Raw genomic sequence first — 230686 nt, forward strand, 5'->3', positions numbered from 1 at the left:
TGCTAACGTCCGTCGTGAAAAGGGAAACAACCCAGACCGTCAGCTAAGGTCCCAAAGTCATGGTTAAGTGGGAAACGATGTGGGAAGGCTTAGACAGCTAGGAGGTTGGCTTAGAAGCAGCCACCCTTTAAAGAAAGCGTAATAGCTCACTAGTCGAGTCGGCCTGCGCGGAAGATGTAACGGGGCTCAAACCATGCACCGAAGCTACGGGTATCACCTTTGGTGATGCGGTAGAGGAGCGTTCTGTAAGCCTGTGAAGGTGAGTTGAGAAGCTTGCTGGAGGTATCAGAAGTGCGAATGCTGACATGAGTAACGACAATGCGAGTGAAAAACTCGCACGCCGAAAGACCAAGGTTTCCTGCGCAACGTTAATCGACGCAGGGTTAGTCGGTCCCTAAGGCGAGGCTGAAAAGCGTAGTCGATGGAAAACAGGTTAATATTCCTGTACTTCCAGTTATTGCGATGGAGGGACGGAGAAGGCTAGGCCAGCTTGGCGTTGGTTGTCCAAGTTTAAGGTGGTAGGCTGAAATCTTAGGCAAATCCGGGATTTCAAGGCCGAGAGCTGATGACGAGTGCTCATTAGAGCGCGAAGTGGTTGATGCCATGCTTCCAAGAAAAGCTCCTAAGCTTCAGATAACTGGGAACCGTACCCCAAACCGACACAGGTGGTTAGGTAGAGAATACCAAGGCGCTTGAGAGAACTCGGGTGAAGGAACTAGGCAAAATGGCACCGTAACTTCGGGAGAAGGTGCGCCGGTGAGGGTGAAGCACTTGCTGCGTAAGCCCACGCCGGTCGAAGATACCAGGCCGCTGCGACTGTTTATTAAAAACACAGCACTCTGCAAACACGAAAGTGGACGTATAGGGTGTGACGCCTGCCCGGTGCCGGAAGGTTAATTGATGGGGTTAGCGCAAGCGAAGCTCTTGATCGAAGCCCCGGTAAACGGCGGCCGTAACTATAACGGTCCTAAGGTAGCGAAATTCCTTGTCGGGTAAGTTCCGACCTGCACGAATGGCGTAACGATGGCGGCGCTGTCTCCACCCGAGACTCAGTGAAATTGAAATCGCTGTGAAGATGCAGTGTATCCGCGGCTAGACGGAAAGACCCCGTGAACCTTTACTATAGCTTTGCACTGGACTTTGAGCTTGCTTGTGTAGGATAGGTGGGAGGCTTTGAAGTGGGGACGCCAGTTCTCATGGAGCCATCCTTGAAATACCACCCTGGCAACCTTGAGGTTCTAACTCAGGTCCGTTATCCGGATCGAGGACAGTGTATGGTGGGTAGTTTGACTGGGGCGGTCTCCTCCCAAAGAGTAACGGAGGAGTACGAAGGTGCGCTCAGACCGGTCGGAAATCGGTCGTAGAGTATAAAGGCAAAAGCGCGCTTGACTGCGAGACAAACACGTCGAGCAGGTACGAAAGTAGGTCTTAGTGATCCGGTGGTTCTGTATGGAAGGGCCATCGCTCAACGGATAAAAGGTACTCCGGGGATAACAGGCTGATACCGCCCAAGAGTTCATATCGACGGCGGTGTTTGGCACCTCGATGTCGGCTCATCACATCCTGGGGCTGAAGCCGGTCCCAAGGGTATGGCTGTTCGCCATTTAAAGTGGTACGCGAGCTGGGTTTAGAACGTCGTGAGACAGTTCGGTCCCTATCTGCCGTGGACGTTTGAGATTTGAGAGGGGCTGCTCCTAGTACGAGAGGACCGGAGTGGACGAACCTCTGGTGTTCCGGTTGTCACGCCAGTGGCATTGCCGGGTAGCTATGTTCGGAAGAGATAACCGCTGAAAGCATCTAAGCGGGAAACTTGCCTCAAGATGAGATCTCACTGGAGCCTTGAGCTCCCTGAAGGGCCGTCGAAGACTACGACGTTGATAGGTTGGGTGTGTAAGCGCTGTGAGGCGTTGAGCTAACCAATACTAATTGCCCGTGAGGCTTGACCATATAACACCCAAGCAATTTGCTCATGCGAATTGCGGTGGTGAAGACGAAACGAACCGAAAGTTCGCGACGAACCACAAGATCACATATCCGAATTGGCTGGAGTATCCATCTGGATCTTCTGGCAACAGAATTTCTTGACGACCATAGAGCATTGGAACCACCTGATCCCATCCCGAACTCAGCAGTGAAACGATGCATCGCCGATGGTAGTGTGGGGTTTCCCCATGTGAGAGTAGGTCATCGTCAAGATTCATTTCGCAAAACCCCTATCTGCGCGAGCAGGTAGGGGTTTTGTCTTTGCGCGATCGAAACGCGACCCCCTGTAGGCGCCGGCATGCCGGCGAACACCGGCACCGCGGCGCGGCCTTCGCTGGTAAGCCGGCTCCTACACGCTTTTCGATGAGATTTCGCGGCAAAAGAGTCAGCGACTTTATATCAGAGGCTGTCAGGGTCGCCGAAGAACATCTGTATCCGCGAGCGCAACCATTTCTCCGCCGGATCATTGTCCTGCGCCCCGCGCCAGGCCATGTGCAACTCGAACGTGCGCACCTCCAGCGGCAGGTCCTCGGCCCGCAACCCACCCGCTGCGGTCAATGCATCGGCCGTGTAGTCTGGTACCGTGGCAACGATATCGGTCCCCGCCAGCAAGCTCCCCAGCCCGTTGAACTGCGGCACCGCCAGCACCACATGGCGCTTGCGGCCGATCTCGTCCAGCGCTTCGTCAATGAACCCCGACAGATCGCCGGCGAACGACACCAGCGCGTGGGGCCGGGCACAGAAGTCGTCCAGGGTGATGCTGCCCGGCATGCTATCGGCGCGCAGCAGTTTGGGCATGCTGCGGCGCAGCACCTTGCGCTTGGCGTTGGCGGGCAGTTCGCTGGTGTAGCTCACGCCCACCGAAATTTCGCCGGAGGCGAGCAGGGTGGGCATCAGCAGGTAGTTGACCCGGCGCACCACCAGCACGATGCCAGGGGCTTCGGCGCGGATGCGCTTGAGCAACTGCGGCAGCAGGGCGAATTCGGCATCGTCGGAAAGGCCGATGCGGAACACAGCATTGCTGGTGGCCGGGTCGAATTCGGCGGCGCGGCTGACGGCGGTGGAAATCGAGTCCAGCGCCGGCGACAGCAGGGCGAAGATCTCGTGGGCGCGGGCAGAGGGCTCCATGCTACGGCCAGTGCGCACGAACAACGGGTCGTCGAACAGGCTGCGCAGGCGCGACAGCGCGGCGCTGATCGCCGGCTGGCCGAGGAACAGTTTCTCGGCGGCGCGGGTCACACTGCGTTCATGCATGAGCGTTTCGAACACGATCAGCAGGTTGAGGTCTACGCGACGCAAGTCGTTACGATTCATTCGATGCGGCTCGCCTTAAGTGGGGCAGGGGTGAATCTTAAGGCCAAAGGCTGGTACCCTGCACCGATTTCCGGGTACCAATGCATAGATTTGTCAGGGGCCCAATCAATGACAGGCATGTCGACTATTAACAGCCACTGATGGCCCAACCGTGAAAGCCCGGATAAAGTCCGTGGTAATACGAGATTCACATAGGCGAGGTATGCGATGTCCCGCATGATCCGTTTCCACAAGTTCGGTCCGGCCGATGTGCTCCGTTGCGAGGAGCAGGCCGAACCGACCCCGGCCGTCGGCGAGGTGCAGATCCGCGTCGAGGCGATTGGCGTGAGCTGGTACGACGTGCTCTGGCGGCAGAACCTGGCACCGTCCCAGGCGCACCTGCCGGCGGGCATCGGCCATGAGATGGCCGGTGTGGTCACGGCGGTCGGCGCCGGGGTGGACGACATTACGGTGGGCGACCGGGTCGCCAGCTTCCCGGCCACCAGCGCCAACGACCATCCGGTATATGGCGATGTCATCGTGCTGCCGCGCATGGCCATTACCCGTTACCCCGATGTGCTGACCCCCATCGAAGCCAGCGTGCACTACACGCCATTGCTGATCGCCTACTTCGCCTTCGTCGACCTGGCCCGGGCCAAGGCCGGCCAGACGGCGCTGGTCACCGACGCCAGCCACTGCGCGGGGCCAGCCTTTGTGCAACTGGGCAAGGCGCTCGGGCTGAAAGTGTTTGCCGCCACCAAGGAGCCTGAGCAGCGCGAATACCTGCTGGGCCTGGGCGCGGACAAGGTGATCGTCACCGAAGAGCAAGACCTGCTGATGCAGATCGGCAAGTACACCGATGGCCGTGGCGTGGACATGGTCCTCGACGGTATGGGCGGGCCGCAGATGTCGCTGCTTGGCGATGTGCTGGCACCCCGTGGCAGCTTGGTGCTGTATGGCCTGCAGGGCGGCAACCAGACACCATTCCCGGCCTGCGCGGCGTTCAAGAAGAACATTCAGTTTCACGTGCACTGTATCGGCAACTTCACCGGCAAGCCGGAGTTGGGCATCGACCAGGACCAGGTCGCCTTGCAACGGGCCTTGCGCGATATCAACCAGTTCACCGCCGATCATCTGCTGACGCCGCAGATCATCAAGGTGTATCCGTTCGAACAAGTGGTCGAGGCTCATCGCTATATGGATGAATGCCCTTGTGGTGGGCGGGTGGTATTGGATATGCAGGCGTCCTGACAGGTATCGAACTTCGATCAGGCACTCCAGGTACGCCTAATGTTCCAATTTGATGGGGCTGCTGAGCAGCCCCATCAAATTGGGCGATTCTGTAAGATGTTTAATTTAAAGCGTGCTTATGAGATACATCCTACAAACTCAGGCTGAATTCAGCCGCGTATGTCGGTCCTCTCCGCTAGTTTGAGATTGTTCAATAATTACCTAAGCGTCTTACTTTGGTTTGGGAAGTTTCCTTCAAGCGCAACGCTATATTCATCTGCCAGAATTTGCGCTTCAGCCTGAATCGTTCAGGCAAGTGGAGCGAACGCATGAGTAATACCCACGACCAAGCCATGCACTATGTCTACCAGCAAGTCCTGCAACGCCTGTTCGAGCATATGAACCAGGCCCAGCGCGCGTCGGTGCAACTGTTGATCCAGCGCTTGCTGGTGGTTGCAGGTGGCCAGGAGCACGTCGGCCGATTCCAACTGTTGGTGCTGCACGGGGCCGACCGGCGCAGCGCCCATTTGCTGGCCTGTCTGCGTGCCGCGCAGCTGAGCATTTCCCTGCGCTATGTCGACACCTTCCGCCTGAGAGTGGTGGTGGCCCGGCATCCGACCCTCGACGACATGACCCTGACCAGTCACGAGCGCTGTTTCAGTGCGCTGTTCATGCACGATGACCCACGGGTCGAACTGCTCCGCACCGATGCTGGCCAGATCGGACGATTCGGTGCCCGCCCGAGTTGTTCGGCCGACCAACGTGCCGCCAGCGGCAAGGCCTGGTTGCTTTTTGGCCACTTGACGGGTGGGCAGCCGGAAGCGGTACTGGGCGCGAGGGCCTATCTGGAGCTGGCAGCAGGCCTGGGCAAAGCGTTGGCGATGCCCGGTGATGTCGATGCATTGGTTACTGTCGTGCCTGCATGCCAACGCCGCCGCTTGCTGGCCTGGAGCAGGCATTGCCTGCGCCAGTTGATCGAAGCAGGATACAGCGCGCCCGGCAACGACATCGATGCCCTCGCCGGAGGGCTGACGCGACTGGGCCTGCTGCTGGCCGACCCCTTCGAGGCGCCGACACCCCGCACACAGGGCGAGGGCGGGCAGGGCCTGCGCGTGGTGATGGTCGAGGATGTGCTGCAGCATCTGGATGACAGTGGTCCCCTCGATCAGATGCTGGGACGTCAGGACGCCTTACCGTGTTCGGCCCAAGGCCCAGCAGGTCTGTTCGATCCCTTGCCACTGGCGCATCTGTATGGCCTGCGGGCGCAGCATGTCGAGGCGCGTAGCTATCGCGAGGGTGCCCACGCCTTCTTTCGACGCCTTCAGCCAGCGCAGGCGGCTTGGCCTCAGGGCCAGGCATTACGTGAAGAGGCGCAGACGCGCCTGCTCGACGCCTATGGCGTGGGCGAGGACCAACTGGTCTGCCAGCTGTTCTCCCCCTTCGAGGCCGGTGGCCGCAACCTGGAGGCGTTCGTGCAACGTTGCCATCCAGGCATGCGCGTCGCCTTGCCTTACCTGCACCAGGCGTTGCAGGGCCGGCCATGCCCGGAACCGGTCAGGCAGTGGCTGATCGACACCAGCGGCCTGGAGCTGGCACAACTGCGGTCACTCTATGCAGGTCGGCCGGGCGCGACGATGCAACGCCTGCTGCTGATGCTGGGCCGGCGCGACAGGTGGTTGCGTTTGAAGCAAGTCAGGGGGGCATCCATGGCACCGCTGTCAGAGGCCACGACAGACCATCGATCCCGGTAGCCTCCCACAGGGCCCGTGTTGCCGGAAGTCAAAGCGGTACCCGGCGCAACCGCCCTTCCAGTGGCACCACTCGGCCTTCGGGCGTCGGCAGCGGACGGCCCGACAGGCCCATGCCTTCGCTGACCACCACCGCACCTTCCACCAGGCACAGGTTCGACGGTGTATCCAGCTCCTGGGCCAGGATGCTCACCACGCCGCTGTGCAGGTCGCAATGCAGCAAGCGTCCGCTGAAGCGGGTGAAGCCGCCATGCAGCGCCTCGCCGTTCCAGTCGGCGCGCAGGGGTTGCTGCAGGCTGGCGCAGAGCTCCAGGACCAGCACGTTGCCCTGCGAGTCCAGGGCCAGGCCGGTGGGCAGTTGCAGGCCGTCGATCAGCACCTCGAGGCGCCCGCTGTCCGGCCAGACCCGGATCACCTGGCCGGCCTTGTCGGCGAAGTCCACGCCCTTGCGCGCCGGGTCGCAATGCAGCTCGCCGGAGAACAGGCTGACCAGCACCGCCCCGGTTGCCGGCTCGTACACCAGGGTGACAGGCACGGCCTCCTGGTTCTGCTCCAGGTTTGGCAGGTGCACCAGCACCTGTTCTTGCGCGCCGGGGCGCAACTCCACCAACTCATTGGTGTCCGGCTTGACCGCCAGCCAGCTGCGTCGGCCGGGGTGATAGCACAGGGCATTGAGGTTGCCCTGGCTATGACACACCGGTTCCGGCGGGCTGTATTGCAGGTCGAGAAGTTTCGAGCCTGCGACGTAATCGGTCTGGCTGACCAGGCAGCGACCGTCGCCACAGGCGATGTCCGACAGGCCCATGATCTCGTCGCGCAGCATGCGCGCCTGCATGTTCATGGCACGGAAGCCCTGGGCGAGGGTTTCGCGGGGTAGATATGCGCCTGGGTTGCACGGGTCGACGGGCAGGCGGCTGATCCGTCCGGTGAACGGTTCGCCGGGCAGGCCGCTGCCGGCTTCGATCAGCAGCAGGCTGCCGTCCTCCTCGGCATGGACGCCGCGGGGGTTGAGCAGGCCGTTGGCGATGATCGAGGTTGGGCGCAGGGTTTCGCGGGGGTGGTGCGGGATATGGAGTGTTGTTGGCATAGATCCTTCCTGTCGCGCGGGTTCTTGAGCCTTGTTCCCTGAACGATGAAAAGCGCCGGGTGGCATCCCTGCCACCCGGCGCTGCTGCCTCAGTTGATCTTCAGATGGTTGTAGTCATCGATGCTCAGCTGCCTCGCTGGGTACTTCAGTTGCACCAGCTTCTGCGCCCAGAGCTCGAGCACCGATCGACGGCTTTGCGGCATGTCCCGGGTGATCGGCATGGCCACGGTGCTTTCTTCCTGGTAAGCCTTGCTGATCAGGCGGGTGAGCTGGTCCACCGCGCCTTCGATGCGCGAGAGGTCATTGAGTGGCATGTATTTGCCCATGATCGGGTACAGGTAGTAGTAGGGCTCGAAGATCCTCGGGTAGATGAAGCTGTCCCAGATCAGTTGTCCCGAGTTGGTCTGCAGATAGACCTTGTTCCATTGGTCGACGAACTCCTGCTTCAGCGTGGGCTCCTCCGGCAGCACCCGCAGCGGTGCGAGGAAGTCCACATAGGCGCTCAGGTAGCTGAAGCTGAAGTCGATATCGGCCTGGCCGTCTTCGTTGGGGAAGAAGCGCAAGGTCGGGAAGCCGGGAAGCTTGCCGGTGACCGTCACGCTGGCGATGCCGTTGCCGTCGGTGGTGATCTGCAGGTAGTTGTAGGTTACCTGTTCGTTCGCCGGCTCCTGCAGGTATCGGGTGGCCATCTTGGCGCCCTCGAAGACCAGGCAGGCGCCTAGCGATATTCCGGCGGGGGTGGTCTTGTACTGCTGGTACGTCACCTCCGTGCCGCCATCGGTCGCCACCTCGCTGCGCAAGCCCATCAGCTTGCGTCCCGCGCCCTCGGTTGCCACGGCATCGACCTCGGGAGCACCGACGAACTTCGGCAAGAGTTCTTTGTTGTTCCTGCGGTCGGCCGGGAAGTCCTTGAACAGGGCAAAGTCCGGATTGTTGCTGAAACCCAGGTAGTAGCTGGAGGTGCCCAGCAGATAGGGGTTGTTGTATTCGGCCACCAGCAGGTTGGTGTTCTTCGCGGGCACGCCGTTCTTCTGCACCATGATCTGCAGGGTCCGGGTTTCGCCCACGTCGATGAAACTGCCGCTCTGGATCACTTCGGCGGTCCAGATTGCCTGCTTCGAGGTTGGGATCCCGGTCGCCTGCTGTTGTAGCGCCAGCGGTGCTCCGCTGGTCAACTGTGCCTGCTGGCTCTCGGTGAGGCGCAGGTCAAGGATGCCCGAGCGCTGCTCGAACATGCTCTGCTGGTAGTCCGCGTAGTTGAAACTGGTCACCGGGATGAACGTGCCGCCTTGGTCGATGCCCACGTCGAAGCTGCCGAGATCGAGTTTCTCTGCGGTCGGGATATCGGGATTCTGACCCGCTTGCGGTGTGGCGGGCATGAACGGGAAGGTATTCATCAGGTCCAGCGACAGGATGCTGTCGTGAACTTGCGCCGAGACGACACCCAGCTGTACCACGGGCGGATACTCGAAGTTGTACTGTGGGGGCACGGCCACTGCAACGTCAGGTACCAGGCGCACGCCGGCCGGAGCGCTCGGGTACTCGTCATCGAGCCACAGGCCGAGGACACCGGAGGTGCAGCTGTAGGCCGGGTTGAAGAAGATGTCTGCGGGGTTGCTCAGGCCCTTCTGGTACAGCGCCTGGACCCTGGCCATGTCCACCGGGTTCTGGGATTTGGCACTGATGGGCGGCTGGTCGTTGAACACGCCGTTCTTGTCGTAGAAGGTCAGGTAGGTGCAGAAGCGGAACATCAGGCCCTGCACGCCCGGGTTGTCCAGCTGCGACTGGAGGTTCTTCAGCAGCGCCGAATCGCCAACCACCCAGCTCAGGTTTTCTTTCGGGAAGCAGGTCTGCCAGGTGGTGGTGACATAGTTCAACCCGCCGAAGGCGCCCCAGTTGAAGTTGAGGAAGCGATCAAGCATGCGGAATTGCCGCTTGGCGGTCAGGCCGCAGGTGTCGTCGCCCAGGACCAGCTTGTCGAAGTACAGTGCGGTGAAGGTGTTCTGCCAGGGGCTGACGTCGACGAAGCGGGCCGGGCTCGGGTTGGTGCTGCCGAACGGATTGCCGTACAGGTTGTAGGGCAGGGTGATCAGCGGGTCGTCGCTGACATAGCCACCGGTGGGCAGTTCGCCGCCGATGATGGTGGAGGTGGTCTCTTTGTAGTTGACGGTGCCGCAGCCGTTGTCGCCGAACAGATCCCACTCGGCGGGCATCATGATGGGGTAGCGATTGCGCGAGCTCGGCGCGTTGGGCGGTGCCTGGGTGACGTATTCCGGCGCCTCGTGGAGCGCGCGGGGCGTGATCATCCAGTTCAGCAGCAGGTCGCCGGCATTGTCTTTGTCGATGTTGTAGTACTGGAGGAAGCGCCAGTTCATCTCCATGTTCACCGCGTCGTACAGGGGGAACATATCGTTGTTGTTACCCGTTGGCGGGTTCCAGAACATGTGGCCTTTCAGGTAAACGCGGGGGAAGTTCAGTACGCTCATGTCGTGCTCCTCAAGGACGCTGCCACTGGGCGCGCTTCAGCGACCAGACATAATCGAGTTTGTTGTAGCCGTTGAACTCGGACGCGGGCACCGGCTCGGTCGGGTAGACGATGCCCCCCTGGCCGGCATCGCCGCCCTGGGCGAAGTTGAAGTAGCCGTCACTCTTCGAATAGGCCGCCGTGCCGTGGCAGGCAAAGCACGAGGACTGGCTCTGGAAGGCCGACTCCAGCTGGGAGTTGGCCAGCAGCTGGGGGCTGGTCTGCAGTTGCGTACCGATCAGCGCGTAGCGCGACAGATTCGTGTACCAGCCCTGGAACTGCGTGTTGACCGGGACCGCCGCTGGCGTCGGCCCGGTGCTGTTGGTCATCGGCTGGGACGGTACGGCGTTGGTCACGGTGTACCGGTGATTGTTGACGTTCTCGAAGGTGGTCCAGACCCAGCCGGTAACCAGCTTGTTGATCACGTGCAGGGCAGTGAGCGCGGCGTAGCCGACCTCGTAGGTGCCATCCTTGTTCTGGTAGTAGGCCTGGGCGATGTAGTAGCCATCCTTCTCCAGTTGCGCCTGGTAGGTGGCGTCGCTGCCAATCCACAACCAGCCGGCCTTCACTTCCCAGGCGGTGGCCGGGAAATCCAGGTCGCGGGCCAGGGCGTCCTGGCCATTCATGTTGTAGACGCCCTGGTCGACGATGTAGTCGAAGGTGGACTCGCCCATCAGCAACTGGAAGCGCACGGGCTTGCCTTGTTGCGATGCCGGTACCGCCCCGCCCATTTCCAGGGACAGGCCATCCACCTGCTGGGTGGCGTTGAGGTTGTGAAAGGCGCGCTTGGGGTTCATCCCCGCGATCTTGGCGGCACTTTCCATCACTTTCGCCGGAGGGCTGAAGGGCGTGCCGTAGGGGGTGGGTTTGGAGCCATCGGCCAGGTACACCTGGTCCGACGGCTTCATGGTTTCCCAGACCCGGTCGAGACCGTTCGGTGCTAGCTGGTTCAGGCAGTTGAACCAGTTCCAGCTCAGGGTTTCCTTGCTCGTGTCGAGCAGGTCCCGGGCCTGGGCCTGATTGCCGTTGAAGGTCAGGAAGTTGCTGCAACTGAAGGTGTTGGTGTTATCAGCCTGAGCCAGTCCGGCCAGTGTGCTGAGAACGGTTATTGAGATGGCTCGCCGCATGTGTGCTCCTTGGCATTGGCCAGGTCGTTTTGGTTCTGCTCCAGGAAATGCAGAAGCAGCAGGTGCTTGACCGCCGTTGCCGCAATGCTCCGCGGCAGCGGTACGTCGCAATCGGTGATCAGCAACGGGCCTGCTTGCTCGTTGGCTGGCGGGCGGCCGTGGCTGCCACGGACCAGGCCGCTGTCCAGCGGGATCAGGTCCATGTAGTAGCGCATGCCGAGTTTTTTTTGCAGCAGACGGCGCGCCACCTTCAATCTGGGGAAGCGGATAGCTGGGTCGACGAACAACTCCACCGGGTCGTAGCCGGGCTTGCGGTGGATGTCCACGGTGCGGGCGAAGTCCGGCGCCTTGCGCTCGTCGAACCAGTAGTAGTAATCGAACCAGAAGCCCGGGGCGGCCAGCGCCACCAGCTCGCCGCTGCGCGGATGGTCCAGTTGCCAGCTGCGTTGCTCGGCCCGGTCCAGTACCTGCTCGATGCCGGGCTGGCGCTGCAGCAGGGCCTTGATACGCGCAACATCTTCCTCGCGCCTGACATAGACATGGGCGATCTGGTGATCGGCCACTGCGAAGGCCGCGCTGGCACCGGGGTCGAGTAATTCCCAGGTCAGCGATTGGCGCACCTGCAACAAGCCTTGCTCGCGCAGTACGCGGTTGATGGACACTGATTGCCCGACCGCCTCGATGCCGTACTCCGACAGCAGCATCACCGCTGCGCCCTGGTCCTGGGCGAAGCTCAGCAGGCGCCCGACTTCATGGTCGATGGCGCGCACCTCATCGGCGATCGACGGGTGCTCGGGGCCGACCTTCTGCAGGCTGTAGTCGAGGTGGGGCAGGTAGACCAGTTGCAGGTCGGGGCGATTGAGCTGGAATTCGAGCAGGGCGCAATCGACGATCCAGCGGCTCGAGGCAATGCCCGCCGCCGGCCCCCAGAAACCGGGGAAGGGGAACTCGCCGATCTGCGCTTCGATCCGTTCGTGCAGGCCCGGCGGCGACGAATACAGCCCGAACAGCTTGCGCCCGTCGGCCGGATAATGCGGGCGCGGGGTGATCGAGGCATCGACGTTGGCGTACATGTTGTACCACCAGAACAACTGGCTGCAGCGGAACCCGGGCAGTTCGCGCTTGAGCGTGTCCCAGATCTTCTCGCCCTGGATCAACGCGTTGGGTTGCAGCCAGAAGCGCACCTCGGCCTGGTCGCGCCAATACCAGCCATTGCCGACGATACCGTGCTGCGACGGCGGTGCCCCGGTCAGGATCGAGGCCTGCACCGTGGAGGTCACCGCCGGAAACGGCGGTTGCAGGCTGGCCATCTGCGCGGTTTTCAGCAGTGCGTTGATATGCGGCGTGTTCGGGCCCAGCAGCGAGGGCGTCAGGCCGACCACGTTGATCAGCAGCAGGGGTTTACGGGCAGGCATCGGCGTGCCCCTCGCGTATTGGCGCGTGCAGCAGGCCACGCTGGCGCAGCTGTGCCTCGACCCAATGCAATTCGGCGGCGATGCCGCGCAGTTGGGCCTGCTCGTCGCTCGGTCGCAGTTGCGCGGGCAGCACGCCCCAGCTGTAGGTCTCCACTTCCAGCACCGGGCGCAGGTCGCCGTGGGCAGCCAGGTAGTCGAAGGTCTGCCCCAGTGCGACCTGGCTGCCGCTGAGTTCGGGCAGCAGAAGTTGCTCGCTGAACAGCGGGACGTGGAAGTGAATCCGCAACTCGTCATAGCGCCCGGGATCACTGGCGCAGGCGGCCAGTGCGGCAGGCAGGTCGGCCCAGGCCATCAGGCGCCCCTGATGGTCCCGCGCCTTGACCTGATGCAGGTAGGTGGCTTCGGAAAATTGGCCGAGCATGTCGAGGACCTGCGCGAAACGCTGCGGGTCATCGACCGGCAGACGGCAGATCATGGCGTTGGACAGCTGGATCTTGCCGATCGGTACCCCGGCCAGGCGCAGGCGGTCCAGCGAGCGATAGCAGTCCTCGAACATCACGGCCTGATGGCAGACGTCGAAGCACAGGGCCAGGTATTCATGGTGCGGATCGCTGGCTTGCCAATGGGCAAAGAAGGCGATGGCCTGGTCGGTGTTTTCCAGTACGCAGTCCGGCTCCATTTCCAGACAGAACACCACCTTCCTGCCGCTCTCGCGATGCAGCCTGGCCAGCTCGGCGGTGAGCTGGCGCAACAGGTGTTCGGCACGCTGCTGCAAGGCCGGACTCCAGTTGGCGGCATAACCCAGAGGCACGGTGGAAATCACCCCTTGTCGGCAGTCCGCTGGCAAGGCCTGCGCCAGGATGCGCGCGAGGTTCAGGCTGTAGGTCAGGCGCTCCGGCATTGACCAGTCGGGCAGGTAGACCTCGGCCTTCACCGCGCCCTCATGGAACTCGCCATAGGGAAAACCGTTCAACGAGGTCAGGCGCAGCCCGGTGTCCTGCAACAGGTCGAGGAACCGGCCGCGTGCCGACGCTTCCTGCAACGCGTCGGCGGCGCGGGCGCAGATCCATAGGCCGCTATCCTGTTCGTGCAGCCCGCGCAGGCGGCGCACGCCCTGGAAGTGGCGCTCGATCGACGCGCGCAGCCCGGCCAGGTCGCGGGTCGGGTGCACATTCGCGCAGTAGCCGATCTGGTTGGGCGTCCAGCACACGGTGGCGTTCATTTGATCACCGGGTCCTGGCCGCGCAGGGCAGAGTTCTCCTGCCAGGTCTTGCGCTGGTCGATCGGCAATGGCGTGCTGACCAGGGCCTTGTCCAGTTGGCGGCTCTGGGCGAAGAAGTCGACCGGGTTATGGAACAGCACCTGCTCGACCTGGGCTTCGCTGAAGCCGGCTTCGAGCATGGCCTGGCCGGTCTTCGGCACTTTCAGCGGATCGCTGACGCCCCAGTCGGCGGCGCTGTTGACGATCATTTTCTCCGTGCCGTACTGCTGCAGCAGGGCAACCATGCGCTGCTCCGACATCTTGGTGTTGGGATAGACCGAATGGCCACGCCAGCAGCCGGTCTCCAGCACCAGGGGCAGGGTCAACTCGTTGAGGTGATCGATCACCACCAGGTGCTCGGGGATGCCGACTTCGCGGATCACCGCCAGGGTGCGCTTGGTGCCGCCGATCTTGTCGCGGTGCGGGGTGTGCACCAGGACCGGCAGATCGAACTGCCTGGCCAGTTCCATCTGCATGGCCAGGAAGCGGTCTTCCTCGGGGGTGATGTCGTCGTAACCGATTTCGCCGACCGCCACCACGCCATCCTTGACCAGGTAGCGCGGCAGGATGTCCAGCACTTCCTGGGCCAGCCGAAGGTTGTTGGCCTCCTTGGGGTTGATGCCGAGCGTGCAGAAGTGGTGGATGCCGAACATGCTGGCGCGGAAGCGCTCCCAGCCCAGCAGGGTGTCGAAGTAGTCGACGAAGCTGCCGACGCTGGTCCGCGCCTGGCCCTGCCAGAACGCGGGCTCGATCACGCCGGTGATGCCGGCGGCCGCCATGTTCTGGTAGTCGTCGGTGGTGCGGCTGACCATATGAATGTGCGGGTCGAAATACTTGGGCATGGTGAATCCTCATCAAGGGCAAAGAGGTGCCGGTTGTGCGGGGGCTGGCGGTGGATCGGTCAGCTGCCGTGGAGGTTCTCGTGCCACTGCGCCGGCAAGCGTCGCTGCTGGTACAGGCCTGTCAGGCGCTTGCGCTGCGGCGGGCTGAGCAGGCCGAAGGCGATCAGCCGGGGTAGGCTGGGCGATACCGGGCGCCCGGCGGCGAGCTGTTCGTCCATCAGGTCGAGGGCCAACTGGTTGAGGGTCACGCTCTGGCGTTGCGCCAGGCCGATCACCCGCGCGGCATCCAGGCCCATGCCCAGCGCCTTGAGCACCAGTTGATGGAAGGCCCGCTCCGGGTAGTGACGGGATGCATAGGGGGTGTCCAGTGCCAGGGCGGCGAAGACCCGCGGGTTGCTGGTGCGGCCGGCGAACAGGGCCAGCTCGAGGCAGCGCCCCTCGCTGTCGAGGTCATCGAGGGCCTTGAGCAGGGCGACCTTTTCCTGGTCGTCGCCCCATTGAAACAATTGCTCCAGCAGCGCCGGGCGGGCTACTTCGTGCTGTAGGCCGACGACACGGGCCAGCAGCAAGGCGCGGGCCAGCTCGATGGAGCTCCAGCCATCGGCGCCGGGCACCGCCTGGTCACGCAGGTGGCGCTTGCATTGGCTGCTGAGGGTGGCGGCGGTATTGGCGTCCGGCGATTGCCGCAGGCGTTCCAGGGCCTGTTGCCACCAGCGTTCTTCGGTTTCGTCGAGCAGTTGATCCAGAGCCCGATTGTGTTCGGCCAGCCGTGGCTGGGGCACGGAGACGTCCATGTTCATGTCGGTTTGATCCAGCGTTGGAAGTGTGGAAGCAGGAAAAACATCAGCACGCAGAACAGGCTGCCCAGGGGCTGGTTGGCCACGGCCATCACCAGGGCGTCGAACAGGGGCAGGGCGGCCAGGCCAGCACCGATGAAGGCACGCACCTTCAAGCGCTGCGGATTGGCCAGATGCAGCCAGTAATGGCGACCGAGCCAGCCCAGCCAGAGCAGCAGCACCGGCCAGAACCACAAGGTCTCGGTGTAGATCGCCAGGGCCAGCGGGCTCAGCATCAGCAGCAGGGGCAGGCGGCTGAGCAACTGGTTGCGGTGCTCCTGGCTGGCCAGGTAGGTCAGCCCGCTGATGTACACGCCAAGCAGGATCGAGCAGAGCCAGATGGGTTGCGGCGGCACTGTCAGGCTGGCTGCCGCGGTGAGGTACAGCGCCGAGCGGCAGGCACCCATCAGCCAGACGCTGTGCACGTACTTTTTATGCAACAGGTTGTAGCCGAGGATGCAGCCGACCAGCAGGGTGATGCTGCCCAGCAACCACTGTGGCTGCTCGGTCAACTGGCTCAGGCCCAGGGCCGAGGCACCCGCCAGGGCTAGCAGGAGAAGGGTCGCGAGCCGTACTTGCCGGTAGCTGACCAGGCCCAGGGTAATCGGGCGGGGGTTGTTGTGCTGCTGGTCCCAATCGGCGTCCAGCAGGTCGTTCAGTAGCATGCCGGCCAGGTAAAGGAGCGACAGCGTCACCAGCAGCAGCCCCCACACCAGCGCCGACGGTGGCGCCAGGGCACCGGTGCTGCTGGCCAGGAGGGCGGCGGCGAGGGCGTTGGTCCACACCGTCGGCAGGTTGGAGACCCGGCCCAGGGTCATCCAGGTCTTGAGGCTCGCCTGGGTCTGGCTCATTGCGCGCAACCCTCGCTCAAGCCGAAGGGGGCCGCGTCGAGGCTGGAGAGGCGCAGCAGAGCCTGCTGCATCAGGCGGTCATCGATTTCATGCAGGTCGACCGAGGCACCGATGCGGCTAAGCATGGGGATCGACAGCCGGCCACCCAGATGCTGACGGAACTCCTCCAGCCCAAGCATGACCTGGAAGCGTCCCACCCCGTCTTTCAAGGTCAGTTCCGCCGGGCACAGATTGAACCCGAGCTTTTGCAGGAGGCTCACCAGCCGCTCGCTGTCGGTATCGCTCAACAGCCCCAGGGCATTGGCATAGTACGCGTCCAGGGCCATGCCCACAGCCACCGCTTCGCCATGGCGCAGGCGGTGCTGGCTAAGGTTTTCCAGCTTGTGCGCGGCCCAATGACCGTAGTCCAGTGGCCGGCCGTTGCCGCGCTCGAACGGATCGCCGGCACCGGTGATATGCCCCAGGTGCAGTTGGGCGCAGCGGAAAATGGCATGGCGGCTGGCCGGATGATCGAAACGGGCGAGGGCTGCGGCGTGCTCCTCCATCCACTGGAAGAATACCTCGTCCTTGATCAGCGCCACCTTCACCGCCTCGGCCAGGCCGGCGATCTGGTCGCGGCGGCTGAGGCTGGTCAGCAATTGGAAGTCGTTGATCACGGCGGTGGCGGGGTAGAAGGCACCCAGCAGGTTTTTCTGGCCGAAGGCATTGATGCCGTTCTTCACGCCGATGCCGGCGTCGTTTTGCGCCAGCACCGTGCTCGGCAGGCGGATCAGACGGATGCCACGGTGGAAGGTGGCGCAGGCGTAACCCACCGAATCCAGCAAGGCGCCGCCGCCCATGGCCAGCACGTAGCAGTGCCGGTCGAGGCCGTGCTTGAGCATGTCGGCGTACAACTGCTGGAGTACTTCCGCGGTCTTGCTCAGCTCACCGGCAGCGACGGCGATCGGCGCGGCCTGCAAGTGCAGGTCGCGGGCATGGCTGGTGAACCAGGCCTCGATCTGTCCGGGCAGATGCGCATTGCACTGCAACAATTGCTCGTCGGCGAAGATCAGCACTGTCACCCGGCCGTGCTGTCCGGCAGTGAGCTGCTGGTGCAGACAGGGGTTGCGCAGGTCGAACAGGTGATCGGTAAAGCGCACCGGATAGTCGTAGCTGACCTCGAAGCGGCCGTGCAGCACTTCAGGCGTGGCGGGTTTGCGCAGTTTGCTGGACAGGCTGTAGCCGGCGATGAAAAGCCCCGGCAGGACCATGCTGGCGAGGAGCGTGACCAGCAGCGCGTTTTCCTCGACGAGGAAGCTGCCGATGGCGCAGTAGGCCAGGGCCAGGCCCATATTGGCCAGGGTCGTGACCAGGACGAAAACGCGCAGCGGATAGCGCTGCATGCCGGCGGCGACCACCGAGGTTTCCGCCAGTACCGGCACACCGCGCAGGCAGATCAACGACAGGGTGCCGAGCTTTTGCACCAGCTGCCCGGGTTTGCGCTGATGCAGGCCAAGGCGGCCGGACAGCACGCGCAAGTACCCGGCGCCCAGGGCATAACCCAGCCAGGCGCCGAGGCACAGGCCCACGAAGATCACCAGGTAGCCACCGACGCTGCCCAGGGCGGCCACGGCGAGCAGCGCCACCACGCTCGATGGCACCGGCAGTACGACGTCCAGTGCCAGCAAGGCGATCAACAGCAGGGCCAGGTTGGCTTTGCGTGCCGGGCTATCGGGCAGGTACAGCTCAAGGTGGGTCAGGAAGTCCTGGATTTGTTGCTCAAATAACAGAAAGCTGGCGATCACCAGTGCACTGAAGCAAACAAGTGATACCCAGAAATATTCGGCAGGCGCTTTTTTGCAGAGCACACGATGCCAAAGGCCGCGCTTCATCAAGCATCCCTCTTGATATTGTTATGACTGATTTCCGTTTCAGTTTTGAAGGCAGAGCGTTAATGCTTGGACGGAATAAAAAGCTCCAGGCTGCGTGATATTGTTTTGATGGCTACTTCGACGGTTTCCGAAAAGTTAGCCGCTCGCCGGGCTTTTGCAAGGCGGGATTGAACGATTTTTTCTTCCTGAAAAAACAACTTATCGAGCCGAATTATTCAGCGCAGCGGCAGGCGGGTGAGGAGCCGGCCCGAGAGGAAAGCTCACCTGGTGCGCATGGCGAGCGCTACCGGTCGGATCACCCAGGTTTATTGCTCAAGCGATGCATCCTTGCGCATTCCCCTCACTTCTTGAGCACCGTTTATCGGAGGTTTGTTTCGGTACCGGGGTGTACGCCTCGGACCCAAGGCGTGGAAGTCTGCGGGCCCGCGAGTGCATGTCAATTTCTATAGAAGAATATTTAGTTTCTGATAACCGACGATGTGATCCCTGGTACTTGCCCCTGGGGTGGGTCTGTATGTATAACCAGTGCCCGCCCTCAGCGTTCCACCGGCCCCATGATCGCCCATTCCGTCGACGACCCCTTCTACTACTTGCACAACTTCCGCCAGGTATTGAGCTGGGTCGGGCAGCGCTACGCCGACCTGCTCAACCGTGATGAGCATCATTTCATCCAAGCTTTCTCCACGCTGTCTTTGCCGGCCCAGGCCTTGCTGGTGCGCATGGTGATGCGCAAGGGCGAGCTGTTTCGCAGCGACAAGCTCGCGTACTCAGAGATCGGCGATAGCGACGCGGCCCTGGCTCCCTTGCAGGCGTTGGGCTGGGTGGCCGATGACACGCCGCTGACGGTCGCGCAATTGTGGGCACTGCTGCGTAAGGAGGAGGTGGTGCAGTGCTTCGCTGGCCAGCTTGCCCGGCCCCGGGCGGGCAAGGCCGATCTGCTGGCCCAGCTGCAGGCGCTCGCGCTTGAGCCAAGGCCACTGAGTGAGTGGTTCCCGACGTTCCCTGCACGCATTCTGCATTGGCGGCTACAGCCCCTGTGCGATCGGCTGCGCCTGTTGTTCTTTGGCAACCTCTATCAGGACTGGTCGGACTTCGTGCTGACCGACCTGGGTGTGTTCCGTTATGAGCAAGTCAGCTTCGGTGACGACTCGCGGGCCTTGCGCCAGCGTGCGGATGTCGACCTGGCCATGGCCTTGCACCAGTGCGCTGAACGGTTGGAGCAGGGCGAGCCGCCCGCTGGGCTGCTGGCCGCCCTGGACGGGCTGGACAGCGCCAACCCCTGGCTTGCCCGGCGCCGCGCACGGTTGTTGTTCAGCCTGGGCCAGCACAGCGAGCGCCTGGCCGACTGGGGCCTGGCCCTGCGTATCTACCAGGCATGCGAACACCCCGAGGCGCGTATTCGCCAGGTGCGGGTGTTCGAACGCAGTGAGCAGTGGCCGCAGGCCCATGCGCTGGCCATGCGTATGGCCGAGTCGCCAGCCAATGCCCTGGAGCGGCAGGCGCTCGAGCGTATGTTGCCGCGCCTGGCACGCAAGCTGGGTGGGCCGCCGCAGGGGCGCCGGCGCACGAGCGACGTCGAGTTGATCGAGCTGGAATTGCCGGCTGCGCTGGCGCTGCACGGCGTGGAGGAGGCGGTGCGCCTGCACCTGGAGCAAGAGGGGGGCGTTGCGCATTACGTCGAGAACACCCTGTTCAACAGCCTGTTCGGCCTGCTCTGCTGGGAGGCGATCTTTGCCCCGGTGCCGGGCGCGTTCTTCCATCCTTTCCAGGCCGGGCCGCAGGACTTGCACGACAGCGATTTTCAGGCGCGTCGCGCGTCGTTGTTCGAGCGTTGCCTCGGCCGGCTTGATGATGGCAGCTACCCTGAGGCGATTCGCGCCTGCTTCACGGCCAAGCACGGGCTGCAGTCGCCGTTCGTGTTCTGGCAGATGCTCGATGAGGAACTGCTCGAAGACGCCCTGGCCTGCCTGCCGGCTCGGCACCTGAAGGCCTGCTTCGAGCGGTTGTTGCAGGATATCCGTAACAACCGCGCCGGCATGCCCGACCTGATCCAGTTCTGGCCCGCGCAAGGGCGTTACCGCATGGTCGAGGTCAAGGGGCCGGGTGACCGTCTGCAGGACAACCAGCTACGCTGGCTCGACTTCTGCCAGGCGCATGGCTTGCCAGTGGTGGTGTGCCACGTGCGCTGGAAGGCCGAGCAGGCATGAGTTACACCGTCGCCGTGCGCGCCCTGTGCGAGTTCAGTGCCAAGGTCGGTGACCTGGACCTGCGCTTCACCCCTTCGCCCACGGCGCAGGAAGGCATTGCCGGCCATCGCCGGGTGGTGGCAGGGCGTGGCGCGGACTATGAGGCGGAAGTCGCCCTTGAAGGCGAATACCTGGGGTTGCGCGTGCGTGGCCGCGCCGACGGCTACGACCCTGCGCGCAATCGCCTGGAAGAGATCAAGACCCACCGCGGCGACCTGGCAAGGCAACCGGCCAACCACCGCCAGCTGCACTGGGCGCAGGCCAAGGTCTACGCCTGGCTGGTCTGTCAGGCGCGGCAGTTGCCGGACATCGACGTCGCGTTGGTTTACCTGGATGTGGACAGCGAAGGCCAGACGGTGATCAGCGAGCGCCATGCGGCCGACGACCTGCGGCGTTTCTTCGAGGCGCAGTGCGCGTGTTTCCTGGCCTGGGCCCGGCAACAGGAGCAGCGCCTGGGCGAGCGCGACCGTGGCTTGAGCTCGCTGAGCTTTCCGCACCCCGAATTCCGCCAAGGGCAGCGCCAGCTCGCTGAAACCCTGTACAAGGCGGTGAGCACTGGCCGCTGCCTGATGGCCCAGGCCAGCACGGGCATCGGCAAGACCCTCGGGACGTTGTTTCCGTTGCTCAAGGCCGTAGTGCCGCAGCAACTGGACAAGCTTTACTTCCTCACCGCCAAGACCCCCGGCCGCGCCCTGGCCCTGGACGCTCTGCGGCAAATGACCCGGGCCACGCCGCAACCCGCCCTGCGCACCCTGGAGCTGATCGCGCGCGACAAGGCCTGCGAGCACCCCGACAGCGCCTGCCATGGCGAATCCTGCCCGCTGGCCCAGGGGTTCTATGATCGCCTGCCTGCCGCCCGCGAGGCCGCTGCACAAGTGCCCGTGCTCGACCGCGCCAGCCTGCGCGAAGTGGCGCTGACGCATCAGGTCTGCCCCTATTACCTGGCCCAGGAGATGGCGCGCTGGGTCGACCTGGTGGTGGCCGACTACAACTATTACTTCGATGCCCACGCCATGCTGTTCGGGCTGGCTCAAACCCATCAATGGCGTACGGCGGTACTGGTGGACGAGGCACACAACCTGGTCGAGCGGGGGCGGCAGATGTACAGCGCCAGCCTTGACCAGGGCCAGTTGCAGGCCCTGCGCCAGAGCAAACCTGCTGGGCTGGGCAACGCCTTGGCGCGGCTCAACCGCCAGTGGAATGCGCTGTACAAGCAGCAGGTGGCGTCGTACCAGGCGTTCGAGCAACTGCCGGAGACTTTCGTACAGGCGCTGCAACGCTGTATCGGTTTGATCCAGGAGCGCATGAACGAGGCCCCAGCCGAGGTGGAGCCCAAGGTGCTGGAATTCTTCTTCCAGGCGTTGCAGTTCAGCCGTGTCGCCGAGTTGTTCGACGAGCATTTTGTGTTCGATATCAGCCAGCGCAACGGCTCGCGCGGGCGTCGCCTGGCCACGCTGTGCCTGCGCAACGTAGTGCCGGCGCGGCTGTTGGGGCCACGGATGAGCGCGGCGCGCAGCGTCACGCTGTTTTCCGCCACGCTCAATCCACGCCGCTTCTATACCGACTTGCTGGGCATGCCGGCCGACACCGCCTGGCTGGAGGTCGCCGCGCCGTTTCGCGCCGAGCAGTTGGCGGTGCGTATCGTCAGCGAGGTGTCCACACGCTTCCAGCAGCGCCAGGCATCGCTGGCTCCCATCGTCGAGTTGATCGCCGGGCAGTTTCAGCGCCAGCCCGGTAATTACCTGGCGTTCTTCAGCAGCTTCGATTATCTGGAACAGGTGGCACAGTTGCTGGCCGAGCGCTATCCGTCCCTGACCCAGTGGCGGCAGGCACCGGGTATGGACGAGGCGGGGCGCGAGGCATTTCTCGCACGTTTCGTACCGGACGGGCAGGGTGTGGGTTTCGCCGTGCTGGGTGGTGCGTTCGGCGAGGGCGTGGACCTGCCGGGCACGCGCCTGATCGGCGCGTTCGTCGCCACCCTGGGGCTGCCCCAGGTCAACCCGGTCAATGAGCAGTTCAAGCAGTGCCTGGGCCGGCAGTTCGGCGCGGGTTTCGACTACGCCTACCTCTACCCGGGGGTGCGCAAGGTGATCCAGGCTGCCGGTCGGGTGATCCGTGGCGACCAGGACCGTGGCGTGCTGCTGTTGATCGATGAACGCTTCGCCGAACCGCGGGTGCGGCAGATGTTTCCCGACTGGTGGCAATGCAGGTGATCGCCCCCATCGCCTGGCGCTGAAACTCTCAGTACACTGCGCGTTCCAACCCAACATTCGTTGATTTCGAGGTTTTGCATGACGCTCAGTTCCTTGGCAGGCAAGCCGGCTCCGGCCAGCGTGCTGGTCGATATTCCCCGCCTGGTGACCGCTTACTATACCGGCCGCCCCGACGCCGCCGTGGCCGCCCAGCGCGTGGCTTTCGGCACTTCCGGCCATCGCGGCACCTCGTTCGAGCTGAGCTTCAACGAAGACCACGTGCTGGCGATCACCCAGGCCATCTGCCTGTATCGCCAGGAGAAGGGCATCGACGGCCCGCTGTTCATCGGCGCCGACACCCACGCCTTGTCCGCTCCGGCCGCGGCCAGCGCCCTGGAGGTGCTGGCGGCCAACGGTGTGCAGGTGATGCTGAGCAAGGATGACGAGTACACGCCCACCCCGGCGGTATCCCACGCCATCCTTTGCTACAACCGTGGCCGCCAGCAGGGCCTGGCCGACGGCATCGTCATCACCCCGTCGCACAACCCGCCACAAAGCGGCGGTTTCAAGTACAACCCGCCCAATGGCGGCCCGGCCGACAGCGATGTCACCAAGTGGATCGAAGGCAAGGCCAACGAACTGCTGGCCGCAGGCCTGGCGGGTGTCAAGCGCATTGAGCACAAGCAGGCGCTGGCGGCCCCCACCACTCAACGTCACGACTACGTGAGCCACTACGTGGCAGACCTGGAGAACGTCATCGACTTCGACGTGATCCGTGGCGCCAAGCTGCGCCTGGGCGTCGACCCGCTGGGCGGGGCAGGGGTGCGCTACTGGTCGGCCATCGCCGAGCACTACCAGCTGGACCTGGAAGTGGTGAATACCGAGGTCGACCCGACCTTCCGCTTCATGACCGTCGACTGGGACGGCCAGATCCGCATGGACCCCTCCTCGCCGTATGCCATGCAGGGCCTGATCGGCCTGCGCGAGCGCTTTGACGTGGCCTTTGCCTGCGACCCGGACCACGATCGCCACGGCATCGTAACCCCCGACGGCCTGCTGCAGCCGAACAACTACCTGGCCGTGGCCATCGACTACCTGTACCGCAACCGCCCGCAATGGCGCAAAGACGCAGCCGTGGGCAAGACCGTGGTGTCCAGCGGCCTGATCGACCGTGTCACCGCAGCGCTCGGCCGCGACCTGTACGAAGTGCCGGTGGGCTTCAAGTTCTTCGCCCAGGGCCTGTTCGACGGCTCGCTGGGCTTTGGCGGCGAAGAGAGCGCCGGTGCCTCGTTCCTGCGCAAGGACGGCTCGGTCTGGGCCACCGACAAGGACGGCCTGATCCCGGCCCTGCTGGCCGCCGAGATGACCGCCCGCACCGGTCGCAACCCGAGCCAGATCTACGCTGACCTCACCAGCAAGCTGGGCAAGCCGTACGCCACCCGTGTCGAAGCCAAGGCTGATGCGCGGCAGAAGGCGTTGTTGAGCAAGCTGGCGCCGGAGCAGGTCAAGTCCACCGAGCTTGCCGGCGAGCCGATCACCCAGATCCTCAGCCATGCGCCGGGCAATAACCAAGCCATCGGCGGCCTCAAGGTGATGACAGAGAACGGCTGGTTCGCCGCGCGACCATCGGGCACCGAGGACATCTACAAGATCTACGCCGAGAGCTTCATCGACGAGGCGCACCTCAAGCGTCTGGTCGAGGAAGCCCAAGTGCTGGTGGATGCGGCGATCGCCTGATCGTTCCCACCACTGCGTGTCATCAAGACGATGCGGTCCCTGTAGGAGCGGCTTTAGCCGCGAACCCAGGCACCGCGTCGCCTGATTCGCGGCTAAAGCCGCTCCTACAGGATCGCATGGTTGTTCCATCAGTGGGACGATCTATGCTGTTTTCTCCGCCTACCGCTTGATTGGCCTCTTCGATAAGGTGATTCCTATCCAAGAGGAGGCTTCTCATGAAAAAGATCCAAGGCATCTACCGCAGCCCCCACGCCCATTGGGTGGGCGACGGCTTCCCGGTGCGCAGCCTGTTCACCTACGACCACCTGGCCCGGTACATCAGCCCGTTCCTGCTGCTGGATTACGCCGGCCCCCACCACTTCACCCCCACCAACGCCCGGCGTGGCGTCGGCCAGCACCCGCACAGGGGCTTCGAAACGGTGACCATCGTCTACCAGGGTGAACTGGAGCATCGCGACTCCACCGGCGCCGGTGGCCTGATCGGCCCGGGCGACGTGCAGTGGATGACCGCCGCCGGGGGCATCATCCACGAGGAGTTCCATTCGCCAGCCTTCGCCCGCAGCGGTGGCACGCTGGAAATGGTCCAGCTGTGGGTCAACCTGCCGGCCAAGGATAAGCGTGCCGCGGCGGGTTACCAAACCCTGCTGGCCAGTGATATTCCGGTGGTGACGCTGGACGGCGAGGCGGGCAGCCTGCGGGTAATTGCCGGGCGCTATGCGGATCACCGGGGCCCAGCCCGGACCTTCACCGAGATGGATGTGTGGGATATCCGCCTGAAGGCCGGCGCGGTACTGGACCTGCCAGTTGCGGCAGGGCGCAATGCAGCGCTGGTGGTGCTGCGCGGCAACCTGCGCGTCCATGGCGAGCGTGAAGCGGGGCCGGCCAGCCTGGTGCTGTTCGAACGCGAGGGCGAGTCAATGCGGGTCGAGGCGCTGGAGGATGCCAGCGTGCTGCTGCTCAGTGGCGAACCGATCGATGAGCCTATCGTCGGCTACGGGCCGTTCGTGATGAACAGCCAGGCGCAGATCGCCGAATCGTTCGATGATTTCCATGCCGGGCGGTTTGGCCAGGTGGGTGGCGTCGAGCACGGCCCCCTGTAGCAGCGGCTTCAGCCGCGATGGGGCGCAAAGCGCCCCAAGGCGAGGTCACCGCGCGTCGGGCACCACGGCGATCACATCGATCTCCATTAGCCACTCCGCCTGGGCCAACCCCGCCACCACCAGCCCAGTGGAAATCGGGAACACCCCCTTCAGCCATTTGCCCACCTCCTTGTACACCGGCTCGCGGAAGCGCGGGTCGGTGATGTAGGTGGTCGTCTTGACGATGTGCGAAAGTTCCGAGCCGGCCTCCTCAAGCAATTGCTTGACGTTTTTCATCGCCTGCTCGGCCTGCGCTCGCGGGTCGCCGAGGCCCACCAACCGCCCTTCGAAGTCGGTGCCGACCTGGCCGCGCACATAGATGGTGTTGCCGGCCCGCACCGCCTGGCACAGGTCGTTGTCCAGGGTCTGGTTGGGGTAGGTGGCCTTGGTGTTGAACATGCGGATGCGAGTGTGGGTAGGCATCAGTGGGCTCCGAAGGTGCTGACATTGCTGATCGAGGGTTGCTGTTCATCCGCCGCGCGTTGCTCGCGGTCACGATAGGCCAGGTAGGTGCGTTGGGTGGCGATGTGCCCGGCGACATGCTTGGCGTCGTGCCACACGCCCCAGATGAATGACGAGCCACGGCGCGACAGCCAGGGCAGGCCGAGGAAGTACACGCCGGGCTCTTTCGACACGCCGCGCTGGTGCTGAGGTTTGCCGTTGGCGTCGAAGGCGTCGACCTGCAGCCAGCTGAAGTCGACGCCGTAGCCGGTGGCCCAGATGATCGAAGTGACGTTGGCCTGGGTCAGGTCCAGCGCCAGCAACGGGTTGCTGACGCAGTCTGGGTCGGGCAGGCGCTTGCGGGCCTCGGGCTCTTCCGGCAGGTCCAGGCCGTTGCGCTCGATGTAGGCGTCGGCGGCATCCAGCAGGGCGAGGTAGTTCTCGTCGCCGCGGTTGATGTTGTCGGCCAGGTTGTCCTGGAAGCGTGCGACACCGCCTTCGAACGACTGGGTCAGGCCGACCAGGGTCATGCCTTGGTGGGCGAGGGCGCGGAAATCCACAGTGTGGCCGCCGCGGGCGCCGGACACGGCGATGGTCACGTGCTCGCGGCCGGGCTTGGCGATCTCTGCGTCCCATTCGCCCAGCACGCCTAGCCACCAGCAGAAATCACGGTTGCGGTAGCTGCGTGGCGGCCGGTCGTGGGCGCCGACCGACAGGTAGACCTGGCGCCCGGCGCGCATCAACTCCTCGGCGATCTGCACGCCGGAGGAACCCGCGCCAACTACCAGCACCGCGCCGTCGGGCAGTTGCTGCGGATTGTAGTAGGCGGCGGAGTGGATCTGGTGCAGGCGCTCGTCCTTCGGTGCTATGGCGGGGATCACCGGGCGCTGGAACGGGCCGGTAGCGGCCACCACGCGGTTGGCGCGGATCACGCCTTGGTTGGTCTCGATGGTGAAACCGGGGCGGTCGGCGTTGCGCACCACCTGTTTCACCTCGACGCCGGTACGCACCGGCAGGTTGTACTTGCGCACGTATTGCTCGAAGTAGTCGGCGACCTGCTCCTTACCGGCGAAGGCGTCGGCGTCGAGGTCGAATTCCAAGCCTGGGAAGCGGTCGTGCCAGACCGGGCCGTTGGCCACCAGCGAGTCCCAGCGGCCGGTGCGCCAGGCTTCGGCGATGCGCTTGCGCTCCAGCACCAGGTGTGGCACGCCCAGCTTGCTCAGGTGTTCGCTCATGGCAACGCCCGCCTGGCCGGCGCCGACCACGAGGGTGTCGATTTCGATGTTGTTCAGTGTCATGTCCCAGCCCTTCTTCAGCGGCGTTCTTGTTCAGGTCGGTGGGGACCGCCTTTGCCTGGGGTCAGACTAGGGAGGGCGAGGGAATCACGAAAATAGTATTTAGCTGGGGCTTGCCGATAAATTGGCGAAGGCTGCGCGTTTGAGTGAAACAGGATTTGCCTCTACCCCTGTAATCCTGGGGCTGCTGCGCAGCCCTTTCGCGGCTTAAGGCCGCTCCTACAGGGGGCGCGCGGTCAGCGTGAGCTGCCTCCTTGCCTCAGCACATAGTTTTTTCCTGCCCTGTGCCGAGGAAAATGTTGGTTTCGCAGCGTCCGAGGGCCGCCGAGAATGCCGGTAACTCAACACAGGAGCTGCACCATGACCTTCTCCATCATTGGCCGCTGCGTGGAAACCGGCCAGGTCGGCATCGCCATCAGTTCGTCCAGCATCGCCGTCGGCGCCCGCTGCCCCTGGGTTCGCGCTGGAGTAGGCGCGGTCGCCACCCAGAACATCACCTTGCCGGCGCTCGGCCCGCAGATCCTCGACGCCCTGGAGCAAGGCCAACTGCCGCCCGCTGCGGCACTGGACCGGGTGCTCAACGCCAATGGCTGGAGCGAGTATCGCCAAGTCACGGTGATCGACAGCCAGGGCCAGGTGGCCTTATTCACCGGCAAGGAGGCGTTGGGCGTGCACAACGCGGTGGCGGGCGAACAGTGCGCGGCAGCGGGCAACCTGCTGACTTCGCGCGCGGTGATCGAAGCGATGGTCGCGGCCTTCGAACAGACCGGTGGCCACCTGGCCGACCGCCTGCTGGCCGCCATGCACGCGGCGATGGCGGCCGGTGGCGAAGCGGGGCCGGTGCACTCGGCTGCATTGAAGATCGCTGGCGAGCTGACCTGGCCGCTGGTGGACTTGCGCGTGGACTGGGCCGAGCAGGACCCGATCGGTGCTCTCGACAATCTGTGGCAGGCTTACCGCCCCCAGTTGCAGGATTACGTGACCCGTGCACTCAACCCGACCGCCGCGCCCAGCTATGGGGTGCCGGGTGATGAGTGAGCTCTGCAGCCGCGCGCTGCTGGAGCGGCTGGTGGGCTTTGCCACGGTAAGCCGCGACTCCAACCTGGCGCTCATTGGCTTCATCAAGGATTACCTGGCCGGCCTTGGCGTGGAAAGTGAGTTGTTCCATAACGCCGAAGGCACCAAGGCCAACCTGTTTGCCACCCTCGGCCCTCACGATCGGGGCGGCGTGGTGCTGTCGGGGCACACCGATGTGGTGCCGGTCGACGGGCAGGCCTGGACCTATGATCCGTTTCATCTGACCGAGCACGATGGCCGCCTTTACGGGCGAGGCACCGCCGATATGAAGGGTTTCATCGCTTCGGTGCTGGCGGCCGTGCCGGCGTTCCTCGCGCAACCGCTGCGCCTTCCTGTGCACCTGGCGTTCTCCTACGACGAAGAGGTCGGTTGCCTGGGCGTGCGCTCGTTGCTCGCCGCGTTGGCGCAACGGCCGAACAAGCCGACCCTGTGCCTGATCGGCGAGCCCACCGAACTCAAGCCGGTGCTCGGCCACAAGGGCAAGCTGGCGATGCGCTGCCAGGTGCATGGCGCGGCCTGTCATTCGGCCTACGCACCCTATGGGGTCAATGCCATCGAATACGCGGCGCGGCTGATCGGCAAGCTCGGCGAGATCGGCGAAGGCCTGGCATTGCCACGCCACCATGACCTGCGCTTCGACCCGCCGTTTTCCACGGTGCAGACTGGCGTGATCAAGGGGGGGCGGGCGCTGAACATCGTGCCGGAGGCGTGCGAGTTCGACTTCGAAGTGCGCGCCTTGCCGGGGTTCGATGCCCAGACGGTGGCCGACCAGCTGCAGCGCTACGCCGTGGCCGAATTGCTGCCGCGCATGCGCGCGGTCAGCGCGGCCAGCGACATCCGCCTGCAACCCCTGAGCGCCTATCCTGGGCTGGCCACGCCGGCCGACAGCGAGGCAGCGCAGCTGGTGGCGCTGTTCAGTGGTTCGAGTGAGTTCGGCACCGTGGCGTTCGGCACCGAGGGCGGGCTGTTCGAGCAGGCCGGCATCCCCACTGTGGTGTGCGGGCCGGGGAGCATGGACCAAGGGCACAAGCCGGACGAGTTCGTCAGCGTGCAGCAGTTGCAGCGTTGTGATGCGATGCTGCTGCGGTTGCGGGATTATCTGACGGCTACGTAAGGGGCTGGAGCGTCTGGCCGAAGCAAGACGCTCCATTGGAAGTAAAATATTAGATTTATTCTTTAAACCATTGTTTATATTGAATATTTTGCTTTTATAGGTGTCTTTGAGAGTTTGTGTCAAACAGCATCAAATAAGTTCTTTAACCTATTGAAAATTAAAAATTATCTCTTAGCTATGGCGTGCTGCACGCATTGCTCGTAGTACGTCTGCTTGATCGCCGCGGGCTTGAGCTGCGATCGGCTGTTGTAGGTTTGCTCGGTGATGCCGAAGGCCGTCATGCGCATCCAGGGTTTGTCGAACTTGCGCACCTGCAGGCGCTTGCGGGTGGCATACAGCGTGACCCCGGAGAGCTTCGCCTGCTGCGCCTCGGCGGCGATCTGCGAGCCCCAGCCGCACACTTGACGCTCGTTCTGGCTCAGCGCCCGGGCCTGTACGGCGAAGGTGGTGGTGGCCAGCAGGCAACTGGCCGCGGTTGCTAGAAATACTCGCATGTTGCTGTCCTAAGCATCTGAGGAAGAACGGAGTTTGCCGTCACCTCAGCAGCCTGGGGGCCAGCAAAATGCCGTCAGGCAGCGGCGTATGGCTTAAGCACCATGAAACCTTGGCAGATGTATTTGAGCGTATAACTGCTTGCGGTATCGTCCCGCCTGTCTTTCACAACCAGGGCGAAAAAAGATCGCGGAGACAGGCACAAGCCCGCCGCCCGCTTCCACGGGATGTGTTCTGGGACCAGCAGAGGGTGACCGGGGAAACGGGGGCGACCTTGCGCCGCCCCGCGATCAAAGCTAACGAAGCTTCGGTGGATCAGGCAGCCTGGTGGTGCTTGACCTGCGCCTTGCGAACCTGCGCGCGGCAGGCGTCGCCGAAGGCCTGGAACATCTTGATCGAATCAGGGTTCTTCGCTGCCTGCCACTCGGGGTGCCACTGCACCGCGAACAGGAAGGGCGAGAGCGTCGGGGCGTGAATGGCCTCGACCAGGCCGTCCTCGGCGTGGGCGATCGGCTCGATGCCGGAACCCAGGTTGCGCAGGCCCTGGCCATGCAGCGAGTTGACGCGGATCTCGTCGGTGCCCAGGGTGTCGCGCAGCCAGCTACCTGGCTTGATTTTCACGCCATGGACCGCCGCGTACTGGACTTCGACCGGGTCTTCCGGGTTTTCCCGGTGGTCGTTGAAACCGGGTTCGGCGTAGACCTTCTGGTAGATATCACCACCCAGGGCCACGTTGATTTCCTGCATGCCGCGGCAGATGCCGAAGATCGGCAGGCCGCGCTTGATCGCCGCCTTGACCAGCGGGATGTCGAACAGGTCGCGGTTCTGGTCCTGGCCTTTGCCGGGGGTCTGGTTGTCCTGGCCGTAGAGAGCGGGGTCGATGTTGCTGCCCGCGCCGGTCAGGTATACGCCGTCGGCCATGTCCAGGTAGGTGTCGAGGTCCTCGGTACCGCAGCAGGTGGGCACCAGGACCGGGACGCAACCGGCGAACTCGACCAGCGGGGTGATGTATTTGTGGGTCATGACCTGGTAGTCATGGCCTTTGCGCTCTTGGCTGCCCATGGTCATCAGGACGACGGGTTTGCGCAGGGAGGGTTGCTTGTTGCCAATGTTGCTGTTGGACATATGTCACCTTGAGACAGGTCATGCCTGTCGTTGTTGTGCAGGCGCACGGCCGGGGCCATGGGTGCAGCCTGGAGCCCCGAGCACTGCCGGCTCACCTGGGGCGATGCCGGTCGGGGCATGACTCATAGCTTGCCAGAGCCGTTCGATATGTCAAACGAGTGGCAGGGGGCTCAGGCACCGAATTTCGGGGGCTGGAGGGCGTCGGGGCCTTTGGTGACAAGGGTTTGACGGGGGTTGAAGTCAATAATACTTAACGATGCAGTCGGTTCATTGCACGGCTGCAATGAAGCCTGCCCGCCGTTGCGGCGGGCAGGTGAGCGATCAGTCGTCGAGGCGTTCGAGCACGCCGAAGCCATAGCCGCCCAGCCAGTCTGCGCGGATGCGCTCGCCCAGCGGTTGCACATGGTTCTGCAGCGGTGCCAGCCAGTCGATGGCGTGGCTGGCCAGGCGTGCGCTCAGGGCCAGGCTGTCGCCGCCCTGTTGTGGCAGGGCCGTGGCCGGCACGCTGGGTTTGCCGGCCAGCCACGGCAGGCTGCCCAGCAGCAGCGTGTACAACACCAGCAGTTTTACGTAGAGCCCCAGCGGCAGCGGTTGCACCAGGCGCACCAGGTAGGTCAGCGCCCTGAACAGGTGCACGGCCAGGCCACAGAGGGCCAGCAGCAGAGCCAAGGCGGGGGTGACCAGGTCACGGTAGCTGTCGCGGCCGAGCGTCGACAGGTCGTCCGGCGCCGCCACCCGCTGTTTCATCAGCTCGCGAGCATCGTGTTGCAGCGCCGGTTGGTAGGCCATGCGCTCGAAGGCGTCCTGGGTGAGGTAGGCGTACAGGGTGATGCCGGGCGGCAGGCTCAGGGCCTGGCGCCATTGTGCCTGCACCGCCGCCACGGCCAGGAACTCCGGGCGGCCCAGGCCGGGTTCGATCCAGCCGGCATCGATGCGTTCCTGGATCAGCTCGGCGTACTGGTTGCGTGCCTCGCGACGCACCTGGCGGGCCACCGCTTTGTTGAACCCAGCGCGGTCCTCGGGTTGCCAAAGATCATTGACCGGCACGCCCATCTGCTCGCGCAGCACATGACGCACCGGCTGCCATTCGCTCACCGGCAGGTTCCACGGGTTGTAGTTGCGCCCGCGCTTGGTCAGCAGGCGCTGGTAGTCGGTCCACGCCTGGCCCTGGCGCTGGAGGATCGCCATGCGGCTGGTGGCGCCGTAGTAGAACAGGCTGGCGCGCCGGTATTGGCGGTAGTTGTCTTCCAGCTTGGCGGTGGCCGCGCGGTAGTTGTCGTAGTTGCGCGCCAAGCCGCCGCGCTGGCGGTCGGCGAGCTGTTCGAAGAAGGCTTGCGCAGCCAAGCCCTGGACGGCGGGCAGCGGAGTGATGGCCGGCAGGCGCAGGGCCAGTTCGGCCAGGCGCAGCTTGCCTTCGGGGCTGCGCAGCTCGGCCGCGCTGGCGCTTTGGCCGTCCAGGCGCAGGTCATGGTTGAGCATTTGATTGAGCAGTGGGATGCCGAACGCCGCCTGGGCCTCTTGCTGCGGGGTGGCGCGCTCGACCAGCGCATCGACCAGCAGGCGCTGGGCGTGGTAGCCCAGGTACACGCTGGTGCCGCAGATGATCAGCGCCCACAGCAGGGTGCGGCCGAAGCCCCAGGCCTGGCGCATGCTCTTGCGCAGCAGGCAACTGAGCACCAGCAGGCCGACCGACGCGGCGGTCAGCCATTGGCCGTGCACGGCGAGCTGTTGCAACCGAGTGTGATAGGCCAGGGTGCCGACCACGTCGGTCAGGCGTGCGCAGAAGGCGAGGGTGACCAGCAGGTAGGCCAAGGTCGGCAGCAGCATCACCTGTGCAAGGCGGCGTTGCTGGTCGCGGGTCAACGGCAGGTTGCCGCCCCACAGGGCCAGGGCCAGGCGTTGCAGGGGCGAGCGTTCATGGCTGGCGGGGTAGGCCGAGCGGCGTAGCAGGGCGCCGATCATCGGGCGTTACCTGATGAGTGGGCAAGGCAGGCAGAGGCAAGGCTGACCGAAGAGGTCGCAGGGGTGTTCACGCGCGGCGTTCCTTGTCGAGGCAATGGTGCGTCCAGGGTTGCCGCGCGATAGTAGCATGCTGATAGCTTTTACGTGCCCCTGTAGGAGCCAGCCTCGCTGGCGAACACCGGCAGAGCCGGTGCCACCGTTCGCTCGCTAATGCAGGATCTGCCTGAGAAACGCCTGCGCCCGCGCCGTACGTGGCTGGCCGAAGAACACCTCAGGCGGGCTGTCCTCGATGACCTGCCCCCCCTCCAGGAACAGCACCCGCTCGGCCACCTGGCGGGCGAACCCCATCTCGTGGGTGACACAGAGCATGGTCATGCCGGTGCCCGCCAGTTGCACCAGCACATCGAGCACTTCGGCGACCATTTCTGGGTCGAGCGCCGAGGTTGGTTCGTCGAACAGCATGATCCGCGGCTTCATGCACAGTGCCCGGGCAATCGCCACGCGCTGCTGCTGGCCACCGGACAGCTGGTTGGGGTACTTGTGCGCCTGGCTTTCGATACCGACCTTGCTCAGGTACATCCGTGCCCGCTCCTCGGCGTCCTTGCGCGACAGCCCACGCACGCTCATCGGCGCCAACAGGCAGTTGTCGAGCACGCTCATGTGCGGGAACAGGTTGAAGTGCTGGAATACCATGCCGATCTCGCTGCGCACCTGGGCGGCCTGGCGCGTGGTGGCGGCCAGGTCGGTGCCGGCTACCCGAATACTGCCTTGCTCGGCGATCTCCAGGCGGTTGATGCAGCGGATCAGCGTCGACTTACCCGAGCCGGAAGGGCCGCAGAGCACGATGCGTTCGCCCTCGCGCACCGACAGGTCGATATCGTGCAGCACATGGAAGGCGCCGTAGTGCTTGTTCAGGCCCTCGATACGGATCAGTTCCGGGCGCGGGTCGGGTGCGGGGTGAAACGGGGCAAGGCTGGCAAGACTGGCAAGACTGGAGGATGCGGACATCGTTCTTGTTCTCCCGCTCTGGTTTCAGTCGAAGCGTGCGGCGCTGTAGGGCGCAGGGTTGGTGAAGGGATGCTGGCCGGTGAGCAATTCCGCCAGCAGGCGGCCGCTGACCGGGCCCAGGGTCAGGCCGTGGTGGGCGTGGCCGAAGTTGAACCACAAGCCCTTGTGCCGAGGGGCCGGGCCGATGACCGGGCGCATGTCTGGCAGGCAGGGGCGCCGGCCCAGCCAGGGTGTGTCGTCGAGGCGCTCGCCCAGGGCCGGGAACAGCTTGCGGGCCAAGGCTTCGCAGCGCCGCAGTTGGATCTCGTTGGCGGCCGCGTCGCTGGCGGCGAACTCGATACCGGTGGTCAGGCGCACGCCTCGGGCCATGGGCGCCAGCACATAGCCGCCCTGGGTGTCGCACACCGAGTGACGCAGCTGGGCACCCTCACGGGTGGCGTAGTGCATGTGGTAGCCGCGCTTGATCCCCAGGGGGAAGTCATAGCCCAGCGCTTCGTAGAGTTCGGCCGACTGTGGGCCGAGGCAGGCCACCACTTCCTCGGCGCTGACCGCGCCACGCTGTGTATCCACCTGCCAGCCACCGTCGGCCTGGCGCAGGCTGCGCGCATCGCCGTGGAGGAACTGCCCGCCGCGTTGGACGAACAACGCGGCATAGCCACGGGTGAGGCCGCCGGGGTTGCTCACGGTCTTCGGGTCCAGCCAGTGGATGCCGCCGACCACGCCACCGTCGAGCTGTTGTTCACGGGCCTGGAGCTGATCGTGTTCGAGGATTTCGTAGCGCAGCCCATAGCGGGCCAGGCCAGGCAGCTCACGCTTGGCCTGCTCGAACAGCGCGCTGTCGCGGTACACCTCGATCCAGCCCTTGGCCTGCACGAGGTCCTGCAAGCCGGCGGCGTCGATCAGCGCGTCGTGCTCCTCGACACTGCGCTGCACCAGCGGCAGCATGTCCGCGGCAGCCTTGGCCAGGCGCCCCGGCGCCGACTGTTGCCAGTAGCGCAGCAGCCAGGGGGCGGCCTTGGGCAGGTGCGCCAGGCTGTAGCGCACGTCCGGTTGGCGGTTCAGGCCGTAGCGCAGCAGTGCGCCGAACTTTCGCGGGAAGGCGTAAGGGATCACGCTGGAGCGCTCGATCAGCCCGGCATTGCCGTGGCTGGTGCCGCTGCCGGGCTCGTCGCGGTCGATCAGGATCACCTGGCGCCCACGCGCCTGCAGGTGCAGCGCGGTGCTGACGCCGACGATGCCGGCGCCCAGAACGATGGTTTGGCAATGCATGGAGCGGTTCCCTCGGTCAGTTCAGGTGGCGGCCCAGGCGGGCCTCCAGGTGTTTCAGGGTGCGACGCACCAGCTCGACGATCAGCAGGTAGAGCACCGCCGCCCACAGGTAGATCTGGAAGTCGAAGCTGCGCGAGAAGGCCAGTTTGGTCACCCCCATCAGGTCGTAGATCGTTACCAGCGAGGCGATGGCGCTGGCCTTGATCATCATGATCAGCTCATTGCCCAGCGGCCCGATGGCCACCAGCAGCGACTGCGGCAGGACCACCTTGAAGAAGGTGGTGGAGCGCTTGAGGTTCAACGCCCTGGCTGCTTCGTACTGCCCGGGCGCGACCGCCATGAGGCTGGCGCGGAAGATCTCGGCCTGGTAGGCGGCGGTGTTGAGGGTGAAGGCGAGCAGGGCGCAATACCAGGCCTCGCGGAAGAACCACCACAGCCCGACGTCCTGCCAGAAACCTTTCAGCGAGCCCAGGCCGTAGTACAGCAGGAACAGCTGGGCCAGCAGCGGCGAGCCACGGAAGAAGTACACATAGCCCGCCGCCAGGCGTTGCAGCAGCCGGCTACGCGACAACCGCGCCAGGGCCATCAGCATCCCCAGCAGCGCGCCGAGGGTGAACGAGATCGCCACCAGCTGGGCGGTTACCAGCAGGCCGTCGACGAAGCGCGCGCCATAACGCTCCAGCAGGTCCGGGTCGAGCACATAGGCCAGCAGTTGCTCGAGGCTCATGGGCGGGCTCCTTGCAGGTGGCGGTTGCTGCGCCGCTCAAGCAGGGCGAAGACCCTGCCCGACAGTGCCGAGAACAGCAGGTAGGCCAGGCAGGCGACGCCATAGAAGAGCATCGGCTCCTTGGTCACGCTGACCGCCAGGTTGGTCTGGCGCATCAGGTCGATCAGCGAGATGGTCGAGACCAGCGAGGTGTCCTTCAACAAGCTCAGCCAGTTGTTCGACAGGCCCGGCAGGGCGATGCGCGCCAGTTGCGGCAGCACCACCTTGAAGAACCCCGTACGCCGGCCCAGGCCCAGTGCCGAGCAGGCTTCCAGTTGGCCTTTGGGCAGGGTCTTGAAGGCCATCAGCCAGATTTCGCTGGAGAACGCTGCGAACACCAGGCTGAAGGCGATCATCGCCGCGAGGAAGGTGTTGATCAGCACTTCACCCGGGTAGCCCAGGGCGGCGAGGATCTTTTGCGCGGCGATCTGGCAACCGTAGTAAATGATCAGCAGCGTGAGCAGTTCGGGCAGGCCACGGAACACCGTGGAGAAGGTGGTCGCCCAGGCCCGTGGCATGCGCTTGCGCGAACGGGCGGCCAGCGCCACGACCAGGCCCAGCGGCAGGCCGATGGGCAGGCAGGCCAGGGCCAGCGACACGGTCACCAGGGCGCCGGCCAGCAGCGCCTGGCCCCAGCCGCCACTGGCGAAGGAGAGCAGGGAGAGTTGATCGAGCATGGGTTCACCCTCAGGTTCGGCATGTTTGGGGCTGCGCAGCAGCCCCTGGGGCCTATCAATCAACTGAATCAGTTGTAGATATCGAAGGTGAAGTACTTGCCAGCGATCTTCTGGTACGTGCCATTTTTCACGATCGCCGCCAGCGCCTCGTTCAACCGGGTACGTAGGGCCTCGTCCTCCTTGCGCACGGCAATGGCCGCGTCGGCCTTGGTGTTGGCGACATCCCCGAGGATCCTGCAGCAATCCTGGCCGTTCTTGCTCAACCACTCATGCAGTGGGAACTTGTCGGCGATTACCCCGTCCAGGCGCCCGGCGGCGAGGTCGGCGTTGGCTTCGTCCATGGTCGGGTACAATTTCACCTCGGCACCGGCCTTGCCGTACACGTCCTCGGCGTAGATCGCCTGGGTGGAGGAGGACTGCGCGCCGACCGTGTAGCCCTTGAAGTCGGTCTGTGCGTCGTTGATCTTGCTGTCCTTTGCCACCGCCACGGTCAGCGGGGTGCGGTAGTAGTGGTCGGTGAAGGCGATCTTCTTGCGCCGCTCCTGGGTGTCGATCATCGAGGCGACCACGGCGTCGTACTTGCGCGCCATCAGTGCCGGGATGATGCCCTCCCAATCCTGCGCAACCAGGGTGCACTCGACTTTCATCTGCTCGCACAGGGCATGGGTGATGTCGATGTCGAAGCCATGCAACTGGTTGTTGGCGTCGACGTAATTGAAGGGCGGGTAGGCCCCCTCGGTGGCGAAGCGCAGGGTCTCGGCGCTGGCGCTGCCGGCCAGCCACAGGGCGCACGCACCCACCACAGCCATGGTTCTTTTCATCTCGCACCTCGGTCGTTGCACTCTTGCTATTGTTGTTTGCCCGCCGTGTAGCCGACGAACTCGTTATGTAGAGCGGCAGTTGCTTCCAAGCGTCTTTCAACATCCGGTCCGAGCTTTTTGCAGACCTCGTTGACCATCAGGTGCACCCACGACAGCATCGTCGCGGTGGATTCCCAGAACAGGTTGAATTCGCTGGGGATGCGGAACACCTCGTCGGCGTTGGCATCGGCCCAGTCACAGAAGGTGTCGGTGACCAGCGTCACCGGGATACCCCGCGCGCGCGCCTTCTGGCACAGCTGCAAGGCGTGGCGCGAGTAGCGGCGCGCCTCGAACACCACCAGCGCGCACTGCTCCGGGCGGCCCAGCAGCACTTCGCCGAAATGCCCGGCGCTGCCGTCGACCAGTTGCACCCCGTCGCGCAGGTACTGCAGCAGGTGGCTCATGCACATGGCGATGCCGCGTTCGGTCTGGAACCCGGCGATGAACACCCGGGGCTTGTCGGCCAGACGCTGGGCGACCTGCTGCCAGGCTTCGCCGCGGCTGTACTCATGCACGCGCACCAGCGCGGCCATCTCCAGCTCCAGGCTGCCAGAGCGCTGGTCGTCCTCGGGTTGCTGGCGGAACTCCTGCAGGCGATCGCCCACCAGCCAGGGGCCGTCGCCCAAGTCATTCTGCAGGTCCTGCTTGAGCGCCTTGAGGTGGGCGTAGCCGAGGGAACGGCAGAACCGTCCGACGCTCGATTCGCTCACGCCCAGCTTGCCGGCGATGCTCGCCGAGGTCTGGAACGGCAGCTCGTGGAGGTTGGCGAGCATGTAGCTGGCGATCTGGCGGCCCGAAGCGGCTGCGGTGTGCAGGCTGCTTTCCAGGCGTTGCTTGATCGATTGGCTCATGGGCGGCTCCGGCTGATTTCTGGCGTGAGAGAGAAAATGGATGTTTTCTGTCATTAAGTCAATATTTGACAGATTGCTGTCATTGGCGGGAAAGTCTGTGTCGTTGCGCTGTAGCTATTCCAATTCCAAGAAAGGAGCTTCAGATGTCCTCACCGTCCACCGGCCCTGTCGTGCGCATAGCCTTCAACGAATTGCAGGCGTTGTTGCAGTCGATTTTCGAGCGTCATGGTTGCAGCGCGGCGGTGGCCGCCGTGCTTGCCCACAACTGCGCCAGCGCCCAGCGCGATGGGGCTCACAGTCATGGCGTGTTCCGTATTCCCGGCTATGTCTCGACCTTGGCCAGCGGTTGGGTCGATGGGCGTGCCGAGCCGCAGGTGACCGACCTGGCACCCGGCTATGTGCGGGTCGATGCCAAGGGTGGCTTCGCCCAGCCGGCGCTGGCGGCGGCCCGGCCGCTGCTGGTGGAGAAGGCCCGGGCGGCGGGCATTGCGGTGCTGGCGATCCACAATTCCCACCATTTTGCCGCGCTGTGGCCGGATGTCGAACCTTTCGCCGACGAAGGCCTGGTGGCCCTGAGCGTGGTCAACAGCATGACCTGCGTGGTGCCCCATGGGGCGCGCAAGCCGCTGTTCGGTACCAACCCCATTGCCTTTGCCGCGCCGTGCGCTGGGCATGACCCGATCGTCTTCGACATGGCCACCAGCGCCATGGCCCATGGCGATGTGCAGATCGCCGCCCGTGCTGGCGAGCAACTACCGCCAGGCATCGGCGTGGATGCCGCCGGCCAGCCGACCACCGACCCCAAGGCGATACTCGAGGGCGGGGCGCTGCTGCCGTTCGGCGGGCACAAGGGCTCGGCGCTGTCGATGATGGTTGAGTTGCTGGCGGCGGCGCTGACCGGGGGCAATTTCTCTTGGGAGTTCGATTGGTCGGGGCATCCGGGGGCGAAGACGCCGTGGACCGGGCAGTTGATTATCGTGATTGACCCGAGCAAGGCCGAGGGGGCACGGTTTGCCCAGCGCAGCCGCGAGCTGGTGGAGCAGATGCAGGCGGCAGGGTTGGCGCGCATGCCTGGGGAGCGGCGCTATCGGGAGCGTGAGGTGGCTGGGCGGGAAGGGGTGGCGTTGGGGGAGCGGGAGTGGGTGGAGTTGAAGGTGCTGGCGGGGTGAGTTTGGACTGATGGGGGCCTCCAGGCGCTAGACGCAGTAGTTGCATCGCCTATCAGATCGAGCGCCGCCCGCGCGGCGCATGGTTTGAGCCGGGCGGGGCGGTCACCGGTACTCTTCCAGACATAACTGGCCCGAAATAAACGTAGGAGCGGATTCATCCGCGATGCGCCGCGCGGGCGGCGCTCGATCTGGAGGGCGCCACAAGGCTCCCGTCGAACCCCTTGAAACCCAGCGCCTTTGCACCCCTGCATCGACCGCTTGCGCACCGGTGATGTTCCTGACGCCTGACTGCAGGTATCCTCGCCAGAGCCTTCCCTGAACTGTCCTGATTTCCAAGGAGCTGCACGCTGTGTTCAAACATGTCGATGCCTATGCCGGCGACCCGATCCTCTCGCTGATGGAAACTTTCAAGGCCGACCCGCGCGCCGACAAGGTCAACCTGAGTATCGGCCTGTACTACGATGAAGCCGGCGTGGTGCCGCAGCTGGCGGCGGTGGGCGCGGTGGAAAAACGCCTGGCCGGCCAGCCCCACGAAGCCTCGCTGTACCTGCCGATGGAAGGCCTGGCCGCCTACCGCCAGGCGATCCAGAGCCTGCTGTTCGGCGCCGACCACCCAGCCGTCACCGACGGTCGTGTGGCCACGGTGCAGACCGTGGGCGGCTCTGGTGCGCTGAAAGTCGGCGCCGATTTCCTCAAGCGCTATTTCCCTGGCTCCGAAGTCTGGGTGAGCAACCCGACCTGGGACAACCACCGGGCGATCTTCGAAGGCGCGGGTTTCAAGGTGCACACCTACCCGTACTTCGACCAGGCCACCCGTGGCGTGGACTTCGCCGGCATGCTCGGCGCCCTGCAAACCTTGCCGGCCAACAGCATCGTCCTGCTGCACCCGTGCTGCCACAACCCCACCGGTGCCGACCTCACTACGCAGCAGTGGCAGCAGGTGGTCGAGGTGGTCAAGGCGCGCCAGCTGATCCCGTTCCTCGACATCGCCTACCAGGGCTTCGGCGAAGGCCTGGTGGAGGATGCCTTCGCCATCCGCGAGATGGCCCGTGCCGGTGTACCCTGCCTGGTCAGCAACTCGTTCTCGAAGATCTTCTCGCTGTACGGCGAGCGGGTAGGGGGCCTGTCGGTGGTCTGCGACGACGCCGCCACCGCCGTCAGCGTGCTGGGCCAGCTCAAGGCCACCGTGCGTCGCAACTACTCCAGCCCGCCCGCGTTCGGTGCGCAGCTGGTGGCCGGCGTGCTCGGCGAGGCTGGCTTGAACGCCCAGTGGGAGGCGGAGGTCGAGGTGATGCGCAAGCGCATTCTCGAGATGCGCCAAGGCCTGGTCGATCTGCTCGGCGAACTGCTGCCGGGCCAGGACTTCCAGTTCTTCCTGCGCCAGCGCGGCATGTTCAGCTACACCGGCTTCAACGTCGAGCAGGTACGCCGCCTGCGTGACGAGTTCGGCGTGTACCTGATCGACAGTGGCCGCATGTGCATGTCCGGCCTGCGCCCGGCCAACCTGCGCCAGGTGGCCGAAGCGTTCGCCGCTGTGCAGCAGTAACCCCCCTGTTCGCTGGCAAGCCGGTTCCTACGGACCTCTGTAGGAACCGGCTTGCCAGCGAACCAGGCTGCCTGCGTTCTTCCCTTCTTGTAAAGACAAGTGCAACCGTCTCTCGGGCGGGGCTTCCCCAAGTGCAACCTTTGCATGCACAATCGCGCCCCTCTTCCCCGGTTGAGTTGGGCGAATCGTCTAGTTCGCCATTCTCAGCCTGTTGCAGTCTTGCGAGTGGAGCTTCACCCGGATGAATGAGCAGGCCCCAAGCGTTGAACAACGCTTTGTAGAATCGACCCCCGCCACCCTCGGCAGCTGGTCGCGTCACGACACCACCTGGATGCTGGGCCTGTTCGGCACGGCCATCGGCGCCGGAACCCTGTTCCTGCCCATCAACGCCGGCCTTGGCGGTTTCTGGCCGTTGCTGGTCCTGGCCGTGCTGGCCTTCCCCATGACCTACTTCGCCCACCGCGGGCTGACCCGCTTCGTGCTCTCCGGCCGTAATGGCGGTGACATCACCGAAGTGGTCGAAGAGCACTTCGGGATCAAGGCCGGCGCGTTGATCACCGTGCTGTACTTCTTTGCCATCTTCCCGATCCTGCTGATCTACAGCGTGGCCCTGACCAACACTGTCAGCAGCTTCCTGGAGCACCAGTTGCACATCGCGCCGCCGCCGCGGGCGATCCTCTCGTTCGTGCTGATTCTCGGCCTGCTGGCCATCGTGCGCTGCGGCGAGCAGGCCACGGTCAAGGTCATGAGCCTGCTGGTGTACCCGTTCATTGTCGCCCTGGCGATGCTGGCCCTGTACCTGGTGCCGCACTGGACCGGCGGCATCCTCGACACCGCCGCGCAAGTGCCGTCGGGCTCGGCGTTCCTGCACACCGTGTGGCTGGCCATTCCGGTGATGGTGTTCTCGTTCAACCACTCGCCGATCATCTCGGCCTTCGCCGTCGACCAGAAGCGCCGCTACGGCGACCACGCCGACGAGCGCAGCGGCCAGATCCTGCGCCGCGCCCACCTGCTGATGGTGCTGATGGTGCTGTTCTTCGTGTTCAGCTGCGTGCTGACCCTGAGCAGCGCCCAGCTGGCCGAAGCCAAGGCGCAGAACCTGTCGATCCTGTCGTACCTGGCCAACCACTTCGAGCAGCCGGCCATCGCCTTCGCCGCGCCCTTGATCGCTTTCATCGCCATCGCCAAGTCGTTCCTGGGCCACTACATCGGTGCCAGCGAAGGCCTCAAGGGCATGATCGTCAAGGCCGGCATGCGCCCGGGCGCCAAGACCCTGGACCGCGTGGTCGCCGCGCTGATGCTGGTGGTGTGCTGGATCGTCGCCACCCTCAACCCGAGCATCCTGGGCATGATCGAATCGCTGGGTGGCCCGATCATCGCCGTGCTGCTGTTCCTGATGCCGATGTACGCCATCCGTCGCGTACCGTCGATGCGCAAGTACAGCGGCGCGCTGTCCAACGTGTTCGTGGTGGTCGTCGGCCTGGTGGCCCTGACCTCGGTGGTGTACGGCCTGCTGGCCTGATTCACGCCCGAGCGAAACCAATGCCCGGGGCGGTTGTCGCCACCCGGGCATTTTTTTGGCCACAAAGATTGTCCGGCAATAGAACAATTTAATGTTTGCTTATAGGCACTTGCCTGGCTTCATGCTTAACTCAGGGTCTTTTTCAAACCCGCATAAGGATTTCCGCCATGGCTCAAGTGACTCTCAAAGGCAACCCGGTTCAAGTCAAAGGCGAGCTACCCAAGGCTGGCGCCGCGGCGCCGGCTTTCTCCCTGGTCGCTGGCGACCTGTCCGACAAGTCTCTCAAGGACTTCGTCGGCAAGCGCAAGGTGCTGAACATCTTCCCGAGCGTCGACACCCCGACCTGCGCCACCTCGGTGCGCAAGTTCAACGCCCAGGCCAATGATGTGGCAAACACCGTAGTACTGTGCATCTCTGCCGACCTGCCGTTCGCCCAGGCGCGCTTCTGCGGCGCCGAAGGCCTGGAGAACGTGAAGAACCTGTCGACCCTGCGTGGCCGCGAGTTCCTGGAAACCTACGGTGTGGCCATCGCCGACGGCCCGCTGGCCGGCCTGGCCGCCCGCGCGGTGGTGGTGCTGGACGAAAACGACAAGGTGCTGCACAGCGAGCTGGTCGGCGAAATCGCCGACGAGCCGAACTACGAGGCGGCATTGGCTGTCTTGAAGTAAGCGGCAGTAGTGTTCGCCGGCTTGCCGGCGAACCAGGTAACACCCGGTAACGGCCTGGACAACGTTCCAGGCCGTTTTCATTTAAAGTTCACCGTCTTTTCAACGTCAGCCGAAGGTAAAGCGCGGGTAAAGCCACTTTGCTAAACCGATGCCAGTGCTTATCGTTCAGGCTTTCCACGCCGTCTTTCTTTGAACAAGGTTCGTTCGACCCATGCAAGCCTCCAATTCCCGTTCCCTCCGTCGCTGGCTGTTCGGCCTGCTGATCCTGCTGCTGGTGGCCGTATTGGCCTGGTGGCAGTGGCCCGCGCCGTCGGCCCACCACGAAGCCACGGGCGGCCGTCCGGGCCGGGGCGCGGGGCTGGGCATGGGCGGGCGCCCGGGCTTTGGCGCCTCCACCGAGGCGGTACCGGTGCGGGTCGAGCCGGTGCGGGTCGGTGACTTCCCGCTGTATTACAAGGCCCTGGGCACCGTCACCGCGACCAACACGGTCAACGTGCGCAGCCGGGTGGCCGGCGAACTGGTCAAGGTCCACTTCAAGGAGGGCCAGCAGGTCAAGGCTGGCGACCTGCTCGCCGAAATCGATCCGCGCGCCTACCGCATTGCCCTGCAGCAGGCAGAAGGCACCCTGGCACAGAACCAGGCGCAGTTGAAGAACGCCCAGGTCGAGCTGGCCCGCTACAAAGGCCTGTACGCCGAAGACAGCATCGCCAAGCAGACCCTCGACACCGCCGAGGCCCAGGTGGGCCAGTTCCAGGGGCTGGTCAAGACCAACCAGGCGCAGGTCAACGATGCCCGCCTGAACCTCGAGTTCACCCAGATCCGCGCACCGATCAACGGCCGCGTGGGCCTGCGCCAGCTGGACTTGGGCAACCTGGTGGCGGCCAACGACACCACCGCCCTGGTGGTCATCACCCAGACTGAACCGATCAGCGTCGCCTTCACGCTACCTGAAACCCAACTCGACACCGTGCTCGCCCGCTACCGCAGCGGCGCCAGCCTGCCGGTCGAAGCCTGGGACCGTGGCGACCAGAAGCTGCAGGCCAGTGGTGTGCTGGGCAGCCTCGACAACCAGATCGACACCACCACCGGCACCCTGAAGTTCAAGGGCACCTTCCAGAACAAGGACCACGCCCTGTTCCCCAACCAGTTCGTCAACGTGCGCCTGCTGGCCGACACCCTCAAGCAGGTGGTGCTGGCCCCGAGCGCGGCGATCCAGTTCGGCAACGACGGCACCTTCGTCTACGTGGTCAACAATGAAAGCAAGGTCAACATCCGTAAGCTCAAGGTGGGCGCCAGCGATGGCGAGCACACGGTGATCGTGGAAGGCCTGGCCGCCGGTGACCGCCTGGTGCTGGAAGGCACCGACCGCCTGCGCGAAGGCACCCAGGTCGAGGTGGTCGAAGACAGCTCGCAAGTGCCGACCACCCCCGGCCAGCACCTGCAAGGGCAGGGTGCGAAAGGTTCGGCTCAGGCCGGTGAGCCGAGCGACAAGGCGGGCGCATGAACCTCTCGCGCCTGTTCATCCTGCGGCCGGTCGCCACCACGCTGAGCATGCTGGCCATCGTCCTGGCCGGCCTGATCGCCTACAAACTGTTGCCGGTGGCGGCCTTGCCCCAGGTCGACTACCCGACCATCCGCGTCATGACCCTGTACCCCGGCGCCAGCCCACAGGTGATGACCAGCGCCGTCACCGCGCCGTTGGAGCGCCAGTTCGGGCAGATGCCGGGCCTCACACAGATGGCCTCGACCAGCTCGGGTGGCGCCTCGGTGCTGACGCTGCGCTTCAGCCTCGACATGAACATGGATGTTGCCGAGCAGCAGGTGCAGGCCGCGATCAACGCGGCCAGCAACCTGTTGCCCAGTGACCTGCCAGCGCCACCGGTGTACAACAAGGTCAACCCGGCCGACACCCCGGTACTCACGCTGGCCATCTCGTCGAAAACCATGCCGTTGCCCAAGCTCAACGACCTGGTCGATACCCGCGTGGCACAGAAGATCGCCCAGATCAGCGGCGTGGGCATGGTCAGCATCGCCGGTGGCCAGCGCCAGGCGGTGCGGATCAAGGTCAACGTCGACGCCCTGGCCGCCAACGGCTTCAACCTGGACGACGTGCGCACCCTGATTGGCGCCTCCAACGTCAACCAGCCCAAGGGCAACTTCGACGGCCCGACCCGAGTGTCGATGCTCGACGCCAACGACCAGCTGCGCTCGCCCGAGGAATACGCCAACCTCATCCTCAAGTACAACAACGGCGCGCCGCTGCGCCTGAAGGACGTCGCCGAGATCGTCGATGGCGCCGAGAACGAGCGCCTGGCGGCCTGGGCCAACCAGAACGAGGCGGTGCTGCTGAACATCCAGCGCCAGCCGGGCGCCAACGTCATCGAGGTGGTCGACCGGATCAAGGAACTGCTGCCGTCGATCACCGACAACCTGCCGGCGGGCCTGGACGTCAGCGTGCTCACCGACCGCACCCAGACCATCCGCGCCGCCGTGCGTGACGTGCAGCACGAGCTGCTGTTCGCCATCGCCCTGGTGGTGATGGTCACCTTCCTGTTCCTGCGCCGCGTTTCCGCCACCATCATCCCGTCGATCGCCGTGCCGCTGTCGCTGATCGGCACCTTCGGGGTAATGTACCTGGCCGGGTTCTCGGTCAACAACCTCACCCTGATGGCCCTGACCATCGCCACCGGTTTCGTGGTGGACGATGCCATCGTCATGCTGGAGAACATCTCCCGGCACATCGAAGAGGGCGAGACGCCGTTCCAGGCGGCGCTCAAGGGCGCCCGGCAGATCGGCTTCACCCTGATCTCGCTGACTTTCTCGCTGATCGCGGTGTTGATCCCACTGCTGTTCATGGCCGACGTGGTCGGCCGGCTGTTCCGCGAATTCGCCATCACCCTGGCGGTGGCGATCCTGATTTCCCTGGTGGTATCGCTGACCCTGACGCCGATGATGTGCGCGCGCCTGCTCAAGCGTGAACCGAAGGAAGAAGAGCAAGGTCGTTTCTACCGCGCCAGCGGCGCCTGGATCGACTGGCTGATCAAGCACTACGGCAGCGCCCTGACCTGGGTGCTCAAGCGCCAGCCGCTGACGCTACTGGTGGCAGTGGCCACCCTGGCGCTGACCGTGGTGCTTTACCTGATGGTGCCCAAGGGCTTTTTCCCGGCCCAGGACACCGGCGTGATCCAGGGCATCTCCGAAGCCCCGCAGTCCACCTCATTCGCCGCCATGAGCGAGCGCCAGCAGTCCCTGGCCAGCGTGATTCTCAAGGATCCGGCGGTGCAGAGCCTGTCCTCGTACATCGGCGTGGACGGCGACAACGCCACCCTCAACAGTGGCCGCCTGCTGATCAACCTCAAGCCCCACGGCGAGCGCGACGTCACCGCCGCCCAGGTCATCAGCCGCCTGCAACCGCAGCTCGACACGCTGGTGGGTATCCGCCTGTTCATGCAGCCGGTGCAGGACCTGAGCATCGAGGACCGGGTCAGCCGCACCCAGTACCAGTTCAGCCTCAGTTCGCCGGACGCCGAACTGCTCGCGCAATGGAGCGGCAAGCTGGTCCAGGCCCTGCAGCAGCGCCCCGAGCTGCGCGACGTGGCCAGCGACCTGCAGGACAAGGGCCTGCAGGTGTACCTGCTGATCGACCGCGACATGGCCAGCCGCCTGGGGATCAACGTCTCGCAGATCACCAGCGCGCTGTACGACGCTTTCGGCCAGCGGCAGATCTCGACCATCTACACCCAGGCCAGCCAGTACCGCGTGGTGTTGCAGTCGCAGACCGCCGCCAGCCTGGGCCCGCAGGCGCTGGAGTCGATCCACGTCAAGGCTGCAGACGGCGGCCAGGTGCGCCTGTCGGCACTGGCGCGCATCGAGCAGCGCCAGGCGCAACTGGCCATCTCGCACATCGGCCAGTTCCCGGCGGTGATGATGTCGTTCAACCTGGCCCATGGCGCGTCGCTGGGCGAGGCAGTCAAGGTGATCGAGCAGGTGCAGCGCGACATCGGCATGCCAATAGGTGTGCAAACCCAGTTCCAGGGCGCCGCAGCGGCGTTCCAGGCTTCGCTGTCGAGCACCTTGTTGCTGATCCTGGCCGCCGTGGTGACCATGTACATCGTGCTGGGCGTGCTCTACGAGAGCTACATCCACCCGGTGACCATCCTCTCCACGCTGCCGTCGGCGGCGGTGGGCGCCTTGCTGGCGCTGCTGCTCAGTGGCAATGACCTGGGGATGATCGCCATCATCGGCATCATCCTGCTGATCGGCATCGTCAAGAAGAACGCGATCATGATGATCGACTTCGCCCTGGAGGCCGAGCGCCACCAGGGCATGAGCCCGCACGATGCGATCTACCAGGCGGCGCTGCTGCGCTTCCGGCCGATCCTGATGACCACCCTGGCCGCGCTGTTCGGTGCCGTGCCGCTGATGCTCGCCACCGGTTCCGGCGCCGAGCTGCGCCAGCCGCTGGGCCTGGTGATGGTCGGCGGGCTGCTGGTGAGCCAGGTGCTGACCCTGTTCACCACGCCGGTCATCTACCTGTATTTCGACCGCCTGGCGCGCCGTTGGCGCCCAGCCACCGAGCAACAGCAGGCCGAAGCATGAACCTGTCCGGACCGTTCATTCGCCGGCCGGTAGCCACCATGTTGCTGAGCCTGGCGATCATGTTGCTGGGCGGGGTGAGCTTCGGCCTGCTGCCGGTGTCGCCGCTGCCACAGATGGATTTCCCGGTGATCGTGGTGTCGGCCAACCTGCCTGGCGCCAGCCCGGAGGTCATGGCTTCCACCGTGGCCACGCCGCTGGAGCGCAAGCTGGGCGCCATCGCCGGCGTCACCACCCTGACCAGCAGCTCGAACCAGGGCTCGACCCGGGTGATCATCGGCTTCGACCTGGGCCGCGACATCGACGGCGCGGCGCGCGAGGTGCAGGCGGCGATCAACGCCACCCGTAACCTGCTGCCCAGTGGCATGCGCAGCATGCCCACCTATAAAAAGATCAACCCGTCTCAGGCACCGATCATGGTGCTGTCGCTGACCTCCGACGTGCTGTCGAAGGGCAAGCTGTACGACCTGGCCGACACCATCCTGTCCCAGAGCCTGTCCCAGGTCAGCGGGGTAGGGGAAGTGCAGATCGGCGGCAGCTCGCTGCCCGCCGTGCGCATCGAGCTGGAACCGCAGTTGCTCAACCAGTACAGCCTGTCGCTGGACGACGTGCGCAGCGCCGTGGCCAACGCCAACCAGCGCCGGCCAATGGGCTACGTCGAGGACCAGGAACGCAACTGGCAAGTGCGCGCCAACGACCAGCTGGAAAAGGCCGAAGACTACAAACCGGTGGTGATCCGCCAGTCCAATGGCGCAATCCTGCGCCTGTCCGACGTGGCCAAGGTCACCGACGGCGTGGAGAACCGCTACAACAGCGGCTTCTTCAACGATGAAAGCGCGGTGCTGCTGGTGATCAACCGCCAGACCAACGCCAACATCATCGAGACGGTAGGGCAGATCAAGGCCGAACTGCCGGCCTTGCAGTCGCTGCTGCCGGCCAGCGTCAAGCTCAACGTGGCCATGGACCGCTCGCCGGTGATCAAGGCCACGCTTAAGGAGGCCGAGCACACGCTGTTGATCGCCGTGGTGCTGGTGATCCTGGTGGTGTACCTGTTCCTCGGCAACCTGCGTGCCTCGTTGATCCCGAGCCTGGCGGTGCCGGTGTCGCTGGTGGGCACCTTCGCGGTCATGTACCTGTGCGGTTTCTCGTTGAACAACCTGTCGCTGATGGCGCTGATTCTGGCCACCGGGCTGGTGGTGGACGATGCCATCGTGGTGCTGGAGAACATTTCCCGGCATATCGAGAACGGCGAGAAACCGATGCGCGCCGCCTACAAGGGCGCGCAGGAGGTGGGTTTCACCTTGCTGTCGATGAACGTGTCGCTGGTGGCGGTGTTCGTCTCGATCCTGTTCATGGGTGGCATCGTCCGTGGGTTGTTCAAGGAATTCTCCATCACCCTGGCGGCGGCGATCATCGTCTCGCTGGTGGTGTCGCTCACGTTGACCCCCATGCTCTGCTCGCGCTGGCTCAAGGTCCATGGCCCACAGCAGCAGACCCGCCTGCAACGCTGGAGCGACCGCGTTCACCAACGCATGGTGGCGGGGTACGACAGGAGCCTGGCTTGGGCCCTGCGCCACAAGCGCCTCACGCTGTTCAGCCTGCTGGCCACCATCGTGCTCAACATCGCCCTCTACGTGGTGGTGCCCAAGACCCTGATGCCCCAGCAGGACACTGGCCAGTTGCAAGGTTTCATCCGCGGTGACGATGGCCTGTCGTTCAGCGTGATGCAGCCGAAGATGGAAATCTACCGACGCGCCTTGCTCAAAGACCCGGCGGTGGAGAGCGTGGCCGGTTTCATTGGCGGCAACAGCGGCACCAACAACGCTTTCGTACTGGTGCGTCTCAAGCCCATCAACGTGCGCAAGGAAGATGCGCAGAAGGTGATCGACCGCCTGCGCAAGGAACTGCCCAAGGTCCCGGGCGGGCGCCTGTACCTGATGGCCGACCAGGACCTGCAACTGGGGGGCGGTGGTCGTGACCAGAGCACCTCCGAGTACCTGTACACGCTGCAGAGCGGCGACCTGGCAGCCTTGCGCGAGTGGTTCCCGAAAGTCACCGCCGAGCTGCGCAAGTTGCCGGAGCTGACCGCCATCGACGCCCGCGACGGCGCCGGCACACAGCAAGTGACGCTGGTGGTCGACCGCGACCAGGCCAAGCGCCTGGGCATCGACATGGACATGGTTACCGCGGTGCTCAACAACGCCTACAGCCAGCGGCAGATCTCGACCATCTACGACAGCCTCAACCAGTACCAGGTGGTGCTGGAGATCAACCCCAAATACGCCTGGGACCCGAGCACCCTGGAGCAAGTGCAGGTGATCACCGCCGACGGTGCCCGCGTGCCGCTGTCGACCTTCGCCCGCTACGAGAACTCCCTGGCCAACGACCGCGTCAGCCACGAAGGCCAGTTCGCTTCCGAGAGCATCAACTTCGACGTGGCCGAGGGCTACAGCCCCGACCAGGCCCTGGCGGCGTTGGAGCGCGCGGTGGCCAAGCTCGGCCTGCCCGAGGCGGTGATCGCCAAGCTGGGTGGCACGGCCGATGCTTTCAGCAAGACCACCCAGGGCCAGCCGTTGATGATCCTCGGCGCGTTGGTGTTGGTGTACCTGGTGCTGGGCATCCTCTACGAGAGCTACATCCACCCGCTGACGATCCTCTCCACGCTGCCTTCAGCCGGCGTCGGAGCCTTGCTGGCGCTGTACCTGACCGGGGGGCAGTTCAGCCTGATTTCGTTGTTGGGCCTGTTCCTGCTGATTGGCGTGGTGAAGAAGAACGCCATCCTGATGATCGACCTGGCCCTGCAACTGGAGCGCAACGACGGCCTGTCGCCTGAAGAGTCGATCCGCCGCGCCTGCCTGCTGCGCCTGCGGCCGATCCTGATGACCACCCTGGCCGCCATGCTCGGTGCGCTGCCCTTGCTGCTGAGCCGCGCCGAGGGCGCCGAAATGCGCCAGCCGCTCGGCCTGACCATCATCGGCGGCCTGGTGTTCAGCCAGGTCCTCACCCTCTATACAACGCCCGTGGTCTACCTGTACCTCGACCGCCTGCGCCACCGTTTCAACCGTTGGCGCGGCGTGCGCACCGACGCTGCCCTGGATACCCCGCTATGAATTTTGCCCAGACCCGCCTGCACCGCGCCCTCAAGCTGCTGACCGAGGGGCGTGGCTCGCGCCTGCTCGGCGCGGGCTTGTGCGTGGCGATGCTCAGCGCCTGTACCCTGAGCCCTGACTACCATCGCCCCGAGCTGAGCACCCCTGCGCAGTTCAAGCAGGCCGAAGGCTGGACCCAGGCCAACCCGTCGGATGCCATCGCCCGGGGGGCCTGGTGGGAGATCTATGGCGACCGGCAGCTCAACACGTTGGTCGAGGCGCTCAATCGCAGCAACCAGACCGTTGCGCAGTACGAAGCCCAGTACCGCCAGGCGCAAGCCCTGGTGCGCAGCAGCCGAGCCGCGTTGTTCCCTTCGCTCGACCTGACCACCAGCAAGAACCGTTCTGCCCAGGGCACCGGCAGTTCAAGCTCCAGCCTGTCGAACAACAGCAGCGGCATCCGCAACACCTACAACGCCCAGCTTGGCGTGAGTTGGGAGATCGACCTGTGGGGCAAGTTGCGCGAAACGATGAATGCCAACGAGGCCAGCGCCGAGGCCAGCCTCGCCGACATGGCGGCCATCCGCCTGAGCCAGCAATCGGAGTTGGTGCAGAACTACCTGCAATTGCGGGTGATCGATGAGCAGAAGCGCTTGCTGGAGGCCACCGTCGCCGCCTACGCGCGCTCGCTGAAGATGAACGAAAACCAGTATCGCGCCGGCGTTGCCGGCCCCGACGCGGTCGCCCAGGCGCGTACCCAGCTCAAGAGCACCCAGGCCGACCTGATCGACCTGGCCTGGCAGCGGGCGCAGTACGAGAACGCCATCGCCGTACTGATGGGCAAGGCCCCGGCCGACTTCGCCCTGGCCGCTACCAACACCATCCCGGCCCTGCCGCAGATCCCTGTGTCGCTGCCGTCGCAGTTGCTGGAGCGCCGGCCCGATATCGCCTCGGCCGAGCGCAAGGTCATGGCGGCCAACTCGAATATCGGTGTGTCCCGGGCGGCGTATTTCCCGGACCTGTCGTTGAGCATGAGCGGCGGTTACTCCAGCAGCAGCTTCAGCAACTGGATCGAGTTGCCCAACCGGTATTGGTCGGTCGGGCCGCAACTGGCCCTGAACCTGTTCGACGCCGGCAAGCGCAGCGCCGAGGTGGACCGCACCGTGGCGGTGTATGACCAGACCGTGGCGCAGTATCGCCAGACCGTGCTGGATGGGTTCAAGGAGGTGGAGAACTATCTGGTGCAACTGCAGGTGTACGCCGACGAAGCCGGGGTGCGGCAGGAGGCCCTGGAGGCGGCGCGGGAGTCGCTGCGGTTGACCGAGAACCAGTACAAGGCGGGGTTGATCGGCTACCTGGATGTGGTGAACGTGCAGACCACGGCGCTTAGCAATGAGCGCAGCGTGCTGAACCTGCTGCAGGGGCGGCTGGTGGCGAGTGTGCAGTTGATTGCGGCGCTTGGGGGCGGGTGGGATGCTCAGCAGGCGTTGGCGGGCGAAGATTGAGTTTCAGTGGCGACTGGGCTGACGCAGCGGTCGCCAGCGGGATTGTTCCTGGCCGTTGAATCGTATTCGCCGGCAACGCCGGCTCCTACAGGATGATCGCGAAAGCGGAGCACCCGGTAGGAGCCGGCCTTGCCGGCGAACCTTTGCGTTCAGGGCGCGTCAGGCCGTGGCGCTGGCGCCGCCACGCCGCCATCCATCGCATCCAACGTCGGATGCTCCTGCGCCGCCTGGCGCAGATCCTCGGTCACCCGCAGCTCGGCGCCGCTCGGCGAGAAGGTCGCGGTCGGCGCGAACGGGGCAGGGTGTTCTGGTGCCGGGCGCTTGCCGCGGCGCCAGAGGAAGAAGCCGACCATGGCCAGGTTGATCACGGCAAAGGCCCAGAACAGGCCGACTTCGCCATAGGAAGTCATCATCGGCGAGATGGCCAGCGGCGCCATGGCCGAGCCCAGCGAGTTGATCAGCAACAGGCCCTGGATCATCGGCACCAGGGCATCGGCCGGCGCCCGGTCGGCCGCGCTGCTGACCGCCACCGGGTACAAAGCGAACACACCGCCGCCCAGCAGGAACAGCAATGCCGGCAGCAGCACGGTGTCGGTGGGCAGCAGCACGATCAGTATTGACAGCACCACGCACGCAGCGGCCAGGGTGATCAGCACGTCCTGGCGGTCCTTGCGGTCGGACCAGCGCCCGACCGGGTATTGCAGCAGCATGGCGCCGAGGATCACCCAGGCCATCATGTCGCCGATCTCGCCGATGTCCAGGCCGATGCGCTGCAGGTACAGCGGCAGCAGGGCATAGATACCGGCGATGGCGACGCCCGAGCCGAAGCAGCCGACCAGCCCGGTGGGGGCCACGCCCAGCAGTTGGCGTGGCTTGAGCGGTTCGACCTGGTCCAGCAGTGGCGACACGCGGGGCAGGATCACGATCGGCAGTACCGACAGGGTGGCGAGCATGCCAGCGAGCATGAAGGGCGCGGTATCGCCCCAGCTGGTGATCTCGCCGAGGGTGGCCTGGGCGATCACCCCGGCGCCGTAGAAGGCGATCATGTACAGCGCTAGCAGGCGACCACGGATCTTGGCGTCGCCGGCCAGCAGCAGCCAGCTCTCGATCACCAGGAACACGCCCACCGCGGCCCAGCCGTTGAGCAGGCGCAGCAGCGACCACCAGGTGGTGTCGTAGAACAGCCCTTGCAGCAGGATGGTCGCGCCGATCAGCGCGGCGAAACTGCTGTAGGCGCGGATATGGCCGATGCGCAGGATCAGCCGGTCGTTGAACACCGCACCCAGGGTCAAACCGATGAAGTAGGCCGAGGACACCACGCCGATGGTGGTGGCCGACTCGCCGGCAGCGCCCAGGCGCAGGGTAGTCAGGGAAGACATGAAGCCATTGCCCAGGGCAATGATGAACAGGCCGAGCAGGGGTGCCAGCGCCATCGCCAGCAAACGCGGAGACATACGTACCTCAAGGTTGGAAAACGCGGATGTGCGCCTTTTCGGCTACAGCCGGTTAGCCGGGGCGGGCTGCTACCTGGGCAAGAGTCAACCGCTGGGCCTGTTGCAGAGAAGGCCGGGCGGGGGCGGTTGAGCCTGGTGCACATGGGCGATGTGGCGAGGCACGGACGCGGTCCTTGCGGGCGCTGGCCACCGGGTTGGGCGACGGGCGAAAAGGAAGCGCGATTTTACGGCCTGTGGGGGATTTGCCAAGGGGGACGAGGCTGCGACGAGAGGCCGCAGGGAAGAGGTGGGGCCAACCTTGAAGAAGAGCGGCATTGAAGAGTAAACATGCAATCGAAAATCATTAGTGGTTGCTCGTTCAATTTTGATAATGGCACATTGATATTGTTTGCGATAAGCTCATGTCCACTACGTACTCAGGGAGCGCAGGACGTGATCTACAATGCTGAATTCGTCAACGAGTTGCTGGGTAATTTCCATGCATCGTTCCTCAAGAATAAGGAAAAGTGGTGCACCATTTCGCAAGTAGGGCCAGAGGGTAATGCCTACAAGAAGAAAATGTACCAAAAGCTCTACACGCTGCGTTTTTTTCCAGCGTACTATCTAGAGTATTGTCTGTTGGCCAGCGAGCTGAAAGACCGCTTGCCATTTGATTGCAAGAGCATTCAGATCGCGTCATTTGGGTGTGGCATCTGCACCGACTACTACGCGTTGCGCGACAATCTTGGAGATGTCGAATTCGATTACTATGGTTTCGATAATTGCCAATGGTCCAGCCAGCGGCTGATCCCAGAGAACGACGATGACAACCTGGTCTTTCATCACCTCAATACGAAATCGTTAAAGCGAGTAGATCTTGATGAGATAGATGTTTTTGTCTTCCCGAAATCCATCAGTGACATTGCGGCAAGTGGTGGGTTGGAACGCCTGGCTGAAAGTATTTCGGCAAATGAGAATGATCGGATTTTTTTCCTTAATTCTTACGTTTTCAATGGAAGTGACAGTAAAAGGTCCTCAGGAAATATTCGTCATTTTGATGTTGTTCACGAGGCGTTGAGAAAGGTGGGTTTCAGCACTCAGGATGACAGGCATGAAACCCGATTCAAGGGTACGTTTGGCGAAGGGCTCAGGAAGATTTCATGGGATTTTTGCTATCCCGATGAGCTGATCCTCAAATGCGCTGATCAAGGGAAGTTTCCATCGTGTGAGGGCTGCAACGTCGTGAAGCTGCCCGTGATGACAAACCGCTTCATGGATTACCAACTGCTCGAGTACACCCGCCCATGATCATCAGTGCCAGTCGCCGCACCGACATCCCCGCTTTCTATGCCGACTGGTTCATGAACCGTGTCCAGCAGGGCTTCCTGCTGACCCGCAATCCCTTCAACTATCACCAGATCTCCCGGGTCTCCCTCGACCCGGCCGATGTCGATGCCATTGTGTTCTGGACCCGCAACCCCCGGCACTTGATGAAGTCGCTGGACACCCTGGACGCTCGCGGGCTGCGTTACTACTTCCACTACACGATCACCGGCTATCCCCGTGCCGTTGAAAAGTCCGTCCCTCGGCCGATGGACGCCATCCGCTGCTTCATCGACCTGAGCCAGCGCGTAGGCCCAGGGAAGGTGATCTGGCGCTACGACCCTATCCTGGTGTCCAACCTGATAGACCTTGCCGAGCACAAGCGGCTGTTCGCCAAGATCGCCGGCCTGCTGGCGGGGCATACCGAGCGGGTGGTCATCAGTTTTGCCGACTTCTACAAGAAGACCAGCAACAACCTGGCCAAGGTGCAGGGGTTGATCTGTTCCGATGTACTGGCCACCCCTGATGCGATGCTCGACCTCGCCCACTACATGGCCCAGGTTGCACAGGCGCATGGCATGCAGATACAGAGCTGCGCCGAAGAAGTGGACACTGATGCGGCGGGTATCGCGCATGGCAAGTGCATCGATGACCAACTGCTCACCGACTTGTTCGGGTTAACGCTCAAAAGCATCAAGGACGCCGGCCAGCGAACGGCTTGTGGCTGCATCAAGAGCGTCGATATCGGTGTCTACAACACGTGCTTGCATGGTTGTGCGTACTGCTATGCCACGTTCAACCATGAGAAGACGCTTGCCCAGCGTCAGCAACATGATCCCGCTAGCCCCTTCCTTATTGGCGGTACGGAAGGGGTATCGCCAGCGTTGCTGGAACCTGGCACCAGGCAATCAACGCTGTTCTGAGGCAAATAAGGCCGTCAGCTCGATGAGTTGGTGTTGGAGGTCTCGGACCGCTGCTGATCTTGCTGGGACACATCTTTGGCCAAGGTCTCCTGGGCTTGCTGGCGTTGCAGGGCCCACTTATCGCTGCGCTCCTTGAGGCGCTCGGCGCCGCCCTCGGCGAATGCCGTGGTCATCGAGGTCATGGTCAGCAGCGCGAGGGCACAGAGCAGGATTTTCATCGGGATCATCTCCATCATGGGTGGTCAGTGCGGCCGGGTAGCGACCGGTTGACGGGCATGATGGCTGGGCAGGGTTTTCTCAGGATTAAGCGTCGATCTTTGAAAGATATGCGCGGGAGAGTTGCAGCGCTTATGGTATCGAGCGCCGCGCAGACGGCGCCCGATCTCAAGAGCGTCGCAAAGTTACTTTTGACCAGCCTGGTGCCGGGGCCATCTCACCGCGTGATCAACCGCTCATGCACCCAACCCTGGTCGGTCAACACCATGGCGCGAGTCTCCTCGAGCGGTTTCTCGGCACTGCCGGCAGCCTGGCCCAGGCCAAGGACGCCGGCCTGCACCGCTTCATCGCCGGCCCAGCCCGGCAGGTCGGTGACCTGATAGCGGTAGGTAACCTGCGAAACCTTGCGCCCTTCGCGTTCGGCCGGCTTGCTGAACGCGGTGATCTCGGTGAGCCGGGCCTTGCCGAAGCACAACCCGCCGGTGCTGCCGCCATCCGCGCGTTTCGCGGCGTCGGCGCGGTAGTACTTGCGGCCCTCGTCGGTGAGTTCGTAGGCGTAATAGATGTCGGTGCGGGCGGGCTGCCACAGGCGCTCTGGCACCTCGGTGCGGGAAATCTCCCGTTCGCTGACCACGCCGACCTTGGCCAGGGCGCGCAGCGCCTTGTTGGTGCCTTCGACGTCGAAGTCGCGGGTGCGGGCAGGGAAGGCGGTAATCACGAAGCAGTGCGGGTACTGGGTGTCGAGGTAGGCCTGGGCGGCCTGGCGAAAGCTGGCTTCGCGGGTGTCCTGGCCGGCCGAGCAGCCGAACAGCGTGGCCAGCAGGGCCAGCGGTACGATCTTCCTGTTCATCGTAAGGCTTCCTTGTAATTGCCAATTGCGCAGCGAACACCGGCCGGGCCGGTCGGATCGGGATTAGAACCTGCAAGCCAGAGCGTCCGCAATCATGGCAACTGGACATGTCGGCGGGGTTGTGCGCGCCTTTGCCGGGCGTTGGGGCGGGTGAAAATCCAGGGGTCATCCATACTGCTCTGATCCGCCCCGGCGTCACCGGGGCAACCGGGGACCTTCCAGGAGAGCAGGCAGATGGCCAAGGCCGAGGGCAAGCAACGCAAGGGTGACGACGGCAAGCGGTTGGGGCGCAAGGCTTATGAAGCCGAGCTCAAGCGCCTGCACGTGGAGCTGGTGAAGCTGCAGCAGTGGGTGGTGGAGAAGGGGCTTAAGGTGTGCATCGTCTTCGAAGGGCGCGATGGCGCCGGCAAGGGCGGCACCATCAAGGCCATCACCGAGCGGGTCAGCCCGCGGGTGTTCCGGGTGGTGGCGCTGCCGGCGCCGACCGAGCGGGAAAAGACCCAGATCTACGCCCAGCGCTACCTCACCCATCTGCCGGCCGCCGGTGAAGTGGTGATCTTCGACCGCAGCTGGTACAACCGCGCCGGCGTCGAGCGGGTGATGGGCTTTTGCAGCGAAGAGCAGGCGCAGAAGTTCCTCACCGTGGTACCGATGTTCGAACGGATGATGGTCGAGTCGGGGATCATACTGATCAAGTACTGGTTGGAAGTCAGCGCCGAGGAGCAGGCGCGGCGCCTTCAAGACCGCATCGACGACGGCCGCAAGCTATGGAAGCTGTCGCCGATGGACATCAAGTCCTACAACCGCTGGGATGCGTACACCCGCGCCCGCGACGAGATGTTCGCCGCCTCCGACTCATCCTGGGCGCCGTGGTACGTGGCGCGGTCGGAAGACAAGCGCAAGGCGCGGCTGAACATTGTCAGTCACTTTTTGCAGCTGATTCCCTACAAGGATTTAAGCCAGGCGCACAAGGTCACGCTGCCCAAACGCGGCAAGATCGGCAAATACAAGGCTGCGCCGTATCCGTTCAAGATGGTCGCGGACCGGTTCTGAAACTGTAGGAGCGGCTTCAGCCGCGATCACCCGCGATGCGGGGGCCACCACTGTGGTGCCTGCATCGCGGCTAACCCCGTTCCTACAAGACCTCGACCAGCCGGCCATCGCGCCCCAGGTGATAGCGCTGCAGATCCTGCGCCAGGACCAGATTGCCGCGGTAATGCGCCACCGCTTCTTCGCGTACATCCTCGATCGAGCTGCCACGTGCCGCGCCAGCGCCCTGATACCGCGCGCTGAAGTGGGTCAGCACCAGGTTTGGCACCTGTGCCGCCTCGGCAAACCGCGCCACCGCGGCGGCGGTGCTGTGGCCGAAGGTGGCCTGGGCACGCTCGACCACCGGTTCGGTGAAGGTCGACTCGTGCACCAGCACATCCACCCCTTTGGCCAGCTCGGCCAGCAACTCCGGGCGGTCGTTGTCGCCACAGACGATCATGCGCTGTGGCGGGCGCTGTGGCTGCAGGTAGTCCTGTGGCTTCAGCGCCCGCCCTTCATGTTCCACCGTCAGGCCACGGGCCAGTTGGCCCCACAGCGGCCCGGCCGGCACGCCATCGGCCTGCAGGCGCGCGGTATCCAGGCGCGGCTCGGGATCGTGCTCCTCGAACACGAAGCCGTAGGATGGCACGCGGTGGGACAGCTCGACCTTGCCGACCTGCAGATTGCCGCAGGTGAACCCATCGAAGGTCTCGAGCGGCTGCAATTGCAGTTCGAACGGCAGGTAGGTATCGCTGACCGCCAGGCCCTGGCGCACCCAGTCGTGCAGGGCGGTGGGCATGATCAGCGGCAGCGGCGCCTTGCGCCCGGACATGCCGGCGCTGGCCAGCAGCCCCGGCAGGCCAAAGCAGTGGTCGCCGTGGACATGGGTGATGAAGATCGCGCGCAGGTCGCGCATCGACAGCGGGCTGCGCAGCAGCTGGTGCTGGGTGCCCTCGCCGCAATCGACCAGGTACCAGCCGTGGCCGGTGGATTCGATGACGGCGGTTGCGCTTACATTGCGGGCCTTGGTGGGCACACCGGAAGAGGTGCCCAGAAACTGCAGGTCCATTGCCTGACTCCTTGACGTTTACGACGCGCCGCATTGCGCGGCGCGCGCGGAGGCTAGCATGGCTGCGGCCGCGAGCATAGCCGGTCGGTATCCAAGCTACCGCGCAAGGCGAGGCAGGCAAGGCGCGAGAGGTGTTGTACAGCTCGGCGGGCAGGGCCGTGAAACTGTCATGTGCTTGTGATGGGGCTGACTCTAGGATGCCAGGACCCTCACGGTAATTGCAGGGCGTTGGGCGTTTCGCAAGCGCGGGGCCTACTGACCGTGGCGACGGCCGACGCCTGCAGTGCGGGGCGGCCGTAGAACACCAGCGCCGTGCCCCAGCTGGTCAGCCAGACGAAGATCCCGGCCCAGAACGTGTGGGACATGTAGTGCCAGCCTTGTAGAACACGGGTGGTGCCATAGATGAAACCGACCGCGAGGACCGCCAGCAAAAGCTTGCGCGTGTGCGGCCAGCGGTGGCGCAGGGCGACGAAGTACAGGGCCAGCAAGGTGAAACCACTGGAGGCATGGCCGCCCGGCCAGCAGCGGCCTGGCCCGGCCTTGTCCAGCCAGGTGAACTGCTGGTACCACTCCAGGTGCGCCTCGCTGCCCCCGTACAGGGTGGTTTCCACGGGGCAGTACACGCCGGTGTGGCTCTTGAGGTAATGGATGACGCCGGTGCACAGGGCAAAGGCCACCACGATATACAGAAAATCGCGCCGGTGATCGGCGGTAAAGCGCAGCAGTGGTGCGATGCGCACACCTTCCACGGCACGGCTCGCCTGCGCGGAGCGACGCAGCAACGGCCACAGCAGTGACAGCAGCAGGCCGAGGACCGCCAGCTCGCCGGTCCAGTCCGGGAGAATCCGCGGCCATTTGTGGGTGGCTTTCTCGAACCAGGCATTGTGCTGGAAGACGAACTGGCCGGTGGCGGGATCCAGCAGCAGGTCGCTGATCCAGCGGTCCAGGCGGGTCAGGTCGAACAGCACGAAGACCAGCGCCGACAGCAGTAGCGGCAAGCCGAGGTTGTTCAGGTAGAAACGCGCGCGCGGTGTGAATGGCATGTCAGGCTCCCTTGCCGATTTCTAGCTTGCGCCACTGGGGGGCGTTCATCTGGCCAAGGATCCTGGCCTTGCCATTGCTGCCCAGGGTGACGAGCAGGGCACTGGCGTAGCTGCTCGAACGTTCGCCGCCGGCCACCCCTAGCGCGCGTTCGAGCTGGTCGATGCAACCGCTGTGGGTGACCAGCACCAGGTTGTGGCCGGCACGCTTGTGGGCGAAGGCCGCCTGGCCGAAATCGCGGTCACATTGCGCCAGCCATTGCTGGGTGGCAATGGGTTTGGCAAACATGAAGTCGGCCGTTTGCTGGGTGCGCACCTCGGGGCTGGCGAGCAGGTCGGCGCTGCCCAGGCCCAGCTGGCGCAGGCCAGCGCCGACCCCTTCGGCGGCCTGGCTGCCGGCAACGGTGATACCGGTGGGGTCGTTCAGGCAGGCCGCATGCGAGCGGTCGCAACGCTCGGCATGGCGCACCAGGACGATCACCGAACCGGCTGCCCATTCGCCGTACACACCCTGGCTGCGCATCTGCTGCGCGCTGCCCAGGTCGGCGACCTGCGTGGAGGTTACCCAGCGGGTCGCCACCACCAGTGCCAGCAACGCGCAGAGGCCGACCGCGACGAGTAACAGGGAGGACCAGCGAAACGCCTTGGGTGTTTTCAGGGAGGTGGGTTTATCGATGGTGCCTTGCAACATGCAAACACTCCATGAAAGCGGAAGGTGCGGACAAGGCACGCGGCGGCAGCCCATCCGAAAGTGGCTGCACTGTATGAAGGCAGATGTTGACGAAGAGTGAGACGGATGTGAAAAAAGTGCGAGACCGACTCAGCGGCTTGCCAGCTTCGCGGATCAGTCGCAGGGCGGGGATTGGATGAAACGACGGACGATATTTTCACGTGCGTCGCTATAACATAACGAAATAAACTCGCCCGTCGTCAAATGCACGGCCGCCACACCCTGTTCGGCTGCGCATCAAGCCTGGAGCCCCCATGAGCGTCAATCTAGATACCGCAGACCTGGACTTGGAGGGCATGCCACGTTTTCAGCAATCGCTCGGCCAGGCGCGCCGCCTGGTCCTGCTGAGCCATTGCACCTTGTTGGGCGCGGGCCTGTTGTGGTTGCTGGCCTTCATGGTCGGGTTGTTCGCACCTGCCAGTCACTGGACCGTGCTGCTGGCGGTCAACGCTGCGGCGCTCATGCTGCTCGGCGCGGTGGCGCAGTCCGTGTGGACGCCGGTCAGCTGGCGCGCCGAGGCCCTGGGCGAGCGGCCGGCGCAACTGGCCTTCTGGCGCGCCCAGGTGCCCGAGGAGGAACCACCGGCGAATGCGTATGAACGTTGGCTGGCGCGTATCGGTGATGCCTGGCGCAAGCAACTGCGGCGGGTCGGCTATGACGCCTTGCGCCTGGCGGCCCTGGCGCTGCTCGCCCTGGCCGTGCTGGCGGGGGCCTGGCGTTTCGACCTGCCGGCGCCGGCGTTGGCGGGGCAGCCCGGCTGGGTCGCGGTGGCGGTGTTCGGCGCCATCGCCTTTGGCCTGCTGGTGTTCGAGCGTCACCTGGCGGCAACGCCCGCCACGGACTGGCCGGAGGCCGGCACCCTGGCCGCGGTGGTGCGGTTGGTCATCGCGGTCCAAGTGCTGTGCATTCCCTGCCTGGTGTTCGCCGACGGCCTGCGCCTGTGGCCTGCGCGGTTGGCGGTGCTGATCGCCATCCTGCCTGGCCTGCTGGCGCTGGAACTGTTGCTGCGCGCCGTGCTTTCGGTGTTCCGCCCGCAGCGCCCGCGCGAGGAGCCGACGTTGGTGGCGAACAGCCTGACGGCCGGGCTGCTGCAATGGCCGCCGAGGCCTCTGGCGTTCCTCCAGGGCGAGTTGCAGCAGCGCCTGGGCATTGACCTGCGGCAGGTCTGGGCATTCGGTTTCATGCGCCGGGCCTTGCTGCCGGTGGCTGGGCTGGTGGCGCTGGTGGGGTGGCTGCTGACAGGCGTGGTGCAGGTGCCGATGAACGGCCGGGGCGTGTACGAGCGCTTTGGCGACCCGATAGAGGTCTACCCGCCCGGGTTGCATATAGGGCTGCCCTGGCCCTTGGGGCGGGTGCTGGCGGTGGACAACGGCACGCTCCATGAGTTGGCCACCTCGGGTGACGCCGCGTTGGCCGACCCGCTGACCGATGCCGAAGGGCCACCGCCCGCCAGCGCCAACCGCCTGTGGGATGCCGCCCATGTTGCCGAAAATGCCCAGGTCATCGCGGGCAGCGATGGCAGCCGGCAGAGCTTCCAGATCGTCAACATGGACGTGCGCTTCATTTATCGCATTGGCCTGGACGATGCCTCGGCAATTGCCGCCACGTATCACGCCAGCGATGTCGCGCAACTGGTGCGCAGCATTGCCAACCGGGTGCTGGTTCACGATTTCGCCAATCGCTCGCTGGACGGGCTGTTGGGCGCACAGCGCGAAGCCCTCGGCCGGGACATCGGCAACGCCGTGCAAGCCGACCTCGACCGCCTGGACAGCGGCGTGCAGATCCTCGCCACGGCGGTGGAGGCGATCCACCCACCGGCCGGCGCGGCCAACGCCTATCACGGCGTGCAGGCTGCGCAGATCGGCGCTCAGGCGCTGGTCGCCGAGGAACGTGGCCAGGCCGCCCGGCAGGCAGCCCTGGCCCGGCAGAACACCGCCGTGCAGACCGACAAGGCCAGCGCCGATGCCCACGAAATCACCGCCAGGGCGCAGGCCCAGGAGATCGCCTTCACGGCCGAAAGCGCGGCCTGGCGACAGGCCGGTCAGGCATTCATCCTCGAACAGTATCTGGCGCGCCTGAGCCAGGGACTGGCCGCTGGCAATGCCCTGATCATCGACCACCGGTTGACCGCGGCCCAGGCCCCGACCCTGGACCTGCGCACATTCGCCTCGCCGGTCGACCCGACCACTTCCAGATCCCACCAGGAGCGCGCCAATTGAGCTCTCACGCCCCCCATGCCCACCACGCGTGCACCCACGATCATGCCCATGACCACGATCATCCCCATGCGCCACCGTCGAAGGGCGCACGCTGGCGGGTGCTCGCCGCATTGCTGCTGGTGCTGCTGCTGGCCACGGCGGCGTGTTTCGTCCAGGTCCGGGTCGGCGAGGCCACGGTCATCACCCGTTTCGGCAACCCTTCGCGGGTATTGACCGAGCCTGGCCTGGCCTGGCGCTGGCCATTGCCGTTCGAGAACGCAGTGCCGGTCGACCTGCGCCTGCGCACCACCTCCAGCGGCCTACAGGATGTCGGCACCCGCGATGGCCTGCGCATCATCGTGCAGGCTTATATCGCCTGGCAGGTCGCCGCCGACCCGCAGAGCATCCAGCGCTTCATGCGCGCGGTGCAGAACCAGCCTGACGAGGCGGCGCGGCAGATCCGCACCCTGGTGGGCTCGGCGCTGGAAACCAGTGCCAGCGGCTTCGAACTGGCGGACCTGGTCAACGTCGACGCCAGCCAAGTGCGGATCGACGCCTTCGAGCAGCGCCTGCAGGCGCAGATCGAGCAGCAACTGGCGCAGACCTATGGCATCAAGGTGGTGCAGGTGGGCATCGAGCGGCTCACCTTGCCCAAGGTGACCCTCGAAGCCACGGTCGAGCGCATGCGCGCCGAGCGCGAGACCATCGCCACCGAACGCACCGCCGAAGGCAAGCGCAAGGCCGCCGAGATCCGCTCGGCGGCGGAACGTGACGCGCGCATCCTCGAGGCTGACGCCAACGTCAAGGCGGCGCAGGTCCAGGCCCAGGCCCAGGTCGAGGCCGCGCAGGTCTATGGCAAGGCCTACGCCAGCGCGCCCGAGCTGTACAAACTGCTGCGCTCGCTCGACACGTTGGGCACGGTCGTCACCCCCGGCACGCGCCTGGTGCTGCGCACCGACGCCGCACCGTTCCGCGCCCTGGTCGATGGGCCGCCAGCGCCTTCGAGCGCTGGCAACGGGGCAGGGCACGGCCATGACTAGCCCTGGTCGGATGGACACCACCGGCAATCCCTGGCTGCAGTCGGCGCGCATCGGCTTCATCGCTTTGTACGGGGTGACCCTGGTCGCGGCGCTGGGCTGGTTGTTCGGTAATGTTCGCGAAGTGGGGCCCGACAGTCGTGCGGTGGTGCTGCGCCTGGGGGCCGAGCAACGCATCCAGGAAGCTGGCCTGCTGCTGGCCTGGCCGCGCCCGTTCGAGCAGGTGCTGATGCTGCCGTCGGCCGACCGGGTCAGTGAACGCCGGGTCGAGCTGCTGCTGCGTTCCGAACGGGCGCTGAAGTCGGACAAGAACGGCACCCTGGCCAGTGACGCCACGGCTGGCTCCGGCTACTTGCTGACCGGCGACGCGGGCATCGTGCAGTTGGATGTGCGGGTGTTCTACAAGGTCAACGCGCCCTATGCCTTCACCCGCCAGGGCACGCACCTGGAACCGGCGCTGGATCGCCTGGTCGAGCGTAACGCCGTGCAGGTCTGCGCCTCCCGCGACATGGACACGATCCTGGTGGCCCGCCCGGAACTGGTCGGTGCCGACGCCCAGGTCGCCGAGCGCCGCGAGCGCCTGCGCGGCGACCTGCAACAGGGCATCAACCGCAGCCTTGCCGCGCTCAAGGCCGCAGGCACCGACCTGGGTATCGAGGTGGTGCGGGTCGATGTACAGTCTTCGCTGCCGTTGTCGGCGGTGGGGGCGTTCAATGCGGTACTTACCGCCAGCCAGCAAGCCGAGAAAGAAGTGGCGCAGGCGCGCAACGATGCCGCCCGACAGCTGCAGCAAGCCACCCAGGCCGCCGACCACACGGTGCAGGTCGCCGAGGCCGAGGCCCGCGAGCGTTTGGCCCGGGCCAATGCCGACACCGCCACCATCGCCGGCCTGGCGCAGCAGCAAGACCCTGGGCTGATGCTGCGCCTGTACCGGGAACGCATGCCAGCGATCCTGTCCCGCGCCGGGGCCGTCACCACGGTCAACCCTGATGACAGCGGGCACCTGATCCTCGAGGGCCCCAAGCCGTGAACCGCGATCTTCGCCACCCGCACCTTGCGACCACTTGCCTCCGGAGCCGACTGCGATGAGCGCTCACCACCATCACGGCCATCACCATGGTCACCTTCACTTCAGCACCGGGCTATTGTCCGCTGACGAGCGTCGGCAGGCGGGGCAGCAACTGATCTTGGCCATGCTCGCCCTCGGCCTGTTGGCGCTGGGGCTGGTCTGGCGCTGGCTGGCCCCCTCGCAGGACGGTGTGGCACAGCTTCTGCTGGGTGTGGCGTCGCTGCTGGTGGCCGTGCCGGTGCTGCGCTCGGCCTGGCACAGCCTGCTGCAACCGTCCCTGCACGGTGTCACCGACCAGTTGATCGCCTTGGCCATGCTCGGTGCCTGGGCCACCGGCGACCTGGCTACCGCGGCGCTGCTGCCGATCATCATGATCCTCGGCCACGTGCTCGAAGAGCGCAGCGTACTGGGGTCCCAGGAGGCCATCGGTGCCCTTGGCCGGCTGACCCGCAGCCAGGCCCGGCTGATCGGCGCGGACGGTGAGGTGCGGGAGGTCGACAACGCCAGCCTGAAACCCGGCGACCAAGTGGAAGTGCGCGCCGGCGACCGGGTGCCGGCCGATGGCCGGGTGCTGCATGGGCAGGCCAGCCTGGACACCGCGCCGATCACCGGCGAGGCCCTGCCCCAGGAAGTGGACATTGGGGCGCAGGTGTACGGTGGCGCGATCAATCTCGACGGCCTGCTGCGCGTCGAGGTCACCGGCATCGGCGACGACTCCACGCTGGGCAAGGTGATCGCCTTGATGCAACGTGCCGAGCAGGCCAAACCACCGATCACCCGCCTGTTGGAGCGCCATGCCGGGCGCTACCTGGTGTTGGTGCTGTTGATCGCCGCCGCCACCTGGTTCGTCACCGGTGATGCCCAGGCCATGCTCGCGGTGCTGGTCGCCGCCTGCCCGTGCGCGCTGGTGCTGTCGGCGCCGGCCACGGCCATCGCCGGGATTGCCGTGGCCGCGCGGCACGGCATCCTGATCCGCGGCTCGGCGTTTCTCGAGGAACTGGCCGACCTGTCGTCGCTGGTGATCGACAAGACCGGCACCCTGACCCACGGTGCGTTGCACTTGCAGCGGGTGCTGCCGGTGGCGCCGGGCCTGGCGCAAGACGAGATCATCCGCCTGGCCGCCAGCCTCGGCACCGCCAGCAGTCACCCGGTCAGCCGCGCCCTGGCGAGCCGGGTGCCTCACGATCAACAGCTGGTGGTCAGCGAACTGCATGAGCGCCAGGGCTTCGGTGTGGTTGCCCGCACCGAGCGGGGCGAGGCGGCGCTGGGCCGCCCGGAACTGTTCGCGCGCCTGGGCATCGAGATCCCGCCGGTGCCGGAACACGACGGCCCCATCGCCGGGTTGGCCCTGGACGGTCGCTTCCAGGGCTGGCTGCTGCTGGCCGACAACATCCGCCAGGAGGCGCCGCAAGCACTTGAACAGCTTCGCGAACTTGGGTTGGACCGGCAGCTGCTGCTCACCGGTGACCGGCGCAGTGTCGCCGAGGCGGTCGCCAGCCAGACCGGGATCACCCGCGTGGTCGCCCAGGCCTTGCCCGAGGACAAGCTGCGCCACGTCAACCAGGAAATCCACGCCGGCTTCCGGCCCTTGGTGGTCGGTGACGGCATCAATGATTCACTGGCGCTCAAGGCCGGCGTGGTCGGGGTGGCGATGGGGGCGGGCGGTACCGACATCGCCATGGCCGCGGCGGATATCGTGCTGATCAACGGCGACCTGCGCCGCCTGGCCACCTGCATCCGTCTCAGCCGCCTGTGCCGGCGCACCCTGCAATGGAATGTGCTGATCGGGCTGGGCTGGACGATCGGTATCATGCTGGCAGCGGCGTTTGGCTTGCTGGGGGCGGCGGGGGCGATGATCGCGGCGTTGCTGCACAACCTCAGCACCTTGCTGGTGCTGGGCAATGCCGGGCGCTTGCTGCGCTATGACGAAAGGGACATGTAGGGCTGAGCGAGGTGTGGAGCCGCGGGTGGTTACCCGCGGCTTCGAAGAGCATCGTTACTTGAAGTCCCACTGCATCTGGGTGGCGATGCTCACGCCGCTGGACGATTTGACACACACGTCCAGGTAGTCGGTGAAGCGCGGCGGCACCGCGATCCCTTCCTCCAGCAGGCGGCTGTTGTCGAACAGGTAGTTGAGGTCGGCGAAGCCGCTGTACAGGCGCAGGGCGCGCAGCACCAGGCGCGGGTTGGCTGGCCCGATGCGGGTTTCGAAGCTGCTGGCCAGCGACTTCAGGTCGTCGACATCCACCTTGCGGTAACGCTCACCCACCGGCTCCGCGCCATTGGCCAGGGCGAAGGCTTCGTCGATCTCGGCGAAGGTGCAGGCCGAGCCGTGGCCGGCGGAGATGTGGTAGAGGTCGTGGCCCAGTTGCGGCTTGAGTGCCAGGCCGATCAGCGCCTCGGCGCAGTAGTCCACCGGGATCACGTCGATCTGCTCGTCCAGGCCGCAGGTGAAGCTTTCCAGGGCGAAGCCCATGCGGAACACCCAGAAGATGCTGCCGGAGGCCTGGCAGCCAAGGCTGCGGTGACCGACCACGATGGATGGGCGCGCCACCACCAGTGGCAGGTTCGGCAGCTGTTCGCGCATGCGCCGCTCGATCTCTGCCTTGGACGCGGTGTAGTCCACCAGTTGCTGCTCGGCCTCGGGGAACTCCCACGATTCGCTGATCGGCGACTCGCGCTCCGGGCCACAGCACATCGCCGTGCCGACATGCAGGAAGCGCTTGAGGCGCTTGGAACGGCTCAGCACTTCAGCGAAGGCGTAGGTGCCTTCGACGTTCACCGGCCAGATGGTCGGGTTCTTCGAGAACGATGCAACGGCGGCGCAGTTGATTACCCGGTCGACTTGCATTAGGCGAGGGGTTTCCCTGGCCAGCCAGGACGTGTCGAGGAAGTCGCCGCAGATGATCTGTTCTTCGCTCAACGCCTGGCTGTCGGCATGGCTCACACCATGTTGCAGCAGGTTGTCGCGCAAGCGCTCGAGGCCTTGCTGGCGGCTTTCGGCGCGCACCAGGAAGCACAAGTTGGCTGCTTGGCCATTGGTGATCAGTTGGGCGGTGACCGAGCCGCCGAGGAAACCCGTGGCGCCGGTCAACAGGATGCGTTCAGGAAGGTGATGCAGCGAGTGTGACGCACCCGTGACGTGGGAGTTCATATATATATCCTCGGCAACTTAGTTGCTCGCGTGACGACGCAAAGTCAATGTAAAGACTTTGTGAAAAGTTGCTCGTTCTTTCGGTTGCAAGGTTTTATCAAACCTGTGTATTCGCAGCGCCTCGATGGCTAAGCGGCTGCAAGTGGCTACTTCCTGCCGACCGGCTGGGCAGCCCCACAGGCGCTGCAAATCGAGCGGTGGGCCATTCTCTCTGGCTCGACGCCGGTTTTCAATTGGCGGGGCGGGTACAGACGGGCGTTTTTGGTGAAAGAAATTTAATGAGTGTTGGGAAATAGGTGGTTTTGTATGAAAGATGTAAATTTGTTTAAAGTTCGCCGATTACGTTTTAACTGTTAGCCTGCTTACGAGCCCGGAACTTCAACCCGAGCGGTTGATGAGGTGAGGCAGAAAGACACATCGCGAGTGTCCAGAAGTTCCCCTCGGGTACCTTTCAGGAACAGGTGGGGCGAACAGTCTTGGCATGAGAATCACAGCACCGAATGGGATGAAACCGCGCGCGGCGCCAGCCTTCATGGCTGACGGGCCGGCATGCTAAAGGCGCTTGCTGAAGGTGCTGTGCAGGGATTATCAAGATTCGGTCAAGCACTGCAGGTAATCATGAGAATGCCTGCGAATCAGAGGCGCGGTGTTTGGCGCCGGCTTTGCCGGTGTTCGCCAGCAAGGCTGGCTCCTACGGGTTCGAAACGGGGTGAAGGGGCAACGACACCAGCAGCGCCAGCCCGCCTTCGTCGCGCCGTTGCGCGGCGATATGCCCGCCATGGGCTTCGCATATCGCCTGGGCGATCGACAGCCCCAGACCGCCGCCACCGGTCACCCGCGCGCGGGATTGCTCGGCCCGCCAGAAGCGCACGAACATGTTGCCCAGGTCGTTTTGCGCGATGCCCTGGCCACGGTCGAGGAATTCCAGGCGTAACCACGCACCTTCACGGCGTGCGGCAACCTCTAGCGTGCGGCCGTCGGAGGCGTACTTGATGGCGTTCTCGATCAGGATGTTGGTCAACTGGCCCAGCCGGCTTCTGTCTGCCTCGATGTCCAGTGCGGCGGACAGGTGTGAGGTGACCCGCATTTGGGCTGCTTCGAACTGCGGCGCGAACCAGTCCAGGCGTTCCTCGACCAGCCGGGCCAGGGAAAAGCCGGTGACATTCAGGGTCAACTGCCCGGCGTGGGCCAGCGACAGCAAGTGCAGGTCGCCGACCAGGGTGTTGAGGTTGTTCAACTGGCTCTGCACCAGGCGCAGTTGCTCCGGGTTCATCGGGAACACGTCGTCGAGCATGCCTTGGACCCGCCCCAGCGCAGCGTTGAGCGGTGTGCGCAGCTCATGAGCCAGGTTGGAGCTGGACTGCGCCACTTCGCGTTCGTACAGCGACAGGCGCTCGACCATGCTGTTGAAGTCGCCGCACAGGCGCTGCATCTCCGCTGGCTGGCCCGGGTACTGCACCACCCGTACCTCGAGGTCGCCGCCGGCTACCTGCCGCGCTGCCTGGGCGAGCTTGCGGAATTGCCGGGACAGTGGCCTGGACAGCCACAGCGCGATGATGATCACCAGCGGGATGACCAGGGCGACGAAGCTGTAGAGGGCCAGCCAGTCGGCGTCGTTGCCGATGTCGGGCAGGAAGCTCTCGACGTCGTAATAGCGTTGCAGCAGCTGCCACAACACCCCCTCATGCTGTTTCACGTCTGCCACCGCGGCAAGGTACTGCGCGCGGTCGACAGGTGTCATCGAGGCCATCACGTGGTGTTCGACGGTCTGGTAGTACAGGTACATGCAGCCGACGACGGTAAACACCGCGCTGATGGCCAGCAGGGTCATGCGCGAACCGACCCAGACCCACAGCGAGTTCCTGCCCATGCTCATCAGTGGAACCGGTAGCCCACCGAGCGCACTGTCACCAGCACCTCGGTGATGCCCACCGCCTCGAGCTTGCGCCGCAGGTTGTGTACGTGGGTGTCGATGATCCGCACCAGCGCATCGCTGTCGGGCATGCACAGCTCCAGCAGGGCCTCGCGGCTGAAGGCCTTGGACGGTGCGCGCAGCAGCGCGGCGAGTAGCAGGAACTCCGAGCGGGTGAGGTCCAGGATCGTTTCGTCGCCGTTTGTATGGCGCACCCCGGCGACGATGCGTTCGTTGTCCACCCATACCCCAGCGCACTCGACGCGTTGCTGGGCGGCGGTGGAGGCGCCGTAGCGGCGCAGCACGGCATGCACCCGAGCCACGACCTCCCGAGGGTTGCAGGGCTTGACCACATAATCATCGGCGCCGTAGCGCAGCGCGCCGATCTTGTCCGGCTCGTCGCCGATGGCGGTGACCATGATCACCGGTGTGTTGTCGTTGCGGCGGATCTCCGACAGCAGCTCGGGGCCGGACAGCTTGGGCAGCATCATGTCCAGCAGGACGATCTGCGGCGACCACTGGCGAAACAGCGCCAGGCCCCTGGCACCGTCCTCGGCCACCGCCACCTCGAAGCCGTCCTTGCGCAGGTAGGCCTCGAGGATGCTGGCGCCGTCGGCGTCGTCCTCGACTATCAATACGCGCTTGGGGAGCATGTCGTTCCTTCGGGGGCATGGGGTAGGGCGGCGCAGCTTAGCATGGGTCTGCGGCGAAGGTTACGCCTCCCCGAAGCCTACGCTGGAGCGGTTGGAGCCGGCCTTGCCGGCGAAAGGGCCGGTACAGACGACAGATAGACTTGATCCGTCAGGCGAGAAACTGCGGATCCGACTGGGCATCGTCCTGGCGGGCCTCTATCTGGGTGTCCTGCCGCACACTGAGGTAGACAGCGGCGCCACACAGGCCCGTCAGCCCGATACTGGCCAAAACGATCTCGCCCAGTAATACGCCGACGACCAGCGCCAGCAAGCTGAGACGGCTGAGGGTAGTCACGGTCATGGCCATTGCGCTCCGGCAGGAAAGTGATCACCACCATAACGACCAGGGAAGGATTGCACAGCCAAGGGGAGACGGCTTGGCACTAAGTGCCGATGTTTTGGCCGATCAGTCTCCAACCGGGCTTGCTGTCTTGCGCATACGAATGTTGTCGGGTTGGGGGACTGCTGCTGCAACGAAGCGGAAAAAGGCCTGAACATGGCTGGGCAATGCGTCAGTCATTATGAAACGGCCGGTCTGCTGCACACGGACAGCATCGCACTTCGCAGGCAGTTGGCTGACGTTGAAGGGCGGCAAGGTCTTGCAGGATCTGCGTTATGCATTCGATCCGGTAGGCAATGTGGTCAGTGTGCGCAACGATGCGCAAGAAGCCCGATGTTGGCATAACCAGAAGGTGGTACCCGAAAGCCGCTATCGCTACGACAGCCTGTACCAGCTGGTTAGGGCTGAAGGTCGAGAAATGGCCAACGCAGGTCAGCAAGGCCCGCAACTTCCTCTCGTCAAAGTCCCCATCCCCATCGACAACTCCGCCTACACCAACTACACGCGCACTTATCGCTACGATGACGTCGGCAGCCTCACGCAGATCCGCCACAGCCCGGCCACGGGCACCGGTTACACGACCGACGTGACGATCAGCGACCGCAGCAATCGCGGTGTCCTGAGCTCATTGACTGATAGCCCGCCAAAGTGGATGCCCTGTTCACGGCAGGGGGCAGCAAACACTACTGCAATCGGGACAGCCCCTGAGTTGGACGTCGCGCCTGGAACTGTTGCGGGTGAATGGCGTGATGCGTGCCGGGGCCGGAGATGATCTTGAAAATTACCGTTATGACAGCGGTAGCAATGGACGTTCGCCGAGCCGCTCCCCAAACCTGAGCAGGTACCCATCAGGATCCTGAACCAAAAACTGTCGCTGCCCCACCTCCACGTCCCCCGCCCGGTACCAGGCGTCCTCGCAGGCCTGGAACAGCGGCCACCCGCTGTGGTGCAAGCGTTCGATGACCGGCGCGACTTCAGCGACCTCGATCTGAAAGTTGATCCCTCTGCCTAACGGGGCTTCCAGCCGGCCGGTGATCCATTGCTCGTCAAGGTCGATCTGTTCGAGCATGACCTGTGCTCCCTGCAGATCCAGATAGGCAAATCCCTGCTCGGGCCGCTGGTAGGCGACCTGGAACCCCAGCAACGACACCCAGAACGCCAGGCTTCGTTGCAGATCGGTCACGATCAGTTCGGGAACCAACTTACTCCGTGCAAACATTCGAGCCTTCCTTGAGTCATGCGTAGGGGGCGATGCGCTCGCATTCACCGACCCGCAAGGATACAAGGAGTTCGTCGGGGCGCACAGCGCTGGCCTAATGGGCATGAGGGGCCGGAACCGTGTGTTGATTGCACTGGCCCATTCGCCGGCAAGACCGGCTCCTACAGGTACGGCGCAGGTCCTGCGGCCCCTGTAGGGGCGGATTCATCCGCGATGCGCCGCGCGTGCGGCGCTCGCCCCCCCAGGCGCTGCATCAGATCGCTACACGGCCATCCGCAAGACAAGGGGCATGAACAAGGCCCAGAGCGGCGCCAACAGCAGGGCGGTGACCACCGGCCCCAGCGGCAGTTCGACACCCGCCAACCGGGCACCCGCCAGGTAAGCCAACGGCCCGCCCACCAGGCCCAGCAGCGCCGCCCGCCAATACGGACCTGCTGCCCAGGCCAGGCTATGGCGCAGGCCGCTGGCGAGCACCAGCCAGAGCAATGCCAGCCATATGGGCAAGGGCCATTGCTCGAAACGGAACATGCCCAGCATCCCCAGCGAACTGTCCAGCAGGCAACCGGCCAGTGCCACGCGCAACAGCGCATGGACTTCCTCACGGCGCTCCGGGCAACGCCAAAGGTGCACGGCAAGGCCCAGCGGCACGATCAGCAGCAACCACCACCAACGTGCACCGAGCACGCAAGCCCACCAACCCAGCTGCAACCACAGGGCGTTAGCGATCAGCCAGCGGCGGTTCATGCTCAACAGCCCGGCAACGCAGCCCGACGTGCCATTGGCGCCGCCCACAGCAACTGCGCCACACCAATGGCACGCTCTTCGAAGCCACCCTGGCAATAGCACAGGTAGAACTCCCATAGGCGCTGGAAGGTGTCGTCGTAGCCCAGCTCCGCCAGCGCCGTGCGCGCCTGGCGCAGGTTGTCGCGCCAATGGCGCAGGGTGCGTGCATAGTCCAGGCCGAAGTCCTCGAGGTGCACCAGGTTCAGCGCAGTCTGGCGGCTGGCGGTGGCGAGCAGCACGCTCAGCGAAGGCAGCGCGCCGCCGGGGAAGATGTAGCGCTGGATGAAGTCCACCGAGCGCCGTGCCTGGGCATAGCGCTGGTCGCGGATGGTGATGGCTTGCAGCAGCATCAGGCCGTCCTTCTTGAGCAGCGCGGCGCACTGGCGGAAGTAGGTGGGCAGGAAACGGTGGCCGACCGCCTCGATCATCTCGATCGACACCAGTTTGTCGAAATGCCCCCGCAGTGCGCGGTAGTCCTCGCACAGCACCGTGATCCGGTTCTCCAGGCCGAGCCGGTGCACCCGTTCGAGGGTGTACGCGTATTGCGCCGTTGAGAGCGTGGTGGTGGTGACACGGCATCCGTGGTGGGTGGCGGCGTGAATGGCCAGGCTGCCCCAGCCGCTGCCAATCTCCAGCAAGTGCTCGTGGGGCTTGAGTTCAAGCTTGCGGCAGATGCGTTCGAGCTTGTTCAACTGGGCCTGTTCCAGGGTTTGCCCGAGGCTGTCGAACTGCGCCGCCGAGTACATCATGGTCGGGTCGAGCAACCGCTCGAACAGTGCATTGCCCAGGTCATAGTGCGCCATGATGTTGCGCCGGGCGCCGCGCCGGCTGTTACGGTTGAGCTGGTGCAGCAGGCGCAGGAGCGGGCGCCCCAGGCGCGCCAGCCCGCCTTCCATGGCGTCGAGCACGTCCAGGTTGGCGACGAACAGGCGGGTGACGGCCGCCAGGTCGGGGCTGCGCCAGTAGCCGTGGATGTACGCCTCCCCTGAACCGATCGAGCCATTGCTGGCCACCAGACCCCAGGCCGTGTCATCGAGGATTTCCACTTCGGCCTGCAAGGGGCTGGTGGGGTCACCGAACGCCCATTGTCGCCCGCCGTCGACCAGCCGCAGGTGGCCATGACGCAGGTGACGCAACTGGGCCAGTACGGCAACCCTGGCCAGCCCACCCAACCATGGGCTCAGCCCCAACGACTTGCTAACGATCAGGGTCGGTTCGGGCATGATCAGGGTCCTCGCAAGGGTGGCCGGGCGCCAGGTCGCCCTGGCTGGCGGTGTGGTTGTGGACGGGGGTGCGCTTGAGCAGCAGGCGCAGGGCTTGCCAGTAGATGGCCGAGAGGGTGCGCAGGCTCATCCAGGGAAAGGCCAGGATATGACGGTGCAGTGCTCCGCGATCCAGCGGCTGGCGGCGCAACGCCAGATCGGCCGCGAACACCTGCTGCCCGGCACGCCAGTTCTCCATGTGGATGCGAATGCGCCGGGCATCGAGAAAGAAACGCAGGCGGTACTCCATGTCCATCGGCATGAACGGCGACACATGCAGGGCCTTGGCCATGGCGAACGGACGTGCAAGGTCGCCGTCCACCGGCAGCACATAGTGGAAGCGCTCACGCCAGGGTGTATTGCGTACCTCCAGCAGGATCGCCACCAGCTGTTCATCGCGGTCATGGCAGAAGTAGAAACTCACCGGGTTGAACGACAGCCCCCAGCAGCGCGGCTGGGTCAGCAGGTGCACGGCGCCTTCGAGTTGCCGCCCGGTGGCCTGGGCCACCAGTGCGCGCACGGCCTGGGCCAGCGGTTGACCTTGGCGGGTCAGTGCCGGCAGATAGTCGCTTTCGCGCCAGCTCAACGGCGCCCACCACGCGCGCCCCAGCCAGTGGGAAAGGCCAAGCAGTCGGGGTTGTTCATCCAGGTCCACATAGAACATGCCGATCCGATAGCGGAACGCATGGGGGCGCGGGGTCATGCGGCAGTGGCTGACCCAACCCTGGCAGAGGCTGTTGTTCACAGCCGCTCACCAAAGTGCTCGGCCACCTTCAGCGCGCTGAGCACGCCGTCCTCGTGGAAGCCATTGCCCCAGTAGGCACCGCAGAAATAACTGTGCCGGCGCCCCTGCAATTCGCCTTGGCGGGTTTGGGCAGCGAGGGCTGTGAGGCTGTATTGCGGGTGGGCATAGTCGAAGCGGGCGAGTATCTGTAGCGGATCAATCAGCGCGGTCTGATTGAGGCTCACGCAGAAGGTCACCGGTGCCTCGATACCTTGCAGGATGTTCATGTCGTAGGTCAGCGCGGCAGGCGCCTGCTCCGGGCCGCCAAGGCGGTAGTTCCAGCTTGCCCACGCCCGGCGGCGGCATGGCAGCAGGCGGGTGTCGGTGTGCAGCACCACGGCGTTGCTGGCGTAGGTGATGGCGCCCAGCACGGCGCGTTCTTCCGGGCTGGGTGACTCCAGCAGCGCCAGGGCCTGGTCGCTGTGACAGGCGAACACCACCGTGTCGAAACGCTCCGTGCCAGCGCTGCTCAGTAGGGTGATGCCGCCTTCGTCGCGGCTGACCCGGCGCACGGGGCAGTTGAGCCTGACGCGGTCGGGAAACGAGCGGCACAATGCCTCGACGTAACGCTGCGAGCCACCCTCGATCACACGCCATTGCGGGCGTTGGGTGAGGGAAAGCAGGCCATGGTTGCGGCAGAAGCGCACGAAGAACTGCAGAGGGAAAGCCAGCATGTCGGCGTGCGACATCGACCAGATCGCCGACCCCATGGGCAGGATGTAGTGCCTGATGAACCGTTGCCCGTAGCCTTGTGCCTGCAGGTAGCCGCCAAGGGTGGTGTCCTCGTCGATATGCTGCTTGTCGAGGTCGGCGAGGGCCTGGCGGTTGAAGCGCAGGATGTCCCGCAGCATCCCCCAGAACCCGATGGACAATGCGTTGCGACGCTGGGCGAACAGGGAGGCGAGGTTATGGCCGTTGTATTCGAAGCCACTGAGCGGGTCATGCACGGAAAAACTCATGTGGGTGGGCCTCGATGCGACGTTCAACTGGTCGAGCAGCCGGATGAAATGTGGATAGGTCCAGTCGTTGAAGACGATGAAGCCGGTGTCCACCGCGTAGCGCCGACCCCCCCACGCCACATCGACGGTGTGGGTATGCCCGCCGATCCAGGCGGCGGCCTCGAACACGGTCACCTCGTGCCGGCGTGACAGCAGGTAGGCGCAGGTCAGGCCGGCGATGCCGCTACCGATGATGGCGATGCGCATGATCTAGCCCTTCGGGTTGCGTGCCAGGTGCCGACCCAGCTTCAGTCGCCAGCGCCCTGGCAGCGCCCCCAGCAGGCGCAGCAGCAGGGTGAAGGCGATGGGGAAATTGATCTCCAGGGGCCGCCGTGGCAGGCGCGCGGCGATATGCCGAGCGGCGTGCTCGGCGCTCCAGAGCTGGGGCATGGGAAAGTCGTTGCGCCGGGTCAGCGGGGTGTCGACGAAGCCGGGATTCACCAGGGTGGCATCGATACCTTCGTTGGCCAGGTCGATGCGCAGTGACTCCAGCAGGTAGCGCACTGCCGCCTTGGAGGCGCCATAGGCACCGGCACGTGGCAGGGCCAGCCAGGTGACCGAACTGGCCGTCACCACCAGGTGCGGCCGCTCACCAAGCCGCAGCAAGGGCAGGGCGGCGGCGAGGCAGTAGCTGACCGCGAACAGGTTGGTGCGCACCACTCGCTCCAGCAGCGCGGGATCGAACTGCCCGGGCTCCAGATACTCGCAGGTACCGGCATTGAGGATCACCAGGTCGAGCGCGCCCCAGCGCCAGGCGATCTGCTCGGCGATCTTCGCCACTTGCTCAGGCGCGTCGAGGTCACCGATGGCCAGCAGCACCTGCTCTGGGTACTGCGCCGCCAGGGACGCGAGGCCATCGGGCCGCCGAGCGCCAAGGGCCACCTGGTGGCCTTGCTCGAGCAAGAGCCTGGCCAGTGCCGCGCCGATGCCGCTACTGGCGCCGGTCAGCCAGCAGCGGCTCATGCCAGCCGCCCCTTGAGCCAGCGAATCGCGCCGCCCATCACCGGGACATGCTCGTAGAGCAAGGCGCCGACGTCGAAGTAGTCCTGATGGAAGTGAACCCGGTCCTGCCATTGCAGGTGGCTGCAGCCCAACAGGTGGATCGGCCGGCCGCAGGCCAAGCGCGGGTGGCGGAACTGCAGGGACCATTGCAGGTAGCCTTGGCCGGGTTGCACTTCATCGATGCGGGAAAAGCGGTAGTGGATATCGTGGGTGTTGGCGTAGAGCTGGGCGAAGTAGGTGCGCAAGGCGGGCAGGCCGTGGACCTGGTGCAGCGGGTCCCTGAAGGTCACCTCTTCGCTGTACAGGGTGTCCAGAGCGTCGAGGCGTTGACCGTCCAGGCGGGTAAAAGCTTCGGTGAAGCGCTGCAGATACGCAGACATAGGCAGCTCCAGGTAAACCTGTACAGCGAGGTGTACTTGTACAGGTATAGGAAAGCCTAGGCCAATATCTGTACAGGTCAATAGTCTTGTACAGGTATTTTCTGGGCCCGCTCGTTGTCTTCTGTGTCACGGACATGACTGGCCCGAAACAAACGTATGAGCGGATTCATCCGCGATGCGCCGCGCGGGCGGCGCTCGATCCCGAGGGCCTGCAACTCGCCCGTCGAACCCAGCGCTAACCCTCAGCCCTTGGCGTGGCGGGCCTCCCACTCGTCCAGGTAAGGCTGGTAGGCATCCTGACGGGTTTCAACGACCTGACCAGGGTAGGTGGCGAACAGCACGCCCGGCAGTTGCAGGCCGCGTTTGCGCAGTGTCGCCAAGTCAGGCACGAATTGATCGGCGAATGGATCGAAGGCGATGCTGTAGGTGCTGAAGTCGCCTTCGGCGAAGCGCCGTACCAGGTGGGTATAGAAGATCGCGTCGTCCTTGTGCGCATCGTCCGCGCCGGAGCACCACCAACCCTGGCCGTACCAGTACAGCAGCAAGGCGGTCCCGGCGTCGCACAACGGGTGGTCGAGGATCGCCCTTGGGGCAACCAGGCCGTCGTCCCAGTTCAGGTGCGATGCCACGTAATGCAGTTCTTCCTTGCTTTGCAGGTCGGCCACGCAAACCAGGTCCTCCGGCGCCTTGTAGAACTGCGCGCTCCAGTAGCTGAGCGTCTCGCGCATGTCGGGGTCTTCAAGCTGGGCAAGCAAGGTGGCGCGGTCAGGGATGCCGTTGAGTTCGGCGCATTCGATGGCGCGCAGGAACTGGTCCTGGGTGAGGCGCAGGGGCATGAAGTGTTCGTCCTTGAGCGGTAGTGGGGAGCGCTTGATAACCCTGATACGTGGAGAAATCAAGGTTGTCTGAAGGGGGAGGCGATCGTGAGATCGAGCGCCGCGCGGGCGGCGCTCGGTCCGAACCCTCAAAGATCAAGATATTTTTCCGCCCAGAACCTGCTCCAGCCCACGCCGATAGCGGGTCACTTCAAACGCCGGGAAACGCTCGCTGAACTTCGATGAATCGAACAGGTTGTCATGCGCATAGCGCGGCAGCAGCTCCCGCAGCTCGCGGACCTGCCGGGAGACCAGGCCGGCAGCGGTCAAGGTCCACTTGCCCAGCACCTTGTACGAAAGATCCCTGCCGCAGATCTCGCCGGCCAGCGCCACAATCTGACGATAGGTCAGGCGATTGTCATCGCAAGGCAGGTGCCAGGTGCTGCCGTAGGCATCTTCTGCATTGCCCAGCGCCGCCAGCGCACGACTGGCGTCGGGCGTCCAGATGAGCGTGCGCCGGGTGTCGTCGCGCACCGGTACGCGTGGCACCTTGCCGGCCTTGATGTTGTCCAGCACCAGGGTGTTGGTGATGCTCTGGGTCTTGCCGGGCCCATAGAACTCCGGCGCCCGGCCGATGAGTACCGGGATATCGCCACGGGCCATCTCATCAAGCACCAGGGTCGCCATCGCCGCACGCACCTGGCCCTTGCGCCCGACTGGCGCGAATGCCGTACCCTCGGTGAGTGGGCGGGCATCCTGCGGATACATGTAGGTGTTGTCGAAGTAGACGAACCGGGCGTTGGCCGCGCGGGCGGCGTCGAGGGCATTACGCAACATGACTGGAAACTGCGTTTCCCAGAGCGCGGTGTCCGGTGGCAAGCCTGCGGTGAAATAGACGGTGCTGCTGCCCTTGACGGCATTGACGGTCTGTTGGGCATCCAGCAAGTCGGCGGCCAGCAGGGTGTCGGTGGCGTTGACCTTGTGTGGGTTGCGGCTGACCAGGCGCAGGTCCTGGGTGTAGTGGGCGCCTAACTCGCGTGCCAGTTCCATGGCAATCTGGCCGGTCGCGCCCAAGATGGTTTGCATGCTGTGTCCTTCGATCTGTCGGGAAGGTGGGAAGAGCGTAGTCGCCGGTGGTAGTCAGCGGTGCTCGGATAAAACCTTAACTTTAAAGGCCAGTTTAAGGTCAAGAGGCGCGACGAGCACTTCATGGTTTTGTTTAAGTGGCGGGGCAAAATAATAATTATCAATAAGTTAAGTTATTAACTTCGTGCTATTTCAAGGTGTTGGCCAGGCTGAGACACCCAGACGAATCCCATAAAGTTTTTCTTTTTGTTGCCTTGCCGCTGACCCTCGTGGTTATCATCCGCCAGCGCTGGCGCCAGCAGCCCGGCGCGTAATGGAATGCCGACGGCCCACAGGCCACTGGCACCGCAGCCGAAGGGACCACCCAGGCTCAACGCTCGTGGCCCTTCCACGCCCCCATAAGGATGGTGAGGTTTCAATGGGTCTCGCAGTTTGGAATCGTCGATGTGGCGGGCCGCTTGCCCGTCGTCGCCTGTCTTCCCCTCACGTGCGCTGCCGCCTGGCCGCACGGCGTCCCGCCCACCATCGCGCGCGTGCCCGTGGCGCGCCTTTGCCCCTGATCGCCCCCGAGTGACCGACCCGGCCTGAACGCCGGGCCTGACTGGCAGGACGCCCGTCGTCCTGCGCGCATCACCAGAACAATAATCATGGACGGTAGCCTCGATGCTCGACACTTCCTCCTCGCGCGCCAATGCCTGCGCGCAGCCCGCCGTATTACCCGAGAACTGGCATCACGACGTGCCGTTCGATACCTCACTGTGCCTGCACGGCCTGTTCGAAGCCCAGGCGCGGCGGGCACCAGGCGCCATCGCCGCGCGTTTCGGCGGGGAGGTGCTGGGGTATGGCGAACTCAACGCCCAGGCCAATCGCCTGGCCCATCACCTGCGCACATTGGGCGTCGGGCCGGATGTGCGGGTCGGGCTGTGCCTGGCGCGTTCGCTGGACATGCTGGTGGCTGTGCTCGCCGTGCTCAAGGCCGGTGGCGCCTACGTGCCGCTGGACCCTGGCTACCCCCGGGCGCGTCTGGCGCACATGCTCGCCGACAGCGCCCCGGCAGTGCTGCTCAGCCATGGCCCGGCACGGGCGGCACTCGACGGCCTGTCGCTGGCGCCCGTGCTGCTCGACCTCGACGACACCGTGGCCTGGGCCGACCAGCCAGCCCATGATCCGGACCCACAGGCAATCGGGCTGACGCCCCGTCACCTGGCTTACGTGATCTACACCTCCGGTTCCACCGGCACGCCCAAGGGGGTAATGGTCGAGCACCGTGGCCTGGTCGCCCTCGGCGCGGCCTGGGCACGGCTGTACCCGTTGCAGGCGCCGCTCAACCATCTGCAGATGGCCGGCTTCTCGTTCGACGTGTTCAGCGCCGACCTGATCCGCGCCCTGGGCTTTGGCGGCACCTTGGTGTTGTGCCCGCGCGACACGCTGATGGACCCACCGGCGCTGTATCGGTTGTTGTGCGAAGCCGAGGTGGGCTTCGGCGACTTCGTGCCGGCGGTGCTCAACCCGCTGCTGGAGTGGGCCGAGGCGAATGGTCGTGACCTGACCTTCATGCGCACGGTGGTCTGCGGTTCGGATATCTGGACCGCCCACAGCGCCCGCCAGTTGCGCCGGCTGTGCGGCGAACGGGTGCAGATCGTGCAGGCGTACGGCGTTACCGAGGCGAGCATCGACAGTACTTGCCACGAGGTGCCTGCCGAGGTGGCGGAAGGTGTGTTACCTATCGGTCGACCGCTGGCGAACTGCCGCGTCTATCTGCTCGATGCCCAGGGGCAGGCGAGCGAGGAGGGTGAGCTGTACCTCGGCGGCGTCGGTGTCGCCCGAGGCTACCTGAACCTGCTGCAACTGAGCGCCGAACGCTTCGTCGACAATCCCTTCGTCGCCGGTGAGCGCCTGTATCGCACCGGCGACCTGGCGCGCCTGCGCGCCGACGGTCAGCTGGAATTCCTCGGGCGCAACGACCACCAAGCCAAGCTGCGTGGCTTGCGCCTTGAGCTTGGCGAGATCGAGGCACGCCTGGCGGCAATCGCCGGGGTGCGCGAAAGCCTGGTGCAGTTGCGCCATGACGTGCCGGGCGAGCCATGCCTGGTGGCCTATTACGCCCAGCACGCGGGGGGCGCGCTGACCCCGGCCGTGCTGCGCCAACAGTTGCGCACGCAACTGCCGGACTACATGGTGCCGAGCGCCTTCGTGCAATTGCCCGCCTTGCCGCTGACTGCCAATGGCAAGTACGACCGCAACGGCTTGCCCGCGCCGGATGCCAGCGCATTCGGGCAACGCGACTACCAGGCCCCGCAAGGCGCGCTGGAGAGCACCCTGGCGGCGATCTGGAGCGCGGTGCTGGGGATCGCGCCCATCGGTCGTGAAGACCACTTCTTCAGCCTGGGCGGTCACTCGCTGCTGGTCATGCGGGTGCTGGCCAAGGTGCGCCGGGACCTGGCGTTGGAAGCGGCGCCCTCGGCCCTGTTCGAAAGCCCGCGGCTGATGGACTTCGCCCTGAGGCTGCAGGCCAGCCAGGATGAAGGGCGCCTGCCGATCACCGGCGTCGAACGAACCGGCGCGCAAACGTTGTCGTCCGCCCAGCAGCGTCTCTGGTTCCTGGCGCAGATGGAGGGGGGCAACGCCGCCTACCACATGCCGCTGAACCTGCGCCTGCGGGGGGCCTTGCAGGTGCAGGCGCTGAGCGCCAGCCTGGACCGCCTGGTGGCGCGTCATGAGGCGCTGCGCACCACCTTCGTCAGTGTCGAAGGCGAGGGCCGCCAGTGTGTCGGTGCCCCCGACCAGGGCATGGCGTTCACCCAGGTCGACCTGCAGGGCCTGCCCGCTGCCTCGGCACGTCTTGAAGCCTTGATCGAAGAGGAGGGGGCGAGGCCGTTCGACCTGGCCCAGGGGCCGCTGATGCGTGCCTGCCTGGTGCGCCTGGCGCAGGATGACCATGTGCTGTTGCTGACCCAGCACCACATCATCTCCGACGGTTGGTCGGTAGGTGTGCTCACCCGTGACCTGGAGGCCTTGTACCGCGCCGCGTTGCTGGGCCACGAAGCGGACTTGCCGGCACTGCCGGTGCAATACGTGGACTACACCGCCTGGCATCGCCAATGGCTGGGTGGCGAACGCCTCGAGGCGCAGCGCCGCTACTGGCGCCAGGCTTTGGAGGGGGCGCCGCCGCTGCTGACACTGGCGAGCGATCACCCGCGCCCGGCCGTGCAGGACTATCGCGGCGGCTTCGTGCCGCTGGTGCTGGACCAGGCCCTGACCACGCGCCTGAAAGCCTTGTGCGGCGCCCACGACACCACGCTGTTCATGGCCTTGTTGAGCGCCTGGTCACTGCTGCTGATGCGCCTGTCCGGGCAGGATGACGTGGTCATCGGCGTGCCCTCGGCCAACCGCCCGGACCCGGCGCTGGACGGCCTGATCGGCTTTTTCGTCAATACCCTGGCCCTGCGCATGACCCGCACTGGCGCACCGTCGCTGAGCGAATGGCTGCATCAGGCACGCCAGGTGACGTTGCACGCCCAAGCCCACCAGGACTTGCCGTTCGAGCAGGTGGTGGAGCTGCTCAACCCGCCACGCAGCCTGGCGTACAGCCCGCTGTTCCAGGTGCTGTTCGCCTGGGAGCAGGACCAGGGCCAGACCCTGGCCTTGCCCGGGCTGGACATCACGCCTGTGCGCGCCAGCCAGCACGTCGCCAAGTTCGACCTGCAACTGGCGCTGAGCGAACGTGATGGGCAGATCGTCGGTGGGTTGGAGTACGCCTGCGGGCTGTTCGAACACGCCACCGTGGAGCGCATTGGCGGCTACCTGTGCCGCCTGCTGGAGGGGATGGTCGGCGCCCCCGGGCAGTCGATCGCCACCCTCGAACTGCTGGACGCGCCGGAGCGCGTGCAGGTGCTGGATACTTGGAACCGCACGGCCCGCGACACCGCCAGCCAGCCGGGCTGCATGGCGCGCCTGGAGGCCGTCGTCCGGCGCATTCCGGATGCCGCGGCGCTGGTCGCCGACGGCCAGGCCCTGAGCTACGTCGAGCTGAACCGTGCGGCCAACCGCCTGGCCCACCACCTGGTCGCCCTGGGCATCGGCCCCGAACAACGGGTGGGGCTATGCCTGGAGCGCTCGGCGCACATGGTCGTCGGCCTGCTGGCCATCCTCAAGGCCGGTGCCGCCTATGTGCCGTTCGACCCGGCGTACCCGGCGGAGCGCCTGGCCTTCATGCTGGCCGACGCCGCGCCTGGCCTGGTGCTGACCCAGGCCTCGCTGTGCCCAGGCCTGCCGCAAGTGGTCGACCTGCTGTGCCTGGACAGCGACGCGGCGCGCTGGGCGAACTGTCCGCACAGCGACCCGCAAGTGGCGGTAAGCCCCGCGAACCTCGGCTATGTGCTCTACACCTCCGGCTCGACCGGCCACCCCAAGGGCGTGGCCCACAGCCGTCGTGCCCTGGACAACCTGATCGCCTGGCAATTGGACGAGATGCCCACGGCGTGCCGGGTGCTGCAATTCGCCTCATTGAACTTCGACGTGTCGTTCCAGGAAATCTGCAGCACCCTGTGCCAGGGGGGCACCTTGCAGCTGATGAGCGAGGCCGGGCGCAAGGACCTGGCCGCCCTGCGCCCGGCCCTGGTGGCCGACGGCGTGGGGCGTGCGTTCCTGCCGTTCGCCGTGCTGCAGCAGTTGGCCGCCGTGACCGACCCCGACGCGCCGATGCCGCCTGCTGGTTGCGAGATCGTCACGGCCGGCGAGGCGTTGCAGGTCAACGACGCGCTACGCGCATTCGCTCGTGGCCTGGGCGGCGCGCGCCTGCGCAACCAGTACGGGCCGACCGAGACCCATGTGGTCAGCCAGTTCAGCCTCGATTGCGCCGCCGCCGAACACTGGCCGGAACTGCCCCCCATCGGCAAACCGATCGCCAATGCGCGGCTGTATGTGCTGGACGGTGATCTCAACCCACTGCCCGTGGGCGTACCTGGTGAGCTGTACATCGCCGGTGCCTGCCTGGCCCGAGGCTACCTCAATCAGCCCCGACTGAGCGCCGAGCGCTTCCTGCCCGACCCGTTCAGCCACGAGCCAGGCGCGCGCATGTACCGCAGTGGCGACCTGGCCTGGCTGCACGCCGATGGTAACGTCCACTACCTGGGGCGCGCGGACCAGCAGGTCAAGCTGCGCGGCTTGCGTATCGAGCTGGGCGAGATCGACAGCCTGTTGCGCCAGCAGCCAGGGGTACAGGATGTCGCGGTGTTGCTGCGCGAGGACGTTGCGGGCGATCCACGGCTGGTGGCCTACGTGGTGGGCGCAGGCGAAGCACAAACCCTGCGCGCGGCATTGCAGCGCCAATTGCCCGAGCACATGCTGCCCACTGCCTGGGTCAGCCTCGCGCAGCTGCCGCTGACCGGCAACGGCAAGCTCGACCGCCAGGCCCTGCCGGTGCCCGAGCGCGGCGGCGCGGCGCACTATGAAGCGCCGCGCGACGAAACCGAACGGCGCATGGCGCAGGTCTGGGCCGAAGTGCTCCAGTGCGAGCGGGTGGGTATCCGCGACAACTTCTTCGACCTTGGCGGTCACTCGCTGCTGGCCACGCGCCTGGTCTACGCGATCAACCAGCGCCTGGGCGCGCAGTTGTCGCTGAGCAGCTTGTTCCAGGCGCCGGTGCTGATGGACCTGGCCGCGCAGGTCAAGGCGACGGGAGATGGCCAGGCCGAGCCGCAGCTCCAGGCCCTGCAAGCCGACCCGGCCGGGCGCCACGCACCGTTCCCCCTCACCGACATCCAGCAGGCCTACTGGTTTGGCCGCGAAGCCAGTGTCAGCCTCGGCGGTGTCAGCGCCCATGGCTATGAAGAGTGGCGCATCCCCGACTTCGACGTACCCCGCTTCGAGGCCGCGCTGAACCGCATGATCCAGCGCCACGACATGCTGCGCGTGGTGTTCCTGGACGATGGCACCCAGCAGGTGCTGGAACAGGTGCCGACCTACCACCTGGCCTGTAGCGACTTGCGCGGCATGAGCGCCGAGCAGGCCCGGGACGCCCTGCTGGCCACCCGCGCGCGCCAGTCGCACCAGGTGCTCGACGCCAGCCGCTGGCCGCTGTTCGACTTCAGCGTATCGCGGCTGGACAACGGCATCAGTCACCTGCACATCAGCCTCGACGCCCTGGTGGTCGATGCCGCCAGTACGCAGATTTTCGCCCGCGAGCTGATGGCGTACTACGACACGCCTGATCGGCAACTGCCTGAACCCGGCGTGACCTTCCGCGACTATGTGCTCGCCGAGCGCCAAATGCGCGGTGGCCAACGCTATGAGCGTGCCCTGGACTACTGGCGCGGGCGCATCGAGACCCTGGCCCCGGCCCCGGACCTGCCGCGGGTGTGCCAACCGGAAAGCATCGCCCACCCGCATTTCACCCGCCGCGAGCGCGACATGCCGGCGGCGCAGTGGCGCCAGCTCAAGGCCATGGCCCGGCAGTTCGGCGTCACCCCGTCGGTGATGCTGCTGACCGCGTTCAGCGAAGTCCTGGCGCTGTGGAGCCGCCAGCCGCGCTTCACCCTGAGCCTGCCGCTGTTCAACCGCCTGCCGCTGCACCCGCAGGTCGACGCGATCATCGGCGACTTCACCTCCCTGGTGCTGCTGGAGGTGGCCATCGATGGCCACGCCAGCTTCACCGACAAGGCCCGCGCCGTGCAGGCACGCCTGTGGCAGGACATCGACCACTCGGTGGTCAGCGGTGTGCGCGTGCTGCGCGAGCTGTCCCAGGCCCGTGGCGTGCAGCAGACGGCGATGCCGATCGTGTTCAACAGCACCTTGTCGGAAGCGGCACCTGAGCTGGCCGAGTTCAACCTGGGCGACGCCCTGGGCGCGACGCTGGAACACAGCATCACCCAGACCCCGCATGTGTGGCTCGACCACACCCTGCTCGAGCTTGAAGGCCGCCTGCTGTTCAATTGGGACAGCATCGACGCGCTGTTCCCCGAGGGCATGATCGCGCAGATGTTTGCCGCCTATAACACCGTACTCGACCGTTTGTTGGCACCTGAAGCCTGGGCTTTCAGCACCCCGCAGTTGCTGCCGCAGGCGCGCCTGGCGCAAGCGCCAGCGGCGCCACGCGACCTGCCGCTGATGCACGCGCTGTTCGAGCGCCAGGCCCTGGCCACGCCACAGGCCGTCGCGGTATTGGGGGGCCGTGAACTGAGTTACGGCCAGCTGCGCCAGGAGGCCCGTCAACTGGCTGCACAGTTGCAGGCCCGCGGCGTGCAGCCCAACCGACTGGTCGCTGTGGTGATGGAGCGCGGCTGGGAGCAGGTGGTGGCGACACTGGCCATCCTCTACGCTGGCGGCGCCTACCTGCCCATCGACCCGAACCTGCCCAGCACGCGCCTGCAGCACATTCTCGAACGCGCCGAGGCCACCCTGGCGCTGACCCAGCCGTGCCTGCTGGAGCGGGTGGCGTGGCCCGCGCAGGTCACCGCCCTGACCATTACCGACCAGCCCGGCAACCAGGTCGAAGCGCTGCGTGACGTGCCGGTGCGGCCCGATGACCTGGCCTATGTGATCTACACCTCCGGCTCCACCGGCACGCCCAAGGGCGTGGTGATCGACCACCAGGGCGCGGTCAACACCTTGCTCGACATCAACCGGCGCTTTGCCGTGGGCCCGCAGGACCGGGTACTGGCGATCTCGTCGCTGAGCTTCGACCTGTCGGTGTACGACTTCTTCGGCACCCTGGCGGCGGGCGCCGCGGTGGTCATGCTCGAGCCACAGCAGAGCCTGGACCCGGCGCACTGGGCTGGGTTGATCGAGCGCCACCGGGTGAGCCTATGGAACTCGGTGCCGGCACTGCTGGGCATGCTGGTCGAGTACCTGGAGGGCGAGGGCAGGGGGCTGCCGGCGAGCCTGCGCCTGGCCATGCTGTCCGGCGACTGGATCCCGCTGGCGTTGCCCGAGCGAGCCTGGGCACTGCGCCCAGGGCTGCAACTGATGAGCCTGGGCGGGGCCACCGAAGCGTCGATCTGGTCGATCGGCTACCCGATCACCCAGGTCGACCCGGCCTGGCGCAGCATTCCCTATGGCCAGGCGCTGGACCACCAGCGTTTCCATGTGCTGGACGACGCGCTGCAAGTGCGCCCGACCTGGGTCACCGGCCACCTGTACATCGGCGGAATCGGCCTGGCCAAGGGCTACTGGCGCGATGAGGCGTTGAGCGCCAGGAGCTTCTTCGACCACCCGCTGACCGGCGAGCGCCTGTACCGTACCGGCGACCTGGGGCGCTTGCTGGCGGATGGCAACATCGAGTTCCTTGGCCGCGACGACAACCAGGTCAAGGTCCAGGGCTACCGCATCGAGCTGGGCGAGATCGAGGCGGCGCTCAACCGCCACCCGGGCGTGCACAGCGCGGTGGTGCGCATCCTCGGCGAGGCCCAGGCGCAGAAACGCCTGGCCGGCTACGTGCTCAAGGCCGACCCGGCGCTGCAGGCCGGCGACTTCGCCAGCTACCTGGCCGACAAGCTGCCGGCGTACATGGTGCCGGCGTCGTTCACCTTCGTGGAGGCCTGGCCGCTGTCGGCCAATGGCAAGGTCGACAAGAGCCGACTGCCCGAGCCCGACCAGGCTCAAGCCGGCGGCCTGGCGCTGCAGGTCGAGGGGCCACGGGAGCAGCGCCTGGTGGCGATCGTCCAGCAGGTGCTGGGCCAACCGAGCATCGCCGCCGACGCCAACCTGCTGAGCCTCGGCGCCACGTCCATCGACATCGTGCGGATCAGCAACGCGCTGTCGAGCGAGCTGGGCTTCCGGCCTCATGTAGCGCACCTGCTGGCGCAACCGACCCTGCTCAACCTGCTGGCACTGTATCGCCGGCGTGCGCCGCGCCAGGAGGCACCGAGCCCAAGCGGGGCTGAGGTGCTGGAAGATCCGCGGCAGCGGGCGGCGTTCAAGGCCGAGCAGCGCGCACGGCGGCGCTTCACCCGCGATACGCCACAGGTGGCCCTGGCGCAGCCGGCCGACCCCGCCTTCGCTCAGCGCTACCGTGACTACCGTTCAGTGCGCCAGTACCTGGAGCAACCCATTGCCGCGCAGGCATTCGCCGAGCTCCTGGCGGTGCTGGCCCAGGGGCAACTGGACGGCGAGGTGAAGTACCTGTTCCCGTCGGCGGGCGGCGCCTATCCGCTGCAGACCTACCTCTACATCAAGCCCGGCCGGGTGCTCGGTGTGCCGGGTGGTGCCTACTACCACGACCCGGTGGGGCATCGCCTGGTGGCCGTGGGCGAGGGCGTGCTTGACCCGGACACCTACGACTACTTCGTCAATCGCCCGGTATACGAAGGCGCGGCGTTCGCGCTGTTCTTTGTTGCCGAGCTGGCGGCGATCCGGCCGTTGTACGGCGAGGCGAGCCATGACTTCTGCCTGATCGAGGCGGGGGCGATGGCGCAATTGCTGACCATGGCCGCGGCCGATCAAGGGGTGGGCCTGTGCGGCGTCGGTTCGCTGGAGCCCCGACAGCTGGCCTCGCTGTTCGACCTGGGGGCCAGCCATACGCTGGTCTATTCGATGGTCGGCGGCCTGCGTGGGGGCCATGTGCCTCACCGCACACAACCGCAAGCGCCGGCCATCACGGCGCAGGACGCCACTGACATGGAGGAATTCGAAGTATGAACGCCCATCAACTGTTGGCGTTTTTCGATCGCCATGGCGTGGCCCTCGAGGTGGACGGTGACAAACTGCGTTGCAAGGCGCCCAAGGGCTTGCTCGACGAGGCCCTGCTGCAGGCCCTGAAGACCCACAAGCAGGCGCTGATCGCCTTGCTCGCCCGGCCTGACGACAGCGCGCCGATCCCGCGTCGCGCGGATGAGCAGGCCAGTTGCCCCTTGTCGTTCTCGCAGCGCCAGTTGTGGTTCCTCGACCAGCTGGAGCCAGGCAATCCGTTCTACAACGTGCCCTCGGCGCTGACGCTCAAGGGGCCATTGGACGTGGTCGTGCTGGAGCGGGCGCTCAATCTGCTGGTTGAACGCCATGCCATGCTGCGCACCACCTTCGTCAGCGTCGACGGCGAGCCGCGCCAGGTGGTGCACGCGAGCAGGCCGCTGCGCCTGGCCATGCTGGATTTGCGTGACCTGCCCGAGACCGCGCGCCAGGCCCGCCTGGCCGAGGCGGCCGAGGCCGACGCCCGCGCACCGTTCGACCTGGTGAACGGCCCGTTGCTGCGTGCGCTGCTGGTGCGCCTGGCCGATGATGAGCATGTGTGGCTGTACAGCGTGCACCATATCGTCGCCGACGGCTGGTCGATGGGCGTGATCCTGCATGAAGTCGCCACCCTTTATGGCGACCTGCTGGGCGGCCGGGCCCCAAGCCTTGCGCCGCTGCTGGTGCAGTACGCCGACTATGCCTGCTGGCAGCAACAGCATCTGGACGAGGTGACGCTGCAGGACCAGCTTGACTACTGGCGGCGCACCCTGGCCGACGCGCCACCCCTGCTGGACATGCCTGGCGACCGCCCGCGCCCGCCGCAGCAGCGCTTTGTCGGCGCCGCGTTCAGTTCGACGGTGGACGCCGCGACCCTGGCCGAGCTCAACGCCCTGGCCCGACATACCCAGGGCACGCTGTTCAATGTGCTGCTCGGCGCCCTGGACGTGCTGCTGTGGCGCTACAGCGGCCAGCGCGACCTGTGCGTGGGCACGCCGTTCGCCAACCGGGGCAGGGCAGAGCTGGAACCGTTGGTCGGCCACTTCATCAACACCCTGGTGATCCGCCAGCGGCTCGACCCGGCGCAGACTTTCGCCGCGCTGCTGCGTGAGGTGCGGGCGAACATGCTGGAGGCCCATGCGCACCACGACGTGCCGTTCGATCGCGTGGTCGAGGCGCTCAACCCACCTCGGGACCCCGGCTTCTCGCCGCTGTTCCAGGTCATGATGGTGCTGCAGAACACCCCTGGCGCCGCGATCGCGATGCCCGGCCTGGCGCTTTCGCCCCATGGCACCGGCAGCGCCACCGCCAAGTTCGACCTGGCGTTCGAGTGGGTCGAGCGCGACAGGGCGCTGCACCTGCTGGTCGAGTACAACACCGACCTGTTCGACCGCGCGACCATCGAGCGCCTGAGCCGTCACTACCGCCACCTGCTCGCCCAGGTGGCCGCCGAGCCCAAGCGGGCGCTGCATGACTTGTCGTTGATGGACGAGCACGAGTGCCAGCAGGTGCTGCATGCCTGGAACCCGTCTCCCGCGTTGCAGGCGCCCATCGACTGCGTGCACCGCCTGGTCGAAGGGCAAGCCGCGCGCACTCCTCAGGCGTGTGCCGTCACGTTCGAGGACCGGCGGTTGAGCTATGCCGAGCTCAATGCCCAGGCCAACCGCCTGGCCCGCCACCTGCGTACCCTGGGCGTCGGCCCGGACGTGCGTGTGGCGGTCTGCGTGGAGCGCTCGCTGGAGCTGCCGGTGGCGCTGCTGGCGGTGCTCAAGGCCGGTGGCGCCTACGTGCCGCTGGACCCGGACTACCCAGTCGGGCGCCTGGGCCACATGCTCACTGACAGCACGCCCGCCGTGCTGCTGACCTTGGGCTCGGCCCAGACTATCTTGCGTCAGGCCATGCAAGGATCGGGATGGGAAGCGCCGATGCTCGACGTGCAGGCCGATGCCGCCAGCTGGGAGGGCCTGGCCACCGATAACCTGGCCCCGTATGAAGTCGGCGTGACCCCCGAGCACCTCGCCTACGTGATCTATACCTCCGGTACCACCGGCCTGCCCAAGGGCGTGATGGTCGCGCACCGCGGCCTGGGCAACCTGTTGCTGTGGTGCCTTGGCGTCTGCGGTGAGGCGGGGGCGATGCTGCACAAGATCCCGTTCGGCTTCGATGCCTCGGCCTGGGAAACCTTCTGGCCGCTGGCTACCGGTGGACGGCTGGTCATCGCCCGGCCCGGTGGGCATTTCGAACCCGGCTACCTGGCAAACGTGGCGCGCGAGCAGCAGGTCACGGCCATGGTCTTCGTACCGGCGATGCTGCAGCTGTTCCTGGAAACGGAGGCGGTCAGCCAATGCCACAGCCTCAAGGACGTATTCTGCGGGGGCGGCGAGCTGTCGCCGGCCCTGGCGCGGCTGTTCCAGGCGCGCCTGCCTCATGCACGCTTGCACAACGTCTACGGCCCCACCGAAACCACGGTCATCAACAGTATCTGGACGCTGGCGCCGGGCGACGAGGTACCCGCGCTGCGCCTGCCGATCGGCCGGCCCATCGCCAACAACCGTTTCCACGTGCTCGACGATTTCGATGCCCCAGTGCCGGCCGGTGTCACCGGCCACCTGCACATCGGTGGCGTGGGCGTGGCCCGCGGCTACCTGGGGCTGCCGGCGCTGAGCGCCGAGCGCTTCATCGACAACCCGTTCGTGCCTGGTGATCGGCTGTACCGCAGCGGCGACCTGGCGCGCTACCGTGCCGATGGGCAGCTGGAGTTCCTCGGGCGCAACGACTTCCAGGTCAAGCTGCGCGGCGTGCGCCTGGAACTGGGCGAGATCGAGGCCCGGCTGCAGGCCTTCCCCGGTATTGCTGCCAGCGTGGTGTTGATGCTCGGCGAAGCGGCCCAGCATCAACGCCTGGTGGCCTGCTGCGTGGCGACCCAGGCGCCGGACGAGCAGATGGTGCGCGCGCACCTGGCCGAAACCCTGCCCAGCGCCGTGTTGCCCAGCGCCTATCTGTGGCTCGACAGCCTGCCGCTCACGGTCAACGGCAAGGTTGACCGCCAGGCACTGGCCGAGCGCGCCGACCATGACCTGGCGGCGCGCCAGGTCAACCTGAGCAGCCCGCGCGATCACATCGAACTGACCCTCTACCAGATCTGGAAAAGCCTGCTGCTGGCCCCGCACATCGGTATTCGCGACAACTTCTTCGCCGTGGGCGGCACCTCCATCGCCGCGATCAAGATGGCCTACCAGATCGGCCAGGCCTTCGCTGTCGAAGTGCCGGCGCGGGTGGTGCTGGGCCACCCGACCATCGAGGCGCTGGGCGGCTGGTTGCGGGCGGGGGCCAACCCCCACCAGGAGAACAGCAACCTGATTACCTTCAGGTCAGGGGACGGCCAGCGCAACGTGGTGTGCATCCACCCGGCCGGCGGCACCGCGTTCTGTTACCTGTCGCTGGCCAAGGTGCTGCCCGAGGCGGTCGGCGTGTACGGCGTGCAGTCGCCGGGGCTTAACCCGGGGGAGGCCACCGAGCCCACGGTGGAGGCGATGGCCGAGGCGTACCTGCGGCTGATCGAGCCTCTGCTGGCGCGGCCGTTGGTGCTCACCGGGCTGTCGTTCGGCGGCCTGGTGGCCTACGAAATGGCCCGGCGCCTGCGGGCGGCCGGGCGCGGGCAGGTCAGCGTGGTGCTGCTCGATACCCAAGGCTCGGACGACCCGGCCTTCCGCGCGCAGATCAGCACCGTCGACATGGCGGAGTTCCGCGACAAGCTGGTGCGCTTCAATGGCATGTACCCCGGTATCGAGGATGCCCAGGTCGAACGCTACTACCACCTGTACAACCACAATCGCCTGGCCATGGCGGCTTATGCCTGCCCACCGGAGGCCGGCCGGGTGGTGCTGGTGCAGGCCCGGGAAGACCTGCCACGCGGCCAATTGCGCGCGCTGCGCGGGTTCTGGCGCCGTCGCGCCAGTGATGGTTACCTGGCCACGCTGGTGCAGGGGGGGCACTGGGACATGCTTGAAAGCAGCGAAATCCATCGGGTTTCACGGACGATCCAGCGCGAACTGCAGCGTTTCGACACCCAGGAGGGGAAATGATGAGCGTGCTTCAGGAAACCGTGCTCGCACGCTTTGCCGCCCAGGTGCGACGAGACCCGCAGGCCCTGGCGGTGATCGACCAGCAGGTGCGCCTCAGCTACGCCGAGCTGGCCGGTGCCAGCGAGCGCATCGCGCAAGGCCTGAAAGCGCAGGGGCTATTGCCCGGCCAGGCGTTGGCGCTGTACCTGCCCCGCGGCTGGCAGTGGGCCGCGGCGCTGCTCGGGGCGCTCAAGGCCGGGGCCGTGGTGATGCCGCTGGACCGCGCCAGCCCCGCCGAGCGCCGTGCGTTGATGCTGGCCGATGCCGACTGTGTGGGGGTGCTGAGCCTTGCCGACGCGCCCCAGGCGTTGCCCGGCCCATGGGAGGCCAGCGTCGAGGCGTTGCTGGAGCACCCGGACACACCCGCCCAACCGTTGCCCAGCAGCTTTGCCGAGGTCATGTGCCTGTTCTACACCTCCGGCACCACCGGCGTGCCCAAGGGCGTGGAAGTCGGCGAGCGCGGCGTGTTGCGCCTGGCGCAGGCCGGCAGCTATATCGACATCCAGCAGGGCGACCGTTTTGCCTGCCTGTCGAACCCGGCCTTCGATGCCTGCAGCTTCGAGCTGTGGGCGCCCTTGCTCAATGGCGGCTGTTGCGTGATGGTCGCCGACGACGACCTGCTCGATGCCTGGCGCCTGGCCCAGGTACTGGAAACGCAGCGGGTCGATACCCTGTTCATCACCGTGTCGCTGTTCAACACCTTGAATGCGCAATACCCGGCCTGCTTCGCCAGCCTGCGCCAGGTACTGACCGGCGGCGAACAGGTCAGCCCGGTGGCGGTGCGGGCCTGGTACCAGGCCAACCCGGCCAGCGCCTGCCGCCTGTTCAATGTCTACGGCCCTACCGAATGCACCACCTTCGCCCTGTGCCACCCCATCCCACGGGACTTCGCCGCCGACACCGTACCCATTGGCCAGCCCTTGCCGGACACCGGCATGCGGGTGCTCGACGCACAGCAGCAGCCAGTGGCGCCAGGCGAGGTCGGCGAGCTATACCTCAGCGGCAGCGGCGTGGCCCGTGGCTACCGCAACCGCCCCGGCGAGACCGCCCGTAGTTTCCTGCGCCTGCCTGCGCCACAGGGGCGCGGTGAGGTGTATTACCGCACCGCAGATCTGGTCCGGGTCAATGCCGAGGGGCAGGTGGAGTGCCTGGGGCGCGTCGACCGACAGGTCAAGGTGCGTGGCTTCCGTATCGAGCCGGGCGAGGTGGAACAGTGCCTGCTCGAACACCCCCAGGTGGTCCAAGCCTATGTCTGCAGCCGCAGGCAAGCTGCCGAGGACCATCAGTTGCTGGCCTTCGTCGTGCCGCGCGGGGAGTTGGACTATCGCGCGTTCGACACCTACCTGCGCGCTCGCCTGGCACCCTGGATGCGCCCGCACCATCTGTTCCAGGTGCCACGCCTGCCACTGACGGCCAACGGCAAGATCGACCAGGGCCGTTTGCTTGCCCAGGCCACCACGCCCTGGCGGCCGGCGGCCGAGGCGGGCAGGCACTCGCCGGCACTGGCCTGGCTGCTGGAGCAAGCGCGTGCGCTGCTTGGGCAACCCGCCATCGGCCGCCAGGATGACTGGCTCGGCAGCGGCGGCGATTCGCTCAAGGCCATGCGCCTGCGTTCGGCGATTCGTGGCCGCTGGGCGCAGGAGATCAGTATCGCGACATTGCTCGCTGAGCCCTTCGCGGCGCTGGCCGAGCGTCTTGAACAGGGGCAGGGCGCAAGCCTGGGCTATCCGCCGGCGCCGGCGCCGTCGCGTGCACGGCGTGGGCCGGCCAGTGCCGAGCAGCGCCGCCTCTGGCTGGAGCAGCAGCGCGCCCCCGGCTCGACCGCCTATAACGTGCCCTTGGTGCTGCACCTGGCGGCAGGCGCGGATCCACAGGCACTGGCCGAAGCGCTGCGCCGCCTGGTGGCTCGCCATCCGGCCTTGCGCACCGCCTTCGTGGCGGGCAGCGACGGCCCTGAGCAGGTGGTTACCGAGCAGGCGGCGGTATGCCGGGTACTGGAGCCGGGTGCGTTGGGCCAGGACAACTGGCAGGCCTTCGCCAGCCTGGTGTTCGAGGCGCCGTTCGACCTCGCCAACCCGACCCTGCTGCGCGCCTGGGTAGCGCCACATCCCGACGGTAGCTGCCGATTGCTGCTGAACCTGCACCATATCGTCACTGATGGCTGGTCGATGAACCTGCTGTTCGACGACCTGGCCAGCCTGTATCAGGACGCCCTGCACGGACGTGAAAGCGCCGCACCGGCGCAGGTGTTGAACACGTTGGACTTCGCCCAGTGGCAGCGGCAATGGAGCGTTACCCCGCGCTACCGGGAGCAGCGCCGCACCTTGGCAGCACTGCACGCACGTCACGGTGAGGCGACGCCGGCCCGGCAGGTGATGCTACCGGCCAGCACCGAAGGGCGGTTGTACCGTCAACCCCTGGGTGAGCGGCGCAGCGCCGCGCTTGAGCGCTTCTGTGCCCAGCAGCGCTTGACCCGCTTTGACGTGCTGTTCAGCGTCTTCGCCTGGAGCCTGCACGCCTTGGTCGGTTGTGATCGCCCTCGGATCGCCAGCCCGGTGGCCAACCGGCCGCTGGCCGAGTTCGAGGCCAGCGTGGGTATGTTCGCCAATACCGTGTTGATTCCTACCGATCTGCGCGGTACGCAATCACTAGGCGAGCACCTGCATCGACAAACCGCCACTGTGCGTGAAGTGCTGGCCTTGCAGGACGTGGCCCTGGCCGACCTGGTCGAGGACCTGCGGCTGTCCACCGGCCAGGCCTTGTTCGACTACCTCTTCGTGCTGGAGAACACCGACTACGCCAGGCTCGCCGATGCTCCGCTGCGCGCCACCCTGGAGCCGCACCCGGCGCCCCAGGCCAAGTGCCCGCTGACCCTGCTGGTGGTCGGCGGCGACGGGCCGCTGGCGTGCTGGTGGGAATACCAGTGCAGCCATTTCGACGCCCACCAGGTGGCCGCGCTGGATGCCTTGGTGCACCACGGCCTGGACCTGCTGCTGGACAATCCGCAGGCGTCCCTGGACGCACTGGTGGCGCCTTACCGCCTGGGGCTGCCGCCGGCCAGCGTAGGGGCCTCCCAGCCATTGCCGTTCGCCACGATGGCGGACTGGTTCGAGCACCAAGTGCGCGAAACGCCCGCGGCCACGGCGCTGGTGGCCGGCCAGCGGCACCTGAGGTACGCCGAGCTGGATGCGCTGGCCGATACCTTGGCCGCGACCTTGTCCGGCCAACACGTACTCGATGGCGCGTCGAACATGGTGTTGTTTCTGGCACCGTCGGTGGAGCATGTGGTCGCCTTGCTGGCCCTGGCCAAGCTCAACGTCACCGCCGTGCCGCTGGACCCGAACTACCCCGTGGCGGTGCAACGCCAGGTGCTGGCCCAGGCAAGCCCACGCTGCGTGTTGTTCAGCAGCGCCACCGAGGCGGCCCTGCAAGCGCTGGGCGTCGAGGCGTGCGCCCGCCATCGGGTCAACCTGCAGGCGGCGCCCCGGGACTGGCAACGGCCCCGGCACAATGGCGAACGGCCGCTGTACACACTGTTCACTTCGGGCTCGACCGGTACTCCGAAAGGCGTGCAGGTGTGGGACCGCACCCTGTGCAACTTGCTGCACTGGCAGCGTAACGCCGGGCAGTTACCGGCGCGCTCGGTGACCTTGCAGTTCTCCATGCTGTCGTTCGACGTGGCGTTCCAGGAGCTGTTCGGCACCCTGTGCGGCGGCGGTTGCTACCACTTGATCGAACCCCGCTGGCGGCAGGATACCCAGGCGCTGCTGGCCTACATCCAGCAAGTGGGCATCGAGCGGCTGTATCTGCCGTTCGTGGCCTTGCAGCACCTGGCTCAGGCCGCCGTGGCCCAAGGCAGCTACCCCCAGACCCTGCGCGAAGTGGTCACGGCCGGCGAGCAACTGCTGTGCACCGAGGCACTGCGAACCTGGTTCGCCGGCCTGCCCAGGGCCAGTCTGTTCAACCACTACGGCCCGACCGAAACCCATGTGGTCAGCGCCTATCGGCTGCCGTCGAAGGTAGGTGACTGGCCGCTGCGCGCGCCCATCGGCCGGGCGATCGACAACGCCCGGTTGCTGCTGGTCGACGCCAAGGACCACCCCGTACCCACGGGCACCCAAGGCTACCTGTTGGTGGCTGGCGCAATGGTCACGCGCTGCTACCTGGGGGAGACGGCGCTCAATAGCGAACGTTTCGTCGAACTGCCACAGGCCGACGGCCGCCGCTGCCTGTATTACCGCACCGGCGACCTGGCCTGGGTCGATGCCCAGGGTTGCCTGCACTACGTGGGCCGTGACGACCAGCAGGTCAAGCTCAGCGGCCATCGCCTGGAGCTTGGGCAGGTCGAGGCGGCGTTGATGGGGCTGGAGGGCGTGGCCAACGCCGTGCTGACCTTGCAAGGCGAACCCCCGCGCCTGACGGCCTACTTGCAATTGACCGGCACGCCGCCCGCCGCACACGACCTTGATCGCCAGGTGGCGCGCCATCTACCCGCCCATGTGCGCATCGACCAGTACCGGCGTCTCGACACCTGGCCGCGCACCCCCAGCGGCAAGGTCGATCGAAAGGCGCTGGCCGGGCAGGGCGAGCCCCTGGCGCGGCAGCGTGCGCCGGCGGCCACGTTGAGTCCGCTGGAACGCCAGCTGGCCACGCTGTTCCGCGAGGTGATCGGTCACGCCATCGAACCCGAGCAGACCTTCTTCGAGGCCGGCGCCACCAGCCTGGGCCTGATGCGCCTGCATGCACGCTACACCCAGGCCTTGCCCCATGCGCCGAGCATGGCCGACCTGTTCGAGCACGTGAGCATCCGCCAACTGGCGGCATACCTGGCGCGCACCGAGGGCGTGGCGGTTCGCCGCGAGCCGCCTGGCGAGACCCGCGATCAGCCGATGGCAATCATCGGCATGGCGGTCAACGTGGCCGGCGCGCGCGATCTGGGCGAATTCTGGGCGATGGTCCAGGGCAACGGGCTGGGCATCGAGCGCTTCGAGGCCGCCGAAGGCCTGGTCGGTGCCCGCAGCCAGTTGCAGGGCATGCTCGACTTCGACCCCGAGTACTTCGGCATCAGCCGCCAGGAAGCGCGGTTGATGGACCCGCAGCAACGCCACCTGCTGATGGCCTGCGTGCAGGCCCTGCAGCACGCCGCCATCGTGCCCTCGGCGCAGGGGCCGCGCATCGGCCTGGTGGCCAGCTGCGGCGAAACCACCTATTTCCAGCAGATGCTGCGCGAATGCGCCGAGGGTGAGCTGCCGGACGGCTTCCAACTGGCGCTGCACCACGATAAGGACTTCCTCGCCACCAAGGCCGCCTACCACCTGGACCTCACCGGCCCGGCCATGAGCGTGCAGGCCGCCTGTGGCAGCTCGCTGATCGGTGTGCACCTGGCCTGCAACCTGCTGCGCCAGGGCGACAGCGAGGTGATGCTGGCAGCCGGCGTGCTGATCGACCCGACCCTCAGCGACGGCTATCGCCACCGCTCGCAGCACATCTTCTCCCGTGACGGGCTGTGTCGGCCGTTCAGCGAGGATGCCAGCGGCACGCTGGGTGCCAGTGGCTACGGCGTGGTGGTACTCAAACCCTTGGCCCGTGCCCGGGCCGACGGCGACCGTATCTATGCATTGGTGGAAGGTTCGGCGCTTAACAACGACGGCCACGGCAAGATGAGCTACACCGCGCCGTCGGTGGCCGGGCAGGGCGCGGTGATTGCCCGGGCGCTGGACAAGGCCGGGGTGACTGGCGCCGATATCGGCTACGTCGAGGCCCACGGCACGGGCACATTGCTTGGCGACCCGATCGAGGTCGCCGCACTGACCCAGGCGTTCGGCGAGGCCCCGACAGGCAGCTGCGCCCTGGCCTCTGTGAAGAGCCAGATCGGCCACCTGGGAGCGGCGGCCGGGGTGGTCGGGCTGATTCGCGCCACCCTGGCGGTGTATCACGGCGTGATTCCACCGAACTTGGGCTTCTCGCGCATCAACCCGCAGATAAACCTGGCGCACGCGCCGTTCCACATCCCGACCACCGCGCGTCCCTGGCCTTCAGGGCGGCGGCGTATGGCCGGGGTAAGCAGCTTCGGTATCGGCGGCACCAACGCCCATGTGATCGTCGGCGCGGCGCAGGCCGAGCCGGAAACGCAGCATGCTATCGCGCAGCTGTTGCTGCTCTCAGCCCACAGCCGCACGGCGCTGGAACGCGATATGGCGGTCATGCAAGCGTGGCTGCGGGCCAATCCCGGGCACGTGCCCGGGGTGCTGCGCCACCTGCAGAGCGGACGCCGCCAGGCGCGCTGGCGATTTGCGGTCCTGTACCGGGCAGGTGACGAATTACCGCTGTCGGCGATCCGCGAGGTCGCGCCGTCGCAGGTGCGCCTTGTGGCCAGCGATCATTCGTCTCAGGCGCTGCTCGACGCATGGTACGAAGGCGCGCATATCGAGTGGGTGCCTCATTCGGCGCCGCCGCCCTGGAACTTGCCGCCTTCGTCCTTCGACCTCGACACCTATCGCTTCCAGCGCCTCGCCGCGCCTGAGCGCAAACCGTTGGCCGACTGGTTCCACCAGCGCCAATGGCAACGTGTGCGGCGTATGGCTGGCCCCGTGGCGCCGTCAGCCGTTCGCCAGACCTTGGTGGTGTGCAGCCATGCGGCAGCCGATGAAACGCTGCTCGACACGCTGGGGGCTGCCTACCGTCGCGTGGTGCACGTGCGCACAGGGGAAGGTTATCGCCAGCTTGGCGCGAACCACTTCGAGCTCGATGTGCTGGATGCTCAGGCATTGGGGCGCCTGCTCGCGGAACTGCCGGGCGACCTGGACTGGTTGCACGCCTTGCCCCTGTCGGTGGAGGGCGCGATCGACGCGCAGAGCCTGGCGACCGCCCGCTGGGCCTGCCTGGACACGACCAGTAGCCTGTTGCAGGCCTGGGGCCAGGCGCCACGCGACGCCAGCCTGCGCTTGTGGTTGTTGTCATGGCAGGCCTGCCCGGTACACGGCGAGGTGCTGCGGCCGGAACTGGCAGCGCTGGGCGGTGTAACCGAGGTGGTGCCCCAGGAGTACCCGGTGCGCTGCCACTGGCTGGATTGCCCAAGCCCATCCTTGCTGGAACACGCCAAGCCAGTCGCCACGCTATTGGCCGAACCCGATGCCTTGCCCCGGCGCATGGCCTTGCGCGACGGTTACCTGTGGCAGCCGCGCCTGGTGCCAAGCCCACTGCCGCTGGCAGCAGCGACAACCTTGCCAGACAACGGCACCTACCTGATCCTCGGCGGCGGTGGCATCGGTCGCACCCTGTGCCAGCACCTGCTGCGAGCGCCTGGGCGGCGCGTGGTGCTGCTGTCACGCTCGGCAACTTGGCCCGCGGAGTGGGAGGTGGACCGCGCGCGGGTCGATTGGCTGCGGGCCGATCTGGCCGACCTGGCACGCTGGCCGCAGGTGCTCGAGCATCTGGCGCAACGGTACGAGCGCTTCGATGGCGTGATCCATGCCGCAGGCGTCGGGGCCGGCAGCCTGATCCGCCATCGCGACGCCGAGCGCATGGCGACCGCGATGGCCGCCAAGACCCTTGGCATGCTCGCTGTCGAGGCGCTGATCGCACGGATGAGGCCAGGCTTCGTGCTGTACTGCTCGTCCATGTCGGCGCTGTTCGGCGGTGCCGGCCACCTGGACTATGCCGCCGCCAGCGGCGTGCTCGACGGCTTCAGCCATTACCGCGCAGCGGGTGACCAGGGCTGCCTGCGTCTTGGCATCAACTGGGACATCTGGCGCGAAATCGGTATGGCCACCCAGGCGAATGGCAGCGATGCCGCGCACCAACAGCACCTGAAGGTCGGGCTGTCGACGCAGGAAGGCTGCGAAGTGTTCGACCGGGCCATGGTTGCGCAACTGCCCCAGGTGCTGGTCTCGACCACGGCACTGGAGCAGGCCAGGCGCTTTTATCCCGTGCGCCATGGCGCCGTGGCAGTGCCGGCCGAGGTGCAGCCGAAGCAGGGTGACCTGCCCGCACGCCTGCGCGACTGCCTGTGCCAATGGCTGGGCGTGGACGCACTGGAGGACAATGCCTCGCTGTACGACCTGGGCGCCGACTCGCTGACGCTGCTGGACCTGATCGACGAATTGCAGCGCGCCACGGGCGTGGTGGTGCAGCTGTCGCAGTTCAGCCCCACGGTCAGCCTGCGCGAGGTGTTGGCATTGGTGGGTAGCGAGCAAGGTCGCGCCCAACGCGTTGGCGACCCTTGGCGCGAGGCGCTGCGGATCGACCCGTGGCAACAGGGCAGCGGTCGCCAATGGCTGTACTTGCTCCACCCGGTCGGTGGCGATGTACAGGCCTATCGCGAGCTGGCCGCGGCGCTGCATCCGGACCTCGAGGTGCGGGTGATCGCCGACCCGGTGCTGCGTCAGCCCGAACTCTCCAATGTCACTCTTGAAGCGCGCGCGGCGTTGTACCTGGAAGCGATCCAGGCCGAACTGCCCGATGGCGCGAGCTGGCGCCTGGTCGGTTGGTCCTTTGGTGCCTGGGTCGCCCAGGCCATCTGCGCCTTGGCCCGCGACACCGGGCTCGAGCTGCCGACGCTGTACCTGATCGACCCACCCGCGCCGGACGCCGGAAACGCGCTGCAAGCGATCGACGAGGCGCAGATCCAGCGGGTATTCGAACGGGAGTTCGCCTTGCGCAATGGCGAGACCGACGGCACGCGTTACCTGGAGCGCCTGGTGACGTGCTGTCGCAACAACCTGGCGAGCCTGCTGGGGCATGCGCCTGGCGTGCTGGCCGAGGTGACCGGGCAGCTGTTCATCGCCATCCAGCCCAACCCATACGGCATCGGCAGTGGTTGGCAGGCGCAGGACCTGTGTCAGGCCTGGCAGGCGTTGTTGCCGGGCTTGCGAAACTGGGAAGCGCTGGATACCGACCACTACGGCATCGTCACCGGCCCCTGGGCCCGCCAGATAGCCCAGGCAATCAATCGCGACCTGCTCGCGCCGGAGGGGGTGGCCCATGGCGCGTGAGCATGCACAGGCGCCCGCGTGGTCAAGCCCGCTGCTGCGGGTGCTGCAGTCCAGTCCCTTGCCCCGGCAGCTCGACTGCCAGGCGTACTGGCGCCTGCTGCACCTTTGGCAAGCCGAGGCGGTGCTGCCGTTGCTCGCCGCGGCGCTCCCCGAACATGGCCAGGCCGTGACCACGCTGCAACGCCTGCATCAACGCGCGAGCCTGGGCCTGTGCGGGCGGGCCGGTGAATGGCGGATGGCACTCGGCCCGGTGCTATTGCAGGTGTTTCGCCGGGCCTACGCCTTCGAGGCAGCCTATGCCCAGGCCTATGAAAGCGCCCTGGACTACGGCCAGGCACCGGCCAACCAGGCGATGATTGCCGGGCAGTTCGGTGATGCCGAGGCGTTCGCCCGGCATTACGCGCAACTGAGTACCGATGCCAACGCCCAGGCGTTCGCCACGGCCAACGCGGCGGCCAGCAGCGCGCTCGCCGCCCGCGCCTACGCCAGCGAGGACGAACAGGCCTGTGCCAGCGTCGTCGGCGCCTTGGCGAGGGTTTGCATCTGGGCCTGCGCGACCTCTACGCAGCAGCGAGCAGTGGTACGCGAGCAATTGGCGGCCGGGCTGCAATACCTGGCAAGCCAACACGATCAACATCAATCAGGGAGGACAGCATGGACCAACAGGCACTGAAGGCCATCGAGCGCATTGCCGGCGCCCAGCGCGCACCGTATCGCAGCATCAGCGCGGACCGGCTCACGCCGGTCATTGGCGCCGAGATCGGCGGGGTGGATCTGTCGCGCCCCTTGTCAGCGGAGCAACTGGCGGAGATTCGCCGGGCGTTTCTGGAGAACCATGTGCTGGTGTTCCGCGACCAGCATTTAAGCGTAGAGCAGCACAAGGCATTCGGGCGTTTGTTCGGTGAACTGCGGGCCTTGCCGCTGGATGATATCGACGGTGACGATCCAGAGCTGGTGGTGATCCGTGCCAACGCCCAGTCGCGATTCGTCGCCGGGGAGACCTGGCACACCGACGGCACCGCCGACCTGGAACCGTCCATGGGGTCGATGCTGTACGTGAAGGAAACCCCGGCCATTGGAACAGGTGGTGACACCTTGTTCGCCAACATGCACCTGGCGCTGGAGATGCTGTCGCCGGCGATGCAGGCGTTCCTGGGGACGTTGACGGCCATCCATGATGGCGAAATCCCGTGGAAGGGGTACACACCGCCACCCGGCCTGCCCAAGACCGAGCACCCAGTGGTGGTGCGCCATCCCGAGACCGGGCGGCCGTCGTTGTTCGTCAATTCGGGTTTCACCTCGCATATCGTGCAGTTGTCGGCTGGCGAGAGTCAGGTGCTGTTGAAGATGTTGTTCGACCTGGTGGCGCGTGAACCGGTGTTGAGCTGCCGGGTACGCTGGGCGCCGGGCACCCTGGTGTTCTGGGACAACCGGTGTACCCAGCACCATGCGGTTTGGGATTATTTTCCGCATTCGCGGTATGGCGAGCGGGTGACGATCCTGGGTAGCCGGCCGCAGGCATTTCGAGGGGTTTGATCGCAACCGGTGCCTGGCGGTGGCTTTGTAGCGCCGTGTCGTGGCAACTAGGCTCATCGGTGATGGCAGGTAACCACTGTAGGAGCGGATTCATCCGCGATGCGCCGCGCCAGCGGCGCTCGGTCGCAGCAGCGCTGCAACGCTGATGTCGGACACACGCAAGGGGCCAGGCCCACCTGGCGCAACAGCTGCTCCAGAACCCGCTCGCCAAACGCCAGGTTGCCATGCAACGGGTCGTCGACCTCGCAGAACTCGGCGCGTTGCAGGCCCTGGTCGTCATTGGTCGCCGCACGCACATCGACCAGCTCGACATCCAGGGCCGTCAGGCGCTCGATCAGTAGCGCCTGGGCCGCCATGAACACCCGGGCGTCGGCCATTGGCGGCACCCGCTGCGGCGGCAGCACGGCGTACACCTTCAGACCCAGGCCAAGCGCCTGCTCATAAAACGCCAGGGCAGGGCGCGACAAGGTGTCGATGATCGTGGCGAACAAGGGCCCTTCGAGAAAACCAGGGTCGAACTCGCCATCCAGGCCCTGGTAGCACAGCCAGTTCTGCCGAGTGGCCAGGTAATGCAGGCTCAGGCCGATGCTGCTGACCAGCGGGCCGGGAATCTTGCCAAGGCTGGGGGCTTCGAGTTGGGCGAGGGCCTGGCGGTAAAGCCGCTCGAGTTCGGCGTCGCGGAACACCACGTCGTCCGGCGCCAGGCTGAAGAAGTCCACCCCGAAATCCCGCCCGGCGCCCAGCGGCCCACCGCTGAACGGCAGTTGCCGCGCCTTGGCGGCCTGGCCGACGACACCGACGTGTGAGTCGCCCAACAGCAGGAAGCTAGGCGTAGTAGTCGAGAATGGCGTCTTCACAGACAAGGTCCTCGCAGGCCAGGGAAGGGGTTGTCGCAGGCGCCGGTGGCGCAGGCTCGGCATCGAGGCCGGCAAAGAACTGGCGCATGACGAAGGCCACGCCTTCAGGCGTCACTTCACGCTGGTTGGGTTGGTAGAAGGCGCCCTTGAACGGCGTGCCGGTGATGATTTCATAGGACGGGAAGTAGTCCACCTGTGGCAGGTCCTGGCAAAGCTGGCCGGCCACGGCGCGTAGCACCGACTTGGAGTAGGTGGTGGCGCTGAGCACATGCTCGCCGGTGGCGCTGGCGGTCAGTGGAACCGGCGAGACGGTGAGCAGCAGGCGCAGCGCAGGGTTTGCCGTACGCATCAGCGTGATGGCCTCGGTCATGGCCTGGCAGGTGTCGTTGAAGCCGAAGTTGCGAAACTCATGCACCCGAGGATCGAACTCGCCGCACACGGTGCCTGGGCACACCGGGTACACAACGCCGGTCTCGCGATTGGCCCAGGCTTCCGTCAGCCCCAGGGTGAAGACGAACACCTTGGCCCGGCGCACGGCCAGGCGGATCGCCGCCAGGGTTGCTTCCCGCGAATCGAACAGCGCCTGTTCACTGTCAAAACCGGCCGTTTCCACCGCTGGGCGGAACGGGTCGAAGAAGCGCCCCTCGCGCTGCCAGGTTTCGCCTGACGGGGGTTGCGTGCCCAGGGCCCACGCCAGCCACTGGCGTAGCATTGCCGGGGTATACAGGTTGCCGGTACGGAACGAGAACACCCCGAACTGGCGCGCCTTGCGTGCGTCTTCGGGCATGTCGCCCGGGGCCGGCTCGGCGTCGAGCCAGTTCATCCCACGCGCCACCAGGGCCCGGCCGATGTGCTGGGCGAAACAGGAACCGGCGGTGACGATAGCGTGCTTGGCGTCGATCTCGAACGCGGGCGACCACAGCTCGCCGATCTGTTCGACGGGCCTGTCGGCGACCGCCGTGCGCCAGAAAGCGCGCGGCGGCAGGCATTGGTAGGGGTTCATGGGCTATCCGTGCAGGTCGAGGCGGTAGATGAGGTCATCGCGCCAGGTGCCGCCGAGCAAGTAGGCTTCGGGCTCCTGGCGTTCGAAGGTGAAACCGCATTTGTCCATCACCCGGCAGGAGGCGCGGTTGCCGTCGGTGATGGTGGACTCCAGGGTGCTCAGGCCAATGGCCGTGGCGTACTCGATCACCGCTCGGAGGGACTCGGTGCCGAAACCCTGGCCTTGATGCTCCGGTAGCAGCAGGTAACCGACCTCGGCATGGCCCGGGCGCAGGATGCGCAGGCCGGTGACCCCCAGGTCTTGCCGGGTGGCTTTGTCGGTCATCACCAGGCAAAGCCAGTGATCGGCTTCAGCTGTCCAGGTCGGGAGACGGTGCTCGAAGCCGCGCCGGACTTCGCTTTCCGGCAGCTCGTCGAACACATGGCGCATGGTGTCGGGCTCGCGATGGAGCCTCAGGAACAGGGGCCAATCGGTTTCGACCAGGGGGCGCAGATACAGCCGATCGGTGTGCAGCTCCAGCATCCAGTGCTCCTTGCAGGGTGGGGAGGGCAGGGTGTTTTGTACGCGCAGTGGGCGGGATGATCAAGCGCCAGGGGGCGGCTCGATCTTCTGCAAGTGGCTGGTAGCATCGCTCAAGAGCGGGTCATGGGTCTTCCGAGGACACGATCATGCTGCCTAATTGACCAGCGCTTGCCGATCATCAATGTCTTATATAGGGTATCGCCGGATCGGTTTGAGATTCCGTCGTTGAGGAGTGGTACGTTGAGCAGGGCAGAAAATAAGGTTCAGACAGCTATCATGCTTGCGCTGCACGATTACTGTAATCGAAACGACATGCCTCGCCTGGAGTTGTTCCCCCCATACTCGAACCAGCAGGGGAGTACCCTGAATAAATTCTGTGCTGACCTCGTAGGCCGACTGGGTCATGCCAAATTAATATTGTTGGAGATAAAAGAGCTCGATGTGGACGCTGGAGAGTTCCCGGCGTTTAGGAAACATCAACATGACGAAAATTTGCGATTTGAAAAGCTCGGCGTCCCCTTGGCGTATGCCTACAACACCATCGAAGTTTTGGCCTATCACGAAGATCCCCGTCCAACGGATTGGGTGAGCTGCACGCTTTCAAGCATAAACCGTAGCGTGCCTAGCCTGTTACCCGGAAGCGCGCCTGACGTGGGTAAACACGCTTCTCTACTTGCCTGGTTGCAAGGGGCGTCAGGCCAGGATGTTTCAGAAGGGCTTGGCAGGATATTCGGCGCCTTTAAAAGCGCGGATCAATTCAGAAACGGCATGCTGGTGTTACTGCATAGCATTGATGAGAATATCCTGACCAGCTTAAAGGGGGATGAGCTGGAAATGGTCATGAAGACGCTTGAAGGAAAGCCGTCCCTTTCAGTAAAGGGTCAAGAAAACCTAGAGCGTTTGCTAGGTGCGTCTGCAAGTGTATTCAAGGCGTTTTCGCGCAACACGAAAAATTTAAAGCCTTGATCGGGTGGCATCCGTTTTAGGAACAACATTGACGCCTTCGCGTTTGGCTCGGATGCGTTTTTGTATGCCCAAGTGCTGTGAGCCCGCCGTCGCTGGTGGTCGAGGGCGACAAACCGGATGATTCTGGTGCGTATCGCGTGGGATGGCCTTGTATCTCATAAGCGCAGGATCAGGCATGGCGAGTGCCGGATCGGGCAATGCCATACGCCCGTGCCTTCTTATACTGCTCACTTCCGACCTGCGCCCCCAGGGGACCATCACCTTGAAACGCCATCCATTGTTCCGCGCACCGATCGACGATCACGGCTATTCCCCGCAATCCCGTCAGGGACGCTTCCACAATCTGTCGCCACGCCCAACAGACATGCCCGAGCCGGGCGCCAAGGTGATCTGGAACGCGTTGTTCAACAAACCGACCGCCACGGTGCCGCAGGCACCGGTGCCGGTGCTGAGGCTGACCCGCGCGCAACTCGACGCTGCGCCCGACGCCAGCCTGTTCCGCCTGGGCCACTCCACGGTGCTGTTCAAGCTCGAGGGCGGCTGGTGGCTGACGGACCCGGTGTTTTCCAAGCGCGCCTCGCCGCTGCCGTTCGCCGGCCCCAAACGTTTTCACGCGCCACCGCTGAGTCTGGACGAGTTGCCGCCGATACGTGGCGTGATCCTGTCCCACGACCACTACGATCACCTGGACCGGGCGACGATCAAGGCCCTGGCGCCCAAGGTGGAGCTGTTCCACACGCCCCTGGGCGTGGGCGATCGCCTGTTGGCCTGGGGCGTGCCGGCGGCCAAGGTTCGCCAGTTGGACTGGTGGCAGGGGGTAGAGGCGGGCGGCGTGCGCCTGACCGCCACCCCGGCCCAGCACTTCTCCGGTCGCGGCCTGCGCGATGGCAATCGCACGTTGTGGTGCTCCTGGGTGATCGACTCCCCGACGCTTCGGCTGTTCTTCAGTGGCGATACCGGTTACTTCGACGGCTTTGCCGAGATCGGCCGGCGCTTCGGCCCGTTCGACCTGACCCTGATGGAGACCGGGGCCTATGACGAACACTGGCCTTACGTGCACATGCATCCGCAGCAGACGGTGCAGGCACACCAGGACCTGGGCGGGCACTGGCTGCTGCCGATCCACAACGGCACCTTCGACCTGGCCTTGCATGCCTGGTATGCACCGTTCGAAGAGGTGCTCACGTGGGCGGCGCAGCAGGGGGCGCAGGTGGCCACGCCACGGATGGGCGAGCGCATCGACCTGCATGCGCCACACATGGGTGAGCGCTGGTGGCGCGGGGTGGTCGAGCAGGAACCGCAGGGGAACGAGCAGCGCTGCCGATTGACGGCGGCGCGGAGTCTTTGAGAACAGCACGGTACCTGTGGGAGCCGGCCCACCGCCGCTGCTTGGATAACCCCGCGCCGATAACCGCCAGGGTTCGCTACTGTATGTAGACCTCCGTGCGGTTACGCCCCCGTTGCTTGGCACGATAGAGCGCCTGATCGGCCAGGCCGACCCAGTGATCGAGTGGCGCGGTGCCGTCGACACGGCCAGCCCAGCGGCAGCGTGGCCGTGTTCGCGAGGTGCTGCGTTGAGGTACTATCGCCACCTCGCAACGGCGCCCGTGCGCGCCAGACCAAGGACTGTATGCCCGTCACCCTGTCCCTGCGCCGCCTGCTTGCCTGTGTCGTTCTCGGGGCGCTGGCTGGCTGCCAGCCCGAACCACCGTCGCCACTCGACCAGCAACTCTACATCTGGCAGCGCCAGTGGCGGCCTGTCCATGCCCAGGCCCTGGCCGAGAGCCGGGCGGATTTCACGACCTTGCGGGTACTGGCGTTGCAGGCCCAGCCCAAGGCCGGGTGGAGCAGGGCGCTGGTCGACCTGGCGCAACTGAAGGCCGATGGCCGGCCGGTGATCGCGGTCGTGCGCCTGGACGGCCAACTCCCTGCACTGGACCAGGAGGCGGCACGTGCCCAGATCGCGCAACTGCTGGCCGACTGGCAAGCTGTCGGCGTGACCCTGAGTGGGCTTGAAATCGACCACGACAGTGGCAGCGCCCGCCTGCCGGGCTACACCGACTTTCTCTTGAACCTGCGTGAACAGCTGCCACCCGGCCTGAAACTGAGCATCACCGCGTTGCCCACCTGGCTCGACAGCCCGCAGCTGCCTGCGCTGCTACAGGCGGTGGACAGCAGCGTGCTGCAGGTGCATGCGGTGAGCGACCCGCGGCGGGGCCTGTTCGACCCTCTACAAGCCAGGCAATGGGCCGAACGCTGGAGCCGCGTCAGCGAAAAGCCGTTCTACCTCGCCTTGCCCGCCTATGGCATCGCGCTGCTGCCGGATACCGGTGGCACTCCCGTGGTGGAAAGCGAAGCGCCCTTGGACCTTGCTGGCGAGCGCCGAGAGCTGCAGGCCGACCCGCAACAGCTACTGGACCTGGGGCGGCAACTGCGCAACCAGCCGCCCGCGCACCTGGCCGGGCTGATCTGGTTTCGCCTGCCATTGCCCGGCGACCGCCGTGCCTGGAGCCTGACCACCCTGAAAGCGGTGGCGCGCGGCGACGCGCTGGCCAGCCAGTGGCAGGTCGAAACGACCGGGCGTGACGGGCTCTACGACATCAGCCTGGCCAATGTCGGCAATCTCGACCAGCCACTCCCCGAGCGGGTAGCACTGAACATCGGCACCTGCGACGCCGCCGACGGGCTCAACGGTTACCGCTTGCAGCTATCCCCCCAACACCTCGTCTTCAACCGCCAGTCCAGCGCGCGTGTCGCGGCTGGGGGCCGGCGCGTGCTCGGTTGGGCACGCTGCCAAGGAATCGATCAAGGAGCATGGAATGTCTACCCGTAACTGGCCTCGGCACCTGTTGTGCCTGTCGCTGAGCGTGCCCTTCGGCACAGCGCTGGCCTGTGGCCCCGACTTCCCGATGCAGTTGCTCAGGGACCGGGCACAGGCACTGGCTGAGCTACCGGAAGGTAATTTCGCGTTCGAAGTCAACCGCCTCGGCCAGCCGCTGGCGGGCCTGAAGCCCACCACTGAAGCCACCCTGACGCCTTACTGGGACAGCGACGACAACGGCCGGCCGTACCGAGCGCAGCGCAGCCAGGTCGAAGCCAGCGAGCTGCCGGAACACCTGCGGGACAAGGTCGCGCGGCTGCGCACCTTGCAAGATCCGCAGCAGGTTGAAGCGCAAGGCGCCGACCTGCCGGACGAACTGCGCCTGTACATCGCCGGCGCGGTGGCGTTCGATGCCAGCGACAATGCCCAGGCAGTGGCATATTTCAGCAAGGTACTGGCGTTGCCCGCCGAGCAGCGCAAGCTGCGCAGCACCTGGGCGGCCTATTCCCTGGGGCGGGCACTGGCGGCCCAGAGCCGCGAAGCCGGCGACGACCTGCAGCCAGCACCAGAGGCCTTGCAGGCTCGGGCCCGGCAGGCTTTCCAGCAGGCTCGGGCCCTCAGCGCCGAAGGCTTCAGCGACCCGCTCGAACTGGGGGTGGCCAGCTTCGGCGAGGAGGCCCGCCTGGCCAAGCTCGCCGGCGACTGGAACAGCGCCATCCAACTGTATGCCAACCAGAGCCGGCTGGGCTCGGGCAATGGCTACAGCTCGCTCAGGCAGCTCGCCGACGAGCTGGTGGCCATGCCGGACGAGGCACTGCAAACCCTGTTGCGCCAACCCATGCCACGCAAGCTGCTCACCGCGTACCTGCTGAGCCATATCGGCTGGGACTACGACAGGCAGCAGCCGGCTCAGGAACGGCGCCTCCCTCGGCTGCTGCAGGCCGGTGTCGGCGACAACCTGGACGATGCCGACCGCCTGGCGGCGTTGAGCTACCAACAGGGCGACTTCGTCGCGGCCCAAGGCTACCTGCGCCATGCCGGCGACACCGGCCTGGCCTGGTGGTTGAGAGCCAAGCTGGCCCTGCGCGAGGGTGACAAGGCCCAGGCGGCAGCCGCCTATGCCAAGGCCGCCGCCGCGTTTCCCCGCGATGAATCCTGGGGCGCGCGGCAAACCCCGGATTGGGATTATGAAAGCGTGAAACCCGGCTGCCGAGTCGAAGGCGAGGGCGCGATCCTGGCCCTGGAACGCGGCGATTACCTGCAGGCGTTCGACCAACTGTACAGAAGCCAGGAGGTCTACTGGCAGGACGCGGCGAACGTGGCCGAGCGGGTGCTGACCCTCGATGAGCTCAAGGGGTATGTCGATGCCCATGTACCCGCGCCGCCGGCCGCCGAGGCTGAGGAGGGCAGTTACGTGCCACGACCGGTGGCGACGCAATTGCGCGAGCTGCTCGGCCGCCGCCTGCTGCGCGAGGGGCGTTACGACGAAGCACCGGCCTATTTCGATACGCCGCAACTGCGGGCCGACGCCAAGGCCTACGTACAGCACCGCAAGGACGCTGTCTCGAACTGGACGGCCACCGGTCGAGCCGAGGCACTGTATGGCGCAGCGACATTGGCGCGCGCGTCCGGCATGGAGATCCTGGGCTACGAGATGGCGCCGGACTATGCCTGGCTGGGCGGCGGCTTCAGCCTGGGGAGCGCCGAAGTGCAACCGGGGCCATTGATTGGCGCCGGCGAGCTGCAGCGTCAGCAGGCAACCGCAGCCAAGCCCGACCTGCGTTATCACTACCGTTATGTCGCCGCCGACCTGGCCAACCAGGCCGCGAACCAGCTGCCTCATAGCAGCCAGGCCTTCGCCGCGGTGCTGTGCACGGCGGCCGGCTGGGTGCCCGGCAGCGATCAGGAAAGTGCCCTGTACAAGCGCTACGTCGAGCAGGGGCCCTTCGTTCAATGGGCGGAGGACTTTGGCAAGCAGTGCGAGGCGCCCCGGTTCGACCAGGCCAACAAGCGCTATGTGACCGAGGCGTTGGATGCCGCGCGTGACGTGCTGCGACCGTACAAGGCGCAGGTCTTGCCGTTTGGGTTGGCGGCAGTGGCTGGTGTTGCCTGGCTGTGGGTCAGACGGCGCAAGACTAAGGCCTGAACGAGGGGTAATGTGTTAGCAAATGACGGTCGTCGAGGCATCTATCATGCGCGGCTTGACGTTGCTGTTGGCAATCACGACCATCGCGGGTTGCCAGGCCCCCATGCCGGCCGCCAACCCGCAGATGGCCTGGGTCGACTTTTCGATGCCATTCCCCAATGACCGCGTGCTGCTGGCCGAGCGCCTGGATAAACAGCGCTTGAGCGACGGCCGGTTCTTCCAGGTCAGCCCCGGTGGCCATGAGCTGGTCGTCCGGTTCGACTACGAGGTGAATGGTGGTGGAGGGATGAGCATGATGGGTGGCCCCACTGTCCGGCAGTGCTATCTGACCGTGAGTTACGCGCACTTCAAGGCGGGGCAGCGCTATACGCTCGAGGCGCGCTCCATGGCCATGACACCTGAGGCCCGGTTGTATGACGCCGAGGGCAAGATCGTGGCAGAGGTCAGCGAGTTCTACTGCCTGATGTAACGACGCCACCTGTGTGCCAATCCTGTAGGAGCGGCTTTAGCCGCGATCACCCGCGAAGCGGGTCCCCACACCATGATGCCGGCATCGCGGCTGAAGCCGCCCCTACAGAGGCCACACAATCAATGCCAACCGCGTTGTTCAGCGTATTTACCCAAGAGTCGTCTGAAGCATGAATCGTTCGCTGTTCATTTCCCTGGATGGGCCCAAAGGCACCGGCAAGACCACGTTGCTGGAGTCCGTCACCAAAGCCCTCAGGGCGGACAACAAGAAAGTGATCCGGATCTGCGAGAAGAAAAGCGATCCCTACCGGGGTAAAACCATGGCGTTGGTCAACCAGTTCGTCAGGAACCCCTGCCGGGAGCTGGAACTGAGCGTTTGTGAGCGTTTTGCCGAGAGCCGTCACTGGATCTCGCAGCACGTACTGGCCAAGCAACCACCGGACAGCATCATCCTGATCGATCGCTGGTACCCCTCCGATGCCGCGTTTCGCCGGCTGGTGCCGTTTGCAGAGATTCTGCGCTTGAACATCGAGCGCAATGTGCGGGTGCCTGATCTGCATGTCGGGGTTGTCACCGCCCCTGAAATTTCGTGGGCGAGGGCGGCGGCTCGAACACGCGGGTTGAGCAGTACGGTGATGCATGAACTGGAAGAGCATGTCGCCAGTACCGAGGCGTTCGAGCGGGCAGTTGCCGATAACGGCTGGGTGCTGTGCCGTAACGAAAGCACGATCGAGGCGGCAACGATGCAGGTGGTGTCGGCAATCCAGGGGGTGCCTGGGTACCCGAACACATCCTCTGGCCGCGCACCTGTCTTCACACTGTAGGAGCCAGCCTTGCTAGAGACAGTTTTCAACGAGTACCAGGAAGGACTGGCGAGGCCCGTTTGGCTGCATGTGGAAGGGTGGTAGGCTTCAGCCGTGAGGGCAGGTGTTTGACAAGCGTGGGGCCGCTGTTTGCATGGCGTATCAAGCGCCGCGAAATGGCGCTGGAGATCAATATCAATCAAGGAAGGTAATGGATGAAACTCATTGGCATGCTGGATTCGCCTTATGTGCGCCGGGTGGCGATCTCCCTGGATCTGCTGGGCGTCAGGTTCGAGCACGATCCATTGTCGGTATTCCGCACGTTCGAGGCGTTCTCCCGGATCAACCCGGTGGTCAAGGCGCCGACCCTGGTGCTGGACGATGGCTCGGTACTGATGGACTCGACGCTGATCATCGGCTATTTCGAGACCCTCAGCGGCCCTGACAGCAAGTTGTTGCCGCAGCAACCGCAGGCGTTGGCCGCTGCCTTGGTTACGTTGGGGCTCGCGCTGGCGGCGTGCGAGAAGGCCGTGCAAATCGTCTACGAGCACAATCAACGCCCGGCAGAAAAGCTTCATCTGCCGTGGGTCGAGCGCGTTACCGGGCAGCTGCTCGCCGCCTGTACCGAGCTGGACAAGCATTGTGCTTCACACCCATCGCAAGGTGAGCGTCCAGACCAGGCTGCACTCACGACTGCCGTGGTTTGGTCGTTCATTCAGCTGATGTTGCCCGAGGTGGTCAGGGCCGAAGAGTTCCCGGCACTCAACGCTCATGCGGCGCGGCTGGAAGAGACTGACGTGTTCAAGCGTTATCCGATCACCTGATTGCGGGTGCGAGGGCGGTACGCAGCGCTTATCCGTTCAATTCACGGACGAACGCGTCAGCATCCGAAAAAATAGTACTGGCGTGAAGCAAGCGTGGGGCAGCGTTCTCTTGTTGCAGGACGAATGTCGGAACGCCTTGGACGCCAAACTTGCGCATCATGGCGCGTCCCTCGGTGACACGATCTCGGTTGAACTGGAGCAGGGTATCGTCCGGATGCGCGATACGCTCGGCGGCGGCATCCAGGCCGAGGTGACCCAGCACCTGTACCAAGGTATCCAGTTGGGTCACATCCCGGCCGTCGACATAGCGTGCAGCCTGTATCGCCTTGAGCGCTTCGAACTCGCGCGCGGGCGCGGTCAGGTGCACGGCGCAAAGTGCCAGGGTAAAGGGACCGCTATCAAACGCCTGGTTGCGGTCAGCGAGCACATGATCGCGGTACCGTTCGCTGAACACTTGCCCGGTCAAACGTGCAATACGTTGATCGTTGCTCCAGGCATACGCCGCGAAACCATCGTCCATGGCGCGGGCGCCGTCTCCGGCGAACAAGCCCGTCGGTATCAGGTGCAAGTGGACACCTGTGGTCGCCAGGATCTGCGGCAAAGGCCCGGCCGCGCCATAGCACCATCCACACAGCGGATCGAAGAGGTAGACAAGGGTTTTGCTCATGAGGGAACTCCGTTGACGATAGGGCCAAAATCTTATCGCGCATGTATTGATTTTTAAATGCATACAAAATAAACGTATTGTGTTTTAAAAACATACAATCAGAGGGGCACGATGACGGGCACTTCCAACCTCAATCGGCTTGCCTACTTTACGGCAGTCGTAGAGACCGGCTCTTTTACCGCGGCCGCCGAGCGGCTCGGTATCACCAAGGCGGTGGTCAGCCAGCAGGTCGCGCGATTGGAGCAAGCGTTTCGCACCACGCTGCTGGTGCGCAGCACACGGCGGGTGCGCACCACCGAGGCGGGCCAAGCGTTCTACTACCGCTGTGCAGCGATCCTCAAGCAGGCCGAAGAAGCCTTCGAGGAGCTGTCGGAGTCGGCCAGCGAGCCAACGGGAACCTTGCGCCTGACCGCGCCCTTCGATTACGGCATCGGTGTCGTGGTCCCGGCGATAACCGAGTTTTCACAGCGCTATCCGCAATGCAAGGTCGAGGCGCATTTCAGCGATCAGACACTGGATTCAGGCACTCACGACCTGGACCTTTCCATTCGTGTGGGGTGGATCACCGAGCAGCATTTGCAAGCCCGTCGAATCGGCCACTTCGAGCAGCGGCTGGTGGCCGGGCCCCAGTGGCGAACGCGGGTGGATGCGTTGCACAACCCCGTAGGTCTGGCTGAGCTGCCGCTGGTCGCGAACACGGCGCTGCGGGAACCGACCAGGTGGGCGTTTAGCAGAGGTGAATCAGAGCAGGTGGTGGTGGAGATGAAATCCAGCGTATCGCTCAATGCGACCTTGGCGGTGCGTGAGGCGACCCTTCAGGGGGCGGGGTTGTCTGTCCTGCCTGACTATGTGGCGGCGCCTGACCTGGACGCAGGTCGGTTGATCGAAGTGTTGCCGCAATGGGCACTGCCGCGTGGGGATATCCACGTGGTGTTTCCGACGGCGCGCTTTCGGCCGGTCAAGGTAATGGCGTTTACCGAGTTGTTGGCAAGGAAAACCCTTCAGACATGATCGGTCACCAGGGCACCGACTTGCCATCCCAGGCCCAGAACGTGCCGGTCTGCAACGGCCCATGCCGGCCGACAAGTTCGAGGATACAGCTCGCGGCGAACGCGGGTGAAAACAGCTTGCCGATTGGCACGTTGCCCTGGAATGGGCGTGAAAGCCGGGTGTCGGTGGTCCCGGGGTGCAAGGCAAGGACTGTCGAGGCGGGGTTGAGTCGCTTGAGTTCGACACTGGCTGTTCGCAGCAGCTGGTTGAGCGCGGCCTTGCTGGCGCGATAGCTGTACCAGCCGCCCAGGTGGTTGTCACTGATCGACCCGACCCGTGCCGACAAGGCGGCGAAGGTCACGGGCTGCTGACGCAAAAGCGGCAGCAAGTGCTTGAGCAGCAGGACCGGGGCGAAGCAGTTGGTGGCGAAACTCGCCTGCAATCCCGCCAGATCCAGTTGCGCCAGCGACTTCTCGGCCCGCGCCGGCGTTTCTTGCAGCACGCCAAGGGTACACAAGACCAGGTGCAACTGATCACAGCAGGCACGGGCCTGGCCTGCCAGTACCTGAAGCGCCTGTTCGTCCCGGGCGTCGCAGTCGAGGCGAACCAACCGGCGGCCATGCTCGCGGGCCAGGGCATCCAGGGCTGGGCTACGGGTTGCCCGTCGCGAGACAGCAAGCAACAGCCCGACGTCATCGCGCGCCAGCAGCTGCGAACACAGGGCAAGACCGATCCCCTGGCTGGCGCCACAGAGCAACACGTTGGCAGGTGTGTGGAGGTTGGGGATGAGGCTCATCGGAGAATCTACCTTGTGTCTGCAGCCAACCTTGAAATCTATACATGATTTGATTAAACCTGTACAAAATTCTAGTCTTGTACAAGTTATGGCTCTCTGCAGATTCGTCATGACATTCCTTGCTCGTTGGGCCTGCCTCTGCCTGTTGCTGACGACGCTGCCAGCGGTCGTTGCGGACTGGCGTGTGGCGCTGCCAGCGGCCCACCCGCTGGGCGGTGGGGACTTCACCTGGTTCGGCCTGCGGCTGTACACCGCACGCTTGTGGGCCGAAGGCCCGCGTCATGACTGGAACCAGCCTTTCGCCCTGGAGCTGACCTACCACCGTTCCTTGTCCCGGGACACGCTGGTGCAAGCCAGCCTCGAGGAGATGCGTCGCCTGGGTGCCGACCGCGTGACGCCGCAACAACTCGAAGCCTGGGCCAAGGTGCTGCAGGAGGCGTTCGCGGATGTGCACCCAGGCATGCGCATCACGGGGGTTTACCTGCCGCAGCAGGGCTGTCGCTTCTACGTCGATGACAAGCTCAGCCGCGACATTGCCGACCCGGTCTTTGCCCAGGCGTTCTTCGCCATCTGGCTGGACCCACGGGCCCGAGACCGCCAGTTGCGCCAGCAACTGCTCGGCATGGCCGGCAAGCACCGAGGAGGCACTTGAACATGTACAGAGCACTGATGCTGGCGGCCTGCCTGGTATTGGGCAGTTGTGGCAATGTTGAAGTCGGGCGGTACGCCGCAGAGCAACCCCGTTTCGACCTGGCGGCCTTCTTCTCGCACCCGGTGCAGGCCTGGGGCATGTTCCAGAAACGTTCCGGAGAAGTGGTAAAGCGCTTCCACGTTCGCATCGACAGCCGTCGGGACGGCGAGCGGCTGATCCTCGACGAGCATTTTCTCTACAGCGACGGCACACGGCAGCGGCGCACCTGGACGCTGGTGCCGGACGGTCCCGGCCACTGGCGCGGCACCGCCGGGGATGTGATCGGCGAGGCTCGCGGCGAAGTGGCCGGCAATGCATTGCGCTGGCGCTACCAGTTGGATCTGCCCGTGGACGGGCGGCACTGGCAGGTGGATCTGGACGACTGGATGTACCTGATGGATGACGACACCCTGATCAACCGCTCGAAGATGAGCAAGCTGGGGGTGGAGATTGGCCAGATCACCCTGTTCTTCCGCCGGTTGCCGGAGCGGGCGCGATGAGCCGGAACCCACCTGCCGAACGGAGCAAGATCTGCACGGTATGTGGCCGGCCGTTCACTTGGCGTAAGCGTTGGGCGCGGTGCTGGGAGGAGGTGAAGTATTGTTCACAGCGCTGTCGCCGCTCGGCGCCACGGCGCAGGACACAGGAGCAAGGGTAGGGCGGCCGCGAGACCAGATGCTGCGCCGCCCGGATGCTTCAACCTCGGGACGCGCCCCTAACGCAAGCGTGATCGCCACCGAGATGAAGAAGTCGGGCAGGGGGCATGGCGGGCGATTGCGGTGTGCCTGATGCATCTTGTCATTTGCAATGGCTTAGGGCAGGGTCGATGCCATGGACATCTCTGCCAAAGGAGCCACACCATGTCAAAGATTTATCCCGGTATCGATCCCGAGGGGCTGGTCGAGTATTCGGTGGTCTACACCGACCGCTCGCTCAACCACATGTCCCAGTCGTTTCAAGGTGTGATGAAGAACATTTCAACGACCCTGAAGCAGGTCTACAACGCCGAGGCTGTTGCGGTGATCCCGGGCAGTGGCACTTTCGGCATGGAAGCGGTTGCACGGCAGTTTGCTTCCGGCCAGCAATGCCTGGTGATACGCAACGGCTGGTTCAGTTATCGCTGGAGCCAGATTCTTGAGATGGGCAACATTCCAGCGGCCACAACGGTGCTAAAAGCCCGGCCGGTTGAAACGGGGCGCCAGGCAGCCTACGCCCCGCCTCCTCTGGACGAAGTGTTGGCAGCCATTGAGTCGCAGAAACCGCAGATTGTCTTCGCCCCCCATGTTGAAACGTCATCGGGGATCATCCTGCCCGATGAGTACCTGCGGGCTGTGGGCGATGCCGTGCATGCGGTGGGTGGCCTGTTCGTGCTGGATTGCATCGCCTCAGGCGCGATTTGGGTTGATATGCACAAATGCGCAATCGACTTGCTGATCAGCGCACCGCAGAAAGGCTGGAGCGCCTCACCTTGCTGCGCCCTGGTGATGCTCAGCGCTTTGGCCCTTGAGCGCATCGAATCGACGCAAAGCACCAGCTTCGCCTGCGACTTGAAGAAGTGGCTTCAGATCATGCAGGCCTATGAGCAGGGGGGCCATGCCTACCATGCGACCATGCCCAGCGATTCCCTCGCGCGATTCAACGACGTGATGAACGAGACACAAGCCTACGGTTTCGACAAGGTCTGCGACGAACAACAGGCCCTGGGTGATCGGGTGCGCGCAATGATGGCCCGCAAAGGTATCAAGAGCGTGGCCGCAGCAGGTTTTCAGGCCCCAGGCGTGGTGGTGAGCTACACCGATGATGCCGACATCAGGAGTGGTAAGAAGTTTGCCAACCACGGCCTGCAGATTGCCGCAGGCGTGCCGTTGCAGTGCGACGAGCCAGCCGACTTCCAGACCTTCCGCATCGGCTTGTTCGGGCTCGAAAAGCTGCACAATATCGAGCGCACGGTCAGCACCCTCGAGCAGACACTGGACGAGGTGATGGTTAACTGAACGCTCGGTGGGAGAACTTGCAATGACGACAAACGATGCAAGGTCCCGATTCGAAGTAACGCTTCTTCGCCCGGCAACGCCCGGTAGTGATGGATCGTGGGCGTTCGCAGTACTTCCAAGGGACATGAGTGAGCGGCTTCCGAGGCGGGGAAGGACGACAGTTGGAGGTGTGCGCCCGAGGCAGAACATTAACCCTGGCCTGGCAAACTGCGCAGCAGGGTATCTTTAGCGCACCGCAACAGTCCGCGGCGGCTGGCGCAGATGCGCTTGCCCAACCGCGCTGACTTCAGATTCCATTCAGATTCGCGCCTGATAATTCCCCCGTCGAGCCCAATTGGGGGAGTTTCATGAGCCAGATTCAATGGAGCAGCCTGCTCCCATTAGCGATCGGTAGCCATACCGACCATCATGCGCACCTGTCGCTCCACCGGGCAGGAGATGCCTCCCGCGCAGACCTGGAGCACTTCATCCACCAGCGCTTCGCCACGGCGCACCATGCCGATGTGCAACATTACCTGCCGGAACTGCTGGCGTTGCATGACAGCCGCGGGCGCCTGGTCGCGGCGGCCGGTGTACGTCTGGCGAATGATGGCCCGCTGTTCCTCGAGCGTTATCTGGACCAGCCGCTTGAAACGCAAGTGTCCCGTATAGCCGGCACCAACCTTGAGCGTACCGGCATGGTCGAGGTCGGCAACCTGGCATCACTCAGCGCGGGTAGCGCACGCGTCATGATCATCGCCGTCACCTGGTTGCTGGCTGCGCGTGGCCTGCAATGGGTAGCGTTTACCGGGGCCGCGACATTGATCAACAGCTTCCAGCGGCTGGGGCTGGTGCCCACGGTACTGGCGCCGGCCAACCCCGAGTGCCTTCAAGGCCAAGTTGATCAATGGGGGACTTACTACGACCAGCGTCCCCAGGTGTATGCCGGCAACATCGGTTACGGCTTCGACGCCCTGGCCCAGGCGGGCGTGTTCCAGCGGCTGGGCTTTCCTGCGCTTGTCGAGGAGACCGGACATGCCGCGTGAACTGGATCGTTTCCATGAGCGGTTGTCAGCGTATGCCCGTGATCATGCCGAAGCAGTGGCGGTGCAGGGGCAGACTCGACGCTACACCTATCAGCAATTGCTCGGTGAGGTAGGCCTGCGAGCCCATGCCCTGCGTCGGCAACCGACAGGTACATTGGTACTGGCCCTGGACAACGGCCCTGAGCTCCTGTTCTGGGATTTGGCCGCCTTGTTCGCTGAACGCCCCTGCGTGATCGTGCCGTCGTTCTTCAGTGCGGCGCAGTTCGACCACTGCATCGCCCAGAGCGGCGCATCAACCGTGCTGTGCGCAGCGCAATGGGCGCTGCTGCTGGCGCGGGAGGGCTTTGCCCAGCAAGGTGAGTTCTGGGTGCGCGCGAGGTCGACAGGCGCCGAATTGCCTGCTGGCACGGCCAAGATCACCTACACCTCTGGCAGCACCGCCAGCCCCAAGGGCGTGTGCCTGAGTGCTGAGGCCATGCTGCGTGTGGCACGTGAACTGGAGGCCGCCAGCCGGCCAAGCGAACCACAGCAGTATCTGGCTGTGCTGCCTTTGGGCGTATTGCTGGAGAACCTCGGTGTCTATGCCGCGCTGATGGCGGGTGCCTGCGTACAGCTTTATCCGCAGCAACAGTTGGGCATGGGCGGCGCAAGCCAGGTGGACTTCAAGCGCCTGTTGGGCGCCATTGCCCTCAGCGGTGCGCAGAGCCTGATTCTTGTGCCGCAGTTGCTGATGGGGCTGGTCACGGCCATTGAACGCGGGCTGATGCGCGTTGGCCCGTTGCGTTTCGTGGCGGTGGGCGGTGCCCGGGTATCACCAAGCCTGCTGGCACGGGCCGAGGCGGTCGGTTTACCTGTGTTCGAAGGCTACGGTCTGTCCGAATGTGCTTCGGTGGTGGCGCTGAACCGCCCGGGGGCCGTTCGCCCTGGCAGCGTCGGCAAGCCATTGCCCCATGTGCAAGTGCGCATAGCCGAGGATGGCGAGGTGCTGGTGGCCGGCTCGATATTGCTTGGCTACCTGGAGGACGCTCCTGTTACCCAGCAGTGGTGGGCGACGGGCGATCTCGGTCACCTCGACGAGGAGGGCTACCTGTACCTTGACGGTCGCAAAAAGCACCAGTTCATCACCAGCTTCGGGCGCAACGTCAACCCGGAGTGGGTAGAAGCCGAGCTCAGCCAGAGTGGTGTCATCGCCCAGGCGTTCGTGCATGGCGAAGCCTTGCCAGGCAACCTGGCATTGCTCTGGCCATTAGATCCCAGCGCCAGCGATGAGGCTATCGATCAGGCCGTGCAGCACTGCAACGCTCAACTGCCTGATTACGCCCGGGTGTACGCCTGGCGCCGGTTACCGACCCCCCTGAACCCTCTGGACGGAACCCTGACTGCCAATGGACGCCCGCGGCGCGAGGCGATCCTGCAGCGCTACCACTCCCTGTTATCCGACATCTCGTTGTGAGGTTAACCATGTCCTTTTTCGACACCCTGCAAACACAAACGGCCCAAGAGCGTCAGGCGTTGTTCGCCGTACCCGTGATCCGTGAGGCCTTGGCCGGCCAGGTCAGCCTGGACAGTTACGTAGCCTTCCTGACACAGGCCTACCACCATGTCCGCCACACGGTGCCGCTGATGATGGCCTGTGGCGCGCGTTTGCCGTCGCGGCTGGAGTGGCTGCGCGGCGCGGTGTGCGAGTACATCGATGAGGAGTACGGCCACGAGCAGTGGATCCTCAACGACATCAACGCCTGCGGTGGTGACTGGGAGGCGGTACGTGATGGTCGGCCGGCGCGGTCGATCGAGCTGATGGTCTCCTACCTCTACGACCTGATCGCCCGTGGCAACCCGGTCGGGCTCTTCGGCATGGTCAACGTGCTCGAAGGCACCAGCATCGCCCTGGCCACTCAAGCGGCGGGCACGATCAAAACCGCACTGAACCTGCCTGACAAGGCGTTCAGCTACCTGAGCTCCCATGGGGCGCTGGACCAGGACCACATGGTGACCTACAAGCAACTGATGGACCGCCTCGATGATGCCGCAGACCAGCAGGCTGTCATCCATGCGGCGAAGGTCGTCTACCACTTGTACACCGAGATGTTCCAAGGCTTGCCGCGCGCGGGGCAGGATGAGGTGCGCCATGCGCTTGCCTGAGTCTGTGGTGATCCTCACCGGCGCCAGTGGGGGCATTGGCCTGGAGCTGGCCGAGCAGTTGTGCGCCGCCGGCGCCCAGGTGCTGGCCGTCAGTCGGCATATGGGGAAACTGGCAGGCCTGATGAATCGCTACCCGGATCGTCTACGTTGGCAAGAGGCAGACCTGCGCAGCCAGGTGGGGCGCGAACGCGTGGTCGATCGAGCTCGCGAGATGGCCGCTGTCAACGTGCTGATCAATGCGGCCGGCGTCAATCGCTTCGCCTTGCTCGATCAATTGGACGAGCACGCGCTCGACGAGCTGCTGGACATCAACCTGAAGGCCCCCTTGCAACTGACACGCGCCTGCCTGCCGCTGCTGCGTGCTCAGCCCAAGGCACTGGTGGTCAATGTTGGCTCCACCTATGGCTCGATCGGCTACCCCGGCTACGCCACCTACTGTGCCAGCAAGTTCGCCCTGCGTGGCTTCTCCGAGGCGCTGCGGCGCGAGCTGGCCGACACCACGGTAAATGTCTTGTATGCCGCCCCCCGGGCGACCCGTACCGGCATGAACAGCAGCGCTGCGACTGCGCTCAATCAAGCGCTTAAAGTCGGTATGGATGACCCGGCGGATGTCGCCCGTGCAGTGCTCGAGGCCGTGAAGTCCGAGCGCAGCGAGCTTTATCTCGGGTGGCCGGAGAAGCTCTTCGTGCGTATCAACAGTATGTTGCCGGGCGTGGTCGATCGCGCGCTGCGCAAGCAACTGCCTGTCATTCGCCGCTACATCGGTAGCCACTCCAAGGAGTCGATCAAATGAAGCGCCTGCTCATTACCGGCTTGCTGGCATTCGCCCCCTTCACCTGGGCGTTGGACCAAACAGGCACGCAGCACCTAAGCGACCTGCAGCAGCGCTGGGCGCAGATCCAGTACCAGATGCCCAAGGATAAACGTGCCGAGGCATTTGAAAGACTGTCCGGCGATGCGGCGGCCTTTGTTCGCCAGTACCCCGGCACACCCGAGCCGTTGATCTGGGAGGGCATCATCAACAGCAGTTGGGCGGGGGCCACCGGTGGCCTTGGGGCACTGGGCAAGGTCAAGGCGGCGAAGGCTAGCCTGGAGCAGGCCATGACACTGGACCCCAACGCCTTGCAGGGCTCGGCTTATACCAGCCTGGGCACGCTGTACGATCAAGTGCCCGGCTGGCCGATTGGTTTCGGTGATACTGAGATGGCCGACAAGATGCTGCGCAAGGCCCTGCAGATCAACCCCAACGGTATCGACAGCAACTATTTCTGGGCTGATCATCTGTACCGGCAAAAGCGCTACCCGGAGGCTGAGGCAGCCCTGCGCAAAGCCCTGCAAGCACCGCCCCGGCCAGGGCGTGAGCTGGCAGACCAGGGCCGGCGTGCCGATATCGATGCTTTACTCAAGGCGATCAAGGACAAACAGGACTGAACATGCGGCTGCTGCTGGTTGAAGACGACATCGCACTGGGTGAAGGGATCCATGACGGCTTGCGCCAGGAGGGCTACACCCTCGATTGGCTACGCGACGGTGTCAGTGGCCTGCATGCCCTGCAGCATGAGACCTTCGATCTGGTGATTCTCGACCTTGGATTGCCCCGCATGGACGGCATCGAACTACTACGGCGTGTACGCGCCGGCGGCGACAGCCTGCCGGTGCTGATTTTAACCGCACGGGATGCGCTGGACGACCGCATCAGCGGCCTCGATGCCGGCGCCGACGATTACTTGGTGAAGCCCTTCGATCTCAACGAGCTGAAGGCACGCTTGCGCGCCTTGCTGCGGCGTAGCGCGGGTCGCGCCAAGCTGCTGATCGAACATGCGGGGATCAGTCTCGACCCGGCTACCCAGCAAGTGCACTACAACGGCGTGGAGGTCGTGCTGACCCCGAAGGAATACAGGCTGTTGCATGAGTTGTTGGCGCAACCCGGCAAGGTATTCACCCGTGAGCGCCTGACCCAGCTGCTGTATGGCTGGGACGAAGAGCCCGAGAGCAATACGCTGGAGGTAAACATCTATCACCTGCGCAAGAAGCTGTTCAACGGTTTGATTCGCACGGTGCGCGGCATTGGCTACCTGGTCGAGGCCAAGGCATGAGTTCGCTGCGCCAACGCACACTTTGGCGGGTAATGCTGTTACTGATGCTAGGTACTGGCCTGCTGGCGCTATACAACTACCACGATAGCCGCCGCGAAATTAACGAGGTGTATGACGCCCACCTTGCCCAGAATGCCCGCCTGCTCCAAGGTGTGATGAGCATGCCCGTACAGGACGGCGCGCATGAGGCGCTGTATCAGGCCTTCAACCAGGCCTTGGCGGGGGCAGGGCGGCATCAGGTGGGGCACCCCTACGAAAGCAAGCTGGCGTTTCAGGTCTGGCAGGATGGCGGGGCGCTCCTGGTGCATACACCCAGTGCGCCGACACTCGGCTCGCCACCGACGACGCCAGGCTTCTACGATTTCACCAGCGGCGGCGAACAATGGCGTGGTTTCGTCCTGCCGGTGCCGGAAAAGCACTGGGTGATCTGGGTCGGCGAACGTGATGATGTGCGCTACGACCTGATCGACCGCATTGTTCGCCATACCCTGTTTCCGTTTCTGCTCGGCAGCCTGGCGTTGGCGCTGCTGGTCTGGGCCGCGATCGGCTGGGGGCTGCGGCCGTTGCAGAACATGGCCAATGTCATCCGTGGGCGCCACGCCGACTCCCTTGAGCCTTTGCAGTTGGTGCCGCTTCCCTCGGAACTTGAGCCGATGCAGGCCGCCATCAATCGCCTGTTGGCACAGATCGAGGACCTGCTACGGCGTGAGCACCGGTTCATTGCCGATGCCGCTCACGAAATGCGCACGCCGCTGGCCGCCCTGCGCTTGCATGCACAGAACGCCCTGGCGGCCAGCAACGACGTGGAGCGGCAAAAAGCGTTGGGGTTCCTGATGGGCGGGGTCGACCGGCTGACCCGGGTGGTCAACCAACTGCTGACACTGGCCCGCGTAGAGCCAGGACTGCGGCAGCGCGGCAGTACCCGCGTCGATCTGGCTGAAGTGGTCACCGACACGTTGGCCGACCTGACACCGTGGATTCTTGCCCGTGGCCTGGAGCCGTCTCTGGACATCAGCGAGGGCGATCATCACCTGGCGATCGATGCCGGCGCCCTGAGCATCGCACTCCAGAACCTGGTGTCCAACGCGGTTGAGCATTCCCCGCCCGCAGGCCGCATAACGGTGTCACTCCGGCGCCTGGACAGCGCTTTCGAGCTGGTGGTCGAGGATGAGGGGCCGGGCATCGATGAAGCAAGCCTTTCCCGTGTGTTCGAACGCTTCTACAGCCGCGATAACCCGAATGGTGCAGGGCTTGGGCTCTCGATCGTTGCGACCATTGTCGACCGCCTTGGCGGGCAGGTGCGTCTGAGTAATCGAGCAGACGGAGGGTTGGCCGCCACCTTGCTGCTGCCAATGGATTGAGTCCAGTGCCCGCGAAACACGAGCGCGATCACCGGGGCGGTGTTCGGCGTCACCGGGGGCGATCCACACTGCCATAGGGCAAAGTCGAATAAACCTTGGCAGCACCACGCGGTCACTTCTGGTAAGAGCCCTAAGTGCGGGCCAGGGAGGTGGCTGATGAAACTCGTCTGCCTGTTGCGCGGCTGCCAGTGGCGCAGCCTGCTGGTTCGTGAAATCGCCGGGCTGCACTGCCAGTGCTGCGAACGCTGCGGCGCGCTGCGCTACAGCCGGCCTGGCCAACCGTTCGACGCGTAGGAGCCGACCATGGCCCGGGCAATCTGGAAAGGCGCGATCAGCTTCGGCCTCGTGCACATCCCCGTCTCCCTCAACACCGCCGTGCGCACCGAGCGCGTGGATTTCGACTGGCTCGACAAGCGCAGCATGGAGCCGGTGGGCTACAAGCGAGTGAACAAGGTGACCGGCAAGGAGATCGACAAGGCGTATATCGTCAAGGGCGTGGAGTACGAGAAGGGGCGCTATGTGGTGATCAGCGAAGAGGAAATTCGCAAGGCGCGGCCCGAGGCGACCCAGACCATCGATATCTTCTCGTTCGTCGATGCCGGGGAGATCCCGCTGCAACAGTTCGACACCCCTTACTACCTGAGCCCTGACCGGCGTGGCGGCAAGGTCTACGCCTTGCTGCGCGAGACCTTGCATAGCACCGGCAAGGTGGCCTTGGCCACCGTGGTGCTGCACACCCGCCAGCACCTGGCGCTGCTGCGCCCCCTGGAGGATGCGCTGGTGATGATTACCCTGCGCTGGCCCGAAGAGGTGCGTGGCCTGGAGTCGCTGGAGCTGGACAAGAGCGTGACCGACAGCAAGCTGGACAAGCGCGAACTGGACATGGCCAAGCGCCTGGTCGAAGACATGAGCGGGCCATGGGCGCCCGATGACTACCAGGATGCATTCCGTCAGACCATCATGGATCTGGTGGAAGAGAAGGCCAGCAAGGGCAAGATCGAGACGGTGGACAAAGGTGAAGGCGTCGTGCAGGACAAGGGCGCGGACATCATCGACCTCACCGAATTGCTCAAGCGCAGCCTGGGTGGCAAGACCATGGCGAAGAAACCGGCGGCCAAGCGACCGCGCAAAGCGTCATAGTGTGTTGCCCTGTCATTACGGCAATTGCCTCTCAAGCCCCTCCAGGTAATCCCCGAAGTCCTGGCGAACTCGGCTGTCCCGACGACTGCTGGTGGCCACGCTGTGCGCCGCGGTCCAGATGATCCGCGCGCCATTGGCGGCGACACAGCAGTCGAGCACCACCAGCACTTCGACCACCAGGCCCACCACTGGCCCCATCAGTCGATGCCCAGTTGCTTGCGCATGCGCACGGTGATCGATTGGCGGGTCCTGGCCATTTGGGCCCACGGATCCTCCACCTCGGCAAGCCGCGTCAGCAGGTTGCCAATGTTCCATTGGTTGGCGCCTTTGAGCTGAGTCAGTTCCTCGCGCCAGATCGGCACCGACACTGGCAGGCCCTCCCGGGCGCGCAGCGAGTAGGCCGCGACGGTGGTGGCACCCCTGCCGTTGCGCAAGTAGTCGATGAAGATCCGTCCGACCCGGTTCTTCGGCCCGGACACGGCACTGAGGCGATCGGGGAACAGCCCGGCCATGTGCTCGACCAAGGCATGGCTGAAGTTCTTCACCTCGTCCCAGCCGGCGCGCCGGGTCAGCGGGACGACGAGGTGCATGCCCTTGCCGCCGCTGGTCTTGAGAAACACCTTCAGGCCCAGTTCGTCGAGCAGGGTGAGGGTCAGTTGGGTGGCCTCGACCATCGCCTTCCACGGCAGTGCCGGATCGGGGTCGAGGTCGAGGATGAAGCGGTCGGGCCTGTCGAAGTCCTTGGTGGTGGCATTCCAGGTGTGCAGTTCGAGTGCGTTCATCTGCACCGCCCCCAGCAGGCTGTCGGCGCGGTTGAGCACCATGGCCGCCTGACCGGCCTGGGCCTTGCTGTAGCTGAGCAGGTGGGGGATATGCAGCTGGCCGGCGTTTTTCTGGAAGAACAGCTCGCCGCCCAGGCCATCCGGCGCCCGGACCAGGGCTACAGGTCGATCCTTGAGCTGCGGCAGCAGCCAGTCGGCAACCTGGGCGTAGTACTGTGCGACCTCGCGTTTGGTGGTGCCGGTGGTTGCGTCGATCACGCGCTCGGGGTGGGTCAGGCGCAGTTTGCCCAGGCCCTCGGGTTGTGTCTGTGCTGCGCGCTTGGCGGGCATCGCTCGCTCCAGGTCGATGGCGGTGGCGGGTTTGTCGTCGCGCAGGCCGTGGAACACCGAGTGGCGCACGATGCCTTCGCGGGTCATCTGGGCGTAGGCGACTTCCGCCAGCATTTGCGGCTTGAGCCAGTGCACGCCGTGGGCTTCGGCCCTGGAGGGGGGGCTGGCCAAGGGCGGCTTGGCGGTTTGCAGCGGCTTCAGGCGGGCGAGGATGTGGTCCAGGGTGGCGGCGTTGAAGCCGGTGCCGACCTTGCCAGCGTAGCGCAACGGGTCGCTGCCCTGATCGTGCAGGGCCAGCAGCAGGGCGCCGAAACCGTGGCGGCTGCCTTTTGGGTCGGTGTAACCGACGATCACGAACTCCTGGCGCTGCTTGCACTTGAGCTTGATCCAGTCGCTACTGCGCCGGCCGATATAGGGGCTGTCGGCGCGCTTGCCGATCAGCCCCTCGAGCTCCAGACGGCAGGCGCTGTCGAGCAGCGAGTTGACCGGCTCCGTGAAATCTGAAGAGTACCTGAGCAGCGGCGAAGTGTTGGCTTCCAGCAGCTTGGCCAGAGTGGCGCGACGTGCCTGTAGCGGCCGTTCGCGCAGATCCTCGCCGCCCAGCCAGGGCAGGTCGAACAGGTAATAGGTGATGCGTTCGTCGTGCTCGGTGTCGAAGGCGTTCTGCAAGGCCTGGAAATCGGCTGCACCGTTTTCGCCGATGACCACCATTTCGCCATCAAGCCACGCTGCATCGAGCCCCAGTGCCCTGAGCGCCTTGACCTGACGGGGCATCTTCGCGCTCCAGTCGTGGCCATTGCGGGTGAACAGGCGCACGTTGTCACCGTCGATGCGCGCCAAAACCCGGTAGCCGTCGAACTTGACTTCGTAACGCCAGTCGCCGCTGGGCGGGGAGTCCACCAGCGTGGCCAGTTGCGGCTGGAGCCGCTCCGGCAGGGCTTTGCGGCCGGCCTTGCGCTTGCGCGTGGAGGCGGTTGCCTTAGCCGGGCGCCGTGGTGGCAGGGTACGGTCGCTCAGCACGCTGTCCGGCAGGGCCTCGACGATGCGGTAGTCGGTTTCGCTGCGCGCCTGTCCGTCATGGGATTTGACCAGCATCCACTGCTCTTTCTTGCCGGCCAGGTGGGTGCGGAACAGGTTCCAGACCCCCGACAGTTTTTCGCCCTGCAGGCGAAAGCGCAGCTTGCCCTTGGCATAGGCTTCATGCGGATCGCCCTCGGGCTCCCACACACCACGGTCCCAGACGATCACATCGCCGGCGCCGTAGTGGCCTTCGGGGATGTGCCCTTCGAAGTTGGCGTAGTCCAGCGGGTGATCCTCCACATGCACCGCCAGGCGCCGGACCTTGGGGTCGAGCGAGGGCCCCTTGGGGATCGCCCAGCTCTTGAGGGCGCCGTCGAGTTCCAGGCGGAAGTCGTAGTGCAGGTGGCTGGCGTCGTGCTTCTGGATGCAGTACTGCAGCGCATGGGCTGAGCGGGGGCGGGCGCGCTTGCCGGCCGGCTCGGGCGTGGCATTGAAGTCGCGCTTGCGTTGGTACTCCTGCAGGGGCTTGGCCATGGCGGGCTCCGGGAGGGGGCGCGGGTCTCAAGATTGGGAGGCGGCGGTGCTGCGCGGAGTTCAAAAAAAGGCGGGTAGGGGGCTGAATTGCCCCTGGATCTGTGGGCACACCGACCAACGGCATGAGATGGCCAGGTTGCAATCGGATATGGCCATACGCCCTTTGCGTCCCATCGAGGCCGCTATCATCGTTGATCGCGGGCAGCAATGGCACGTTACACCAGCACTCCCAGCCACATCGCCCCGAGAATAATGAGCTGCGCCGGCACCAGGTACCGCGCAAAAACGTAGCCACCATTGCTGAACGCCAAAACACATTTGGTCAGTGTATTCCCGGTCAACGCCATCATGCCCGGCACCACCAGCTCGGCCATCTGCAGCCGGCCGGCAACCACCAGCGAGGCTGCCGACGCCGTGGCAGCGTGGGCATCGCCCAGGCCGCTGATGAACGCTGCGATGCTGGCCCCATTGTGCCCCAAGTGGTCGAGCAGAAAGGCCGAGAGCAAAGCGATACCGGTCAGGGCGAGCGTGATGATGAGGGCTGTCCACAGGTTGAAGGCACCATCGCCCGGATGCACCGCCGAGCTGTTCGATACTCCGCGCCAGGGCGCGAGCAGCAACACGCCATAGATCGCGGTAACCAGTGCACCGAGGCCGACCGCTGGCAGGAAAGGGCCGAGCAGGTGGCGGTCGATGATGATCAGCACCAGGGCGAATTGGCAGACGGTGGCCAGGTTGGACAGCACTGCCGCCGCAGCGATGGGGCGCACCGCAGCACTTTGTCGTCTGGCTTCACGGGCCAGCAGGGCAATGGTCGCCGAACCGGAAGCAAAGCCTGACGCGATGGCGCTCAAGGGCAGGCCATAACGCGGGCCCATTAGGCGCATGGCGATATGGCCCAACGCGGCCACGGTCATCAGCAGGACGACGAGGGTGCAAATGGTGCGTGGGTTAAGTACGTTGTAAGGGCCCAGAAAGCGGTCCGGTGTCAGTGGCAATACCACCAGGACCACCGTCAGTAACGTCAGGCCATCGCGCAGCTCCTGTTCACTCAGTTGCTGCAGCACGAAGTGATGCAGCTCGCGGCGCAGGGCCAGCAATACAGTCGAGACCACACCTGCCGCAGCGGCAAGTTCAGGCTCGGCAACGCTCAGCGCGCCCAGGACAAGCACCAGTAAGAGGGCAATCTCGCCAGTGACATCCGGCGCTTTCTGGGGGGTGTGGCGGTACTGCAGGCAGAGCAGCAGTACCAGGCCCAGGCTCGCAGTCCCGACCAGCAGCGCTCCTGCCAGCAGCATGCTGACGTAGCCCAGCAGGGCAGTGATGGCGAAGGTCCTCAACCCGGCGGCGGCAGGTTCTTCGTCGCGCCGTTTCTTGCGTTCGCGCTCAAGGCCCACCAGCATGCCGATACCCAGCGCCACGGCGCCGTGGCCAACATTCAGTGTGTCGAGCATGGCGCTTTCAGGTTGTGCCCGCGTTTACTGTCAGGGTCGCCTTGCTCGAGCGCCATCAATGCTGGCATGTCGAGTATTTCCACCAGCCTGCCCTGTAGGCTGACGATGCCTTGCGCACGCAAGCGGGCGACCGATCGGCATACGGTCTCCAGGCGCAGGCCCAGGTAAGATGCCATGTCCTCGCGCGACATGCGTAACATGAAACCATGGGCGGAGTAGCCACGGTTGACGAAGCGCCTGGACAACCCGATCAGAAAACTGGCCAGGCGCTGCTCGGCGGTGAGGTTGCACAGCATCAGCACGCGCTCGTGCTCGCGTACGATCTCCCGGCTCATCAAGCGGTTCAGGCTTTGCTGCAATACCGGAAAGTCGCGTGCCAACGCTTGCAGGCGACGATACGGGACCGGGCAGACTTCGCTGTCTTCCAGGGCGATCGCCTCGCAGACATGGCGGTCGGTGGCGATGGCGTCCAGGCCGAGCACGTCACCCGACATCCAGAAGTTGATCACTACACCCTGGCCTTCGGCGCTGTTCAGGCTGGTCTTGAAACTGCCGCAGCGCACGGCATAGAGCGTGGTCAGGGGGGCATTGGCATTGAACAGCGCCGTGCCTTTGCGGATACGCATGCGTGGCCCGATCAGGGCGCCCAGGCAGCTGTTGTCATGCAGGGGCAGACCGGTCGGCAGGCACAAGCCGCTGACCCGACAATCGCGACACAGCGTCGCCAGCGGTCTCAGGTGAACCGGAGGCGAAGCAGGCTGCTGGAGCAGCGTGACTTTCAGTTGGCCAGACATGATCAGGCCCTCCTCGCACATCGCAGATCAGTCCGGGCCGTCACACCTGGGCGGGGCGACCAGTCCGAGAGCATGTCCCGTGAATGGGGGGCATTGAGGCGGGCATTGAGCCGCTCGACAAACTGTTCGGCTTCAACGGCCGTGTTGAAACTTACCCGCCAGTCGTCCATGCGGACCCACCAGCGATTCTGTTCGGTGTTGCGCTCGATTTCGATGTTCATAGGTGCCTCCGGAGCATGGATGGCCAGGTAAGCGGAACAATGCGAAGCGAAGGCGTCCCTGCCGGCCAGCCCCGAGGCTCAAGGCGTTGCTGGGGATTGTTGTTGATATGGGGGTAGCGTGCGCCTGGCAATCGGCTATGCCTTGATCCGTATCAATTTAATGCGCTGCGTAGACTACCGTTGGTCCGCGGGGGCGCCAGTTGACAAACGTCAAGTCTGCAAAGCACCGGTGAACGATGCTTTGGATACGTATCGCAACCGTAGAGGTGTGCCATGGAAACCCAGCAAAGACTGCTGTTGATCGTATCGCCCCTGATGCGTCGAACCCCCGTCTACGACCGCGCCGCAGCCATGGCCAAGGCCAAGGGCATGGCGTTGCACATCGTGGCCTTTGACTACCTGGAAGGGCTTGCCACGGCGGGCCTGGTGAATGACCAGGCATTGGCGGTAATGCGCGAAGGGTACGTGCAGCAACACCGCGAGTGGCTGGAAAGCCAGGCGCAGCCAATGCGGCGTCACGGTATCACGGTCACCACAGAAGTGGTGTGGGTGCAGCATCCCTTGAACGAGATCCTGGTGCATCTGCGCGAGCAGCCGTTCGCCATGCTGATCAAGGCATTCGAGCATGAGCCCTGGTGGATGCGTGCCATGTTCACGCCCCTGGATATCCAGCTGCTGCGCGAAACGCGCATCCCGCTGCATCTGGTGCACAAGGCCAGCCATGCGCTGCCGCGCCGGATCCTCGCGGCCGTGGACCTGTCCAGGCCCGAGGATCAGTTCGAAGGCTTCAATGACCAGATCATCAGCGAAGCGTTGAAACTGGCCCTGCAGTGCAATGCGCAGATCGAACTGCTGTATGCCTACGACCTGGGTTCGATGTACTTGGATGCCGGCGGCAGCCGGGAGCATTCGTTCCTGTTCGATTCCAACCTCGCCCAGACGCTTCACGAAGCCCAGAGCGATGCCTTCCAGACCCTGGCCGAGCGCAATGGCATCGCCGTCGAGCACCGCCACATGCGCATCGGCGACCCGGCCAAGGTTCTGGCTGTGTTCATGGACAACAATGATATCGATGTGCTGGTGATGGGCAGTTATCACCACCGCGGCATCGGCTGGTTCATCGGCAGTACCGCGGAGCGGGTACTGCATCGCTTGTCCAGCAGTGTGCTGGTGATTTCCCCTGAGCACTCCCAAGGGTAAGGTACAAGGCCCGCAAGGGCCTTGTGTTTCAGGCCCGCAGATCAAGTTCGTGAAGGATCTCGCTGACATCGCCGCCCAGGTAGCGTGAGGTGAATCCCTGCGCCTTGGTCAGCCGGTGCATGGCGTAATTGTTCGCCAGGTCCCTGGATATCATCCACTCATAGCCATTGCGCCGCGCCGCTTCGATCAGGTGCAGCAGCAGGTGCCTGCCCAGGCCTCTACGCTGCCAGTCCTCCCGCACCGCCACTGCACACTCGCAGCGTGGGCTGCCCGGTATGCCGGCGTAGCGGCTGACGCCAACCTGCTGCAAGCAGCCATCGACGTGAGCCAGCGCGATATAGGCCATGCGCTGGTGATAGTCGACGGGCATCCCTTGCGGGTCCAGGCTGGGCAGGCCGCTGCTGATCCCGGCGATGAAGCGAAAGCGCCGGGCCTCGTAGGTGATCGAGCTGAGAAAGCGCCGGTCGCGGTCGTGGTCTTCCTCGCGCAGCGGCCGGATCAGCACGGGCGTGCCGTCATCAAGCTTTTCGACCCAGTGCTCGCAGGCGTCTGGCTGTTCAGTCTGCTGCGTGTTCATGTTGCCTCCCATTACCCGGACAGGTGCCTGAAGCCGTTGTAACGTGGCTGGCAGCCGCAGTTCTGACAATCGTCAATTTCGGACCGGATCACGCATTTCTGATCTGCATCAAGCGCCAGCGCGGCCACCCACGGAAAATCCCGTTCATCACACCCCAGCGGCGCGAGCCCGGAGGTCCACCATGGGTCAATATCGACAGTTGCTGGTGCTGCTTACCGAAATCGATCCGCATTCAGCCGCGCTGCGCAGGGGGCTGGCGCTGGCGCATGCCAGCGGCGCCAGCGTGCATGTGCTGGGGGTGTTCGAGCCGAGCGAGGCACACCTGCTGCGCGAAGAGCGGCTGAATGAGGCCGATATCGAGCGCCAGTACGACCACTATCGCGAGCAGTTGCGAACGCTGGTCGAGCGGCACCGTGGCAGCGGTGTGGCGCTGACGGTCGACAGCCTCGCCGCCGACGATATCCGCAGCGAGGCCATTGACTACATCAGCGAATTGCAACCGGACATGGTCATCAAGGACTGTGAAGCCGCGTCGGCCATGGCGCGGCTGTTCGGCACCCCGCTGGATTGTGCGCTGATGCGCGGCTTCAAGGGGCTCACCCTGTTTGTGCCGACGGCGGCCGTTTCATTGCCCCAGCGCGTGCTCGTAGCCGTGGACACCAGCTTCAGCGAGACGCCAGCCGCACAGGAACAGTTCAACCGTGGGCTCATTCGTGTCGCCCAGGCCTTGGCACTGCAGTGCGATGCCCAGTTGCACCTGCTGTCTGCCTACAACATGGCCGGCGTGTTCGCGGCGGATATCAACGTCACCCAGGCGTGGGTCGAGGAGATGCGCAACGCACTCCAGGAACCCTTCAACGCCCTGGCCGAGGCCGAAGGGGTGGCGCCGGACCGCCGGCACTTCATGGAGGGTGGCCCGGTGCAGGTGATCCGCGAACAGGTCGCGGCCCTGAAGGTCGACGCCGTGGTGATGGGCGTGGTGCAACCCAAAGGGCTGGACAAGCTGCTGGGCGACACCACTGAACGCCTCGTTGGCCACCCACCTTGCAGCGTGCTCGCGGTTCACCCCTATGTGTTCGAAACCCAGGAGCCTTGGCCATGCAACTGACCTTTCTAGGTGGCACCGGGACGGTGACCGGCAGCAAATTCCTGTTGACCCACAACAGCACACGGATACTGGTCGACTGCGGGCTGTTCCAGGGCTACAAGCAATTGCGCCTGCGCAACTGGGAGCGCTTGCCAGCGACACTGCGGGCGCTCGATGCGGTCGTGCTGACCCACGCCCATCTCGACCATAGCGGCTACCTGCCGGTTCTGGCCAGGGAGGGCTATAGCGGACCGATCTATGCCACCCCGGCAACCTGCGCCCTGGCTGAAGTGCTTTTGCTCGACAGCGCGCGGCTGCAGGAAGAGCAGGCCGAACATGCCAATCGCCACGGCTACTCCAAACACACGCCGGCACGGCCGCTCTATACCGAACAGGATGCGAAGCAGGCGCTGGCACTGTTGCGCCCGGTGGAGCTGCATCAGGCAACGTCGATCGCCGAGGGCATAGACCTGCTGATGCGCACGGCCGGCCATATCCTGGGGGCGGCGACGGTGCAGATCAGGGCAGAGGGGCAGACCTTGGTCTTCTCGGGTGACCTGGGCAGGCCGCAAGACCCGATCATGCGGGCGCCGGAGCTGATCCGGACGGCGGATGTGCTGCTGGTGGAGTCCACCTACGGTGATCGCCGGCACCCGGTAGAGTCGACCGAGCAGTATCTGGCCCAGGTGATCAACCAGACACTCCTGCGCCATGGCATCGTGCTGGTTCCTTCATTCGCTGTCGGGCGCGCCCAGCTGCTGATGTATTACCTCTACAAGCTCAAACGTGACCGGCTGATTCCGGATATCCCGGTGTACCTCAACAGCCCGATGGCCACCGACGCCACCGCTCTGTATCAGCAGTTTCACAGCGAACATCGACTAACGGCGGCGGAGTGCGCCGCGATGTGCAAGGGCACACGGATCATCCGCACGGTCGATGAGTCCCGCCACCTGGACCAGCTGCGCGAGCCGGCCGTGATCATTGCCGCCAGTGGCATGGCCACCGGTGGGCGGGTGCTGCACCACCTGAAGGCGCTGGCCCCCAATCCGCGCAACAGCATCCTCTTCTCTGGTTTTCAGGCAGGCGGCACGCGCGGCGCCGACATCGTCGCCGGCGCCCGCAGCGTACGCCTGCTGGGCGAAGACGTGCCCATCCGGGCGCAGGTGCACGCCATGGAAAACCTTTCCGCCCACGCCGACGCCGACGAGATCATGGAGTGGTTGCGCGGTTTCACCCGGCCACCGCGGCAGACCTACGTCATCCATGGCGAGCCACACGCCGCCGATACCTTGCGACGGCGAATCAGCCTGGAGCTGGGCTGGCAGGTGTGCGTGCCGGAATACCAGGAAACCGTTGCCATCGACCCTGTGCGCTGAACCCGGCGAGGGAGGTAGTCATGAACACGCAAGCACGAGCGAAACTACGGGCCTGGATACACCGCCCCAGAGGCAGCCTGGGCTGGATCGTGGCCATCGCCGCGTTACTTCTCGCGGCATCCGTCTACCGCACCGTGAGCCCGAGCTGGCGCATGCCCATGCGTGATCCGGCCGTGCTCCTGAGCGTGCTGGCATTGAGTGTGGCACTGGGCTGGGCCGTGCAGCGCGGTGTGAAACGCACGGTTGGCAAAGCCATTTTCAATGGCCGGGAGACGGGCTGGCAGGCCAGGCTGGCATTCCTGCGTTCGATCACCCGGGAATCGAACGTGCTGATGGGCATGCTGTTGCTTCTGGCGGTGCTGGGCGGTGCCACCGTATGGCTGGCCGGGCGCTCCGTGGAGCAGATCGTGGAAAACTGCACGACCAACCTGCAGGCGCAGGTGCAGGCGCCCGAGGATGAGCAGCTTGCAGCGGTGGTCGGCAAGCCCGTGTGTACCTGCCTGGCACAAACCTTTCTGAAGCGTAACGGGGTGATCCGCCTGGCGTTATTCGAAACGCCGATGCAGCAAGTGAGTGGCTTACAGGCGCTTACCCCGGCTGATGAACAGCGCTGCCTCGCGCAGTTCGATCTGTTATCCGAGGAAGGCAGTGCAACCACGCCATGACACCAGCGGTTGGTGTCCTCTGCAAGCTCCATGAATGAAGGGCGCCGATCGCGGCGCGGGAGGTTTCCATGTCGCATGACCTTGCCTTGCAGACCTTGTTTGCGGACCGTACCGAGGCCGGGCGTTGCCTTGTCGAGCCTCTGGCCCAATATGCCGGCCGGTCCGACGTAATTGTGCTCGCGTTGCCACGGGGCGGTGTGCCCGTGGCCTATGAAGTGGCGACCGCCCTCAACGTCCGCCTGGACCTGCTGGTGGTGCGCAAGTTGGGCATGCCTTTTCACCCTGAGTTCGCCATGGGGGCGATTGCTGGTGGCGGCGTAACGTTCCTCAATGAAGACATGCTCCGCACTTACCCGGTCGATCCGGCGCTGTTCGACGCCGTGGTAGCCACGCAAACCGAGGAACTGGTACGTCGCGAGCAAACCTACCGAAGAGGGCGCCCAGCCCTGCAGCTCAAGGGTCAGGTGGTGATTCTCATCGATGACGGCCTGGCGACTGGCGCCACGATGAGGGCGGCCATACAGGCTGTGCGTACCCATTCACCTGCGCGAATCGTGGTCGCCGTTCCTGTCGCGCCGCCGGAGACGCTTGAAGCGTTGTACGGCGAAGTGGATGAATGGGTATGCCCGCTGATGCCTGAACGAATGATTTCAGTGGGCTATTGGTACCAGGATTTTCCGCAGACGTCGGACGAAGAGGTCATTGCGCTGCTGCGCCAGGCCGATCAGCGAGCGCTGCCAGGCACTGCTGCCCGTGAATGAAAGTGCCTGAGCCCGAACTTACACGCCGAAGGGATAGGTCTCGTCTTCGGCGTCCAGATGCTGTGCTTTCGGCAGGGGCAGGGCATCGACCGGCGAAGTCCGCTCGAACCACAGCATGGCATCGAACTGCTCGGCAAGCACCGCTTCGAAATAATGGCTGAGCCGTTCGCTTTCGGGGCGGTAGATCACGCCGATGGCGCGTTCTAGCAGGGCGGTGGAAAGGACGTGGCGCAACGCCTTGCGCTGAGGGTCACGCCAATCGGTCAGCGAGGCCGGCAGGCCGGTGAGATGAAACTGATGCTCCCAGCTGTCAGCCCGTGGCGGCCGAACTGCTTTGATCCGCATTTCACCGTCCCAGTCATCGGCGGCTGCCACCTGGCCCTGACCGGTGGCCATGCCGATCAGCACGGCATCGCGACCAAAGGCGCTGCGGCATAGCTGGCCGACGTTGAACTGGCCCTTCCAGCCCATTTCCGTGGCAGCCGCATTGCCAATATGTGAGTTGTGTGCCCACACCACCGCCTTGGCATGGGGACCGCGGTGTTCCAGCAATGCACGCAACGTGTCGAACATATGCCGATCACGCAGGTTCCAGGAGGCGGTCGAGCCCCGGTAAATGGCGCGGTAGTACTGTTCCGCGGCGATGATCACCTGGGCGTTGCGGGTGGCGTTGAAAAAGGCTTCGTCGTTGTGGATCAGGCCCGCGAGCTGTTCGGCGAGCATCCTGTTCAGTTGCTGGACCACTGGCTGCTCGCAAGGCATGACGCCGCCACGCTCGACAAAGTGGCCATACAGGGCGGGGTCGTCCTGCCAGGGCGTCAGACAGCCATAACGCCGGCGTGCCTCGTGGGCAAGGTGCGGATCGACCCGGTCCAGATAGGCCAGCACTTCATGAATGGAGTTACGCAAGCTGTAAACGTCCAGGCCCCGGAATTCCACACGCAGGTCGTCGGCGAGCAGGTGATTGTGCCCATGTAGCCAATGGGCGAAGGCCTTGAATTCGTTGTTGCGCCACATCCAGGTCGGGAACCGGCTGAAGATGTGCCGCTTCCACGCCGAGTGCGCCAGCCCGCGGACATACTGATCGACATGCGCGGCGTCTGGCCAGTCGGCTTCGACGGCGACGATGTTGAAACCATGCTGTTCGATCAGCCGCTGCGTGATCGCCGCGCGGGCCCGGTAGAACTCGCTGCTGCCATGGCTTGCCTCGCCAAGCAGGATCACGCGCGCGCTTGCGTATCGGTCGAACAACGCAGCGAAAGCCGGGGTGTCCAGGTCCGGCAGGGGTTCGCCGTACTGATGCAGCAGGGGCGCGATATCAGCGGTCTGGACCTCGTACTGCTTGCCGTAGAGCTTTTCCATCAGTTTTTTCGAAGGACCGTTCATGGGCATGCCTGCGCAGGTAGGGCGCCGCGCCTTCGGGCCTGGCGCGGCGGCCAGGGATCAACTCAGGGTGATCCGGTGGATGACCTGCCTCGGGTCATCCGGATCCACCGCTGTGGTGAAGCCAGCGGCCTTGGCCAGGTCGCGCATGGGCTGGTTGGCTGCCGAGTCGATCGAGTACATCTGCCGAAAGCCCTTGGCCTTGGCGTGATCGATCAGGTGCCTGAGCAGCAGTCGGCCCAGACCATGATGTTGCCAGCTGTCGAGCACCGTTACCGCGCACTCGCACTCACCCTTGCCGGCACCGGCGGCGTAGCGCGAAATACCCACCTCCTGCAATTCGCCGTCCACATGGGCCAGGGCGACATAGGCGGCCTGCTGGTCCTGGTCTACCGTCATCAATTGGTCGAGCATCGCATCGCCGGGTTCCTTGACCTGACAGAGGAAGCGAAAGTGCCGCGACTCAGGCGACAAGCGTTCGATGAAGGCCTTTTCGCGCTGCCGATCCTTGGCCTGCAACGGTCGCACCAGCACATGGGTGCCATTATCCAGGGCTTCGATCCAGTGCTCGCCTGGGGGGGTTGGAAAAACGGGGCTGGAGGGTCGAGGTGAAGTATCGGCGGGGGTCATGGCAATATCCTCGGCAGTGATTGAACCAGGGAAGGCCAGTGTCGGCGGTCGTCCTGAAGCTGACTTGACAGTTGTCAAAGGAATGCCTGTGTTCGTTCTGGCCGTGTCGATTACCCGACCATTGGCCGCTTGATCGCCGAAGTCCTCGCAGTTGGCCGGCGCCGCGACGAACAGTTTGCTTGAACCCGGCATTCGTGACTCGCGGGGAACAGGACGGGGCAGGGCGCGCTGGCCATCAGTTGCAGGTTGGCCCCGGCCGCCCCCTTGGTCGGCCAGGCCACAAATCATTTGCGGGCCAGCTAACTTTACTTAATGCCTATCTGTAAAAATCTGCAAAAAGCGGACGCATCGTTATGTCAGGCTCTGAAGAGATGGGGGCAAGGCCCCATGTGAAATGCCTTGCGTGCTCATTGAGCCGGCTATGTTTGCCCGCCAGCCTCGGTCCCGACGAAGTGGATAAGCTGGAGCGAATCGTGCGGCGTAATCGCCCCTTGAAGCGGGGCGAGTACCTGTTCAAGGCCAGTCAGCCGATGGAACATGTATTCGCCTTGCGTTCGGGGGCCATCAAGAATTTTCTGCTCGATGCCGAGGGCAACGAACGGGTGATCGGCTTTATCCTGCCCGGTGAAATGCTCGGTTTGGACGCTATCGGCGCCAGCCATTACCGCAGCTTTGCCGTGGCGCTGGGGGTGTCGCTGGTCTGCGCCATCAGGCTGGACCAGCTGGTGGATCTTACGGGGCAGATCCCGGGGCTGCGTTATCAACTGCTGCACATGCTCAGCCTGGGGATTCAGGGCAAGGATGAGCACCTGCGCTGCTGCCACGGGCGAGCCGAGCAACGGCTGTCGATCTTCCTGCTGGGGATGTCGGCGCGCTACCAGGCGCGCGGGTTGCGCGCCGATGTGTTCACGTTGCCCATGTCCCGGGGCGACATCGCCAACTATCTGGATCTCACCCTGGAAACCGTCAGTCGCTTGTTCAGCCGTTTAATTCTTAACGGGTTCCTGCAATGCGCCGGTCGCGAAGTCAGGCTTGTCGACATCCAGGGTTTGCTCAGCCTCAGCCGCCTGGAGGAGCCCACTTGAGCGCCGCAAGCACTCTGTCATAGCGTTGCACCGGCCACCCGTGCGGCGCTTCCCCTGCCCCGGTTGGGCGGGGCACATGATCGGTGCGCAACCAGATGCGCTGCGGGCAAGTGCTTCGTTGCCAGCACAGACGGGCCACCTGCCGTGCCACCTGGGGCGGTGCACAACAGTACACCGTGTCCGGCCTGAAGGTGTCCAGCAGCTGCCGAATATGCAGCCAGCCGCTGTTGCTGTCGCGCAGTTGCGGCGAGAGTGTCGAAAGCCAGGCTCGGCAGTCGTGCGGCAGCCGTTCGGGCGGGATACCTTGATGCGCGAGTCGCACCTGCACCCACGGTAGCCAGCAGCGAATTTCCTCCAGCGCACCTAACAACGACAACAGGCCCTCACCGCGGCTGATGGCCAGCAGCCTCATGCTTTGCAGGGGGAGTGGCCATGCACTGCCGAGCGGCCCAGAGTAATCAAACAGATCACCCACGTTCCCCAATGGCCGGGCGTGGTGGGTGGCGACCAGGAATCGCCCGGCCATGTCCGGCAGGCTCACGTAACTGCAAGGCCAGCACTCCGTACGCCTGCCGAGCAGGCAGTACTGGCCCGCCATCGCTTCGCCAGGCGGCTGGCTGCAAAGGGCCAGGCGCAGAAACTGCTGGATGCCAGGCCCCGGCAACGTCTCGATCAAACGGACGCATGCATCGCCTTCCAGGCCCATGGCAGCCTCGCACTGTGGTTTCTGACCCTGCATGATTCAGCCTAGGCCCCGCCTGGTGCGGCACTTTGATCAGGGTCAAATCGGTAGGCGAAAGGGGCGCCCCAGTGATTGATAAAGGTCAAACGGGGGGCTGGCGCGCAGCGCAAGATCGAGGTGTCTCCAAAGGAGGCATCACCCACATGAGGAGGTCGCCATGTCAGAAGCAGCCAAAAAGGTACCCGTCACCCCCGCCGCCGCTCAGCCCGCCAACGCTTCGCCGCCCAGTGTCGAATCCGGCGACTTGTGGCGGCCATTCCAGCAGTTGCGCCGGCAGATCGACAGTCTGTTCGAAGATTTCGGACGGCGGCCTTTGCGCATGCCGTTCAGTCACACGCCGTTCGACGTCGAGCCGTTCTGGCGGCGTGACCTGTTCAGCCATGGCATGCCGGCGATGGATATCAGCGAGCTGGACGAGGAGTACCGCATCAGCGCCGAGTTGCCCGGGGTGGACGACAAGGATATCGAGATCAAGCTGGTCAACGGCAACCTGGTGATCCGCGGCGAGAAGCAGGAAGAAGTGGAGCAGAAACGCAAGGAATATCACCTGTCCGAGCGTCACTACGGCAGTTTCGAGCGAGTCTTCCAGCTGCCCCGTGAGGTAGACGCGGAAAAGATCAACGCCCAGTTCGCCAAAGGCGTGCTGCGGGTGCACCTGCCCAAACGGGCCGAAGCGATCCACCCGGAAAAAGTGATTCCGATCAAAAGCAGCACGTGACCGACGAATCACGACCGTGTTCAGGAGCAGGGATGCTCCGCCTTCAGGGGTACCTGGCCGCTCGACCTTCATTTGGCTTTCCAGTACTTCTGCATTTCCAGAAACAGGAACGAGGCGGTCCAGGTGATCAGCACCAGGCCCGTCAGCGCCTGCAGGCCGGTGAGGTATTTGAGGTGGCCGGTGGGGGTGATGTCGCCGAAGCCTATGGTGGTGTAGGTGGTGAAGGAAAAATACACGCAGTCTAGAAAGCTCCCGTCGAAATTGCCGCTGAGCGTTCCCCAGCCCTCGGCATGGGCCATCAGGTAATAAGCCAGGGCGAAGCACCAGACCTCCACGGCATGAGCCAGCAAAGCGCCGAACACCCCCGCGACGATACGGAACCGGCTCCACAGCCTGAGGCGCGGTAGCCAGTCATTCAGGCGCAGCAGGCATTCGTAGTGAATGACCACCACCAAGATCACGATCAGCATGTTGATCAGCGTGACAGTGAGCATCGTCGTTACTCGGGACGGGGTTACAGGGTCACTGCTTGCTGACGACCAAGGTCTAGGTGGCGGGGTCACGGGGCAGCGGCAGCAACGCCGGGAATTCTTCCGGGGTGATGGTTTCCTTGGCCAGCAACAGGCGCGCACCGGCATCCAGGTCCGTGCGCCGCTGCTCGAGCAAGGTGCGGGCGCGGTCATAGGCCTCTTCCAGCAAACCACGGATGCCGAGGTCGATCTCGCGGGCGGTCTGCTCAGAATAGTCCTTGCGCGCCTGCTGCAAGAGCGAGTCACCGAGGTAACTGGCCTGCTGGCGCTCCAGCACCGCCTGGCCCAGCGCCGGGCTCATGCCGAAACGGGTGATCAGCTGTCGGGCGATGTCGGTGGCGCGCCCCAGATCATCGGCGGCACCTGTGGAAATCTGGCCGAACGCCAGGTTTTCGGCGGCACGCCCGGCCATCAGCACGACGAGCCGGTCGCGCAGCATCTGCGTGCTGATCAGATAGCGGTCATCGGTCGGCCGTTGCAGGGTGTAGCCCAGCGAGCCAGCGGCGCGGGGAATGATCGAGACCTTGTGTACCAGGTCCATCGCAGGCAGGCTGCTGGCGGCCAGGGCATGGCCCATTTCGTGGTACGCCACCACCTGCCGCTCGTCGCTGCGCAACACGTTGCCTTTGCGCTCGACACCGGCCACCAGCCGTTCGATCGCTGCCGTGAAGTCCGTCAGCTCGACCCACTGGCTGGCCCGCCGGGTTGCGACGATGGCGGCTTCATTGACCAGGTTGGCCAGGTCGGCGCCTGTCAGGCCCGGGGTGAGTTCGGCAATGCGCTCGCAATCGAGGTCGTTCTTGTAGACGATCTTGTGCAGGTGCACTTTCAGGATCGCCAGGCGGCCCTTGCGGTCGGGCCGGTCGATGAGTATCTGCCGGTCGAAGCGCCCGGCACGCAGCAGTGCCGGGTCCAGCACTTCGGGCCGGTTGGTTGCTGCCAGCAGGACCACGCCTTCGCGCGGGTCGAAGCCGTCCAGTTCGGCCAGCAGTTGATTGAGGGTCTGTTCTTTCTCGTCATTGCCGCCAAAGCTGCCGATGCCGCGCATCTTGCCCAGCGCATCCAGCTCATCGATGAAGATGATGCAAGGCGCCGCCTGGCGGGCCTGGTCGAACAGGTCCCGCACCCGCGCAGCGCCCACGCCCACGAACATCTCGACGAACTCCGAGCCCGAGATCGAGAAAAACGGCACTGCCGCCTCCCCGGCAATGGCCTTGGCGACCAAGGTCTTGCCGGTGCCAGGCGGGCCGACCAGCAACGTGCCTTTGGGGACGTGCGCACCAAGGCGTGCGTACCAGGCTTTGTTCTTGAGAAAAGAGACGATTTCCGTCAGTTCATCCCTGACGTCATCGATGCCTGCGACATCGGCGAAGGTGACCTTGGTGTCTTTCTCCACGTAAACCCGCGCCCGCGACTTACCCACGCCCATCAAGCCGCCCAGGCCCTGTTTCTGCCCCAGGCCATGAAAGAGGAAGTACCACAGCACCAGCATCATCAGCAGTGGCATGAACCAGCCGACCACGGTCGCCAGGGTGCTGCCCTCGATCACACCGCTGAATGCCACGCCCGAGCGCCCCAGTTGCTCGCTCAGTGCCGGGTCGACACGTACCGTGGAAAACACCGAACGCCCATCGATGGGCTCTTGCAACCGGCCCAGGATACGCTCGCGTTCGACATGCAGGTCGCTGACCTTCTGCTGTTCGAGCAACTGCAGGAACTGGCTGTAGGGGATGGCCTGCACGGCCGGCTGGCTGAACAGGCCGAACTGCACGGCAGCCAGCACGGCCAGCCCGACTGCCAGGAAATACAGCTTCCAGGGCTGATCGTTGTTCATGGCCATCCCTCCCTCTGTTTACGCGGGCTAGACGATCAACAGGCAGTCTTCGACCTTGCTCACGCCCGGTACCGACCAGGCCGCACGCTCGACCACTTCGCGCTCGCGCAGCAGGTGGACCTTGCCTTCGAGTCTGACGACGCCACCATTGACCGTGACGCGGATCCCTTCGGCCTGGATTTCGGCGCTGCGCTTGAGGGCATCCTCGATATGGCGCTTGATGTCGACGGCATCGGCGCGGGCCTTGAGGGTGATGCGATTTTGCACCCCGATCACACCCGACAGGCGCCAGACCGCCTGTTCGATCACCTCCTTCTGGTATTGCCAATCGAGTTGGCCTTCCAGGGTCACGGTCCCTTTGTGGACGGTGACCTTGATGTCCTCGACGTTGGCATCCGAGCTCCAGGCAATGATTTTCAGGGCGCGGCTGGCAATCGTGTCATCGGCCGTACCTTCAAGTCTGTTCAACCGCACTTCGATCTCTTCGGCCAGGCCACGAACGCCTTTCATGGCTTTGACGGTGCGTTCGGCACTGACCTTCTGGGCGTAGCTGTTGACGTGCCCGGACAGGGTGACCACACCGTCCTGCACCGTCACCCCGATGCTGGCGGCATTGATATCAGGTTTGAACTCCAGCTCTTCGAGCACAAGGTCTCGCAAATCAAGGTCGTTCATGATGGGCTCCGTTTGCAGGTCGAGAGGTGGTGCAGGAGTGCCCTGCGTCCTTGTTTCTACTCCTGCATCGGGCGAGGCGATTGATAAAGGTCAAACTCGGCGAGCTGACGCTGCGCGGTTGACAAATGTCAGGCCGCTGCCGGTGGCGCTACCGATACTCAGGGTGTATCGGCACCCACGAGGGTATCCACATGCAACGCTATCTAATGTTGGGGTGGGCAAGCCTGCTGCTGGTAAGTGCTTCAGGCTGCAGCCCATGGCGCACCGAGGAATACGACGCACGCCTGGCGTCGGCAGAGGACAACGCTGCCACTGCCCGCTTGCGCGCCGACCAGGTGTGCTACCGCATCGACCTGGTCGAGCAGACCGCCAATGAGGCCCTGCGCCGGGCGACCCAGGCTCAGGACCAGGTGCAGCAACTGCTGCAGCAGGCCAGGCGCAAGTAGCCGCCATGGCACGCCGATGGCTCGACCCTGTCCTGTTGTGGGTCTGCGTGCTGGCCTTGGCCTCCGGGGGCGTGGCCTATGTAGCGCAGCGTCCTGGCGTGGCAGCGCTGATCTGGGCGGCCGGCAGTGCCGTGATGGCTGTGGTGCTGACGGTGGAAATGGCCAGGCGCCTGGCCAGGGGAGAGGCGGGCGTCGATCTGATCGCGCTGCTTTCGATAGGTGCGGCATTGGCCCTGGAGCAGATGCTGGTGGCGGCTGTGGTTGCGCTGATGCTGGCCACCGGTCGGGCGTTGGAAAGCTTCAGCCTGCGCCATGCCGAGCGGGAACTGCGCGCGCTGATCGAACGTGCGCCCCAGCGTGCCTGGGTTCAGGAACAGGACGGGCTGCGTGAGGTGGCGGTGGAACTGGTCAGGCCTGGGTACACCGTGCTGGTGCGCCTGGGTGAGATCGTGCCGGTGGATGGGCGGTTGCTCAGTGCCCAGGCGACCCTGGACGAGGCAGCGTTGACGGGGGAGTCGTTACCGGTCACCCGCCACGCGGGTGAAGCGGTAGCCAGTGGGGTGACCAATGCCGGTCCCCCGTTGTTGCTGAAGGCCACGCACGCCGCGGCACAAAGCACCTATGCCGGCATCGTGCGACTGGCCGAAACGGCACGGCAGTCGCGCGCACCTTTCGTGCGCCTGGCCGATCGCTACGCCCTGGCGTTCATCCCGCTGACGTTGCTGGTCGCAGGCCTGGCCTGGTGGATCAGCGGCGACGTCCAACGCGTGCTGGCGGTGCTGGTGGTCGCCACGCCATGCCCACTGATACTGGCGGTACCGATCGCCATCCTGTCGGGCATCTCGCGCGCGGCGCGGCGCAGCATCCTCGTACGAGACGGTGGGGTGCTGGAAGCGCTCGCCGGGGTTCGCCAGGTGTTTCTCGACAAGACCGGCACCTTGACCAGCGGCCATGCCCAGCTGCAATCCGTCGAACTCAAAGGGGAGGGCGCGCCACTGCGGATGCTGCAACTGGCCGCGTCGTTGGCCCAGGCATCCACGCATCCGATCGCCATGGCTATCGTCGACGCTGCCCACGCGCGGGCGTTGACGCTGGACGCGCCGGAGCAGGTACAGGAAAGCCCTGGCCAGGGGCTTTCCGGCCATGTCCAGGGCAAGGCGGTGCGTCTGGGTGCCCTGGCTTACGTGCAGCTCGGCGAAGCGACCGACCCCTGGGCCCAGGCACGCTTGCAGCAACTGGACTATCTGGCCTGCAGCGGCAGTTTCGTGGCGGTGGACGGTGAATTGAAAGCCATGTTGCGCCTGGCCGACGCTGTGCGTTGCGAGACGCCTCAGACCCTGCGTCGGCTGCGGGCGCGTGGCATCGACAAGGTCGTCATGCTTACGGGCGACCGATCGCAAACCGCCGAAAGCATCGCGTTGACGGCGGGCATCGATGAGCTTCGTTGCGGTCTCTCGCCCGAGGACAAGGTCCGCCTGGTGCAAGAGGGCTGCCGTGCCGGCCCCACGCTGATGGTCGGGGATGGCATCAATGATGCGCCGGCACTGGCGGCCGCCGATGTCGGGGTTGCCATGGGCGCCTGCGGCGTGACCGCCTCGGCGCAGGCCGCCGGGGTGGTCTTGCTGGTGGACCGGCTGGACCGGTTGATCGAGGCGCTGGACATCGCCCGGCATGCCGTGGGCATCGCCCGTCAAGGTGTGTGGGTGGGCATGACCCTGTCATTGCTGGCCATGCTGGTCGCCGCAGCAGGCTATTTGCCAGCGGTGACGGGCGCCGTGCTGCAGGAAGGCATCGACCTGCTGATCATCGTCAACGCCTTGCGTGCCCTGGGGCCCTTGACGGGGGGCGGCCACGACGGCCTGCCGGCCGCGAATCTGCAGAGCATGCAGGACGAACACCGGCAACTTGACGGCCTGTTGGCCGAGCTGGGCCAGATGGCGCGGGATTTTTCCAGGCGGCCCGTCGACCAGGCGCGAGCGGACCTGAATCGCTTCGTCGCCGCGCTGCATGACCTGCTGGAGCGGCACGAGCGTGACGACGAACGTCGTTTGTACCCGCTATTGAGCCGCTACATGGGCGGCGAGGATCCCCTTTCGGCGATGAGCCATACCCACCGGGAAATTTTCCGGCTGATCCAGTTGCTGACGCGCATGAGTCAGGATTTCGCCAACGGTTCAGCCAGCCCAAGCGCAGATGACATCCAGCACCAACTCATTCGCCTGGACACGCTGGCGAAATTGCATTTCGACCAGGAAGAGGCGTTGTACCGCTATCTGGACAGACGTTGAGCACCCTCGCAGGTGTGTTGACGCTTGATAAAAGTCAAGCGCCAGAGGGGGCGGCAGCGGGATCCTGATAGCACCGCTCTTCCAGCCTGATCTGCCTTGGAGCTGAATAATCATGCCTCACAGTAAAATCCTCTTTCGCTCGGCGGCGCGGGAAAAAACCCTCAGTGGCGCCACCCTGCATCGTCGATGCCGTGCGCATTACTGACGGATATCCCGAACAAGACCACACCCTTGATGCACACCCCGCTGCCTGAGTGACCAGGCCGACCGAACCTTGGAGGCGATCATGAGCCATTATCAACGCCTGCTGCTGATCCTGCGCCCGCTACTGCGCCAGGCAAGCGCCCTGGAACAAGCGGCCGCGCTGGCCCGGTCGAGCGCGGCCAGTTTGCATGTGGTCGCGCTGCTGGAGTCACTGGACAAACTCAGGCTGCTGGAAGGCGCTGATCATGATGCCGCTCGCCAGGCGTACCTCACTGCGCAACATGAGCAGCTGGAAGGCCAGGCGCAAGCGTTGCGTGCCTCGGGCGTGCAGGTGACCACCGAGGCCGCCTGGAGCAGCGATCCGCAACAGGACATCCTCGAGCATGCTCTGGAGATGCAGCCCGACTTGCTGCTCAAGCAGGTCGAGCACGAGCCCGCGCTCAAGCGCGCGTTTTTCACCCCGCTGGACTGGCAGTTGCTGCGCCACTGCCCGATTCCGGTCTACCTGCTGGGCGCCGCAAGGCCTGCGTTGCCGCTGCGGATCGTTGCGGCGGTGGACGTCGCCGACACCAGCGAAGAGGGGCAGGCGCGCAACGACCGTATCGTCCAGCACGCCGGCGCCATGGCCTTGCAGACCGGCGCGCAATTGGACTTGCTGCATGCTTGCGACCTGTCGATGGCCTACATGGGCGACATGGGCTATGCCGCATGGGCCATCGGCGACATCGCTGCACCCTTGCGCCAGGCACTGGAAGATGACTTCAAGGCGTTGGCTGACCGTCACGGCGCACCTGCCGAGCGCCGGCACTTCGTGCTGGGGCGCCCGGTCGCGGTGTTGAGCGAATACGTCGAGGCGCAGGGCGTGGACGTGGTTGTCATGGGGCGCCCGATAGCGCGAGGGCTGGACCGCCTGTTTGGCAGCACCACCGAGCATGTGTTGTACCAGGTGCCTTGCAACATCCTGGTGGTGTAGGCGCCTGCGCCAGGTTCAGGCAACGGGCTTGCGACCGCTGGCCAGGCGTTCGGCAACCAGCGCGCTGCTGTCGACGATGTCCAGCAGGTCCCGGCAGTGCCCAGGTACGCGAAATGGGGCAATACTGTCGGCGACCAGGATACGTTCGAACAGACCGCTGTCGAACACCTGGCCCTCGGTCGTGAACAGTCCGTGGGAAGCAACGCCAAACAGCCGGGTTGCTCCGGCCTGGCGGCATGCCTGTGCGGCGCGCAGGAGCGTCTGCCCAGTGCTGATCATGTCATCGAACAGCACGGCGACGCTGCCGGCTATACCGCCCACCAGCACATCCCCGCTGAGCCCCGCCTGCTGGCGGTGCTTTTCCATCAGCGCAGTGCCAACCGGGCGTGCCAGCAGGTGCGCCAGGCGCTGACGAAATTGCTCGGCGCGCTTGATGCCCCCCGTATCTGGCGAGACCACCGTGATCGCCTGTTCGCCGAGCAGCGGCGCCAGTCGTTGGGCAAACAGCGGTGCGCAGGACAGGTTCCAGGCCGGTATCCGGTAAGCGTTGTCGAACGCGCTGGGGTTGTGCACGTCCAGCGCGACGATCCGGTCGATGCCGCAGCTTTCCATCAGGCGGGCGACATGGCGAGTGATGGTGGCGTCCTGGAATTCCACCTTGCGGTCCTTGCGGCCATAGCACAGATAGGGTGTCACCACGGTGACCTGGGTGGCGCCGGCATCCTTGATCGCCCCGCAGAAAAACAGCAGCCGGCATAGCTTGTCGTGGGCACTGTGACGGGTGTCACCATACAGCGAATGGATCACGATGGTGTCTCGACCGTCGACCTCGGCAGTTGGCCAGCACTTGTGTTCGCCGTCCTCGTAGTCGCGTTCCTCGTGAGTCGACAGCACCTGGCCGAGTCGACGCGCTACTTCACTGCCATAGCTTTGGCTACCCTGCAAGGCAAACACTAAGGGTGGTGCAGGCTTCATGTTCGGCGCTCCTTGATTGAACGCTGTCGCCTGTCATCCACGGCAAGGACGCCGTCCAGACGGGAGGCGGATCAACCATGGATCGCCAGGATGCTGGAATGCACCTTGTACAGCGTCTGTTCGGTGGTACTGCCGATCACCTTGGCCAGCCCTTCGTGGTACAGCGTGCCCATGACGACCACATCGAAGCCATGCTGGTTGGCGTATTCACTGACAACGGTGCGAGCCGCGCCTGGCAGCACGTGCAGGTGATCTGGCCTGATGCCGTAGCAGCTGGCAAATTCGCCCAGGCGCTCCCGCGCCCGGCCAGTCACTTCCTCGATTCGTTCATTCGTCCAGGCGACGGGTGCGGCGGCATAGGCGACGAAGCTAGGGCTGGGCTCCCAGGCCTGCAGCAGATGCAATGGCGCCTTGCAGCACCGCGCCAGCCGTTGTGCAGCTTGCAGGATACGTTCGTTGAGTGAGTGGATGGCCGGATCCTGTTCGACCAGGTCCACGGCGGCCAGGATCCGCGCTGGCAGCGAGGCATCCGCCTGGGCCACCAGGTGCAGAGGGATGGGGCAGCGACGCAGCAACTGCCAGTCCAGTGGCGTGAGCAGGGCACGGCTGACGACGGTTTCGTGGCGGATGTCTTTGATCAACATTTCCACCCGATGCAATTGCGCCAGGCGGATCAGGTCCTTGAGCGGGTCCTCGTCATCCAGCGTCTCGGCATAGGCGGTAATGCCCAGCTCGCCAAGCGTCTTCACCTGGTCGTGCAGCCATGCCTTGCGATGTTCGGCGTCTTGCTTGCGCGCGTTGCTGCGCAGCACCTGGTCCAGGGTGGCCAGGCGTGAAGGCAGCTGGCTCAGCACCACCAGGTGCAACGTAGCGCCCGTCGCCTTGGCCAACGCTTGCGCGCGTGCCAGGGCAGGCGAGGGGTGCAGGTCCGGGTGGCAGATCAACAGCAGTCGCGTCAGGGCGTTCATGGTGGCCTCCACTGCGATTGCCGCCTCAAGGCGGCATACTGGTTCAGGCCAAGGGTGGCGCGATGGCGCCAGGGTGGCTTGATTTTTATCAAGAACAAACCAGCACACGCTTCGATAATGAACAGGCGTAGGCAACCCTACAGCTGCCCCGGGAGGTGCCCGATGAACCCGTATCGCCGGATCCTGCTGATCATGACCGAGGTCCAGGCCAGTGCCGCGCTGTCCCGGGCCATGGCACTGGCTGCGGCTTCAGGGGCTTGCCTGCACGTGCTGGGCATCCACGAAACTGCCGAGCTGCGGTTGCGCCATGAATTGCACGAGCCTGCCTTGCCCTCTGCGACCTTCGTGCACTTCAGCACAGGGCTCAAGGCGTTGCTTGATGAACAGCCCGCCGTTGGCCCGCGCCCAGGTTTCGAGGCCGTGGAAACCTCCAGTCCGCGTGATCTGGTCTCAGGTTACATTGCCCGCTACGCACCTGACCTGGTGATCAAGGGCTGCCCAGGCTGCGCCTTGCTCGATCAGGTGGCGCAGACCTCGCTCGACCAGGCGCTGTTGCATGCAAGCGCGGCACCGTTGATGTTCGTGCCGGCTGACGCCCCGGCTATGCCTGGCAATGTGCTGGTGGCGGTGGATGTCGCCAGCCCATCGACGCAGAAGGACGCCCTCAACCATGAAATACTCGCGGCGGGGCAGCAACTGGCGTCTCAGTGCCAGGGGCAACTCCACTTGCTCTCGGCTTACGACCTGCCTGTCGCCATGCTGGCCAATCCTGACCTTGCCGGCCCCTGGGCCGACGAAGTACGCGAGTCGCTGCAGCTACCGTTCGACGCCCTCGCCGATGCCCATGGCATCCCCCGCTCGCACCGCTATTTCAGCGAAGGGGCGCCATTGCGGGTGATCAAGTCGCAGATCGTCAGGTTGAAGATCGATGTGGTGGTGGTCGGCGTGGTGCAGGCCAGGGGCTGGGCCAGGCTGATCGGCGATACCACCGAGCGACTGGTGAGCCATGCGCCGTGCAGTGTCCTGGCCGTCAGGCCTGCGCCTGCCAGCTGAGTCAGTGCGCATCACCGCGTCGGCCATGGCGTATTCACGATCATCGTCTTGCGGGCACAGTGATAGCGTTCATGCATACGTTTTTGTTCACGGAGCGTGGCCATGTATCAGAACCTGGCTGTTCTGGCCGCCTTGCTGGTGCTGTACGCCAGCCTGGCCGGCGCGCTTGAATCCAAACCTGTCAACGGGCCGCTGTTGTTCCTGCTGACAGGCCTGCTGGCCGGCCCGTCCGGGCTCGGCTTGTTGAATCTGGCGCTGGACCGCCACGACCTTCGGATGTTGGCTGAACTTACCCTTGCCATCGTGCTGTTCACTGATGCCGCCAAGCTTGACCCGGGCCAGCTGCGTCATCACCACAACCTGCCGCTGCGTTTGTTGCTGATCGGGTTGCCGCTCACCTTGGTTGCGGGCTGGCTGGCTGCCTGGCTGCTGTTCCCGCAAATGCCCTGGCTGGAAATGGCGCTATTGTCGACCATCCTGGCACCCACGGATGCCGCCCTTGGCAAGGCTGTGGTAAGCAACCCGCAGGTTCCCAGGGACGTGCGCGAATGTCTGAACGTGGAAAGTGGTCTGAATGATGGCATCTGCGTGCCTGTCTTGCTGCTGTTGCTGGCGTTGTCGGTGGAGGCCCATTCGACCACGCCTTTCGCCCTGGCAGGCTATTTCTTTCTTGAGGAGTTGGGTATCGGTGCCCTCGCGGGGGCGACGCTTGCGCTGGTGGTCGGCGGGCTCTTGCGTTTTTCGCAACGCCATTGCCTGCAGATCGATGCCTGGCAGCAACTGGTGATGCCTGGGTTGGCACTGCTGAGTTTTGCCAGCGCCCAGGCGCTGGGCGGTAGTGGCTTTATCGCCGCCTTCTGCGCAGGGCTGCTGATCAGTTATCTGTTCAGGCAGGAAACTCGGCCCTTGCTCGAGACCGGCGAATCTTGCAGCGAAGCGCTGTCGCTGCTGACCTGGGTGGTTTTTGGCGCCTACGTGGCGCCCAAGGCTTCGCAGATACTTTCGCCTTCGGTATGGTTCTACGCGTTGTTGAGCCTGTCGCTGGTGCGCATGTTGCCTGTGTGGCTCAGTCTGGCAGGGAGTACCCTGGCTGCCGAAAGCCGTCTGTTCATCGGCTGGTTCGGGCCACGCGGGCTGGCCTCGATCGTGTTCGCCACGCTGATTCTGGATTCGCCTTTGCAGGAGCGTGGCACGATTATCGCCACCTCGATCGCTTGTGTACTGCTCAGCGTGGTCCTGCACGGTGTGAGCGCAGGGTCCTGGGCTGCCAGGCTGGGGCGCTTGCCGTAACCTTGAGCGCGTGTGGTACGCGTCGTATTCCTTGAGGAGTTGAGCATGAGCGATTTCACCCCTTGGTCGGCGCTGGCAGGCGGCGCCATGATCGGCTTGGCCGCGGGCCTGTTCGCCGTGGCCAATGGGCGCATTGCAGGTATCAGCGGCCTGATCGGGTCGTTATTGCAGCGTGGCGGAGAAGGGCGTGGCGAGAAAGCGACGTTCTTGCTAGGGGTCATCGTCGCGCCGCTGCTGTGGCACCTGCTTGCGACGATGCCGCCTGTGCATTTCACCGCCTCGCCCTGGGCGCTCGTGGCGGCCGGGTTGCTGGTGGGCATCGGCACGCGTTACGCCGCAGGCTGCACCAGCGGCCACGGTGTGTGCGGCCTGTCTCGGTTGTCGCCACGCTCAGCGGTGGCAACGCTGTGTTTCATGGCTGCCGGTTTTGCCACCGTCTATATCCTTCGTCATGTCCTGGCAGGTGCGTAGCATGCAGCGAATCATTGGTTTCCTGGCCGGGGCCCTGTTCGGCATGGGCCTGTTGTTGTCCGGCATGGCAAACCCTGCGAAGGTCCTCGGGTTTCTCGACCTTGCCGGGCAGTGGGATCCATCGTTGGCACTGGTCATGGTCGGTGCCATCGGCGTGGCCTTGCTACCCATGGCGTGGGCACGGCGGCACAGCGTGGCGTTGCTGGGAGGAAGGATGCAGTTGCCGACGCGGCGTGACATCGATCGCCGGCTGGTCGGCGGCAGCCTGGTCTTTGGGGTCGGCTGGGGTCTTGCCGGCATTTGCCCTGGCCCTGCGCTGGTGCTGCTGGCTGGTGGATATTGGCAAGCCTGGCTGTTCGTGGCAGCGATGCTTGCTGGCATGCTGCTGGTCAATACCGTGGAAGCCAAAGGCCGGTGGCGGTCGTAAGCCGTATTCCTTGAGAAAAGACCAGAGCATCAAGGGCGGTCAGTGATCTGGCAGATCGCTGCGCGACACAGTACTTACAAACATTTGGGCAAGCGCAGCGCGCGCTACAAAGCCAAGTTCATCTATTCCGAGCGAATCACCATCGGCTGTGCAACGCCTGGTCGATTATCAATTTTCAGTTAACACCCGTTAACGCCACTCGCGATTATCACTCGCTATCCCATATCTCAGAATCCATTCGTCCCACTCAGCCTCACACGGCAGGTGGATTGCTCAAACGAATGGAAGAGCTCCAATGACGTCATCAACTGCTGCCTCGAAAACGCTCAGTTCGACGCCGGTAAGTCCGCAAGGGGTCAGTGATGTTCAGTCAGCATTGAGCTGCTGCCGCTTGTTGCTGCAACTGCATCAGGGCCGAGAGCCATTGATCGCAGATGGTCATGAGCGTGAGAACGTGCGCAAGTCTGTGAACAGTTACGCAACTGCATGTGGCGTCAACTTGCGAATGGGGCGGCTTGAGCTGCGCAGGCTCAAAGCACAGATGCTTCCGCTGGCCTGGCGTACCTGCGCCGGTGACTATGTGCTACTTGCTCGATTGTCACCGACCCAGGCACTGGTCCAGTCACCGCTCTCCAGCACACCGCAGATACTCAGCCGTGAACAGTTGGCCCAGTCCTGGACGGGCGAGGTCATCCGGCTACGACGAGGCGGCCTGCGTTTCGACCTTTCCTGGTTCATTCCCGAGTTGCTGCGACACCGTCGAGTTCTGGGCGAGGTACTGCTGTGCTCGCTGCTGCTCCAGGTATTGGCCCTGGCAACGCCCCTGTTCTTTCAGGCGGTCATGGACAAGGTCATGGTCCATCGTGCGCTGGCAACGTTGGATGTGCTGGTACTCGCGCTGGTGGTGGTCGGTGTGTTCGAAGTCGTGCTCAAGGGGCTGCGGGAATACCTTTCGGCGCATACCGCCAACCGTATCGATATCGGCCTCGGGGTCAAGCTGTTCCGCCATCTGCTGGGCTTGCCATTGCTCTATTTCAAGCAGCGACAGGTCGGCGCGATCATCGCCAGGGTCCAGGAGCTGGACGGAATCCGTGAGTTCCTCACCGGGTCGCTGCTCACCCTGTGTGTCGATGTCGCCTTTACAGTGGTGTTCTTCGCTGTCATGGCATGGATCTCCTGGCCACTGACCTTGGTGGTGCTGGCGACCTTGCCACTGTATGTCGCCCTGGCCTGGGCCAGCGCCGGGCCACTTGAAAAGCGTATCGAGCGCCAGTTCCAGACCACCGCCCGCAACACCGCATTTCTCAACGAGACCGTCAGCAGCAGCGAGACCATCAAGAGCCTGGCGGTGGAGCCGCGCATGCAGCGGCGCTGGGAGGCGCAGACCGCCGAGATGGTGGAAGCAGGGTTCGCCAGCCAGAGCCTGGGGAGCGCCATCAGCCAGTGTGTGACCTTGTTGCAGAAGGTCACCGCCGTGGCGGTGATCTGCTGGGGGGCACACATGGTCATTGCCTTGGAGCTGACGCTTGGCCAACTGATCGCGTTCAACATGATGCTGTCCCATGTCAGTCAGCCGCTGGCCAAGCTGATCGATGTCTGGCAGCAGTTCGTGCAGGTCCGCGTCTCGGTGGACAAGCTGGGCGATATGCTCAACCTGCCGGTGGAACAGGCTCAGGGGCAGCAACGGCCGTCAGCCGCGTTGTGTGGCGAGGTACGTATCGAACAACTGGCGTTTCGCTACCGCCCAGACCTGGACCTGGTGCTCGATGGCCTGGACCTGCACATCGAGGCGGGGCAGACCCTGGGGATCGTCGGGCCATCCGGCTCAGGCAAGAGCACCTTGACCCGCCTCTTGCAAAAGCTCTACGTCCCGGACGCCGGGCGCATCCTGATCGATGGACAGCCTCTCGAACAACTCGACCCTTCCTGGCTACGCAGCCAGGTCGGTGTGGTGCTGCAGGAAAACTACCTGTTCAACCGCAGCGTGCGGCAGAACATCGCCCTGCGTCACCCCACCGCCTCCCTGGAGCGTGTCATCGAGGTGGCGCGGCTGGCAGGCGCTCACGACTTCATCCTGCAACTGCCGCTGGGCTACGACACCGTCCTGGCCGAGGCGGGTGGTTCCTTGTCCGGCGGGCAGCGCCAACGCGTCGCGATTGCTCGGGCCTTGATGGGCGACCCGCGGATCCTGATCTTCGACGAGGCCACCAGCGCGCTGGACGATGAATCCCAGGCACTGATCCAGGACAACATGGCGCAGATCGCTGCGGGGCGAACGGTGATCGTCATCGCCCATCGACTCAGTGCAGTGCGTGACTGCCAGCGCATCATTGCCCTGGAGCATGGGCGTATCAGCGAATCGGGCAGCCACGCGCAACTGCTGGCCAACGGTGGTTGCTATGCACGGTTGTGGGCGATGCAACAAGCGATGCAGCAGGAGGTGCAGGCATGAGCCGGTACCTGTCGGGTTTGCCTGGTTGGCTGCGCAACGCCTTGGCGGGTGCCAGGCGGACTCGGGACGAGTACGAGTTCCAGCCGGGATACCTGGAGATCGTAGAGCGCCCTCCGGCGCCGTGGGCAAGGGGTACCGCCTGGCTGCTGATTGGTACGGTGATGATCGCACTGGTGTGGGCGGTGCTGGGTTTTCTGGATATCCATGCCAGCAGCACGGGCCGCTTGATCGTGTCCAGTTACACCAAAGTGGTCCAGGCTCACCAAGCGGGGGAGGTCAGCGCGATCTTCGTCCGTGAAGGCCAGCGGGTGCGCGCAGGTGCGCCGCTGGTGGCGCTCAACCCCATCGGCGTCGATGCCGAGCTGCGTGAACTGCAGGCACAACTGACCTTCAAGCGCCTCGAGCTGGCCAGGGCCGAGGCCCTGCTCAGTCGCGATCCCCTGACCAGCTACCGACCGCCGGCCGACCTGCCCGTCGAGCAAGTGGCTGCCGCCCGCGCCCAGTTGCAAAGCACTGCCCGCGAGATCGACGCCAACCTCGACAGCCTCGAGGCCGAGATCAGTATCAACCAGGCCAACCAGCGCGCCCGCGCCGTGGAAATCGCCTCCCTCACCAAGCTGGCGAGCAATGTGCGACGCCGCCTGGAGGCGCGCCGGGCCATGGCGGCCGAAGACCTGATGCCCAAGGTCGAGTTGCTCGAGCAGGAAAAGGAGCAACTGGACGTGGAGCGCTCGCTGGCCCAGCAGCACGCCGAGTTGAACGTGCTCAAGGCCGAAGCGCGCAACCGCATCGAGCAGCGCGACAGCTACCTGGCAAAAACCCAGCGCGAACAACACGACGTGGTCAACAGCAGTCGCCAGGACATCGCCGTGCTGCTGGAACAACTGGTGCGAGGGCGTGACCGTCAACGCCAGCAGACGCTGCTGGCGCCTGTGGATGGCGTGGTCCAGCAACTGTCGGTGCACACCCTGGGCGGTGCCGTGCAGCCTGCGCAGCAGCTGTTGGTCGTGGTGCCGGACGGCAACGAACTGGATGCCGAGGTGATGGTGCTCAACAAGGATGTGGGCTTCGTCAAGGCCGGGCAGGCCGTCGAAGTGAAGGTCGATGCATTTCCCTACACCCGCTATGGCACCTTGCGAGGCGAGGTCGTCCACGTTTCCCGGGATGCCATCAAGGATGAGCAGCAGGGATTGGTGTTTCCCACGCGGATCCGCCTGCAGCACACCAGTATCGCGGTGGACAAGCAATGGATGCCACTGCAGGCCGGCATGAGTGTGACCGCAGAGATCCGTACCGGCGATCGCAGGGTCATCGACTACCTGCTAAGCCCGATCCAGCAATACCAGTCCGAAGCATTGCGGGAGCGCTGAGCATGAGCGAACTGTTCAGCCATGACTCAACACCGTCACCGCAGTTGCTGGATACCGGACTGAATGCGCTGGTCTGGGCCGCACGGCGCTTCGAGGTGGCGGTGGATGCTGCGCAATTGCGCCATCGCCTGGGGCGCGTGGAGGGCATGGTGACATCGATCGACCTGTGCCGCTGCGCCGGTTGGATCGGCCTGCGTGCTCGCCAGGTGCGGACCACGGTCACGCGCCTGGACAACCTGCCGCTTCCGGCGCTGCTGGAAACCGTGCATGGCTGGGCGGTGCTCGATGGCCTGGAGGACGATCAGGTCACACTGTACTGGCCATTGGAGGACCATTGTCAGACCTTGAGCACGGACGCTTTGGGTGCACTCTGGCGGGGTTCGGTCCTGCTCCTGGCGGACCGGCACGCCGCACTGCAGGCCCCGCGTTTCGGCATCGCCTGGTTCCTGCCGTCGATCGTCAAGCACATCCGGCAGTTTCGCAGCGTGCTGCTGGTGTCCCTGATGCTGCAACTGACGGCGCTGGTCACCCCGATGCTGTTCGAGAACATCATCGACCGGGTATTGGTCAGCCGTGGGCTGTCGAGCCTGCAGGTGCTGGGGATGGCGTTGCTGGCCCTGGCATTGTTCGAGCCCCTGTATGGGTTTGTGCGCAGCTGGCTGTTCTCCAACCTGGCGAGCAAGGTCAACGCCGAACTGTCGGCGCGGCTGTACCAGCACCTGATCCAGCTGCCCCAGGGGTACTTCCAGCAGCGCCAGACAGGCGAGATCATCGCCCGCGTCGGCGAGATGCAACAGATCCGCCAGTTCCTCACCGGCTCGGCGCTGACCCTGGTGCTGGACCTGGCGTTCTGTGGTCTGTTCATCGCGGTGATGTACCGCTATGCGCCTACCCTGACTTGGGTGGTGGTCGGCTCGCTGGCCTTGTACTTCCTGTTCTGGCTGTGCGTGGGGCCGTTGCTGCGCAAGCATGCCCTGCGCGAATACGAACAGGGCGCGGACAACACGGCCTTCCTCACCGAGGCGGTGACCGGCATTGAGACCATCAAGACCAGTGCCACCGAGGAAGGTTTTCAGCAGCAGTGGCAACGCCAGCTGGCCGGCTATGTGCGCGCCGCATTCTCGACGCGGCTGGTAGGCATCTGCGCGGGGCAGGGCATTGGCCTGATCCAGAAGCTCACGGCCGCGCTGCTGCTGTGGTGGGGCGTGACCCTGGTGATGGATGGCCAGCTCAGCCCCGGCCAGCTTGTGGCTTTCAACATGCTGGCCGGCCATGTGGTCGAGCCGATCCTGCGCCTGGCCCAGGTGTGGCAGGACTTCCAGCACACCCTGATCTCCCTGCGTCGGCTGGGCGACATCCTCGACACCGAGTGCGAGAACGGCAGCGGTGGGCTGGCCTCGGTGCCAGCGTTGGCCGGCAGCGTGAGCTTCCAGGGCGTGCGGTTCCGCTACCACGAAGATGGCCAGGAAGTGTTGCGCAACCTCAGCGTGCAGATCGAGCCGGGCGAGTTCGTCGGCATCACTGGGCCTTCCGGCTCCGGCAAGTCGACCCTGACCCGGCTGCTGCAACGCCTGTACATCCCCCAGCACGGAAGGGTGATGGTCGATGGCATCGACCTGGCCATCGCCGACCCGGTGGCGCTGCGCCGCAACATGAGCGTGGTGCTGCAGGAGAGCGTGCTGTTCGCCGGCTCCATCGCCGACAACATACGCCTGTGCTGCCCGCAGGCCAGTGATGCCCAGGTTCAGGAAGCTGCGGCTCTGGCCGGGGCCGATGGTTTCATCCAGTCCCTGGCCCATGGCTACGAGACCCAGGTGGGCGAGCGGGGCGGCCAGCTCTCTGGCGGGCAACGCCAGCGTATCGCCCTGGCCCGGGCGCTGATCACCAATCCCGGAATCCTGTTGCTGGACGAGGCGACCAGCGCCCTGGACTACGAATCGGAAGCCGCGGTGATGGCCAACCTCAAGCGCATCACCCAAGGGCGCACCGTGATCAGTGTCGCTCATCGCCTCAACACCCTGCGCCATGCCGACCGGATTCTGGTGATCGATCAGGGGCAGGTGGTCGAGCAGGGCAGCCATGAACAATTGCTCGCACTTGGCGGTGTGTATGCCAGGCAATGGGCATTGCAGACGAAGGAGTGAAGTACAGCCACGGATGGCGCCGGGCATGTCCCGACCTTGCGCAACTTCAGAACCCAAAACGCGCTTCGCGAACCCCCATCAGGAGCAGCACGATGTCTACTGACTTCAACGCAGTAATGGAAGGCATTATCCGTAACCAGTTGGCCACTCAGGGGCGGTACAGTGAGTGGTTCAGCATGACACCTGAAGAACAGGCCCAGTACATCAGTACCGTCAATCAGCGTCTCACCGAGATGCAGCAGAGCACCCTGAGTGTACTGGCAGCGCAGTACTACGAGATGGAGTCCAACCCGGTATCCATCGATGAGCACCTGCAACTGCTCAAGGACAGCATGGTCGTCGCCCAAGGCCGACCCGATACTGAAGCCAACCGCGATTACAGGCGTCAGCTGCAAATCGATATTGATCTTTACACGCGGCAACAGACCGCCATGCGCAGTTTCGAGACGGCGTGGAGCGAAGCCCTGAGCATTGTGTCGCCGTCCGCTCAGGGTCCCCTTGATGCACCGGCGTTGGTAAGTGACAAGGACGCCAAACAAGGGAAGATCAGCGCCAGGATCAAGCAGTTGCAGGGGGCGCTGGCTGCACAGGTCAAAACCGACACCTTCACCGAGAGCTACGTGAGGTTGTTTTCAGAGCTACAGGCATTCAAACACGTCGAGCGCAATTACAAAGCATTGCTGGCGGCGAAACCAGGTGCCGCGCAGAACGAAGCGCTGGCAGCGATGAGCAATGTGCCTGATGCTTCGGACAACGCACCGGTCAATGCGTCGCTGCTGCTGATGGAAGAGCGTCCAGGCTACATCCGTATGAATGTGGCGTTGGTCAATGCCAGTTATGGCGGACAATACAAGGACATGTTCCTTGATAATGGCAGGCTGGTTTTGCCCAAAGAGGGCATGCTCAACTTCTCCTTCGGCACCACCGCGCGCTCGCTGGCCTGGCAGGAGCAGTACCGTGTGAAGAACGAGCTGGGCGTGTCGCCGACGTTCACGCCGATTCGCTCGGTGCTGATGAAAACCGAGTTTGTCGAGAAGTACTTTGGGCACTACCTGGTGTCCGAAAGCAGCATGCGCAACGGCTTCAACATTCAACCTCTCGATGACCAGACCGGCATTAAGCTGACCAGCGTCGACAGGAAAATCCCCAACCAGATCGGTATTGCAGTGGGCGAAATCACGCCGCCCCCCAAAAATACCGTCGAGGAAGTACTCAAGGTCAAACCCGCCGATCTCGAAGCGCTGATCAACGACTACGCAGACATCAAGTCGTTCCAGACCATTGCTATGGAAGGCTTCCGACACACCTATTACTCAGCCGCGCGCGACGGGGCGTTCGTCAACATCAGCGATCTGGAACAATCCATTGGCTTCGTCGACCGCCTGTACCTTTTGGAGAAGCCTGAAGGTGGCGGCTATGTTGGCGCCACGCCCTTCATGAGTGTCACCCGGCAGAAAAACAACACCCTGACGAGCAAGTTGTTGAGCCAGGCGGAAACCCGCGAGCTCTACGCGTACAATCTCGAGTTCTTTGAAAGGCTCGAAGCGCTTCAGGACGGCCGTCAGGGTGCAAGTCCGTGGTTCAACGACCCGCAACAGCGCAGCCAGTTCGAGGCGCAGTTGACGCGAACATTGGAACGCAACCACATGACCCCGGGCGGTATTGTGCTGCCGACTGCCGAGCCGGGCAACGATCAGCGTGATATCAAAGGCAACAACCTGAACAAAGTGTTGTGGGAGAAAGACTTCGCCAAGGCCGTGTGGCAGCACGACGCCACAGATGATTTGCTGTTCGGCCTGTCGCAGAAGTTGTCTACCAGTATCGCGCAGGGAAAACTGATAAGCCTGCGCAAGAACGGTTATCTGGACAGCGATCTGGCTGCGGCGAAACAGGGGCTGCCTGACTTGTATCAAGCGCTCAGGTTGCAGGCGCAGGAAGAAGAACAAGCGTACGTCAATGCTGAAAACAGCAAGCGGGATCCACGGGATAAACGCCCACCTCTGAGCGTCAATCTATCTGCTATCGAGGGTGCGACCTCCGACAAGCTGATCAAATTGCTGCTCGGCGCGCCCCCCTACCTGCAAATCGGCGATACCACGCTGCGCTCGAGCGTGGCTGCATTCCTGGAGACCACTGCGGGCAAGTCACTGCGCAAACAAGTGTTGTTCCACGCCCTGCGTCCCGTAGCGGAAACCGCTGCTGTCAGCAGCCCGGATACGACCTACGCGCATCCGGGCATGGAAGGCCATGATGGGCTGGACGTGAGCATCAACAACCGCGTGGCGCAACCCGATCCTTACCTGATCCTGAATGCCAAATTTGAAAGTTTGGCCTACCAGGAGGGCGGTTACGTCATCCTCGACGACAAGTACCAAAGTTATTCTCAGTTCGTGCCGGACACCCACAAGAACAGCACACGGTACATGCGTGATCTGGATACACCTTTTGTAGGGGGTATTTCGGGCACCACGAAAATGGTCACCAAGGCACTGTCGGGGAAAGACGTGTTCGGCCGAGCGCTGACACTCAAGGAATATTGGCAGTTCCAGATGGCCAACGCCGCTTTCATGATTCGCAACGGCTACCATTCGTTCTTCGAGACACTCTATGTGGCAGCACGCTACGAGCCGACGCTGCCCGGTGGCGTTGGGCACAAGCTACTGGACATGTTTGACCGATATCGAGTGCTGGGTGCCGGAAGTGAACTGCAGGGCAGTGTCTATGAAGAGGTCATGGCACTTGTGCTACCCGTCGTCAATCAGGGGTTGCCGGCAGCAGAGCAGTTCAGTGCCCCGCCATACGACCGTTTCGGCCCTCGCCTGCAACCACTGGGTAGTGAATCCCTGCCCTACAGGACGCTGCAGGAAAAGATTCAGTTGGTGGGGGAGGTTTACGAACGGCTCACCCGCGAGTTGCGCCTGGGGGACGAAGTCCTGACACCGGGCTTCAAGCAGTTGAGCTCAACCGAGCTGGCCGCTCTCGACCTGGCGGCTGCCAAGCTTCATCTCAAGTCCGAACTGGACAACATACTGGGTGTTCAACGTCGCCAAGGGTTCGCCGGGCCACTCGATTTTGATGATGCCCAACGTGATCGAATTGCCGATTTGGCCGTGGAAGGGATTCTGCGCCAGGACTTCGGCAAACGCTCGGAGTTGATGCTGTACCTGGAATCGCTGGGCTTCTCGTTTGCCGCCAAGGGCAATCCAGCGCGTTTGCTGACCTTCTGGTCCGACGATTTCCAAGGCTACAAAAGCGTGCTTGACGGCGCGTTGACCGCTCAAGGCAAAGCGGGCATCGCCACCGATTACGATGTGGCGGCGCTGGATTTCGTCCACCAACTGCGCAATACCCTCGTCGGTCATGCCAAGGGCGGGCCACTGGCGGATGCGGCGTTCCAAGGCTCGCTGACCGTTGCCGGCTTTCTCAGTTCTGTCTATGCCGCCAGTACTGCCGATTTTGGCGGAACCATCTATGTGATGTCCAAGGGCGGTTTGAAGGTCAACAGTTACTTCTGGAACGCTGAATTGCCCATTCTGCGGGCCTTGCAGAAGGCAGGAGCAGTGGGCGACTTGCGAATTCTCCACGAACCCTTTGCCAATTATGAGAGGAAGCAACTCAACGATATTGGATCGCCTCTGACCAGTGCCGATGTCAAAGTCCTGGCCAACCCTAAGTACCTACCTTTGAAGTTCGCCGATGAGATGAACGCAGCGGCGCACAAACGCTGGCTCGACAGTGGGCCAAAGGCGATTCTGGTCAGCTTGCACCAAGAGGTGAAGCGTTACATCGATACCCACACCGGCTCCGGTCGCAACGCCGCAATGATCGCATTGCTCAAACAGACCACCGACAAACTGCTTGAGCTCGATGCCATGGACGCCCTGTCGGCCAGCGAGCGAATCGCCGTCGCCAAAGGTGATCTGGTGATGCCAGGAACGCTTTGGAGTGCTGCTGAGCTGGTCAAACAGGCCAATGTGTTCGGCAAGCGCCAGGGGGAATCCTACGTCAGCATCCAGCATCTGCTGGACAGCTGGCATGCCTCCACAAAACGCGGGGCTTTCACCTTCGCCGGGGACCCCGACAAGCCCTACCTTGAGTTGTCGTTCAAGGGTAATGTCATCGATCAATACACCGATCAGTTGAAGCGCCTGTTGCCATTCGACCTTCTGCGTAGCACGTGGCATATCGAAGTCGTCAACAAGAGTGCCGAGGGTCTGTTGATCCTCAAGAACCGCGCTGGTGCAGTGACAGAAGTGCGTTTCGATCCTGTCACAACCTTCGAACAGAAACGCATCCAACAACGCCAGTTGGCATCGTTGCAGCGATTGCTGCTGGACAACTTCAGCGCCGAGACATTACCCGCCACCCTGAGCATTCAAGGCACACAGATATCTAGTGACACAAGTGTCCTTGCCACTTTGGAAAACGGTGCCTTGACTACTGACGAGGCTGCAATCAGTGCGGTACGGCGGGTAGCCAGCGGTCCCTTGGCTGATGCTCCGCTGCAAAACCAGCAGGTCGACAACTGGTCCAAAGTGGTCATTCAGGCGAACCCGGAAGGGGGTGACAGTCAGTATCGGGCTCAGATCATCATTCAGAGTGAGAACGATCCCGTGGTTGCCAAAGCCGCCGCGAATCTGGCCGGTAAACATCCGGACAAGACTCTGGTGATACAGCTCGATGCTTCAGGGCAAATGCGCCTCGTGCAGGGTGACCCGGCTTTGTTCCAGAGCCTCGATGCCAACGACAAGGTGCGCTGGCAGGTGGTAGGGCACGGGCGTGGACCTGCCCAGGCGCGTACGCTCGGTGGGCTCGATGCAGAGCAATGGGCAATGCACCTGGATCGCTTCCAACAAGCGTTGCACGAGCAATACGGTATCGGTTCGGTACCCGCACGTATCAGCCTGGTCGGTTGCTCGCTTGAGGATGCCGAGCAACAGGCAGGCTTTGGTCGCCAACTTGTTGCTGCATTGCAGACCCCTGAGCTGGAGGTCTCAGTACGTAGCGCCAATGTCTCGGTGGACAGTGAAGGGCGCAAACTCACCCTCGATGCCAGCGGCGAATGGGTCCACAGCGATGGCACCAACAAGCGGGTGTTGAACTGGACGCGAGCACAAGGGGTGCTTGAAAGGGACGAATACGTCGCCGCCAGCGTCCTGCTGGGGCGCGAGGGTATTGATGTGGTGGCGTTGCTTGACGATCTCGGGCAAGGCCGGATCAAACCAGAGCAGCTTGGCGCCGCGCAGGAGTATGCGTTGAGCAGGCTGTTCCCAGGGGCCGATGAACGACTGGATCAAGCGGCGTTGCGCTCACTGCTGGACAACCCATTGAAGGTTGCCCAACTGCAAGATGCGCTGGATGGGTTGGTCAAGCGCTATCAGAACAGCACGGAGCTGGAAAGCGTCGGTGCCCGGCAGATGGTGCAGACGATGCTTGACGAGCAACTGCGCATGGCTGAATCGGGCCTTGCCTCGGCCGAGGGTGAAAGGTTCGCCACAGCGATGCTTGATAACGTGTTGGATGCTGATGTCGACCGTAGTCGCATCGTGAGCCACCTCGACCCTGACAGCCACGTCGAACGCCTGCGTGCTCGTAACCGCCAGCAACTGCTGGCTGCCGGCAATGTGTTGTTCGATGGTCCGTCCCGGAACAACTTCGGCCAGGCGATTGCGATGGTGCAAGGCTCCTTGTCAGCCGTGCTGCTGCATGACATGGGATTGCTGGTGGATGGCAAGCCGCTCACCGCCGTTTTACTGGCAAGCCAGGGGGGCAAGCTGCGCGCGGACCAGAAGCTGACATTCGACCCGGTACGGTTCAACTATGAAATGTCAAAGGTGCCATTGCAGCCCGAACTGGTCGAGCTGTCGCGCTTGGTCAGCACGTTGGTGGAGCGCAGCCGCGGTAGCAATGTCGCGCTGTTCAGCACCGAAGACGTCCCACAGGAGGCGCTCAAGTACATCAACTTGCTGAGGGGCTATTCCGGCCCTCAGTTGGAGGTGGAAATCGCCAAGGCCGCGCAGGCTGCATTGGGTGCACGGATCGGCGAGCGCGCCCAGTGGCTGGCACAGGCTGGCAGCCTCAGTGTGGATGAGCGGCGCAAGGTCCAGAACCTCTACGAACTGTCGCGAGACGTGGGGGGCTTTGACCTCGAGCGGTTCAAGCAGTTGCAGGCGCAGAACCCGGGTGTATCGGGGGATCAGATCCTGCAGTCGATGGCGCTGGATGCGGCGGAAAAGCGCGTGGCTCCTGGGCAGGACACCGAGGTGGTGCTGCAGGCCGCAAGATGGACAGAGCAGCAAGCCACTTCGTTCATGTTTGAGCGGGGATTGCTGGGTAAAAGTGGTGCGTCGATCAATGTCAACCGTGCTGCCTTCGAGCACTTTGTCGAAAATGCGAGTGGCTTGGACCGTGTACGCCTGGCGTCTGCAATGCTCAAGCTCGCACCTGATCAGCATCTGGCCGTCAAGCGTGCACTGGAGAGCTCTGCGGATGCCCGGGTCCGAGGTCTCGTCGACACAGTCGATGCGCAGCGCACCAGCAAACCGAGCAGGGCGGCGGTAGCGGCTGACCGCTTCGGCACCGCGCTGGATGTGTTTGAAACACTGAACTCGGTGCGCGACCTGATAGGCAACTGGCAGCACATGAGCTCTACGGACAAAGGGCTCAATCTGACCGGGCTGATCGGTGGTGTGGCCATGTCGCCATTGAGCGCCGCAATCGCCAAGGCGGTCTCTGCGGCGGGCAAGGCCCTGGGGGCGGTAAGTTCGTTCTCCAAGGCGGCCACCGTGATCAGGGGCGGCGTGCTGGATGCCGCGCTGGCACCGGTGACCTTCGCGGGTATCGGCCTGCAATGGCAGTCGTTCTGGTCGGGCAACGGCGACATGGGCAGCTACGAGTACAAGAGCCTGGTGGCCAACACGGTGATCACTACCGTGACCACAGCCGTCAGCCTGGCGCTGACCGGTGTGTCCATCGCTGCCTCGCTGAGCAGCGCGGTGGCAGCCTCGGTGCTGGGCACGTTGGCGGCATCGGCGGGGCCGATAGGGGTGGCGATTGCGGCCGCCGGCTTCATCATCAACGGGGTCGTGCAGGGGGCCATGCAGCTCGCCGAGTTCGGCGACTATTTCGCCAGCACCGCTGACCAGGTCGCCCAGTTCTTCGCGGCCTGGGTAGGTGTCGAAACCGACGCGCTCAAGCGCGCAAGGGTCGAGAAGGAAGCTGTCGGTGCCGCGAACGAGTTGCGCAATACCCTCAACAGCGATTGGGAGAAGACCAAGCTCTACCTTTCCGATCTGTTCGCCAAGGACCAGTATGGCTATCTGAACTTCCGCGACCGCGACAACAAAGTGGCCCACGGTACGCTGAAGTCGGGCGAGGATTTCTACTACGCCTTGCAGCACCAGGTTGCCTACGGTGGGATGAATCGGGTGGCCACACAGATGCCTAACGACGGTGGCCAAGTCTGGATGGAACTGGGTGACCAGCATCCGGACTTCCAAGCGCTGGGTAGCCAGGACAAGCGCAATCTCTTCAATCTTGCCGGTCAGGCACTGTCCACGGCGACGGGGGGACGCCTGTCCGATGCATTCAACCTGGATGCGGGCACGCGCATTCGCCAGATCGACGCCGGGAGCCTGGACCCGCAGCAACTGCAACAGGGGCTGAACGAGAACGACAGCCTGATGTTCGATGCCCAAGGAATGGATGTCGCTCTGGCGAGCGATACCGATGGGTCGATGACATTGAGTTACCGCGGCTCGCGCGTGCTGCGTGACGGGCTGACCAACCGCTCAGGGTCTTCTCGCCCAGCAGTGACCCAGGCGGTCGATCGCCAGGTGCGTGTGCAGGGGGTCGAGAGCTATGTGCTGCATGGCGCGAACAAAGCCGACGTGCGAGGCTCCACGCGTCAGGAGTTCTTCGACGTGGCGGGCACGCAGGTAGCGATCGAAGGCGGGGCCGGTGAGGGTAATGTCTACTCCGTCAACAAGGGCAACCGCATCGTCAGCACGAGTAACGATACGGCGCTGTGGAGCGCGGTCAATGCGTCGATCAGCTTGCAGGGCACACGCAATGCACAAGGTGAGTTGCAGGCGTCGCAGACACTGCAGGTCAGCCTGTCGTCGCGCTACAGCCAGATCAGCTTGCGGCGCAATGGCCGGGCCATCGAGCTGAATGATGGCAAGGGTGTCCTCACTATCATGGGGCTGTACAGCGCGGATGGTTCGGTGGACAACGGCAAGGTCCTGCAGCTGCTCGATGCCAACAAATACAGCTTCTCGCTGCCTGGGCTGGGCCTGATCGACGACCAATGGCGTTCCTTGGAAACCATGGCCAAGACCTTTGTGTTCGGATCTGATCCACAGCGTACCGTTCAACTGCTGAGCAACGACCACGCGGTCAACACCTATGCGCTGAAGGCCGGGGCAGGGGGATTCCGAGCAGCGTTGCATACCAACCAGTTGATGCAGTTCATGCTTGAAGCGCCAGTGGCGGCGCTGAGCTACAGCCTGCAAGGGGATACACTGACCATTCGCTCCACCGACAACAACCTGCCACTGTCGCTGAGCATCGAGGGGTACCGTGCCGCCAGCGAAGGGCAGTTGATCAAACTCTGGCTGCAGGGTGAGTCCGACGGCAAGATGCGCTTGCAGGAAGTCGACCTGCCGTCGCTCCAGAACGTCGCCGACCAGCCGTTGAAGGTGGTGGACACTGCCCAGGTAGATGCCCAGGTCACTCAAGCGATGACGGGGGGCGTGAAAGTGCATCAAGTGGCTTCGGTACAGGCATTGGACCTGGGGCGTACAGATGCCAGTTATGAACTTGAGGCACGTCAGGGTTCGCAGATTTCTCTGGCCGCCAATAGCGCTGCCGCCCGTGACAGGCTGGTGCAGGCACGGCTGGGTGATGACCTGTTGATCTATGACGCCGACCGCCTGCGCCCGGAAGGTTTGGCGGCAACACCTCATCTGCGTGTGCGCAGCTATTTCGCGCAGCAGCCGCCTGTAACTATCGATCTTGCTGTCGCCGGGGTACAAGTCACCCTGACGCCATCAATTAATCAGTACCTGGGGGATCAGCGCGATGAGGTACTGGAAGGCGCGCAGTCGGCGAATCTTGCCGGGGGCGAGGGACAGGATAGCTATCGCATCGATCCTGCCGCGGGGCAGAGTCGGTGGACGGTGGATAACCTGTCTCAGGACGGCAAGCTCGACACCCTCCAACTGTTAGGCAACATCAGCTTGGATAGGCTTGGGCTGAGGGTTGCTGGCGATGACCTCGAGTTGCTGATCTTCAACAGCGCCAGCGAGGCCCGCGCCCATGGCGTGGGATCAGGCAGTGCACCGGCAAAGACCATTGTCCTGAAGAACCATGTTGCCACCGGTCAAGCCCGACATCTGCAACTGGAGATACAGGGCCAGGTATACGCATTGCCGGAGGTCGATGCTTTGAGCGGCTACCGCATGCATACCGCGCCAGGCCGCCATGCGGTGCTGGGAACCGGCACCCACGTGCTACGGATATCGGCGTTTGCCGCAGGCAGCAGCCAGTTGGTTGCCCTGGACCGGGCATTGAGTGATTACCAGGTCGAAGTGTCAGGTGCAGGTTATGACTTGCGGTTGGTCAAGGATGGGCAGACCTTGATCGTGCGCGATTACTACCGCAATCCCGACGCAGTACAGTTCAGTTGGTTCGACAGTGCTCGGCAGACGATGGCGAGCACCAACGCGCCAGTGTTCCCGGCCAATTTCCACAGCAGTGAGCGCCAGCTCTTCCAGCAGCAAGGTGTGCCTCGGGCCAACTGGATGGCCTACCTGCGCCAGGGCGTCGTGACGCTCGGAAGAGTGCAGCAGTTCATGAGTATCGAGACAGGCGCGAGGGCCGACACGTTCGCGAACATGCCGACCAGCCAGGATTTCAGCGTGTACGTGCGCGTGGCAGCAAGTCGGTTTGGTGAGCAAATGTTGTTCGGGACTGGAAGCTACTCGAAAGAGGGGTTCCAGATAGTACTCGATGCCAATGGTCGAGTAGGACTCAAGATCTTCTCACGCTCTTCCAGATCATCGGATCAATCAATTCGAAAATTTGATTACGCCGGCTTTGGACGCCCGGCGATCCGCGAATCAGGGCCAGACCTGTCGACAGAGGGTGAGCTCGTCCTGCAATTCTTAGAAAATCGTTGGATCGAGGTATACGCCGCAAGAGGAAACACCAGAGTTCTGTTGGAAAAACTCGATATGGGGACCAGCTCACCCCTGGAGCGAGGCAACGATGGCTTTGTAAGGACAACACTCATGGCCGCGCGGGGCCTGAACTCTGCAGTCAGTAGCTCACTGACCTATCAGCCCAAGGTGTTCGCCGGTCTGGCCGGTGAAGCGCAGATGCGCAGTATCATGGAGAGTGATGGCGGCAGCTGGGGGGTCATGTCTTCATTGGCCAAGGACTATCTGCGGATCAAAGGGCTGCCCGAACAACTGGTCAGTCAGTTGGCCATGTGGGATGTGCTGACGCATGCGAATCTGGAAAAGATCGTCGACTTGTATTCTTTGGGGCAGGGACAACTGTCCTCCTCGTTCATTGTCGACTACCTCTTGACCGGACGCGGTTGGATAACCAATCGAGGGCAGGCTGAATATGCAGTGGCCCTCGAGCAACTGGGTGTCGACCAACCGTTCATCAGCGATGCATTCAACTACGGGCTGTCGGTCGAGCAGGTTCAAGTGTATTTGAAGGCGCGTGAGGCAGGTTGGTCGGGTCGTGATTTCCTTACCGAGTTTGCTTTGGCGGCGCGGGGCAATGATAGCTATTACCTTGACCTGACTCTGCAGCGGATCTCCCACAGCAATGGTATCGCTTCGGACAATCACGGCAAACTGTACTTCAGGCCGACGACTACAGAACACGCTCAAGTGCTGCAAGCTGTGCTCGTTCAGAAGGGCTACTTGCCGCTACGTGCCGAGCAACTGGCCCAGCGTATGGTCGCGATCCACTCCCTCGACTACCGTCGTGTCGATAGCCTGCTCAAGGCGGGGATTGCCGATGATGCCCTGCTTGGACGGCTGGTGGCCGCGGGTATTGATGGCGAGGATGTGATCGCTGGCAACAGCGAGCACACGCGCTACGAAACCGGTAACCGTGGCGAACGTATCAAGGTGAGCAGCAGTGGCAACCTGTCTCAGTTCTCCTCGCGCAGTGTGTCTCAGTTCTACTCCAGGCAGTACCTGCGTGTGGACGGTGATGGCAACGTCCATCAACTGGGTGATCAACCTTATGACCTGGCCAGCTTCAATCAGCAGCAACGCAGCATTGGCATGCCTGCCTATACAACGGTTGAGCAAGCGTTGGCATCCATTCACGGTTCGCAGTTGCGCGACAACTTCCGTTATACCTTCCAGCCTGGCCAGGTGCTGGGGGCCAACGGCAACACCTTGACTTACCAGCAGATCGGCAGCGGCGAGCGGGATGGCGCATTGGCGCTGTGGGAGCAAGGTGCCATTGAGCGCGCTGATGGCGAGGTACCTGCTGAGCAAAGCTGGTTCGGCCGAAGCGCTCCAGGCAACCTGGTCGACGGCTTCGACCAGTCTGGCGAAGCGTTCGCCTGGCGAGCGGCCAACAACATGGGCTTCGGTGACCAGGCAAACAAGGTGGCGGATGTACAGTTCGTGTCCGGCGCGCCTACGCCAGACATGGAAGCCAAGGCCAGTTACCTGCGTTTCGACCTGAAGCACAAGGTGGTATTGACCGCGCTCAGCCTGCATACCCAGAACAGCGTGGCCCAGGAAGGCCAGGCGGATACAACTCGCAGTGGCATCTACCGAGTCGAAGCCTTGCGTTCCGGCAACGACTGGACGGCAGTGTCCGGCGAGCTGAGCTGGAGCGGCCAGCAGGACACCATGCGGGTGGCGATCGACACTCGGGGGGTGCCGTATCAGCACTACCGGCTGCGCGGCATCTCGGGAAGTTACGACCGTGATCGCTGGATCAAGGAAGTCACGTTCGAAACCGCTGCCGTTTCGGTCGTGCAGGACAGCGCGGGTCAACTGGCGAAGTTGAGCGGGGCCATGGCCACATTCCCGGACACAGGCGTAGCCAGTAGCTCCGGGACGCCTGCACGCCAGGCCGAGCGACCGCTACTGACCTCACCGTTGGCTTGATGCCGTTACGGTCGGCTGGCGGGGCAGTGCCCCGCCAGCCGCTTCCTGTTTTCCCTGCGGAACTCCATACCCATGCGTACGCTACTCAACCCCACTCGGCGGGCCGCTGCTGGCTTATTGTTTGTCGTCGCAATCCCCATTACGCCCGCCAGCGCTGCCACCAGCGACCTCTGGCAGGTGTACCTTGATGCCGCCCAGAACAACAGCGAGTTGGCCGCGGCCCGCTCCGACCAGGCTGCCCGCGCCGAAGCGGTGCCGCAGGCGCGGGCCGGTCTGCTGCCAACCTTGTCGGCCGGTGCCGAGCTGAACAATAACAGCACTCACCTGAACCAACCTGCGCAAGCCACCCGGCGCACTGGCACCAGTTACCAGGTCACGCTCAACCAGCCAGTGTTCCGCGCCGATCGCTGGTTCAACCTCAAAGCTGCCCAGGCCCAGAGCGACCAGGCGTTGCTGGAACTGTCCGCCACCGAACAGAAGTTGATGCTCGACAGCGCCGAGGCTTATTTCGGCCTGCTCAAGGCCCAGGATGGCCTGGCCGCCAGCATGGCCGAGGAGGCCGCGTTCCTGCGCCAGCTGGACCGCGCCCGCAAAGGCTTGCAGCTTGGCCTGTCGGACCGTACCGATGTGCTGCAGGCCCAGGCTGGCCACGACAGCGCCCGGGCCACCCGTATCGGCGCGCAAAAGCGCCTGGAAGATGCCTTCGAGGCCCTCGACACGCTGACCCACCAACGCTACACGGCGATCCAGGGCATGCGCCACGACATGCCGTTGACCCTGCCAACCCCCAATGACGCCCGGACCTGGGTCGATACCGCCATGCGCCAGAATCTGGCGCTACAGGCCAGCCAGCAGGCACGGGACGCTGCCCAGCACACGCTGAGCGCACGCAAGGCCGGGCACCTGCCGACCCTGGACGCGGTGCTGCGCTACCAGACCGGTGACAACGACAACCTGGGTTATGGCAACAGCGAGCTGCGTGGCGGCGGTTATGGCAGCGGTGTCGAACAGCGTTCGATCAACCTGCAACTGAACATTCCGTTGTTCAACGGCGGGCAGACCCGCTCGCAAGTGCGCGAAGCCAGTCAGCGCCTCAGCCAGCGCGAATTTCTCAACGATCACCTGCAACGCCAGGTGGTGGAGCAGACCCGCAACCTCCACCGTAGCCTCAACAGTGGCGTCGAGCAGGTCCAGGCACGCCGCCAGTCGATCATCTCCAACCAGGGGGCGGTGCTGGCCTCGCAGATGGGCCTGCAGGTCGGTACCCGCAACATCGTCGATGTGCTGGAGGCCCAGCGCCAGCTGTACAACGCGGTACGTGAGTACAACGACAGCCGATACGACTACATTCTCGACACGCTGCGCCTGAAGCAGTCCATCGGCACGCTAGCCCCGGAAGACCTGAAGGCACTTTGCGATTATCTCAAAGCCGATTACGATCCGGATCGGGACTTCCTGCCACCGGAATTCCCTCACAGCCTTGCGCGCCGCTGACTTGCGGTGCCGGGTAGGCGGGTGGGAGGCCGTTTGCCATGATCGTGAACTGTTTCGAGCACCGTAAATGGGTTTGCCTGTCGGGGTGCCTGATCGTCGCCATTGTGGTCGGCATGATCATTGGAGGCTATTACCGTGATCGGGTCGAAGGCCGGTTCCTCGCTGAGGTGCTGCAACAGAACCAGGAGCGCGCGGTCGATCTAGGCGACTGGAATGTCGATGGTTTCGCGATTGGCGCGCTGTCAATGCTAGGCCGGCACAACACCGCGCTGAAAGCCGTGATCGATCAGCCCGCGGCACAGGCGCGCCAAGCAGCCACCATGCCATTGAAGACCCTGGCTATGGTGGTAGGTGCCGACCACGCGTTCGTCGCCAACCGCCAAGGCGTGATCGTTGCCGCCTACGACAGTCTTGAGCGATCAGTGGTTGGGCTCGACGTCGGATTCAGGCCTTACTTCAAAACGGCGTTGCAGGGTGGGCGAAGTGTGTATGGCGCCATCAGCAGCACCACGGGGCAACGCATGTTCTACATGGCCGCGCCTGTATATGAAGCACAGAACAAGCATGACCGGATCATTGGTGTGCTAGTGGCGCGATTCGATGCCCGCACACTCGAGGCCGGCTTCAACAAGCCACGCAGCAACGAACAGGTGCTGGTACTGTCCCCCGACGGCATCGTGCTCGCCTCCAATGCTCCACAGTTTGTGTTGAAAGCCGATCACCCCTGGGCAGCGGCAGCCTTCTCCGGCGAAATCCGCCGGCAGTTCAGCGACCATCCATTTCCTCGAGGAGTGCCTGAGGCCCTGCCGTTCGAAATGGGACGTTCGGTGGTGGAAATCGATGGCCAGCGCTATGCCATGGCTCGCAACAGTTTCGACTGGAACGATCCGAGTGGCCTCTGGTCGGTCGTGACCCTGAGCAACTTGAACCAGGTCCTGACCGATGGCCAGGTACTAGTGGTATCAGGTAGCAGCGCGCTTTTGCTCCTGCTGTTGATGTGGGCAGCGCTGCGACGTATGTCCGATGCGCGTCAACACCAGCGTGACGTGCAGCGGATCGAGCAGAGCGAGAAACGCCTGGACCTGGCGTTGCAGAGCGGTGCGCTCGGTTTGTGGGATTGGCACGTGAGCCTTGGCATCATCGTCAACAATGACGTCTGGCTGCGTATTCTCGGTTACTGCAAAGGTGAACTGAACCAGACATTCGGGAATGGCCTCGAACGCTGGGCCGGCCTGGTGCATCCGGATGACCGGGTACAGGTATTGGCCAAACTCTATGCCCACGTCGACAACCACACCGACGAGTACCGCGCTGAATACCGCATGCTCAGCAAAAGCGGGCAGTGGTTGTGGGTGCTGGATATCGGCAAGGTCATGGAGCGTGATACGCAAGGCGTGGCGACGCGTGTCACCGGCGTGCTGCAGGACATCAGCGCGACGGTCGAGGCGCAGCAGGCCATCGTCGAGAGCCAGACCAAACTCAGCTCGATGATCGGCAACATCCCGGGGGCGGTGTTCCGCAGCTTGCCGGACCGGGAGCGTACGATGCTGTTCGTCAGCGATGCGATCGAAGCGATCTGTGGTGTCTCGGCCCAAGCGTTCATCGCCGGACGGCCTTTGCGTGGCCTTGTCCATCCGGATGACCTGGTGGTGTTTGATCGAAGCCTGGAGAGCCTGGACTATGTTCTCGAGTATCGGATCATCGCTACCGATGGCACGGTCCGCTGGTTGTATGACAAGGGACAGATCATCAGCCAGGGGGGGCTCCCCCAGTATCTGGATGGTGTGATCTTCGACATCAGTGAACGCAAGGCATCCGAGGCTTTGCTGCAGCAATCCCGGCAGCAGGCCGAGTTGGCTATCCAGGCCAAGTCGGCGTTTCTCGACACTATGTCCCATGAGATCCGCACGCCGCTCAATGCGGTCATTGGCATGGCCCATTTGGTGCTCGACATGCCATTGGAGTCCAGGCAGCGCCGTTATATCGAGAAGATGGACCGGGCGGCCAAGCACCTGGTCACTCTTGTCAACGGCATGCTGGATCTGTCGCGGATCGAATCCGGGAAGCTTGCGCTGGAACAGGTGACCTTCAATCTTGCCGACCTGCTTGATGAGGTAGTGGGGCTGGTAAGTTCGCGTCTCCAGCAAAAGATGATCGATGTGCGTACAGATATCCCGCAGGCTCTGAGGGGAGCATTCATCGGCGATCCACATCGTTTGCAGCAGGTCTTCATCAATCTTCTGGACAACGCTATCAAGTTCACCGAATCAGGGAGCGTGACGATCGATGCCAATCTCCTGAGACAATGGCAGGACAACATCGAGCTCGAGTTCATCGTTCACGATACAGGTGTAGGCATGACCTCACAGCAATGCGCCCGGCTGTTCGATGCGTTCGTCCAGGCTGATGCATCCATCAGTCGGCGCTACGGCGGAACGGGGCTGGGGCTGGCGATCTGCAAACGGATCGTGCAAATGATGGGTGGCACCATCGAGGTGCAGAGCATTGAAGGGCAGGGCAGCACGTTTCGCTTCAACGTATGTTTACGCACCGCACAGGCTTCGCTGAGCGGGCCGATACGCGAGGACAGCCATGAGGAGCAAGCGCGTTCGCTGTTGGGGGCACGTGTGTTGGTGGTGGAAGACAACACGCTTAACCAGGAGGTCTTCATGGACCTGTTGCAGCGTGCAGGCGTTCAAGTCGTTGTCGCAGGCAACGGTGAGGAAGCATTGGTGATTCTAGCTAGGGACACAGCGTTCGACGCCGTGCTCATGGACTGCCAGATGCCTATCCTGGACGGCTACCAGGCCACAGCCCGGATCCGCCAGGAGTTGCACCTTGACTGTCTGCCGATCATCGCGGTGACTGCCAATCTGCCCGGCGAAGTCCAAGCGAGAATCTTGGCGGCGGGGATGAATGACTGCGTCGTGAAACCTCTGGAGGTCGAGACGTTCTACCGCACCCTGTGCCGCTGGATCGGCCGAGGCACGCTGCCAACCGATGAAGGCGCAAGGAACCCGTACGCACTTGGTGCGGGAGGCATAGACCTGGCACATGGCCTTGCGGTGGCGGGCCATGACCCTGCTTTGCATCAGCGCCTGTTGCGCATGTTCCTGCGTGACAACCAAGAGCTGCTGGCGCAACTTTGGTCAGCTCACGAATGCAATGACAGGCCATCCCTGGCTGCGCTGGCCCATGGCCTGCGCGGCAGTGCCGGACATATCGGCGCGATGGCTGTCCAGGCGGCAGCTGCGAGGCTCGAGCAAGGTGCCGAGCGTAACGAGGATACCCTTGCGCCGATGTTGGCGCTCAGTGCCTGTTTGCAGTCCCTGCTCGCGACCCTGACGTCAGTACCGACGCTTGCCCCAGATGTTTCACCCTTGGGTAAAGGCGCTGGCCCAACCCTTCCTCCAACTGAGGTGGAGCGATTGGCGAGCCTGCTGCTGGAGAGCAATGCCCAGGCGCTTGATGTGATTGAAGCGCTGTGCCAGAGGGACGCGGGCGGGCAACTGCTGGAGGTTCGTGAAGCCATATACCGTATGGACTTCACTTGTGCTCATCGACTGCTGAGCGCCATACGGGCTTGATTCATGGAGGCTTAATGTCTATCTCTCGACTCACAACATCGGCGACCACGGGTTTCTTGCTAAGCATTGCCGCAAGCGCGATTGCTCAGGTCGGATCACCCCCTTCTTTCGACTGCGGTGCAAAGACAATCAGCACCATGGAGTCGTTGATCTGTCAAAGTCAGGCACTGTCATCCCAGGACCGGGATTTGGCGCGCACCTACAAGGCCGCGCTGGCAAAGGCGGGCGGCCAGGCCAATCGACTCAAGGCCGAGCAGCGCGGCTGGATCAAAGGGCGTGATGAGTGCTGGAAGGCAGACGACCAGAATGCCTGCCTGCGCAGCACCTACACCCAACGCACAGTCGAGCTGCAGGTCGGCTATGCGCTGGTGGCGCATGACGGGCCGATCCGTTTCGACTGTGGGGACAAGGGCCAGATCGACGTGAGCTTTTACAAGACCGACCCACCGGCGGTCGCCGCCACCTATCGAGACCAGCGCTCAATCATGATCGCTGTTCCTTCGGAGAGTGGCATGAACTTCCAGGGGCAGAATGAAAGCTTCCGGGGGCATCAGGAGGAAGCAACGGTGACTTGGGGCGCCGACGGTAAGGCGTTCACTTGCAGGAAACAAGGCTGACAGGTCAGGTGCGTTGCTCGCGGGTGAGCACTGCCTGGCAACGGCCGATCCGTTCGTTGCAGACCTCGACCAACAACTCATGCAACTGACGCAATGATGCGGTGATTCGCGAGCGGTGGGACACAACCAGGCTCAAAGGCGCCAGGTCGCCACTCCAGCCTGGCAACAGCGGCTGAAGCAGACCAGCCTGCAAGTCCTGTGCAACATTGAGCAACGGTAGGTAACAGACCCCTTGACCAGCCAACGCCCAACGCCGCGCCACGTCGCCATCGTCGCAGCAGAACAGCCCTTGGACCCGTGCGTGTACGACCTCACCCGCGTTATGGAAGCGCCAATGCGATTCGGCCTTGCCTATATGGCTGACAATGCAGTCATGTGTGTTCAACTGCTCAGGGTGCTCTGGTGCAGGGCGCACAGCCAGGTAAGCCGGTGACGCACAGGCGATGAAGTGGTGCTGCTTGAGTATCGGCAGCTCGACCAGGTCCAGTGCCAGGCTGCGGCCGAAACGCAACGCGGCATCGAAGCGTCCCGTGAACAGGTCTTCTTCCTTGTCATTCAGCGAGAGATGGATCTGCAGCCCAGGTTGCTGCTTCTTCTGCTGCAGCAGCAGATCGAGCAACAGGTGGCGTCCCAGATCGGAGGGTACCGACAGCTCCAGTTGACCGTCATCCTGCGAGAGCGCCCGTTGCCCCTGGGCAAGTATCTTCAAGGCGTGCTGAGCACTGTCTAGATATCGCGCACCCTCGCTGGTGAGTTTCATCAAGCGCGTCGAACGGGTGAACAGCCTCACCCCCAGGCGGTTTTCAAGGCGCTTGAGTGCCAGGCTTGCCGCCGCAGGCGTGATGGACATGGCACGCGCCGCAGGAGAAAGCCCTTGCAGTTCGGCGATGAGGACAAAAAGCTCGAGGTCTTCCAGGTTGGCCATGACTAGGACGCTCGCTCAACGGTCCAGATGCGCGTGGGCGATGCCCAAAAGGGTCGAGCACAGAATTTCGGTGTCGCTGGGCAGGTTGTGTGCCGCAGGGTGCGAGAGCATTGCGCCGAGGGCCCGCTCGTGCCGAAGCGCCACATGCGCCGCCGGTTGCAGCAGCGCCAGATGGTACGTCAGTGCGAGCGCGAACAAACGGGCGGACAGCGGAGCGTGCTCCGGCAATGTGGTTGACCTACGCCCCCCGAGCAGGCCATCGGCATGGCTGAGGTCCCAGGCCAGGTTCAGCACCGGGTCCTCGGCATTGGTGTGACCGATGATCTCCTCGATCAGCACACGACTGGCGCCAAGTGCCTGGGGCAGGGCGTCGTGCGGTTGGCCGAGGCCGATCAAGGCCAGGCAAGCTGCCGAGCGCAAAGCCACCTGGTCGGGGTCGCGTAGCGCATAGGCGAGCAAGGCGGCGAAGCTGTCTAGCAATGCGTCCAGGCGCACCTGTGGGTTATGCCGCAGTTGCAAGGCCAGGGCAGCGATGAACCCTTCGCGCATGTCGCTGCCCGCCGTCGAGCCGCCATCCGGCTGGCATGGGTGCAGCAGCTTGTCGCGATACCCCAGGTGAGTGGCGATCCTGGCAAGCACGACCGGCGGTGAAATAGGTTTGGTGATGTAGTCCGATGCGCCGAGCAGAAGGCCGAGGCGCTCATCCTCGACGCTGGTGCGGGAAGTTAGAAAGATCACTGGGATACTGGCCGTGACTGCGTGTTTGCGCAGTTCGCCAAGCACCTGGAAACCATCCATCTCCGGCATGGTGATGTCGAGGATGATCAGGTCGGGCTGGCTGTTCCTGGCCAGCTCCAGTCCACGTGCGCTGCTTTTGGCCAGGAGCACCTCGTACTCGGCCGTGAGGATCTTCGACAGGATTACCAGCGATTGCGGATCGTCATCGATGGCCAGCAGAGTGTATGGCTTTGCGGTGTGCGCAGTGGGCATGGTGACGACGCCTGTTCGGACTTGAGCGACAGGCAGCCTACCATTCAGATGACGCGGATGTCCTGCGTGCCAGCCAACGACGCGCAGCGTTCGCGGAGAAAGGCCTGGAGGACCCTGACCCGCTCACTGACCTGAACCCTGTGCGGGCACATCAGGTAGACCGGCGCAGGCTCTCCCTGCCAGTCGGCGAACAAGGCACGCAACCTGCCAGCGCGCACATCCGTGGCGACATCTAGCCATGCCTTGTACACGACCCCGTGCCCAGCGAGCGCCCAGCGCCTGGCAACTTCGCCGTCGTCGCTGCGATAGTCACCGCGGACCTTGACCTCGCAGACCTCGTCACCACGCCTGAAACGCCAGACATCGTAGGGACGCCCCTGGCGCTGGTAGACAATTGCCGAGTGTTCGGCCAGTGCCTGAGGCGAGGTTGGCTCACCCTGGCGGGCAAGGTAGGCGGGGCTGGCGCAGGCGACTCGATGATGCGCCTCCAGCACCGGCAAGGCCACCAGGGTGGAATCGACCGGTACGCCGAAGCGCAGTGCGACATCCACCGGCTCGCCGAACAGGTTGTTGGGGCGGTCGTTGAGCAACAGATGCAATTGCAGGTGTGGGTGCAAGGCACGCAATTCATCCAGCCAACCCAGCAGCACACTACGGCCGAAGTCCGAAGGTGCCGCCAGTTGCAATACACCGGCCAAACCATGCCCGGCCCCACGAATCGCCCGTTCACCTTCGTCCAATGCGGCCAGGGCAAGCCGCGCCGCCTCCAGATAGCGCTCACCCTCCGCCGTCAGGCGTTGCTGGCGTGTCGAGCGGGCGAATAGGCGAACCCCAAGGCGCGACTCCAGGCGCTTGAGCGTGAGGCTGGCTGCCGCGGGGCTGATATCCAGTTCACGCGCTGCGGCCGAGAGGCTGCCGGCTTCGGCGGCTTTGACCAGCACTTTCAGCTCAGCCAGACCATGCATTTGTAAGCATTCCTTATAAGTAATGTGCAAACTGCGATATTTATCGCACATTTCCAATAAATGATCATGCAGGCACCGACAGAGCACGACGAGGTATCGCCCATGTCTCTCGATTTCAAATTCGACCACATAGCCTTCAACATCGGCGCCGATGACCACTTGCCCGCGTCGCTTCAGACCTTGCTTGGGATGCAAGCCGGCCCGCGGCCACCGTTCCCGTTTCCAGGCCAATGGCTGTATCAGGACGACCATGCCCTGGTGCACCTGCTGCAACGTGACGGGCTCGAGGCGGCCCGCTTCAGTCACCTGGCGTTGAGCACGAGTCAACCGGCAGCGGTGGTGATGAAGCAGGTCAAGGCCAGCGAGCTGCCTCACCAGGTCGCCATTCTGCCCGAGCAGCGGATCTGCCAGATATTCATCAGCCTGACCGAGGCGTTCATCCTCGAACTCGATTGCCCCCTCGGTGAAGAGCCGATCGATGCCACCCATGACTACCAGCACAACAGCCAAGCCCCCGCCTGACCAGGAGCCACCCATGTCCAGCCCGCTGCAACTCTTCACCCCATACGAACTCGGCCCCCTCACGTTGCCCAACCGCATCGTCATGGCGCCAATGACCCGCTCACGCAGCACTCAGCCCGCAGACGTGGCCAATGCGATGATGGCGCATTATTACGGCCAACGCGCCAGCGCCGGTCTCATAATCAGCGAGGCGACGCAGATCAGCCCCCAGGGCAAGGGCTACAGCTTCACACCGGGCATTTACAGCGCCGAGCAAGTGGCAGGCTGGCGGCAGGTCACCGACGCCGTGCATGCCAAGGGTGGGCGCATGTTCCTGCAGTTGTGGCATGTAGGCCGGATGTCCCACGCCAGCTTCCACGCCGATGGCCAGCCGGTGGCGCCCTCGGCGCTGCGTGCCGATGCGCAGGTATGGGTGGTAGGTGACGATGGGGTAGGGCGGATGGTCGATGTCAGCGAACCACGCGCCTTGAGCCAGGAGGAGATCCAGGCGGTGATCGAGGACTACCGCCTGGCCGCCCGGCATGCGCGCGAAGCAGGGTTCGATGGGGTCGAGATCCACGCTGGCAACGGCTATCTGATCGACCAGTTCCTGCGCACCACCTCGAACCTGCGCACTGACGAGTACGGTGGCAGCCGCGAGAACCGTATCCGGTTCCTGATCGACGTCACTCGTGCGGTCGCCGGGGAGATCGGCGCGCAACGTACCGGTGTACGCCTGGCCCCTTATATCACCGCCCGTGGCATGAACTGCCCGGACGTGATCCCGACCATTCTCCAGGCCGCCCAGGCGCTCGACACCCTGGGTGTCGCCTATTTGCACCTGGCCGAGGCAGATTGGGACGATGCACCGCAGATTCCCGAACCCTTCCGGCATCAACTGCGCCGCGACTTCAGCGCAGCGATCATCGTGGCCGGGCGCTATACCCTGGCGCGCGGCCAGGCGCTGCTCGACGCCGGCCTGGTGGACCTGGTTGCCTTCGGCCGTCCTTTTGTCGCCAATCCGGATTTTCCCGAGCGGCTGCAGCATGACTGGCCCTTGGCCGAGTTCGAAGGCAACCGGCTGTTCGGTGGTGACGAGGTGGGTTACAGCGACTATCCGGCGTATCAATAGCGTGAACTGCTGAACCAAGGTGTCCGAGGCGGTGAGGCGGTGAGGCGGTTCATTTTCACGCCGGTCATGAAAGTGTTCATGGCCAGTGCCGATTTTTCTCGGACACCGGGCACACCAGACTCAACAAGCGCCTTGCCGGTTTCCAACGCGATGTTCTGGCGCGATGAGCCGCGTTTTTCGACGGCTAGCTTATTGGCATTACCCCTGTCCGGAGGATTTCATGGGTGTCCAAAAACTCGACCATTTCACCATCCGTACCCCACTCTGGGTCGAAACCGCAGCGTTCTTCGAGCACGTGATCGGCCTGGTGCCTGGGCCCCGGCCGGGGTTTCTTTTCCCTGGGTACTGGATGTATGCCGGTGATCAGCCACTGCTGCACATCGCCAGCGTCCAGGGCGACCCAAGGGAACTGCAGATGTACCTCGGCGACAAGCCAGGCGGGTATGGATCGGGTTCGCTGGATCACGTATCGCTGCGATGCGAGGGATTAGCGCAAGTCCAGGCACGATTGCAATCCATGGGGATTGCGTTTCGTGAACGCGTCATACCGCAAATCGGTGAACACCAACTGTTTCTCGAGGATCCCAACGGCATAACCATCGAGATGATCTTCGACTACGTGCCGGGTAGCCGAATCGTTGGCCAGAGCATGCCGCACCTTGAGGTTGAATCGCCTCACACCGTCAGCCCAGGTTGACAACCATTGGGTCGACAAGGAACTGCGGTTACCCTGCCTCCTGCTTGAGTTTTCCTCGGTATAGCGTCCAGGCGCGCCTTGCGCGTGCTTGACAATAACAACAGCACAAGGCCCTCACCATGAACATGCTCGACACGCCTGAATCGCGCCTGCAAGCTGTCGGCCTGACCTTGCCCAGCCCGGCACCGGCACTGGGCAACTATGGACCCTGGAGCATCGTAGGCAATACGCTGATGACGTCCGGGCAGTTTCCCTGGGTCGATGGGCAACTGCAGTACCGTGCCTTTTCCGCCTTGCGGCGGATATCGACCGGACCTGCTCGAGGCGCCGCACTGAGGGGCGCTTCACCAACTTTCCGTTGATCAGTCTTCCGTTGATCAGTCGCGCTCGAGCCCGGCGAAGCGGCAGGACAACCAGGCGTGCAACTGCCTCACCGCAGGCGACAACTGCTTGCGGTGAGGGCATACCAGGCTTAAGGGCATTGCCGGCCCTGGGTGATCCTGCAACAGCACGACCAGCCTTCCCGCCAGCACATCGTCGCTCACATCCAGCCAGGACTTGTAGGTGATCCCTTCGCCCGCCACCGCCCAGCGTCGGGCGATATCGGCATCGTCACAGAGCAGGGCGCCACGCACCTGGACGGTCTGCGCCCCCAGTTGCCACTTGTCGTAGACCCGGCCCTGCTGCATGTACAGCAGGCACTGGTGTTCGCGCAGGTCTTCTGGGGCGTGCAGAGTGCCTTCCCGCGCCAGGTACTCGGGCGAGGCCACCAGGACCTTGCGATTCCATGGTGCCAGTGGCAGGGCGATATAGCTGGCGTCGGCGTTCAGGCCGTAGCGGATGGCGATATCCACTGGATCGCGGAACAGATCGGCGATCTGGTCGGAGAGAAAGAAGCGCAAGTTCAACTGCGGGTGCGCGCGGCGAAACGCAGTGAGCCAGGGCAGCAGCACGTTGCGCCCCAGGTCGGAGGGCGCGGCCACCTGCAATGTTCCACTGAGCTGGGCACTTTCCCGACGCAGGTTGTCCCGCCCGTGCCTGAGGGCTTCCAGGGCGGCCAGGGCCGAGGGCAGGTACTGCTCGCCCTCGGCTGTCAGGCGCAAGCTGCGTGTGGTGCGGGCAAACAAGCGTACATCCAGCTCACGCTCCAGGCGCTTGACCGCCTCGGCAGCCTGGCCGGGCAGCAGGTCAGCCTCGTGGGCCGCCGCGGTAAAGCTGCCCAGCGCAGCGCTGCGAACGAAGATGCCTAGGTCGTCGAGACGGATCATTTTCACTCCTGCAATGAAAGTGTTCACGGGCAGGGCCCGTTTTTCCCAAGGATCGGACACGCCAGACTGGGTTCACGAATCAAACCATATCCAGCAGCGAGTGCCTATGAAAGCGATCAGTTTCATCCACAACGGCTTGCCTATCGAAGACCCTGCGTCTCTTCAAGACATCTTCATGCCCAAGCCCAGCCCTGGGCCCAGGGACCTTCTGGTCGAGGTCAAGGCCGTGTCGGTCAACCCCGTCGATACCAAGGTGCGCGCCGGCACTTTCACACGTGAGCCGAAAATACTCGGCTGGGACGCGGCCGGCATCGTCCGCGAAGTCGGGCCCCAGGTAACCCTGTTCAAGCCAGGTGACCAGGTGTACTACGCCGGATCCATCGCCAGGCCCGGCAGCTACAGCGAATATCACCTGGTCGACGAGCGCATCGTTGGGCACCAACCGCGCAGCTTGGGTGCAGCGCAGGCGGCGGCGCTGCCGCTGACGGCCATCACCGCCTGGGAACTGCTGTTCGATCGCCTGGGTATCGTGGAGGGCGGCGGGGAGGGCGATACCCTGCTGATCATTGGCGCCGCCGGCGGCGTCGGTTCGATGCTGGTGCAACTGGCCCGGCAACTGACCCGCCTGACGGTCATCGGCACAGCCTCCCGCGCCGAGACCGCAGACTGGGTGCGCGAACTGGGCGCCCATCACGTCATCGACCACAGTGCGCCGCTGCAAGAGCAACTGCGGGCCCTGGGGATCGAGTCGGTCAGCCATGTCGCCAGCCTCACCCACACCGAACAGCACTTCGCGCAACTGATTGAAGTGCTGCGGCCACAAGGCCGCCTGGGGGTGATCGACGACCCGCAGACGCTGGATGTCATGCCGCTCAAGCGCAAGTCGCTGTCGCTGCACTGGGAGTTGATGTTCACCCGCTCGCTGTATGAAACCGACGATATGGTGCGCCAGCACGCGTTGCTCGAACGCGTGGCCGGGCTTATCGACCAGGGCATTCTGCGCACCACTCTGGGCGAGCATTTCGGCGCCATCAATGCAGCCAACATGCGCCGTGCCCATGCGCTGGTCGAGAGTGGCAAGGCGCGCGGCAAGATCGTTCTGGAAGGCTTCTGAAATCTATTTGACAGACAACGGCGGACCGGCCAATCCGGTCCGCCAGGAGCAAGCATGCTTAAACGAACCGTGTTTCTCTGTACCGCACTGACGGCAGGTATGTCCTCTGCGCAGGTCATCGATGCCAATGCGCTTTCCCCGCATGCACCCGCGGAGCGGGCATTCGGCAAGCTCGAACAGGTCCATGCATTCCATGACGCCATGCCAACAGGCGTCACTGTCACCGAAACCGGACGCATCTTCGTCAATTATCCGCGCTGGGGCGACAGGGTCCCTTTCACCGTCGGCGAGCTGCGTAACGGCGAGGTCCGGCCCTTTCCGGACCTGTCGGTGAATCAGGAGGACCCGAAGGACCCCGGAAAGGGGCTGATCAGCGTGCAGAGCGTGGTGGCCGATGGCCGGGGCCGCGTCTGGCTGCTGGACACCGCGGCGCCGGGGTTTCAGGCCCCGCGCCCTGGAGGCGCGAAGCTGGTCGCGGTCGACCTGGCGACCAATCGCATCGTCAAGCGGCTGGTATTTCCGGAAAACGTGATGTTGCCCAGCACCTACGTCAACGATATGCGCTTCGACTTTCGCCACGGCGCAGAGGGAACGGTCTATGTGACCGACTCCTCGCTGCGCGGTCCAGGGGCGATCATCGTGATGGACATCGCTAGCGGGCGCGCCGAGCGCCGTCTCAGTGGTGCCCTCTCGACCTCCGTGGCACCAGGTTTTATCCCGGTGGTCGAGGGGACGCCACTGATGGTAAGCCAGCCGGATGGCATATCGAAACCATTGTCGGTGGCGTCCGATGGCATCGCCTTGTCGGCCGATGGGCAGACGCTCTACTTCACGCCGCTGTCGAGCCGGCACTTGTATGCCGTGTCCACCGCCTTGTTACGTGATCCGGCCATCAGCGAGACACAGCTTGCCGCAGCCGTGAAGGACCTCGGTGAAAAGGGCGCCTCCGATGGAATGGAGGCCGACGCCGAGGGCGCTGTCTATGCCGGCGATTACGAGCATAACGCCATCCGCAAGCGCTGGCCGGATGGCCGCTGGCAGACCTTGGTGCATGATCCGCGGCTGCTCTGGCCCGATACCCTGTCGATCGGGCCTGACGGCTACCTGTACTTCATCGCCAACCAACTTCACCGCCAGGCGTTATTCCAGGGCGGGCGGGACTTGCGGCAGAAACCCTACGCCTTGATGCGCCTGAGGATCGATGCGGCACCAGCGCCGACCCACTGAGCTGCCCTCACCATTAGCTGGGCGCGATTGCTCGTTCGTCAACACAACTTGCTTTATCGCTACACCAGCAAGCCACAGCTGACGCAAATGTGACCGGCATTTTCACGGCAGTCGTGAACGTGTTGACGTACAGCCCCGCTTACTGCCGGAGCTATGCCCGGTGAAACTCATTCACTCATTGGAGCAGGCAATACCGTGCCTGCTCCCTGCAACTGACCCGGAGCTTGATATGAACCGACAAGACTACCCCCTCGTTTCCCTTGCAGTCCTCAAGGCCAAGCCAGGCCACGCACCGGCACTGAAAGCGGCCTTGCTGGACTTGATCGAGCCGACTCGGGCGGAGCCCGGCAACCGAGACTACATGCTGTTCGAGCGCAGCGACGAGCCCGGGACGTTCTACATGCGCGAGGCGTTCGACCACCAGCAGGCCCTGGACACACACCTGGCCACCGCTCACTTCCAGCGGTTTGCCGAGCAGGCCGAGCAACTGTTGGCGGAGCCGTTGCAACTGATCTTCCTTGACCAGGTGTCATCTGCCGTTGCGCCTCATCCCTGAGGGAGGCCAGGTAATGCGACCGGTCAAACGCAGACAATTCATCCAGGCCCTGGCCACTGTGGCATTACTGCCAGCAGCATTGGCGAATGGGCACACACAAGAGAGGAGGGCAAACATGGTCAGGCTCGGCATCACCGACTTGTCTTTTCACCACGCCACAGCCGCGGTCGTGGCCCTGGTCTTGCAACGCATGGGGTTCGTGGTGGAGCGTTCGAGCGCACCTCACGAGCGCAACTTCGAGCGGTTGCGCGAGGGCGTGATCGACATGCTCGCGTCGGCATGGATACCTTCAAGCCACGGGCTTTACAAGGCACAGGTGGAAGAGCAGGTAGCAACCCGCGAGCTGGGGCTGCACTACACGCCTTATGCAATTTGGGGGGTTCCCGATTACGTCCCGGAGTCGATGGTCGCCTCGGTGGAGGACTTGCTGGATCCTCGTGTCAGCGCACGCATGCACAAACAGATCCAAGGTATAGGGGCGGGCGCCGGTATTACCCGGTTTTCCCTGAAAATGATGGTCGACTATGACCTGGTAAGTGCAGGGTACAGTTTTCGCACCGGGACCCTGGAACAATGCGTCGCCGCCTTTGAACAACTGGTGAGTGAAGGCAAATGGGGGATAGTGCCGCTCTGGCACCCACAGTTCCTGCACCACGGCCATCGGATACGCCAACTCAAGGATCCCAAGGGCTTGCTGGGTAGTGTCGACCGGGCAGTGTTGCTAGCGCGAGAGGATCGGCTCTCGGCCTTTAGCGCCGCACAACTACAGGTACTCGACAACATCCGTCTGGACAACACCATCGTTGCCGAGCTCGATCATAGCGTCAGTCGCTGCGGCTTGAGCCCTGACGAAGCGGCGAGAGCCTGGTTCGAGAAAAACCCGCAGATGTTGGCTTCGTGGCTGCGCCCGGTGGTCTGACTGCACTGGGCGACGCATGGCGTTTACTGACTGTCCTCAATTAAGGCGCTGGCCCTGGAGGTTGTTGGGATCGGGCAAAAGGCCAAGGCGCAAGTGCGTGCGAAATACGTAATTTAACATAATATACATTATGCGCACCTTCGTATGGAGCTGCCGGGGCATAGGTTGGCCAGATCGGAAGCCAGATCGCAGTGCGATTTTTACGGGTGCGAAAAATCAGGCTGCTACACCGGCACCAGGTGTTGCTACTAGCAACACCCTGCAGATCTGAAGTCGATCGCTGCCGGCAGCTGTGCCCGATCGTTTTCACGGTGAAAATTCCACGGTGGAACTCCAGAACCCAGATCGCACTGCGATTTTCGCGGGCGCGAAATTACGATCGTTACTGGCCTATAAGCCGACGTTGCGTCATTCGGTCCAGCACCTGGTCCAGATGCGGCGCGAGCTTCAACACGTCCAGGTCTACGCCTTGAACTGAACCGGCTTCGTACGGGTACCGCGTGCCGACGAACAGATTCGAGGCAGTACTTATCCATTTTTCCAACTCGAAGCCAGGTGCCAGGCTCTGCGAAATGGCACGAAGTTGGCTGGCCAGCTCTGCAGGAATCGCGGTGTACAGATCAAACAGGCCGTGCCCATTACCAGGTGGCTTCGAACGCAGTCGCAAATGCCCATCAGGATCATCTTCAGTTCTGGGGTTGAGCTGAAGTGTGAAGGTGTTGCTAGTAGCAACAGTCTACGGCCGCATAGCATAGAGGGATAAGCTCTAGTACCCTACCCTTTACATATAAGCCAAAGGAATAACTAAACTAAATATTCATTTAGTTGAGTTATATACAGGCATCTACCAAGCGCGGACGCAGAAACTGGACCTAACATGTGACCTCGGTTGTGACCACAACGGGCGTTGCCTTGGGTGACTACACGCTCTGGGGTAGCTTCGCCATCTTGCTGTTCTTTTACTTGACGTTCGTCGGTGGGTGCTCAGGATCTACGGCCGGCGGTTTGAAAATATTCCGTTTCCAGGTGGTCGCGTCCTTGCTTGTCAGCAACCTGAAACAGTTGATTCATCCACGGGCAATGATCTCGAAGAAATACAATGGGCGCCCCATCGATGAAGAGATTGTGCGCTCACTGTTGACGTTCTCGTTCTTCTTCTCAATCACCATCGCGGTCATCGCCCTTGGTCTTGCTCTGCTAGGGCTCGACTGGACGACGGCGTTGAGCGGGGCTGCCACCGCCGTGTGCAACGTTGGGCCCGGGCTGGGAACGATTATTGGTCCTGCAGGTAATTTCTCCTCGTTGTCGGACGCTGCGAAATGGCTGCTGACGATCGGCATGTTGCTTGGACGACTCGAAATCCTCACTGTACTGGTTCTCGTCTCTCCAGCTTTCTGGCGATTCTAATTATGTATCCTGCCGATTCGATGCGCTTCACCCTGCCAGGCGTGGCAGTGCGTATGAGCCAGTGGGTGGATGGTGCGTTTGAATATTCTTATCGCTATTGCGCCCTTTAGATGAAGATGCGCCATCCTCATCACGCCTTGAATTCCCCTCCTGCCTTTCCACCCATCACAACACGATACCGGCTTGTCATGCGGCGAATCGCACCCAGCAATCTATGCTCACCAGACCTACCTCATGGAGCCGTTCGATATGGATATTCGGCAGAAAACCATCGGTTTCGGTCTGGTCAGCATCCTCGCCGCCTTGCTGCTCGGTGGCAGCGGCCTGCTCGCCGAACATGACCAGAACCTGGCGCTGACGCGCAACGAGGACAGCATGTCCGCCCTGCGCAACCACATGGAGGGCGACATGATGCACGATGCCCTGCGCGCCGATGTACTGGCCGCGTTGCTGGTCAAGCCTGGCGACGTCGATACCGCCAACCAGGTACTGGCCGACCTCGACGAGCATGCGAAATGGTTCAAGAGCGTGATCCAGAGCAACCTCAAGCTGCCGCTGGACGCGGACCTGCACGATGCCATCAGCGAACTCGGCCCGCTGCTCGACAACTACATCGCCAGCGCCACGTCGATCATCCATTTGGCCCTGAAGTCCCCCGAACAGGCGCAGACTCAGTTGCCCGCCTTCATGGAGGCGTTCAAGGAACTGGAGGAACGCAACAGCACGCTGAGCGACCTGATTGCGAGCAACGCTGACAAGAGCCGCGCGCAAAGCAAGGCGACCCTTCATCAGGGTATTGCCGTGCTGATAGGGGGCATGGTCCTGGCGACGCTGGTTCTGTCGCTGTGCACATTCTTGTTGCTGCGCTCGGTGTTGCAGCCCCTGCGCCAGACCGTGGCCGTTGCCCAACGGATCGCCCAGGGCGACCTCAGCACCGAGATACGGGTGCACGATCGCGACGAAACCGGCCACCTGTTGCGCTCCCTGGCCGACATGCGCGACAGCCTGAGCGCCATGATCAAGGCGATCCACGAAGAAAACCAGCAGTTGCACGACGTCGCCGAAGAGCTGGGCCAGGCGTCGCGCGGCCTGGTCGAGCGCACCAGCCAGCAGTCGGAAAGCGCGGTGAGCATGGCCTCGGCCACCGAGCAGATGATCGCCAACCTGTCGCAGATCGCCGAGCATGCTCGCGATGCGCAGTCGATCTCCGGTCAGTCGGAGCGCCTGGCCAGCGATGGCGGTGAAGTCATCCTGAATGTCGTGGGCGGCATGCAGGGCATCGATGAAGCGGTGCACCGCTCGTCCGAGACCATCACGGTGCTGGGGCAAAGCTCCGAGGAAATTTATTCCATCGTCCAGGTGATCAACACCATCGCCGAGCAGACCAACCTGTTGGCGCTCAACGCGGCCATCGAGGCGGCGCGGGCGGGCGACGCCGGCCGCGGCTTTGCCGTGGTCGCCGACGAGGTGCGCGGCCTGGCCGCGCGCACGGCACAGTCGACACGTGAGATCGCCGACATGATCGAGCGCATTCGCCAGAGCACGGGCAACGCGGTGCAAAGCATGCAAACCGGCGTCACCCGAGTGCGTGCCGGTGTGGAACTGGCCACCCAGGCCGGGGCCTCCATCCAGCAGATTCGTGAAGGCGCGCGCCAGGCCGCCTCGGTGGTGGAGGAAATCTCCCACACCATTGGCGAGCAGACCCTGGCCAGCCAGGAAGTCGCGCAACAAGTCGAACGGATCGCGCGGATGTCCAGGGAGAGCACTGAAACCACACGGCAGCTGGCTTCTACCGCACAGCGCCTGGGTGACATCGCGCAGGGCATGCAAGCCAGCGTTTCGCGCTTTCGCGTATGAGAGGATCGGGTGCCTGCGGGCACCCTGCCCTTATAGACAACACATATTGGACATCGCGGCAAATAACTCAGTCAGATACTCGGCAGATAACACCAACACGTATTCGAGTTATGGTCAGCGAATATATTTGACAGTGCGCCTCAACGCTATATATTCCCTTCTCGGCAACTGGAAGGAGTCCGGTTTGCCACTTCGATATTCACACTACCGTCAGGAACGACATGATGTTTTTGCTCATGGATGAAGCATATCCGCGACACCTGGCCTACCTCGAATTTATTGGTCGCCACTTGGCTGTAGCCCTTGCTACCTGAGGGCTCTCGACAGCTTTGACTGCGCTTGCTTCTGCGCGTGCCTGTGATTTTCCCTGGGTAATCACAGTGTTCACCTGCCGCCAATAAATATATTCAGGTGTGCCATGACCTTGATAAACGTACTGCATAAGTCCGTGCCCACTCCCGTGGACATCGAAACACGTACTGATGCCTTTGATTACCGCCCAGGCCAGATCAACGATATTCCGCGACTGGCCCAGTTATTCCAGATGGTCTACGGGCAAACCACTCACCCCTGCCAAAGCCCGGACTATATCCGCAGTTCAATGGACTCCGGGCAACAGCAATGGTTTGTCGCCGAGCTCGACAGTTTTCTTGTCGGTTGCTGTTGTGTCGCTCGCCGGCCCTGGAACCAGTCCTGGGAAATGTCCCATGGTGTGGTCCACCCGGCCGCGCGCAGAACCGGTGCCATTTCAAATTTGGTCAGGCTCGGCCTGAAGCGCCATCGAGCACAGCCCATGGAGTTGGGTTTCTATGTCACGCGCAACATTGCCAGCCATGCCTTGATGAAGAAAATCAGGCCGGGCGTGCTGGTGGGGCACGACGGCGGGCCAGACAAGGTCGACGGCATCAGGGAGTACCACCTGACCGCCCTGCTCCCCCCGGCGCAGGAAGGCTTCTTGCATGTCGCGCCTGGGTATGCGCATACCGGCGTAGCCGGCCCGATCATCGCCAGGCTATATGACGCATTGCGGCTCACCCCACCGCCCGGCACCTATCCGGCCACCTGCCTGAGCGGCCCACCCGGTGCCGAAACCCTCGGCCCGTTGCGCTTCAACCATGACCCGGACGCCAATGCACTGATGGTGTCCGGCCATGTCGGCGACAACCTGACGCAGCAAGCAACGTTGCGGGCACTCACAACCCTCCTCCAGCGGCATCCCCAGGTGCAGTACTTCAGCGTGCATATCCTCGCCGACAAGCTGGAACTGCTCGCCGGCCTGCTCGGCCTGGGCTTTGCGATCACCGCCTACCTGCCGGCCTGGCACCTGGAGGGCGGTGTTCGCTACGACTGCATCCTGCTGGTCTTCGAAGTGTTCGCCGACGCGCCTCGCAGCCATGGCTTCGATGATGAGGTGGCGTTCTTCGACCAAGCCTACGCGAAGCTGGCTGACAGCCTCTGTGGCATCGCCCTGCAATGAAAGCGCCCCTTACTTACCGTGCATTCCCATCCCGCAACGGATGAAGACTGGAGTATTCAGACAATGACAAAAGACCAATGGCTAGTCGTACGCAAGCAGATCCCCGATGGCGCGAAAGAGCCCTGGACCGTGATGCTGTGGATTGCCGACCTGGTGTTGCTGGTACTGGCGTGGAACTTCTGGCTGAGTGAATCCACCGTGCTGCAGATTCTGGGCCTGCTGGTCGCGGGCCTGGCCACTGTGCAGCTGTACCTGATCCTGCACGAAGCCCTGCATGGCGCGACTTCGGACAATCGTCGACTCAACGACATCATCGGCCACTTCAACGGCTGGTTGATCGCCCTGCCGTTCCTGGTCCGTCGGCGTTTCCACATGGCCCACCACACCTGGACCGCGCACCCACTCAACGACCCAGAGAACCGCGGGATGATCGAGCGGTTCGCGGTCATGACCAAGAAACAGGAACGCACCCTGGAGTTCATGTGGAAGCACTGGCTGCCGATGATCGCCGTCAACCATTTCCTGCTGAACTGGCGTGCGCCGTTCATTGCCCGGGCCCAGGGCGACGACTCGCCGCGCATCCTCAAGGAGATTCGTTTCGCCCGCCTGTACCTGCTGGGCTACCTGGTGGTGGCCGTCGCTGCCTGGGCGTTCGGTCATCTGGCCGACCTGGCGCTGTTCTACCTGATCATCTGGCTGTTCCTGGCCCTGATCGTGGAGCTGGTCAACCTGCCCCACCACGCCGAGGCCCCACTGCTCGCAAAAGATGGCGAGCGCCTGCAGTTCTGGGAGCAGGACCGTGTGTCGCACGACTGCAAGAGCGTGCCGGTATGGTCGCGCTTCGTGATCCTCAACTTCAACTTGCATATCGTGCACCACGCCTTCCCTTCGGTGCCATGGTACCGGCTGCCCGAGGCACACCGCATGCTGCACGAGCAGGACGGCAGCCCGGCGGCATCACAGCTCAACGAGTGGGACTTCTCCAGAAAGAATCGGCGCAGGCCGCTGTTGAAACTGATGGGCCATTTCTTCGACCATCGCGCCTGACCCATGCGAGCGCCGCTCGCGCGGCGCATCGCGGCTAAAGCCGCTTACCCTGGTTGCACACGCCGTACTGTAGGAGCGGATTCATCCACGAGACACTCGCCTTCCTCGAACCCAAATGGCTGAGATGTTCGCCGGCAAGCCGGCCCCGCAGGAGCACGTTCTGATCTCGACTAACCTGTAACTGCCTGCCGCCCTCACTGCGGCAGGGTCAAGTCAAGGAGACCAGGATGAAAAACTCAGATCACTCACTGCACCACGGCACGCCAACGGTGGCGGTCCGCGACAACCGTGGGCTGGCCGTGCGCCAGATCGTCTACCACCGCCCCCCGGATTCACCTGTCGACATCGACGAGCGCATCACCCGCCACCGGTTCGATGCCGTCGGCCATCCCGTCGAAAGCATCGACCCCCGCCTACCCGCCCCCAACTTCACCTATCACCTGTCCATGGCCGGTGAAACGCTGCGCACCGACAGTGTCGACGCCGGCCGCTCCCTCGCGCTGAACGATGTCGGCGGGCGCCCGCTGATGCAGCTCAGCGCCAATGACGTCGCGCGCTATCACTTCTATGAACCGGCGCCCCTCGCCGGGCGGCCGGTGCATGTCACCGAAGGCGCCTTGGGAGAAACGCCCCGCATCGCCGAACGCTTCCTCTGGGCCGGCCCCGACCAGGCGGCCAAGGGCCGTAACCTGGCCGGCGCATGCCTGCGGCACTTCGATACCGCCGGTAGCCTGGGGACCGACTACATCGCACTGACCGCTACGCCTTTGTCGACCACGCGCCAGCTGCTCGCCGCCGACGGCGAATCCGATTGGCAGGGCGCGGACGAGGCCGCCTGGCAACGCCTGCTGGCACCGCAGGCCTACACCACCTCGGGCCGTTACGACGCCACCGGTACCTTGCTCGAACAGACCGACGCCTGCGGGCACAAACAGCGCCTGGCCCACGATATCGCCGGGCAACTGGCCAACAGCCGGTTGACCATCAACGGCGGCGCCGAACAGGTCATCCTCAAGTCCGTCGTATACTCGGCCGCTGGGCAGAAGCTGCGCGTGGAGCATGGCAACGGCGTGGTCACCACCTTCACCTACGAACCCCGCACCCAGCGTCTGGTTCATATCCTGGCGGTGCGGCCAGCCGATGCAAAACGGTTGCAAGACCTGCGCTACGCCTACGACCCCGTGGGCAATGTGCTGGAACTGCACAATGACGCGGAAGCGACACGCTTCTACCGTAACCAGAAGGTCGATCCCGAACACCACTACACCTACGACACCCTGTACCAACTGGTCAGTGCCACTGGCCGCGAACTGCTCGACATCGCCAGACGCCCGCCGAAACAACGCTCGACCACCCTCCCGCTTCCAACCAACGACGGCACCCTCGTCAACTATGTGCGCCACTACCACTATGACCGTGGCGGCAACCTGACCGGCTTCAACCATAACCCCGGCGCTGGCGCCGGCGCCAACAGCTACACGATCGAGCTGACGGTGTCCGACCGGAGCAATCGGGCCGTGTCCAAAGACGTCACGGAAGACCCAACACAGGTCGATACGTACTTCGACGCTGCGGGCAATCAACGCCAGTTGCAGGCGGCTCAGTTGCTGGAATGGACCAGCCGGGGCGAACTGGCGCGGGCCGTGCTGATCGCCCGTGCCAGCCTCGCGGCCGATGAAGAGACCTACCGCTACGACGCCGGCAGCCAGCGAGTCGTCAAGCGTCGCTCGGAACTGACCGCCGGGACCGTGCGCCACAGCCACGTGCTCTACCTGCCGGGGCTGGAACTGCGCACTCACTACAGCGACACGACCGTGGAATCGTCGCGGCACGAAATCATCGTCGGCGCCGCCGGCAGCGCCCAGGTGCGGGTGCTGCACTGGGAAACCGGTCTGCCCCCGGGCATGGCTAACGACGCGATTCGCTATAGCTATACCGACCTGATCGGCAGCGTCGGCCTGGAGCTGGATACAAACGCCGAAATCATTAGCCAGGAAGAGTACTACCCCTACGGGGAAACCTCGGTGTGGTTACCGCATCGCAAAGTGGAAGCGGATTACAAGACTGTGCGCTACTCCGGTAAAGAGCGAGACGCGACCGGGCTGTATTACTACGGCTATCGCTATTACCAGCCCTGGCTGGGGCGTTGGCTGAGTGCGGACCCGGCGGGGACAGTGGATGGGCTGAACCTGTATCGAATGGTCCGAAATAACCCCGCGACGTTAAACGATACCGATGGGTTATCACCAACCTCCAAAGATGAAAAAAAGGAAGCGCTAGCGCGACACCATAGCCGAGAAGAAGTTTACCACACATACACTGGCATAAAAGCGTCTTCTAAAATAATCAATAAGACCTCTGTGGAAGTAGGTAATTTCGTGCGCTCCAAGAGCGCCACGCTGACTTACAGCACATTTTCGATGGGCATAGTAGAGGTCGTGGGCGGTGCGGTTTCATCACTGGTTACGATTATGGCATTCCCAGTTTTTGGCCCCGCCGCCTTCGTTGTCGGCACGGCGACCAAAGAAGTAGTTAAAGCAGTGGCGCCTCCTTACGATCCTGTTCCAAAAATGGGCATGACCAAAGAGCTAGTGAAGGAAACGCATAAATTTTCGCAGCAGACCATAGATGTGGTAAATAAGTATGCGAACAAGGAATTTATCGGTCATAAGATAACCGACAAGGTTCTAAACACAGCGCTTGATACTGTTGCGGAAGCTGCGGTCGGCACCGCCATTCCGGGCTCCGTGCCATTCACAGGGATTTACAAAGCCGGCAAAAAATTAAATGAAGCCAAAAATACCACCAAAGAACAAGTGATTAGAAAATTTGCTGCAGAGCTTGATGAATACGAATCAAAGTTCAAGGAATATGTCGAGCGAGTCGACGACTCTTTCAACAGGCATGGCAAGGCTATAGATCAGAGCTTTTGGGTAGATCCTTTGGGCACGAGTCCGACCGGGGATATAGGTCTTCCCACGGACGTGCATCTTGGCCACCTCCCTTTCATCAGAAGGAGCTCATTCGACAAGCACGTCAGTCGGACGGAGGCAGCGCTGGAGAGAGGAAGGCGGGTCATAGCCAAATACGACCAGCGTAAACAGTAAAAAGCGGGAAGCCTGCAGGGAGCGCTTACCCTTCCCTTGCTCAAGGCAAGGCCGTCAATGATTGAGGTTCCGGCGCCAATCATTGAGGGCCTTCGCCTTATTCGAGAAAGTTTCGTCGTTGATAACGCCGGGGCGCTGCATCACAGTTGGCACGGTCCCAGCAGGAGCGGGTTTACCCGCGAAGCAGGCGCCTATGGATGAGTGCCCGCCCCTAAGAGCGCCAGCTGCCTGTCCTGCTCGGCACAGCGTTCACGTTCCGCCTCCAGTTGCCGGCGCATCTCCTCGCTCGCGCCCTGGGCCTGGGCAAGGATGGCGCGCAAGCCCTGCACCTGGGCATCGCGCTGTTCCAGCTGCTCACCCATCACCTTGCGCTCCGACTGCGCCTGGCGTTGCTCGGCTTGCAGTCGCTCGTTGTCACGGTGCAGGCGAGTCAGCTCTTCCTGGCGAGCGTTCATGCCCAATTGAACGGTCTGCAGTTGCCCCTGCAACTGGCGAACCTGGGTCTCATGGCGGCGCTGGTCCTGTTCGCGTTGCTCTCGGTTGCTGGCACGCAAATGCTCGATGTCTTCATGGGCCTGGCGGTGCTTTTCTTCCAATGAGCGGACCTGTTCTTCCTTATCCGTCAGGCGCACCTGCAGTTCACCCAAGGCCTGCCGGGCCAGCTGCAGTTGCGACGCCAGCACCCGGCGCTGGTTGTCCACCTCTGCCTGGGCGGCATCGATGCGTGCCTGCCCCTCCTCCTGCAGCTGTGTCGCCAGTTGCTCCACCAACTTGCTCAACGGTTCGCTGAGGCTGGTCATGCCGTTGAGGCTCACCGGCTCCAGCTCTTTCAGATAACGATGAATCGTGGTTTTCGAGCCGGTATTGCCCAATTCGATACGTACAGCATCGATACTCGGATGCTCGCCCCGGGCAATCAACAACTGCCGCGCACGCTGCACTGCTGCCTTGTCTATCCCGGTCCTGGCCATGTTCGCTCCTGAGGTTTCATACCATGGTACGTACCATGTAATTACACGAATTTTGCACCTGTGCGCAGGGGATATCAAGGTGCCGCAGGTGTGCCCTTCACCTCGCCCCGTTGCAGGCTGCCCACGGTGTTGCCCATGGCATCCCGCGCATCGAGGTCGGCGCCCCGCGCTTCCAGGGCCTGCAGCACCTCGGTGCGCTGGAACAGCGCGGCGTACATCGCCGCCGTCTGCCCAGAGGCATTGTGCTGGTCGGGGCTACAGGGGGCGTCAATCAGGCGCCGGGCAATACGTACCTCGCCCTTGAAGATGGCCCCCATCAGTGCCGTGTTGCCGCGAAAATCCTGCACGCAAGGGTCGGCACCGGCTTCCAGCAGTTGCTGCACTGCCTGGCCCTGGCCGTGATAGGCCGCCAGGATCAGGCCGGTATAACCCTTCGCGTCGTGCACATTCAGGTCGAACCCAGCCTCGATGAATGTCTGCAGCATGGCCTGGTCGCCGCGTCGCGACGCGTCGAAAAAGTAGTCGCGCAAGCGTTGCTCGACGGCCATGCCCTGCTCTGCCGGCTGAGGGGGCTCCTCGGCCAGTGCTGTGCCAGCGAACAGGCCAAGTACAACGGCCGCTGTCCATCCACGCATGGCGGTTACCTCCGAAGCAATGAAGAGCGGGCCCGAAGGCCCGCTCGTGAGTCACCCATCAGTCCTGCAGCTTGGCCGCCAACTGCTGGACCCGTTTCAAGTCAGCCTTGGCCACTTTGGCCAGGCCCGTGCCGTAATCGCTGTCGGCCTTGTAGAAGAACGACAGCATGATGTAGCGGCTCTCCTCGTCCGCAGTCGCCAGCGCAGCGCCCAGGCTGTTGATCAAGTCGGTCTGATCCTTCTTGCCATACGAACGGAACAGCTCACCGGTCTGCTTGAAGTTCTGCTCGCGCTGGATCTTCGCCTGCTGGGTGCTGCCACTGAGCGGGGTCGATACGTAGCGGGCGCTGGCCTGCTCATCGCGCGGCTGGCGGCGGCTTGGCTGGTAGTTCACGCCACTGTCGGTGTGGCCAGCGTTCATCGCGCCGTCCTGGTTGATGCTGTTGACCTCGGCGCGCGGGCGGTTGACTGGCAGGCTCAGGCCATTGGCGCCGATCCGGTACATCTGGGTGTCAGCGTAGGCGAACAGACGCCCCTGCAGCAGGCGGTCCTCGGATGGTTCGATGCCCGGCACCAGGTTCGACGGCGCCATGGCGACCTGCTCGGTCTCCTGGAAGAAGTTGTCGACGTTGCGGTCGAGCACCATCTGGCCGACCTTGCGCTCGGGCACGCCGGGCCAGATCTTGGTGGCGTCCAGCGGGTCGAAGTCGAACTTGGCCAGCTCTTCAGGCTTGAGCACCTGGATGTAAAGGTCCCATTTCGGGAAGTTGCCTTTGCCGATCGCACTGACCAGATCGTGGGTCATGTGGCTGTAGTCGCGGCCCTGGACTTGCTCGACCTGTTTCGGGTCGAGGTTCTTCTGCCCTTGCAGGCTCTTCCAGTGGAACTTCACGTAGTGCGTCTCGCCCTTGGCGTTGACCAGCTTGTAGGCGTGCACGCTGTTGCCGTCCATCTCGCGGTAGCTGGCCGGGGTACCTTCGTTGGAGTACAGCAGGGTCAGGGTGCGGGTAGCTTCAGGCACATGGGAGAAGAAATCGAAACGGCGCGAATCGTCGTCGAGGTTGGTGCGCGGGTCGGGCTTGAAGGCGTGGACCATGTCCGGGAACTTGATCGCGTCACGGATGAAGAAGGTCGGGAAGTTGTTGCCGACCAGGTCCCAGTTGCCGTCGGCGGTATAGAACTTGGTGGCGAAGCCGCGCGGGTCGCGCAGGGTCTCGGGGGAGTGGTTGCCGTGCACCACCGAGGAGAAGCGCACGAACACTGGGGTCTTCTCGCCGGGGCGGAACACCTTGGCCATACTCAAGTCGCTGATGTCGGCGCTGGCGGTGAACTGGCCGTGGGCACCGGTGCCGCGGGCATGCACCACGCGCTCGGGGATGCGCTCGCGGTCGAAGCGCTGCAGCTTCTGCAGCAGTTGCACGTCCTGCAGCAGCACCGAACCGTTGGGGCCGGCGGTCTGCGAGTTCTGGTTGTCACCCACCGGGGCGCCATTGTCGCGGGTCAGGGTGGCAGCCTGCACGGACATCGACAGCAGGCTGGCGGCGAGGCTGGCCGCTACCAACAGGCGGCCGGGTTGGAACAGTTTGAGGGAAGGGATCATGAATCTACTCCTAATGGCTCTATCAGGCGTCTTTGGTGCGCCTGACAGAGGGTAAGGAAGTGAGTCGCGATCGCTAAATTGATACTCCATATCAGTTCGATTGGTAACTTTTATGGCTATGTATATTCGTTTCGGATATATGGGCGGACAGTCCGACGAGAGGATGGCAGGCACCGAACATCGAGCTCCGCCCGTAAGACGCATCGCGGATGAATCCGCTCCTACAGGCCGGCGCACCAGATGAACATTCGCTTCGTTGCATGTTGTTACAGGTGTAGGAGCGGATTCATCCGCGATGCGTCGCGTCAGCGGCGCCCAACCCTCAAAGCATCGCTGCCACCTGCTGCGCCGTGGCCTTGGCCGACTGCGGGTTCTGCCCGGTGACCAGGCGCCCGTCCACCACCACCTTGGAGGTGAACGGCAACAATGCCTTCTCGTAACGTGCGCCGCGCTCGCGCATCAACGCCTCGGCGTTGTAGGGCACCTTACCCGCGACGCCCGCCAGCACTTCCTCGATCCAGGCATAGCCGGTCAGGCGCCGCCCCTTCACCAACAGGCTGCCGTCGGACAGTCGCGTATTGAGCAGGCCGCAGTAACCATGGCACACCGAGGCAACCACGCCACCCTGTTCGTAGATCTCGCGCGTCAGGCGCTGCAGGCCCGGATCGTCCGGAAAATCCCACATTACGGCATGGCCACCGGTGAAGTAGATGGCATCGAAATCGGCCGCCACCAGATCGTCAGGCTTGGCGGTATTGTCCAGCAGCGCCCTGCTTGCCGGGTCGTTCAACCAGGCCTTGCCCGTGCCATCGAGCAATGGCCATTTCAGCGAGCGCGGCTCCAGCGGCGTCTTGCCGCCTTTCGGGCTCACCAGGCGTTGTTCGTAGCCCTTGGCCGCGAACACGTGCCAGGCATGGGTGAGTTCCCCCAGCCACAGCCCGGTCGGATCGTTCGGGTCGGCGTAATGGGCGACGTTGGTGACAACATGCACGATGCGCTTGGTCATGGAGCGGTTCCTGCGGGTGATCGGTACCTCTCACGTTAGCCTTCAAGTCAACTTCAAGGTCAAGAGCAAGGCGGCACGCCGAATCGGCGCTTGACATTAAAGTTGAGTTGAACGTTAGGGTGATCCTGCATTCAACCCTGGAGAGCTCGAACTGTGAAACTTGCAACTGTTGCGGCAATGGCCGGCATACTCCTGGCGCCCTACGCAGGCAGCGCACTGGCGGACACCGCCGACACCACGGTGATCGACATCGCCGGCCACCCGGTGCCCGTCCTCAAGGGCGGGCTTTACGACCGCTACCGTTCCAACCCGCCCCTGTCGGTGATCCAGGCGCAGGCACCAGAGCTGGACCTGAGCTGGTTCAAGACCTTGCCCAAGACCAAGGTCGATATCGGCTTCACGTCCTACTCGCCGAACTTCTACTACCGCAACAGCCGGGTCACCGCGGTGTACACCGCCGACCTCGAGCGCCTGCGCGCCCTGATCCCGGCCAAGGTGCTGGAGCAGGTGCAGCCGCTGCAGGTCTGGCCAGGGCGCGGCCTGGTGGCGTTCACCGCCTACACCTACGACTACTGCGACAACGACAGCTACAACGAGGTCGCCCTGTCGATCATCACCAACCAGCCGGGCAAGGCGAACCTGGGCCCCCTCACGCTGATCGGGCAATCGATGTCGAAGGACTTCTGGGGCTATGTGCTGAAGCTGCCGGTGAACACCGAGCTGGCCCGGGTGCGTGGTGTGGTCGGCTATAACCTGCCGAAGTGGCTGACGGGCATCGACCGCCATGAAGACGCAGGCACGGTGACCTACGACATCGTCGACAGCCAGACCGGCAAGGTGGATGTGGTGTTCAAGGCGAACAAACTCGACGAGGTGTCCAACGACGTCGGCCTGGTGACCAACAGCTTCACCAACCTGAACCACGCCGGCCAGCTGACCTACGGCTACGCCACTTCCCGGCAGACCCGCCATGCCACCAGCACGAGCGCGGATTCGGTACAGATGCAGCTGGGCGATGGCAGCCTGTCGACCTACATCCGCTCGCTGGGCCTGGGCAAGATGGTCAAGTACGAGTACGTGCCGGCGTTCCAGAGCGCGCTCTACGCGCCCAGGCCACTGGCATTGCTGGGCAAGGACGACTGAGGCGCCGGGTCAGTTGCCGCCGCCGGCCTTGCTCGCGACGATGTCCTCGCGCAAGCGGTCCAGCACCCGCTGGGTGTTGTCCACGCACAGCATGCCTTCAGGCTTGCTCTCGATGCCGTCGATCACCAGCAGCAACTGCGCCTTGTTGCGCGCCAGGCGCTGCTGCAGCAAGTCGATCTCCTCGACCTTGCGCTTGAGCCCGTCGAGCAGTTCGCCATGCTGCCAGCCACTGGCGTTCACCGGCAGCAACTGGCGAATCTCTTCCAGGGAAAAGCCCGCCGCTTGGGCGCTGGTGATCATTTCCAGCACCCACACCGCATCGTCGGTGTAGTCACGGTAGCCATTGGCCTTGCGCCCGACCGTGCGGATCAGCCCGCTGGCTTCGTAGAAACGAATCCGTGAGGGCGCAAGGCCGGTAATTCTTGCAAGCTCTCCTATTCTCATCTGGCACCTTGAAAACGCGTTGACCTTAAAGCGCACTTTAATCCTACAGTGGCGGCGTGGCCAAGTGGCTCCGCACCACATGTGTAGTCCGCAAACCTCGAACAGGAGAAGCGAAATGGGATACGTCACGACAAAAGAAGGTGTCGAGATCTTCTACAAAGACTGGGGCCCCCGCGATGCCCAGGTCATCTTCTTCCACCACGGCTGGCCGTTGAGCGCCGACGACTGGGATGCGCAGATGCTGTTCTTCCTGGCCCAGGGCTACCGCGTCGTCGCCCATGACCGCCGCGGCCACGGGCGCTCCAGCCAAGTGTGGAACGGCCACGACATGGACCACTACGCCGACGACGTGGCAGCGGTGGTACAGCACCTGGGCGTGCAAGGCGCCATCCACGTGGGGCACTCGACCGGTGGCGGCGAGGTCATCCACTACATTGCCCGGCACACCGAGGACCCGGTCAAGAAAGCCGCCATCATCAGTGCCGTCCCGCCGATCATGGTGAAAACCGCCAGCAACCCGGGCGGCCTCGACAAGTCGGTGTTCGATGGCCTGCAAGCCCAGCTCAAGGCCTGCCGGGCGCAGTTCTACCACGACATCCCGGCCGGCCCGTTCTACGGCTACAACCGCCCGGGCGCCAAGGCGGACCAGGGTGTGGTGCTCAACTGGTGGCGCCAGGGCATGATGGGCTGCGCCATCGCCCACTACGACGGCATCGTCGCCTTCTCCCAGACCGACTTCACCGCAAGCCTGAAGAAAGTCACGATCCCGGTGCTGGTGATGCACGGTGACGACGACCAGATCGTGCCTTACGAAAACTCCGGGCCGCTGTCCGCCAAGCTGCTGCCCAACGGCACGCTGAAGACCTACGCCGGCTTCCCCCATGGGATGCCCACCACCAACGCCGACGTGATCAATGCCGACCTGCTGGCGTTCATCCGCAGCTGAAGGATTTGGGGCGGGCGTTGCTCGCCCCTACTCGCCGAACCGCTCAAGAAAATCCACCGACGGCACGAAGAACAAGCCACCGGTGACCGCACGGCTGTAGTCGAGCAAGCGGTCGTAGTTGCCCGGTGGCTTGCCGACGAACATGTTCTCCAGCATCTGCTCGATCGGCGCGGGCGAGCGGGCATAACCAATGAAGTAAGTGCCAAACTCACCGGCACCGGGGCGACCGAAGGGCATGTTGTCGCGCAGTATCTTGATCTCCTTGCCGTCTTCTTCGAGGGTGGTCAGCGAACTGTGCGAACAACTGGGTTTCACCTCATCGTCCAACTCGATATCGGACAACTTGGTACGGCCGATAATGAGCTCCTGCTCGGTGGTGGACAACTTTTCCCAGCCCGCCATGTCATGCAGGTACTTCTGCACCAGTACATAACTGCCGCCAGTAAATTCAGGGTCTTCATTGCCGACCAGGGTAAACTTCTCCACTTCCCGCGGACTTGGGTTCTCGGTGCCATCGACGAAGCCGATGATGCTGCGCATGTCGAAGTAACGGAAGCCTTGCACCTCATCGACCACGGTCACGGCTGAACCCAGGCGCTTGATCAGTTGCGATGCCAGTTCGAAACACAGGTCCATGTGTTCGGCCCGAATGTGCAGCAGCAGATCGCCCGGCGTGGCGACAGCAACGCGCTCGCCCTCGCCGAACTCCCGGAAACCGTGCAACCCCGCGGGTTTCGGCAGCCCGAACATCCCTTCCCATACCCTGTCAGCAAACCCGATGACGCAGGAAAGATTGCCCGACGGCACGCGCTTGCCCACGGAACGCACCAGGGCGGCGATATCGCCACACAGCCCTCGCACGCGGTCACGGTTGTCATCGCCGGGGTTGAGCGTTGCCACCAGGAAGATCGCACTACGGGTGATCGGGCTGTCGACCGCCTGGGGCTCTGTTGCGTTGTCGTCCATATAATGCGCACCTTTTAATACAGGCTTATGTGAAGTCATGTAATTGCCCGCAAGACAACGGGCGGAATAACATCACGGCCTGTGTGGTATAGCACAGTTTATCCTCGGACAATGCCCTCATAGATGATATCTATCAGTCGATCCAGCCTATCGATTTGACTGCGTCAATTTGCCCCAGATAATGAGCGACGCTTGCTGAAGTTACCGCCGAGTCCGCCTGCCTGCACCTGAGCTGTTCCAGCCCCTATAAATACGACCCACGGCCTACCCATCGACCGTGCCTGTGTCCCTGCGTCCGAGTTGTCGAAATGTCTGTCAATGCCCCCTCCCAGATCACTGAACTGGTCATCGAAGCCGGTGCCAAGAAGGCCCTCCTCCCCACCCGCGCGGTCCTGATCCTGGGTTTCCTGGCGGGTGCGTTCATCTCCCTTGGGTTCCTGCTGGCGATCCACGTCAGCACGATGATCCCAGGGCCCTGGGCGTCGTTCGGCAACCTGCTGGGCGCTGCGGTGTTCCCCATCGGCCTGATCCTGGTGATCCTGGCAGGCGGTGAGCTGTTGACCGGCAACATGATGAGCCTGCCGCTGGCGATGTTCGCCGGGCGCATTCGCTTCGGCGCGGTCGCCCGCAACTGGCTGCTGGTGACCTTGGCCAACCTGCTGGGCGCGTTGTTCGTGGCCTATTGCTTCGGGCACCTGCTGGGGCTCGCCGAAGGGCCCTACCTGAGCAAGACCCTCGCGGCGGCGACCAGCAAGGTCAGCGCCGACTTCCTGCATGCTTTCATTTCCGGTATCGGCTGCAACTGGCTGGTGTGCCTGGCGGTGTGGTTGTCGTACGCCAGCCGCGAAGTCAGCGGCAAGATCCTTGGGATCTGGTTCCCGATCATGGCCTTCGTCGCCATCGGCTTCCAGCACGTGGTGGCGAACATGTTCCTGATTCCGGCGGCGATCTTCGCCGGGTACCTGAGCTGGGGCCAACTGGTGCAGAACCTGGTGGCGGTGTTCCTGGGCAATGCGGTGGGCGGGGCGATCTTCGTGGGCCTGGCTTATTACGTTTCCTACGCCATCCCGGCCCAGGAGCAGCAAGCGCTAAATTGATCCTCTGTAGGAGCCGGCCTTGCCGGCGAACCTGGCAACACGGTGCCAGGCACCGGCTTCGCCGGTGTTCGCCGGCAAGCCGGCTCCTACAGGGCGCGATCAACCGCAATACCGAGGCCTTGCTCGGCCAACCAGCGCTTGAGCATCAAGCGCTGCTGTTCTGAATAGTTACTCAGGCAGCCGTCCATACCTTGCCCAGCCTGGATGGCCTGCACCAACGGCGCCAACTCGATACCCTGCAGGTGCCAGATACCCAGCGGCTGGTCCGCCGTGACCACCACCTGTGCCTCCTCCACCAGCGCGCCACGCAACACCGGCCGAGACTCGACCCGCACACTGCCCCAGTCAGCTGGCATATGGATTGGCTGCGTGTCCGGCCACGCACTGCGCCGCGCCCAGAATGGCGCAGCGGCTCGTGATCGCTCCTGAGCATGGAAGTCCCGGCCGATCCGGGCAAAACGCATGAACAGTTGCTCGATGCGCGATTGGTGGAAACGCTGCGCCAACTCGGCGCGCGCCGGGTGCTGGAGCAAAGTGTTGATCACCACGGGCGCCTGCAAGGCCGACGACAGCGACTGGAAGATCCCGTTGCCCGAAAGCGGGTCGACTGCCATCGCCGCATCTCCAACTCGCAACCAATCCTTGCCACCGCAGTCGCCCGCCAGGATCGCCGTGCTGCTGCGCGCGTGAACGCTGGCGGGCACCAGGGCCTGCCCATCGAACAAGTGGGCGACCAGCGCCGAACGCCCCCGACGCTCGGCGCAGTAGTCAGCCAGCGCCGCCTTGCCCGGTAACTCGGCCGTTGCCGCGTCCAGGGTGACCTGCCAGTAGCAGCGACCATCGGCCAGGCGCGCCATCCATGCCCAGCCATCGTCCAGGCTCTCCACCGCCGACGCCGGCAAGCCGGGCGCGGATTGCCAGACATTGAGCAGGCTCACCGTCTCCGGGCCGCGCACCCGCCCGTTGGCCAACGGCGCCTGGCGGCCACGGGCCTCGACCAGGAAATCGGCGTGCAGCAACTGGCCGTCATCCAGGCGTACCTGGTGGCCTGCATCCACGCGCACTTCGCGAACCCGGCCTTCGATCAGCGTAACGCCCGCACGGTGCAAATCATCACGCAGGGCCTGGTCGAACCGCTGGCGGTCGAGCAAGAACTCCTGGTTCAGCCGCAGTTGCTCGCCATTCCAATGCACCTGCCGCTCGGCCGGGGTGGCGGCCTGCGCCAAGGCGGCGCCCAGGCCAGCATGGCGCAGGCCCTCCAAGACGCGTTGCGAAACGCCTTCGACCGCGGCGAAGCGGCGCCAGTCGGACACTACCGTCACCGGGTAGCCCAAGCGTCGCAGGCCCAATGCCGTCGCCGCGCCGGCAGGTCCCGCGCCTAGCACCAGGATGCGTTGCTCACTCATTTTTGCGCTCAGCGCCGGTGAATGCCGCATGGGCTTTGAGCCATTGCAACAGCGCGACGCGATCCAGCCCTGGCCTGTCGTGCAGCAACGCCGCGATGCGCCCGGACAACGCCGCGCAGGCCTGACTGGCACCCGCGCCGCCGTTCGCGCCGACGAAGGCGCCGAAGTCGGCCTGGGCGGTACCCAGCCAGGACCATTGGCCGGGTGCGCAACGCGCGTCCCCGGTAACCCTTATCACACCGGGGTAGCTGGCCGGGTAAACCGCCGCGCCGCGTGCCGGGCTCGAGGCGCAAAGCAGCACGCCGGCGGCCTGGGCGGCGGCACAGGCCTGGCGCAGCACCGGGCGGTCCTGTTGCAGGCCCAGGCTCAGGTTGATCACGCTCGCGCCCTCTTCCACCAGCCACAGCAGCGCGGCGGCCACCTGCAGGGCGCTGGTGCTCCCTTGTTGGGTAAATACCTGCGCCATCATCAAAGGGACTGTGCCGGCCTCGGCGCGAATGCGTTCGAGCACGGCGCTGCCATGGCCGAGCGCGTCCGGCTGGGCCTCACCCTCCTGAAGCAGGCCGTCCTCCAGCCAGAACCGTCGTGCAGCGAACAACAACTGCCCCGCCAGGCACCCGCTGTCGACCACGCCAACACGCAGTTCACGGGGCATTGTCGATGGGCTCCTTGGCAAGCAGCAGGCCGTCGCGCAGTTCCAGGTGCAGGTCGGCATCGGCCAGGGTCGAGGCACGGTGGCTGATGAAGATCCGTGTGCGGTCGGCGAACAGTTGGTCGATGGCAGCGATCACTTCGCGCTCGGTGGCTTCGTCCACCGCCGAGGTGGCCTCGTCGAGCACCAGGATCGCCGGCTGCTGGAGCAGCGCGCGAGCGATGGCGATACGCTGTTTCTGCCCACCGGAAAGTTGCTGACCGCGCTCACCGAGCAGCCCATCCAGACCCAGCGGCAGGCTTTGCACCAGGCTGTCCAGGCGGGTCAGGCGCACCACCTCCTGCAGTTGCGCGCGGGTGGCCAGCGGGGTGCTGTAGGCCAGGTTGTGGGCCAGGGTGCCACGGAACAGCACGATATCCTGGCTGACCACGGCAATACGCCGGCGCAGGGCTTGCAGGTCAAGTTCGCGCAAGTCGACGCCGTCGAGCAGAATGCGTCCCTCCTGGGGGTCGTAGAACCGTTGCAGCAGGTCGATCAGGGTTGACTTGCCGACGCCCGAGGCGCCGCTGATGGCGATTTTGAGGCCACCCGGCAGCCGCACGTCGACGCCCTGGAGCACGCCGCCCTGGCGCTGGTCGTGGACGAACCGCACACGTTCCAGGCACAGCTCGCCGGGGCCATCGGGGATAGATCGCGGTGCGTCGGTTTCCCGCACCGCCAGCGGTTCTCGCTTGAGCTCCATGACCCGCCCAAGGCTGACTGCCATGCGCTGCACCGCCACATACAACCCCAGCAGGCTCTGCACCGGCCCCACGGCCATGCCCAGATACGTGGAGAACGCGATCAGCGCACCGAGCTGCCAGGTGCCCTGGATCACCCACCAGCCACCGACCAGGAAGGCACAGGCACGGCACCAGGAGGTCAGTGTGCCAGGCACCGCCTGGGTGAAGAACTCGGTGAGCTGTACCTTGAGCAGCTGGCTCATGTAGCCCTGCCCCAGCCCCTCCAGGCGCTCGGCCTCGCGCGGTTGCTGGCCGGACGCCTGGATGAACTTCATCGCCGGCAGGGTCTCGACCAGGAACGACGAGACATCCGCCGAGCGCTCGCGCAGGCTGCGCACTTCCCGCTCGACCTTGCGCCGCATCCAGCGCAACCACAACACCTCCAGCGGAATCAGCAAGGCCAGCAGCAGCGACAGCTGCCAGGACAGCATCAACATAAGGGCCACCGCCCCCACCAGCCCGATCACCGCTGACACCGCCGAAAACAGCGAGTCCACGGCAAAGCGCTGGATCTCGGCGACATCACCGTCCAGCCGCGAGAGGATGTCGCCGGTGCGACGCTGGCCGTAGAAGGTTGGAGACAGCTGTTGCAGGTGACGGTACAGGTCGTCGCGCAAGGCGAACAGGATGCGCCCGGACAGCCGGGTGTGCAGGTAGCGGTTGACACCCGACAGCAACGTACCGAACAGGCCGGCGGCGATCATGATGGCCGCCATGTGCCACAGCGTCTGGTAGTCGCGGGCCAGCAGCCCTTCGTCGATCAAGGTCTTGACCAGCCAGGGCTGCACCAGCACCAGCAGCGACGCCGCGAAGGACAACCCCAGCAGCACAGCAATGGCACGCCGCTGCGGGCGCACGAAGCTGTACAGCCAAACCAGCGCCTTGCGCATCAGCGCGGGGTCGCTCGATGCGATCAGCCGCGAGAACAATCCCCCCATCGCTCAACCCCGCAATTGCTTGAGCTTGCGATACAGGGTCGCGCGGCTGATCCCCAGCGCCTGGGCGGCGGCCGAAACATTGCCCTGGTGCCGCGCCAGTGCCCCGCGGATCTGCTCCAGCTCGCTGTCGCGCAGGCTGCCGGACGACGCCGTGCCACTGGCCAGTTCGTCTAGCAGGCAGTCGGTGAGGTGGTCGAGGGTCAGCACCTGCTCGTCGTCCTCGCGCATGGCCAGTGCAGTGCGCACGACCATCTCCAGCTGGCGGATATTGCCCGGCCAGTCGAAGCCTTCGAGCAATGCCGCCAAGGAGGTGTCCAGGCTCACGCCTCGGGCGCCGGACTTGTCCAGCAGGCCCTGGATGATCGCTGCCAGGTCGTCGCGCTCGCGCAGCGCCGGCAGGCGCAGGGCGACACCATTGACGCGGTAGTAGAGGTCCTCGCGAAAGTGCTGTTCACTGACCAGGCGCTTGAGGTCGCGGTGGGTGGCGCAGATCAGCGCCACGTCGATCTCCTGTTCGTCGCCCGCCCCCAGCGGCGCCACCCGACGCTCCTGCAGTACCCGCAGCAGGCGGGCCTGCAAGGCCAGCGGCATGTCGCCGATCTCGTCGAGGAACAAGGTGCCGCCATGGGCCTGTATCAACCGACCGACCATACCGCCGCGACGCGACCCGGTGAAGGCGCCCTCGCGGTAACCGAACAGCTCGGACTCGATCAGGCCTTCGGGAATCGCCGCGCAGTTGACCGCGATGAAGGGTTTGTCGGCCCTCGGGCCGGCCTGGTGGAGGGCGCGGGCTGCCACCTCCTTGCCGGTGCCGGTCTCGCCCAGCAACAACACCGGCAGGCCGTTGGCCAGCCCCTGACGGGCCATGCGCAGGGCCCGGGCCAGGCGCGCGTCGCCACCGGCCAGGGCTTCCAGGGCCTGGGTTTTCGGTGGCGCGGGCGGTTTGCCGAGCGTGGTCGTGCCACTGACCTGGCCATGACGAGGCAACTGCAGTGCACGGAAGAAGAACTCGCCCTTGGCGGTCTGCACGCTGCTCGTCCCGCCCTGCCACAGGCGGGCGATGAAGGCTGGCGAGCGTTCGCCCATCAGGTCGCTGCAGCGCCGCCCGAGCAGTGCCGGACGCGCCACCTGCAACAGCTGGCAAGCATTGTCATTGGCGGCCAGGACTTCGCCATCCAGGCTCAACGCCAACAGCCCTTGCCAGGCACTGGCCAGGTACTGAGGTCGGCAATGGAAGGCCAGTACCAGGTGTTCGGGGTGATACAGCCCGAACAGCCGGCTCTCGATAGTGCCGGCGGCCAGCAGCAAGGTGGACAGGTTGTCCTGGGGCTGCGCCATCACCCCTTCGCGGGTTACATCGAGCACGCCGATCACCTCGCCACGCGGGTCACGCAGCGGCACCGAGGTGCAGGAGAACGGGCTGAGGCGGTCGAGGTAGTGCTCGCCGCAGTTGATCAGGGTCGGTTGGCCTTCGACCACCGCCGTGCCGATGGCGTTGGTGCCGCGCAGCGCTTCGCTCCAGCAACTGCCAGGGTGCAGGTCGCGCAGGCCCTCGCGTTCCAGCACGTGTTTGTGGCCCTCGATGGCCAGCACGTTGGCCTGGGCGTCGCCGAGGATGACGATGCCGCTCTTGCCCTGGCGCTTGACCAGGTAGTCCAGTTCGGGGGTGGCCGCGTCGATCAGCAGGCGGTTGTGCTCGAGCAGCGCGCCCAGGTCCAGGCCATGGCGAATGCCCTGGCCCACCTGCTCGCCCTGCAGGCAGTCCAGGCCATGGCCCAGGCTGCGGCGCCAGGAGGCGTCGATCTCGTCGCGCAGCACACCTGAGGGCAGCTTGCCCTCGCTGGCCAGCCTGAGGCGGGCCAGGCGGGATTCGTGCAGCGGGTCATGGGCGGTTGTTATGGGTGTTTGTCGCGCCATTGCGTGCTCCAGTTGTGCCCCGGCACTACGGGGCAACGGGCATCGGTTTTTTCGGCAGTGTGCTTGAGAATTGGTTGGGCGTCATCAGGTGCATGTCGCAAGCGTCGCAGTGACCATGCGATCGGGCACCGCCCGTGTGGCGCATCGCGGATTCATCCGCGAGCGGCGCTAAATCCCACAGGCGCTAGAAAAGGAGCGGCGGACACTTGCCCCATTCCCCAATGCTGGGTCTACCCGCCCACCTGCAATACCTGCCACGGCTATTCGACGAACCGCTGAAACCACTGCCCCAGAGCCTTCAGCAAAGCCCGTTCAAAACCTGGCACAACTGTTGCCGATCCCTCCCCAGACGCCCCATCCCCTGGGCCCGTTCGCAGGAGGAAGCGAGTCATGCACCGACCCAAACCCCATCCGCTGGCCGTGGCGATCTTCGCCGGCCTGCTCCAGCTCCCGGCCCAGGCTGCGCTGTACGCGGTCGACAGCGGGCCCTACACCCTGCCCAACGGCAAGTTCCCGGCCTGGTTCCAGGACAGCCATGGCCGCACCCTCGACCTATGCCTGTCCAAGGCCGTAAGCTCGCGGGTGGCCGGTGCCCCCGGCGCGCCGTCGTACATGTGCACACTGCTGCCCACCCCGGGGGTGTTCGACGACACCCAGCCCATCGTCTTCCCCAGCAACTTCCCCGACGAAGCGTTCTGGTTCACCGCCGACGCCGCGCTCGTCGATGCCGCCCGCGGCATCGACCTGAGCTACGTCTCGGCCATCGAGGCGGCGTTCAGCGCCGAGGAGCCGGTGGATGGCGACCAGGTCAGCTTTGCCCGGGTGCGCATCCGCGTCGACGTGCCGGTGGCCGGCACCTACGTGATCACCCACCCCTATGGCGTGGAGGTGTTCGACGTGCAGACCCCGGGGCGCCGGGCGATCAACATGACCCGCGATATCGGCATCGGCTCGCCGGGTGACCATACCGGCGCGCTCAAAGGCGATATCGGGCCGTTCCTGCGCAGCGTCAACGGCCCCTACACCGAGACCAACCCCAGCAACGGCGCCAGCGAACGCTTCGTCGGCGACCCGAACCTGTCGGAGCCGGTCACCGGCAGCCCGTTCAACACCAACTTCGTGCGCATCGAAGGCCCCAACGGGCTCGACCTGCGCACCGAGCTGTTCGCGGTGTCCGGCAAGCTATCCACGGTCACCCGCCCCACCCCGCTGATCCCGCAGCGCAGCACTTATTCGCGGCACACCGAGAACGGCGACCTGCGTGCCCAGCAGGACGTGTTCGTGATGGCGCCCCCGGCCCCGGCCACGGTGACGCTGTCCAGCCAGAACCCGGCGCTGCCCCTGAGCGAGGCCAACGGCACCGGTGCCTGGTACGCCCAGTCGGTACTCAACCCAACCTTGCCGCTGACCCTGCAGGTCACCGCCGACAACAGCCTGGCCATCGCCAGCAGCACGCCGACCACGGCGCCGATGCCGTTGACCGACCTGGTGGTGATCAGCCGCGCCGAGTACAGCCTGGCCAGCGGCCAACTGACCCTGGTCGCCAGCAGCAGCGACGAGACCAGCCCGCCCGCGCTCACCGCCCGCACCGGCAACGGCACGCTGATCGGCAGCCTGAGCGGCAATGGCGCGGTGAAGACCCTGACCACCGGGCTGTCGCCCATCCCGCCGGCCAAGGTGCAGGTCACCAGCGCCAACGGCGGCAGCGACAGCGAAGACGTGGTGCTGGTGCCATGAACAGATTCCTGGGAGGCAGCATGAACATCTGGTCACGCCGGGCGCTGTGCGCCGCCGGTTTCACCCTCACCGTCAGTGGCGCGGCCTGGGCCGCGCTGACCGAGGTCGACCCGGGCCCCTACACCTTCGCCACCGGGGGCTACCCCATGTGGTACAAGGACGCCACCAACCTGTCGCTGGAGCTTTGCCAGTCACGCGCCACCAGCACGCGAGCCCCAGGCGCGCCGGGGGCACCGGCCTACCTGTGCACCCTGTTGCCCGAGCCCGGCGTCTACGACGACACCCTGCCGCTGGTGTTCCCCGACAACTGGCCACCGGAGATGTTCTGGTTCCTCGCCGAGACCGCGATCCCGGCGGTGGGCAACAGCGGCTACGAGCTGGAGGTCTATGTCGCTGGGCTGGAGGCGGCCTTCGCCGCCGAAAACCCGGTCGATGGCGACCAGCAGAGCTTCGCCCGGATCCGCATCCGCGCCTCGGTGCCGCAAGCCGGCACCTACACCGTCACCCACCCCTACGGCGTGGAGACCGTCACCGTTGCCGCCAACCAGGTCGGCCGCCGCGCCATCAATATCACCCGCGACATCGGCATCGGCGCCCCCGGCAACTTCAGCGCCGCGCTGAACGGCAACCTCGGCCCATTCCTGCGCGGGGTCGGTGGTCCCTATACGGCGGTCAACCCCGACACCGGCGCCAGCGAGACCTTCATCGGCGACCCGAACATCACCGAAGCGGTGACTGGTAGCCCGAACAACACCAACTTCGTGCGCATCCAGGGGCCGGCTGGGACGATCCAGACCAATGTCTTCACGGTGTCCGGCAAGGTCCTCGACGCCCGCCAGCAGACCCCGGTGCAACTCGAACGCGCCACCTACCAACGCAATGGCGCCGGTACCCGCGTCGAGGTCTTCGCCAAGGCGCCGAACAATGCCAGCCTGTGCCTGCGCAACGGCCTGGCGCTGGTCGGCTCGCCGCCTTCGCCGTGCCAGTTCAACCTTCTAGCCGACAACAACGGGTTGTTCTTCAGCCAACAGCTGAGCCAGGCAGTACCGCCGTCGGTGGTGGTGGTCACCGCCAGCGACCCCACCGGCACCACACGCCCGACTGCACTGTCGAGCAAACTCAGCGATGTCGTGCGGGTTACCAACGCACGCTACGACTGGGCCAACAAACGGTTGCTGATCGAGGCCCGTTCCAGCGACGAAGTGCTGGTGCCCGACCTGCTGGTACAGGGCTTCGGGCGCATGTCCAAGGCCGGCGTGCAGCAGAGCCTGACGGTCAACGACCTGGCCCAGCCGCCGGCCAGCATCACCGTCAAGTCCGCCCACGGCGGCATGGACGTCGAGCCGGTGGTGGTAGCTGGCAACGCCCCGGTGCAGGCCGACAACCAGCCACCACTGGCCCAGGCCGACAGCGGCGCCACCAGTGTCGGGGTGCCCATCACCCTCAACCTGCTGGCCAACGACAGCGACCCGGACGGCAACATGCCGCTGAGCATCAGCGACCTCACCCAGCCCGGTACCGGCCTGGGTGGCGTGGTGATGAATGGCACCACCTCGGTGACCTACACCCCGCCCAGCGGTGCCACCTCGCCGCTGGTGGCCACCTTCAGCTACCGCGCGATGGATGCCAAGGGCCTGAAGTCGACCCCGGCCACGGTCAGCGTCAACGTGGCGCCCAACCAGCCGCCGACTGCGGTGGCCGACAGCGCCGCCACCCTCGGCGTGCCACTGACCCTCAATGCCCTGGCCAACGACACCGATCCGGAAGGCAACCTGCCGCTGGCCATCGCCAGCGTCACCCAGCCGACCCCGGCCGGCCGCGGCACGGTCAGTACCGACGGCAGCGTGATCACCTACACGCCACCGGCCACGGTCACCGCGCCGTTCACCACCAGCTTCACCTACGTCGCCCGGGATGCCCTAGGTGCGTTGTCCAGCCCCGGCACGGTCACCGTGCAGGTGTCGCCACGGCCTGCCCAGGAGACCTTCGCGGTCACCGCGGCCACGGTCACGGCGCGCTCGAACAACCGCTACAACTGGGACATCAGCGGCACCTCGTCGGTAACCACCGGCAACACCATCACGGTACGGGTGACCACCACCACCGGCGTGCAGACCCTGGGCACCACCACCGTGCCGGTGACCGGCCGCTGGCGCCTGGCGGTGAGCAACAGCACCACGGCGATCCCGACCGCCAACCCGACAGCGACGGTGACCACCAGCCAGGGCACCACGCGCACCGTCAACGTGACCGTGCAATAGGCCAGGGAGAACGCCATGCCACGCCTGACCACCCTGCTGCTGTGCCTGGCCCTCGCCGGCCAGGCACAGGCCGACGACCTGATGGACAACGCCGACCTCGCGGCCGGCAACGACCTTGGCGAGCCGCTGCTGGTGCATGTGCTGCCAGTGGGCAGCGGCCAGGCCGCGGTGATCGAGCAACAGGGCAACGGCAACCGCGCCGCCCTCGACCAGAACGGCCAGGCCCTGCTGGGCCGCATCGTCCAGGCCGGGGGCGCGCAGGAAGCCTACATCCTGCAGGAAGGCAGCGACCTGATGGCCACGATCACGCAACAGGGCTACGGCAACAACGCGACGATCCGCCAGAGCGGCAGCGGCAACAGCGCCGCCATCGAGCAGGTCGGCAACCTCAACAGCGCCACCATCGACCAGCGCGGCACGGGGCTGAACAGCAGCGTGACCCAGGCCGGCAATGGCCAGCACATCCACATCACCCAATACCGTTAGCAGACCTGGAGGCACCACCATGAACAAGCTCGCCCCCCTGAGCGCCGCCATTGTCCTGGCCCTGGCCGGCCAGGCCATGGCCGCCGACAGCAGCTCGACCCAGACCCAGCAAGGCAACAAGAATATCGCCGAAGTGAAACAGACCCTGGCGCCGTTCGCCTCGGCCACCCAGGACCAGACCGGCCACGACCACAACCACATGGCGGTGCAGGACAGCAGCACCAGCCACATCCAGCAGAGTGCCAGCGGCTCGTTCAACGCCGGCTACGCCGAGCAGTTGTTCGAGAACGGCAGCCAGATCACCCAGCAGGCCGGCGGCACGCTCAACGATGCCTTCGCCAGCCAGTCGGTGGGCGAGAACAACCAGGCCCTGCAGGTGCAGGACGGCAGCGGCAATCATTCGATCATCTGGCAGGACACCCAGCTGGGCAGCCAGGCCACCACCTTGCAGTCGGGGCAACGCAACGATGCCACCGTCGAGCAACTGTTCGGCGGCAGCAACAACAAGAGCCTGGTCATGCAGGCTGGCAGCGACAACCAGGCCGCCGCCGAGCACCTGACCCACAACAACGGCGATATCGCCATCCACCAGGACGGCAAGCAGAACTGGGCCTACGGCGACCAGCGCGACGGCCTGGGCGGCACCATTGGTATCAGCCAGTACGGCACCGGGCACTCGGTCGAGGTGTGGCAGGACAACCAAGCCGCCAGCCAGGCCAACGTCTACCAGACCGGGCAACTCAACGAGGGTTATATCGACCAGAGCTTCGGCCAGGGCAACAGTGCCAGCCTGAGCCAGACCGGGCGCGCCAACGCCAGTTGGTCGGACCAGTTCGAGAGCAACCAGTCGGTGACCAGCATCAGCCAGACCGGTAGCAATAACCTGCACTTCACCTACCAGACCGGCGACAACCATAGCCTGAGCATCAATACGACGGGCAACGGCAACAAGATCCTGGCCAGCAACTGGAAGGGCGACAAGTTCGGGGGGCAGTTCGGCGACAGCCAGCGGGCGGTGGTCAACCAGGCCGGCAACGGCAACAGTGTCAACTTCGAGCAGAAAGGCAGCAGCCAACTGGCCCGGTTGAACCAGAACGGCAACCGCAACCAGATGGAAACCAAGCAGGCCGACAGCAACAACGAGCTGTACTTCGAACAGAACGGCAGCGACAACCTGCTGATCGCCGACCAGCGGGGTAGCGGCAACTACGCTGAGGGTGTGGCGGCCGGCAATGGCGGCAGCGTGACCCTGGACCAGTCGGGCAGTGGTAACCAGAGCTTCACCTACCAGCTGTATGGCAGTGGCAACCAGGCGACCGTGAAGCAGACAGACGGGGTCAATGTCGCCTACGTGACCCAGGGCGGTAACGGCAACCAGGCGTTCGTCGACCAGAGCGGGGCCAGTCAGACGGCGACCATCAACCAATTCGGCAATACCAACATGGCGACCGTTACGCAGCAGTGATCCTCTTCCCCCTTGGACCGCAGTGCCTGGGTTTCCTGGTGCTGCGGTTCGTTCTTCATGGGGTTCGTCGGGAGCGTTGCAGCGGTCTTGAGATCGAGCGCCGCCCGCGCGGCGCATCGCGGATGAATCCGCTCCTACAGGTTTTCAACCACCCACTATACAATCGCCCAACCCAGCCCAATCCTCCTCACCATGATCCAGTCCGACCTCGACCTGTTCGGCCCTCAGCCCCAGCACCTGGCCAGCCAGACCGTGCTGCTGCCCGGCTTCGCCCTGAACGACATCGAGCCCCTGCTGGACGCCCTGCGCCCGATTCTGCGCGCCGCACCGTTTCGCCACATGCGCACACCCGGCGGCCAGCACATGGCGGTCGCCCTGACCAACTGCGGCGCGCTGGGCTGGATCAGCGACGAACGCGGCTACCGCTACACCCCCACCGATCCGAAAAGCGGCCAGCCATGGCCCACCCTGCCCCCAGTCTTGCTGAACCTGGCACGCCAGGCGGCAGCGGCCGCGGGGTTCGAGGGTTTCGTGCCCGACGCCTGCCTGGTCAACCACTATGTGCCCGGGACACGCCTGAGCCTGCATCAGGATCGCGATGAGCAAGACTATGGGCACCCGATCGTGTCGATCTCACTGGGGTTGCCGGCCGTGTTCCTGTTGGGTGGCCTTCAACGAAGCGATCGTACCCGACGCATTCCCTTGAACCACGGGGACGTGCTGGTGTGGGGCGGTGAAGACCGCCTGCGCTTTCACGGGGTGTTGCCGATCAAGCCTGGTGTGCACCCTCGCCTGGGTGAACGGCGTATCAACCTGACCCTGCGCAAGGCCGGATAACCACACAGCACCCCGTAGGAGCCAGCTTTGCTGGCGAAACAAGGCGCAGCCTTGTCGGCGTCCCCTTCGCCAGCAAGGCTGGCTCCTACAGGGGCATGGCGGCGTTCTTGAACCACTCCCGCCGCTCTTCGAATGCCGCCCGGACCGCCCCGACCATCACCTGCACCAGCGGATCGCCCTCGGTATCGCCGTTGACCGCCAGCCACACCCGTCGCCGCATCGGTTCCTGGAACAAACCCGGCAAGGCCAGCAGGCCACGGTCCAGATGCCCCGCGTAATGCGGCAACAAGCCAACGCTGGCGCTGCACTTGATCAACTGGCAGTACATCTCATAACCCTGGATGCAGGTCACCCCCGCAGATCGCCCTGCAAGCAAGGCCTGCCACTGGGCTAGCGCAGCCACGCCCGCCTCTCCCTGCCATTGCACCAGCATGTAGTCCTGCAAGTCCGCCAGGCGGCCGGGACGATTCGCCTCGCGCACATAGCGCTTGGCAATGTGCGGCAGGTACTCGAAGGTGGCCAGCGCCTCGGCAGGCGCTTCGAACCGATCGGGGGCGCGCAGATCTCCCAGCCAAAGCGCTACATCGACCTCCTGCTGCGGGCCCTGACGCCCATCGAGGGTGACCACTTCAAGGCGCATGCCCGCGTGTTGGCGCACAAGGTTGATCAGGTTGCGCCCCAGCAGGTCCTGCAACAGCGGCTCGGCTACCGCCAGGCGTACCGGCGTGGCCTGCACGCGCGCGGGTGCAGGCGCGTCGGGCTCACGCGCCTGTAGGGCCAGCAGCAAGCGCTCGCCTTGCTGGCTGAGCACGGGCGTGTTGTTGCGGTTGATGAACAGGCCATAGCCCAGCCGTGCTTCCAGCACGGCCAGGCGCTTGCGCAGCGCCACCGGCTTGAGGTTCAGCCGCCGGGCCGCCTGCATGAAGCAGCCGCAACGGGCGGTAATGACAAAACAGTCCAGGGTCTGTTCGTCCAGCGCCAACGGCACCTGCGGGCGCACGACGGGCATGGCGGTATCCGGGGCTTGACCCCGAGACAGGTCGATCGGCATCCCTTGCCTCCCACGGGCCCGACGCCCGGGCCCGGTTCTTCCATGATGGGTCTAGTGTCCTGTCTCGGAAACAAGCTGTTCACTTTTGGCGGCGTCTTGGGCGCCCGGCCAGCGTTGCCACTCTTCGCCACAGCCCTGCTATGACTCGTCGCGGCGCCTTGGCCGAACACCCAAGCCACTCGCCAAAAGAGAACGTATTCCCGAGACAGGACACTAGCGGCTGCTCTCCAGCACCTGGTTCAACGCCGCGCCATCGATGCTCAGGGTGGCGCTGTCGAACATGCCCTCGACATAGGCCTTGGCCACCTGCTCCTGGCGCTGGGCACGCAGCACCTGGCGCAGGCGCGGCGCGACCTCGTCGAACGTCGCCGCGCGGGCCGGTTGCTGCTCGACCAGCTTGACGATGTGGTAGCCCGCCGCGCTCTGCACCGGCTCGCTGACCGTGCCTACCTTGAGCCGGGAGACCACGCCGCGCACCTCCGGCAACAGCTGGGCCAAGGCTTGCAAGCCCGTGTCACCGCCGTTGGCGGCCGTGCCGGCATCCTGCGAGTGCTCCCGGGCCAACGCGGCGAAATCGGCGTCGCTGGCCTGGGCCTGCTTGGCCAGCGCCTGGGCCTGCTTGCGCACGGTTTCGTCGTCCCTGGGGTTCTCCACCCGCAGGAAGATCTGGCTCAGGCGGTAACGCGCCGGCAACTGCAGCCCGGCCTTGCCGGCCTCGTAGGCTTGCTTGAGATCAGCCTCGCTGGGGTAGTCGTCGGGCACCTTGCTCACCGATTCGAGGTAGTCGCGCAGCACGATCTGCTCGGTGGCGGCACGGGTCTGGGCCTGGATGTCCGGGCGCTGCAACCAGCCTTGGGCTTCGGCCTGCTGGTACAGCGCCTTTTCCGCCAGGCGCGCGCGGATCCAGGCTTCCAGTGCCGGCCGGTCACCGCGCAGGCTGGCGCGGGCGTCCTCGGGCAATTGGGCGAACAGCGCCTTGAGCTCGCCGCTACCCACCTGCTGCTCTCCCAGCCGGGCCAGGGTCGGGCCATTGTCGAGCGGTGCCTGAAGGGCCGCCGCCACCGGCTCGTCGCCCGGGCGCAAGGCCAGGGCGAGCGCCACCGCGACCAGGGCCAGCGCGCCAGCGCCGGCCCAGAGCGCACGCGCCGTCACGAGGCGCTCACCGCTTCGCTGCCGGCCTGCTCGGCTACGTTACGGCTGTAGTCACGCAGGTAGACGATGAACTCCTGCAACAGCCGATCCCACAGCAGCAGGCTGCCCAGCAGGTGCTTCTCGCTGACGCCATCGGCGACCACCACGTCATTTTCCATCACCAGGAACTCGCCCTGCACCGAAAGGCGGGCAAAGCGTCGCGAGGCGTTCCAGCGTTCGGCCAGGCCTGCTGGCAGCTCGCCCTGGATACGCAGGGCGCAGCTGAAAGTGAAATCGAGGAATTCGCCCGCCTGCCCCTGCGCAGGATTGCCGAAACGAACGGCATAGCCCACGCCCTGGCTGGCACTGAGCAACTGCACCACGGCATTCTGCTCGCTGCGGTTGACCCGGCAGCCAGCGTCCTGCAACAGCTTGGTGAGGGAGTCGGCGCTCACGGTTTCGATCAGGGTGACTTCGGTCATGTCTTGCCTTCCTTGTGGTGGTTGAATCGTCACGGGTTGACGCCCTTGGGGGCATCGAACTGGCTTTCGTAGAGTCGATCGCCGTAGGCCTGGGCCAGCTCCTCGAAACGTACCCGGGCTCCGCCGGCGAAGGGCTGGCGCATGTTCACGACATCGGCGATATCGACCTTCTCGTAGGCGGCCAGCATCTCCTTGGCCACCCCGTACATCTGTTGGTTGCGCGCCTGGCACTGGCTCACCTGGCCGTCACGCTCGGTCAGTTGGGCCTGCAGCGCGGCGCGCTCGCCTTCCTTGCCCCGGGCCATGCCCAGCAGCTCCTCGTAGGCTTGCTTGTACTTGTGCAGTTGCTCGTTGCTGCTGGCCACCAGCGCCTGGGCCTGGCTGTGCATGGCCTGTTGCTGGCTGGCCAGCTGCGCGGTCAGTTCGCGCACCTGCGCCTGGGCGGCGTCGCGCTGCTGCTCGGCGGCCTGGCGGGCGGCACTGGCCTGGGCTTGCTCGCTCTGCAGGGCCTGCAATTGCTGGGTGGTGCTGCGCAGTTGGGCGCGCAGGCGCTCCTCGAGGGTGTCGGCCGACACCGAGGCCGCCAGGCTCGCGCCCAGGGCCAGCATCAGCCAGGTGCAACGACGGCGATAGGCTCCCTTGTTCATGCCCGTGCTCCTTCCCTAGAACCGCGTGTTGACTTCAAGTTGTAGCACATCGATATCAAACGGCGCGCCGTAGACCGCTTCGCTGCTCAACCAACGGGCTGTGGCATGGACGTTGTCGGCCAAGCCGTAGTTGCCGCCGAGGAAGTAGCCCTTGGCGTTGGTGCCGCCCAGGTGGAAGCTGGAATCGTTGAAGCCGTCCGGCAGCGCGTCGGGCTCGATGCGCTTGTAGCCGGCGAACAGGTTCCAGTCGCCCGCCTTGCGCATGTCCAGGGCGTTACCCAGGGTGAACTGGAACATCCAGGCATCGCTGCCGCTCTTGATGTTGCCGTTCTCGTCGACGTTGTTGGCCAACTGGCCGGCCGCGCGCTTGCGCATGTCGCCCTCGTCGTAGGCCAGGTTGTGGACGTAGTTGGCCTGGCTGCGCAGCTTGAAGTCGCGGGGCAGGTCGGCGTCCCACACCAGGTTCAGGTCGAGCAGGTCGAACTCCGAGGCGATCCCCACGAATTGCGGCTGCGGCGTAGCTGCCGGGTTGGCCGGGTTGGGCGTGATGTCGCGCAGCAGGAACAGGGTGTTGCCCTTCTGCATGAAGGTCGGCCGGGTCTCGTCGCTGTCGCAGCCCGGCTGGCCGTTCCAGGGCGCGCAGGGGCTGGAGCGTTGGCCTGCGATATCGTCGAAACGGTAGTAGGCCATGGCGCCCTTGAGCCGGTGGTGGTCGTTGATCGCCCACTTGGCGCCCAGCTGGGCGCCGTACAGCCACTTGTTCTCGCTGTCTTCCTTGTCGAAACCGTTGCTGCTGGCGCTGTCGTCGCTGTACTGCACCGGGAACGCGCCAACGGTGCCGAACAGGCTGAGGTCGCGGTTCAGCGGCTGGTCGAAGATCGCCGCCAGGCCGTCGAAGTTGAGGTCATGGGAGTAGAGGATGTCGGTGGACATGAACGGGTTGGCGATACGCCCGCCGGTCAGGGTCAGCCGTTCGCTCGGGCTCCAGCTGACATAGCCCTGGTCGAGCCACAGGTCCTTCTTGCCGAAGCCGCCGCCCAGGTTCTGGGTGGTCGACACCGGGTTGTTGTTCGAGCCGGTGGCGATGCGAATACCCGCCACCCAGTGCTCGGCCAGTTGCGCCTTGAGGCCGAAACGCGCACGCAGGCGCAGGATGCTGTCGCGATCTTCCCGCGTGTTGAGCAGCGGCGGCAGGCTGGAGCTGCTGTTGGGGTTGACGTCGTAGGGCCCCTTTTCGTTGAGCTTGGCAAAATCGACGATCTCGTTGCTGTTGCCGTCGGCGTAGTAGCGCGACTCGCCGCGCAGGCGCAGGTCGCCGTCGAAGCTGATGCGCGAGGCCCAGTCGGGGAAGCTGTTGGGCGCGGCCCAGTTCTCCTGCTTGGCGGTATTGAGCACTTCAGCCTTGATTTCGTCGCGGATCTGCTGGCGGACGATGGCCGGCACGTACTGCACGCGCACCTCGCCATTGGCCGCCGGGGCCTGGGCGACGATCGGCGCGGCGCTGGTGGCGGCGCGGGCCTGCTGGGCCTCGCGCTCGGCCTGGGCGATCAGCGCGTCGGCCTTGTCCTGCTTGAGCACGCCCTGCTCCACCAGCAGGCGGATCAGGTTGACGGTCGCGTTCTCCGACGGCGCGGCGTAGGCGACGGCCGGACCGACCGCGGTGGCGGCGGCCAGCAGGCCGAGCGCCAGGGTCAATCGGTTCACTGGGCACTTCATGGGTTTGCAACTCCTGTGGGTCAGTCGTGCTTCGTTGTTCATGGCCGGCGCCCTTGCAGGGCGATCTTTACTGGCAACGTCAGGCTGGCGGGTGGGCGTTGGTCGAGGGCCGGCGCGGCACGCAGGGCAGCAACCACCTGGGCGTCCACCTCGGGCTCGCCGCTGCCGCGCAACAGCTCGACGCGGGTGATCTCGCCGGCCGCGCTGAGCCAGATCTCGGCCTGCAGGTTGAACACCAGGTTGCGCAGCTCGGGGTTGTCGCGCAGCAGGCGCTGGAAGGCGTAGGCCAGGTACTGGCTGTAGCTGCCGTTGCCCAGGCCCCCACCGCCGCCACCGGCCATGCCGCCGCCCTTGCCGGCACCGACGTTGAAGCTGTCGCCACCCGCCTGCGCGTCGCCGTCCATCTGCATCGGCTCGGCCAGGTCCTGGGCGGGGTCCGGGGCGTCCTCGGCCGGCTTGACTTCCTCGGCCTCGGGCACCGGTTGCGGCTCGACGATCTTCTCCTCGACCGGCGGCTCGGGCTCCTTCGGCGGCTCCGGCGGCGGTGGCGGTGGGGGCGGCAACGGGATGATCGCCGGCACCTTGGGCGCCTCGCGGCGCACCCCGGCCATGTCGTTGGCCCACTGCCACAGCAGCCAGGCCAGGCCCGCGCCCGCCACGGCGAGCACGGCCCAGGTCAGCAGACGGCGGGGGTTGGCTGTACGTTCCATGCCTGCCCTCACCCCTGGTTCGGCTTGCCGGTGACCAGCCCGACCTGGGCCAGTTCGAGACGGCGCAGCAGATCGAGCACCTCGACCACCTTCTGGTACTGCACGCCGGCGTCACCGCGCACGATCAGCGGGAAGTCCGGGTTGCGCGCCTTTTCGCTGCGCAAGCGGTCCTCCAGCTCCTGCAAGGTCACCGGGTAGGCGTCGAGAAACACCTGGCCGGCGTCGTTGATCGAGATCGCCTTGGTCTTGGGCTGGGCCAGCGACACCGAGGCGCTGGCCTTGGGCAGTTGCACCTGGATGCCCGAGACCTGGGCGGTGGCGGTGAGGATGAACATCACCAGCACCACCATCAGCACGTCCACCAGCGGGGTGATGTTGATGCTGTCCACCGCGGCGTCGGCGTCGTCGTCATGGGCGTTGTTCACGGATGCCATGGCCGCCTCCTCACGCCGGGACCGACGGGCTGACCGCGCGGCCCTGGGGCCGCTGCGCCGCTTCGCCGGCCTGCCCTTCGCCATGCAGCTCGGCCAGGCGGGTGATGAACTCGTCGACGAACACCCGCATGTCGGCACCGACTTCGCGGTTACGGGTGGTCAGGCGGTTGTAGCCGAACAGCGCGGGGATCGCGACGAACAGGCCCATGGCGGTGGCCAGCAGCGCGGCAGCCATGCCCGGGGCGATGGCGTTGATGTTCACGTCACCGGCCATGGCCGTACCAAGGAACACCACCATGATCCCCAGCACGGTGCCCAGCAGGCCGATGTAGGGGCCGCCGGCAATGGCGTTGGACAGGGTCGAGAGCTTGGATGACAACACTTGGTTCTCGCGGGTGCGCACACCGTCCATGGAGCAGCGGATCGCCTCGATGGTGGCGGCGGACACCACGTTGGTGTCGGCGCCCTGGGCGCGGCGGGTGCGCAGTTCCTGCACCGCCACCAGGTACAGGCGCCACAGCGACGAGCCCTGCAACCGTTGGTGCAGGCCTGGGTCGTCGGCGAACTGCTCAAGGCGCGTACCCACCGTGGCGAAGTGTTCGCGGAACTGCGCGTTGGCGGCGGTGACCCGGCTCAGGGCGCGCTGCTTGCGCAGCATGATCAGCCACGACTGCACCATCATCAGCACCAGCACGGCGATGATCACCCAGGCATCGACCGGCACTGCCTTGAGCAGGAAGCCCAGGCTGCCGAAGCCGAAGCCCGACTGTTCTTCATCGACGCCATAAGCCACCAGGCGCGACTCGGCGCCCTGGGCCAGCACCTGCGCTTGCAGGCTGGCCTGGCTGCGGGCCACGCGGGAGATGCGCAGCTCGTCCAGCGCGCCGACGAAGGGGCCGAAGCTGCTGGCGGGCGCGCCTTCGGTGGCGGGCAAGTCGCCGCCGATGCCCACCGTGCCAGTGAACGCGGCCAGGCTGACAGCCAGGCGGGCCACCGGCTGGCCATCGACCAGCAGGCTCAGGTTGCCGCCCTCGCCCACCAGGGCCAGGTGTTGCCACTGGCCAGCTGTCAATGCCTGGTTGGCGCTGGCACGCTGGCCATCCACCTCGACGAACGCCACACCCTGGGCCAAGCCCAGCAGCAGGCTGTGCCCCGCCTCGCGGCGGGCCAGCAGCAACTGTTCGCCTACCGCCTGGTCCTGGCGCAGCCAGGTGCTGAAGGTGAAGGCCGCGCCGGCCGGCAGTTGCAGCGAAGCACTGGCCGGCAAGTGCAGGGCCTGGCCACCGAGCTGGATAGCCCGGCCGATCACGCCGTCGACCGCCACGGCCTGGCCTTGCAGTTGATTGCCGTACGGGCTGGCATCGCGCGGGCTGGCGCCGTCGAAGTGGTACAGCGCGGTGTAGTCGGCGTCGAAACTGGGCTGGCCGTTGGCAGCCTGGGCCTTGGGGTTGCCGTAGTACATCCACAGGTCCTGGCGCTGGCCGGGCTCGATGCGCGGCACGTCGACCCAGATCAGGGCCATGCCCATCAGCGGATCGAACTGCTCGACATAGTGGTTGAGCACGGTCTTGTCGTCGGCGCCGACGAAGCGGATGTCCGCGCCGGTCTCGCTGACGCCATCGAAGGTGAAATTGCCGGTGTGCAGGCGCACCAGCAACGCGGTGCGGCCCAGTGCCTGGGTCAGGCCGGCGCCTTGCGCGGTGGTGTCCACGGCAATCTGCTTGCGGTACAGCCAGTCGTCCTGCCACCAGGCGCTGGCGCTGCCCGGCAGGGCGAAGCCCAGGCACAGCAGCAGGGTCAATATCAGGCGTTGCATGGGGGTTCTCCGGGGCGATGTCAGTCGGTGATTCAGAAAGTTGCCTGCACGCTGAAGTGCACGCGCGAGGCGTTCTTGTCGGTGTTGGGGCCATCTTTCAGCGGCACGGCCCAGTCGAGGCTGCCGGACAACCAGTCGTTGAGCGTGGCGCGAGTGCCCACGCCGGCGCTGGCCAGGCTGTAGCGGTCGTCCTGCTCGGGCAGGGCATCCTGCAGGCGCAGTTGGGCGCCTTCGGCGAACAGGTAGAAGCGCCAGTCGCTGATATAGCTGCCGACATAGCGGCCCAGGGAGGGGGTGCGCAGCTCCTGGGACAGCAGCACGCCGTCGTCGCCGGTGCGCTCGGCGGCCAGGTAGCCGCGCACCGAGGTGGCGCCGCCGGCGGCGAATTGCTCGTTCGACACCAGGGGCCCGGAGGCCAGCTGGAAGGCCAGCTTCGAGGCGCTCTGCCATTGCCCGGCGAAGTCGAAGGTGTAGCTGGCGTCGCCCTTGAGCGCGGCGAAGCTCGAATTGGCGCGGTAGCGCTTGTAGTCGAACGCCTGGTCATCGCTGTTGTACCCCAGCAGCCCGCGGGTGCCGGCCACCAGGCTCAGGCCCAGGCTCAACTGGTCGTGCTCGGTGAAGCGGTAGCCGTTGTAGCCCAGGGTAATGGGCGAGTACTTGAGCGGCACCGTGTCGTTGTCGCCGCCCAGGCTGACCTTCTCGTCGAAGTCCTTGAAATCGATGCCGATCGACAGCGCATTGGCCCAGGCGCCGACGCCCGGCAGGTTGTAGAGGGCGGACACGCCGTAGGCATGGCCCTTGCCCAATACGTTGGTGCCGCCCACGGTGGCCACGTTGCTGTCGGAATGGTAGCCGGAGAACTGCAGCGTCCAGCGATCATTCAGCGGCGCGGCGTAGGAACCGGACCAGACCTGGGCGTTGTCGCGGTCCTCGGGGGCGGTGAACCAGGTCAGCGACACGCTGTGCCCGGCCTGCCACAGGTTGTTGTAGCCAAGGCTGACGACGCTGCGCAGCTTCTCGGTGTCGGCGCTGTGGTCGTTGTTCAACCCCAGGCTGAGGTTCCAGGGCTGCTTGTCCTCGACTTGCAAGTCGACGTCCATGGTGCCCGGCCGTTGGCCCTCGCGCACCAATGGCAGGACCTGGCGGCCTGGCGTTCGGTTGAGGCTGGCCAGCTCGTTCTGCACCTGGGCGAAGTCAGGCACCTTGCCCTCCTCCAGCGCCGGCACCTGCTCGCGAATCTCCACCGGCGAATAGTGCCTGGCCCCCACCACGCGCACCCGGCCGACCTTGGTCTCGGTGACTTGCAGGTAGACCACCCCGCCCTCGACCTTCTGCTCCGGCAGCTCGACGAACACCGACTGGTAGCCCCGGGCCTGGTAGCTTTTCTGCAGGGCCTCGCGGGCCCCTTCGAGGTCGGCCAGGGTCCGCTCCGGACCGAGGTACGGGTACACCGCCTCCTCGATGGCCTGGGCGTCGAGCACGGTGTTGCCGCGCACCACGTACTCGTTGATCTCGACCCGGCGTTCAGGCTCGTTGGCAAGCGCCGTGGCGGCCAGCAGGCACAGCAGTGCCCCTGCGCCCATGCCGCATCGTTTGAAGAAAAAGTGCTCCACACCGCCCCCTTGAGCGCCAGGAATTCGTTGGGTTTCTAGTGGTTGTGATCGGGCGTGCCCGGCCCGTGGTGACGGGCCAGCCAGCTGTGCAGCAGGGCCAGGTTGAGGCTGAACTCCGGCATCGCCTGCAGGCTGGCGCCGAGCACTTCATCGACCATGCGCTGCAACAGCGACACCGCCATGGCGCTGCCCAGCAGCAACCCCAGGTCGTGGCTGAACAGGTTGAAGTTCCATACCCGCGACTTGAGCTCAAGGCCGGCGAACCAGCGGAACAGCAGGTTGTAGTTGAGCTGTTCGTAGAGCTGCTTCTCGCTGGGCACCGAATACAGCAGCTGCAACAGCAGCACGTGCATCAGCGTGTGCGGGGCGATGGTCATGCCCTGCTGCTCGGCCAGCAGGGCCAGCGGTGCCTGGTACTCGCCCAGCAGTGTCTCGATGCGCGGCTTGAGCAGGGCCAGCGAATGCCCTGGCGGCACGCAGCTGGCCACCTCACGCAGGGCGCCCTGCCAGTCTTCCTGGGAGACGATCCATACCCACGGTGCACCGTAGCGGTACACCGAGACCGGCTGCTTGCGCGCCGCCTCGACGATTTTCGCCAGGCGTTGGTCGAGCTCCTGCATCCCCACTTTGGTGTAGCGTTCCATAGTTCCCATCGCCCCACTCCCCGCCCGCTTCTACGGTGCGCCCGCCCCTTGGGCGAGGCGCGTCGTCCGTGTCCATGGCTTTGACGGAGATGGCGCTTTGCTACCGAACTTTTGTCATGAAAGGTTCATCAGTGAGCGGCTGGGGGTGTGGGCAGGTAGGCGCACAACACCGCCTGGCATACCACCTACGGCTGCTGATACTGGCTCAGGTACTTGTCCAGCACCGCCTTGTCCCCCGCCGCCTCGCCCGCCACCTGCCACAACCGCCGCTCGATGCCCTGGGCCAGCAAGTGCCCCACCGCCGCCTCGATCGCCGACAACACGCACAACTGTGCCGGCTCGTTGGTGGTGTAGCCCACTTCGGCTTCGAGCAGCTTCTTGAACTCGATGAACTTGAACACCCCGGCACTGCGCCCGACCGAGTAGATGGTCTTGCTGGTCATCACATTGGCCAGCACCTGCCCGGTGCGTACGTCCACCGCCCGCAGGTTCACCGTCACCTGGTCGACCCGGTACTCGCGGGAGATGTCGATGCCCAGGTAGCGCGCGCCCTCACCGCCACTGCGCACGTTGGTGTCATAGGCGATGATGCCGCCTTCGAGCATCAGGTTGGCCGCCTGCAGCGGCGGCAGCTCGCCCTGGATGTTCTCGGCGACGTCGGGTTTCTTCTGCGAGGCGCGGATGATCTTGCGCTCGGTCAGCAGGTTCTGCAGGCCCTCGCGTTCGAGCACCACGAACCAGCCGCTGGCATTGAGCGCGTCCATCAACATGCTCGCCGCGCCCTGGGTGACGCTGGTGGAGAACGAGCTGGCCGGGGTCGGCTTGTACTGCCCGGTCTGGTCGCGGAAACCGTACACCACCGCCATCAGCCGCCCGCGCGGGCGAGGCATGTTGATCAGGTCGTAGTAGGTCGAAGCCCGTGGCGTCAGGGTCGGGGTCTCGGCATCCTGTTCGGCGGGCATCGGCTCGCGCAGGCCGCAGCCTTGCAGGGCGGCGAGGATCAGCAACGTGCTCAGCAGGCGTTTCATGGTGTTCTCTCCCCAGTCATGGCCCTGTCCCTCTCAGGGGTTCAGGCCGCTCACGTCGATGATCGAGACTTCCCCCGTGGCGCGGTCGGTGACCCGAATGCTCAGGGCCCCCGAGTCGTCGAGCACATCGATGAGGAAGGCGTCGGTGGCCATGCTGCCGCCCTGGCCGTTGCCGATGTTGTCCAGCAACTGCCCCAGCAAGCGCGACTCCAACTGGTTGCTGAAGCGTTCAAGGGCA

At 64.4% G+C, this 230686-nt stretch carries 173 protein-coding genes, 2 rRNA genes and 7 pseudogenes (2 of these 182 running past the window's edge); 97 read left to right on the forward strand and 85 right to left on the reverse strand.

Annotated elements, in window-relative coordinates; all coding sequences use genetic code 11:
* Both IM733_RS05970 and rrf read left to right on the forward strand, forming a co-directional pair.
* Positions 1-1947: ribosomal RNA gene (locus IM733_RS05970) — 23S ribosomal RNA — on the forward strand (it extends 946 nt beyond the left edge of the window).
* Positions 1948-2080: 133 nt separating this feature from the next.
* A 5S ribosomal RNA gene (gene rrf / locus IM733_RS05975) occupies positions 2081-2196 on the forward strand.
* A 186-nt stretch (positions 2197-2382) separates the two neighbouring features.
* Here the strand turns inward: rrf and IM733_RS05980 are convergent.
* On the reverse strand, positions 2383-3297 hold the full coding sequence (locus tag IM733_RS05980; RefSeq protein ID WP_248919984.1) for a LysR family transcriptional regulator: 915 nt from the start codon (positions 3295-3297) through the stop codon (positions 2383-2385).
* A gap of 207 nt (positions 3298-3504) precedes the next feature.
* Here IM733_RS05980 and IM733_RS05985 point away from each other — a divergent pair, with 207 nt between their 5' ends.
* Positions 3505-4527: a zinc-dependent alcohol dehydrogenase family protein gene (locus IM733_RS05985; RefSeq protein WP_248919985.1), complete on the forward strand. Its 1023-nt coding sequence runs from the start codon at positions 3505-3507 to the stop codon at positions 4525-4527.
* A 308-nt stretch (positions 4528-4835) separates the two neighbouring features.
* Complete coding sequence (locus IM733_RS05990) at positions 4836-6257, forward strand: hypothetical protein (protein WP_248919986.1); 1422 nt, start codon at positions 4836-4838, stop codon at positions 6255-6257.
* Between the two features lie 28 nt (positions 6258-6285).
* Here the strand turns inward: IM733_RS05990 and IM733_RS05995 are convergent, their stop codons facing one another.
* The 9 genes from IM733_RS05995 to IM733_RS06035 form a co-directional block, all read right to left on the reverse strand.
* On the reverse strand, positions 6286-7341 hold the full coding sequence (locus IM733_RS05995; protein WP_248919987.1) for a hypothetical protein: 1056 nt from the start codon (positions 7339-7341) through the stop codon (positions 6286-6288).
* 89 nt (positions 7342-7430) lie between these two features.
* Positions 7431-9827: a hypothetical protein gene (locus IM733_RS06000; RefSeq protein WP_248919988.1), complete on the reverse strand. Its 2397-nt coding sequence runs from the start codon at positions 9825-9827 to the stop codon at positions 7431-7433.
* 10 nt (positions 9828-9837) lie between these two features.
* Positions 9838-10992 (reverse strand): hypothetical protein, encoded by a 1155-nt coding sequence (locus IM733_RS06005; protein WP_248919989.1) that lies wholly within the window; start codon positions 10990-10992, stop codon positions 9838-9840.
* A complete protein-coding gene (locus tag IM733_RS06010; RefSeq protein ID WP_248919990.1) occupies positions 10971-12407 on the reverse strand; it encodes an alkaline phosphatase family protein in 1437 nt (478 codons plus the stop codon). The genes IM733_RS06005 and IM733_RS06010 overlap by 22 nt, the downstream gene beginning before the upstream one ends.
* Positions 12394-13629 (reverse strand): metabolite traffic protein EboE, encoded by a 1236-nt coding sequence (eboE, locus tag IM733_RS06015; RefSeq protein ID WP_248919991.1) that lies wholly within the window; start codon positions 13627-13629, stop codon positions 12394-12396. The genes IM733_RS06010 and eboE overlap by 14 nt, the downstream gene beginning before the upstream one ends.
* Positions 13626-14510 carry a TatD family hydrolase gene (locus tag IM733_RS06020; protein WP_248919992.1) on the reverse strand — a complete coding sequence of 295 codons (885 nt, stop codon included), beginning with the start codon at positions 14508-14510 and terminating at the stop codon, positions 13626-13628. Before IM733_RS06020 ends, eboE begins: the two co-directional genes overlap by 4 nt.
* Before the next feature lie 59 nt (positions 14511-14569).
* Positions 14570-15310, reverse strand: a complete 741-nt coding sequence (locus IM733_RS06025; protein ID WP_248919993.1) for an EboA domain-containing protein — start codon at positions 15308-15310, stop codon at positions 14570-14572.
* Positions 15307-16197 carry a UbiA family prenyltransferase gene (locus tag IM733_RS06030; protein ID WP_248919994.1) on the reverse strand — a complete coding sequence of 297 codons (891 nt, stop codon included), beginning with the start codon at positions 16195-16197 and terminating at the stop codon, positions 15307-15309. Before IM733_RS06030 ends, IM733_RS06025 begins: the two co-directional genes overlap by 4 nt.
* A complete protein-coding gene (locus tag IM733_RS06035) occupies positions 16194-18068 on the reverse strand; it encodes a 3-dehydroquinate synthase (RefSeq protein ID WP_248919995.1) in 1875 nt (624 codons plus the stop codon). Before IM733_RS06035 ends, IM733_RS06030 begins: the two co-directional genes overlap by 4 nt.
* A 554-nt stretch (positions 18069-18622) precedes the next feature.
* Here IM733_RS06035 and IM733_RS06040 point away from each other — a divergent pair.
* From IM733_RS06040 to IM733_RS06055, 4 genes are all read left to right on the forward strand, one after another.
* The gene (locus IM733_RS06040; RefSeq protein ID WP_248919996.1) at positions 18623-20275 is read left to right on the forward strand and encodes a VRR-NUC domain-containing protein; all 1653 of its coding nucleotides are present in this window, start codon (positions 18623-18625) and stop codon (positions 20273-20275) included.
* Positions 20272-22527 carry an ATP-dependent DNA helicase gene (locus IM733_RS06045; protein ID WP_248919997.1) on the forward strand — a complete coding sequence of 752 codons (2256 nt, stop codon included), beginning with the start codon at positions 20272-20274 and terminating at the stop codon, positions 22525-22527. The genes IM733_RS06040 and IM733_RS06045 overlap by 4 nt, the downstream gene beginning before the upstream one ends.
* A 78-nt stretch (positions 22528-22605) precedes the next feature.
* Positions 22606-24243, forward strand: coding sequence for a phosphoglucomutase (alpha-D-glucose-1,6-bisphosphate-dependent) (pgm, locus tag IM733_RS06050; RefSeq protein ID WP_248919998.1), 1638 nt, complete (start codon positions 22606-22608; stop codon positions 24241-24243).
* 215 nt (positions 24244-24458) lie between these two features.
* Positions 24459-25343, forward strand: coding sequence for a pirin family protein (locus IM733_RS06055; RefSeq protein WP_248919999.1), 885 nt, complete (start codon positions 24459-24461; stop codon positions 25341-25343).
* 45 nt (positions 25344-25388) lie between these two features.
* Here the strand turns inward: IM733_RS06055 and IM733_RS06060 are convergent, their stop codons facing one another.
* Positions 25389-25805 carry a RidA family protein gene (locus IM733_RS06060; RefSeq protein WP_248920000.1) on the reverse strand — a complete coding sequence of 139 codons (417 nt, stop codon included), beginning with the start codon at positions 25803-25805 and terminating at the stop codon, positions 25389-25391.
* Positions 25805-27121 carry a flavin-containing monooxygenase gene (locus IM733_RS06065; protein ID WP_248920001.1) on the reverse strand — a complete coding sequence of 439 codons (1317 nt, stop codon included), beginning with the start codon at positions 27119-27121 and terminating at the stop codon, positions 25805-25807. The genes IM733_RS06060 and IM733_RS06065 overlap by 1 nt, the downstream gene beginning before the upstream one ends.
* Positions 27122-27478: 357 nt before the next feature.
* Here IM733_RS06065 and IM733_RS06070 point away from each other — a divergent pair, with 357 nt between their 5' ends.
* On the forward strand, positions 27479-28156 hold the full coding sequence (locus IM733_RS06070) for a DUF1028 domain-containing protein (protein WP_248920002.1): 678 nt from the start codon (positions 27479-27481) through the stop codon (positions 28154-28156).
* Positions 28149-29309 (forward strand): acetylornithine deacetylase, encoded by a 1161-nt coding sequence (gene argE, locus IM733_RS06075; protein ID WP_248920003.1) that lies wholly within the window; start codon positions 28149-28151, stop codon positions 29307-29309. Before IM733_RS06070 ends, argE begins: the two co-directional genes overlap by 8 nt.
* A 164-nt stretch (positions 29310-29473) precedes the next feature.
* Here argE and IM733_RS06080 read toward each other — a convergent pair whose 3' ends face one another.
* The 9 genes from IM733_RS06080 to IM733_RS06120 form a co-directional block, all read right to left on the reverse strand.
* Positions 29474-29803 (reverse strand): hypothetical protein, encoded by a 330-nt coding sequence (locus IM733_RS06080; RefSeq protein WP_248920004.1) that lies wholly within the window; start codon positions 29801-29803, stop codon positions 29474-29476.
* A gap of 313 nt (positions 29804-30116) precedes the next feature.
* Positions 30117-30926 carry a gamma-glutamyl-gamma-aminobutyrate hydrolase family protein gene (locus IM733_RS06085; RefSeq protein ID WP_248920005.1) on the reverse strand — a complete coding sequence of 270 codons (810 nt, stop codon included), beginning with the start codon at positions 30924-30926 and terminating at the stop codon, positions 30117-30119.
* Positions 30927-31247: 321 nt separating this feature from the next.
* On the reverse strand, positions 31248-32888 hold the full coding sequence (locus IM733_RS06090; protein ID WP_248920006.1) for a hypothetical protein: 1641 nt from the start codon (positions 32886-32888) through the stop codon (positions 31248-31250).
* 207 nt (positions 32889-33095) lie between these two features.
* Entirely contained in the window at positions 33096-33896 is an 801-nt protein-coding gene (locus IM733_RS06095) for an amino acid ABC transporter ATP-binding protein (RefSeq protein WP_283107519.1), read from the reverse strand.
* Between the two features lie 24 nt (positions 33897-33920).
* Positions 33921-35165, reverse strand: a complete 1245-nt coding sequence (locus IM733_RS06100) for an NAD(P)/FAD-dependent oxidoreductase (RefSeq protein ID WP_248920007.1) — start codon at positions 35163-35165, stop codon at positions 33921-33923.
* Positions 35166-35181: 16 nt separating this feature from the next.
* Complete coding sequence (locus IM733_RS06105; protein ID WP_248920008.1) at positions 35182-35892, reverse strand: ABC transporter permease; 711 nt, start codon at positions 35890-35892, stop codon at positions 35182-35184.
* Positions 35889-36608 (reverse strand): ABC transporter permease, encoded by a 720-nt coding sequence (locus IM733_RS06110; protein ID WP_248920009.1) that lies wholly within the window; start codon positions 36606-36608, stop codon positions 35889-35891. Before IM733_RS06110 ends, IM733_RS06105 begins: the two co-directional genes overlap by 4 nt.
* A 68-nt stretch (positions 36609-36676) precedes the next feature.
* Positions 36677-37429 carry a transporter substrate-binding domain-containing protein gene (locus tag IM733_RS06115; RefSeq protein ID WP_248920010.1) on the reverse strand — a complete coding sequence of 251 codons (753 nt, stop codon included), beginning with the start codon at positions 37427-37429 and terminating at the stop codon, positions 36677-36679.
* Positions 37430-37455: 26 nt separating this feature from the next.
* Positions 37456-38319 carry a MurR/RpiR family transcriptional regulator gene (locus tag IM733_RS06120; RefSeq protein WP_248920011.1) on the reverse strand — a complete coding sequence of 288 codons (864 nt, stop codon included), beginning with the start codon at positions 38317-38319 and terminating at the stop codon, positions 37456-37458.
* 143 nt (positions 38320-38462) lie between these two features.
* Between IM733_RS06120 and IM733_RS06125 the strand changes: the two genes are divergently transcribed.
* The 8 genes from IM733_RS06125 (at position 38463) to IM733_RS06160 (ending at position 52414) form a co-directional block, all read left to right on the forward strand.
* Positions 38463-39488, forward strand: a complete 1026-nt coding sequence (locus IM733_RS06125) for an Ldh family oxidoreductase (RefSeq protein ID WP_248920012.1) — start codon at positions 38463-38465, stop codon at positions 39486-39488.
* Between the two features lie 349 nt (positions 39489-39837).
* Complete coding sequence (locus IM733_RS06130; RefSeq protein WP_248920013.1) at positions 39838-41034, forward strand: amino acid aminotransferase; 1197 nt, start codon at positions 39838-39840, stop codon at positions 41032-41034.
* Between the two features lie 241 nt (positions 41035-41275).
* Entirely contained in the window at positions 41276-42556 is a 1281-nt protein-coding gene (locus tag IM733_RS06135) for a serine/threonine transporter (RefSeq protein ID WP_248920014.1), read from the forward strand.
* A 167-nt stretch (positions 42557-42723) separates the two neighbouring features.
* A complete protein-coding gene (gene tpx, locus IM733_RS06140) occupies positions 42724-43224 on the forward strand; it encodes a thiol peroxidase (protein ID WP_248920015.1) in 501 nt (166 codons plus the stop codon).
* 211 nt (positions 43225-43435) lie between these two features.
* Complete coding sequence (locus tag IM733_RS06145; RefSeq protein ID WP_248920016.1) at positions 43436-44728, forward strand: MdtA/MuxA family multidrug efflux RND transporter periplasmic adaptor subunit; 1293 nt, start codon at positions 43436-43438, stop codon at positions 44726-44728.
* Positions 44725-47823 (forward strand): MdtB/MuxB family multidrug efflux RND transporter permease subunit, encoded by a 3099-nt coding sequence (locus IM733_RS06150; RefSeq protein ID WP_248920017.1) that lies wholly within the window; start codon positions 44725-44727, stop codon positions 47821-47823. The genes IM733_RS06145 and IM733_RS06150 overlap by 4 nt, the downstream gene beginning before the upstream one ends.
* A complete protein-coding gene (locus tag IM733_RS06155; RefSeq protein WP_248920018.1) occupies positions 47820-50930 on the forward strand; it encodes an efflux RND transporter permease subunit in 3111 nt (1036 codons plus the stop codon). Before IM733_RS06150 ends, IM733_RS06155 begins: the two co-directional genes overlap by 4 nt.
* Positions 50927-52414, forward strand: a complete 1488-nt coding sequence (locus IM733_RS06160; RefSeq protein ID WP_248920019.1) for an efflux transporter outer membrane subunit — start codon at positions 50927-50929, stop codon at positions 52412-52414. The genes IM733_RS06155 and IM733_RS06160 overlap by 4 nt, the downstream gene beginning before the upstream one ends.
* Positions 52415-52563: 149 nt before the next feature.
* Here IM733_RS06160 and IM733_RS06165 read toward each other — a convergent pair whose 3' ends face one another.
* Positions 52564-53868 carry an MFS transporter gene (locus IM733_RS06165; protein WP_248920020.1) on the reverse strand — a complete coding sequence of 435 codons (1305 nt, stop codon included), beginning with the start codon at positions 53866-53868 and terminating at the stop codon, positions 52564-52566.
* Between the two features lie 432 nt (positions 53869-54300).
* Between IM733_RS06165 and IM733_RS06170 the strand changes: the two genes are divergently transcribed.
* Positions 54301-55155 carry a hypothetical protein gene (locus IM733_RS06170; RefSeq protein ID WP_248920021.1) on the forward strand — a complete coding sequence of 285 codons (855 nt, stop codon included), beginning with the start codon at positions 54301-54303 and terminating at the stop codon, positions 55153-55155.
* Positions 55152-56093, forward strand: coding sequence for a DUF1848 domain-containing protein (locus tag IM733_RS06175; protein WP_248920022.1), 942 nt, complete (start codon positions 55152-55154; stop codon positions 56091-56093). The genes IM733_RS06170 and IM733_RS06175 overlap by 4 nt, the downstream gene beginning before the upstream one ends.
* A gap of 14 nt (positions 56094-56107) precedes the next feature.
* Here the strand turns inward: IM733_RS06175 and IM733_RS06180 are convergent, their stop codons facing one another.
* On the reverse strand, positions 56108-56311 hold the full coding sequence (locus tag IM733_RS06180; protein WP_248920023.1) for a hypothetical protein: 204 nt from the start codon (positions 56309-56311) through the stop codon (positions 56108-56110).
* A gap of 215 nt (positions 56312-56526) precedes the next feature.
* A complete protein-coding gene (locus IM733_RS06185; protein ID WP_248920024.1) occupies positions 56527-57159 on the reverse strand; it encodes a hypothetical protein in 633 nt (210 codons plus the stop codon).
* A gap of 234 nt (positions 57160-57393) precedes the next feature.
* Between IM733_RS06185 and ppk2 the strand changes: the two genes are divergently transcribed.
* The gene (gene ppk2 / locus IM733_RS06190; RefSeq protein WP_248920025.1) at positions 57394-58212 is read left to right on the forward strand and encodes a polyphosphate kinase 2; all 819 of its coding nucleotides are present in this window, start codon (positions 57394-57396) and stop codon (positions 58210-58212) included.
* 82 nt (positions 58213-58294) lie between these two features.
* On the opposite strand, the gene IM733_RS06195 is transcribed toward ppk2, so the two are convergent.
* The 3 genes from IM733_RS06195 to IM733_RS06205 form a co-directional block, all read right to left on the reverse strand.
* The gene (locus tag IM733_RS06195) at positions 58295-59257 is read right to left on the reverse strand and encodes a ribonuclease Z (RefSeq protein ID WP_248920026.1); all 963 of its coding nucleotides are present in this window, start codon (positions 59255-59257) and stop codon (positions 58295-58297) included.
* Positions 59258-59466: 209 nt separating this feature from the next.
* Entirely contained in the window at positions 59467-60300 is an 834-nt protein-coding gene (locus IM733_RS06200; protein WP_248920027.1) for a phosphatase PAP2 family protein, read from the reverse strand.
* 1 nt (position 60301) lies between these two features.
* Positions 60302-60988, reverse strand: coding sequence for a histidine phosphatase family protein (locus IM733_RS06205; protein WP_248920028.1), 687 nt, complete (start codon positions 60986-60988; stop codon positions 60302-60304).
* 293 nt (positions 60989-61281) lie between these two features.
* Here IM733_RS06205 and hflK (IM733_RS06210) point away from each other — a divergent pair, with 293 nt between their 5' ends.
* Genes hflK (IM733_RS06210) through IM733_RS06225 form a run of 4 tightly spaced genes read left to right on the forward strand, consistent with a single transcriptional unit; the run spans position 61282 to position 67273 of the window.
* Positions 61282-63246: a protease modulator HflK gene (gene hflK, locus IM733_RS06210; RefSeq protein ID WP_248920029.1), complete on the forward strand. Its 1965-nt coding sequence runs from the start codon at positions 61282-61284 to the stop codon at positions 63244-63246.
* Positions 63243-64265, forward strand: coding sequence for a protease modulator HflC (hflC, locus tag IM733_RS06215; protein ID WP_248920030.1), 1023 nt, complete (start codon positions 63243-63245; stop codon positions 64263-64265). The genes hflK (IM733_RS06210) and hflC overlap by 4 nt, the downstream gene beginning before the upstream one ends.
* Complete coding sequence (hflK, locus tag IM733_RS06220) at positions 64258-65292, forward strand: protease modulator HflK (RefSeq protein WP_248920031.1); 1035 nt, start codon at positions 64258-64260, stop codon at positions 65290-65292. The genes hflC and hflK (IM733_RS06220) overlap by 8 nt, the downstream gene beginning before the upstream one ends.
* Before the next feature lie 55 nt (positions 65293-65347).
* On the forward strand, positions 65348-67273 hold the full coding sequence (locus tag IM733_RS06225; protein WP_248920032.1) for a heavy metal translocating P-type ATPase: 1926 nt from the start codon (positions 65348-65350) through the stop codon (positions 67271-67273).
* 54 nt (positions 67274-67327) lie between these two features.
* Here IM733_RS06225 and cprA read toward each other — a convergent pair whose 3' ends face one another.
* The 4 genes from cprA to IM733_RS06245 form a co-directional block, all read right to left on the reverse strand.
* Positions 67328-68485, reverse strand: a complete 1158-nt coding sequence (cprA, locus tag IM733_RS06230) for a cationic peptide resistance protein CprA (protein ID WP_248920033.1) — start codon at positions 68483-68485, stop codon at positions 67328-67330.
* A 691-nt stretch (positions 68486-69176) separates the two neighbouring features.
* The gene (locus tag IM733_RS06235; RefSeq protein WP_349292548.1) at positions 69177-70361 is read right to left on the reverse strand and encodes a sensor histidine kinase; all 1185 of its coding nucleotides are present in this window, start codon (positions 70359-70361) and stop codon (positions 69177-69179) included.
* Positions 70361-71050, reverse strand: coding sequence for a response regulator transcription factor (locus tag IM733_RS06240; RefSeq protein WP_248920034.1), 690 nt, complete (start codon positions 71048-71050; stop codon positions 70361-70363). Before IM733_RS06240 ends, IM733_RS06235 begins: the two co-directional genes overlap by 1 nt.
* A gap of 148 nt (positions 71051-71198) precedes the next feature.
* Positions 71199-71390, reverse strand: coding sequence for a hypothetical protein (locus IM733_RS06245; RefSeq protein WP_248920035.1), 192 nt, complete (start codon positions 71388-71390; stop codon positions 71199-71201).
* Between the two features lie 220 nt (positions 71391-71610).
* Here IM733_RS06245 and IM733_RS06250 point away from each other — a divergent pair, with 220 nt between their 5' ends.
* Positions 71611-72201, forward strand: a complete 591-nt coding sequence (locus IM733_RS06250) for a hypothetical protein (RefSeq protein ID WP_248920036.1) — start codon at positions 71611-71613, stop codon at positions 72199-72201.
* A 15-nt stretch (positions 72202-72216) separates the two neighbouring features.
* Here the strand turns inward: IM733_RS06250 and IM733_RS06255 are convergent, their stop codons facing one another.
* The 9 genes from IM733_RS06255 to IM733_RS06295 all read right to left on the reverse strand — a co-directional run bounded on the left by IM733_RS06255 (position 72217) and on the right by IM733_RS06295 (position 79758).
* Positions 72217-72648, reverse strand: a complete 432-nt coding sequence (locus tag IM733_RS06255; protein WP_248920037.1) for a bleomycin resistance protein — start codon at positions 72646-72648, stop codon at positions 72217-72219.
* Between the two features lie 261 nt (positions 72649-72909).
* Positions 72910-73392, reverse strand: coding sequence for a DUF2878 domain-containing protein (locus tag IM733_RS06260; RefSeq protein WP_248920038.1), 483 nt, complete (start codon positions 73390-73392; stop codon positions 72910-72912).
* Positions 73393-73394: 2 nt separating this feature from the next.
* Entirely contained in the window at positions 73395-74654 is a 1260-nt protein-coding gene (locus IM733_RS06265; protein WP_248920039.1) for an SAM-dependent methyltransferase, read from the reverse strand.
* Complete coding sequence (locus tag IM733_RS06270) at positions 74629-75438, reverse strand: DUF1365 domain-containing protein (protein ID WP_248920040.1); 810 nt, start codon at positions 75436-75438, stop codon at positions 74629-74631. The genes IM733_RS06265 and IM733_RS06270 overlap by 26 nt, the downstream gene beginning before the upstream one ends.
* Positions 75435-76682: an NAD(P)/FAD-dependent oxidoreductase gene (locus IM733_RS06275; RefSeq protein ID WP_248920041.1), complete on the reverse strand. Its 1248-nt coding sequence runs from the start codon at positions 76680-76682 to the stop codon at positions 75435-75437. The genes IM733_RS06270 and IM733_RS06275 overlap by 4 nt, the downstream gene beginning before the upstream one ends.
* A 3-nt stretch (positions 76683-76685) precedes the next feature.
* Complete coding sequence (locus IM733_RS06280) at positions 76686-77438, reverse strand: SDR family NAD(P)-dependent oxidoreductase (RefSeq protein WP_248920042.1); 753 nt, start codon at positions 77436-77438, stop codon at positions 76686-76688.
* Positions 77435-77857 (reverse strand): nuclear transport factor 2 family protein, encoded by a 423-nt coding sequence (locus tag IM733_RS06285; protein ID WP_248920043.1) that lies wholly within the window; start codon positions 77855-77857, stop codon positions 77435-77437. The genes IM733_RS06280 and IM733_RS06285 overlap by 4 nt, the downstream gene beginning before the upstream one ends.
* Positions 77858-78099: 242 nt before the next feature.
* Positions 78100-78693, reverse strand: coding sequence for a DUF4274 domain-containing protein (locus IM733_RS06290; RefSeq protein WP_248920044.1), 594 nt, complete (start codon positions 78691-78693; stop codon positions 78100-78102).
* Between the two features lie 135 nt (positions 78694-78828).
* Positions 78829-79758 (reverse strand): NAD-dependent epimerase/dehydratase family protein, encoded by a 930-nt coding sequence (locus IM733_RS06295; protein ID WP_248920045.1) that lies wholly within the window; start codon positions 79756-79758, stop codon positions 78829-78831.
* Positions 79759-80421: 663 nt separating this feature from the next.
* Between IM733_RS06295 and IM733_RS06300 the strand changes: the two genes are divergently transcribed.
* Genes IM733_RS06300 through IM733_RS06320 form a run of 5 tightly spaced genes read left to right on the forward strand, consistent with a single transcriptional unit; the run spans position 80422 to position 104074 of the window.
* A complete protein-coding gene (locus IM733_RS06300) occupies positions 80422-89394 on the forward strand; it encodes a non-ribosomal peptide synthetase (RefSeq protein ID WP_248920046.1) in 8973 nt (2990 codons plus the stop codon).
* Positions 89391-93506: an amino acid adenylation domain-containing protein gene (locus tag IM733_RS06305; protein WP_248920047.1), complete on the forward strand. Its 4116-nt coding sequence runs from the start codon at positions 89391-89393 to the stop codon at positions 93504-93506. Before IM733_RS06300 ends, IM733_RS06305 begins: the two co-directional genes overlap by 4 nt.
* Positions 93503-102538, forward strand: a complete 9036-nt coding sequence (locus IM733_RS06310; RefSeq protein ID WP_248920048.1) for a hybrid non-ribosomal peptide synthetase/type I polyketide synthase — start codon at positions 93503-93505, stop codon at positions 102536-102538. Before IM733_RS06305 ends, IM733_RS06310 begins: the two co-directional genes overlap by 4 nt.
* A complete protein-coding gene (locus tag IM733_RS06315) occupies positions 102528-103211 on the forward strand; it encodes a hypothetical protein (RefSeq protein ID WP_248920049.1) in 684 nt (227 codons plus the stop codon). The genes IM733_RS06310 and IM733_RS06315 overlap by 11 nt, the downstream gene beginning before the upstream one ends.
* Positions 103193-104074 (forward strand): TauD/TfdA dioxygenase family protein, encoded by an 882-nt coding sequence (locus tag IM733_RS06320; protein WP_248920050.1) that lies wholly within the window; start codon positions 103193-103195, stop codon positions 104072-104074. The genes IM733_RS06315 and IM733_RS06320 overlap by 19 nt, the downstream gene beginning before the upstream one ends.
* Before the next feature lie 53 nt (positions 104075-104127).
* Here IM733_RS06320 and IM733_RS06325 read toward each other — a convergent pair whose 3' ends face one another.
* The 3 genes from IM733_RS06325 to IM733_RS06335 are packed head-to-tail and all read right to left on the reverse strand — an operon-like array spanning position 104128 to position 106456.
* A complete protein-coding gene (locus IM733_RS06325; protein ID WP_248920051.1) occupies positions 104128-104931 on the reverse strand; it encodes a hypothetical protein in 804 nt (267 codons plus the stop codon).
* Positions 104900-105934 (reverse strand): GSCFA domain-containing protein, encoded by a 1035-nt coding sequence (locus IM733_RS06330; protein ID WP_248920052.1) that lies wholly within the window; start codon positions 105932-105934, stop codon positions 104900-104902. The genes IM733_RS06325 and IM733_RS06330 overlap by 32 nt, the downstream gene beginning before the upstream one ends.
* A gap of 3 nt (positions 105935-105937) precedes the next feature.
* The gene (locus IM733_RS06335) at positions 105938-106456 is read right to left on the reverse strand and encodes a GNAT family N-acetyltransferase (protein ID WP_248920053.1); all 519 of its coding nucleotides are present in this window, start codon (positions 106454-106456) and stop codon (positions 105938-105940) included.
* Between the two features lie 240 nt (positions 106457-106696).
* Between IM733_RS06335 and IM733_RS06340 the strand changes: the two genes are divergently transcribed.
* From IM733_RS06340 to IM733_RS06370, 7 genes are all read left to right on the forward strand, one after another.
* A complete protein-coding gene (locus IM733_RS06340) occupies positions 106697-107422 on the forward strand; it encodes a hypothetical protein (RefSeq protein ID WP_248920054.1) in 726 nt (241 codons plus the stop codon).
* A 262-nt stretch (positions 107423-107684) separates the two neighbouring features.
* On the forward strand, positions 107685-108770 hold the full coding sequence (locus tag IM733_RS06345; RefSeq protein ID WP_432760395.1) for an MBL fold metallo-hydrolase: 1086 nt from the start codon (positions 107685-107687) through the stop codon (positions 108768-108770).
* A gap of 282 nt (positions 108771-109052) precedes the next feature.
* On the forward strand, positions 109053-110255 hold the full coding sequence (locus tag IM733_RS06350; RefSeq protein ID WP_248920055.1) for a DUF3142 domain-containing protein: 1203 nt from the start codon (positions 109053-109055) through the stop codon (positions 110253-110255).
* Positions 110242-112389 (forward strand): hypothetical protein, encoded by a 2148-nt coding sequence (locus tag IM733_RS06355; RefSeq protein ID WP_248920056.1) that lies wholly within the window; start codon positions 110242-110244, stop codon positions 112387-112389. Before IM733_RS06350 ends, IM733_RS06355 begins: the two co-directional genes overlap by 14 nt.
* A gap of 46 nt (positions 112390-112435) precedes the next feature.
* Positions 112436-112858: a hypothetical protein gene (locus IM733_RS06360; protein ID WP_248920057.1), complete on the forward strand. Its 423-nt coding sequence runs from the start codon at positions 112436-112438 to the stop codon at positions 112856-112858.
* Positions 112859-113027: 169 nt separating this feature from the next.
* Entirely contained in the window at positions 113028-113681 is a 654-nt protein-coding gene (locus IM733_RS06365; RefSeq protein ID WP_248920058.1) for a dTMP kinase, read from the forward strand.
* Positions 113682-113875: 194 nt separating this feature from the next.
* Entirely contained in the window at positions 113876-114484 is a 609-nt protein-coding gene (locus IM733_RS06370) for a glutathione S-transferase (protein ID WP_248920059.1), read from the forward strand.
* Positions 114485-114512: 28 nt separating this feature from the next.
* On the opposite strand, the gene IM733_RS06375 is transcribed toward IM733_RS06370, so the two are convergent.
* A complete protein-coding gene (locus IM733_RS06375; RefSeq protein ID WP_248920060.1) occupies positions 114513-115151 on the reverse strand; it encodes a DsbA family protein in 639 nt (212 codons plus the stop codon).
* A 111-nt stretch (positions 115152-115262) separates the two neighbouring features.
* Here IM733_RS06375 and IM733_RS06380 point away from each other — a divergent pair, with 111 nt between their 5' ends.
* Positions 115263-116162, forward strand: a complete 900-nt coding sequence (locus IM733_RS06380) for a LysR family transcriptional regulator (protein WP_248920061.1) — start codon at positions 115263-115265, stop codon at positions 116160-116162.
* A 4-nt stretch (positions 116163-116166) separates the two neighbouring features.
* On the opposite strand, the gene IM733_RS06385 is transcribed toward IM733_RS06380, so the two are convergent.
* On the reverse strand, positions 116167-116937 hold the full coding sequence (locus tag IM733_RS06385) for an SDR family NAD(P)-dependent oxidoreductase (protein WP_248920062.1): 771 nt from the start codon (positions 116935-116937) through the stop codon (positions 116167-116169).
* A gap of 109 nt (positions 116938-117046) precedes the next feature.
* On the opposite strand from IM733_RS06385, the gene IM733_RS06390 reads away from it, so the two are divergent.
* The 14 genes and pseudogenes from IM733_RS06390 to IM733_RS06450 all read left to right on the forward strand — a co-directional run bounded on the left by IM733_RS06390 (position 117047) and on the right by IM733_RS06450 (position 127386).
* On the forward strand, positions 117047-117589 hold the full coding sequence (locus IM733_RS06390) for a chalcone isomerase family protein (protein WP_248920063.1): 543 nt from the start codon (positions 117047-117049) through the stop codon (positions 117587-117589).
* Between the two features lie 2 nt (positions 117590-117591).
* Positions 117592-118128: a DUF3833 domain-containing protein gene (locus IM733_RS06395; protein WP_248920064.1), complete on the forward strand. Its 537-nt coding sequence runs from the start codon at positions 117592-117594 to the stop codon at positions 118126-118128.
* On the forward strand, positions 118125-118286 hold the full coding sequence (locus IM733_RS06400) for a DUF2256 domain-containing protein (RefSeq protein WP_248920065.1): 162 nt from the start codon (positions 118125-118127) through the stop codon (positions 118284-118286). The genes IM733_RS06395 and IM733_RS06400 overlap by 4 nt, the downstream gene beginning before the upstream one ends.
* A gap of 202 nt (positions 118287-118488) precedes the next feature.
* A complete protein-coding gene (locus tag IM733_RS06405; protein WP_248921128.1) occupies positions 118489-119622 on the forward strand; it encodes an aminotransferase class V-fold PLP-dependent enzyme in 1134 nt (377 codons plus the stop codon).
* Positions 119623-119644: 22 nt separating this feature from the next.
* Positions 119645-119791, forward strand: a pseudogene (locus tag IM733_RS25650) (YdeI/OmpD-associated family protein); the annotation flags it as partial.
* Between the two features lie 178 nt (positions 119792-119969).
* On the forward strand, positions 119970-120647 hold the full coding sequence (locus tag IM733_RS06410; RefSeq protein ID WP_248920066.1) for a thermostable hemolysin: 678 nt from the start codon (positions 119970-119972) through the stop codon (positions 120645-120647).
* Complete coding sequence (locus IM733_RS06415; protein WP_248920067.1) at positions 120637-122100, forward strand: AMP-binding protein; 1464 nt, start codon at positions 120637-120639, stop codon at positions 122098-122100. Before IM733_RS06410 ends, IM733_RS06415 begins: the two co-directional genes overlap by 11 nt.
* Positions 122101-122108: 8 nt before the next feature.
* Entirely contained in the window at positions 122109-122789 is a 681-nt protein-coding gene (locus IM733_RS06420; RefSeq protein ID WP_248920068.1) for a TenA family transcriptional regulator, read from the forward strand.
* Positions 122776-123582, forward strand: coding sequence for an SDR family oxidoreductase (locus IM733_RS06425; protein WP_248920069.1), 807 nt, complete (start codon positions 122776-122778; stop codon positions 123580-123582). The genes IM733_RS06420 and IM733_RS06425 overlap by 14 nt, the downstream gene beginning before the upstream one ends.
* On the forward strand, positions 123579-124220 hold the full coding sequence (locus IM733_RS06430) for a hypothetical protein (RefSeq protein WP_248920070.1): 642 nt from the start codon (positions 123579-123581) through the stop codon (positions 124218-124220). Before IM733_RS06425 ends, IM733_RS06430 begins: the two co-directional genes overlap by 4 nt.
* A 2-nt stretch (positions 124221-124222) precedes the next feature.
* The gene (locus IM733_RS06435; RefSeq protein WP_248920071.1) at positions 124223-124885 is read left to right on the forward strand and encodes a response regulator; all 663 of its coding nucleotides are present in this window, start codon (positions 124223-124225) and stop codon (positions 124883-124885) included.
* Entirely contained in the window at positions 124882-126246 is a 1365-nt protein-coding gene (locus tag IM733_RS06440) for a sensor histidine kinase (RefSeq protein ID WP_248920072.1), read from the forward strand. Before IM733_RS06435 ends, IM733_RS06440 begins: the two co-directional genes overlap by 4 nt.
* 156 nt (positions 126247-126402) lie before the next feature.
* A complete protein-coding gene (locus tag IM733_RS06445) occupies positions 126403-126540 on the forward strand; it encodes a PSPA7_2676 family Cys-rich small protein (RefSeq protein ID WP_248920073.1) in 138 nt (45 codons plus the stop codon).
* A gap of 9 nt (positions 126541-126549) precedes the next feature.
* On the forward strand, positions 126550-127386 hold the full coding sequence (locus tag IM733_RS06450) for a Ku protein (RefSeq protein WP_248920074.1): 837 nt from the start codon (positions 126550-126552) through the stop codon (positions 127384-127386).
* 15 nt (positions 127387-127401) lie between these two features.
* On the opposite strand, the pseudogene IM733_RS06455 reads toward IM733_RS06450, so the two are convergent.
* The 5 genes and pseudogenes from IM733_RS06455 to IM733_RS06475 all read right to left on the reverse strand — a co-directional run.
* Positions 127402-127524: pseudogene (locus IM733_RS06455) on the reverse strand (glycosyltransferase); the annotation flags it as partial.
* 59 nt (positions 127525-127583) lie between these two features.
* On the reverse strand, positions 127584-130052 hold the full coding sequence (gene ligD / locus IM733_RS06460) for a DNA ligase D (protein ID WP_248920075.1): 2469 nt from the start codon (positions 130050-130052) through the stop codon (positions 127584-127586).
* A 215-nt stretch (positions 130053-130267) separates the two neighbouring features.
* Complete coding sequence (locus IM733_RS06465) at positions 130268-131506, reverse strand: MgtC/SapB family protein (RefSeq protein ID WP_248920076.1); 1239 nt, start codon at positions 131504-131506, stop codon at positions 130268-130270.
* The gene (locus IM733_RS06470; RefSeq protein ID WP_248920077.1) at positions 131491-132300 is read right to left on the reverse strand and encodes a helix-turn-helix domain-containing protein; all 810 of its coding nucleotides are present in this window, start codon (positions 132298-132300) and stop codon (positions 131491-131493) included. Before IM733_RS06470 ends, IM733_RS06465 begins: the two co-directional genes overlap by 16 nt.
* 2 nt (positions 132301-132302) lie before the next feature.
* On the reverse strand, positions 132303-132521 hold the full coding sequence (locus IM733_RS06475; RefSeq protein WP_248920078.1) for a hypothetical protein: 219 nt from the start codon (positions 132519-132521) through the stop codon (positions 132303-132305).
* A gap of 273 nt (positions 132522-132794) precedes the next feature.
* Between IM733_RS06475 and IM733_RS06480 the strand changes: the two genes are divergently transcribed.
* On the forward strand, positions 132795-133721 hold the full coding sequence (locus tag IM733_RS06480) for a universal stress protein (RefSeq protein ID WP_248920079.1): 927 nt from the start codon (positions 132795-132797) through the stop codon (positions 133719-133721).
* Between the two features lie 28 nt (positions 133722-133749).
* Here IM733_RS06480 and IM733_RS06485 read toward each other — a convergent pair whose 3' ends face one another.
* Complete coding sequence (locus IM733_RS06485) at positions 133750-134298, reverse strand: GNAT family N-acetyltransferase (protein WP_248920080.1); 549 nt, start codon at positions 134296-134298, stop codon at positions 133750-133752.
* A 181-nt stretch (positions 134299-134479) separates the two neighbouring features.
* Between IM733_RS06485 and IM733_RS06490 the strand changes: the two genes are divergently transcribed.
* From IM733_RS06490 to IM733_RS06505, 4 genes are all read left to right on the forward strand, one after another.
* Positions 134480-135406 carry a universal stress protein gene (locus tag IM733_RS06490; RefSeq protein ID WP_248920081.1) on the forward strand — a complete coding sequence of 309 codons (927 nt, stop codon included), beginning with the start codon at positions 134480-134482 and terminating at the stop codon, positions 135404-135406.
* Entirely contained in the window at positions 135397-136764 is a 1368-nt protein-coding gene (locus tag IM733_RS06495) for an MBL fold metallo-hydrolase RNA specificity domain-containing protein (RefSeq protein ID WP_248920082.1), read from the forward strand. The genes IM733_RS06490 and IM733_RS06495 overlap by 10 nt, the downstream gene beginning before the upstream one ends.
* A gap of 20 nt (positions 136765-136784) precedes the next feature.
* Positions 136785-137429: a hypothetical protein gene (locus IM733_RS06500; protein WP_248920083.1), complete on the forward strand. Its 645-nt coding sequence runs from the start codon at positions 136785-136787 to the stop codon at positions 137427-137429.
* Between the two features lie 68 nt (positions 137430-137497).
* On the forward strand, positions 137498-138190 hold the full coding sequence (locus tag IM733_RS06505) for a phosphoribosyltransferase (RefSeq protein WP_248920084.1): 693 nt from the start codon (positions 137498-137500) through the stop codon (positions 138188-138190).
* Positions 138191-138208: 18 nt separating this feature from the next.
* Here IM733_RS06505 and IM733_RS06510 read toward each other — a convergent pair whose 3' ends face one another.
* Together IM733_RS06510 and IM733_RS06515 are read right to left on the reverse strand one after the other, a co-directional pair.
* A complete protein-coding gene (locus tag IM733_RS06510; protein ID WP_248920085.1) occupies positions 138209-139576 on the reverse strand; it encodes an erythromycin esterase family protein in 1368 nt (455 codons plus the stop codon).
* A gap of 57 nt (positions 139577-139633) precedes the next feature.
* Entirely contained in the window at positions 139634-140203 is a 570-nt protein-coding gene (locus IM733_RS06515) for a GNAT family N-acetyltransferase (protein WP_248920086.1), read from the reverse strand.
* Positions 140204-140556: 353 nt separating this feature from the next.
* Here IM733_RS06515 and IM733_RS06520 point away from each other — a divergent pair, with 353 nt between their 5' ends.
* The gene (locus tag IM733_RS06520; RefSeq protein ID WP_248920087.1) at positions 140557-141288 is read left to right on the forward strand and encodes a cyclic nucleotide-binding domain-containing protein; all 732 of its coding nucleotides are present in this window, start codon (positions 140557-140559) and stop codon (positions 141286-141288) included.
* Here IM733_RS06520 and IM733_RS06525 read toward each other — a convergent pair.
* Complete coding sequence (locus IM733_RS06525) at positions 141263-141994, reverse strand: hypothetical protein (RefSeq protein ID WP_248920088.1); 732 nt, start codon at positions 141992-141994, stop codon at positions 141263-141265. The two genes, IM733_RS06520 and IM733_RS06525, sit on opposite strands and share 26 nt — an antisense overlap.
* 193 nt (positions 141995-142187) lie before the next feature.
* On the opposite strand from IM733_RS06525, the gene IM733_RS06530 reads away from it, so the two are divergent.
* Complete coding sequence (locus IM733_RS06530) at positions 142188-142748, forward strand: Hsp20/alpha crystallin family protein (protein ID WP_248920089.1); 561 nt, start codon at positions 142188-142190, stop codon at positions 142746-142748.
* A 68-nt stretch (positions 142749-142816) separates the two neighbouring features.
* On the opposite strand, the gene IM733_RS06535 is transcribed toward IM733_RS06530, so the two are convergent.
* The 3 genes from IM733_RS06535 to IM733_RS06545 are packed head-to-tail and all read right to left on the reverse strand — an operon-like array spanning position 142817 to position 145787.
* Positions 142817-143242 carry a potassium channel family protein gene (locus IM733_RS06535; protein WP_248920090.1) on the reverse strand — a complete coding sequence of 142 codons (426 nt, stop codon included), beginning with the start codon at positions 143240-143242 and terminating at the stop codon, positions 142817-142819.
* 52 nt (positions 143243-143294) lie between these two features.
* Positions 143295-145112: an ATP-dependent zinc metalloprotease FtsH gene (gene ftsH, locus IM733_RS06540; protein ID WP_248920091.1), complete on the reverse strand. Its 1818-nt coding sequence runs from the start codon at positions 145110-145112 to the stop codon at positions 143295-143297.
* A 27-nt stretch (positions 145113-145139) separates the two neighbouring features.
* The gene (locus IM733_RS06545; RefSeq protein WP_248920092.1) at positions 145140-145787 is read right to left on the reverse strand and encodes a BON domain-containing protein; all 648 of its coding nucleotides are present in this window, start codon (positions 145785-145787) and stop codon (positions 145140-145142) included.
* Positions 145788-145978: 191 nt separating this feature from the next.
* Here IM733_RS06545 and IM733_RS06550 point away from each other — a divergent pair, with 191 nt between their 5' ends.
* The 3 genes from IM733_RS06550 to IM733_RS06560 all read left to right on the forward strand — a co-directional run bounded on the left by IM733_RS06550 (position 145979) and on the right by IM733_RS06560 (position 149698).
* Positions 145979-146233, forward strand: a complete 255-nt coding sequence (locus IM733_RS06550) for an outer membrane lipoprotein OprI (protein WP_248920093.1) — start codon at positions 145979-145981, stop codon at positions 146231-146233.
* 5 nt (positions 146234-146238) lie between these two features.
* Positions 146239-148521 carry a heavy metal translocating P-type ATPase gene (locus tag IM733_RS06555; protein ID WP_248920094.1) on the forward strand — a complete coding sequence of 761 codons (2283 nt, stop codon included), beginning with the start codon at positions 146239-146241 and terminating at the stop codon, positions 148519-148521.
* Positions 148522-148807: 286 nt separating this feature from the next.
* Positions 148808-149698 (forward strand): universal stress protein, encoded by an 891-nt coding sequence (locus IM733_RS06560; protein ID WP_248920095.1) that lies wholly within the window; start codon positions 148808-148810, stop codon positions 149696-149698.
* Positions 149699-149713: 15 nt separating this feature from the next.
* Here the strand turns inward: IM733_RS06560 and IM733_RS06565 are convergent, their stop codons facing one another.
* Together IM733_RS06565 and IM733_RS06570 are read right to left on the reverse strand one after the other, a co-directional pair.
* A complete protein-coding gene (locus IM733_RS06565) occupies positions 149714-150673 on the reverse strand; it encodes a ribose-phosphate diphosphokinase (RefSeq protein ID WP_248920096.1) in 960 nt (319 codons plus the stop codon).
* Between the two features lie 71 nt (positions 150674-150744).
* A complete protein-coding gene (locus IM733_RS06570) occupies positions 150745-151641 on the reverse strand; it encodes a universal stress protein (RefSeq protein ID WP_248920097.1) in 897 nt (298 codons plus the stop codon).
* A gap of 162 nt (positions 151642-151803) precedes the next feature.
* Here IM733_RS06570 and IM733_RS06575 point away from each other — a divergent pair, with 162 nt between their 5' ends.
* The 12 genes and pseudogenes from IM733_RS06575 (at position 151804) to IM733_RS06630 (ending at position 178698) form a co-directional block, all read left to right on the forward strand.
* Entirely contained in the window at positions 151804-152694 is an 891-nt protein-coding gene (locus tag IM733_RS06575) for a universal stress protein (RefSeq protein WP_248920098.1), read from the forward strand.
* A 102-nt stretch (positions 152695-152796) separates the two neighbouring features.
* On the forward strand, positions 152797-153984 hold the full coding sequence (locus IM733_RS06580) for a cation:proton antiporter (RefSeq protein ID WP_248920099.1): 1188 nt from the start codon (positions 152797-152799) through the stop codon (positions 153982-153984).
* A 45-nt stretch (positions 153985-154029) separates the two neighbouring features.
* Complete coding sequence (locus IM733_RS06585; RefSeq protein WP_248920100.1) at positions 154030-154455, forward strand: YeeE/YedE family protein; 426 nt, start codon at positions 154030-154032, stop codon at positions 154453-154455.
* A 1-nt stretch (position 154456) separates the two neighbouring features.
* Entirely contained in the window at positions 154457-154882 is a 426-nt protein-coding gene (locus tag IM733_RS06590) for a YeeE/YedE family protein (RefSeq protein WP_248920101.1), read from the forward strand.
* A 9-nt stretch (positions 154883-154891) separates the two neighbouring features.
* Positions 154892-154999, forward strand: a pseudogene (locus tag IM733_RS06595) (IS5/IS1182 family transposase); the annotation flags it as partial.
* Positions 155000-155258: 259 nt separating this feature from the next.
* Positions 155259-157334, forward strand: coding sequence for a peptidase domain-containing ABC transporter (locus IM733_RS06600; RefSeq protein ID WP_248921129.1), 2076 nt, complete (start codon positions 155259-155261; stop codon positions 157332-157334).
* Positions 157331-158704 carry an HlyD family type I secretion periplasmic adaptor subunit gene (locus tag IM733_RS06605; protein WP_248920102.1) on the forward strand — a complete coding sequence of 458 codons (1374 nt, stop codon included), beginning with the start codon at positions 157331-157333 and terminating at the stop codon, positions 158702-158704. The genes IM733_RS06600 and IM733_RS06605 overlap by 4 nt, the downstream gene beginning before the upstream one ends.
* Positions 158705-158706: 2 nt before the next feature.
* Positions 158707-160848, forward strand: coding sequence for a type I secretion system permease/ATPase (locus tag IM733_RS06610; RefSeq protein WP_248920103.1), 2142 nt, complete (start codon positions 158707-158709; stop codon positions 160846-160848).
* A 92-nt stretch (positions 160849-160940) separates the two neighbouring features.
* Positions 160941-173000, forward strand: a complete 12060-nt coding sequence (locus IM733_RS06615; RefSeq protein ID WP_248920104.1) for a C80 family cysteine peptidase — start codon at positions 160941-160943, stop codon at positions 172998-173000.
* Positions 173001-173072: 72 nt separating this feature from the next.
* Entirely contained in the window at positions 173073-174494 is a 1422-nt protein-coding gene (locus IM733_RS06620) for a TolC family outer membrane protein (RefSeq protein ID WP_248920105.1), read from the forward strand.
* 38 nt (positions 174495-174532) lie between these two features.
* Positions 174533-178081, forward strand: coding sequence for a PAS domain-containing protein (locus IM733_RS06625; protein ID WP_248920106.1), 3549 nt, complete (start codon positions 174533-174535; stop codon positions 178079-178081).
* A gap of 14 nt (positions 178082-178095) precedes the next feature.
* Positions 178096-178698 (forward strand): MliC family protein, encoded by a 603-nt coding sequence (locus IM733_RS06630; RefSeq protein WP_349292549.1) that lies wholly within the window; start codon positions 178096-178098, stop codon positions 178696-178698.
* 4 nt (positions 178699-178702) lie between these two features.
* Here IM733_RS06630 and IM733_RS06635 read toward each other — a convergent pair whose 3' ends face one another.
* The 3 genes from IM733_RS06635 to IM733_RS06645 are packed head-to-tail and all read right to left on the reverse strand — an operon-like array spanning position 178703 to position 181578.
* Positions 178703-179623 carry a LysR family transcriptional regulator gene (locus IM733_RS06635; protein WP_248920108.1) on the reverse strand — a complete coding sequence of 307 codons (921 nt, stop codon included), beginning with the start codon at positions 179621-179623 and terminating at the stop codon, positions 178703-178705.
* 15 nt (positions 179624-179638) lie between these two features.
* Entirely contained in the window at positions 179639-180613 is a 975-nt protein-coding gene (locus IM733_RS06640) for a response regulator (RefSeq protein ID WP_248920109.1), read from the reverse strand.
* 44 nt (positions 180614-180657) lie between these two features.
* Positions 180658-181578, reverse strand: coding sequence for a LysR family transcriptional regulator (locus IM733_RS06645; protein ID WP_248920110.1), 921 nt, complete (start codon positions 181576-181578; stop codon positions 180658-180660).
* Between the two features lie 102 nt (positions 181579-181680).
* Between IM733_RS06645 and IM733_RS06650 the strand changes: the two genes are divergently transcribed.
* The 4 genes from IM733_RS06650 to IM733_RS06665 all read left to right on the forward strand — a co-directional run bounded on the left by IM733_RS06650 (position 181681) and on the right by IM733_RS06665 (position 184270).
* A complete protein-coding gene (locus tag IM733_RS06650) occupies positions 181681-182100 on the forward strand; it encodes a hypothetical protein (RefSeq protein ID WP_248920111.1) in 420 nt (139 codons plus the stop codon).
* A 13-nt stretch (positions 182101-182113) separates the two neighbouring features.
* Positions 182114-183211, forward strand: coding sequence for an alkene reductase (locus tag IM733_RS06655; protein WP_248920112.1), 1098 nt, complete (start codon positions 182114-182116; stop codon positions 183209-183211).
* A 220-nt stretch (positions 183212-183431) separates the two neighbouring features.
* Positions 183432-183908: a VOC family protein gene (locus IM733_RS06660; RefSeq protein ID WP_248920113.1), complete on the forward strand. Its 477-nt coding sequence runs from the start codon at positions 183432-183434 to the stop codon at positions 183906-183908.
* A 119-nt stretch (positions 183909-184027) separates the two neighbouring features.
* Positions 184028-184270: an Atu1372/SO_1960 family protein gene (locus tag IM733_RS06665; protein ID WP_248920114.1), complete on the forward strand. Its 243-nt coding sequence runs from the start codon at positions 184028-184030 to the stop codon at positions 184268-184270.
* A gap of 15 nt (positions 184271-184285) precedes the next feature.
* Here the strand turns inward: IM733_RS06665 and IM733_RS06670 are convergent, their stop codons facing one another.
* Entirely contained in the window at positions 184286-185176 is an 891-nt protein-coding gene (locus tag IM733_RS06670; protein ID WP_248920115.1) for a LysR family transcriptional regulator, read from the reverse strand.
* Positions 185177-185282: 106 nt separating this feature from the next.
* Between IM733_RS06670 and IM733_RS06675 the strand changes: the two genes are divergently transcribed.
* The 10 genes and pseudogenes from IM733_RS06675 (at position 185283) to IM733_RS06715 (ending at position 197887) form a co-directional block, all read left to right on the forward strand.
* The gene (locus tag IM733_RS06675) at positions 185283-186290 is read left to right on the forward strand and encodes a zinc-binding alcohol dehydrogenase family protein (RefSeq protein WP_248920116.1); all 1008 of its coding nucleotides are present in this window, start codon (positions 185283-185285) and stop codon (positions 186288-186290) included.
* A gap of 99 nt (positions 186291-186389) precedes the next feature.
* Positions 186390-187517: a major royal jelly family protein gene (locus IM733_RS06680; protein WP_248921130.1), complete on the forward strand. Its 1128-nt coding sequence runs from the start codon at positions 186390-186392 to the stop codon at positions 187515-187517.
* A 229-nt stretch (positions 187518-187746) separates the two neighbouring features.
* Positions 187747-188073, forward strand: coding sequence for a putative quinol monooxygenase (locus IM733_RS06685; RefSeq protein WP_248920117.1), 327 nt, complete (start codon positions 187747-187749; stop codon positions 188071-188073).
* Between the two features lie 115 nt (positions 188074-188188).
* Positions 188189-188992 (forward strand): glycine betaine ABC transporter substrate-binding protein, encoded by an 804-nt coding sequence (locus IM733_RS06690; RefSeq protein WP_248920118.1) that lies wholly within the window; start codon positions 188189-188191, stop codon positions 188990-188992.
* A gap of 876 nt (positions 188993-189868) precedes the next feature.
* Positions 189869-190399: pseudogene (locus tag IM733_RS06695) on the forward strand (potassium transporter TrkG); the annotation flags it as partial.
* Positions 190400-191215: 816 nt separating this feature from the next.
* Positions 191216-191398, forward strand: a pseudogene (locus tag IM733_RS25655) (HAMP domain-containing protein); the annotation flags it as partial.
* Positions 191399-191446: 48 nt separating this feature from the next.
* A pseudogene (locus tag IM733_RS25660) lies at positions 191447-192256 on the forward strand (methyl-accepting chemotaxis protein); the annotation flags it as partial.
* A gap of 544 nt (positions 192257-192800) precedes the next feature.
* Entirely contained in the window at positions 192801-193733 is a 933-nt protein-coding gene (locus tag IM733_RS06705; RefSeq protein WP_349292557.1) for a GNAT family N-acetyltransferase, read from the forward strand.
* A gap of 63 nt (positions 193734-193796) precedes the next feature.
* Positions 193797-194780: a fatty acid desaturase family protein gene (locus IM733_RS06710; RefSeq protein ID WP_248920121.1), complete on the forward strand. Its 984-nt coding sequence runs from the start codon at positions 193797-193799 to the stop codon at positions 194778-194780.
* Positions 194781-195007: 227 nt separating this feature from the next.
* On the forward strand, positions 195008-197887 hold the full coding sequence (locus IM733_RS06715; protein WP_248920122.1) for an RHS repeat domain-containing protein: 2880 nt from the start codon (positions 195008-195010) through the stop codon (positions 197885-197887).
* A 191-nt stretch (positions 197888-198078) separates the two neighbouring features.
* Here the strand turns inward: IM733_RS06715 and IM733_RS06720 are convergent, their stop codons facing one another.
* From IM733_RS06720 to IM733_RS06735, 4 genes are all read right to left on the reverse strand, one after another.
* A complete protein-coding gene (locus IM733_RS06720; protein ID WP_248920123.1) occupies positions 198079-198858 on the reverse strand; it encodes a DNA-binding protein in 780 nt (259 codons plus the stop codon).
* Positions 198859-198932: 74 nt separating this feature from the next.
* Positions 198933-199493, reverse strand: a complete 561-nt coding sequence (locus IM733_RS06725) for an ankyrin repeat domain-containing protein (protein ID WP_432760396.1) — start codon at positions 199491-199493, stop codon at positions 198933-198935.
* Positions 199494-199551: 58 nt separating this feature from the next.
* Positions 199552-201093, reverse strand: coding sequence for a catalase KatB (gene katB / locus IM733_RS06730; RefSeq protein WP_248920124.1), 1542 nt, complete (start codon positions 201091-201093; stop codon positions 199552-199554).
* A 322-nt stretch (positions 201094-201415) separates the two neighbouring features.
* The gene (locus tag IM733_RS06735) at positions 201416-202099 is read right to left on the reverse strand and encodes a type 1 glutamine amidotransferase domain-containing protein (RefSeq protein WP_248920125.1); all 684 of its coding nucleotides are present in this window, start codon (positions 202097-202099) and stop codon (positions 201416-201418) included.
* A gap of 177 nt (positions 202100-202276) precedes the next feature.
* Between IM733_RS06735 and IM733_RS06740 the strand changes: the two genes are divergently transcribed.
* Complete coding sequence (locus IM733_RS06740) at positions 202277-203242, forward strand: acetoacetate decarboxylase (ADC) (protein ID WP_248920126.1); 966 nt, start codon at positions 202277-202279, stop codon at positions 203240-203242.
* 9 nt (positions 203243-203251) lie between these two features.
* Here IM733_RS06740 and IM733_RS06745 read toward each other — a convergent pair whose 3' ends face one another.
* Complete coding sequence (locus IM733_RS06745) at positions 203252-203686, reverse strand: MerR family transcriptional regulator (protein ID WP_248920127.1); 435 nt, start codon at positions 203684-203686, stop codon at positions 203252-203254.
* A 115-nt stretch (positions 203687-203801) separates the two neighbouring features.
* On the opposite strand from IM733_RS06745, the gene IM733_RS06750 reads away from it, so the two are divergent.
* Entirely contained in the window at positions 203802-204632 is an 831-nt protein-coding gene (locus IM733_RS06750) for an alpha/beta fold hydrolase (RefSeq protein WP_248920128.1), read from the forward strand.
* A gap of 27 nt (positions 204633-204659) precedes the next feature.
* On the opposite strand, the gene IM733_RS06755 is transcribed toward IM733_RS06750, so the two are convergent.
* Entirely contained in the window at positions 204660-205598 is a 939-nt protein-coding gene (locus IM733_RS06755) for a Dyp-type peroxidase (RefSeq protein ID WP_248920129.1), read from the reverse strand.
* Between the two features lie 308 nt (positions 205599-205906).
* Between IM733_RS06755 and IM733_RS06760 the strand changes: the two genes are divergently transcribed.
* Entirely contained in the window at positions 205907-206695 is a 789-nt protein-coding gene (locus IM733_RS06760; protein WP_248920130.1) for a formate/nitrite transporter family protein, read from the forward strand.
* A gap of 86 nt (positions 206696-206781) precedes the next feature.
* Here IM733_RS06760 and qhpG read toward each other — a convergent pair whose 3' ends face one another.
* From qhpG to IM733_RS06780, 4 genes are read right to left on the reverse strand one after another with little or no spacing between them, the layout of a single operon-like run.
* Entirely contained in the window at positions 206782-208101 is a 1320-nt protein-coding gene (gene qhpG / locus IM733_RS06765; RefSeq protein ID WP_248920131.1) for a flavin-dependent monooxygenase QhpG, read from the reverse strand.
* Entirely contained in the window at positions 208094-208756 is a 663-nt protein-coding gene (qhpE, locus tag IM733_RS06770; RefSeq protein ID WP_248920132.1) for a subtilisin-like serine protease QhpE, read from the reverse strand. Before qhpE ends, qhpG begins: the two co-directional genes overlap by 8 nt.
* Entirely contained in the window at positions 208746-210473 is a 1728-nt protein-coding gene (locus tag IM733_RS06775) for an ABC transporter ATP-binding protein (RefSeq protein ID WP_248920133.1), read from the reverse strand. Before IM733_RS06775 ends, qhpE begins: the two co-directional genes overlap by 11 nt.
* Before the next feature lie 3 nt (positions 210474-210476).
* Positions 210477-212390: a sigma-54-dependent Fis family transcriptional regulator gene (locus IM733_RS06780; RefSeq protein ID WP_248920134.1), complete on the reverse strand. Its 1914-nt coding sequence runs from the start codon at positions 212388-212390 to the stop codon at positions 210477-210479.
* Between the two features lie 390 nt (positions 212391-212780).
* Between IM733_RS06780 and IM733_RS06785 the strand changes: the two genes are divergently transcribed.
* The 5 genes from IM733_RS06785 (at position 212781) to alkB (ending at position 219176) form a co-directional block, all read left to right on the forward strand.
* Positions 212781-214127 carry a hypothetical protein gene (locus IM733_RS06785; RefSeq protein ID WP_248920135.1) on the forward strand — a complete coding sequence of 449 codons (1347 nt, stop codon included), beginning with the start codon at positions 212781-212783 and terminating at the stop codon, positions 214125-214127.
* 20 nt (positions 214128-214147) lie between these two features.
* Positions 214148-216388 carry an Ig-like domain-containing protein gene (locus tag IM733_RS06790; RefSeq protein ID WP_248921132.1) on the forward strand — a complete coding sequence of 747 codons (2241 nt, stop codon included), beginning with the start codon at positions 214148-214150 and terminating at the stop codon, positions 216386-216388.
* A 15-nt stretch (positions 216389-216403) separates the two neighbouring features.
* Complete coding sequence (locus IM733_RS06795; protein WP_248920136.1) at positions 216404-216874, forward strand: curlin; 471 nt, start codon at positions 216404-216406, stop codon at positions 216872-216874.
* Between the two features lie 19 nt (positions 216875-216893).
* A complete protein-coding gene (locus IM733_RS06800; RefSeq protein WP_248920137.1) occupies positions 216894-218339 on the forward strand; it encodes a curlin in 1446 nt (481 codons plus the stop codon).
* Between the two features lie 192 nt (positions 218340-218531).
* Positions 218532-219176, forward strand: coding sequence for a DNA oxidative demethylase AlkB (gene alkB / locus IM733_RS06805; protein ID WP_248920138.1), 645 nt, complete (start codon positions 218532-218534; stop codon positions 219174-219176).
* A gap of 85 nt (positions 219177-219261) precedes the next feature.
* Here alkB and IM733_RS06810 read toward each other — a convergent pair whose 3' ends face one another.
* The 12 genes and pseudogenes from IM733_RS06810 to IM733_RS06865 all read right to left on the reverse strand — a co-directional run.
* The gene (locus tag IM733_RS06810; RefSeq protein ID WP_248920139.1) at positions 219262-220185 is read right to left on the reverse strand and encodes a LysR family transcriptional regulator; all 924 of its coding nucleotides are present in this window, start codon (positions 220183-220185) and stop codon (positions 219262-219264) included.
* 255 nt (positions 220186-220440) lie between these two features.
* Entirely contained in the window at positions 220441-221379 is a 939-nt protein-coding gene (locus IM733_RS06815; RefSeq protein ID WP_248920140.1) for a peptidylprolyl isomerase, read from the reverse strand.
* Positions 221376-221840 carry a YbjN domain-containing protein gene (locus IM733_RS06820; protein ID WP_248920141.1) on the reverse strand — a complete coding sequence of 155 codons (465 nt, stop codon included), beginning with the start codon at positions 221838-221840 and terminating at the stop codon, positions 221376-221378. The genes IM733_RS06815 and IM733_RS06820 overlap by 4 nt, the downstream gene beginning before the upstream one ends.
* Before the next feature lie 29 nt (positions 221841-221869).
* Entirely contained in the window at positions 221870-222487 is a 618-nt protein-coding gene (locus tag IM733_RS06825; RefSeq protein WP_432760397.1) for a DNA repair protein, read from the reverse strand.
* Positions 222488-222502: 15 nt separating this feature from the next.
* Positions 222503-224203, reverse strand: coding sequence for a putative porin (locus IM733_RS06830; RefSeq protein WP_248920142.1), 1701 nt, complete (start codon positions 224201-224203; stop codon positions 222503-222505).
* Between the two features lie 38 nt (positions 224204-224241).
* Positions 224242-224913: an energy transducer TonB family protein gene (locus IM733_RS06835; RefSeq protein WP_248920143.1), complete on the reverse strand. Its 672-nt coding sequence runs from the start codon at positions 224911-224913 to the stop codon at positions 224242-224244.
* Positions 224914-224921: 8 nt separating this feature from the next.
* Positions 224922-225347 (reverse strand): ExbD/TolR family protein, encoded by a 426-nt coding sequence (locus IM733_RS06840; RefSeq protein ID WP_011534002.1) that lies wholly within the window; start codon positions 225345-225347, stop codon positions 224922-224924.
* A gap of 10 nt (positions 225348-225357) precedes the next feature.
* Positions 225358-227163, reverse strand: coding sequence for a DUF2341 domain-containing protein (locus IM733_RS06845; protein ID WP_248920144.1), 1806 nt, complete (start codon positions 227161-227163; stop codon positions 225358-225360).
* 32 nt (positions 227164-227195) lie between these two features.
* Entirely contained in the window at positions 227196-228746 is a 1551-nt protein-coding gene (locus IM733_RS06850; RefSeq protein ID WP_248920145.1) for a ShlB/FhaC/HecB family hemolysin secretion/activation protein, read from the reverse strand.
* Positions 228747-229026: 280 nt separating this feature from the next.
* A pseudogene (locus IM733_RS25665) lies at positions 229027-229126 on the reverse strand (transposase); the annotation flags it as partial.
* A gap of 479 nt (positions 229127-229605) precedes the next feature.
* Entirely contained in the window at positions 229606-230448 is an 843-nt protein-coding gene (locus IM733_RS06860) for a CsgG/HfaB family protein (RefSeq protein WP_248920146.1), read from the reverse strand.
* A 33-nt stretch (positions 230449-230481) separates the two neighbouring features.
* Positions 230482-230686, reverse strand: partial view of a curli assembly protein CsgF gene (locus tag IM733_RS06865; protein ID WP_248920147.1) — the end only. Its footprint extends 215 nt past the window's final position; the window shows 205 of its 420 coding nt (coding positions 216-420); its start codon lies beyond the right edge, outside the window; it ends in the stop codon at positions 230482-230484.

This window comes from Pseudomonas entomophila, from assembly GCF_023277925.1.
Classification (GTDB): domain Bacteria; phylum Pseudomonadota; class Gammaproteobacteria; order Pseudomonadales; family Pseudomonadaceae; genus Aquipseudomonas; species Aquipseudomonas entomophila_D.

Bases quoted from the DNA above. Each gene is read 5' to 3' on its own strand.
- IM733_RS05980 (WP_248919984.1), bottom strand. From the start codon at position 3,297: ATGAATCGTAACGACTTGCGTCGCGTAGACCTCAACCTGCTGATCGTG.
- IM733_RS05985 (WP_248919985.1), top strand. From the start codon at position 3,505: ATGTCCCGCATGATCCGTTTCCACAAGTTCGGTCCGGCCGATGTGCTC.
- IM733_RS05990 (WP_248919986.1), top strand. From the start codon at position 4,836: ATGAGTAATACCCACGACCAAGCCATGCACTATGTCTACCAGCAAGTC.
- IM733_RS05995 (WP_248919987.1), bottom strand. From the start codon at position 7,341: ATGCCAACAACACTCCATATCCCGCACCACCCCCGCGAAACCCTGCGC.
- IM733_RS06000 (WP_248919988.1), bottom strand. From the start codon at position 9,827: ATGAGCGTACTGAACTTCCCCCGCGTTTACCTGAAAGGCCACATGTTC.
- IM733_RS06005 (WP_248919989.1), bottom strand. From the start codon at position 10,992: ATGCGGCGAGCCATCTCAATAACCGTTCTCAGCACACTGGCCGGACTG.
- IM733_RS06010 (WP_248919990.1), bottom strand. From the start codon at position 12,407: ATGCCTGCCCGTAAACCCCTGCTGCTGATCAACGTGGTCGGCCTGACG.
- eboE (WP_248919991.1), bottom strand. From the start codon at position 13,629: ATGAACGCCACCGTGTGCTGGACGCCCAACCAGATCGGCTACTGCGCG.
- IM733_RS06020 (WP_248919992.1), bottom strand. From the start codon at position 14,510: ATGCCCAAGTATTTCGACCCGCACATTCATATGGTCAGCCGCACCACC.
- IM733_RS06025 (WP_248919993.1), bottom strand. From the start codon at position 15,310: ATGAACATGGACGTCTCCGTGCCCCAGCCACGGCTGGCCGAACACAAT.
- IM733_RS06030 (WP_248919994.1), bottom strand. From the start codon at position 16,197: ATGAGCCAGACCCAGGCGAGCCTCAAGACCTGGATGACCCTGGGCCGG.
- IM733_RS06035 (WP_248919995.1), bottom strand. From the start codon at position 18,068: ATGAAGCGCGGCCTTTGGCATCGTGTGCTCTGCAAAAAAGCGCCTGCC.
- IM733_RS06040 (WP_248919996.1), top strand. From the start codon at position 18,623: ATGATCGCCCATTCCGTCGACGACCCCTTCTACTACTTGCACAACTTC.
- IM733_RS06045 (WP_248919997.1), top strand. From the start codon at position 20,272: ATGAGTTACACCGTCGCCGTGCGCGCCCTGTGCGAGTTCAGTGCCAAG.
- pgm (WP_248919998.1), top strand. From the start codon at position 22,606: ATGACGCTCAGTTCCTTGGCAGGCAAGCCGGCTCCGGCCAGCGTGCTG.
- IM733_RS06055 (WP_248919999.1), top strand. From the start codon at position 24,459: ATGAAAAAGATCCAAGGCATCTACCGCAGCCCCCACGCCCATTGGGTG.
- IM733_RS06060 (WP_248920000.1), bottom strand. From the start codon at position 25,805: ATGCCTACCCACACTCGCATCCGCATGTTCAACACCAAGGCCACCTAC.
- IM733_RS06065 (WP_248920001.1), bottom strand. From the start codon at position 27,121: ATGACACTGAACAACATCGAAATCGACACCCTCGTGGTCGGCGCCGGC.
- IM733_RS06070 (WP_248920002.1), top strand. From the start codon at position 27,479: ATGACCTTCTCCATCATTGGCCGCTGCGTGGAAACCGGCCAGGTCGGC.
- argE (WP_248920003.1), top strand. From the start codon at position 28,149: ATGAGTGAGCTCTGCAGCCGCGCGCTGCTGGAGCGGCTGGTGGGCTTT.
- IM733_RS06080 (WP_248920004.1), bottom strand. From the start codon at position 29,803: ATGCGAGTATTTCTAGCAACCGCGGCCAGTTGCCTGCTGGCCACCACC.
- IM733_RS06085 (WP_248920005.1), bottom strand. From the start codon at position 30,926: ATGTCCAACAGCAACATTGGCAACAAGCAACCCTCCCTGCGCAAACCC.
- IM733_RS06090 (WP_248920006.1), bottom strand. From the start codon at position 32,888: ATGATCGGCGCCCTGCTACGCCGCTCGGCCTACCCCGCCAGCCATGAA.
- IM733_RS06095 (WP_283107519.1), bottom strand. From the start codon at position 33,896: ATGTCCGCATCCTCCAGTCTTGCCAGTCTTGCCAGCCTTGCCCCGTTT.
- IM733_RS06100 (WP_248920007.1), bottom strand. From the start codon at position 35,165: ATGCATTGCCAAACCATCGTTCTGGGCGCCGGCATCGTCGGCGTCAGC.
- IM733_RS06105 (WP_248920008.1), bottom strand. From the start codon at position 35,892: ATGAGCCTCGAGCAACTGCTGGCCTATGTGCTCGACCCGGACCTGCTG.
- IM733_RS06110 (WP_248920009.1), bottom strand. From the start codon at position 36,608: ATGCTCGATCAACTCTCCCTGCTCTCCTTCGCCAGTGGCGGCTGGGGC.
- IM733_RS06115 (WP_248920010.1), bottom strand. From the start codon at position 37,429: ATGAAAAGAACCATGGCTGTGGTGGGTGCGTGCGCCCTGTGGCTGGCC.
- IM733_RS06120 (WP_248920011.1), bottom strand. From the start codon at position 38,319: ATGAGCCAATCGATCAAGCAACGCCTGGAAAGCAGCCTGCACACCGCA.
- IM733_RS06125 (WP_248920012.1), top strand. From the start codon at position 38,463: ATGTCCTCACCGTCCACCGGCCCTGTCGTGCGCATAGCCTTCAACGAA.
- IM733_RS06135 (WP_248920014.1), top strand. From the start codon at position 41,276: ATGAATGAGCAGGCCCCAAGCGTTGAACAACGCTTTGTAGAATCGACC.
- tpx (WP_248920015.1), top strand. From the start codon at position 42,724: ATGGCTCAAGTGACTCTCAAAGGCAACCCGGTTCAAGTCAAAGGCGAG.
- IM733_RS06145 (WP_248920016.1), top strand. From the start codon at position 43,436: ATGCAAGCCTCCAATTCCCGTTCCCTCCGTCGCTGGCTGTTCGGCCTG.
- IM733_RS06150 (WP_248920017.1), top strand. From the start codon at position 44,725: ATGAACCTCTCGCGCCTGTTCATCCTGCGGCCGGTCGCCACCACGCTG.
- IM733_RS06155 (WP_248920018.1), top strand. From the start codon at position 47,820: ATGAACCTGTCCGGACCGTTCATTCGCCGGCCGGTAGCCACCATGTTG.
- IM733_RS06160 (WP_248920019.1), top strand. From the start codon at position 50,927: ATGAATTTTGCCCAGACCCGCCTGCACCGCGCCCTCAAGCTGCTGACC.
- IM733_RS06165 (WP_248920020.1), bottom strand. From the start codon at position 53,868: ATGTCTCCGCGTTTGCTGGCGATGGCGCTGGCACCCCTGCTCGGCCTG.
- IM733_RS06175 (WP_248920022.1), top strand. From the start codon at position 55,152: ATGATCATCAGTGCCAGTCGCCGCACCGACATCCCCGCTTTCTATGCC.
- IM733_RS06180 (WP_248920023.1), bottom strand. From the start codon at position 56,311: ATGAAAATCCTGCTCTGTGCCCTCGCGCTGCTGACCATGACCTCGATG.
- IM733_RS06185 (WP_248920024.1), bottom strand. From the start codon at position 57,159: ATGAACAGGAAGATCGTACCGCTGGCCCTGCTGGCCACGCTGTTCGGC.
- ppk2 (WP_248920025.1), top strand. From the start codon at position 57,394: ATGGCCAAGGCCGAGGGCAAGCAACGCAAGGGTGACGACGGCAAGCGG.
- IM733_RS06195 (WP_248920026.1), bottom strand. From the start codon at position 59,257: ATGGACCTGCAGTTTCTGGGCACCTCTTCCGGTGTGCCCACCAAGGCC.
- IM733_RS06200 (WP_248920027.1), bottom strand. From the start codon at position 60,300: ATGCCATTCACACCGCGCGCGCGTTTCTACCTGAACAACCTCGGCTTG.
- IM733_RS06205 (WP_248920028.1), bottom strand. From the start codon at position 60,988: ATGTTGCAAGGCACCATCGATAAACCCACCTCCCTGAAAACACCCAAG.
- hflK (WP_248920029.1), top strand. From the start codon at position 61,282: ATGAGCGTCAATCTAGATACCGCAGACCTGGACTTGGAGGGCATGCCA.
- hflK (WP_248920031.1), top strand. From the start codon at position 64,258: ATGACTAGCCCTGGTCGGATGGACACCACCGGCAATCCCTGGCTGCAG.
- IM733_RS06225 (WP_248920032.1), top strand. From the start codon at position 65,348: ATGAGCGCTCACCACCATCACGGCCATCACCATGGTCACCTTCACTTC.
- cprA (WP_248920033.1), bottom strand. From the start codon at position 68,485: ATGAACTCCCACGTCACGGGTGCGTCACACTCGCTGCATCACCTTCCT.
- IM733_RS06235 (WP_349292548.1), bottom strand. From the start codon at position 70,361: ATGAGCATGGGCAGGAACTCGCTGTGGGTCTGGGTCGGTTCGCGCATG.
- IM733_RS06240 (WP_248920034.1), bottom strand. From the start codon at position 71,050: ATGCTCCCCAAGCGCGTATTGATAGTCGAGGACGACGCCGACGGCGCC.
- IM733_RS06245 (WP_248920035.1), bottom strand. From the start codon at position 71,390: ATGACCGTGACTACCCTCAGCCGTCTCAGCTTGCTGGCGCTGGTCGTC.
- IM733_RS06250 (WP_248920036.1), top strand. From the start codon at position 71,611: ATGAAACGGCCGGTCTGCTGCACACGGACAGCATCGCACTTCGCAGGC.
- IM733_RS06255 (WP_248920037.1), bottom strand. From the start codon at position 72,648: ATGTTTGCACGGAGTAAGTTGGTTCCCGAACTGATCGTGACCGATCTG.
- IM733_RS06260 (WP_248920038.1), bottom strand. From the start codon at position 73,392: ATGAACCGCCGCTGGCTGATCGCTAACGCCCTGTGGTTGCAGCTGGGT.
- IM733_RS06265 (WP_248920039.1), bottom strand. From the start codon at position 74,654: ATGCCCGAACCGACCCTGATCGTTAGCAAGTCGTTGGGGCTGAGCCCA.
- IM733_RS06275 (WP_248920041.1), bottom strand. From the start codon at position 76,682: ATGCGCATCGCCATCATCGGTAGCGGCATCGCCGGCCTGACCTGCGCC.
- IM733_RS06280 (WP_248920042.1), bottom strand. From the start codon at position 77,438: ATGAGCCGCTGCTGGCTGACCGGCGCCAGTAGCGGCATCGGCGCGGCA.
- IM733_RS06285 (WP_248920043.1), bottom strand. From the start codon at position 77,857: ATGTCTGCGTATCTGCAGCGCTTCACCGAAGCTTTTACCCGCCTGGAC.
- IM733_RS06290 (WP_248920044.1), bottom strand. From the start codon at position 78,693: ATGCCCCTGCGCCTCACCCAGGACCAGTTCCTGCGCGCCATCGAATGC.
- IM733_RS06295 (WP_248920045.1), bottom strand. From the start codon at position 79,758: ATGCAAACCATCTTGGGCGCGACCGGCCAGATTGCCATGGAACTGGCA.
- IM733_RS06300 (WP_248920046.1), top strand. From the start codon at position 80,422: ATGCTCGACACTTCCTCCTCGCGCGCCAATGCCTGCGCGCAGCCCGCC.
- IM733_RS06305 (WP_248920047.1), top strand. From the start codon at position 89,391: ATGAACGCCCATCAACTGTTGGCGTTTTTCGATCGCCATGGCGTGGCC.
- IM733_RS06310 (WP_248920048.1), top strand. From the start codon at position 93,503: ATGATGAGCGTGCTTCAGGAAACCGTGCTCGCACGCTTTGCCGCCCAG.
- IM733_RS06315 (WP_248920049.1), top strand. From the start codon at position 102,528: ATGGCGCGTGAGCATGCACAGGCGCCCGCGTGGTCAAGCCCGCTGCTG.
- IM733_RS06320 (WP_248920050.1), top strand. From the start codon at position 103,193: ATGGACCAACAGGCACTGAAGGCCATCGAGCGCATTGCCGGCGCCCAG.
- IM733_RS06330 (WP_248920052.1), bottom strand. From the start codon at position 105,934: ATGAACCCCTACCAATGCCTGCCGCCGCGCGCTTTCTGGCGCACGGCG.
- IM733_RS06335 (WP_248920053.1), bottom strand. From the start codon at position 106,456: ATGCTGGAGCTGCACACCGATCGGCTGTATCTGCGCCCCCTGGTCGAA.
- IM733_RS06350 (WP_248920055.1), top strand. From the start codon at position 109,053: ATGCCCGTCACCCTGTCCCTGCGCCGCCTGCTTGCCTGTGTCGTTCTC.
- IM733_RS06355 (WP_248920056.1), top strand. From the start codon at position 110,242: ATGTCTACCCGTAACTGGCCTCGGCACCTGTTGTGCCTGTCGCTGAGC.
- IM733_RS06360 (WP_248920057.1), top strand. From the start codon at position 112,436: ATGCGCGGCTTGACGTTGCTGTTGGCAATCACGACCATCGCGGGTTGC.
- IM733_RS06365 (WP_248920058.1), top strand. From the start codon at position 113,028: ATGAATCGTTCGCTGTTCATTTCCCTGGATGGGCCCAAAGGCACCGGC.
- IM733_RS06370 (WP_248920059.1), top strand. From the start codon at position 113,876: ATGAAACTCATTGGCATGCTGGATTCGCCTTATGTGCGCCGGGTGGCG.
- IM733_RS06375 (WP_248920060.1), bottom strand. From the start codon at position 115,151: ATGAGCAAAACCCTTGTCTACCTCTTCGATCCGCTGTGTGGATGGTGC.
- IM733_RS06380 (WP_248920061.1), top strand. From the start codon at position 115,263: ATGACGGGCACTTCCAACCTCAATCGGCTTGCCTACTTTACGGCAGTC.
- IM733_RS06385 (WP_248920062.1), bottom strand. From the start codon at position 116,937: ATGAGCCTCATCCCCAACCTCCACACACCTGCCAACGTGTTGCTCTGT.
- IM733_RS06390 (WP_248920063.1), top strand. From the start codon at position 117,047: ATGACATTCCTTGCTCGTTGGGCCTGCCTCTGCCTGTTGCTGACGACG.
- IM733_RS06395 (WP_248920064.1), top strand. From the start codon at position 117,592: ATGTACAGAGCACTGATGCTGGCGGCCTGCCTGGTATTGGGCAGTTGT.
- IM733_RS06400 (WP_248920065.1), top strand. From the start codon at position 118,125: ATGAGCCGGAACCCACCTGCCGAACGGAGCAAGATCTGCACGGTATGT.
- IM733_RS06405 (WP_248921128.1), top strand. From the start codon at position 118,489: ATGTCAAAGATTTATCCCGGTATCGATCCCGAGGGGCTGGTCGAGTAT.
- IM733_RS06410 (WP_248920066.1), top strand. From the start codon at position 119,970: ATGAGCCAGATTCAATGGAGCAGCCTGCTCCCATTAGCGATCGGTAGC.
- IM733_RS06415 (WP_248920067.1), top strand. From the start codon at position 120,637: ATGCCGCGTGAACTGGATCGTTTCCATGAGCGGTTGTCAGCGTATGCC.
- IM733_RS06420 (WP_248920068.1), top strand. From the start codon at position 122,109: ATGTCCTTTTTCGACACCCTGCAAACACAAACGGCCCAAGAGCGTCAG.
- IM733_RS06425 (WP_248920069.1), top strand. From the start codon at position 122,776: ATGCGCTTGCCTGAGTCTGTGGTGATCCTCACCGGCGCCAGTGGGGGC.
- IM733_RS06430 (WP_248920070.1), top strand. From the start codon at position 123,579: ATGAAGCGCCTGCTCATTACCGGCTTGCTGGCATTCGCCCCCTTCACC.
- IM733_RS06435 (WP_248920071.1), top strand. From the start codon at position 124,223: ATGCGGCTGCTGCTGGTTGAAGACGACATCGCACTGGGTGAAGGGATC.
- IM733_RS06440 (WP_248920072.1), top strand. From the start codon at position 124,882: ATGAGTTCGCTGCGCCAACGCACACTTTGGCGGGTAATGCTGTTACTG.
- IM733_RS06445 (WP_248920073.1), top strand. From the start codon at position 126,403: ATGAAACTCGTCTGCCTGTTGCGCGGCTGCCAGTGGCGCAGCCTGCTG.
- IM733_RS06450 (WP_248920074.1), top strand. From the start codon at position 126,550: ATGGCCCGGGCAATCTGGAAAGGCGCGATCAGCTTCGGCCTCGTGCAC.
- ligD (WP_248920075.1), bottom strand. From the start codon at position 130,052: ATGGCCAAGCCCCTGCAGGAGTACCAACGCAAGCGCGACTTCAATGCC.
- IM733_RS06465 (WP_248920076.1), bottom strand. From the start codon at position 131,506: ATGCTCGACACACTGAATGTTGGCCACGGCGCCGTGGCGCTGGGTATC.
- IM733_RS06470 (WP_248920077.1), bottom strand. From the start codon at position 132,300: ATGTCTGGCCAACTGAAAGTCACGCTGCTCCAGCAGCCTGCTTCGCCT.
- IM733_RS06475 (WP_248920078.1), bottom strand. From the start codon at position 132,521: ATGAACATCGAAATCGAGCGCAACACCGAACAGAATCGCTGGTGGGTC.
- IM733_RS06480 (WP_248920079.1), top strand. From the start codon at position 132,795: ATGGAAACCCAGCAAAGACTGCTGTTGATCGTATCGCCCCTGATGCGT.
- IM733_RS06485 (WP_248920080.1), bottom strand. From the start codon at position 134,298: ATGAACACGCAGCAGACTGAACAGCCAGACGCCTGCGAGCACTGGGTC.
- IM733_RS06490 (WP_248920081.1), top strand. From the start codon at position 134,480: ATGGGTCAATATCGACAGTTGCTGGTGCTGCTTACCGAAATCGATCCG.
- IM733_RS06495 (WP_248920082.1), top strand. From the start codon at position 135,397: ATGCAACTGACCTTTCTAGGTGGCACCGGGACGGTGACCGGCAGCAAA.
- IM733_RS06500 (WP_248920083.1), top strand. From the start codon at position 136,785: ATGAACACGCAAGCACGAGCGAAACTACGGGCCTGGATACACCGCCCC.
- IM733_RS06505 (WP_248920084.1), top strand. From the start codon at position 137,498: ATGTCGCATGACCTTGCCTTGCAGACCTTGTTTGCGGACCGTACCGAG.
- IM733_RS06510 (WP_248920085.1), bottom strand. From the start codon at position 139,576: ATGAACGGTCCTTCGAAAAAACTGATGGAAAAGCTCTACGGCAAGCAG.
- IM733_RS06515 (WP_248920086.1), bottom strand. From the start codon at position 140,203: ATGACCCCCGCCGATACTTCACCTCGACCCTCCAGCCCCGTTTTTCCA.
- IM733_RS06520 (WP_248920087.1), top strand. From the start codon at position 140,557: ATGTCAGGCTCTGAAGAGATGGGGGCAAGGCCCCATGTGAAATGCCTT.
- IM733_RS06525 (WP_248920088.1), bottom strand. From the start codon at position 141,994: ATGGGCCTGGAAGGCGATGCATGCGTCCGTTTGATCGAGACGTTGCCG.
- IM733_RS06530 (WP_248920089.1), top strand. From the start codon at position 142,188: ATGTCAGAAGCAGCCAAAAAGGTACCCGTCACCCCCGCCGCCGCTCAG.
- IM733_RS06535 (WP_248920090.1), bottom strand. From the start codon at position 143,242: ATGCTCACTGTCACGCTGATCAACATGCTGATCGTGATCTTGGTGGTG.
- ftsH (WP_248920091.1), bottom strand. From the start codon at position 145,112: ATGAACAACGATCAGCCCTGGAAGCTGTATTTCCTGGCAGTCGGGCTG.
- IM733_RS06545 (WP_248920092.1), bottom strand. From the start codon at position 145,787: ATGAACGACCTTGATTTGCGAGACCTTGTGCTCGAAGAGCTGGAGTTC.
- IM733_RS06550 (WP_248920093.1), top strand. From the start codon at position 145,979: ATGCAACGCTATCTAATGTTGGGGTGGGCAAGCCTGCTGCTGGTAAGT.
- IM733_RS06555 (WP_248920094.1), top strand. From the start codon at position 146,239: ATGGCACGCCGATGGCTCGACCCTGTCCTGTTGTGGGTCTGCGTGCTG.
- IM733_RS06560 (WP_248920095.1), top strand. From the start codon at position 148,808: ATGAGCCATTATCAACGCCTGCTGCTGATCCTGCGCCCGCTACTGCGC.
- IM733_RS06565 (WP_248920096.1), bottom strand. From the start codon at position 150,673: ATGAAGCCTGCACCACCCTTAGTGTTTGCCTTGCAGGGTAGCCAAAGC.
- IM733_RS06570 (WP_248920097.1), bottom strand. From the start codon at position 151,641: ATGAACGCCCTGACGCGACTGCTGTTGATCTGCCACCCGGACCTGCAC.
- IM733_RS06575 (WP_248920098.1), top strand. From the start codon at position 151,804: ATGAACCCGTATCGCCGGATCCTGCTGATCATGACCGAGGTCCAGGCC.
- IM733_RS06580 (WP_248920099.1), top strand. From the start codon at position 152,797: ATGTATCAGAACCTGGCTGTTCTGGCCGCCTTGCTGGTGCTGTACGCC.
- IM733_RS06585 (WP_248920100.1), top strand. From the start codon at position 154,030: ATGAGCGATTTCACCCCTTGGTCGGCGCTGGCAGGCGGCGCCATGATC.
- IM733_RS06590 (WP_248920101.1), top strand. From the start codon at position 154,457: ATGCAGCGAATCATTGGTTTCCTGGCCGGGGCCCTGTTCGGCATGGGC.
- IM733_RS06605 (WP_248920102.1), top strand. From the start codon at position 157,331: ATGAGCCGGTACCTGTCGGGTTTGCCTGGTTGGCTGCGCAACGCCTTG.
- IM733_RS06610 (WP_248920103.1), top strand. From the start codon at position 158,707: ATGAGCGAACTGTTCAGCCATGACTCAACACCGTCACCGCAGTTGCTG.
- IM733_RS06615 (WP_248920104.1), top strand. From the start codon at position 160,941: ATGTCTACTGACTTCAACGCAGTAATGGAAGGCATTATCCGTAACCAG.
- IM733_RS06620 (WP_248920105.1), top strand. From the start codon at position 173,073: ATGCGTACGCTACTCAACCCCACTCGGCGGGCCGCTGCTGGCTTATTG.
- IM733_RS06625 (WP_248920106.1), top strand. From the start codon at position 174,533: ATGATCGTGAACTGTTTCGAGCACCGTAAATGGGTTTGCCTGTCGGGG.
- IM733_RS06630 (WP_349292549.1), top strand. From the start codon at position 178,096: ATGTCTATCTCTCGACTCACAACATCGGCGACCACGGGTTTCTTGCTA.
- IM733_RS06635 (WP_248920108.1), bottom strand. From the start codon at position 179,623: ATGGCCAACCTGGAAGACCTCGAGCTTTTTGTCCTCATCGCCGAACTG.
- IM733_RS06640 (WP_248920109.1), bottom strand. From the start codon at position 180,613: ATGCCCACTGCGCACACCGCAAAGCCATACACTCTGCTGGCCATCGAT.
- IM733_RS06645 (WP_248920110.1), bottom strand. From the start codon at position 181,578: ATGCATGGTCTGGCTGAGCTGAAAGTGCTGGTCAAAGCCGCCGAAGCC.
- IM733_RS06650 (WP_248920111.1), top strand. From the start codon at position 181,681: ATGTCTCTCGATTTCAAATTCGACCACATAGCCTTCAACATCGGCGCC.
- IM733_RS06655 (WP_248920112.1), top strand. From the start codon at position 182,114: ATGTCCAGCCCGCTGCAACTCTTCACCCCATACGAACTCGGCCCCCTC.
- IM733_RS06660 (WP_248920113.1), top strand. From the start codon at position 183,432: ATGGGTGTCCAAAAACTCGACCATTTCACCATCCGTACCCCACTCTGG.
- IM733_RS06665 (WP_248920114.1), top strand. From the start codon at position 184,028: ATGAACATGCTCGACACGCCTGAATCGCGCCTGCAAGCTGTCGGCCTG.
- IM733_RS06670 (WP_248920115.1), bottom strand. From the start codon at position 185,176: ATGATCCGTCTCGACGACCTAGGCATCTTCGTTCGCAGCGCTGCGCTG.
- IM733_RS06675 (WP_248920116.1), top strand. From the start codon at position 185,283: ATGAAAGCGATCAGTTTCATCCACAACGGCTTGCCTATCGAAGACCCT.
- IM733_RS06680 (WP_248921130.1), top strand. From the start codon at position 186,390: ATGTCCTCTGCGCAGGTCATCGATGCCAATGCGCTTTCCCCGCATGCA.
- IM733_RS06685 (WP_248920117.1), top strand. From the start codon at position 187,747: ATGAACCGACAAGACTACCCCCTCGTTTCCCTTGCAGTCCTCAAGGCC.
- IM733_RS06690 (WP_248920118.1), top strand. From the start codon at position 188,189: ATGGTCAGGCTCGGCATCACCGACTTGTCTTTTCACCACGCCACAGCC.
- IM733_RS06705 (WP_349292557.1), top strand. From the start codon at position 192,801: ATGGTCTACGGGCAAACCACTCACCCCTGCCAAAGCCCGGACTATATC.
- IM733_RS06710 (WP_248920121.1), top strand. From the start codon at position 193,797: ATGACAAAAGACCAATGGCTAGTCGTACGCAAGCAGATCCCCGATGGC.
- IM733_RS06715 (WP_248920122.1), top strand. From the start codon at position 195,008: ATGAAAAACTCAGATCACTCACTGCACCACGGCACGCCAACGGTGGCG.
- IM733_RS06720 (WP_248920123.1), bottom strand. From the start codon at position 198,858: ATGGCCAGGACCGGGATAGACAAGGCAGCAGTGCAGCGTGCGCGGCAG.
- IM733_RS06725 (WP_432760396.1), bottom strand. From the start codon at position 199,493: ATGCGTGGATGGACAGCGGCCGTTGTACTTGGCCTGTTCGCTGGCACA.
- katB (WP_248920124.1), bottom strand. From the start codon at position 201,093: ATGATCCCTTCCCTCAAACTGTTCCAACCCGGCCGCCTGTTGGTAGCG.
- IM733_RS06735 (WP_248920125.1), bottom strand. From the start codon at position 202,099: ATGACCAAGCGCATCGTGCATGTTGTCACCAACGTCGCCCATTACGCC.
- IM733_RS06740 (WP_248920126.1), top strand. From the start codon at position 202,277: ATGGCCGGCATACTCCTGGCGCCCTACGCAGGCAGCGCACTGGCGGAC.
- IM733_RS06745 (WP_248920127.1), bottom strand. From the start codon at position 203,686: ATGAGAATAGGAGAGCTTGCAAGAATTACCGGCCTTGCGCCCTCACGG.
- IM733_RS06750 (WP_248920128.1), top strand. From the start codon at position 203,802: ATGGGATACGTCACGACAAAAGAAGGTGTCGAGATCTTCTACAAAGAC.
- IM733_RS06755 (WP_248920129.1), bottom strand. From the start codon at position 205,598: ATGGACGACAACGCAACAGAGCCCCAGGCGGTCGACAGCCCGATCACC.
- IM733_RS06760 (WP_248920130.1), top strand. From the start codon at position 205,907: ATGTCTGTCAATGCCCCCTCCCAGATCACTGAACTGGTCATCGAAGCC.
- qhpG (WP_248920131.1), bottom strand. From the start codon at position 208,101: ATGAGTGAGCAACGCATCCTGGTGCTAGGCGCGGGACCTGCCGGCGCG.
- qhpE (WP_248920132.1), bottom strand. From the start codon at position 208,756: ATGCCCCGTGAACTGCGTGTTGGCGTGGTCGACAGCGGGTGCCTGGCG.
- IM733_RS06775 (WP_248920133.1), bottom strand. From the start codon at position 210,473: ATGGGGGGATTGTTCTCGCGGCTGATCGCATCGAGCGACCCCGCGCTG.
- IM733_RS06780 (WP_248920134.1), bottom strand. From the start codon at position 212,390: ATGGCGCGACAAACACCCATAACAACCGCCCATGACCCGCTGCACGAA.
- IM733_RS06785 (WP_248920135.1), top strand. From the start codon at position 212,781: ATGCACCGACCCAAACCCCATCCGCTGGCCGTGGCGATCTTCGCCGGC.
- IM733_RS06790 (WP_248921132.1), top strand. From the start codon at position 214,148: ATGAACATCTGGTCACGCCGGGCGCTGTGCGCCGCCGGTTTCACCCTC.
- IM733_RS06795 (WP_248920136.1), top strand. From the start codon at position 216,404: ATGCCACGCCTGACCACCCTGCTGCTGTGCCTGGCCCTCGCCGGCCAG.
- IM733_RS06800 (WP_248920137.1), top strand. From the start codon at position 216,894: ATGAACAAGCTCGCCCCCCTGAGCGCCGCCATTGTCCTGGCCCTGGCC.
- alkB (WP_248920138.1), top strand. From the start codon at position 218,532: ATGATCCAGTCCGACCTCGACCTGTTCGGCCCTCAGCCCCAGCACCTG.
- IM733_RS06810 (WP_248920139.1), bottom strand. From the start codon at position 220,185: ATGCCCGTCGTGCGCCCGCAGGTGCCGTTGGCGCTGGACGAACAGACC.
- IM733_RS06820 (WP_248920141.1), bottom strand. From the start codon at position 221,840: ATGACCGAAGTCACCCTGATCGAAACCGTGAGCGCCGACTCCCTCACC.
- IM733_RS06825 (WP_432760397.1), bottom strand. From the start codon at position 222,487: ATGAACAAGGGAGCCTATCGCCGTCGTTGCACCTGGCTGATGCTGGCC.
- IM733_RS06830 (WP_248920142.1), bottom strand. From the start codon at position 224,203: ATGAAGTGCCCAGTGAACCGATTGACCCTGGCGCTCGGCCTGCTGGCC.
- IM733_RS06835 (WP_248920143.1), bottom strand. From the start codon at position 224,913: ATGGAACGTACAGCCAACCCCCGCCGTCTGCTGACCTGGGCCGTGCTC.
- IM733_RS06840 (WP_011534002.1), bottom strand. From the start codon at position 225,347: ATGGCATCCGTGAACAACGCCCATGACGACGACGCCGACGCCGCGGTG.
- IM733_RS06845 (WP_248920144.1), bottom strand. From the start codon at position 227,163: ATGCAACGCCTGATATTGACCCTGCTGCTGTGCCTGGGCTTCGCCCTG.
- IM733_RS06850 (WP_248920145.1), bottom strand. From the start codon at position 228,746: ATGGGCGCAGGGGCACTGCTGTGCCTGCTGGCCGCCACGGCGCTTGCC.
- IM733_RS06860 (WP_248920146.1), bottom strand. From the start codon at position 230,448: ATGAAACGCCTGCTGAGCACGTTGCTGATCCTCGCCGCCCTGCAAGGC.